The sequence below is a fragment of the Erwinia sp. INIA01 genome (genome assembly GCF_025947915.1).
GTDB lineage: Bacteria > Pseudomonadota > Gammaproteobacteria > Enterobacterales > Enterobacteriaceae > Erwinia > Erwinia coffeiphila.
In genome coordinates this window covers 112,456-276,763 of record NZ_JAPDNC010000009.1, presented here as the reverse complement: position 1 = coordinate 276,763, position 164,308 = coordinate 112,456, and the positions used below count along the sequence as shown (strand labels likewise).

The window sequence follows — 164,308 nt, the reverse complement described above, 5'->3', positions numbered from 1 at the left end:
CAGAAGTGAAACGCCGTAGCGCCGATGGTAGTGTGGGGCCTCCCCATGCGAGAGTAGGGAACTGCCAGGCATCAAATTAAGATCCTTAACGGATCGTGACTTTACCCCTGACAAGGTAAAGGCGAAACACCTGAAATCAGACAGTTTCTGATATCAGTACAGAATCGGTGGAGCGGTAGTTCAGTTGGTTAGAATACCTGCCTGTCACGCAGGGGGTCGCGGGTTCGAGCCCCGTCCGTTCCGCCACTTATTACGATAGCCCTGAGCATTAGCTCAGGGCTTTTTCGTATTCATACCTTCGACCCCCTACGAATGCGTATTTTTTCAACGTATCTTCAGATCCCTGCACACACTTACACCCAACCCACCTCTATTCATCTCAGTATCATCACATCACATCCCATTCCGGTAAATCTATGTATCCTCACATTCTCACATTCTCACATTCTCACATTCTCACATTCTCACATAGGTATGCCTGTGAACTCTCACATCTGATAACCTGAGTATCCGTATGCCCTCATATCATCATATCCCTACAGCTGTGTGCTTTTGTACCCCAACATCTCACATTCGTGAACCTCCGCATCCCTCGATTCTCATTCCTTTATTCCACAAATATTTCATCATCTCAGCTCTTAGCAAAATCTCAGAACCCAGATTAATGTGAAATATCTCACAAAATAACGAATCGCTTATTCAAGCAAGATAAAGGAAATAGCACCACATGGATCAAATAATTTTTTATCTTTAATATCAATTGGTTATTTGTTTTCTGATAAAATGATCGATTAAAACGCGTGATATACATCACAAAAATAGCTTTATTTTCAGGCTGTCAAGACTCTCTAATGGCCAAAATCGTTTCAAAAATGAGACGTGCTTCAAAAAATTAAATTCATGGTTCTCTAACATTCACTGCACGTTTTCGGTGAATGAATAACTGAGGTCAGCCATGAAAATAGGATTAGTAATAAGCGGTGGTGATGTCAGCGGAATGAATAATTTTTTATTTCAGATTGACCGTATGACGGATGCTGAAATCGTTATTTTCGATGGTGGTATTAACGGTTTGATTGAAAATCGCTGCAAAGATATATCTCGCCGCGATCTGGTTGATTTATCAATTTCTTCCGTGCCGATTATTTCTTCGGGAAGAAAAGAAGATAAGTGTAAACGATCTGACTATGAACGAATTGCTAAAAATATCCGTCTAAAGAAACTAGACTGTTTGATCATGGGCGGCGGTGATGGTTCATTTCAATTTTTGAAAATGCTCAGTACCTACGATATTAACTGTTATGGCGTAGGAATGACCATTGATAATGACATTACGGGCAACAGTTATACCATTGGTTTTTCTACCGCCTGTGAACAGGTTATTAGTGAGGTGGAAAAGCTACGTAACACCGGGCGTGGTTTACCGGGCCGAATTTTTATGATCGAGCTGCTTGGTGGTTATTGCGGCGAACTGACATTACAGGCTGCACTGAAAAGTAATGCGGATATTGCGTTGATCCCTGAAGTTCCGTGGGATATCGACACTCTGGCAGGTCGGATAAAGCAAAAAATCGACAGTCAGAATAGCGTCATTATTCTTTGTTCTGAAGGCTATACCAAAGAGTACACTCCGGGGTTCCAGGGTGCTATCGATACTATGATCGGTAAGCTTGAACATAAAATTGGTATAAGAATCAGAAAAACCATATTGGGATATGGATTACGCAGCGGTAAGCCTACCGGTGAAGAGATTATTCAGGGTGCTATTCTTGCAGAGGAAGTTGTTCGATGCATTAAAAGCGGCCTGACCAATAAAGTCATTGTTATGAATAACAATAATAAAGCAATCCCGATCGATCTTGAAAATTCCGACAAACGTTTAGTGGATGAAGATAGTAACCTCTACAAACTGGCTAAAATAAATAACCTTATCTGAGGTGTTAACATGCTTAAAGTACTCTGCGTATGTGGCTGTGGTCTTGGCTCAAGTTTTGCGATTGAAATGAGCGCGAAATCTGTTTTACAAAAACTCTGTATTGATGCCGATATTGAGCACACTACAGTATCAGAAGCATCCTCATTCAAATATGACATTATTCTGACGCAGAAAATGTTTGCTGATGTATTAACATCGGATGCCAGCGACGATCAGAAAAAGAAAGTCATTATATTAAATAAGCTCACTGATAAAAAAGAAATAGAAGAAAAAATCCTCGCCTATATGAACTCAAACTGAAACTTGGGGTGATAAGTGGACGCTATTATTCATTTTATTGTGAAAGACTTTCTCGGCCAGGCTTCAATACTGATTGCACTGATCGCCATGCTGGGATTGATCCTACAGAAAAAATCCGTCGGCAAAACGATTGAGGGCACCTTCAAAACGCTACTGGGCTTTTTGATCATGATGGCGGGCATCAATATCATTGTTGCCGCCTTAACCTTCCTCAACGACATCTTTACCAGCGGTTTCGGTATGCAGGGCTACATAACGGATGTGGCGGCTATCGCAGGCGTAGCGAACCGCGAGCTGGGTTCGGAAGTGGCACTGACGCTGTTGGTGATTTTTGCCGTCAATATCCTCATTGCCCGTATCACGCCGTTTAAATATATCTTCCTGACCGGGCAGGCGCTGCTGTGGATGGCCACTATCGGTACAGTAATCGGCTACAAAGCCGGTTTGACGGGAGCGACGTTGATTCTGACCGGAGGAATTTTCGGCGGCATCATGGCGGTACTGATGCCGGCCATCGCCCAGCCCATCGTACGCAAGATCACGGATTCAGATGACGTTGCACTGGGTCACTTCTGTACCATCGGCTATCTGGTTCAGGCGGCGGTTGCCAGAGCCATTGGTAAGAACTCACGCTCAACGGAAGACCTGACGCTGCCGGATAACTTCAAGTTCCTGCAGGATACCTACCTGTCGATGGCGGTTATCATGGTGCCGATGTATATCATCCCCGCCATTTTCGCCGGTCCTGACTACATCGCCCAGTTCTCCAACGGCACCAACTACATCATGTTCTCATTTATGCAGTCGATGCAGTTTGTCGCCGGGGTCTTTGTTCTGTACAGCGGCGTACGCCTGCTGCTTAACGAGCTGGTACCGGCCTTCCGTGGTATCGCCATGCGCCTGGTTCCAAATGCTAAACCCGCTCTCGACTGCCCTGTACTGTTTCCGTATGCCCCTAATGCGGTGATTGTCGGCTTCCTGGCCACCACCGTAGGGTCAATTATCGGCATGATTGTCTTCCCGATGTTTGGTCTGGCGATGATTCTGCCTGGCCTGCTCACCAACTTTTTCGCCGGTGGTGCTGCCGGGGTGTTTGGCAACGCAATGGGCGGACGCAAAGGCGCGATAATTGGCGGTGTGGTGCACGGCCTGTTTATTACCCTGCTGCCGGCAATCCTGGTACCACTGCTTGAAACCTTCGGCTTCAAAGGGGTGACCTTCAGTGATTCGGATGTGATCGCTACCGGCCTGGTACTCGGCCACGCCTTCCAGAATGAGTGGCCATTTGTCATCGGTTTTATTGCTTTCGTCGTCTTTATTGTCTGGTTTGCCAATAGAAAGTTGAGAAAATAGGAGGAACTATGTTCTCAAAGCTAAAGCAAATGTTCAGCCCGGAAAATTCAGCAACAGAAACGGAAAATAATGAACAGGCAGATATTATTGCTACTGAATTAAAGAAGCTTGAATCCGAACTGGCGGCTAACCCTGCTGATAATAATGCGCAGAAAGTATTAATGGTTAAATACAATCAGGCGATAAAGATTTATTCATCCAGTAAGACATATCGCCATCGTGTAGATGATGTCTTTATAAAAATGGATGAGCTAAGGAATACCATCCGAAAAAATATATGAGGTAACATGAGCATAAAGAACTTTCTTGCAGAAAACCAATATATTCAAGTCCAGATGGAAGTTGATTCCTGGAATGAAATCATTCACCAGGCGGCAAAGCCATTAATTGCAGGCGGGTTTGTCACTGAACATTACCCGCAGGCGGTGATTGATAACACGCTCGAATACGGTGCCTATTATGTTTTTGATGAAGGTATTGCCATTCCACATGCACGACCGGAATGTGGCGTCATTAAAGACTGTTTCAGCATGGTGACATTAAACAAACCGACGTCGATTAACGGCAGTCCTCCGGTCGATATCGTTGTAATGTTCGGCGGTGTGAATGGCGATTCCCATATCACCGAAGGCATTGCATCCATCGTTGGACTACTGGAGCAGGAGGAGACGTTACGACATATCAGGCAAGCGAAAACGATTGATGAAATTATCGGACTACTATGAAAACACTGATTCTAGTCAACGGTATCCCGGCATCAGGTAAGAGTTCAGTCGCGAAAATTATTGCCGATTATTTTTCTTATCCGGTGCTGAGTATCGATAAAATTAAAGAACCTTTTATGGTTCAGTTCGCGGACATTATCGACAGGCCATTAAACAGAAAGCTGGGATACGCGGCCTACGAGTCCATGTTTAACATTGTGATGTCCTCTCCGCCAGAGACAGTATTTATTATGGATGCCTGGTTTGGTTTTCGTGATAAATCGGTACTTGAAGGATATCTGGAAAAACTTGGTGAAGTCAGAGTTTTAGAAATATGGGTTAAGGCGTCGCCTGACCTGGTAGCCGAGCGATATAAACAACGCTGCCACTGCCGGGTGAAAGGTCACCCGGGTGAGGAATATATTCCTGAGCTTATTTTACTGGCTGAACACGCAAAGCCAATGTGTCTGGGGAAACTTTATACCGTTGACCAGGATATCAGTACCAGCAATGACGAACTGATTATTTGGATCAAAGAGAACAATTGGCGTAATTAAAATTTACTTACTCTCACCCTATGAGGAATACATTGATGAACAAAATGACAACGGCAGAACGACGTGGTTATCAAATGATTTGCGATGCAACCGGTTCGATGATGGTGGTTGCCTGCGACCAGCGTGGTGGCATGCGTACTTTGCTGGCGGCAACGCCAGAAGAACAGGCGCTAATCAGTAATGAAACCTTAGGAAAAACGAAATACGATATTACCGCCTATTTGGCTTCACAGGCTGGCTGCGTACTCGTTGACCCGATCTGCGCCGTTCCGGGAATTATTGATGAAGGCGTGGTGCCGCGCGATACCGGGTTGCTGATTGGCCTGGATGCCTCCGGCTGGGGTACGTCGCCGGAAGGGTATCGCATTTCCAACATGGTGGAAGGGATCACCGCCCGCAAAGTGCGTGAGCTGGGGGCGACGGGTGGCAAGATTATGATCTATCTGCGCAGCGATAAGCCGGAAGCCAACGTGGCCAACCTGCAGACGCTACGTGATGTGATTGCCGATTTTGCTCACGAAGATCTGTTCCTGGTGGTCGAATTTCTAACCTATCAGCTGGAAGGTGAGAGCAAAGAGGAATACCAGAGCAAAATCCCTCAGCTGATCCAGGAAGGCTGCCAGGCGTGTATTGACTGCGGATCTAAAGTCCTGAAAATTCCTTATCCGGGCAGCGAACAGTCCTGTGCAGCGGTCACGGATATCTGCGGTGACGTGCCGTGGGCCGTACTGTCTGCCGGGGTCGATCATGCTACCTTCCTCACTCAGGTGGATATCTCGCTGCGTAACGGGGCTTCCGGGGTGATAGCTGGGCGTTCACTGTGGAAGGACTGCATCTCACTTGACCGTAACGTGTCGAAAGAGAAGCTTTCCTCGATTGCGGTTTCCCGGCTTCGCGATATCCAGCAGCTGCTGGTGAAGTACAAAAAACAGCTTAACGTGGCCTGATTAACATTGGACCGTTGAGTGATGACCTTCGGGCGGCGCTTAGCCGCCCTTCGTATAATGATGCGTGGTGAAGAACAGATAATGAAGACTCTGGATTTGATCATCTTTGATTGTGACGGCGTGCTGATTGATTCTGAAATTATCGGTATCAGATTAACCGTCTCGCTGCTGAATCAGCACGGTGTAGACATTGACGTTGCCGGTTTTACGCGTTTATACAGTGGGCTGGACTGGGATGCGTTAATCGGGCGTATCCGACAGGATAGCGCGGTGAGCCTGCCCGCAAATATCGGTGAGGATTTTTATCCCCGGCTGATGGCGAAATTTGCCAGCGAGCTGGAAAGGATTGCGGGCAGCATGGAGGTGGTCAGTACGATTGCAACGCCGAAATGCATCTGCTCCAATTCCGGTAGTGAACAGCTGGACACTGTGCTGACGCAGGTTGGACTAAAAAAACTGTTCGCACCACATGTCTATTCAGCGAGGGATTTAGGACCGGGGCGAGGCAAGCCCGAGCCGGATATTTTTCTGCACGGCGCGCGACAGTTTAATGCGCGGCCGGGCAACACGCTGGTGATTGAAGATTCGGTACACGGCGTGATGGCGGCAAAACGGGCCGGTATGTACGTGGTCGGATTCACCGGCGGTGCGCATACCACGCCAGATCACGCCAGCCGTCTTGTCGGCGCAGGGGCGGATGTGACGATCGATTCGCTGTATCGCCTGCCTGAAGAGGTTGAACGCTTTCGGCGGGGGGCATCATAACTGCCGTGCCATATCGTCTGTATACGCGTTTACCAGGAAGCCTGGGTGAGAGGCAAAGCGGTTCAGTCAGTCCCCAGGCCGCTGGCAAAAGCGGCAGTCTGTTCGCCTGCACATTGTTTGCATTTACTTACGGAGAAGCTCGGGGAATTACAGCGCGGTGATTGAAACTGCACCGCAAAGCCCCTATAACAGGAAGATGGAAAGCATCCTTCGTTGTAACTGTGCAGGCAATAACGTGCGAAAAAAGACTTATGCCATGAGATATGTAGCAGGGCAGCCAGCGGAACGTATTTTTCCGCCGGGCTCGATGCTTCATGTCGGACAGGCATTACCGCCAGGCGCACCGCTCACCACGGAAACCTCGCTGAAAGTTCTGGTCTGGAATATCTTCAAGCAGCAACGGGCTGAATGGCTGTCGGTGCTGCAAAACTTTGGTAAAGATGCGCATCTGGTGCTTCTGCAGGAGGCACAAACCACCCCTGAGCTGGTCCGCTTCGCCACCAGCAATTATCTTGCGGCGGACCAGGTTCCCGCTTTTGTGCTGCCACAGCATCCTTCAGGCGTGATGACGCTGGCATCAGCGCATCCGGTTTATTGCTGCCCACTGCGTGAACGAGAACCCCTGCTGCGGCTGTCCAAGTCCGCTCTGGTGACCGCCTATCCGCTGCCTGACAGTCAGATGCTGATGGTCGTAAATATTCATGCGGTGAATTTCAGCATTGGCATTGATGTCTACAGCAAGCAGTTGGGGCCGATTGGTGAGCAAATTATCAACCATCAGGGGCCGGTTATTATGGCCGGGGACTTTAATGCCTGGAGCCGTCAGCGCATCAATGCCCTGTATCGTTTTTCCCGAGAAATGGGCCTGCGTGAAGTGCGCTTTACTGACGATCATCGCCGTAAGGCCTTCGGCCGTCCGCTTGATTTCGTCTTCTACCGCGGCATGGGCGTAGCCGAAGCTTCGGTGCTGGTTACCACGGCTTCCGATCACAATCCGCTGCTGGTTGAATTCAGCTCACGCCCCGCGAGTACTTTTTGAAAATAAAGGAATTATTATGGCAAGCCGTCATCACGATCACGTCGATAAGCAGTTTGGCGAGCAGGCAGGTGCCTATCTGACCAGCGCAGTACACGCCAGCGGTCGCGATTTGGTTAAGCTGAGTGAGCGCTTGTATGCCGCATCTGACGCGCGGGTGCTGGATTTAGGCTGCGGTGCCGGGCATGCCAGCTTTATTGCCGCGCAGCACGTTAAAGAGGTGGTGGCTTACGATCTCTCCGAAAAAATGCTGACGGTGGTGGCGAAGACGGCAGAGGAACGGGGTTATCACCATCTGACTACGCGGCAGGGCTATGCGGAAAAGCTGCCGTTTGCCAACGATGAATTCGATATTGTCATCAGCCGCTATTCCGCTCACCACTGGCACGATGTCGGCAGCGCGCTGCGTGAAGTTCGCCGCGTGTTGAAACCGGGCGGAAAAGCAATCTTTATGGACGTCAATGCGCCGGGGAATCCGGTGCTGGATATCTGGTTACAAACCGTTGAAGCGCTGCGCGATACCTCGCACGTTCGGGATTATTCCCCCGGTGAGTGGCTGACGCTGTTTACGGAGTCCGGGCTGGCCATTGGGTCGATTTCACATGACCGGCTGGAGCTGGAGTTTACCAGCTGGGTTGAGCGCATGCGTACGCCGCAGGTGATGGTGCAGGCTATTCGTGCCTACCAGCACTCCGCCCCCTACGACGTTCAGAGATATTATGCGCTGCAACCCGATGGCAGCTTTACCACGGACATTATTTTTATTGAGGCCAGCAGGCCCTGAGTTTGATTACGACTCTACCAGGGCAATCGCCCGCACCGGCGAGGCCGACGCGCCTTTAATCCTCAGCGGTAAAGCGATAAAGGTAAACGATGTGGGCAGGCTGTGCAGATTTGCCAGATTTTCAACGATCAGGCAATCCGAGCCCAGCACGGCGTGATGCGCCGGATGCCCCTCGCTGCTGAAGCTGTCCAGCGACATCGCATCGGTGCCAAACACGGTGACACCTTGCTCAATCAGATAGCGCGCTCCTTCCCCCGATAACCCCGGCCAGTCCTGCAGGAAAGCCTGATGATGAGGGCGGGGCTGCCATTTTTTATCATAGCCGGTGCGAAAAATAACGATATCGCCCGCGGCTATCGCGCCGTGTTTCTCTTCCCACTGCTGAATCTGTTCGAGGGTGATTAGGCCGTTTTTCTCAACGTGGGACATATCCAGGCAGCGCCCTCGTCCCGTGAGCTGGCGAACATCAATACTGTCGATGGTTTTCCCTTCGGCAATAAAGTGAATCGGCGCATCTACGTGGGTGCCACAGTGATCGCCAAGGCTGAGCTGGCAGTTATAGTTGCCGTCCCCCGCGACATAGTCTTCTGAACGATGGCAGAAAAACTTGCCGTGAGTTGGCCATACCGGCATGAACTCTTCATAGAGATGATTCAGCTCAATTAAACGGTGGCGGCTCAGCAGATTAACCAGTTCAGTGCTCATATCAGGCCTTTTTAACGTTAACGGTTTCTTTAATCAACCAGAGTGGAATACAGGAAATCACCAGTACTGCCGCAATCACCAGGTAGTGCGTGGTAAAGCCGTAGCTGTGGATGATCCAGCCGCTGACCGGAGCAACCAGAATACCGGCAATACCCACAGCCAGGCCGATCATCAGTCCCATACTTGACGCGGCCGCGCGCGGGGATGAGTCGATTAACAGTGCATAGGCCACCGGGAAAGGCGAGTTACGGAACAGCCCCCAGAAGATCAGTATGGCCCATGCCAGTGCGGCTGAGTGGATGAAAACGCAGAGTGCGGCGGCCAGGATCCAGCCCGCGATGATGATCGTTAGTGAGCGTTTGCGCCCTTTGATATCAGAGAAACTTCCCCAGACGATCTGACCAATCCACCCGGTGAGGCCGGAAGCCCCGGAGATAATCGCTGCTGTAGAAAGATCGAGGCCCACTTCACGGGTTAACTGTAGCGTCAGAAAGTTAGCAATACCCATCTCCGCCCAGGTAAAACCAAAAATCAGCAGTATCGCCAGCTGGCAGTTGCGGTTTTTCAGGCAGGACAGAACGTTGGCCCAGATGGATGACTGCTCAACGGTCTGCTGCAGGGATTCCGTTACCGGTGGCGTAAGGCCATTTTCAACAATCCATTTATTGACCTTATCGTGATTTTTCTTCGTTCCCAGCAGCAGCTGAGCGACTAAAATCACCAGCCCAATCATGGGAATAAACAGGAACGCTTCACGCCAGGTCGCAAACGCCAGGATAGCAGCAATCAGCACCGGCCCGATAAACTGGCCGAGGGGAAAACCGGTATGGTGAACGCCAATCGCGAACCCACGGTTTTCCTTCTGCCACCATTCACCCAGCAGGGCGACGTTAATCGGTTCGGAACCGCCGGTGCCCATTCCCATCGCCACGCGCAGTGCCTGAAACATGCCAAGTGTTTTACAAAACGCGGTCGCCACACCGGAAACCACTTCAACCAGCACCGCCACACACCAGCTGTAGCAGCGTTTATGCCCGGTCCCAACCCAGTCAGAAAACAAACCGAACAGGATGGCACCTGTTAAGGTCCCGACAAAGCTGAGCGAGTTGAGCCAGCCGGCCTGCACCTCGGTGAGGTTAAACGAGGTCATGATCGCTGGTAGCAGCGTGGGAAGAATAATTCGGTCGATGGAGTTCATTAAAATGGCAAGCGTGGTGATCACCAGCATCCACCATGAAATGGGGTGCGCTCGCGGAATAAAACGCATTAAGCCGCGTCTGGCAGGTGGCTGATGAGCAAGCGGCGGTACTGTCCTGCTTTCGGCCCGCTGGGCCATTTCTGAAGAGGGAAGAGTCATATCCTGTGCCTTTGAAATCGACGTTATCGGTACCGCTCTGCAACTGGACAGGCAGAGCGGGAAGCCTGGTGTTGTTATTTTTTTGCGTGCTTAGATCAAAAATTAAACACGTAGATAACATTAGATTTCAGGTGTACTACCATACAAGAAGAGGCGAGCGATAATTCGACCTGCATCACAGTCACTGCAAAGGAAGCGCTAGCGGGATCACACATTGAACTGCGCAGGAGACGATATCAGGAAGAGAGAAAACAAAAAAGCCAATCCGAAGATTGGCTTTTTAACAGGTATTTCAACAGATTAGCTGTCTGGCGTTGCGCTGTTATTTACAAACAACGTCAGCTTGTCGCCCGGTTGAAGATTTTTGGCATTGTTGGCAACGCTGTTCCAGCGCACCACATCCTTGATATTCACACCGTGACGCTTCGCAATACTGGCCAGAGAATCACCCTTACGAACCTGATAGGTGATGCTGTCGCCGTTATTTGCCAGTCGCGTACTGCTACTCGTTCCCAGATTCAATATCTGGCCGGGTTTAATGCTGGCAGTACGCAGATTGTTAGCGCGCTGCAGGGTCTTTACCGGAATACTCAGGCGCTTGGCGATAGCGGACAACGTATCACCATTGCGCACCTTGTAGGTGGCCGGAGAAACGCTGTTCTTCGCCAGCGACGTTGGCTGAACTGCAGCAATATCACCTTCTGCCAGTGAATTACGCAGCTGCGCAACGTTGGACTTCGGAACCATAATGTAGTGAGGACCATTTGGTGCCGTTGTGCCACGTTTGTATCCCGTGTTGAAACTCTTCAGCTTGCTCAGCGACATGCCAGCCATATCGGCGGCCTGCGTCAGTTCAATCTGCTGACCCACTTCAACACGTGCCAGCGCGCGGGTTTCATTTGCCGTAGGCAGACGAATACCATAGCGCTTGCTGTCCTTGAGCAATTGCCCCAGAGCCAGCATTTTTGGCACATAAACCGTTGTCTCGCGTGGAAGCGCCAGGGACCAGAAATCCGTCGGTCTCCCTTTGGCTTTATTCGCCTTCATCGCTTTCAGCACGCGGCCTTCACCACTGTTATAGGCGGCTACCGTCAGTAACCAGTCACCGTCAAACATGTCGTTAAGGCGCTGCATCATATCCAGAGCAACTTTTGTCGATGCGACAATATCACGTCGCCCGTCATACCATTGATTCTGTTTCAAGCCGTAGTTTCGCCCCGTTTGCGGCACAATCTGCCAGATGCCAGCGGCATTCGCAGATGATGTTGCGTGGGGGTCAAAAGCGCTCTCCACTATGGGTAGTAGTACCAGTTCCATCGGCATTTTGCGTTGCTTAATCTGCTCGACTATCCAGTACATATACGGCTCTGCCCGTAATGTTACATCGTGGAGATAGCTCTTGTTCTTCAGGTACTTCTGTTTCTGTTCGCGTATCCGGTAATTATCCGGAACCTTCATCTTCAGCTCGTCGCTAATGAAATTCCACAGATCCTGACCCTGCGCGAGGCCGGTTCCATCGTCCTGCCATCGAGGGGACAACATTGAATCTGAGTACTGTCCATTTTCACCTTGACCTGCCGAAGACAAACTCTGTGCATGCTGTTCAGGAATGTTGGCATCATGCTTTGATGCCTGGCACCCCACCAGCAAGACCGAGGCGAGAATTATCGCTTTAGCCTTCATGTGTGTGTCAATAGTTCGATTAAAAGACGAGCAATCATACGTGCTCGTCCCAGTCATGACAACCTAAAATATTAAAAGTGGTCTTTCTTTGCACGTAAGGCAGCAAATACCTGCCACTCATGTTGCATAGTTGTTTCTAAACCTATTTGTTTTTTTAATTCAATATCTTGTGCCATCAAAAAAACATTAATTTTTCGCTCAAGTTCCAGTTTTGTCGGTAAAGTTATGTGGTTTTTTGAGCGTAACTCCTTAATTTTATGCAGATAGCGTTCTATTTCTTTATGTTGCGGATAAATCGCGTGTGCAAAAGTTAAATTCGATAATGTGTATTCATGCGCGCAACAAACTAAAGTATCGGCCGGAAGTGAATTAAGCTTCTGAAATGATTCGAACATTTGTTTTGGTGTTCCCTCGAATAATCTACCGCAGCCGCCGGAGAACAGCGTGTCGCCACAAAAAAGATAAGGGGAACTGAAATATGAGATATGTCCCAAAGTGTGACCGGGCGTAGCATAAATATCGAATTCCAGCCCAAGAATTATGATTTTTTCGCCTTCGCCGACGATTTTAGTGGCGCCTTTATCCTGTGTTTCCTGCGGACCGTACACCGAAATATCAGGATACCGGGCCAGGATTTCAGCCACACCCCCGACGTGATCGTGATGATGATGAGTGAGTAAAATCGCGACCGGCTGCCACTGATTTTGGGACAGGGTACGCAAAACCGGCGCGGCTTCGCCTGGATCAACGATCAGACAGCGCCCCGCAGTGTCATTTAACATCCAGATGTAGTTATCCTGAAGTGCCGGTATGCTGGTAAGATTCATATTCACCTCTTTATACTTTTCATCAGTGACGCCGCGCCAGGTGTCCTGCGGCAACGCTAATCAGACTGGGTATACACTCATAATGGATAGAAGATGGTAAAGCATGAAGCCTGCTAAAACACGCCAAATCCGCCACGTGCCTGACTCATGGTCGCAAATTCCCTGCGGCGAGTTTTATCGTGACGCGCTTGCCCATCATCTGCGCCCCAGTCTGGCCAAACTGTATGGTTTTCATCTGCTCAAGCTGGGCAATCTCAGCGCGGAAATTGATACGGAAGCCTGCGCCATTTCTCATCAGGTTAATGTGGGACTGAAAGGCGATCTGCTCCAGGTAAAAGCAGACCCGCTCAGCCTGCCTTTTGAATCGAAGTCGGTGGATGCCTGCCTGCTGGCTCATACTCTTGCCTGGAGCAGCGATCCGCATCGCATCCTGCGTGAAGTCGATCGGGTATTAATTGATGACGGCTGGATGCTGATCAGCGGATTCAATCTGTTCAGTATGCTGGGCGTCGGCAAGCTGATCCCGGGCGTTCACCGTATGATCCCCTGGAACAGCCGTATGTTTACGCAGATGCGGCTGCTGGACTGGCTGAGCCTGCTGAATTATGAAGTAGTGCAGCGCAGCGGATTTCAGGTTTTACCCTGGAGCCGGCAGGGCGGGAAGGTGATCAGCACGCATCTGCCTGCGCTTGGCTGCCTGAATCTTATCGTGGCCCGCAAGCGCACCTTCCCGTTGATTATCAATCCGATGAAAAAGAGTACCAGCAAGCCGAAGCTACAAACAGTGGGCGCTACCCGACAGTTTCACCCGCGCACCCCTCAGGAACCCGACTGATAGCCAACGTCATCAAATGTGGGATTACCGGCAGCGCTGCGGGCCAGTTCGTCACAGCGTTCGTTTTCGATATGACCGGCGTGGCCTTTTACCCATTTCCAGTCGATGTCATGCAGGCTAAGTGCGCTGTCGAGGCGCTGCCACAGGTCGACATTTTTTACCGGCTTTTTATCCGCCGTTTTCCAGCCGCGCTTTTTCCAGTTATGAATCCAGCTGGTGATCCCCTGGCGCACATACTGGCTGTCAGTACTCAGAATGACCTTACAGGGCTGTTTCAGCGCCTCAAGCGCCACGATCGCTGCCATCATTTCCATGCGATTATTAGTGGTCAGATGGAATCCGGCGCTGAACTCTTTTTCATGCTCGCCGTAGCGAAGAATCGCACCGTATCCACCGGGTCCCGGGTTGCCGAGGCACGAACCGTCGGTGAAAATTTCTACCTGCTTAAGCATCTCTGGTAGACTCCCTGTAGAAAAACGCCAAGTCTGACATAAACGGGTCCTATGAGCACAGTAAATACCACACGCCAGATCGTACTCGATACCGAAACCACCGGTATGAACATGATTGGTACCCACTATGAAGGTCACTGCATCATCGAAATTGGTGCCGTTGAGGTGATTAACCGCCGCCTGACCGGCAATAACTTTCATGTTTATCTGAAGCCCGATCGGCTGGTGGACCCGGAAGCATTTGGCGTTCACGGTATTGCCGACGAATTTCTTGCTGATAAACCGACGTTTGCCGACATTGCCGATGACTTCCTCGCCTATATCGACGGCGCGGAGCTGGTCATCCATAACGCCTCGTTCGATATTGGCTTTATGGACTATGAATTCGGCAAGCTCAAACGCAATATCCCGAAGACAGAAACCTTCTGTCAGATCACCGATAGCCTGGCGATGGCGCGCCGGATGTTCCCCGGCAAGCGTAACAGTCTTGATGCGCTGTGCTCGCGTTATGAAATAGATAACAGTAAGCGAACGCTGCACGGCGCACTGCTTGACTCCGAAATCCTGGCGGATGTCTTCCTGATTATGACCGGCGGCCAGACCTCGCTGTCGTTTTCAATGGAAGGGGAAAAGGAAGAACAAAGCGGCGGCGATACGATCCATCGTATTGCGCGACCTTCATCGGGGCTGCGCGTTCTGCGTGCCAGTGAGCAGGAACTGGCCGAGCATGAAAAACGCCTGGATCTGGTACAGAAGAAAGGCGGCAGTTGCCTGTGGCGTCCGCAGCAGGAAAATGTGCAGTAAGTCACTAAAAATGCGCAATAAAACCGCTTTAAGTGCAAAAAAAGAACAGTTGAAATAATTCTGAATAAAAAGCGTTGACGAACGTTTTGTCGATCCGTAATATCCGATTCGTTCCCGACGGGGAACAAAGCGCGGAGCGGTAGTTCAGTTGGTTAGAATACCTGCCTGTCACGCAGGGGGTCGCGGGTTCGAGCCCCGTCCGTTCCGCCAAGTATACAGAGAAAGGCCGATTCGAAAGAATCGGCCTTTTTCGTTTCTGCTTTCCTGAAAAACGTTCCGGCGAAAAAAAGCCGCAACGCTATCCGTTACGGCTTTCTTCAAAACTTCACTCACAGGCATGACCGCCTGAGCTAAGTTTATTACGTTGCTATTGCTGCTCTTTCTGCATCACCACATCGGCACGGTAATCACCGCCCGCCCGTGCAGAGGCCATTTCATCGCGGGCAATCCAGCGGTAGGCTCCGGCTCCCAGCGCCACGCCGATAAACCAGCTGAAGTTAGCCACCGCGTGCAGCGAAGGGATAAAGCTGATCACCAGGCCAATGCCCACCGACGGCAGCAGGGCGGCAATCGCTTTCGGGTTGAAGCCGCCTTTGTACCAGTACTTTCCTTTCGGCGTGGCGTCAAACAGGTCGTCAACGGAGATCTTGCTGCGCTTCAGCAGATAGAAGTCGGCAAGCAGGATGCCGAACAGCGGCCCGATAAATGCGCCCAGCACGTCCAGCGTATAGTGAATCAGCTCCGGTGACTGGAACAGGTTCCACGGCGTTAACAGCACGGAACCCACGGCCGCAATCATCCCGCCGGTACGGAAGCTGATTTTCTGTGGAGAACAGTTAGAGAAGTCGAAGGCCGGAGACACAAAGTTGGCCACAATATTAATGCCGATGGTGGCGGTAATCATCGTTAACAGCCCGATCGCCACCGCCAGGTCATTACCGACCATGCTAACGGTTTCAATCGGATCGGTAATCATGCGGCCAAACAGCGATTGCGTACCGGAAACGATCACCACGGTAACAATCGAGAACAGCAGGAAGTTAAACGGCAGGCCCCAGCGGTTACCGCGGCGGATTTCACCCATGCTTTTACCGTAGCGTGCAAAGTCACCGAAGTTGAGCAGCGGGCCGGAGAAGTAAGACACCACCAGCGCAGTGGCGGTAATCATCTGCCATACCTGCTCGCCGCCGCTCAACGACTTGCTGGCCAGCGTAAAGGAGATACCGTCAAAACCGGTCTTGTATACAATCCATCCGGCAAGTGCGCCCATTACTACGTACACGGCCGGGCCGGCGATATCGATGAAGCGTTTAATCGCGTTCATACCGTGCCAGAACACCATCGCCTGTAGCAGCCACATAATGCCGAAGCAGAGCCAACCCAGCTGTGACAGGCCCAGCCAGGACACCTGAGTCATTGGGGTCAGTGCAGGCCAGAACTTCAGCGATACCAGCATCAGGGCGTTAGCGGCCAGATAGGTCTGGATGCCGTACCAGGCAAACGCGATCAAACCGCGGATTACCGCCGGGATGTTGGCACCGAATACGCCGAATGCCTGGCGGCAGACCACCGCATAAGGAACGCCGGTCATCTGGCTGGGCTTCGCCACCAGGTTAGCGCACAGCTGTACGATGCAGATCCCCACCAGCAGGCACATCAGCACCTGCCAGCTGGCCAGTCCCAGCGTAAAGAAGCTGGCTGCCACCACATAGCCCCCCATGCTGTGTACATCCGACATCCAAAAAGAAAAAATGTTGTACCAGCTCCAGTTCTGCTTGCGCACGGGAGCAAGGTCTTCATTACACAGCCGCGGGCTGTAGCTTTTGGCGGCCTCTGATGCCGCCGCCGGGGAAGAAAGTTGACTCTTTGGCATGAAACCTGCTCCTCTGAATACAGTAAGAAAAATGTGCCTGTTAAGGTCATTGCAGGATTCAGGCCAGATCTTAAAACTTTGTATACAAAAATAGGTTATTGCTGTGTACGATTGTCGATGGAAATGATGTTTACCGGAGAAGGTAATGAAGAGTGAAACCGGGCTGAAAACGGCCTCTGACCTGAGTGATAAGGATGAACCTATCTATCAGGCGCTAATGACGGCGATTGTTGAACATCAGCTGCCGCCGGGCAGTAAATTACCGGAAGAGGCGCTTTCCGAGGTCTTTGGCGTGAGCCGCACCGGCATCCGCAAAGTGCTTCAGCGCCTCGCAGCGGTGCAAATGATCACGCTGACGCCCAAACGTGGTGCGCAGGTGGCCACGCCTTCCGTGGAAGAGGCGCAGGATATCTTCCGCACCCGCAGCCTGCTTGAGTGTGCCAATCTTCCCGACGTTCTGGCGCACTGCCGGGGTCCACACCTGGCGGCGCTGGAAAAAATAAACCAGCAGGAACAGCAGGCCCATGCCGTACATGATGGTGCCGCCGCTATCCGGCTTTCCGCCGCATTCCATATTCAGCTACAGGCGATATCCGGCAATCAGGTGCTGACCGAGCTGGTGACGCGCCTCAGCCAGCGCTCTTCGCTGGTGGTGGCGGCCTACGGCGCACCCTGGCAGCACGGCTGCCGCTGCGACGACCACGACCGGCTGCTGGAACTGCTGCGTGAAAAAGAACTGGATCGGCTGACTGACGCATTACGGAAACATTTCGATCATATCGTTGCCAGTCTGCACTTTGAGCGCAGTGGCGAAACGCTACCTGACTTTGCCCGCCTGTTTGCGGCAAAAGGAGCCTGAGCATGAACAAGCAGATCATTCAGGTGATCAATCCCAATACCAGCCTGGCAATGACCGAAACCATCGGTACGGCGGCGCGCGCGGTGGCCGCCGGTAATACTGAGATTCTTGCCGTTTGCCCGCAGCAGGGCGTTCCGTCGATTGAAGGGCATTTCGATGAAGCGATTGCGGCGATTGGGGTACTGGAACAGATCAAAGCGGGGCGCGAGCAGGGCGCTCAGGGACACGTTATCGCCTGTTTTGGCGATCCGGGGCTTCTGGCCGCGCGCGAACTGGCGCAGGGTCCTGTGGTGGGCATTGCCGAAGCGGCGATGCATATGGCGACAATGGTTGCCACGCGTTTTTCGATAGTCACCACGCTGCCGCGCACGGTCATTATTGCCCGTCATCTGCTGCGGCAGTACGGCTTTGAGCACCACTGCACAGCGGTACACGCTATTGATCTGCCGGTGCTGGCACTGGAAGACGGCAGCGGTATCGCGCAGGAAAAAGTGCGCCAGCGTTGTATACAAGCCATACGTGAAGACGACAGCGGAGCCATTGTGCTCGGCTGCGGCGGCATGGCCGATCTGGCGCGTGAACTGACACACGAACTCGGCGTGCCGGTGATTGATGGCGTGGGCGCGGCGGTCAAAATGGTGGAGTCGCTGCTGGCTCTGGGGTTGAATACCAGTAAGCATGGCGATCTGGATTACCCGATTCGAAAAAAACTTTCAGGTCAGTTTGAACGCCTAAACTAAGGCAACGATCTGTTCCGATACTAAGGATGTTTTGATGAGCGATAGTCCGGAAAAGAAAGAGTACAGCTTTAACAAAAACTACCCGCGTGACCTGATTGGCTACGCGGGGAATCCTCCTCACGCCGCCTGGCCGGGTAAAGCACGGATCGCCGTGCAGTTCGTACTCAACTATGAAGAGGGCGCGGAAAACAACGTCCTGCACGGTGATGCGGGTTCCGAGCAGTTTCTGTCCGATATCATCGGTGCGGCAAGTTATCCCGAGCGGCATATGTCGATGGATTCGCTCTATGAATACGGCTCTCGTGCCGGATTCTGGCGCATCCATAACGAGTTCCAAAAGCGCAATCTACCGCTGACGGTATTTGGCGTGGCCATGGCGCTGGCTCGCCACCCGGAGATCGTCGAGGCGATCAAAAACGCAGATTACGACGTTGTCAGCCACGGCTGGCGCTGGATCCACTACCAGGGAATGGATGCGAAAACCGAGCGCCAGCATATGCAGCAGGCACTGGATACGCTCACCGATCTGTTTGGCAAAACGCCAACGGGCTGGTACACCGGGCGCGACAGCCCGAATACCCGTCGGCTGGTGGTGGAGCAGGGCGGGCTCACCTACGACAGCGACTATTACGGTGACGATCTGCCGTTCTGGACCCAGGTGACCTGCCAGGACGGCACCGTTAAACCGCACCTGATTATTCCTTACACCCTTGAAACCAACGATATGCGCTTTGCCACGCCGCAGGGTTTTAACACCGCAGAGCAGTTCTACACCTACCTGCGTGACAGCTTCGATGTGCTGTATGAAGAGGGTGAAACCTCGCCGAAAATGCTTTCCATCGGTATGCACTGTCGCCTGCTTGGCCGCCCGGGCCGCTTCCGCGCACTGCAGCGCTTCCTGGATCATATCCAGCAGCACGATAACGTGTGGATTTGTACCCGCCAGCAGATCGCCGATCACTGGATAAAAACGCATCCGGCTCCACAGGCCTGATCAAAAACGGATGGGGAAACCCATCCGTTTTTTTACGCTACCGGAACAACATCAATCAGGGAATTAAACTGACCTGCGCCGCAACAATTCGCCAGCCACAGGGCAGTTTCACCCAGGTTTGCTGCTGACGTCCGATTTTATCGCTGCCCTCGCGGGTAAATTCGGTGCTGCAAACGGCAAAATCCTCGCCAAAGGTGGATATCACCGTATTTTGCAGTTGGCGGTTCAGCCCGACGGGCGAGCGTGATGCGCGGAATTCGCGGATAGCGTCAATGCCATACAGATTCTCACCGGCGCCCAGACGTACGGTGCGATCGTCGTGCCAGAACAGCTCATCCAGAACGACGGTATCGTTGCTGATTAAGGCTTCCTCGTAGCGATAAAAGGCCGCAGTCACTTCAGCGTGGATCGCCGGGCGATCGATATGTTCACTTTTCATTTTTTATCTTCCATGTTTGCAGGCATTGCCTGCGCAATACCCATCTGCTCCAGCGCCCTGGCGGCTCGCAGACAGGCTTGTTCGTTAAACGGTGCCGCGATTAGCTGCAGGCCAATCGGCAACCCACTCGTCGTCCGCAACGGAACGGTAGCAACCGGCAGTCCGAGGAATGAGATCGGCTGGGCCAGCATGCCCATACTCGCGCGGGTTGGCAAGTCGTTGCCATTAATGCGCATTGTCTGCTGGCCAATCAGCGTGGCGCAGGTCGGCGTGGCGGGAGCGATCAGCACATCAACATCGTTGAACAGCGCCAGCGCCTGCTGCTGGCAGTGGCGGCGGAAACGCTGAGCCTGAACATACCATGCCGAAGGCAGCATGGCTCCGGCCAGCAATCGCTCGCGGGATGCCGGTTCAAAACGCTCCGGCGACTGCTTCAGCGCGGGCAGATAGTGATTTCCGCCTTCGGCCGCCGTAAGAATAAATGCCGATGCGCGTGCCAGCTCGGCCTCCGGCAGTAAAAACTCATCAATGGCTTCCAGCGCCTTTGCCGCGGTGGCGACGGCGGTGCGAGCGTGCTCATCGCACCACTGCTGAAAATAGCCGCCCAGCACGCCGACGCGCAGGCCGCCAATCCCACGATTCAGCTGTGAAACGGTGGCGGCAGGGGCTTCCGTCGCCTGAAATGCATCAGCGGGATCGTGGCCCTGCAGGACATCATACACTTCTGCCAGATCGCTTACCCGGCGAGCCAGTGGACCAATATGGTCGAGGCTGGCAACAAACGGATGGCTGCCGCTGCGCGACAGGCGGCCAAAGGTGGGTTTCAGCCCAAAAATTCCGCACAGCGAAGCCGGAACGCGAATAGAACCGTTGGTATCGGTGCCGAGCGCGAAATGAACCAGCCCGGCGGCAACGGCAGCGGCAGAACCGCCGGACGATCCTCCGGCAATACGCGAAGTGTCATGCGGGTTTCGCGTGGCGCCATAGTGGGTGTTTTCCGTGGTGAAACCGTAGGCATAGGCATCCATATTCAGCATGCCTGACAGCATCGCTCCGCTGGCGGTCAGCTGCCGCACCGCCCAGGCATCCTCCCTGGCAACGGGGCGATCGCTGAACAGGCTGGCCCCGGCCAGCGTGGTGTGACCGGCCACATCAAACAGGTTTTTAACCGCATAGGGCACGGCGGCAAGCGCAGGAAGAGGCTGGCCGTCACGCCTAAGGCGATCGACGCGCTGAGCCTCCTGCTGCATGCGATCGCGTGTCACGCCGGTCCAGGCGTTAATCGCCGGGTTGTGCTGTTCTATCGCCGCAAGCGTCCGGCTGGCGATATCCGCAGCGCTCAGATCGCCCGTTGCCAGCGCCTGTCTGATTTCACTGATGGAGAGAGCGGCCAGATTCATGCTTTATATACCCCCGCCACTTCCAGCCGGTCATCCAGCGGAAAGGCCATCAGCGGTGCCGCCATGGCGGCAATACGGGTGAACTGTACCAGAAGCTCGGCCCGGCGTGCTTCGTCGAGATCCATCCCGAGGATCTGCTCCATCTGTAAGATATACGTTGCCCAGTCAGGCTGAGTTGGCGTCATGTTCTTCTCCTGCTAAAAGCCCGCGGCGCTGCCGTTGCTGCGGGGATCGAAGGCACCTTCCAGCATGCCGTTGGTATGGCGTACGATCGCGCCTGCGTGGCCTACCGCCTCGCTGAAATCGGGCAGTAACTCGACCTCATGTCCCAGCGCCTGAAGCGCGTTGATGGTTTCCGCGCTGAATCGCCCCTCCAGCTTCAGGGAGTCGGACAGCTGTCCCCAGGTGCGGCCCAGCAGCCAGCGCGGCGCGCTGAGCGCCTGTTGCAGCGGCATTCCCTGAACGACATGACGGGTGAAAATGGCGGCCTGGGTCTGCGGCTGGCCGTCACCGCCCATTGAACCGTAAACCAGCGTGCGGCCATCGTTCAGCCGTGCGGCGGCCGGATTGAGTGTATGGAACGGCTGTTTCCCGGGGGCTAGCGCCAGCAGGTGATCGGCATCCAGGCTGAACGATGCCCCGCGATTCTGCCAGGTGATACCGGTGCCCGGCAGCACGACGCCGCTGCCAAACTCGTGATAAATACTCTGGATAAAGGAGACCGACAGCCCGCTGCTGTCCATCACGCCCATCCATACGGTATCGCCCGGGCCTTTGCCGTTGCCCCACGGCGCGGCCTGATTCAGATCGATCCGATCGGCAAGCTGCTTCAGGCGATCGGATGTCAGCAGCGACTGCATCTCTTCGCGCATGAAACGCGGATCGGTGATATGGCTGTCGCGCAGTCCGAAAGCCAGTTTGGTGGCTTCGACAATGCGGTGGATGGTTTGCGCCTCGTCCGCATCTTCCATCGTCAGATGGTCGGTGATGCCCAGAATGGCCAGCGATACCAGTCCCTGGGTAGGCGGCGTCATATTGTAGATATCGCCAGACTGGTGGCGGATGCGCAGCGGCGTACGGCGTTTTGCCTGCTGACGGTTCAGATCCTCCAGCGTAATCGGCATACCGAGCTGCGACATTTCTGCGGCCAGCCGCTGTGCCAGCGGGCCGCGATAGAAGGTATCCAGTCCTTCTTCAACCAGCTGGATAAGCGTAGCGGCAAGGTCCGGTTGCACAAAGCGGCTGCCGGCTTTCGGGATTTCATTTCCCGGTAAAAACGTGGTAGCAAAACCAGGCTGTTCGGCCAGTTCCACGTATTTGCTGGCGGTGGCTTCCGCCTGTGAAGCCGTAATAGGAATGCCGTCCGCCGCATAGCGGATCGCATCATTTAACAGGCGAGCCAGCGGCAGCTGCTCACCGCCGTATTCGCCGGAAACGGCCAGCGCTTCTGACCAGCCGCTGACCGTCCCTGCCACGGTCAGCGCCGATTTCGGGCCGCGATGGGGAATATGGCTTTCGCCCGCGTAAAAGTCGAGATCGGCCAGGGAACCTGCCGCGCCGCTGGCATCGATAGCGACCGGCTCGCCGCCCGGCGGAATAATCAGCCAGAAACCGTCGCCGCCCAGCCCGTTCATATGGGGATAGACCACCGCAATGGTGGCTGCGGCCGCGACCATGGCTTCAATGGCGTTGCCTCCCGCCCGTAAAATTCCCAGCGCGCTCTCGCTGGCCAGATGATGTGGGGTTACGGCCATCCCCTGCGGTGCCATATTGCTCTGATTCATATTATTCTCGTTATTGCTCGAACTGAGTCTGACTAAAGCAAGAGTCATTCCAGTTTTTGTATAACAATCAGACGCAGGCGGGGCGTTCCGGGAAAACAGGGCGTCGGCAGGGCGTAAGCGAAGGCATTTTTCTCTCCGGCTACAGACAGGCACGTTATTTGTATATGATCGGTGGAATGAAACAAAAGTTACAGGATGCATAGACATGAAGCAGCTTGATGAACGCCTGCGCGGTCACTATGCGCAACTCTCGCCGCAGGAGCAGCGCATTGCGGATTTCGTCTTCGATCATTATGACGACCTGATTGGCTACAACAGCGCGGAACTGGCGCGGCTGAGCGGGGTGTCGAAGGCCACGGTAAGCCGCTTATTTAAGCGCCTGGGCTATGACACCTATAAAGATATGCGCAACGAGCTGCGTACTCTGCGCCAGAGCGGCATGCCGTTAACGGACGTGCGCGATGCGGTTCAGGGCAATACCCTGTTAGCACGCCACTACAAGCAGGAAATGGCTAACCTTACGCAGTGGGTTAACACCCTCGACAGCGCGCATTTCGGCCAGGTCGTGCAGGCACTGTGTGAGAGCCAGCGAATTTTTATTATTGGCTTACGTAACTCTTATCCGGTCGCGTTGCATTTCCGCCAGCAGCTGCTGCAGGTTCGGAGCCGGGTGCAGCTGCTGCCGCAGCCGGGGCAAACTTTTTCCGAAGAGCTAATCGACATCACCCCGGAAGATATGGTGATTGTGATGGCGTTTCGCCGCCGCCCGCGCATTATCCGGCCGCTGTTACAGCAGCTGCAGCAGCGGCATATCCCCACGCTGGTGATGTGCGAACCTCAGGCGCAGACGTCCATCGCGCTGGCGCGCTGGCAGCTGTGTGCGCCGTTGGATAGCGTATCGGCCTTTGACAGCTACTCGGCGGCCAACAGCCTGGTCAATCTGCTGTCGAATGCCGTCTTACATGAGTTACTCAGCAACGGGCGTCAGCGTATCCATCAGATTGCCGATCTTTACGGCGAGCTGGACGAGCTGGAACAGCGTTGATGGGGCACTAATTTGGTGCTTTGCATCGTTATGGGGCTCGCGGCGGTGCCCCTTTTTATTGCGCTTTTCTCACGCTTCGATCTGCCTTTTCTGAATTTTTTCATCGAAATAACCCGATTTTATTTATGGAGTTTATTTCTTTGATTCTGATTTTAATCAGGTTTTCATCAAACATTGTCGATCGGCCACCGATTTCAGCAAGAAAAATCAACGCCAAAATCCCCGGTGGCACATTAGTTGCAAATAAATCCTTTAAGAATCTTTCGTTTCATGATGTATTAATCGGGGAAGTGAGAATGAAAAAAGGCTTATTCGCATTACTGGCTGGCGCTTTACTGCTGACGTCTACCGCTTCGGCGCTGGCGGACCAACTACAAGATATTGAAAAACGTGGCGTTATCCGTATTGCCGTACCGCAGGATTTCCCGCCGTTTGGTTCAGTAGGTACTGACTTACAGCCGCAGGGCTATGACATCGATATGGCGAAGTATCTGGCTAAGCAAATGAAACTTAAGTTGCAGCTGGTGCCGGTCACCAGCGCAAACCGTGTGCCTTATCTGCAGACGGATAAAGTGGACCTGGTGATTTCCAGCCTGGGTAAAAATCCGGAGCGTGAAAAAGTGATCGACTTCAGCCGCGCTTATGCACCGTTCTTCCTCGGCGTGTTTGGTCCGAAAGACGGTACGCTGAAAGACGCGGCGGAGCTGAGCGGCAAATCCATCGGCGTCACCCGCGGTGCCGTTGAGGATATGGTTCTTACCAGCGTGGCACCAAAAGAGGCGGAAGTGAAACGCTACGAAGATAACAACACCACGCTGTCGGCCTATCTGTCTGGTCAGGTGCAGTATGTGGCAACCGGTAACCTGGTCGTGGCCGCGATTGCCCGCCAGAACGCTGACAAAGCGCCGGTGGCAAAGTTTATGCTGAAAGATTCGCCGTGCTTTATCGGCATGAAAAAGAATGAACCGGCTCTGAAGGCCAAAGTGGATGAGCTGATCGGCCAGGCGCTGAAGGACGACACGCTGAACAAACTATCGCAAGAATGGCTGAAAGCGCCATTACCCGCTGACCTGGGTTAATCGGGGCTGACTGATGATTGGGCAACTGAATTTTCACGCGCTGTGGCCCTACTGGCCGGAACTGATTTCCGGCCTGTGGGTGACTATCCAGCTAACGGTGATGGCTACCGTTGGGGGCGTGGGGTTGGGTATTCTGGGGGCTGCGCTGCGAAGCGGTAAACCCTCACTACTCAGCCGCTGCTGGGGCGCTTATGTCGAACTGATCCGCAATACGCCGTTTGTGGTTCAGCTATTTTTTATCGTTTTCGGTTTGCCCAATCTGGGCCTGAAACTTACCGCCGGTGAGGCGGCGCTGCTGGCGATGCTGATTAACCTCGGTGCCTACAGCACGGAAATCATTCGCGCCGGTATCCAGGTGACGCCGAAAGGGCAGTGGGAGGCCGGGCGGGTGCTGGGCTTAACCCGCACTCAGACGTTTATCCGCGTGGTGCTGCCGCCGTCAATGAAGCGCATTTATCCGGCACTGGTGAGCCAGTGCATTATCGTGATGCTTGGCTCCTCGGTGGTGTCGCAGGTCTCTTATGAAGAGCTGACCTTTGCCGCCAACCTGATCCAGTCGCGGACGTTTTTGAGTTTTGAAGTGTATCTGGTGACCACGCTGATGTATCTGGCGCTGTCGATTGCCATGCGTCAGCTGCTGCTGGCCGCCGGGCGTAAATGGTTCGGGGAGCAGCCGTAATGACGACCTTTACCGACTGGGACATCCTGCGCAATCTGCTGCTTGCGGCGCGCTGGACCATCCTGCTGTCGCTGACGGCATTCTTTGGTGGCACGCTGGTGGCGATGCCGCTGGTGATGGTTCGCCTGACCCGTCGCCGCTGGCCGTGCCGCTTTATCCGCGCCTGGACCGAACTGTTCCAGGGAACGCCGCTGCTGATGCAGCTGTTTCTGGCCTTCTTCGGCGTGGCGCTGTTCGGCATTGACGTTTCGCCGTGGACCGCCGCCTCGCTGGCGCTGACGTTTTACACCAGCGCCTTCCTGATTGATATCTGGTACGGCAGCATCCAGGCGTTGCCGAAAGGGCAGTGGGAAGCCTGCCGTTGCCTCGGTCTGAGCTTCGGCCAGACGCTGTATCGCGTGGTTCTGCCACAGGCGCTGCGCATCGGCATCGCGCCGACCGTGGGCTTTGCCGTACAGGTGGTGAAAGGTACGGCGCTGGCGTCGATTATCGGCTTTATCGAGCTGACCAAAGCCGGAACCATACTGAACAATGTGACGTATCAACCGTTTAAAGTTTTCGGGCTGGTGGCGCTGGGCTACTTCCTGATGTGTTATCCGCTGTCCCGCTACAGCCAGTATCTGGAGAAGAAATTCAATGCCGCTCATCACCATTAATCAGGTGCAGAAATACTATGGCGACAACCACGTACTGAAAGGCGTGGATCTCGACATCGAAATGGGCCAGGTGATCTCCATCATCGGCCGCAGCGGGTCGGGGAAAAGCACCCTGCTGCGCTGCATGAACGGGCTGGAAGGCTATCAGGAAGGCAGCATTAAACTGGGCGGGATGACCATCACCGATCGTGAATCCCAGGCGCGTGAAATCAGCCATTCTGTCGGCATGGTGTTCCAGAACTTTAATCTGTTCCCGCATATGACCGCGCTGGAAAACGTCATGCTGGCACCGCGCCGCGTGCTGAAAAAAAGCGACGCCGAGTGCCGGGCGCTGGCGGCGGAAATGCTCAATAAAGTCGGGCTGGGGGATCGCATGGATTACTATCCTGCCAACCTGTCCGGCGGCCAGCAGCAGCGCGTGGCGATTGCTCGTGCGCTGGCGATGTCACCGAAAGTATTGCTGTGCGATGAGATCACCTCGGCGCTCGATCCAGAGCTGGTTGGCGAAGTACTGAAAGTGCTGGAGCAGCTGGCGAAAGAGGGCATGACGCTGATCCTCGTGACGCATGAAATGAATTTTGCCCGCGAAGTGGGCGACCGCGTAGTGTTTATGCATCAGGGCCGCGTTTGGGAGCAGGGCGACAGTAAAACCCTGTTTGCCAACCCACAGACCAATGAGCTTAAACAGTTTATCTCCTCGGTGCGTGGGCTTTAGGCTACTTTGTTTGCCATTTTGCACCTGGGCAGTGCTCAGAATCCTCACGTACTACGTGTACGCTCCGGTTCTTGCGCGCTGCCCGTGTGCAAACTGCCTGCACCAGTAACGCCTGAAGCGTTATTTACATATAGGAATCGATGATGGATTTATCTAAATTTACCCAGATCAACCCGCCGCAGCGTTTACTGATGGGGCCGGGGCCGATTAACGCTGACCCGCGCGTGCTTCGCGCCATGTCCAGCCAGCTGATCGGGCAGTACGATCCGGCCATGACCCAGTATATGAACGAAGTGATGGCGCTTTATCGCGGCGTGTTCCGTACCAAAAATCAGTGGACCATGCTGATTGACGGCACTTCGCGCGCGGGGATCGAGGCCATCCTGCTGTCTGCTATTCGTCCGGGTGACAAAGTTCTGGTGCCGGTCTTTGGTCGTTTCGGCCATCTGCTGTGCGAAATTGCTCGCCGCTGCCGCGCGGAAGTTCACACCATTGAAGTACCGTGGGGCGAAGTGTTCACCCCGGATCAGATTGAAGACGCGATCAAAAAAGTGAAGCCGCGCCTGCTGCTGACCGTGCAGGGCGACACCTCGACGACCATGCTGCAACCGCTGGAAGAACTGGGTGCCATCTGCCGTAAATACGGCGTGCTGTTCTACACCGACGCTACCGCTTCCTTCGCCGGTAACGCGCTGGAAACCGATGCCTGGGGACTGGATGCGGTCTCTGCCGGCATGCAGAAATGCCTGGGCGGCCCGTCAGGAACTTCGCCGATCACCCTCAGCCCGCTGATGGAAGAGGCGATCCGCAAGCGCAAATGCGTGGAAGCGGGTATCCGTACCGATGCGCACCAGGACGGCGACGATGAGATGATCTATTCCAACTATTTTGATCTCGGCATGATCATGGATTACTGGGGGCCTGAGCGCCTGAACCACCATACCGAGGCTACCTCCGCGCTGTTCGGTGCCCGCGAATGCGCGCGCCTGATTCTGGAAGAGGGGCTGGATAACGGCATCGCCCGCCACAAGCTGCACGGCGACGCGCTCCTGAAAGGCATTCAGGGAATGGGGCTGGAAACCTTCGGTGACCTTAACCACAAAATGAACAACGTGCTCGGCGTGGTGATCCCGCAGGGCGTCAACGGCGATCTGGTGCGTAAGCTGGTGCTGGAAGATTTCGGCATTGAGATCGGCACCTCGTTTGGCCCGCTGATTGGCAAAGTGTGGCGTATTGGCACCATGGGCTATAACGCGCGTAAAGACTGCGTGATGCAGACCCTGAGCGCGCTGGAAGCCGTGCTGAACCATCTTGGATTCCGTACAACCCAGGGTGCTGCGATGCAGGCAGCCTGGGATCACTATAACGGGAGCCGTTAATGAGTGAGTGCCTGATGACGGCCGCCGCCGCCGCTGAGGCAGCGGCGCGCGTGATGGCCCGCTGCGATGCGCTGGCAGAAATCAGCGAAACGCCGGGTGAACTGACCCGCGTTTATCTGTCGCCGGAGCTGCTGCGGGCTAACGCGATGGTTGGCAAGTGGATGACGGCGGCAGGGATGAAAGTGTGGCAGGACAGCGTCGGCAATATCTGCGGGCGCTATGAGGGCCAGCAGGTCGGCGCGAAAGCGCTGCTGCTGGGTTCTCACCTGGACACTGTGCGCAATGCCGGGCGCTATGACGGCATGCTCGGTGTGCTGACCGCGATTGAAACCGTGCAGTACCTGCACGATCGCGGCGAGCGCCTGCCGCTGGCCATTGAGATTATCGGTTTCTGCGATGAAGAAGGCACCCGTTTCGGTATCACCCTGCTGGGCAGTCGCGGCCTGACCGGCAGCTGGCCGGAAAGCTGGGTCGATCACCCGGACGCCAACGGCATTACTGTGGCGCAGGCGATGAAAAACTGCGGGCTGAGTGCCGACCGCATCTGGCAGTCGGCGCGCGATGTCGAAGACTTCGTGGCCTATCTGGAGCTGCATATCGAGCAGGGGCCGTGCCTGGAGCAGGAACAGCTGGCGCTGGGCGTGGTGACGGCGATTAACGGTGCGCACCGCCTGAACTGTCGCTTTGTTGGCGAGGCCGGTCATGCCGGAACCGTACCGATGAGCCACCGTAAAGATGCGCTGGCTGCCGCCGCCGAGTGGATGGTGTATATCGAACGCCGCACGCCGCAGGTTGGTCCGCAGCTGGTGGCCACGGTCGGCACGTTGCAGTGCCAGCCGGGCGCGGTAAATGTGATTCCTGGTGATGTGGCGCTGTCACTCGACGTGCGCGGCCCGGAAGACGGTCCGCTCTCCGCACTGTTGGCCGATTTGCTGGCCGAAGGCGAGGCGATTGCCCAGCGTCGCGGCATCAGCTTCAGCGCCGAGGAGTTTTACTGCATTGCCGCCACCGCCTGTGATACAGAACTGCAGGCCGCGCTGACCCGTGCCGTTGTTCAGGTGCAGGGGCGCAGCGTATCGCTGCCGAGCGGTGCCGGGCATGATGCTATCGCCGTGGCCGAGCGCTGGCCGTCGGCGATGCTGTTCGTGCGCTGCGATCGCGGCATCAGCCATAATCCGGCAGAGTCGGTGACAACGGAAGATGTGGCGCAGGCAGTTCAGGCGTATGTGCAGGTGGTGAATGAGGTGGCGGGCAGGGCGTAACACCGTGCATCAGCCCGCGTTTATCATGGCGTAGTGTTCCAGGTGGCGGCGCAGGGTGGGAGAAAGTTATATTGATTTTCTACCTTAAAACCTCTGATAGTGGGGGTTCCCTGCCGCCATTTTGTAAGAATCTTGCGCCTGATGTGGAACGACGATCGCTTTTTCGAAAAAATTGAAACCACCCTCGGCGTGGACTACCTGCTACGCGCGCGCGAAGGGGTGCCCGAAAAAGGGGTGTATATTCGCCCTCATGTGCATCTGGAACACGAGATTATGTGGTTCCGCCGCGCCGAGGGATCGTACTCAATCGGCAGTGAAAAACTCGCGCTGCGCGACAATACGCTGGTTTTTGTAGGATCGATGATCCTGCATGATATGGAGCTGGCGTTTACCCCCGATCACGAACGGTTTTTACTGCAGTACAGCAATGTGGTGATGAACCGGCTCAAATGCCCGCTGCCCTTTACCGGTCAGCACGCCGGGTTTGTCCTTCAGCTCAATGAACGTGATGCGGAACGCATGCAGTTTCTGTTTACCTGGTTTACACAGCTGCATGACGAGCCGCACAGCTCACGCGAATCCAACCCGTTATTAACGCTGCTGCTGAATACGGTTTACGGCCACGCCGAGCAGGCTGTTAAGGTGAACGTCAGCGAAGACAAGAACAGCACCTTCGACAGCCTTATCGATTTTGTCGTGCAGATTGAACGAGATCGGACGTTCAGCATCACGCTGAATGACGCCGCTGAACGCTGCGGGCTTTCATCCAGCCACTTTTCCCGCACCTTCAAAAAAATCATGCAGATTAGTTTTAAAGACTATCTGGTCAGAAAGAAAATTGCCGCCTCAGCCGAGCTGCTGAGAAATACCGAATTGAGCATTACGGATATCGCCTACCAGTGTGAATTCACCGACAGCGCCTATTACTGTTTTAAATTCCGATCGCTGATGGGCGTAACGCCAAAAAAATTCAGAACTTACAGCCGCTCGACAAAGCAGCTATCCACGAAACACGACCCGCTGCCCTGACCGATCCGCCGTTGGATCTCGAAAACATGCTCTCTGTGCTGACTGGCCGCCGGTGCTCTTCCTGAAGCTGTCGCTTAGACGAATTGCTTTTTTCAAAAGGGTGATCGTCGTTACACTCAAAGCGCAAAAAAATTATATAAAGCCGCAATCTCTCTACATTAACCCGCCCCGATAAAGCCTATTTTTGATACCAGCTGGCCCGCTACCCCCTGAACCTGCAGACACAACACCAGAAGGTAATCTATGTCCAAGCTGACGATTAAAGAGAAAATTGGCTACGGGCTGGGTGATGGCGCATCGAACATCATCTGGCAAACCATCATGCTGTTTATGGCCTACTTCTACACCGATATCTACGGCCTCAGCCCCTTTCATATGGGTGTGATGTTTCTTTTTGTCCGCATCGTTGACGCCTTTTTTGATATTTATATTGGCTTCCTGGCGGATCACACCTCAACCCGGCACGGCCAGTTCAGGCCTTACTTACTCTGGTTTGCCCTGCCGTTCGGCATTCTCGGCTCGCTGACCTTCTTCACGCCGGATCTGGGTGAAAGCGGTAAAATTATCTATGCCTACGTGTCGTATACGGCGCTCTCCCTGCTGTACACGCTGGTGAATGTGCCGTACTGCGCGATGATCAATAATCTCTCTCAGGACCCCGATGAACGACTGTCGATGCAGTCCTACCGCTTTGCCTTCGCGGCGCTGGGCGGGATTGTCGTTTCCGCCGTGGCGCTGCCGCTGACCAAAGTGCTGGGCGGCGGCAACCTTCAGCAGGGCTATTTCTATGCCATGGTGCTGATGGGCGTGGCCAGCACCGTGATGTTTTATCTCTGCTTCGCCCTGACCCAGGAACGCTATATCCGCCCGGTGGATAAATCACAAAAATTCAGCATGGTATTCAGCGAGCTTCGTTATCTGACGTCGGATGCCAACTGGCGGCGTTTATTCCTGCTAAATGTGATTAACCTGACGGCGGGAATATTAAAGACCGGCGGGGCGATGTATTTTGTCACCTATTATCTGCATCGGCCCGAGCTGGTCGGCGTGGTTCTGACCATCATTCTCGGGGCTAAATTTTTTGGTTCAATGTTTACCACTACCCTCTATTCCCGATTAGAGCGGGTGTTTGCCTATAAATTGGCGATGACGGTTCAGGCATTGATTATGATTGCGCTGTTCTTTATTCCGTCGCAGCATGCGGTACTGATTTGCTGCATTATCGGCTGTATTCACGTCATCAACTCAACGGCAACACCGCTGCAGTGGAACCTGCTCAGCGATATTATCGACAATATTGAGAATAAAGCCGGCAAGTCCTTCAGCGGTCTGGTTTTCTCCACCAATATTTTTGCGATCAAGGTTGGTATTGCCGTGGGGGGCGCACTGATGGGGTGGATACTCACCGTCGGTGGCTACGTGGGCAATGTGCCAACCCAACTGGACTCGGCCACGCTTTGTATCAGATTAATTTTTACTATCATCCCCGCGCTGTTAATTCTCAGCCTGATCCTGGTATTGAGAAATTACGATCTCAGCCCGAAACATCCTGACGGCGGCAATGAGAACAAGACCGCTAACGGCGTGCTAACAGATGTGAAAGGAGAAGCAAGATGACCACCATTACTAATCCCATCTTACCCGGTTTTAATCCCGATCCGTCGATTATCTTTGCGAACAATGCTTATTATATTGCCGCTTCGACATTTGAATGGTTCCCCGGCGTGAGCCTGTATAAATCATACGATTTAAAAAACTGGAAATTGATATCTTATCCTTTAAATCGCGTCAGCCAGCTGGATATGAAAGGTAACCCGGATTCCGGTGGCGTTTTCGCACCCTGCCTGACGTTTGATAAAGGTATTTTTTATCTGGTATTCAGCGACGTTAAAAATCTGACTGGCCGCTTTTGGGATGTGAATAATTATATTGTCAGCACGACGGAAATCGAAGGTGAATGGTCAGAACCCACCTATCTCAACAGCCGGGGCATCGATCCCTCTCTGTTCCATAAAAGCGACGGCACCAAGTGGCTGGTCAGCATGGAAATGAGCTATCGCGATGGCGGAAAGCCCGGCTTCCCAAAATGGAACGGCATCATCATCCAGCAGTACGATGAACAGCGTAAGCAGCTTATCGGAGAGTGCCGGAAAATTTATAACGGCAGCGAACTGGGGATCACCGAAGGCCCGCATCTTTATGAACGCGATGGCTGGTTCTACCTGCTGACCGCCGAAGGGGGCACTTTCTATAATCACGGCGTGACCATGGCGCGATCCCGGGAGCTAATTGGACCGTATGAAACCGATCCCTACGGCCAGATGATGACATCTCGCTATGACTGCCGGCTGCCCCTTCAGCGCGCCGGCCATGCGGATCTGATTGAAACCGGGCAGGGAGAGTGGTTTATCGTTCACCTTTGCGGCAGGCCGCTGCCGTCGCGGGGCAGAAGTCCGATGGGCAGGGAAACGGCCATCCAGAAAGTGTACTGGAACCAGGACGGCTGGCTGCGGCTGGTGAATGAGAAAAACACCCCGGAGCTGGTGGTCCATACGCTGCTGCCGGAAAAACCCTGGCCTGCCATGGCGGCGCGGGATGACTTCGATGCGCCTGTACTGCCGCTGCATTACCAGAGCCTGCGCATTCCCCTGACCGACGCGTTTTGCAGCCTGACGGCGCGGAAGGGCTGGCTTCGTCTGCATGGCCAGGAATCCCTTAGTTCTCATCATCATCAGAGCCTGGTGGCCAGAAGGCAGACCGATTTTGCCTTCCGGGCGCAGACCCGTATCGATTTCCAGCCCGCTTCCTTTCAGCAGATGGCCGGACTGGTTTGCTACTACGACACGACCAATTACCTTTACCTCTACCTCACGCGTGATGAGCGCGGCAGACGCACCGTCAATCTGCTGATTAACGATCTTAACCGGTTCAGTGAGCCGAGCGGGGACGGTATCGTCCTGGACGATGACGGCCCGGTGTATCTGAAAGTGGAAGTGGACCACGATGCCGCCTGGTTCTTTTACTCCCTTGATGAGCGGGAGTGGCATCGCGTGGGGAACTATGTGGAATACAGCAAACTGTCCGATGAATACTTTAAAGAGCGTGGACACGAGCGCTTTACCGGGGCTTTTGTCGGGATCTGCTGCCAGGATTTCACCGGGGAGAACGCCTTTGCCGATTTCGACTACTTCTCTTATCAATCGCTGAACGAGGGCTGAACGCTATCCTCAGATGGCCCGGCGTAACGGAGACGATATGGCATGGCATTCCCATCGCCGGGATACCCGGCGCCATCGTATTACCCTGTTGTTCAATGCCAACAAAGCCTATGACCGGCAGGTTATTGAGGGCGTGGGCGAGTACCTTCAGGCATCGCAAAGCCGGTGGGATATCTTTATCGAAGATGATTTTCGTATGCGCTCAGCTCCGGCTGCTGACTGGCTGGGTGACGGGGTTATTGCAGACTATGACGATGCGGATATCGAGGCACAGCTTGATGGCGTTGCGGTGCCGGTGGTGGGGGTGGGCGGTTCCTTCCTGCATTCGCCGTATCCGCCGGTTCACTATATCGCTACGGATAACTTTGCCCAGGTCGAACTGGCCTGGCGCCACCTGCAACAAAAAGGAATTTCGCAGTTTGCCTTCTACGGCCTGCCGGACAGCCTTCATCATCGATGGGCGAAGGAGCGTGAAATGGCCTTTCGACAGCTGGCCAGCCGCAACGGCTACCCGCTGCGCATTTATCAGGGAAGCGAAACCTCGGCGGTAAGCTGGCAGCATGCGCAAAATCGGCTGGCTGACTGGCTGCAACAACTTCCTGCCCACTGCGGCATCATTGCCGTCACCGATTCTCGTGCCCGCCATATCCTTCAGGCCTGCGAGCATCTGAACATTCCGGTACCGGACACGCTGTCCGTTATCGGTATTGATAACGAAGAGCTGACGCGCTTTTTGTCGCGCGTGTCTCTCTCATCTGTGGTTCAGGGAACCCGGCAGATGGGCTTTCAGGCCGCCAGGCTTCTCCAGCGGCTGCTTGACGGCGAGCTGCTGCCGCTGCAACGCATTCTTATCCCCCCGCAACGGGTGATCGGCCGACGTTCGACCGACTATCGTTCTCTGAACGATCCGGTGGTGATTCAGGCAATGCACTTTATCCGTGGTCATGCCTGTCAGGGGATCCGCGTGGAGCAGGTGCTGGATGCGGTTGGCCTCTCCCGGACCAGCCTCGACGGCCGATTTAAGGCAGAAACGGGGCAATCGTTGCATGCGATGATCCACGCGGAAAAACTGACCCGTGCCAGAGAGATGCTCAGCGCCTCGCCGCTGCCCGTGACCGAGATTGCACAGGTCTGCGGCTATCCCTCACTGCCGTACTTCTACGCGGTATTTCGAAAAGCGTATGGCATCACCCCCGGAGAATACCGAGAGCACAATCGCCACAGTGACCCCTGATTCGTCTTGTTTTTATCTTTTAATTTCAATGAATTGATGTTGTGTTGCCGGGGGGCTGCTGAAGAGTGTGATCGCCAGCACGGTTGCAAATTCTCGCAATCGGGTCGTGAAATATCGCAATTGAGGCGTCGGGCCATTACGAAGAGGATGAGGCAACACGGAGATTCATCATCCCTCAACCCGGAGTCTGCAATGAGCATCTATTTCGACAGGTTAGATAAAGTTCGCTACGAAGGCACACAGAGCCGCAACCCACTGGCATTTCGCCACTACAACCCGGATGAGATAATCCTGGGTAAGAGCATGAAAGATCATCTGCGCTTTGCCGCCTGTTACTGGCATACGTTCTGCTGGAACGGCGCAGATATGTTCGGCGTTGGGGCGTTTGACCGCCCGTGGCAGAAAGTGGGGAACGAACTTGAGCTGGCCAAACTGAAAGCGGACGTCGCTTTTGAGTTTTTCCACAAGCTGGATGTGCCGTTCTATGCGTTCCACGATGTGGATGTGTCGCCGGAAGGTCAGTCGGTGCGGGAGTATCAGAGCAACCTGGCGGAAATGACCGATGTCCTGGCCCGCAAACAGGAAGAGAGCGGTGTCAGGCTGCTGTGGGGCACCGCGAACTGTTTCACTAACCCCCGTTATGCTGCTGGTGCGGCGACCAACCCAAACCCTGAGATTTTCTGCTGGGCGGCGACGCAGGTCTTTCATGCAATGAACGCCACGCACAAACTGGGTGGAGAAAACTATGTGCTGTGGGGCGGCCGCGAAGGCTACGAAACGCTGCTGAATACCGACCTGCGCCAGGAACGCGAGCAGATCGGGCGCTTTATGAATCTGGTTGTTGAGCACAAATATAAAATCGGCTTCACCGGCCCTCTGCTGATTGAGCCGAAGCCGCAGGAGCCGACTAAACATCAGTACGACTATGATGCGGCGAACGTGTATGGCTTCCTCAAGCAGTTCGGCCTGGAGAATGAAATTAAGCTGAATCTGGAAGCGAACCACGCCACGCTGGCGGGTCACTCGTTCCATCATGAAATTGCGACCGCCATCGCGCTGGGTATCTTTGGCTCCGTTGACGCCAACCGCGGCGATCCGCAGTGCGGCTGGGATACCGATCAGTTCCCGGTCAGCGTGGAGGAAAATGCGCTGGTGATGTATGAAATTCTGAAGGCTGGTGGCCTGACCAGCGGCGGGCTGAACTTTGATGCCAAAGTCCGTCGTCAAAGCACGGACAAATACGATCTGTTCCACGGCCATATCGGCGGTATGGATACCATGGCACTGGCGCTGAAAGTGGCGGCGCGGATGATTGAGGACGGCGAGCTGGAGCAGACGGTAGCCGATCGCTATGCCGGCTGGAGCAGTCCGCAGGGGCGTCAAATCCTGCAGGGCAATCTGTCACTGGAAGCGCTTGCTGACTACACCAGCGAAAACAACCTGGCGCCTCAGCACCATAGCGGCCGCCAGGAGCAGTTGGAAAATCTCGTTAATCGGTATCTCTTCGGTTAATTCTTTTGCGCCACCTGCCGGTGGCGCCTGTCCAGGATACTCAACATGTATATTGGTATCGATCTCGGCACCTCGGGCGTCAAAGTGATCCTCGCGGATGAACAGGGACGAGTGATTGCCTCTCATACGGCAGCACTGACGTTGCAGCGGCCTCATCCGCTCTGGTCCGAACAGAACCCGGAAGCCTGGTGGCAGGCCACCGATAGCGCCGTTCGCTCACTGGGCCAGCAACATTCGCTGGCCACCGTGAAGGCGATCGGGCTGGCGGGACAGATGCACGGTGCCACGCTGCTGGATAAACAGCAGCGGGTACTGCGCCCGGCCATTCTCTGGAACGATGGCCGCTGCGGTGCAGAGTGCCGCGATCTTGAGTCGGCCATTCCTGAGCAAAGGCGCATAACCGGCAATCTGATGATGCCGGGCTTTACCGCGCCAAAGCTGCTCTGGCTGGCGCGGCATGAGCCGGATGTGTTTCGCCAAATCGATAAGGTGCTGCTGCCGAAAGATTATCTGCGCTTTCGCATGACGGGCCGCTTTGCCAGCGATATGTCGGATGCGTCCGGCACGCTATGGCTGGATGTGGCTCGCCGCGACTGGAGCGACCGCATGCTGGAAAGCTGCGGCCTGACCCGAGGCCATATGCCTGAACTCTTTGAGGGCAGCGATATCAGCGGCGTCCTCCACGCTAGCGTTGCCCGCGAGTGGGGCGTTCCGGCGGTGCCGATCGTCGCGGGCGGTGGCGATAACGCGGCCGGTGCGGTGGGAGCCGGTATTGTCGATCCCGGTGCGGCAATGCTGTCGCTGGGGACGTCCGGCGTGTATTTCGCGGTCAGCGAGGGTTACCACAGTAATCCTGACAGTGCGGTTCATGCTTTTTGCCACGCGCTGCCCGACCGCTGGCATTTGATGTCGGTGATGCTCAGTGCCGCTTCCTGTCTGGACTGGGCCGCACGCTTAACTGGCGTGGGTAGCGTTCCCGCCTTGATCGAGAAGGCGCAGTCTGCCGCGCCCGGCGCGAGCGGACCGCTCTTCTTACCTTATCTTTCCGGGGAGCGTACGCCGCACAATAACCCGCATGCCCGGGGCGTGTTTTTTGGTTTAGGTCATGAACACGGTCAGGCGGAACTGGCGAAATCGGTGTTGGAAGGCGTGGGATTTGCGCTGACCGACGGAATGAACGTGGTGAACGCAGCCGGGGTGAATCCCGACAGCATCACGTTGATTGGCGGCGGTGCGCGTAGCCCATTGTGGCGGCAGATGCTGGCCGATATTTCCGGCAAAGTGCTGGATTACCGCACGGGGGGCTATGTGGGACCGGCGCTGGGAGCCGCTCGGCTGGCGCAGCTTGCCCTGTCGCCCCACAGCACCTTTAGCGATCTCCTGCCGCCGCTGCCGCTTGAACAGCAGCATATTCCCGATGTTGAACTGCACGCGCAGTATCTCGAGCAACAAGCACGATTCCGTTCTCTGTATCGCCATCTTTCGCCAATGATGTCGGGGGAATAATTTTCGCCAATTATGTCGGGGGAATAATCTGCCCGCGTGGTAAAGAAACGGCCCGTGTCGGGCCGTTTATGTGATTAGAGGCTGAATGCATCCGCATCCCGCCATGCCGGAAACTTCTCGCGATATTCGCGCAGGCTCTCCAGCGACAGCTCCGCTTCAAGAATCGCAGGCTGATGCGGCTCTCCGGCGGCAAGCACTTCACCCAGCGGGCTGAAAATCCGGCTGTCGCCGCTGTAACCGTGACCGTTGCCGTCGGTGCCAACGCGGTTGCATCCGGCAATATAGGCCTGATTCTCAATCGCTCGCGCCTGCAAAAGCGTCTGCCAGTGCAACGCGCGCGGGGCCGGCCAGTTCGCCACGTACAGCGCCAGATCGTAATCATTCTGGTTGCGGGCGAATACCGGGAAGCGCAGGTCGTAACACACCTGCGGCAGAATGCGCCAGCCGCGCCACTCGAACACTTCGCGGCGATCGCCCGCCAGATAGTGCTCGTGCTCACCGGCCATGCGGAACAGATGGCGCTTATCGTAGAAATGTACCGCGCCGCCCGGCTCAACCAGGAAGAAGCGGTTAACCGCGCCTTTTGCCGTCTGGATCGCCGCGCTGCCTGCCACCATCGCGTGGGTTGCAGCGGCTTTCGCCTGTAGCCAGTTAATCACTTCACTTTCAGCCAGCGAGCTTTTCGCCGCTTCCATCGCAAAACCGGTGGTGAACATTTCCGGCAGCACAATCAGGTCGCGATCCTTCAGGCCGTCCAGCAGCGAATCAAAGAAACGCAGGTTGGCTTCACCATCCATCCAGACCAGCGGTTGCTGGAGTACGCTAATTTTTAAAGTTGACACAGTCGCTCCGCAGCAGCATCCAGCGTGGCTTCCTGTTTGGCGAAGCACAGGCGGATCAGTTTATGAGGGAAGGCATCGGCGCAGAACACCGACAGCGGAATCGCCGCCACGCCCACTTCTTTTGTTAACCACTGGCAGAATGCCACATCGTCGAGATCTGAGATAGCACTGTAATCCGCCAGCAGGAAGTAGGTGCCTTCGCAGGGCAGCAGCTTAAAGCGGCTGGCGGAGAGCGCCTCAACAAAGCGATCGCGGCGGGCACGATAAAACTCCGGCAGCTCGCGGTAGTGCTCCGGATGCTGTTGTAGCATGTCGGCCAGCGCCAGCTGCGCCGGGGTGTTGACCGAGAAGGTCAGATACTGGTGAACCTTACGCACTTCCGCGCTCAGCGCGGCGGGGGCCACGCAGTAGCCGACTTTCCAGCCGGTCATATGGAAGGTTTTGCCAAAGGAAGAAACGGCAATCGCCCGCTCGCGCAGCTGCGGATGTGCCAGCACGCTGGCGTGTCCGGCTTCATCAAAGCAGATGTGCTCGTACACTTCATCACTCAGGACATAAATTTCCTGCGCGGCAATGGCCTCCCACAGCTGGGCGAAATCACTTTTTTGCCACACGGTCGCGGAAGGGTTGTGCGGCGTATTGAGAATCACCAGGCGGGTGCGCGGCGACAGCAGAGCGGTGAATTCCGCCCAGTCAACGCGGAAGCCGGGCGGCTGTAGCGCGATACGCTTCATAACACCGCCTGCCAGCGTCACCGCCGGGGCGTAGCTGTCGTAGCTCGGGTCGAAGCAGATTACCTCATCGCCCGGACGCACCAGCGCGGTGATCGCCGCGTAAAGCGCTTCGGTCGCACCGGCGGTGACGGTAATTTCGCTGTTTACATCCGGCTGATAGCCGTACAGCTCAGCGGTTTTCTGCGCAATCGCTTCACGCAGCGGCGCCACGCCGATCATCGGTGCGTACTGGTTAGCACCCTGGCTGACGTGATAAGCCAGGCGCTCCTGCAAATAGGCCGGGCCGTCAAAATCGGGGAATCCCTGGGAAAGATTGATCGCGTTGTGCTGCTGGGCGAGCGCGCTCATCTGTGTGAAGATGGTAGTACCCAGTGCGGGCAGCTTGCTCTCTGGCGTGAATGACGTCTGGCTCATGGTTACAACCCTTGCTGAATGCGGTTTTATGATGTTGTGTCCTGTGTTGCTGCCAATATATCACGGTGATACTATTTGGCAATCGAGACGCTTAGACGGCTAAATGTAAGCCCTGAATAAAATAGTCCCAGAGGAATAAAAAAAGAGATGACCCAGACCTCACAATTGGATCAGCTGGTTAGCGCCTGTCACTGGATTGGCGAACGCGGCTGGGCTCCGGCCACCGGCGGCAATATGTCCGTTCGTCAGGACGCGGAGTTTTGCCTGCTGAGTGAATCCGGTAAAGACAAGGGCAGCCTTACCCGCGATGACTTTATTCAGGTAGAAATTGCCAGCAATCGCGTGCCTTCGGGGCGTAAACCTTCCGCAGAAACCGGTCTGCATACGCTGATTTATCGTCTGTTCCCCGAAGCCGGAGCCGTTCTGCATACCCACACCGTTAACTCAACGGTGCTGTCACGCGTGGAGAAAGGCGCTGCGCTGGAGTTGCAGGGTTACGAAATGCAGAAAACGCTGGCGGGCCAGCACAGCCATCTGGACTGTGTGCCGATTGCACTGTTCGATAACGATCAGGATATTGATGGCCTGGCGAAGCGCATCGAGCAGTTTGCCGCGCAGAATCCGCTGCGCTACGGTTTTCTGCTGCGCGGCCACGGTCTGACCTGCTGGGGCAAAGACGTTAACGAGGCGCGCCGCCATCTTGAAGGGCTGGAATTCCTTTTCCAGTGCGAACTGCAACGCCGTGTTCTGGAGAGCAAATGATCCGCGCTATTGTTACCGATATTGAAGGCACCACCAGCGATATTCGCTTTGTTCATAACGTTCTTTTCCCCTATGCCCGTGAAAACCTGCCTGCCTTTATTAAAGGTAACGAGCAGCAGCCTGCGGTGGCTCAGGCGCTGGCCGATCTGCGCGCTGAAGTGAACCGCCCGGATGCCACGGCACAGAAGCTGATTGAAGTGCTGTACGGCTTTATGGATGAAGATCGCAAGTCTACCGCGCTGAAAGCGCTGCAGGGCATGATCTGGCGCGACGGCTATCTGAACGGCAGCTTTACCGGCCATCTGTATGCCGATGTGCTGCCTGCGCTGAAACAGTGGCAGCAGCAGGGCATCGCGCTGTATGTATATTCATCTGGTTCAGTAGCAGCGCAGAAATTGTTATTTGGCTACAGCGATGCGGGTGATATCACTGATCTGTTCAGCGGTTACTTCGATACTCACGTCGGTGCCAAGCGCGAAGTGAATTCCTATCGCAACATCGCGGAGCAGATTGCGCTACCCGCGGCGGAACTGCTGTTTTTATCCGATATCCACCAGGAGCTGGACGCCGCACGGGAAGCGGGCTGGAATACCCTTCAGTTAATACGTGGCGAGGCGGATGCCGAAAGCAGCCATCGCCAGGTTTCAGGTTTTGATCAGATTAACCAGGAGCTGTTGAATTCATGAGTGCACTGACTATTTTTACCGATACCGATGCGGCCACCCAGGTCTGGCACAGTACCGATGCGGCGGAAATCGCCGAGAAGCTGAAATCCAAAGACGTGCGCTTTGAGCGCTGGGAAGCCGACCGCGATCTGGGGGAAAACCCGGATTCTGAAACGGTTATCAAAGCTTACCAGCATGCCATCGATCGCCTGGTCGCCGAGAAAGGCTATCAGAGCTGGGATGTGATCAGCATGCGTGCGGATAACCCGCAGAAAGACGTATTGCGCACCAAGTTCCTCTCGGAGCACACCCACGCGGAAGATGAAGTTCGCTTCTTTGTTGAGGGCGCAGGTTTGTTCTGCCTGCATCTGGATGGTCATATTTACCAGATCCTGTGCGAGAAGAACGATCTGATCTCAGTGCCGGAAGGCACCGCGCACTGGTTTGATATGGGTTCCGCGCCGCACTTCACCGCGATCCGTATTTTCGACAATCAGGAAGGCTGGATCGCCAATTTCACCGGCGACACCATCGCTGACGCCTATCCGCGCCTGCCGTAATTTGCATAACGGGGGCGCTGCTTCAGCCCCCGTACTCTTTACCCCGTACTTCACACTTCGTTCACTTCGGAATAGCCGTGTTGACGAGAAGCGAGCGTCAGCCATAGCCTTGCAGCGATCCGTGCGCAAGGGGTAATGGCATTCTCGGTACAGCGGACCCTTTCCGATCCGCTGATTCTATTCGTTAAACGCGCGGCTGGAAGACACCCGCAGTCACCTGCTCCGGTGTGACCACGCCGGTATCCAGAACCCATCCGCTGATTAATGACGCTGGCGTAACGTCAAACGCCGGGTTGTAAACCTGCGCGCCTTCCGGTGCCCAGGTGACGTCACCGAAGCTGCCCGCCACGCCGGTCACTTCGCTAGCTGCGCGCTGCTCGATCGGAATAGCGCTGCCGTCCGGGCAGTGGCGATCCAGCGTGGTGTGCGGTGCGGCAACGTAGAACGGCACATTATGATACTGCGCCAGTACCGCCAGGCTGTAGGTGCCGATCTTATTGGCAACGTCGCCGTTGGCGGCAATGCGGTCCGCCCCGACCCAGATCGCATCAACTTTGCCCTGGGCCATCAGGCTGGCGGCCATTGAATCGCAAATAAGATGGTAGGGGACGCCGAGTTCACCCAGTTCCCATGCCGTTAAGCGTCCCCCCTGCAATAAAGGACGGGTTTCATCGACCCACACACTGGCGACTTTTCCCTGCTGCCAGCCGCGGGCTATGACCCCCAGTGCGGTGCCGACGCCGGCGGTCGCCAGTCCACCGGTATTACAGTGGGTCAGCAGGCGGCTGCCTGGAACGATCAGAGTGCTGCCCGCTTCGGCGATGTTGTTACACAGCGTTTTATCCTCCGCAACCAGACGCAGCGCCTCCTCGGTCAGCGCGGTGGCATAATTGTCCTGCGCCAGCACTAACTTCATACGATCGAGATTGTTCATCAGGTTAACCGCCGTCGGGCGTGAAGCGCGCAGGGTTTCCAGTGCCTCCGCAAGTTCAGCTCGCGGCATTCCCTGTTCCGCCAGCAGCGCCAGCAGCAGGCTGGCAGACAGTCCAATCAGCGGCGCACCGCGTACCCGCAACGTTTTGATGTGTTCAACCAGGCTGGCCACATCGGGCGTCGGACACCAGATTTTTTTCTGCGGGAGGGCTTGCTGATCGAGTATCCACAGTTGATTGTCGCGGATCTGTAGGCTGGTGGTGCTGAGTGTCTGCATAAGTGAAATCCTGGTTGCTTTAATGCGACACATTGTGCCAACATGTCTGATGGATGTATAGACGTCTGAACGGCTTATTAAAACGAATTTGTCTTATGGGGGTTAGGTTAATGTCGCAATACCGTACGTTCACCGCAGCGGATGCCGTGGAATATGCTCGCCAGTTTGGCGGCGTGGATAATCCGGACAGCCTTGTTGATTCGCTGGAAGTGGGCGATGGTAATCTTAACCTGGTGTTTAAGATTTTTGATACCCAGGGCGTGAGCCGGATTATCGTCAAGCAGGCGCTGCCTTATGTCCGCTGCGTGGGTGAATCCTGGCCACTGACGCTGGACCGGGCAAGGCTGGAAGCGGAAACCCTGATTGAGCACGGCAAATTTTGCCCGGAACACACGGTTAAGATCCTGCATTACGATGCCGATCTGGCGGTGATGGTGATGGAGGATCTCTCCGATCACGCCATCTGGCGCGGCGAGCTGGTAAAAGGGAAAAACTATCCTCTGGCCGCGACGCAGCTGGGCGGTTACCTGGCGCAGACGTTGTTCCATACCTCTGATTTCTTCCAGCATCCGTATCAGAAGAAAAAGGACGTGATCCGTTTTACTAACCCGGAACTGTGCGATATCACCGAAGAACTGTTCTTCAACGAGCCTTATGAACAGCACGATCGCAACGCCTACCCACGTGAGCTGGAGCGCCTGGCCGAAGCCCTGCGCGACGATGAAGAGCTGAAAGTGGCGGTTGCCGGGCTGAAGCATCGTTTCTTCTGTAATGCCGAAGCGCTGCTGCACGGGGATATTCACAGCGGCTCGATTTTCGTTGCCGAAGGCCGCCTGAAGGTGATCGACGCCGAGTTTGGTTTCTATGGCCCGATGGGTTTTGATATCGGCACGGCGATCGGTAACCTGCTGATTAGCTACTGCGCCGCGCCGGGGCTGCTGGTGCCAAGAGAAGCGGCCGATGCGCGCGAACAGCGCCTGAACGACGTGCGCGATACCTGGAACAGTTTTGCCGAAGGCTTCCTGGCGCTGGCCGCCGAGAAGAGTACCGATCGCGCGCTGGCGACGCCGGGATACGCGCGTGAGTTCCTCGGTAAGGTGTGGAGTGACACTATCGGCTACTGCGGCACCGAGCTGATCCGCCGTACCGTCGGCATGTCGCAGGTCGCCGATATTAAAAACATCGACGATCGTGCGATGCAGGTGGAGTGCGTGCGCCAGGCGATTACCCTCGGCCGCAGCCTGATCCTGCTGGCTAACCACGTGCCGGATATTGATGCGCTGATTATGCGTATCCGCCAGAATGGCTGAATGCTGAATGCTGAATGCTGAATGCTGAATGCTGAATGCTGATGGCATGGGCAGGTTGCCCGTCGCTGGAGTATGTGGAGCAGCTTAGTCAGCGAAATAAAAACGCCAACCCTTGCAGGTTGGCGTTTTTTTATTGCGCGTTTCTGATGCGGTTGAGCTGCCTGAGCTGCCTGAGCTGCCTGAGCTGCCTGAGCTGCCTGAGCTGCCTGAGCTGCCTGGGCGGTCTGAAAAAGGTAACCGCCAGGCAGCATCGTCAGGCCGTCAAACGCAGGTAACCTGAAGCTACGCCGCTTCGGTTTTACCCGCCCCCTGCGGCTTTACCGTAGCGGGTTTCTCCAACGTTACCGTGGCTGCATCATCCTGCTTGCCCGATTTACCCTGTACTGTTGCCGCAGATTCCCCAGACTTAGCGGATTTATCCAGTGCGACCTTATCCGAACCCTCGGCTTTCACCGGACGGGTCGCCAGCGCATCGGCTTCGAATTCGTCAACGTTAATGGAACGCAGGCGGCTGGCCTCGGCGCGGATCAGCACGTCGGCTTCGGCTTTGGTCAGCCACCCGGCCTGCTGACCTTCGGCGGCCAGCACGTCCAGGCGGGTGAACGGCAGGTGCTTTTTCTGCTCTTTCGACACGCGTTCATGAATCACTTCTGCCGCCATCACATCGGTTAATGCCTGCTCCAGCTGGCCCGCCGGATTATGTTCGCTCGGTGCCAGATACTGACCCCGTCCCAGGCGGCTGCGGGTGGCAGAAGGCAGCTGCAGAATACGCGCCAGCTGGTGGTCCAGGCGATCGGACGGTGCGCGGCAGTGGCGGCCGGTTGGGAAAATCACCACGCGCAGCAGGCCCGCGACCATTCTGTTCGGGAAGTTACGCAGCAGATCGTCAATCGCCGTTTCAGCCTGATTCAGTGCATCCTGCACGCCCCAGTGCACCAGCGGCAGATCGGCTTCGTTACGGCCCTCATCGTCGTAACGCTTCAGCGCCGCCGAGGCGAGGTAAAGCTGGCTGAGAATATCGCCCAGGCGTGCCGAGATACGTTCGCGGCGCTTCAGGCTGCCGCCGAGTACCGACATTGAAACATCCGACAGCAGGGCGAGGTTAGCGCTGATGCGGTTCAGATGTTGATAGTAGCGGCGAGTGGCATCGCGGGTTGGCGAGGCGCTGGTCAGGCCGGCGGTCAGGCCCAGCCACAGGCTGCGCATTTTGTTGCTGCCTACGTGGCCGATATGTTTAAACAGCGCCCGGTCAAAGGCCGCCACGTCGTTATTCTGCGCGGCTTCCATCTCTTCCAGCACGTAAGGGTGGCAGCGAATCGCCCCCTGGCCGAAGATAATCATGCTGCGAGTCAGAATGTTCGCGCCTTCAACAGTGATTGCAATCGGTGCACCCTGATAGGCGCGGGCGAGGAAGTTACTGTTGCCGAGCATAATGCCTTTGCCCCCGGCGATATCCATCGCATCCATAATCGCCCGCTGGCCGCGGTGGGTGCAGTGGTATTTTACAATCGCCGACAGCACCGCCGGTTTTTCTCCCTGCATAATGCCGTAGGTAATCAGCGACGCGGCGGCATCCATGACATAGGCGTTACCGGCAATGCGCGCCAGCGGCTCTTCAATGCCCTCCATCTTGCCGATCGGCAGGCGGAACTGGCGGCGGATATGGGCGTAGGCACCAATCGCCAGCGCAATGCTCTTCAGGCTGCCGGTGGAGTTTGACGGCAGGGTAATACCGCGACCGACGGAGAGGCATTCAACCAACATCCGCCAGCCCTGACCGGCCATTACCGGACCACCGATAATAAAATCAATCGGCACAAAGATGTCTTTACCGCGCGTCGGGCCGTTCTGGAACGGCACGTTAAGCGGGAAGTGGCGAGTGCCGATTTCCACGCCCGGGGTTTGGGTCGGGATCAGCGCACAGGTGATGCCCAGTTCTTCGGTGTTGCCCAGCAGACGATCCGGATCAGACAGTTTGAACGCCAGTCCCAGCACGGTGGCAACCGGGGCCAGGGTAATGTAGCGTTTGTTCCAGGTCAGGCGCATGCCCAGCACCTGCTCGCCCTGCCAGTCGCCCATGCAGACAACACCGGTATCGGGGATTGCCCCGGCATCGGAGCCCGCTTCCGGGCTGGTCAGCGCAAAGCAGGGGATCTCATCGCCGCGCGCCAGGCGGGGCAGATAGTGATTTTTCTGTTCTTCAGTACCGTAGTGCTGCAGCAGTTCACCGGGGCCGAGGGAGTTAGGCACGCCGACGGTGATCGCCAGAATACCGGACACACCGGCCAGCTTTTGCAGAACCTGCGCCTGCGCGTAGGCGGAAAACTCCAGCCCGCCGTACTCTTTCTTAATGATCATCGCAAAGAAGCGATGCTGTTTCAGGAAGGCCCACAGTTCGGGCGACAGGTCGGCCATTTCATGGGTAATTTCAAAGTCATTCGCCATGCGGCAGGCTTCTTCAACCGGGCCGCTAAGAAATGCCTGCTCTTCTTCGGTCAGGCGCGGCTGCGGATAGTTGTGCAGTTTTTTCCAGTCCGGCGCGCCGCGGAACAGATCGCCTTCCCACCAGGTTGTCCCGGCGTCGATGGCTTCTTTTTCAGTACGCGACATCGGCGGCATCACCTTGCGGAAAGTATTCAGCACCGGCTTACCAAACATCGCCTGGCGCATCGGCAGCAGGTTAAGCGGCAGCAGGATGATAGCCAGCGGGACCAGCAGCCAGAAGGTCCACAGGCCGACAAGGCTGAGAACGGCGGTCCACGCCAGCAAGGCGATACTGCCAGCCAGAAGGTTAACGCGGTGATAAAACAGGGCACCAATCAGCACGATTGTCGCCACAATACTGAGAACCATCATAACGTGCGCTCCGTAAGTAGTAAGAGGTCCGACCTGTTGGTTATATGTTTAGATTAGCGCTGGCTCAGATGCAATCTGTTTACATAATAATTACAACCTGGCTCACAAAGCGCCGCACATCCGGGTAAACCTCGCAAGCGAAAGGGAGATTGCTTCACGGCCTTCTGGCAAGTTGATAAACTTAAGCCGTCACTTATTCCTAAAAAGGATCTCTCCCTATGTACCAGGACATCATTCGCGCCGAGCTAAACGAAGCCGCCGACACGCTGAATAAGTTTTTAAGCGATGACGCTAACATCCATGCCATTCAGCGGGCGGCCGTGCTGCTGGCCGATTCCTTTAAGGCGGGTGGCAAGGTGCTTTCCTGCGGTAACGGCGGTTCGCACTGCGATGCCATGCACTTTGCTGAAGAGCTGACCGGCCGCTATCGTGAAAACCGTCCGGGCTATCCGGCGATTGCGATCTCTGACGTCAGCCATATCTCCTGCGTGGGCAATGACTTTGGCTTTGACGCCATCTTCTCCCGCTATGTTGAAGCGGTAGGTCAGGCGGGTGATGTTCTGCTGGGGATCTCCACTTCCGGCAATTCCGCCAACGTGATTAAAGCGATTGAAGCTGCCCGTGCCAAAGGGATGAAGGTGATCACCCTGACCGGTAAAGACGGTGGGAAAATGGACGGATCGGCAGATGTTGAAATCCGCGTGCCACACTTTGGTTTTGCCGATCGCATTCAGGAGATCCACATTAAAGTGATTCATATCCTGATCCTGCTGATCGAAAAAGAGATGGCGAAGTAATCCCTGCCGTTGCCCGCTGGCGCTACTGCGCGGCGGGCACTCCACGGTTATCCGTTTCAAGGTTGTTGACGAGGAATCACTATGTGCGAACTGCTCGGGATGAGCGCGAACGTCCCGACGGACATCTGTTTTAGCTTTACCGGGCTGGTGCAGCGCGGTGGCGGAACAGGTCCGCATAAAGATGGCTGGGGTATTACCTTCTACGAGGGTAAAGGCTGCCGCACATTTAAAGATCCGCAACCGAGCTTCCAGTCGCCGATTGCGCGTCTGGTGCAGGATTACCCGATAAAGTCGTGTTCGGTGGTGGCGCATATACGCCAGGCCAACCGCGGCGAAGTGTCGCTGGAAAACACGCATCCTTTCACCCGCGAACTGTGGGGCCGCAACTGGACCTATGCCCATAACGGTCAGCTGAAAGGCTATAAGAATCTGGATACCGGGCCTTATCGACCGATCGGCGAAACCGACAGCGAGCTGGCCTTCTGCTGGCTGCTGCATAAGCTGACCACGCGCTATCCGCGTACGCCGGGCAACTGGCCTGCGGTGTTCCGCTATATCGCCGAGCTGGCGGGGGAGCTAAGGGAGAAGGGCGTATTCAATATGCTGCTGTCGGACGGTCGCTATCTGATGGCATTCTGTTCCACCAATCTGTTCTGGATCACCCGTCGTGCGCCGTTTGGCAAAGCGAAGCTGCTGGATCAGGATGTGGAAATTGATTTTCAGAAGCAGACCACGCCGAATGACGTGGTCACGGTGATAGCAACGCAGCCGCTAACGGCTAACGAAACCTGGAACAAGATTGCCCCAGGAGAGTGGGCGCTATTTTGTCTGGGTGAGCGCCAGAGCTGAATCCGGTGCACCTGTGCCGTTCATCATCGGGCGGCTCAGCACATACTTACCGCCGCTGACGCTCACTGACGGCGGCTGTTTGGTCTGCACAAACTGCGCATAGCCAGGCTGCAGCTCTTTCCAGAAGCTGAAATAGGTCGAGTAGCGGTGGCGCTGCATATTGCTTTCGGTCATGCGGAAGGGATAAATGCTGACATCAACGCGCTGCTGGCCGTTACGCAGGGCGGCTTCCACATAGTGATAAATTTCGTCCATATAGGCATCGGTCATGGCATAGCAGCCAACAGACACGCAGTTACCGTGGATCATCAGATATTTCCCTTCATAACCCTGCTGGCGGTCATATTCATTCGGGAAGCCGACGTTAATCGCGCGATAAAAGCGGCTGTCCGGCTTAAGCTGGGAAAGCCCGACGCTGTAAAAACCTTCCGGGCTTTTAAAATCGCCCTGGCGGCGTTTTGGCCCCAGTCCGCCGGAAAAATTACAGATGCGATAGCTGTCGAGCAGGCGATATTCGTTACCGATCTTGCCGTAAAGCTCGAGAGTGCGTTCTTCTTTAAAGATCTGCAGATACACCGGTGTACCCAGCAGTTGTTTCTTTAACTCTTTGCTGACCGGAGCCAATGGCTGTACCGCATCGGGTACGCTGGCAAAGGCAACGGCGGGCAGAAAAATCATCGCAAACAGCAGTGCGATTTTGGCCATTCTTGTTCCCTTGAAAAAGAGGGTGGAGTGCAACGCCAAAAGGCGTCTGTTTCTTGCAATATAGGACAATTCCGCTATCGCGGCGATACCATAGCATTGTCTATTTTTTTCTCAAGATTAGAAAGATTAAATACCTTAATACCCGCCATGATTGCGGGTGAACCGACATTTATTGATATCGCCTGATTTAACTGTATACTTATACAGTACATTGTCGGGGGGCATTATGCGTAAGATTATTCACGTTGATATGGACTGCTTTTTTGCCGCAGTAGAGATGCGTGACGATCCCAGCCTGCGCGATATCCCGATTGCGATTGGCGGCAGCCGGGTGGCACGTGGAGTGATCAGCACCGCCAACTATCCTGCACGCAAATACGGTGTGCGCAGCGCGATGCCAACGGCCATGGCCTTAAAACTTTGCCCCCATCTTAAAGTGATCCCCGGGCGCTATGACGCTTATAAAGAGGCCAGCGCCCATATCCGTGAAATTTTCTCCCGCTATACCTCGCTGATCGAGCCGCTGTCATTGGATGAAGCCTATCTTGACGTATCCGACAGCCCCCACTGCCAGGGATCGGCGACGCTGATGGCGCGGGAAATCCGCCAGACTATCCAGCAGGAACTAAACCTGACCGCTTCTGCCGGCGTGGCACCGATTAAATTCCTCGCCAAAATCGCCTCTGATATCAATAAACCTAACGGTCAGTGCGTGATCACCCCCGAGGAGATGCCCGACTTTCTGCTGGCCCTGCCGCTGGCAAAAATTCCCGGCGTCGGCAAAGTGACCGCCCGCAAGCTGGAAGAGCTGGGGCTGAATACCTGTGCCGATGTGCAAAAAAGCGATCTGGCGATGCTGCTCAGGCGGTTTGGTAAATTTGGCCGCGTGCTGTGGGAGCGAAGCCACGGTTTTGACGATAGAGAAGTGATCACCGAGCGCCAGCGTAAATCCCTCGGCGTGGAGCGTACGCTGTCTGAAGATATTCACGACTGGGAAGCGTGCCTGGAAATTATCGATACGCTATACGAAGAGCTGGAACGGCGGCTGATCAAAATCAAACCGGACCGCCAGATTGCCCGTCAGGGCGTGAAGCTGAAGTTTAATGACTTCCAGCTGACCACTCAGGAACACGTCTGGCCGGAGCTGAATAAAGCCGATCTGATTGCTGTGGCGCGTAAAAGCTGGGACGAACGGCGGGGAGGGCGCGGGGTCAGGCTGGTCGGGCTGCACGTTACGCTGCTGAATCCGCAGATCGAGCGGCAGCTGCTGCTGGGGTTGTAGCGCGTGGAGAACGATTGGGCGTTGCATGATAAGAACGCTGCCACAGTGTTATGCGGCAGCGTTCATTAGATAGCACATTCCATGGTGAACACAGGCAGAGTTCGCATACATCCTGCTTTGTGAACACTCGCATGGCTTAGCGCGGGTATTCTGCACTGCTGTGTCGGCTTGCTGGCAAAGATTATCCAACCCGGGGATTCCCGGGCCGGGAATACTTTTATTTCGCCGGGATAGCCTTCAGTAGCGCGGTCAGCAGCTGCCAGTACAGGCCAACGCTGGCGATATGTACCTGTTCATCCGGTGAGTGTGGGCCGGTGATGGTTGGGCCGATAGAGACCATATCCATTTCCGGGTACGGTTTTTTGAACAGACCGCACTCCAGACCTGCGTGAATCACCTGAATATTCGGCGTGCGGTTAAACAGCTTCTCGTAGGTTTCACGTACCAGCGCCATCACCGGGGAGGTGGCATCCGGCTGCCAGCCTGGGTAGCTGCCTTTTGCCAGGGTTTTTGCCCCTGCCAGCTGGCCGAGTGCGGTGAGCATTTCCACCACGTACTCTTTCCCGCTGTCGATCAGGGAGCGCACCAGGCTATTGATGACCGCTTCGTCGCCTTCAAACTTCACCACGCCGACGTTCAGAGAGGTTTCCACCACGCCTTTCATCACATCAGAGTTACGGATTACGCCGTTCGGGGTGCTGTTCAGCAGAGCAATGAAAGCATCGCGGCTTGCGGCATTCAGCGGCTGATCGCTGCTTTCCACGGCTTCGGTCACGATAGCGATATTTTTCTCAACCAGGCTCAGTTCATTTTGCAGCGTGGTCAGGTAGCCTGCCGCCAGCGACTTCAGACGATCGGCTTTATCGGCAGCAACCGCGAGGGTAGCAAACGCCTCACGCGGAATGGCATTACGCAGCGTACCGCCGGTAAAGTCGATCAGGCGCAGGTCGAGTTCCGCCGCGTGGGCAAACAGGAAGCGGGAAAGCAGCTTGTTGGCGTTGCCCAGACCGACGTGAATATCGCAGCCGGAGTGGCCGCCTTTCAGGCCTTTTAAGGTCAGCTTCAGCGTTTGATAGCCCGCTGGCAGCGCTTCGCGAGTCAGCGGCAGGGTGCTGGTAAAGTCGATACCGCCCGCGCAGCCCATATAGATCTCACCTTCCTCTTCCGAGTCGGTGTTGATCAGAATATCAGCCTGCAGCCAGCCGGCCTGAAGGCCAAATGCACCGGCCATGCCGGTTTCTTCGGTCATGGTCAGCAGCACTTCCAGCGGACCGTGCTCAACGCTGTTATCGGCTAAAACGGCCAGCGCAGAGGCCATACCGATGCCGTTATCGGCACCCAGCGTGGTTCCGCGCGCCTTCACCCACTCCCCGTCAACCCACGGTTGGATCGGATCTTTGGTGAAATCATGCACGGTATCATTATTTTTTTGCGGCACCATATCCAGGTGCGCCTGAAGCGCCACCGGCTTACGGTTTTCAAGGCCCGGCGTGGCCGGTTTACGAATCAGGATATTGCCGACCTGGTCACGTTCATGCCAGAACCCCTGCTCTTTGGCCCACGACATAATGTGGCTGGCCAGCGCTTCTTCATGATAAGAAGGGTGAGGAATGGAGCAAATCTTGGCAAAAATATCCCACAGCGGCTGCGGAGATAATTGAGACAATTCAGACACGTTGACTCTCCTGTGTCAGCACCACCGGCCGCCATCAAGGCAGGGGCGTGCGTTAAATTCGGTTGGACAATTCCCGTCAGCGGATCTGACGCGATGGGGAAATAGTATCACCGTTTATCAGACACTGCTTACTTCGCCCCGGCAAAAAAGCGGTTATCGACGCCTCTGGTGCTGGTTTTTAGCGCCTCAGATCTCTATAATTTCGCGCAACCTTTCCCATTGCACATTTTTAAGCCAGTTTCTGGTCGGGATCTTTTTATGAGTGAAAAATACGTCGTCACCTGGGACATGCTGCAGATTCATGCCCGTAAACTGGCACAGCGCCTGCTTCCTGTAGAACAGTGGCAGGGCATTATTGCCGTCAGCCGCGGCGGCCTGGTGCCTGCTGCACTGCTGGCTCGCGAGCTGGGCATTCGCCACGTTGATACCGTCTGCATCTCCAGCTACGACCACGATAATCAGCGTGAAATGAAAGTGCTGAAGCGTGCAGAAGGGGACGGCAAAGGGTTTATCGTGATTGATGACCTGGTGGACACCGGCGGTACAGCGCAGGCGATTCGCGATATGTATCCGCAGGCGCGTTTTGTCACTATCTTTGCCAAACCGGCCGGCCGCCCTCTGGTTGACGATTACATCATCGACATCCCGCAAAACACCTGGATTGAGCAGCCATGGGATATGGGCGTTGCCTACATTCCACCAATTGTTAAAAACTGATTGATGCTGCTCAATGCGCGCCCGGTTTTACCGGGCGCGTCTGTTTTTATCCTTCGCGTGCGAGCTGTGGCTACGATAGACTGGATATCTGTCCAGAATGCCGGAGGAACTCCCAGTCATGTCGCCGAAAAACCTCAGCGAAGAACTGTTCAAACCGCGTTTTAAGCATCCTGAAACCTCGTCGCTGGTGCGGCGTGTGCATCATCACCGCCCGATCAACATCAACTCCGCGCTGGATGGCGAAAGCCATGCTGGCTGGTATCGCATGATTAACCGCCTGCTGTGGACCTGGCGAGGGCTGACGCCGCAGGAAATCAGCGAAGTACTGGCACGCATTGCGGTCAGCCGGGTGGAGCATACCGACGATCGGCTGCTGGATACGGTAATTGGCTATCGCAGTGGCAACTGGATTTATGAATGGTCAAAGCAGGCGGCACAGTGGCAGCAAAAGGCCAGCGAATGTGAAGACGATCTGCTGTCCGGCCAGCACTGGCTGCACGCGGCGAATCTGTACAGCCTGGCGGGCTATCCCTATCTGAAAGAAGACGAACTGGCCGAGCAGGCACAGCTGCTGGCGAACCGAGCCTATCAGGAAGCGACAAGCCGCCTGTCTGGCGAACTGCGCGAGCTGACGTTCAACATTCCCGATGGCAGCCCGGTCACCGGCTTCCTGCATATGCCGCCGGGCGTATCGGCACCCTATCCGACGGTGATGCTGTGCGCTAACCTCGATTCGCTGCAAAGCGATCACTACCGCCTTTTCCATGACTATCTCGCGCCGCGCGGTATCGCCATGCTGACTCTCGACGTTCCTTCGGTGGGCTTTTCCGCCAAATGGAAACTAACGCATGATTCCAGCTTCCTGCATCAGCACGTACTGCGCCAGCTCGAGCAGGTGGCGTGGGTCGATCATACCCGTGTAGCCGCCTTCGGCTTCCGCTTCGGTGCGAACGTTGCCGTCCGCTTAGCTTATCTTGAACCTCAGCGTCTGCGCGCAGTGGCCTGCCTTGGCCCCATCGTTCATAGCCTGCTGAGTGATATCGCCCTTCAGGATCGGGTCCCGGAAATGTATATGGATATGTTGGCCAGCCGTCTGGGGATGTCCAGCACCTCCGACAGCGCCCTGCGTATTGAGCTGAGCCGCTTCTCGCTCAAGCTTCAGGGACTGCTGGGTCGCCGCTGCACCGTGCCGATGCTTTCCGGCTATTGGGCTAACGATCCGTTCAGCCCGGAGGAGGAGTCACGCGCTATTGTGAATTCCTCCGTCAGCGGCAAGTTATTACCAATTAAACCCTCGCCCTCAATGAATAATTTCGACCGTGGCCTGCGCGATATTTGCGACTGGCTGGCCCGGCAGTTAAGCGCATGAGTTGCTAAAATCCATGATTTTGCTACAACTATAGGCCCAACCAAGGAGGTTTAACGATGACGTTACCGAGTGGACATCCTAAGAGCCGTTTAATGAAACGCTTTGGCTCTTTAGGCCCTTACATCCGTGAGAACAAGTGTGAAGGCGATCGCTTTTTCTTCGACTGTCTGGCAGTTTGCGTCAATGTGAAACCCGCACCGGAAGAACGAGAATTCTGGGGCTGGTGGATGGAACTGGAAGCGCAGGCGGACCATTTCACCTATGAGTACTACTTTGGTCTGTTTGACAAGGAAGGCAACTGGAAGCCGACAGCCGTAAAGGGTAAGGATAACAATGCCCGCCTCGAAGAGACGTTACGTAATTTCCATGAACGCCTGAAGGCCGTGCTGGTTGAACTGGAACTGGATTTGCGTCCTGCGGCTGATTTTGCCGAGGAGCCGGTAAAGCTGAGTGCCTGATTCAATCTGAGAATAAGAAAAGGCTGGATAATTCCAGCCTTTGTTTTAAGTAGACACAGCGAGGGGTGGTACAGTTTTACAACTTAGAACTGGTAAACCAGACCAACAGCGACAACGTCGTCGGTGTTCAGAGACAGTTTGTTGTCGTCTTTCAGCTGGTTAATTTTGTAGTCAACATAGGCGTTCATATTCTTGTTGAAGTAATAGGTTGCGCCCACATCGATGTATTTCACTAAATCTTCATTACCGATACCGTTCTCGATATCTTTACCTTTGGTCTGGATATAGCCCAGTGATGGACGCAGACCGAAGTCGAACTGGTACTGCGCCAGCAGTTCCACGTTCTGAGTTTTGTTCGCCATGCCGCTGACGGAAGAACCAGTTACGGTGCTGGTGCCGCTGATTGGCGTCATGTTGCGGGTTTCAGAGTAGATCGCTGCCAGATACAGGTTGTTAGCATCGTACTTCAGGCCCGTACCCCAGGAATCCGCTTTGTCGCCGTGACCGTAAGCCTGAGCCTGCTGCTGGTTAGTACGGTCAGAAGAGGTGTAGGCACCGCTGATGCTCACGCCGCTGTCGCCCAGTGCGTAAACCAGTGAACCGCCGTAACCGTCGCCGTTCTGGCGCGCTACGCTGGTACGGTCGTTAGCGCCGCCCGCATCGTTTTTACCCTGATACTGCAGGGCGAACTTCAGGCCATCAACCAGGCCGAAGAAGTTAGTGTTACGGTAGGTCAGCACGCCGGTAGTACGCGCGGTCATGAAGTTGTCGGTACGTGCAGTACCGTCACCGCCGAACTCTGGGAACATATCGGTCCAGGCTTCCACATCGTACAGTACGCCGTAGTTACGGCCGTAGTCGACGGAGCCGTAGCTGCCGAATTTCAGACCAGCGAAGCCCAGACGGGTTTTGTTACCGGTCTGTGCGTCGGTGCTCTCAGTGTTGTTGGTGTTGAACTGGTATTCCCACTGACCGTAACCGGTCATCAGGTCGTTAATCTGGGTCTGGCCCTTGAAGCCAAGACGAACGTAAGATTTGTCGCCGTTGTTTCCAGCGCTGTCGCTGAAGTAGTGCAGGCCTTTCACTTTGCCGTACAGGTCCAGCTTGTTGCCGTCTTTATTGTAAACTTCAGCAGCCTGAGCGGCGGTGGACAGGGCCAGTGCGGCGGTTAAAATTGCCAGTGCGCTTTTCTTCATTGCTATCAATCCCGAAAGAGTAAAGTTTATGTCCCTTCATATTCCAGACGGCTGCGGGGCAGACTTCGACTGAACTACTTTGGGCTAAGTGGCCCGGAGGCTCTTCTAAGGCAGGAACGTTTTACCTTTTCTCTATTAAAGTTTTATTACAGTTTTAAACATTTCTTGTTAATCACGAACTTTTCGACTAGCGAATGGTCAGGGCTTTTTCACGCTTTTCCCCGCCTGGCTGTTGGCTTCCTGCACGACTCCTGTTAAAACGTTTCTTTGCACTCTTTTATGACAAAAACGGCAGGAAATAATGAGCAGCAGCCAGACCCTGGTGGTGAAACTGGGGACCAGCGTACTGACCGGCGGATCGCGTCGGTTAAATCGGGCACATATCGTTGAGCTGGTGCGTCAGTGCGCACAGCAACATGCGGCTGGCCACCGGATTGTGATTGTCACCTCGGGCGCGATGGCGGCCGGGCGAGAGCATCTGGGCTACCCCGAACTGCCGCCCACCATCGCCTCAAAGCAGCTGCTGGCTGCGGTGGGGCAGAGTCGTTTGATCCAGCTGTGGGAACAGCTGTTTTCCATCTACGGCATTCATATCGGTCAGATGCTGCTGACTCGTGCCGACCTGGAAGATCGCGAGCGTTTTCTTAACGCCCGCGACACCATGCGCGCGCTGCTCGATAACCATATCGTCCCGGTCATTAATGAGAATGACGCGGTGGCGACCGCCGAGATCAAAGTGGGCGATAACGATAACCTGTCGGCGCTGGCGGCAATTCTGGCCGGTGCCGATAAGCTGCTGCTGCTGACCGATCAGCAGGGCCTGTTTACCGCCGATCCGCGCAATAACCCGGAAGCGGAGCTGATTAGCGACGTTCATGCCATTGATGACGCGCTGCGTGCGCTGGCCGGAGACAGTGTTTCCGGGCTGGGCACTGGCGGCATGACCACCAAACTGCAGGCCGCCGACGTTGCTTGCCGCGCGGGCATCGACACCATCATTGCCGCAGGCAGCCGCCCGGGCGTGATCGGTGATGTGATCGCCGCAACGCCGGTCGGTACGCGTTTCCACGCTTTTGCCACCCCGCTGGAAAACCGTAAGCGCTGGATCTTCGGTGCGCCGCCTGCCGGTGAGCTGGTGGTGGATGACGGTGCGCTGTCCGCCATTCTGGAACGCGGCAGCTCGCTGCTGCCGAAGGGGATTCGTGAGATCAGCGGCAACTTCTCCCGCGGTGAAGTGATCCGCATCCGCAGCCTGCAGGGGCGTGATGTCGCCCACGGCGTGTCGCGCTATAACAGCGACGCTATGCGGATGATTGCCGGACATCACTCCCAGCAGATTAGCGATATTTTAGGTTATGAATATGGTCCGGTTGCCGTGCACCGCGACGATATGATTGTCAGCTAAGGAATACCAATGCTTGAGCAAATGGGTAAAGCGGCCAAGGCCGCGTCATATCAGCTTTCGGTGCTGTCTACCGAACAAAAAAATCAGGTACTGCTGACGATTGCCGACAGCCTGGAAGCGCAAAGCGCAGAGATTCTGGCTGCTAACGAGCTGGATCTGGCCGATGCGCGCCAGAACGGCATGAGTGCCGCGCTGCTGGACCGGTTGATGCTGAATCAGGCACGCCTGAAAGGCATTGCCGACGACGTGCGTCAGGTATGCCATCTGGCAGACCCGGTTGGCGTGGTGATTGACGGCGGCAAGCTGGATAGTGGTCTGCGCATTGAGCGTCGCCGCGTGCCGCTCGGCGTGGTGGGCGTGATTTATGAAGCGCGCCCGAACGTTACCGTAGACGTAGCCAGCCTGTGCCTGAAAACCGGTAACGCGGTGATCCTGCGCGGCGGTAAAGAGACGTATCGGACTAATGCCGCTACCGTACGGGTGATCCAGAATGCCCTGCAGCAGCACGGCCTGCCTGCCGGTGCGGTTCAGGCGATTGAGAGCCCGGATCGCGAGCTGGTCAATCAGCTGCTGAAGCTGGATCGCTACGTCGATATGCTGATCCCACGCGGCGGTGCCGGTTTACACAAGCTGTGCCGTGAAAATTCAACCATCCCAGTGATCACCGGCGGTATCGGCGTTTGCCATATCTATGTCGATCGCAGTATTGAGCAGGAAGCGGCGCTGAAAGTGATCGTTAACGCCAAGAAGCAGCGCCCAAGCGCCTGTAACTCGGTGGAAACCCTGCTGATTGACGCTGCCATTGCCGACAGTTTCCTGCCGGTGCTGAGCGCGCGGATGGCGGAAGAGGGCATTACTCTGCATGCCGATCCGCGTTCGCTGCCGCTGCTGGAAAACGGCCCGGCAAGCGTCAGCGCGGTGACCGATGCTCAGTACCGCGACGAGTGGCTGGCGCTGGATCTGAACGTGAAGCTGGTGGACGATCTGGATGAGGGCATCGCCCATATTCGCGAGTACGGCACGCAGCATTCCGATGCGATCCTGACGCGCACCATTCAGCATGCCGATCGTTTCGTTAACGAGGTGGATTCTTCGGCGGTGTATGTGAATGCCAGCACCCGCTTTACTGACGGTGGTCAGTTTGGTCTGGGGGCCGAGGTGGCGGTGAGCACGCAGAAGCTGCACGCTCGCGGCCCGATGGGGCTGGAAGCGTTAACCACGTACAAGTGGGTGGCGTTTGGGGATGATACGATCCGCGGGTGATTAGCTGGAGCCTTAGTCAGCCGGGACTTTAGCTTTTGTGTCGTCTGACTGTTTGATTCCGTGTTGGCAGGGTTTGGAGACTGCGCAGGCTGGCAGCTCCTCCGTCGGGCGGGTCCTCGCGCCGCTATGCGGTGCCTTCACTCCGTTCGTCAGCCGGGCGGACCGCCACAGACGCGCGTCCTGCGCGGCTGTGGCTTTCGCCCACGTCCGTGTGGGCGAATCCTGGCTTCCTCGCTGCGTTCAGCGCTGCGGATTGCCCGATCGCAGGTGCCGCCAGCCCGCGCTTTGGCTTTCGCGTTGCCTGACTGTTAATTCCTGCGATGGTAGTGGTTGAATCTGTCAGCCCGTGTTTAAGCTTTTTTGTAACCGGCATTTTTCCCGCGTTGGCAACGATCGGAGTCTGCGCAGGCTGGTGGCTCCTCCGTCGGGCGGGTCCTCGCGCCGCTTTGCGGTGCCTTCACTCCGTTGGTCAGCCGGGCGGACCGCCACAGACGCGCGTCCTGCGCGGCTGTGCCTTTCGCCCACGTCCGTGTGGGCGAATCCTGGCTTCCTCGCTGCGTTCAGCGCTGCGGATTGCCCGATCGTAGGAGCCGCCAGCCCGCGCTTTAGCTTTTGTGTTGCCTGGCTGATTAATCCTGGACTGGTGATGGTTGGGCTTTCAGCCAGTGTTGTAGTTTTGTGTCGACTGGTATTTGTTCCATTTTGGCAATGATCGGAGCCTGCGTGTGCTGTCTGCCTGTTCAGACCTGCGCTGATGATGGTCGAAAATTGTCAGCAAGTGCTGTAGATTTTGTGTTGCCCGGCCATATTTTATTTGCCCGGTATTTTAAGTTTTCCTAAAGCCGTAATGCCATAGCTTGAAGGGGATCGACCTCTGCGGCTGACGGGTAATCCGCAGCGCTGAGGTGCAGGCTGCGGGACCGGAGATGGCCGCATGGACGCGGACATCAGGCCTGGCGCGGGCAGGACGCCCGCTCCAGGCCGATCCGTAAGGCCCGCAGCCGGAACCGAGGGCACCGCGCCCGGCGCGGTGCGAGGACCGGCCGGCAGCCGCAGAGGTCGATTCCCGATCACCGGCCAATGCCGAACTCTGACCGAAATTCAATCACCGCCCCATGATCCCGAAGCACCCGATACAAGGACCCGAACTCATGATGACACTTAGCCAGATCCTGCCGTTTGCCGCCGTCTCACTCGGCATGGTCCTCACGCCCGGACCTAACATGATCTACCTAATCTCCCGATCGCTGTGCCAGGGAAAACGCGCGGGCTTCACCTCACTCACCGGCGTGGCTCTGGGCTTTATGTTTTACATGCTCTGCGCCGCGCTGGGCATCACCGCACTGGTGATGGCGGTACCGCTGGCGTATGACGCACTGCGCTTTGCCGGGGCCGCTTATCTGCTGTGGATGGCGTGGCAGGCGATTTTTGGCGGAAAATCTCCCTTTGAAGTGCGTGAACTCCAGCCGGATAGCCCGCGCAGGCTGTTTACCATGGGGCTGTTGACCAATCTGCTGAATCCCAAAGCTGCGGTGCTGTATCTCACATTGCTGCCCCAGTTTATTCGCCCGGAGTTGGGCAACGTCCTCGGGCAGTCGCTGACGCTGGGATTCACCCAGATTGCGATTAGCATGCTGGTCAACGGCCTGATTATCTTTGCCGCTGGCTCCATTGCCGCATTCCTCGCTCAGCGCCCCCTCTGGCAAAAAGCACAGCGCTGGCTGATGGGTACGGTGCTGGCGGGTTTGGCTGTGAGAATGGTGGTGGACAGCAAACGCTGAATAAAATCCTGAAATACCGGTTACGCGAATCCTGCCACCTGCGCTGAGCAACTCACCGCTTACCGCTGACTATCCGCTGTTGTCCGCCTGAAGCGGCGGTGGCCTGTTTATCGGTCGTTTTCTATGCATCCATCCGGCATTTTTTGTTAATTTAGCAAATGGAGCTATCCACTATACTCGGCGGGTTTTTCTTTTGGATTTTTTTCGGAAATAACAGCCTGAGTTTTACTTCTCCCAGCCCGGGAGAAATCTTTCTCTCTTACGGAATAAGAGGGGGCGTAAATATATAGAGGGATCTATGCTGTCAGTTTGTCTGCTTACCTGTAACTCCGATCGTCTGCTCAAGGATGTCGTTAAGTCATTAATTCCCGTGGCTGATGAATTTATTGTGATTGATTCCGGCAGTACCGACCGCACCCTCGAAATTCTCGCTGAATTCGGCATCACCTGTCACTATCACGCCTATACCACTCACGCACAACAAATGAACTACGCGGTCTCGCTGGCAAAAAATGACTGGGTGCTCTGCATGGACAGCGACGAAATCCTCAATGACGACACTATCGCCGACATCAGGCGGATAAAAGAAGAAGGTCTGAATAATGAAGGTGTTGCATGGTGCCTTCCGCGTTACTGGTACGTTTTGGGTAAGCCCGTACGTACCATTTACCCGGTTTCCTCCCCTGATTATCCCATCCGCCTGTATAACCGGAATCGGGTAAAGTTTAACGATAGCCCGGTTGACGATGCAGCGGAAGGAGAGGTGCAGCGGCAGGTATTAGCGGGCCGCGTCAGGCACGATACGTTTTATTCTCTGCATGAGGTGTTTAACAAGCTTAATGTTTATACCTCTCGGGTGGTGAAATATAAAAAAATCAGACCGTCATTAAGCCGGGGGGCAATAAGCGCGTTTGGTGCGATGTTTAAATGGTATCTGCTGAACGGATCGTGGAAAGACGGCAAGGTGGGCTTTGTGACGGGTGTGTATGCTGTTTCTTACAGCTTCCTTAAATATTTTAAGGCGTGGTTCTATGCTGAGAAAAAATAAGCAGTGAGCGCGCTGGCTTCTATTAGTTAAATAACGATGAAACGACGGCAGCCGGTATACCATCATTGATAAAGCTGTTTCGGCACGGGTATCAATATTTGCACTGCACTTGTACAGGCATTTCAACCACCAATTTGACGGGAGACTACACTGCCTGTACGTCGGTGAACGGAACTTAAGTTATTGATACTGTGCATATTCTAATGCTTTCGGTGCGGAAGATTAGCGTTTTTGATAGGGATGATTACAATCATTTTGAAACCTTATCCCAATAATCATCAGCCTTTATATTACCAGGTAAATAATTCCACTCGATACCTCTATATCTAAGTTTAATTACTTCGTTCATATTAGGGTTTGTTGAGCCGGGAATGTATGAATGGTTAAATACTATGGAACTTACTACCACGCTTTCAAGCTTGATGTTATATATCTCTGCCTCCATGCCCGCATTGTTTATAGCATAAAATCTTATTATTGCGTTTTTAAGTCTTTTACAGGAACAAACGGAATCAAAGAGATAAGGTGATGATTTGTCCACCTCTTTACTCATTATTACAGGTTCATGCATTCTCGTTCCAGTCATTGACCCTGTATGTGGATCTGTCGGCAATGTGATACCATGTTGCGTATTCATTACCTCAATCGCGCCTTCACGACCTACTGCAGAACAAGATCCTTTAATTTGAACACCATTTTCATCATATAAAAAAAGGTAAGCTGGTAAAGACATGTAATTCTCCTTGTGTTAAAAAACTATTCCTCTGGTCTTTCAGGTAGAACCTTAACAATGAAGCAGACGACAGCGATACTGATGGAAATATAAATAAATCTTTCATGCCACGTTTCAAAATGAAAGAAAAAATAAATACATATAAAAACCAACATGCCACCAAGTAAGGAAACAGTATATTCCATGAAACTATGAAATACACGCTTGCAAAGTGATGGTTTTTCCGGTTTATCATCGGGCATACTTTACCTCTTTTTCCACAAGGTCCAGAATCTGAATGAACGCTGTTTCTCCTTGGTTTCTTCTAATCCGCAGTGCTTCAACAAAAGGATTTAGAGCAGGCTCCACGAGAAAATAAAGAAAATCATAATCTCTTTCACGTAATGCATAGTATATTTCAGGGTCAGTGCTCTGGAGTTTTTGTGAGTTATAAATGCTACGCTCCGCCATACCGCCAGCTAACAGCGTATTGCCAACAACACCGCCACGTAGAGCGACCATAAGTGAACTACGTTGAGCTATTATGGTGGCTATTTTTTTAGAGATAATTGAATTGGTAATTGCACGCCCAAGTACAGATGCTCCCATTTTTGCGTAAATTCCGTCTCTCTTTTCAATCGGCATGTATTGATTGAATTTATTCAATACGATTTCTATCGTTCTTACAAAATTTTCATTTTGAAGGATGCCAAACCTAATAGCTTTGATTAGCCTGATACGTTCTGTTTCTCTATTGTACCTGGAGTCAGTATCAATATAGCCATATGCCAGATAGCCTAAATCTTGCGGAACTGATAACACACCATGAATAAAACCAATTACTGCATCAGGTGAAACAATTATCTTTGCTATACGCTTTGCGATGTCTGTGTAAGTGCTCATAAGGATTCCATTCCTATTGTGTAGATAAGGTGATTGATAAATCAATCTTCTAATCTGTCTGTACAACAGTGAACAGTTTGCCATTTTCAACCACTGTGCCGATAACTTTCCAGGCTTCCTGTGCGGCAGTGAATGCCCAAGCCGCAGAGGCAGAGCTAAAGAGAAGTTCTAACCTTCCTGCTCGACAGTGAATCATGCCGCTTTTACTGCGGCGGCCCTCGCCATTTCTAAGCGACCTGTTCGGCACTCCAATCAATTTGTTTAGTCGGCAAAAGCTAAACCAGAATCACCTTCTTGCCCTGCTTTTTCAGGCTGTTCACCATCTCTTCCGGCGCTTCGCGATCGCTGATGATGGTATCTATTTTTTCCACCGGCAACACAATGTTGTAACCCTTACGGCCAAACTTCGTCGAGTCGGTCAGCACGATCACCTGCTGCGCCACGGCGGCCATCACGCCGCTGATGGCATAGCCTTCGTTAAAGGTGGTGATGCCGTTCTCATCATCCAACCCGTCTGCACCCACAAACATCAGATTGGCAGAAACGTCCCGCAGTGCATATTCCGCAATGTTGCCGTGCAGTGAGACGGTTTTATGCCGCAGGGTGCCACCGCAGATCACCAGGGTGATGTCTTTATTTTCAAACAAGATATTCGCCGCAGGCAGGCTGTTGGTAATCACCGTAATGCTGCTCATTGCCACCAGCTCTTCGGCCAGCAGCTTGGTGGTGCTGCCGCTGTCCAGAATGACCGTATCCCCTTCACGTACCAGCTTTGCCGCTTCAATGGCGATGCGCCGTTTCGGATCGGCAGCCAGCTGGTAGCGATCGCTCAGGCTAACCTCACTGGTTTCTATTGTGGTTTCAGCCGGAACGGAACCTTCTTTGCGTGCGGCACCGCCGTGGAAACGGCTCAGCAGCCCGCGCTCTTCCAGCAGTCGCAAGTCGGCCCGGACGGTCACTTCCGTCACCCCGAGCCTGGCGGAGATATCGTTTACCAGCACGCTGCCGGTGCGGTTCACCATTTCGATAATTTTGTTTCTGCGTTCGAAGGTATTCATCAACACTCCTTTGAGCTGGTCGGGGAATCCTAAAACGAAAGAAATAGAAAGTAAAACAAAAATCTCAGGATTGTGAGCGTTTACTGGTACTGGAGAAACGTCTTAAAACAGTGATGTGTATAACTCATTGTATTGGATATATAAAAATCAATTTGCGAGTAAATTATTCGATGAATTGATAAAAAGAAAGAAAACGAAAGATAAAGAATGATTTCGAAAATAAATAGATCACGATCACACAACGAAAGGAAAGAGATTGTGCAATTTGCGAAAACTAACGATTGTTTACGCATACTTTCGGAGGACGTGATGAAAACGATAATTCAGCAACATAAAGACGGTCTGGACTGCGGTATTTGCTCAGTGTGTTCTGCTCATCCACTGGTGATTGAAGCGGCACTGCGCTTCGACCTTAACAGCCAGCGTCAGGTCTTGATTGAAGCGACTTCAAATCAGGTTAATCAGTTCGGCGGCTATACCGGCATGCGCCCGGCGGCCTTCCGCGACTACGTACTGGCGATTGCCCGGCGCGTTGGCTTCCCGGAGCAACGGCTGATCCTCGGCGGCGATCACCTCGGACCCAACTGCTGGCAGAATGAACCCGCCGACCAGGCGATGGAGAAATCCCGGGTGCTGATTGCGGAATATGTGCAGGCCGGATTCAGCAAGATTCATCTGGATGCGTCGATGTCCTGCGCTGACGATCCGATCCCGTTGCCGCCGGAAACCGTTGCGCAGCGCGCTGCCGAACTGTGCCGTATTGCCGAAGAAACGGCTACCCCGCAGCAGAAGGCACTGCTGACCTACGTGATCGGCACCGAAGTACCGGTGCCGGGCGGTGAAGCATCGGCTATCCATGAAGTTCACGTTACCCGCCCGGAAGATGCGGCACACACGCTGGCGCTGCACCATCAGGCCTTTAGCGAAGCGGGTCTTGAACAGGCGATTCCCCGAATTATCGGGCTGGTGGTTCAGCCGGGCGTCGAGTTTGACCACAGCAGCGTGATCCACTATCAGCCGTCGCAGGCACGGGCGCTGAGCGAGTTTATTGCCTCCACGCCGGTGGTGTATGAAGCGCACTCCACCGACTATCAAACCCGCAGCGCCTATCGCGCGCTGGTAAAAGATCACTTTGCCATTCTGAAAGTCGGACCAGCGCTGACCTTTGCGCTGCGTGAGGCGATTTTCGCCCTCGCCAATATTGAAAAAGCGCTGGTTGCGCCTGAGAAACAGAGCCAGATCCTTGCTGTAATCGACCAGGTGATGCTGGATGAACCGGGCTACTGGAAAAAATATTATCGCCCGGCGTTCAGCCAGTCGCTGGTGGATATCCACTACAGCCTGTCCGATCGTATTCGCTACTACTGGCCGAATAGCCGCATCAGCGATGCGCTGAGCGCACTGACCGAAAATCTTAACCAGCAGGCGATCCCGCTGGGGCTGCTGAGTCAGTATCTGCCAAAACAGTTCGATCGCGTGCTGACCGGCTCACTGGCCGCTAACCCGCATTCGCTGATTATCGACAAAATTCAGGATGTGCTGCGCGACTACGCGTGGGGCTGCGATCCTGAATCCATCCAACACAAAGAGGTAAGCCATGCATGACTACCGCCTGATCGTCTCTTCGGCGATGAATTTTTCCAGCGCTACCGACGCCCTGCGGCATATCGGTGAGCGAATGGTGCTGGAGGGGCTGTGCCGCGACAGCTATCCTGCCGCGCTGCTGGAGCGCGAAGCCACGTACCCCACCGGGATTGCGCTTGATGGCCACGCGGTAGCGATTCCCCACTGCGATGCTTCTCACGCTATCGCACCCGCCATCTATTTGATCCGCCCGGAAAAACCGGTGGCGTTTCAGCAGGCGGATGATGACGGCAGCATCAACGCCGAACTGATTATCGCGCTGGTGGTGACCCACCCGCAGGAGCAACTCAAGCTGCTGCGGGCGCTGTTTGGCCAACTGCAGCAGCCGGAATTTATTAGCAGCCTGCTAAACGCGGCGGAAGATGACGTCGCGCACTGCTTCAGCGAACGCATCCTGGCCGCTGCGGCATAACGTTATCCCTGACCCTGCAAAACGGAGAATAAAAAAAATGAAACGCAAAATCATTGTTGCCTGCGGTGGCGCGGTGGCTACCTCGACGATGGCCGCTGAAGAAATTAAAGAGCTGTGCGACGAGAACCACATTGAAGCCGAGCTGGTTCAGTGCCGGGTGAATGAGATTGAAACCTATATGGATGGTGTCCACCTGATCTGCACCACGGCGCGCGTCGATCGGCAGTTTGGCGATATCCCGGTGGTACACGGCATGCCGTTTATCTCCGGCGTGGGTATCGACGCGCTGCGGGATAAAATCCTGACCATTCTGCAGGGGTGAACTCATGTTTACGGAAATAATGCGTTATATCCTCGATCTTGGCCCAACGGTGATGCTGCCGTTTGTGATCATTATCTTCTCCGTCAGTCTGGGGATGAAGGTGGGCGATGCCTTTAAGTCGGGCCTGCATATCGGTATTGGCTTCGTCGGTATCGGACTGGTGATTGGGCTGATGCTGGATTCCATTGGCCCTGCCGCCAAAGCGATGGCCGCCAACTTCGAAATTGGTCTTGAGGTGGTGGATGTCGGCTGGCCGGGATCGTCACCGATGACCTGGGCGTCGCAGATTGCCCTGATTGCTATTCCTGTGGCGATTGGCGTCAATATTCTGATGCTGGTCACCCGCATGACGCGGGTGGTGAACGTCGATATCTGGAATATCTGGCATATGACCTTCACCGGGGCGATGGTACATATTGCCACCGGCTCTTACTGGCTGGGGATGCTCGGCGTGGTGGTACATGCGGCGTTTGCCTATAAGCTCGGTGACTGGTTTGCCCGCGATACAAAAAACTTCTTCGATCTTGACGGCATCGCCGTGCCGCACGGCACCTCCGCCTATATGGGGCCGATTGCGGTACTGGTGGATACCCTGATTGAGAAAGTGCCGGGTCTGCGCCGTATTCACTTCAGCGCCGACGATGTGCAAAAGCGCTTCGGTGCCTTTGGTGAACCGGTGACGGTCGGGTTCATCATGGGGATCATCATCGGCCTGCTGGCGCATTACGATGTGAAAGACGTGCTGCAGCTGGCGGTAAAAACCGCCGCAGTGATGCTGCTAATGCCGCGAGTGATCAAGCCGATTATGGATGGCCTCAACCCGATTGCCAAACATGCCCGCAAACGCCTGCAGGCCCGCTTTGGTGGCCAGGAGTTCCTGATCGGACTTGACCCGGCGCTGCTGCTGGGGCAGACCTCGGTGGTTTCCGCCAGCCTGATTTTTATCCCGCTGACGATTTTGATTGCCGTGGTGCTGCCGGGAAATAAAGTCCTGCCGTTCGGCGACCTGGCGACCATCGGGTTCTTTGTGGCGATGGCGGTGGCGGTTCATCAGGGTAACCTGTTCCGTACGCTGATTTCCGGCACGGTGATTATGAGCATCACTCTGTGGATCGCCACCCAGACCATCGGGCTGCATACCCAGCTGGCGGCCAACGCCGGTGCGCTGAAGGCGGGCGGGCAGGTGGCTTCAATGGACCAGGGCGGATCGCCGATCACTTACCTTCTGATTCAGCTCCTGACCTGGCAAAACATCACTGCGCTGGTGGTGATTGGCCTGATTTACTTTGCCGGTGTCCTGCTGACGTGGCGTCGCGCACGCAGCTTCAGTACGCCGCCGGAACCCACGCTTTCCAGCTCTAAAACCCTGTCTGAATAAACTGCGGGGGGAGATCCCCCGCCATTCTGGAGTTCTCTGATGAAATCTGTCGTGATCCACGCCGGAGGCAGCGTTACGGTTGAAGAAAGACCGTTGCCTCAGATTGAAGCCGCTGATGATGTGCTGGTTGAGGTGATCAGTTCGGGACTGTGCGGCTCCGATATCCCGCGTATTTTTCACAACGGCGCACATTTTTATCCGATTACCCTCGGCCACGAATTTTGCGGCCGGGTAAAGCTGACCGGCAGTGCGGTCAACGATTTACAGCCCGGTAATCTGGTTTCCTGCGTGCCGCTTCAGCCCTGCTTTCAGTGTGAAGAGTGCCAGCGTCAGCTCTGGTCCCAGTGCCGCCACTACCGGTTTATCGGCTCCCGCAGCGACGGCGGCAATCGCGAATATATCGTGGTGCCGCGCAGCAATCTGTTCCTGCTTCCGGAACACACCACGCCGACCGAAGGGGCGTTCTTTGAGCCGATGACCGTCAGCCTTCACACCATGCAGCTGGCCGGTGGCTGTGAAGGTAAAGAGGTGATTATCGTGGGCGCGGGCACTATCGGCCTGCTGGCTATGCAGTGTGCGAAAGCGCTGGGAGCACGTTCGGTCACGGCGATTGATATCAATCCTGAGCGGCTGGCGCTGTCGCAGAAACTGGGCGCGGACTACACCTTCAACAGTGCCGAGATGACCGCCGTAGAAATCCGCACCGCGATGGGCTCCAGGCGCTTCGATCAGCTGGTTCTGGAAACCGCCGGCAGTCCGCAAACCGTGGAGCTGAGTATCCAAATCGCCGGACCGCAGGCGCAGATCGGCCTGATTGGCACGCTGCATCGTGATTTACCGCTGAGCAGCAGCACCTTCGGTCTGATCCTGCGTAAAGAGCTGCGAATTCTCGGCAGCTGGATGAATTACTCGGGTCAGTGGCCCGGCGTGGAGTGGCAGCAGGCCGTGCGGCTGTTCGAGCAGGGATCGATCGACCTCTCATCGTTGATTGCGGTCCAGGCCGCGCCGCAGGATTACGCCGAGGCGGTCAGCGCGCTGGCGGGCAAGCCAATGAGCGGGAAAATCATGCTCGATTTCTCAGTCACGGATAAGGAGCAGGCATAATGTATCTGGTTTCTAATCGTACGATGCTGCTTGACGCGCAGCGCGAAGGCTATGCCGTACCGGCATTCAACGTTCATAACCTGGAAACCGTGCAGGCGATTGCCGAAACGGCGGCGGAACTGCGCTCGCCGGTGATTATGGCGGGCACCACCGGCACCTGGAACTACGCCGGACTGGAGTATCTTGTCGCAATCTGCCAGCAGGCGGCGAAAAAGTACGATCTGCCGATCGCGCTGCACCTCGATCATCACGAAGATCTCAACGATATCAGCCGCAAAGTGCATGCCGGGGTGCGATCGGTGATGATCGATGCCTCGCATTATCCCTTTGCGCAGAATATTGAAAAAGTCCGTGAGGTGGTGCGTCTGTGCCATCGTTATGATGTCAGCGTGGAGGCGGAGCTGGGGCGGCTGGGCGGTCAGGAAGACGATCTGATCGTTGATGAAAGCGACAGCTTTTTTACCGATCCGGCCAAAGCACAAGAGTACGTCAGCCGTACCGGGATCGATTCGCTGGCGGTGGCGATCGGATCGGCGCACGGGCTGTATCAGGGGGAGCCAAAGCTGGATTTCGATCGGCTGGCGCAGATCCGTGAACAGGTGGATATTCCGCTGGTGCTGCACGGTGCCTCAGGCATTCCGGAAGCGATGCTCAGGCGCTCCATTTCTCTCGGCATCTGCAAAGTGAATGTCGCTACCGAGCTGAAAATCGCCTTCTCCGGCGCGGTTAAGGCCTTCTTCAACGCGCATCCCGGTGCCAGCGATCCGCGCGAATATATGGAGCCGGGTAAGCAGGCGATGAAGCAGGTGGTGGCGGAAAAAGTCAGGATCTGCGGCAGCGAAGGGCGTATTTAGCCTGGCCCACCGGCGGTCTGCATAACTGATGGTATGCAGAGCACTTTTGCTGACCGGCGGCCTGCATAAAGTACCCAGGCCGACCAGCGATTAGCGTAACGAATGTCAGGCAGAGTATCCTGGCTGCCTCTGATGAGTGTTATTGCCGGGACCAGGCCGCCGCTTCCCTGAACAGCGCGTCGTCGGGGCGGATGCCGGTATACAGGGCAAACTGCTCCACCGCCTGAATGGCAAACACGGCCGCGCCGGTAATCACGGTTTTATCTTTCTCCTGCGCGTAGCGCACCAGCGGGGTGATTTCCGGCAGCGCAACCACTTCAAAAATGACTTCGGCCGCGTCGACCTGGCGCGGCGTGAATGACATCAGCTCCGACTCAGCGCCACCGCTCATGCCGGTTGGCGTAGCGTTAATCAGCAGGCCCGGCTGGAGGTCGCCCAGATCTTCTCGCCATTCAAATCCGTACAGCGCCGCCAGTTCCCTGCCGCTTTGCTCGTTGCGGGCAACAATATAGCCGTGGTTAAACCCGGCATCCTTCAGCGCGGCCGCCACGGCCTTAGCCATGCCGCCGCTGCCGCGCAGGGCAAAGGTCAGCCCGCAATCGACCTGGTGCTGCTTCAGCAGGCTGGCGATAGCGATGTAGTCGGTGTTATAGGCTTTCAGATAACCGTCGGTGTTCACAATGGTATTCACCGAGTCGATAGCCTTCGCCGACGGGTCCAGCTCGTCTACCAGCGCAATCACCGCTTCTTTAAACGGCATGGAAATCGCACAGCCGCGAATGCCCAGCGCCCGTACACCGCCAATAGCGGCAGGCAAATCGGTCGTGGTAAAGGCCTTATACAGGTAGTTGAGATCCAGTGCGTCGTAGAGAAAGTTATGGAAGCGGGTGCCAAAATTTCCCGGGCGAGATGCCAGCGACATACATACGGTCGTGTCTTTGTTCAGCTGTCGGGTCATGGATGCGGTCCTGTGATCGATGAAGGAGGATTGCCGTTCAGCGCAGAATGGACTAAAAAGGTGAGATTAAAAACAGCTGACTTTTCTCTTTCAAGGCTCCTCTTTTATGTACGGTCAACGACTTGAATATCACTACCTGCGGCTGCTGACGCTGTTTCCCGCTCGTGAAGCCGAGACAACTCTGCAGGCACTGGCTGACTCGCTGTGCTGCAGCAAGCGCCATATGCGGGCACTGCTGGTAAAAATGCACAACGAGGGCTGGCTGAACTGGCAGGCTGCGCCGGGGCGAGGTCGGCAGGCTCAGCTGCGGCTGCTGCGCGATGAGCAGCAGCTTAAAGTGGAAAAAGCGGATCGGTTACTGGAAACGGGGAACCTTGCCGCCGTTGTTGAGCTACTGGGCGAGGAAAAAAGCCGTCTTGCCAGTCTGCTGCGCACCCGGCTGGGTTATCGCATCAGCGATGACTATCAGTCGCTGCGTATTCCCTACTATCGCGAGATGCTGAACCTCTATCCCGGCACGCCGCTCAGGCGCTCGGAAAACCATCTGGTGCGGCAAATCTTTAGTGGTCTGACGCGCATCAATCCGCAGAGCGGCGAAGTGGAGTGCGATCTGGCCCACCGCTGGCGGCAGCTGGATGCGCTGCGCTGGCGTTTTTTTCTCCGCCGGGGGGTACGTTTTCACGACGGGCGCGAGATGACCAGTGAGGACGTGATTTCTTCGCTGACTCGCAGTGCGGCACTGCCCTTGTTTTCACATATCAAACGGGTTGAGGCTGCGGGTGCATTGAGTGTGATCGTTGAACTGCACTACGCCGACGATCGTTTGCCGCTGCTGCTGACCGATCCTGCCGCGCTGATCTTGCCTGCCGATCATTCCAGGCGTGATGATTTTGCCGCACATCCGATCGGCACCGGCCCTTATCGGGTGATCGAAAACGATCGCTGGCATCTGAAAATGCAGGCGTTCGAGCACTATTTTGGCCTGCGTGGACTGCTGGATGAGGTCGAACTGATCGTCTGGCCGGATGTGGCCCATGCGGCATCAAGCGAACAGTTTATACCCGCCGGTCAACCTGCGGCGTGGCTCAGCTCCAGCATCAGCGATATCGCCTATGTTTCCGGCGAGGCCGAACAGTTCACCGGTAAGCCTTCTGAGCCGCTGGCGGAGATGTTCCTGGAGCAGGGGGGATATTTCCTGCTGTGCGACAGCCGCTCTGGCCGCTGGCAAACTCCCGAACGGCGGCGCTGGCTGCGGGAGATACTCAGTCCGTGGCAGCTGGCCTCGCAGCTGGTGGAGTCGATCAGGCCGCTGTGGGTGCCAACGGGCAGCCTGCTGCCCGCCTGGTTTCACTGTATGGATGAGGGGAGTTGCCTTTCACCGTTTTCCGCCGATGAAAATCCGCTGCACGGCGCGGTGCTGCGGCTGGCCTGCCATCGGCAGCATCCTGAATACGCCATGCTGACGGGGATGATGCGCAAAAATCTGGCGGCGGAAGGGATCGCGCTGGAAGTGATCGAGCTGGACTATCAGCAGTGGGCAAGCGGCGAGGCCGAGGTCGATCTGTGGCTGGGTACGGTGAATTTTCCCGCGCCGGAACAGTGGAACGTGGGGGCCTGGCTGCTGGGAATGCCGCTGCTGCAGCCGCATATCTCCGGCGGCGATCCCAGCCAGTATCAACGCTGGCAGCAGCAGTGGCGCAACGGCACCCTTGAATCACGCCAGCTGGTTCAACAGGTGGTCGGCGCAGGCTGGTTACAGCCGCTGTTCCATCACTGGATGCGACTAAAGGCACCGGAGAACGCACAGGGAATACGCCTGAACAACCTGGGCTGGTTCGATTTTCAAAGCACCTGGATGGAGCCTGAGTAGCGGGGGAGGCCCGGCTGCGGCAGCTCGCCTGTTGCAAAAGCGGCGATGACTGATTATCTTGTGGTTCATAAGGTGATGGTGTTCCACCTTTCCCAACCGCCCTGCTCGTAAGGGGCTGATGACGCCTGATAACCCTGACCGTTAACACGAGGTCGGTGTGTCAGGCTATGCGTTTTCTGCCCGCTGGCACCCCGCCTCGATAGTACTGAGGATTTTATGCTTAAACCTTTACTGGCCGTAATGATTGGCGGCTGCGCCGGCTGTGTGATCCGCTGGCTTCTTGCCGTGCGGCTCAATTCACTGTTTCCTAATCTGCCACCTGGCACGCTGCTGGTTAACCTGGTGGGCGGGCTGATTATCGGGGCGGCAATGGCGTGGTTTATCCGCAATCCACAGCTGGACCCGGCATGGAAACTGCTGATTACCACCGGATTATGCGGCGGCATGACTACGTTTTCTACTTTTTCGCTGGAAGTCGTTACGTTACTACAGGCCGGCAATTATCTTTGGGCGCTGACTTCGGTACTGGTCCACGTTATCGGATCGTTGCTGATGACGATTGCCGGTTTCTGGCTGGTCTCTCTGCTGTTCTGAGGCGAAAAAGCACATTCAGGGCGGTTTTTCAGGAAAATGACGGAGTGATGAGGATGCCATCAGGCATCCTTCTGATGCTGGGGGCGACGATGAATGTCGCCAGCCGCTTTGCTAGCGCTAGCGATAAACTTCTCCGCAAAGCAGTACCGCATTTGGGCGGCGTTCGTGGATCCTTTCTGCCATCTGTTCACATGCTGTGCGTGTGGGATAGATATGCTCTGATACCGGTAGTGCGTCACAGGCATCATGACCGCAGGCGCTGACGAGTAATACGAAGCCGATTAGCATTGCTCACTCCTTTGGCAGATTGGGGTCGCTTTGAGTATAGGCGATAAGCCACACAATAGCCTTCGCGGCCTGTCTCACGCCAGTGGTTTCAACAGGCTACCGCACATTCCAGTCAATTATGCGATTCGTATTTTCATCCCTGATGTGCCCTTTATCACGATTGTTCTGACTCTGGTGGGCAACGCGCGCAGATACGCTATGCTTTATATTTAACCAACGAGGAGGAGAGAATGATCGGCGAAGCAGATTTACCCGTTTCTAACGAAGACGAAGTATGCAACATCATCGGCAGAGCAGTAGTTGACCTCAGCGTTACCGGACAGCCCGTCAATAAAGCAACGCTTGGACTAAAGCTGTTATCTATGGCCGACCAGGATAAAGATGACGAACGTATTTTACTGTACTGGATTGCCCGCCGGGCGATCAATCAGCCGCAAAAATTTGCGGAGGCAGGTTACTGAAACTGCCTGCAACCGGTGCGACTGCCACCGGATTCAGCGGCCCGCCCGGTGTCCACCGGGCGGCCATTGCAGGCGCAGTTAAATCCCATCGTATTTAGTGCTTATCGCGTTCTACCACAATCTCCGTTGGGCAGCTTTCATCCGCTTTCACTCGACGATATTCAGCCTTACCCTGATAAACATAAATACAGGCGCGTCCTGCATTGCCCCCGTCCTGTTCCTGGCTCAGTGAAACGGTCACCTGCTCCGCCCGACTGTTAAGCGGCAAAAGGCTGCATGCCAAAGTGAACACGATTGGGAGCACGGATAGGTATGCGCGGAAAATCGGGTAGCGGTTGCGCGAGGGCATCTGACGTCCTTATGAAACGGAATGTAACCTGAGGTAAATCTCTATTGATGCCGCTATTTTAACGCATTGTGCCGGCTAGCACAGATGAAACGCGGGGTTAAATAAATTTTCTGTGAGAAAGGCTGCATTGCGGGTAGCGCTGAGCTGGCATCCAGGAGGGGGGCGCTCTCTACCCGGCGGGCTAAGTTGACCTCGCCGGATAAAAAATCAGTGCTGCGGATAATGTTGCTTTATCTGCTCGTAAAAAAAGAGTCCCTTAGAAGGGGCTGCCATAAAGAAGTGCCAGGTGGTCAGGGGAACGTTATTGTAGGTCAGCGTTCCATGCTTCAGCGTTTCTACCTCGAGAATCCGTTTTTCCATGTCATAGGCCACGGTTCGAATAACGGATGAGGCTACGGACTGTCTTTTCATTCTGTACCTCTCAGCTGTCAGTGGTGGTTAAAATTTAGACTGATGAGGACGATTTGACATTGTTTTCGATCAATTATTATTTTTTTTTAGCTTGAAAAATAATCAGGCGGGAAAAAATTACCTCGGAAAGTGGAAATCCAACTGCACTTTCCGAGGCTATGCAAATGCACAATACGTTACGGGGATCACTTTAACGTCTTTTTTCAATCTGTACAGATTTATTTTTGTTGTACAATTTTATCAGTCGCGGGAAACTGAATCAGTCAGGTGGGGATACGGGCTTTCAGGCTGCAAAAAGGGTAACGAAAGGCGGCTAAACTTGCTAAAGTTCGCTTTTCACTGTGTTAGCGGGATTATTATGTCGAACGAAATTGCACATCCATCCAGCAGCCCGAAGCAGGCTGCCCTTCAGTTGGTTATTGAACTGGTCAGAGCCGGTAAACTCAGTCCGTTACAGGGTGATGCCAGCAATATGATCTCGATTTATGAGCAGTTTAAGGCTCACTTTGAAGCGGATAAGCACAAGCACTCCTCGGATTCTGCTATCTCCTGAGTGGCGTAGCCGATTATCCTGGCGGGTAGGGCAGTCGCCATACCCGCTATTTCTCACGGCGTGTTCTAGCTTTTCTTACTCACGCGGTCGAAGTAGAGCAAGCTAACGCCAATCCCCTGATACGCCCCCTGAATCTGCTTGCCCAGTCCAACCTGTTTCTGCCCCTGTAGTGTCACTACGTACGGTGAGTTCTGCTGGATATCCGTTTGTAGCTGCTGATACAGCGCGGTACGCTTTTTCACATCGCTTTCGGCGGCCGCTTCTCGCGTACGTGCGCTCAGATCAGGTATCGTCCAGCCAACGCGCCAGGCCAGGGTTTTTGGCCCGCCGGGAACGTTATAGGCGAAGGTGCTGGCGTTGCTGTTGGCGTCCACGTAGTCCGCGCCCCAGTAAATAAAGATCGACTGGAAGTTGCGGCCGCGCATCTTGCTCCACAGCTCGGCTTCCGCGACCGGTTGAATATCCAGATGAATATCCGCTTTCGCAAAGCTGGCCTGCAGCGCCTGTGCCACATCGCTGTAAGGCGGCTGATTGACGATAGTCAGAGCAAAGCGCGTGCCCGGTTTGATGCCTGCCTTCGCCAAAATGGATTTCGCTTTTTCCACATCATAGTGGAACGGTTCGTTGGTCAGTGCGCCGTCAAAGCCTGCGGGCAAAAACGTCTGATGAACCTGATACTGGCCTTTCAGTAGCTGTTCAGAAATCGACTTGTAGTCCACCAGCCAGCGTGCGGCCTGCCACAGCGCCGGGTTTCCCAGCGCGGGCTGCTGTTTGTCCTGGGTATTGAAGCCAAGATAATAAATCAGGCTGGAAGGGAAACTGGCGACGTTAACCTTACCCTGCTGTTTGAGGGTAGCGAACTGATCGGCACCGAGGTCGTAGGCCACATCCACATCGCCGTTTTCCAGCAGCAGCCGCCGCGAACCGGCGTCGGTGACGCTCTTCAGGATCACCCGCTTCAGGTGCGGCGGGGTTTGCGCATACGAATTCTGTTCCAGCACCAGCGCCTGCTGCGGTACATAATTGCTTATCGTATAGGCGGCACTGCCGGCGGAATGGGTGTGCAGCCAGCCGTTACCCAGGTCATTGCCCTGTGCATGCTGCTGTACCAGCTTGCTGTCCACCACCGAGGCGATCGGCGAGGTCAGCAGGCGCAGAGCCAGATCCTGACCGATTGGTGTGGTCCAGCGGATTTCAATCTGGTTGTCGCCGTGCGGCGTAAACTGGGTGTCGATATTTTCCGGCGTCCAGCCAAACTCCGCGAGGATAAACGCCGGGGTTTTATTCAGTTTCACCGCGCGGGTGAGCGAGTAGATCACGTCCTGGCTGGTCACCGGATTGCCGCTGGCGAACTTCGCGCCAGGCTTTAGCGTAAACAGCAGGCTGTGCTCACTGCTGCCTGCCTGCCATTCGGTGGCCAGTGAAGGGGCCAGTTTGCGCGGATCGTCGATGTCCGGCGTCACCAGCGTTTGATAAACATTTATCAGGCTGCTGTTGCTGACCGTTTCAAAGCTTTCTGCCGGATCGAAGCTGATAATGCCATCAAGCGAGATGGCGACAATCAGCGTATCGGCAGGCGTTGCCGCCTGCACCGTGTGTCCGAAAACCAGGGCGCAGGCCAGCGCCAGAGGAGCAATTTTTCGCATGATGATGTCCTGAAATCGTGGGATATATCAGGACTATAGGCGCGTCATGCGCGATCGGAAATGCCGGATCTGACTAAGGTTAGCTGATAAAGATAATTGACGGATCAACGGCTTAGCCGACGATCCTGCCTTTATCCATATGCACCGCGCGATCGCACATATGATCGATAACATCGGGATCGTGACTCACCAGCACCATGGTCAGATGATCCTGCTGCTTAAGTTGATTAAGCAGGTTGAGGATCTCCGCCTGTACCGACATATCCAGCGCGGAGGTCGGCTCGTCCAGCAGCAGTATCTTCGGCTCTAACAGCAGCGCGCGGACGATAGCCACGCGCTGGCGCTGACCGCCTGAGAGCTGGTGCGGATAGCGATCGGCCATCGCCGGGTCCAGTCCAACGTGGCGAAAACCGTCGTCGATGCGATCGTTGATATTATCCGCCTTAAGCAGCTTCAGCGGCTCGGCCAGCGTACGTCGCAGGCGATGTCGAGGATGCAGCGAGGCGTAGGGGTCCTGAAACACCATCTGCACGTCGCGTCGCAGCTGGCCGGTAAAAGCTTTACCCGGCTCGGCCTGATGGTCCGCCAGCCGCATTGTGCCCTGCCAGTGCGGATTCAGCCCGGCCATTACCCACAGCAGGGAAGATTTACCGCAGCCGGACGGGCCGACCAGGCCGAAGCACTCACCGGCGTTAACCGACAGGGTGACATCTTCCACCACGGTGCGCAGCTCATAACCCTGGCGGTGAGCCACGCTGAGCTGGTTTAACTCAATCATGTTTAACTCCCCCGATCAGCGCGGCGCGATCCAGCACAGGTAGCGGTTTACCATGGGTGGATTTATTTGGCCGACAGGACCACAGCGTTCGGGTATAGGGATGCGTGGCGTGCGGTAAATCAGCGGCGGGCAGGGTGTCGAGAATATCGCCCTGATACATCACCATGACTCGCTCGCAGTGTTCGGATACCTGCTGTAAATCGTGGCTGATCAGCAGCAGGCCCATATTGCGATCTTCCACCAGCTGGCGGATCAGCCCCAGCACCTGATCGCGCATCGCGTGATCGAGCGCGGAAGTTGGCTCGTCGGCAATCAGGAAGCGCGGTTCAGCGATTAGCGCCATCGCCAGCATCACGCGCTGGCCCATCCCACCAGAAAGCTGGTGGGGATAGCGTTGCATCAGCTGTACGGGCTGCGGTAGCCCTACCGCTGAGAGGATATCGCAGACCTTCTCTTTAATGTCGCTGCGGCTAAAATGGCCGTGCAGCTTGAGCGGTTCCGCGACCTGCCAGCCGATAGTGCGCATCGGGTTAAGCGCGTACTTCGGGTCCTGCATCACCATGCCCAGCTGGCTGCCGCGCAGCTGACTCCAGCGACGCTCGCTCAGGGTCAGTGCATTTTCACCGGCGATACTCAGCGTGCGCGCCTGCAGGCGCAGGGAAGGGGAGAGCAGGCCCATCAGGCTGCGGGCGGTCAGCGATTTACCGGAGCCGGATTCACCGACCAGCGCCACGCGCTCGCGGCCAAGGGTAAAACTGATATTTTTTACCAGCGCCGCGCCGCCTGGTGCGGAAATCGTCAGGCCATCCGCCACAATCGGCGCATCAGCATTAGTCAGCATTACGGGTATCCAGTCGGTCACGCAGGCCGTCGCCTGTCAGGTTAAAGGCCAGGCTGGCAAACAGAATGGCACCGCCGGGAACGGCAGCGACCCACCACTGGTCGAAAATCACTTTACTGCCTTCGGCCACCATCGATCCCCACTCCGCGGTAGGTGGCTGAATGCCCATACCGAGGAAGCCCAGACCGGCGGCGGAAAGAATAATGCCACCGAGGCTGAGGGCCGCGCGCACAACGGCGGTCGGCAGGCACAGCGGCAGAATATGACCAAACATCAGGCGCAGGCCGTTAATACCCTGCATCCGCGCGGCGGCCAGATAGTCGCTGCGGCGCAGTGCCAGGGTTTCCGCGCGCGCCTGGCGGGCAAACGGCGGCCAGCTGGTCAGCGCCAGCGCCAGCGCACCGTTCATCAGTCCTGGCCCCATCATCGCGACCAGCGCCAGTGCAATCACCAAGTTAGGCAGCGAAAGGAAAATATCGGTAATGCGCATCAGCACGCGCTCGCTCCAGCCGCCGAGGTAACCGGCGCTGATACCGATTAACATCCCCACCGGGATGGTCAGCACCAGAATCAGTGACACCAGCAGCAGCGTCGGGCGCGCACCGTAAATCACGCGGGAGAGCAGATCGCGGCCAAAGCCGTCGGTGCCCAGCCAGTGGCTGGCCGAAGGCGGCATCAGGCGCACCGCCATTTCCTGCACGTTCGGATCGAAAGGTGCCAGCAGCGGTGCGAACAGGGCGGCAAAAATCAGTATCCCGACCAGCGTCAGGCCAATGGTCAGGGTGATATTTCGCCGTTTTTTAAACGGTTTTACCGTTTCGGAATCAAGAGCCTGCGTCATCGTGTCCTCGGGTCGGTCAGGTAGGTGAGCGCATCAGCCAGCGCGTTGATGACGATAAAGCAGCCGCCAATCAGCAGGGTCGAGCCGAGGATCGCGGGCGTATCGGAGGCGAACAGCGCGGTGGTCATGTAGCGTCCCACGCCGGGCCAGGCAAAGACGGTTTCAGTCAGTACCGAGCCTTCCAGCAGCGTGGCGTAGGAGAGCGCCAGCACGGTAATCAGCGTTCCCCGCACGTTAGGGAAAATGTGCAGCAGCAGGATGCGTCCCCGGCTGGCACCTTTTGCCCGCGCCAGCGTCACGTACTCTTTGCTGTTCTCTTCCAGCAGCGCAGCGCGCAGCAGACGGGTAATGGTCGCCATCGACAGCAGCCCCAGCACCACCACCGGTAGCCACAGGTGGGCGATGGCGTTGCGGAACATTTCCGGGTCGCCGGAGAGCAGGCTGTCGATCAGCACCAGCCCGGTTTTCGGTTCCAGGGTATAAATCCAGATATCATCCAGCCGCCCCGGCCCTGCCGACCAGTGCAGTACCGCATAGAACAGCAGCAGACCCAGTAATCCAAGCCAGAACACCGGTACTGAATAGCCCAGCAGGGAGATCAGCCGCGCGACGTTATCCAGCAGGCTACCCGGCTTCCACGCCGCCAGCAGCGCAAGAGAAATGCCGAAAATAGCGCCGAAGATCATCGCACAGGTCGCGAGTTCAATGGTGGCCGGGAAGGTACGCAGTAAATCGCTGGCTACCGGCTGATTGGTAATACTGGAAATGCCGAGATCGCCACGTACCAGGTGTTCCAGATAGTGCCAGAACTGCATCGGCAATGGCTGGTCGAGTCCAAGATCGCGCCTGACCTGTGCATAGGTGGATTCGCTGGCGTGATCGCCGGCGATCTGCAGCACCGGATCGACAGGGGAAAGATGAGATAAACCGAAGGTGAACACCAGCAGACCAAGCAGCGTTACCACCAGCGAAATCACGACGCTGAGGGCACCGCTGCTGCGGCGCCAGAACAGCCGTGTACCGCTTTGACGCGGTACACGATCCTGAGCAGCAGGTGCCGCCATTACTTACTGACCTGGCTGTAGTAAACCATGTCCGGGTTGATCCCCTGAACGTAGCCTTTCAGATTATCGCGCAGGGCAACAAGGTTACGCGCCTGCAGGCCGACGACGTACGGTGAGTTCTGCTGAATTTCACGCTGCATTTTGTGGTACAGCTCAACGCGCTTCGCCGGATCGCTTTCAGCGGTGGCGGCCAGCGTCTGCTTGCTCAGTTCAGGGATATGCCAGTTAGAGCGCCACGCCAGCGTTTTACTGCCGTCTTCCGGGTTGTAGGCAAAGGCGGCGGCGTTGGTATTCGGATCGAAGTAGTCAGCGCCCCAGGCGTTCAGCGTGGCTTCATACTGATGCGCTTTCACTCGGGTCGCGACTTCTGAGCTGATCCCCGGCAGCACTTCGACCTTCACACCGCCTTTCGCAAAGCTGGCCTGTAGGGCTTGCGCAATATCCAGGTACGGCGGCTGGTTGCTGACCGACAGTTTAAAGCTGACGTTTTTCAGCCCGGCTTTCGCCAGAATCGCTTTGGCTTTTTCCGGATCGTAGGTGAACTGATTATCGTTCAGCGCGCCGAGGAAGCCTTCCGGCAGGAACGACTGGTGAACCTGGAACTGGCCTTTCAGCAGGTCGTTGGCGATGCCTTTATAGTCGAACAGATAGCGTGAAGCTTCCCACAGGGCCGGGTTTTTCAGCACCGGATTGGCATCGATATTGAACTGCACGTAGTACAGCGAGGCCATCGGCACCGCGAGGGTTTTTACGCCCGCTTTATCTTTCAGCGAGGCGATCTGATCGGCACCCAGGTTACGCGCGATATCGGCGTCGCCCTGTTCCAGCAGCAGACGGCGAGCGGCCGGTTCCGGTACGTTTTTAATCAGCACGTTTTTCAGCTTAGGCGCACCGGCCGGAGAGCTTGGGTTAGCGCTGAGCAGCACCACTTCATGCGGCACGTATTTGCGGATTTGATAAGGGCCGCTGCCCGCAGAGTGCTGGGCCAGCCACTTATTACCGAAGTCGCCGTTTTGCACATTGGCCGATACGGTTTTCTCATCAACGATCGATGAAACCGGAGCCGCCAGCAGACTCAGCACGTAGGTCGGGCTGACATCCGCCGTCCAGCTCATCTGAACGTGTTTATCGTCGATTTTTTTAAGATGCGAGTCGACGTTATCTTTGGTCCAGCCCAGCTGCGCCAGAATAAAGGATGGATCGAGGTTCAGCTTAATCACGCGGGAGAGCGAGAAAATCACGTCTTCCGGGCGTAAAGGGTTGCCGGAAGAGAAGGTCGCGCCATCACGCAGGGTGAAGGTCATACTGCGATTATCGCTGCCGGGCTTCCACTCGGTAGCCAGCGTCGGCTTCAGATCGGTCGGATTCTGCGGATCGGACTGAACCAGACGCTGATAAAGGTTGGTAAATGCCTGCACGGAGGTCAGTTCAAAACCGTCTGCCGGATCGAAACTGTTGGCATCATCGATAGACTGCGCAATGACCAGCGTGTCAGCGGGGGTCGCCGCCGTTGCGGCAAAGGATGCCGCCAGCGCCAGTGCAATAACTGAGGGGACTGTAAATTTCATGACGTTTCCTTGCCTTACATTTTTTTCGCGAGTGTAAGTGAACAACCGATAAGAGCAATAGTAGATTATTCGCTATCGATATGCGCGAAAGTTATAAGAGGAGTCGAAAGGTTATAACCTTGTCCTGTATGCAACCGATTACGCTAGCGGCTGAAGGTCAGCCACAGCCAGGGGGCAACGCCAAGCAGGTTATTAAGCATATGCAGGAAAATAGGTAACTTCAAACCGCCGGAGACCAGTCGCGCGGCACAGAGCAGCAGCGACAGGGCAACCAGCGCGATCAGCGTTTGCAGATGGGCATACTGTGTATGGATTGCGGCGAAGGCGAGGGAGGTCAGCACCGAACAGGCAACCCGCTGGCGCGGAGCCCACAGTAAAAATCCCTGCATTAAATAACCACGAAACAGAATCTCTTCGTAGACCGGTGCCAGCAGAACCACGGCCAGCGCGAACAGTATTGAGCTGGTTGCATTACCGCTAAACTGCCCGCCCGTCCAGCTCTCACGCTGCATATAAAAGGCCTGGCTGACCAGCAGCAGAATCAGCAGCACGCTGAACACCATCACCTGACGTGGGAAGAGTTTTCCGACGTGAATATCGCCGTAATGACGCCTGTACCAGCGGAAGAGCGGGATCAGAACGGCAAATTCCAGCGTGCAGAGCACCGGCATCAGCAGGCCGCTGCTGACCAGCATGGCGTGGTTGGGCAGGTATCTTACCAGCAGGGTAATGGCGTACCAGATAATCAACATCCCGGCGCAGAGCAGGGTTTGGGACACTCTGTCGGGAGCGGTATTCATGGCAACAACCTGTCACGGAAGGTTTTTTTCGATGTTAACAACTGTTACGAGCACTGTCGAGTTTGGGGAGCGTCATAGCAAAGCGGGTTAAGTTTTCGTGGGGAAAAACCTGTGACCGGGGAAGCGACGATTGTGCTATCGGTTGCCCCGGTAAACTGCGCCGGGGCCGGGAGGATGTTAGCGGACTCTCACCGCGACCAGCGTCATGATGACGGCAAAGGTGACAAAAATTGCCAGTTCCATAAGAATCTCCTCTTTGGGAAAACTCCTAAAATTATAGCTAAAGTCTGGATATTTTATGAACGATGCGTGCTCAGGGAGGCTAAAGATGACGGATAATCATCCGTTCTTTTACCTGCGCATTATGGCGTTAATCTGTTAATCTTTAACTCAATTTGCCGATTATCTACGCGAAAAGAGGAGCAGGAACAGTGAAATACTATGGAAAAATAGCGTTCGTTGCGGCGTTGATGGCGCTGGCAGGCTGCCAGTCGTCTGGCCAGAAAACGGCGGCGAATGCGCCGGTTGACCCGGAAATGGATCGCTGTGGCGCATCGGAACTGCAGCAGTATGTTGGTAAGCCACTTACCGCGCTGGAAACGCTGCGCTTCGAGAAGCCGGTGCGCGCGATCCCTTACAATTCTGCCGTGACCATGGACTTTAATCTGAATCGCATTAACTTCTTAGGCGATCAGCAGGGCAACATTACTAAAGTCTACTGCGGTTGATCGATGCTGGCTGGTCGTACAGGCCAGTCAGTACTGCCATTTCCTCACCCACCACAGGCGCAACAGTACGCCGGTGTTGCTGGTCCAGCCGCTGCTGGTGCTGACCACTTCCCCCTTCGCGACAACAAGCAGTGTAGGTTTGCTGGTGACCTGCCAGTGAGCGGCAAGACTGCCGTTACTGTCATTGACCACCGGCAGATTGAAATGATGCCCATTCAGATAGCGTACAACGCTGATGTCATCTCCCGACATGCTGGCGACGGTGAGCACGTTGGTGCGTTTATCGTTGAGTTTGATCATCAAAGGGATGGTGTCGTGACAGGCCGCGCACCAGCGGTCCCAAAACAACACCAGCAGCGGCTTTTTTTCGCTGAGTTCCGCGAGCGTCAGGTCTCTGCCATCAATGGTATGCAACGGCTGGCTGGCGAAATCGGCGGGCAGGTCCGGAGCCCGAATACCATCGACCAGTCGGATGATCAAAATAAGGGATAGAAGAGGTAATAGCAGGTAAAGACCGACCTTTTTAAAGCGGTTAATAAGAACGTTATACCAGTTATTCATCTGCCATCTCCAGCCTGCCTTCGGCGCATATCTTAATGACGCTATGCCGAATAACAATCGTTTGCCGTGTAAACATTCGTATAGGGAATATTCCCCATACGGGCAGGCGGGTTTGCGCTGTCATCATCCTGCAACGCGCTGATGGCAGTATCTTGCTGCACACAACGTGACTTCCTCGTCACTCCAGATATGCAATGCTCGTCTTTAACCCGCCGTGTGCGGGTTTTTTTTCGTGACAGACAGAGCGGCGGCTCAGCGTTTTGAGGCTGGCGTATTCTGTTTATTTGTTGCCGTTGAAAATCTGCGTCAACAGGTTGCGATATCCCTGGAGTATGGCTTCATCGGCTTCTCCTTCCAGTCGGGCGATGACGCTGGCAATAATCGCGTCGTTGCTGAGTGGTTTCCCGTTTTGCATAAGTTCCATCATGATCGCTTCCAGCAGTTCGCTTTCTCTGGGAGCCTGGAAAGCCGGGCTGTTAAAATAGTCGGTAATTGCGCGGCCTGCGCCCTGAACGTGATAAGCCATGATAAACCTCCACAGACGCATCCACTGAAGCGCGGAGCAGCTTCCGTGGAATCATAATGTTGTTGTGAATACGAGAGAGTAGGGCAAAAAACGTCCGCTCCCGTTACCTGAAAAAGATGACCGGAGATTCTGTAAACTGTAGATGTGCGGTGCCGGAATGCCAGTAACAGACAGAAATATTTCCAGGCACCCTGAAAAATATTCCGGGCAGCGAACCTGCCCGGAAGGGAACGTGAGTTTATCCTGCGTGATAGGTCGTAATCACTTCAATCGTACCGTTGATCATAAACTGCACACCCATGCAGACCAGCAGGAAGCCCATCAGGCGCGAGATGGCTTCAATACCGCCTTTGCCGACCAGACGCATGATCGCGCCGGAGCTGCGCAGGCAGACCCACAGAATCAGGCTGACGGCAAAAAAGGTCAGTACGGGGGCAACGGTAATCACCCAGGGAGCAAAGGTGGTGCCGCTGTGAATCGTTGCTGCGGTTGAGATGATCATCGCAATGGTCCCCGGCCCTGCGGTGCTGGGCATCGCCAGCGGGACAAAAGCGATGTTGACGCTTTTATGTTCGTTCATTTCATCCATTTTGTGTTCGGCTTCCATTGAATGCCCTGCCTGCTGCTGAGGGAAAAGCATACGGAAACCGATAAAAGCAACGATCAGTCCACCAGCGATACGTAAACCGGGAATTGAAATACCAAAGGTATCCATGACAACGTTACCGGCGTAGTAGGCAACGGCCATAATAATAAACACATAGACAGACGCCTGAAGCGACTGCCTGTTACGCTCCTGATAGTTCATGTCACCGGCCAGCCCCAAAAACAGGGCGACTGTCGTCAGTGGGTTTGCCAGGGGCAGCAGTACTACCAGGCCAAGGCCCACGGCCTTAATCAGTTCAAGCATCCTGTAATATCCTCATTGAATACAGACTGGGTCATTTGTCATGCACAATCGTCGACCTGAAAAGGAAGCCTACATTAACCCTGATCTATCCCGTTGACAAAAAATGACCTGAGACATGAAAAGCAGAATGAAGATAAGAAGACAAAATGACTGGCGTGATACAGGCAGTTAAATTGATATCTAAATCATGGCTTTGATTGTTTTTTTGTTTTTTTGTTTTTATTTCTCTTGAACCCGGAGCAGTGTTATGCGTAAATGCGTCCGTTGGTTTTGATACAGACCCACGTATGCGAGCAATTTTAGTAAAGCAGTCTGCAGTTAAAGCGTTACACAGCTTATTCCTGACTTCCTTCTTGAGTGCCTCATAGTAATCCCCTGTTGAAAAACCTTGTGCCCCCGTGGCTTACTACATAATTGAAGGAAAGACTCATGTCTAACAAAATGACTGGTTTGGTAAAATGGTTCAACGCTGAGAAAGGTTTCGGCTTCATCTCCCCAACCGACGGCAGCAAAGACGTTTTCGTACACTTCTCTGCAATCCAGAACAACGGTTTCAAGACTCTGGAAGAAGGTCAGAAAGTAGAGTTCACTATCGAAAACGGCCAGAAAGGCCCAGCAGCTGCTAACGTAACTGCACTGTAAGATAGTCACTCTTTTCATCAGCTCTGCGTTTAACGCCTGAGATGATGAAAGTTAAAAAACCCGCTTCGGCGGGTTTTTTGCGTTTTCAGGCCTGAAGCGCCACTCGTGTTAGTAGAAAATTCTGAAGTGATGTCCATCACCTTATTTGCCCTCACTCCGTTGCTGACAGTTGTTACACTTGTCGCTCGTGATGTTGCTATAAGGCCGCAAGTGCAGTCCGATGGAATCCTGGAAGGTTAATCTAATCTCAGTCTGGTTTGGCTGTCTGTTTACCGGGCTGGCGATCAGTCAGATAATCCCGTTTCTTCCCCTCTATGTTGAGCAGCTTGGTGTGACCGATCCCGCATCGCTGACGCTGTGGTCCGGGCTGATTTTCAGTATCACCTTCCTGGTTTCAGCGATTGTGTCGCCGATGTGGGGAAGCCTTGCCGATCGAAAGGGGCGCAAGCTGATGCTGCTGCGTGCTTCGCTCGGTATGGGCGTGGTGATCCTGCTCCAGGCTTTTGTTACTAACGTCTGGCAACTGCTGGCACTGCGTGCATTGATGGGGCTGACTTCAGGCTATATACCGAACGCGATGGCGCTGGTGGCGGCACAGGTACCGCGTGAACGCAGCGGCTGGGCAATGAGCATGGTATCCACCGCGCAAATATGCGGGGTGATTATGGGGCCGTTGATGGGGGGACTGCTGGCGGACTGGATCGGGCTGCGGGCGGTATTCATCATTACCTCAGGATTGCTGTTGATAAGCTTTCTGATCACGCTGTTCCTGATTAAAGAGAGCGGCGTCATTCGGGTCAAGAAAGAAGACAATCTCAGCGGCAGCATGGTGTTCCGCACCCTGCCGTGGCCAACGCTGACTATTAGCCTGTTTTTTACCACTCTGGTTATTCAGCTGTGCAACGGGTCGATCAGTCCGATTCTGACGCTGTTTGTGCGCGAACTTGAACCGAACGTGCAGAATATTGCTTTTCTTAGCGGTGTCGTTGCGGCGATCCCCGGAGTTTCCGCGCTACTGTCCGCACCTTCGCTGGGCAAACTCGGCGACCGCATCGGCGCGCAGCGCATCCTTTTTGCGTCTCTGATCTTATCCATCCTGCTGTTTATCGGCATGTCGTGGGCCAACAGTGCCCTTGAGCTGGGTATCCTGCGTTTCCTGCTGGGCTTTGCCGACGGCGCGATGATGCCTGCCGTACAGACCCTGCTGCTGCGTTATTGCAGCGACCGGGTGACCGGCAGAATTTTTGGCTACAACCAGTCGTTTATGTATCTGGGCAACGTAGTTGGGCCGCTGATGGGCTCGGGTATTTCAGCCGTCGGCGGGTTCCGCTGGGTATTTGCCGCAACGGCCGCTGTGGTGCTGGTGAACACCGTGCAGCTGATCTGGGTTTACCGCCGCCCGCGTAGCAATCGCGCAGGCGGCGTAACGTCAGGCCAGTGACAGCGTTAGCTGATAACGGTACTGTCTGGCAGACAGCAGGAAGTCCGGGTTAACGCTCGGGCTCCAGGAGTCGTCGCCGCCTATGCCCATATGATAACCGTCAAGGATCAGCCAGCATCCCGGTTCATCACGCAGCAGGTGGCGATGTGATGTATCGCGGAGCTGTTCGACGCTGTGGCGGCTCAGCGAGAAGTGGAAATCTCCCTCAGCCTTGAGTCCGGCGTATTCCAGTTCACGGGTGCCGCCCCGCAGCCCGTTCTCCCCCGGGAAGACATAGGCGGTGCAGAGTTCTGCCAGCGGTAGCTGCCAGCGGCTGAACTCTGCGGCCAGCCGCCGATCGGGATAGTTTTCGTGCGGCCCCAGTCCCAGCCAGCTGGCGTGCTCTGCCACTTCCGCCAGCTGACAGCGCAGGCCGATACGTGCCGGTTCCGGCTGCCCGGCGGCAATATCCACCTCAACCTCGATGCTCAGCTTGCCTTCACCGTCGAACAGATAGCGTTTGCGGCTGATAAAGCGCGTTTCCCCCGCGGCCTGCCAGGCGTGGATGCTGGCGATCTGCACACCGTGGCTCAGTTCATCCGCCTGCAGGCTAATCAGTAATGGCTCAAGCTGGTTGTAACCGGCCCGCCGCCAGCGTTCAACCCATGCACGGGGATCGACGCGGGTGACCTCACTAATGCCAATATCATTATCCAGAGGCGCACGCACGAACAGATCGGAGAGCGGGGAGAGCAGCTGCGGTTTATCGCCACGAAGCCACTGCGTCAGCTCGCCACTGCTGCGGCTGAACTGCCAGCGCTGTTCACCGTGCTGTACGTCGAACCGCTGAGCGGTTTCGGTAAGCCGGGGGCGCTCAAGATTTTTCCGGGATCGCGGCAGCGAGAGGGCAGCCGGCAGGCGCCAGCCGTCCCATGCCATGCGGTGCCCGGCGGGTGACCACGCCGTGGCAGCTGGCTGGATCACTTCGACCCGCAGCCACAGTTCTCCGGCCAGTGCAGGCAGATCGCCCAGTACCAGACTGATGCTTTGTTCCGCGGCCAGTTCCAGAGCCTGCTCTCCTCCACCTATCCGCTGACCCTCGTGCTCAATAGACCAGCGCAGCGTTTCGTTATCGCTGCTGCGGAACAGATATTCACTGGTAATCCGCAGTGTCAGCGGGGCATAGCTCTCCACGGCAAACTGGAAGAACTGTTGGGCGCGCTGGGCCTCAAACAGGGAAGGGTGCGGTGTGCGATCGGCAAAGACCAGGCCATTCATACAGAACTGGCGATCGTTAGGCGTATCGCCGAAGTCGCCGCCGTAGGCCTGCCAGCTGCTGCCATCCGCCTCATGGCGGGTCAGGCTCTGATCGACCCAGTCCCAGACGAATCCACCCTGCAGGCGTGGGAACTGGCGGAACGCCGCCCAGTAGCGGTCAAATCCGCCGAGGCTGTTGCCCATTGCGTGGGCATATTCACACAGGATCAGCGGGCGCTGCTCTTCCGGCAGGCCAATCCACTTTTTCAGCGACCACTTTGGTACGGCTTCAAACGGCTGATCCTGATCCACTCGGGCATACATCGGGCAGATGATATCGGTGGCGGCGGTATTGGCACCGCCGCCTTCATACTGCACCGGACGGCTCGGATCGTGGCTTTTAATCCAGCGATAAAGCGCATCGTGCGTGCTGCCGTGGCCGGATTCGTTACCGAGTGACCAGATAATAATGCAGGCGTGGTTGCGATCGCGTTGCACCATACGCGTGACGCGCTCGCTGAAGGCATTGAACCACTGCGGATCGTCAGACAGGCGATTCATCGGCTGCATACCGTGGGTTTCAATATTGGCTTCATCAACCACATACAGGCCGAAGCGATCGCACAGGCGATACCAGAGGGCGTGATTAGGATAGTGCGAGCAGCGTACGGCATTGAAATTGTGCTGCTTCATCAGTGCGATGTCGCGGATCATTGTTTCCTCATCCATCACCTGTCCGCGATCTGGATGATGCTCATGTCGGTTAGTTCCGCGGATCAGCAGCGGCTTGCCGTTAAGCTTCAGCAGCCCGCCTTCTACCGCGATCTGACGGAAACCGACGTCATACGCTTCACTTTCAAGAGGGTTACCGCTGGCGTTAAGCAGCGTAACCACGGCACGGTAAAGATGCGGCGTTTCCGCGCTCCACAGTAGCGGCCGTGGCACATTGATGCTGAGGAGCGTACGGTCGGTGTAGCTGCCGCGCTCATCAATAACGGCACTACCTAATGCCTGGCGGTGTTCTGCAATCAGCGTATCCTGCTGCCACAGCGTCACTTCAACCTGGTGGTCGCGTGCATCCTGCTCCGAGCAGACCGCCAGCACCCGCAAGTCGGCGCTGTGAAACTCTGCGCTCAGGCGGGTTTCGATCTGAACATCCTGCAGGCGAACCGAGGGCTTATGCAGCAGGCTGACGTCGCGGAAAATGCCGCTCATCCGCCACATATCCTGATCTTCCAGATAGCTGCCGTCGCACCAGCGCAGCACCATCACCGCAATCCGATTTGCGCCACTTTGCAGCACGGCGCTGAGGTCGAATTCGGCGGGTAATCGGCTGTCCTGCGAATAACCGACAAACGTACCGTTGCACCACAGATAGAAGGCGGAGTTCACGCCGTCGAAGATAATCCGCGTTTGTCCGCTTTGCAGCCAGTCGGCAGAGCAGTTGAATGTGAGCGAGTAACAACCGGTAGGGTTTTCCGCAGGAACGTGCGGTGGATCGACCGGGATTGGATACTGCACATTCGTATAAATTGGTGCATCGTAACCGGAAAGCTGCCAGTTTGACGGCACGGTGGCGCGATCGGCTGAACCAAGGTCGTCTGCGATCCAGCTATCCGGAACCGCTTCCGGCCGGTTAAAGTAGCTAAATTTCCACTCACCGCTCAGAGACTGGATCGACGGACTGGGGAGATCCTGGCGAGCGGACTCGCTGTTGCGCCAACTGGCGAAAGGAGGATGACTGGGTAAGCGGTTGATCTGGGTGACGGCCGGGTTCTCCCAGTAACGGAGAGATACCAGCTGCTGTAGAGAAAGCGGATTGCGATCGGTCATGGTCAAAACCTCATCAATGTTATGCGCTCACATTGTCGCGAATCGATGTTGTTGTAAAGTGAAAATCCCAGGGAATGCGAGGTGGATCGCGGCAATTAAATCTGGTGAAAGCGAATAGCATGTGTGTCCAGGGCAGGGTTGTGCGCAGAAATTAACAGGAAATCGTTAAGCGCGGTTACGGCGAGTAAAAAGCGCCGCTAACCGGATTATTCTGCATTGTGAGCGGTCCAGGCGGCGCTTACTATCGCGGGAGAAATGAGGAGGGCATCCTCATATTGTGACCCGTGAGGTTTTAACATGATTCGTATTCTTAAGGCGGCGAGTATCGTCGCGCTGGTGGCAGCGCTCAGTGGATGCCTGTTCCCTCCTCCGGGCGGTGGTGGCGGCGGTTGGGGAGGCGGTGGTGGTGGCTGGGGCGGCGGCGGCGGTCCTCACGGTGGATTTATGGGTCCGGGCCGTTAATCACCGATGACCCCGGAGGCCGTTTGGGCTTTCGGGGTCTGTCCTGCATCTTCCTTTCTCTTGTTTTCATTCCAATAAATTTCAGCGAAACGTTTCGAATAATTAAAAATGATTATTTGCTCTTTTTCAGTGCATAAGTAACGAAAATATAAAGCGAATACTGTTTTCTTTTATTTAAACCAGTGTTACCGTCTTGCTTTACCTTGCTGAGACAGTCGCATGAAAAATCTCATTGCAGAATTACTGATCAGGCTTGCAGAAAAAGAAACGGAATCCAAAGAACTGGTTGCCCAGGTGGAAGCATTAGAGATTGTCGTAACGGCTCTGTTACGTAAAACGGATGCAGAACAGCTGCGACAGATCAATGAGAGTATCAACTCGGCAATCCAGACGGCTTCAACCGGGGAACAACAGCATCCGGAAGATCTCACGCTGCTGCAAAGCTATATTCAACGTTTGCTGAATCACCCCCGCCAGTAATTATTTAACCAGCGACGACGGCGCTACTGCCTGTCGCTGTGATATTGAATGCAAATCTCAGCACTTTTCCTCGCCGAATAGCAAAGCCGTGCCACACTTTACCCGTACTGAAAACAATAAGGGATGGGAAGAGTATGAAGATGAAAATGACGATCGCGATTTTAATGCTATCAGCCGTCGCGGCGGGCTATGCGGGAGCCGCTGAGAAAACCGCACAGCAGCAAAAAATGACGGTATGCAATCAACAAGCTGGTGAGAAAGCGCTTAAGGGCGATGAGCGTAAAGCCTTTATGAGTAACTGCCTGAAAAAAGACGCGAAAGCTGAGGGTATGACGCCACAGCAGATGAAAATGAAAACCTGCAATGCTGACGCAAGCCAAAAAGAACTGAAGGGCGACGCGCGTAAAGCCTTTATGAGTACCTGTCTGAAGAAAAGTTAACCTTCTTCCAGACAAGTATACAGGGCCATTCTATATTAAGCGGCCACTCAGGCCGCTTATCTAAACCGCTATTAAACCGATAATCATTCCCTTTTTCCCTTCTTCAATTTTGGCACTGACGGATTAACTATTCCTGCTGCCTATTATTAGAATTCCAGGCTTCACATTCTTTCCTGCGTGATCCGGGAGCACCGTACTCCTGTGTTTAACGTGGGCGTAAGCTAAGGAAGACTGACATGGTGGCTTTAATTATTATTGGTATCTTTGTGATTAGCGTTATCTATGCGCATTCACGCGGTGTGGAAAAGCAGAAGTTCTCTCGGCAATTGTTCGATCACTCAACCTTTATGGCACCGGTAAATATGTTTATGACCGGTTTTTCTAAGCTACCCGCGAAGCAGCCATATTTCGATCCCGCTGAATTCCCTGAACTACAGCAGATAACCGACAACTGGCAGGCAATTCGTCAGGAGGCCCTGCAACTTCAGGATCATATCAAAGCTTCGCAGACTCAACAGGATGCAGGTTTTAACACCTTCTTTAAGCGTGGCTGGAAGCGTTTTTACCTTAAATGGTACGGTGATGCGCACCCCTCAGCGACGTCGCTTTGCCCGGTAACCAGTGAGCTGTTGAGTAAGATCCCTTCAATTAAAGCGGCCATGTTCGCCGAACTGCCCGCAGGGAGCCATTTGGGAAAACACCGCGATCCCTATGCGGGGTCCGTGCGTTATCACCTTGGGCTGGTAACGCCGAACGACGATCGCTGTTTTATTGAGGTCGACAGAGAGCGCCATAGCTGGCGTGACGGCGAGGCGGTACTGTTTGATGAAACCTACGTTCACTGGGCGCAGAATAAGACGGAGCAGACGCGCATTATCCTTTTTTGCGATATTGAACGCCCGATGAAATGGCGCTGGGCGCAGGCGGTGAATCATTGGGTAGGAGCGACGCTGATGTCTGCCGCCAGTTCGCCTAATGATGAAAACGATCGGGTTGGGGGGATTAACCGCATCTTTAAGTACGTCAACCGCCTGCGCGATGCCGGTCAGCGACTAAAAAAACGCAATCGCAAGCTTTACTACTGGGTTAAGCACGGACTTATTGCATTGATTTTTGCCATTATTATCGTGCCTGGCCTGATTCTTTAGTCCTTCGTTGGGCGGCAATATATGATGCGGCGAGTAACATACGGGTTACTCGCCTTAGTTCGCGCAAAAATGAGAAAGTAAATTACGCCCGGCTCATCCGATCCGATTTAGCCATGCACTGCTGCATCGCTTCGATAACAGCAGCACGGAAGCCTTTCTCTTCCAGCACTTTTACCGCTTCGATAGTGGTACCGCCAGGAGAGCAAACCATATCTTTCAGTTCGCCCGGATGTTTACCGGTTTCCAGCACCATCTGTGCGGAGCCTTTTACCGCCTGGGCCGCGAAACGATAGGCCTGCGCGCGCGGCATGCCGCCCAGCACTGCCGCATCCGCCATCGCTTCAATAAACATAAACACGTAGGCCGGTGCCGAGCCGCTTACGCCAACAACGGAATGGATCAGATATTCCGGCACCAGTTCGGCTTTGCCAAAGCCGTTAAAAATCTCAACGACTTCTTTCGCTTCCTCATGGGATACCAGTACGTTTGGCGTCACCGACGTCATGCCTTCGTTAACCAGCGACGGCGTGTTCGGCATGACGCGAATAATTTTGCGGTCGTGGCCCAGCACGCTGGCCAGCGAGTCGAGCGTCACGCCTGCGGCGATAGATACCACAACGCTCTCTTTGTTCAGGCTGTTGGCAACGTCTTTCAGTACGTTGAGGATGACGTTAGGTTTCACCGCGCCAAACAGAATATCGGCCTCACGGGCGACGTCTTCCGCGCTTGCGGCCGGGGTAATGCCATACTGCTCCTGCATCATTTTATTGGTTGCCGGTTTGCGGTCGTAAACCCAGATATTCTCCGGCGTAACCTGCCCGGCGGCGACCAGTCCTGCAATGATGGCTTTCGACATATTGCCGCAGCCAATAAAACCGATTTTCTTGTCCACCGTATTCTCCCTGCGAGTTCTGTAAAAAATGTGTGTGCTTACCTCATCCCTCCACCTTAACGCAGCTTTGAGCTGGCTTAAACCGAAAGGTTTTGGCCGAGTACAGTTCAGGCTAATTGGCGGGTCGCCGCAGATTAAGTTTGCCATTCGGCAAAAGAATGGGAAGATCGGTCTTATTATCAATTTTCAACGAAAGGAAGTGGTGATGCCAATCTGGGTAGATGCCGATGCGTGTCCAAAAGTGATCAAAGAAGTGCTGTACCGCGCGGCGGATCGTGAGCAGGTGATGGTGACGCTGGTAGCGAATCAGTCGCTCAGCGTGCCGCCGTCGCGTTTCCTTCGTACGCTGCGAGTCGCACCTGGTTTTGACGTCGCCGATAATGAAATTGTCCAGCGCGCAGAAGCGGGCGATTTGGTGATTACCGCCGATATCCCACTGGCAGCGGAAGTGATGGAAAAAGGCGCCGTGGCACTCAACCCTCGCGGCGAACGTTACAGCGAGGCGACTATCCGCGAGCGCCTGACGATGCGTGATTTTATGGATACGATGCGGGCCAGCGGAGTGCAGACCGGTGGGCCGTCAACATTGAATCAGCGAGATCGTCAGGCCTTCGCCAACGAGCTGGACAAATGGCTACAGCAGCAAAAAAGGGCGAAATAGGCCCAGTGTAATTTATTTTTTACACATAATTTTTCATTTAAAACAGTGGTTTGTTTGGATTTTACTTCAACCTGACTGTAAATAAAACGTTACTGGTGGTTCCGGCAGAAAATGTCCGGTATTATGCCCGGCATCGTTCATTACTCCGCTTTGTTAGGAAAGTCTTGCTATGTCATTACCCATCTATCTCATCGGCGCTCGCGGCTGCGGGAAAACTACCGTTGGCCAGGCTTTGGCTGCGGCACAGGGTTATGACTTCTGCGATACCGACTATTATCTGCAACAGGTTAGTGGTAAGACCGTGGCGGAAATCGTTGCGGAAGAAGGGTGGCCAGGCTTTCGCAGCCGTGAGTCTGCCTCGTTGATTGCCGTTACCGCGCCCGGCAAAGTTATCGCCACCGGTGGAGGCATGATTCTGGCTGCCGAGAATCGTCAGTTTATGCACGATAACGGGCACGTGATTTATCTCAACGCGCCGGCTGAAATTCTGGCCTTGCGGCTGGAAGCCTATCCTGAAAATGCGCAGCGCCCGACGCTGACCGGTCGTCCCATCGCTGAAGAAATGGCCGAGGTGCTTGCAGCCCGTGACCAGCTCTACCGGCAGGCTGCGCATCATATTGTTGATGCGATGCAGTCCCCGGAAGCCGTTGTGCAGCAGATTGTAAACGCACTTTCCCTGGCTCGCGCAAGCTGAGTTCCTCCAGGAGTCAGGGTTACGGATAATTCTGTATCTCCGCATGCAAAGCGATAAGTGGCTGATAATGTCTATAATTAAGTCAGATCCTTACACGGATCGGATTTGGTAGAACTCTCTGCCACCTGAGTCGCTAACCGCAGGAGGGAATGTGATATGCCAGGTAAACCACCCTATCCACGCCACGCCTCGGTTGTGCCGGTGAACAAGGGCGCACCCGACAACACCGTCATCTGGTACGAACTGCGTGCCGATCATCCTAAGCCCGATTCCCTGATCAGCGAGCATGAAACCGAGCAGGAAGCACTGGATGCCAAAGCGCGATACGAAGATCGTTCTAAAGAGTAAGCGCCGGGCAGGGATGCCGTATTACGATTTCTTCATCTTGCATTTTCAACCGGAGAGTATTTTCTACTTACCCGCTTCGGCGGTAGCATAACCCTCTACCGTTAAAGCCTGTTTCACTGCAATATTTTCTCTCACTTACGCTTTCCAACAGGAATGTTTCCTCTCCCCGTGGTTAAGCCACTTCCCGTGTTTTTGCCATTCCCTGGCTGGAATTTATAATTCTTGACCGGCGATCCTGCCGACCGTAGGGTGAATTAACAAAACAGGAACATGAGTTCCTGAAAATGGAACTCACCGAATGACAACGTTAGAAAACGCGACGGCGGTACTCAAATTATTTAACCAGCAGGGCCTGGTACAGGGGCAGCAGGGGCTGTCGTTTACTGACGTAGTGGCGGCGTTGAAGCTGCCGAAAAGTACCGTCTCACGGCTGCTGGCGACCATGGAAAGCCAGGGGCTGCTGGAACGAAACCCCGATACACGTTGTTTCCACCTCGGACAGATGCTGCTGTCTCTGGCCAGCCACTATCTCTCCACGCCGCTGGTCGATGGGGCATCATCGATGATGGCGAGGCTGGCCGCTGAATCCAGCTGCACCGGTTATATATCGGTACTGGAAGGGCGCGATGTGCTGGTGATGCGCATGTTCCAGGGGCGAATGTACGTTCAGGCCGTCACGCCGCCGGGGAGTCGCTTTCCTGCGGCGGAAACCTCCGTTGGACGCGCTATTTTATCCCGCTACAGCGATGACTATGTGCGTAATCTTTATGCTGGAGCCTGGCGAGTCAGTTCGCCTAATTCCCCGCAAACGATTCAGCAGTTGCTGGCAGAGTTAGATCGTATTCGCGAGTGCGGTTGGGCGCTGGCTCGTAACGAAGCCCTGCCGGGCATCAGTGCTATCGCCACTACGCTGAGCAATAAACACCGGGGAGAAACCGTGGCGTTGAGCCTCTCTTTTCCAACGCAAAGCCAGGATCAACTGTTTTCACCTATCGCGCTGGATGCGCTGCAAATGGTTACCCGCCAGCTGGCTGGCAAGTACGGGGACCGTGCCGTTTTTACATCGCGGAGCAGTAATCTATGAATAATACCCTGGTCACGCTGACTCCCGGGCAGTCAACGAATAGTGACATTGTTCCACTACTGCTGGAACATTTGCCAGCCGATCGTATTGTCCACAGTGGCCTGTTGGACGGCCTGACGCCTGCGCAGATTGAACAGCAGTACGGTGCCGTGGCGGCCGAAAACGTGATGTCGATTCATTTGAATGACGGCAGCAAACTGCTGCTTTCTGCGGCCTGCATTGAGCGCGGTCTTCAGCAGCGTATAGACCAGTTAGAGCGCTCGGGCTACGAAATCATTCTGCTGCTTAGCAGTGAAAAATTCAGCGGACTGACGACCCGACATGCCACGTTGCTGGAACCAGACCGCATTGTTCCACCGCTGGTTGAGGCTATCGTTGAAGGCCATCAGGTGGGGATTATGCTGCCGCAGGATGGCCTGAAGGATCGGCTGGCGGGAAAATGGAAAAATCTCTCTTATCCACCCTGTTTTGCCGTTGCCAGCCCGGAGCACCCGGACGAGGAACGGTTAATCGATGCGGCGCTGTCGTTGCAGGAGCAGGGGGCGGATGTGGTGGTGCTCGACAGTATTGGCTACCAGCAGCGGCACCGTGATTTTTTACAGAAGCTGTTAGGGATTCCCGTGCTGTTGCCAAACGTACTGGTGGCCAGGCTGGCGGCGGAACTACTGCTGTAAAGGTCACTCAGACCGGTGAAAAAGCGTGACAGCCCGGTAAAAATGCCTCTATATTGCCTGCTTACCTTTGTATCTGATTTTAAGGAATTTATATGCTCAACGTTAGTGAGTATTTTGACGGTAAAGTGAAGTCTATTGGTTTTGACAGCGCCAGCACCGGCCGCGCCAGCGTTGGCGTGATGGCGGAAGGTGAATACACCTTTGGTACCGCACAGGCGGAAGAAATGACCGTAGTGAGCGGTTCGCTGAAAGTGCTGCTGCCGGGTGAAGCCGAGTGGAAATACTATCAGCCGGGCGATGTGTTCAATGTGCCGGGCCACAGCGAGTTCCATCTTCAGGTTGCCGAGCCTTCTGCTTATCTGTGCCGCTATCTGAAAGATTAATCTGCGAAATCCAGCAAAAGGCGCGCCCCCGGCGCGCCTTTTGCTATCCGTTAGCGCTGGGCTTCGCCGCCTAATGCTTCAACGGTATTGCTAATCAGCGCGGCCAGTTCACCGGTCATCAGAATAAAATCGGCATCGAAGCGGCCGGAAACATCTTCCCGATCGATATCATCATTCTGCTCACGCAGCGTATCGGCAAATTTCAGGCGCTTGAGTGAGCCGTCATCCGACAGCACAAACTGAATGCGCTCCTGCCAGTCCAGCGCCAGTTTAGTCACCAGTTTGCCGGCTTCAATATGGTTAGCGATCTCATCGCAAACCAGATCCTGTTTTTTACAGCGGATTACGCCGCCGTCTTCCAGAATCGCTTTCAGCTCGGCTTCATCCATCAGCGCAAATCCGGCAGGCAGATCGCCTGAGCGCACCCATTCGGTCATCGTCAGCTCAATCGGGCTTTCCAGCGTCAGTGGCACCACCGGCAGTGAACCGAGGCTTTTACGCAGCAGGGCGAGCGTGTCTTCGGCTTTTTTCGCACTGGCGCAGTCAACCATAATCAGGTTGTTCACCGTGTCGATCCACAGCCAGGTCTGGCTGAAGCGGCTGAAGGCGCGCGGCAACAAGCTGTGCAGGACTTCATCCTTCAGCGAGTCTTTTTCGGTTTTTTTCAGCTTGCGCGACTGTTCGTGTTCCAGCTTGCTGATTTTGGCTTCCAGCGCCTGCTTAATCACCGGAGAAGGCAGAATTTTCTCTTCTTTGCGGGCGCAGATCAGGATCTGACCGTTGGTGACGTGGGTTAGCGCGTCGCTGCGCGGGCCGATAGGGGAAACCCAGCCGGTTTTCGCCATATCCTGGCTGCCGCAGGGGGTGAAAGAGAAGGCATCGAGCTGTTTTTCCATCTCGTCTGCCGCCAGTGGGATCTCGCGATTAAGACGATAAACCATCAAATTTTTAAACCACAGCATGGTGCATTCCCTCTCAGGGCGCGTAAATGGCGCGCAAGTTCAAAGTCAGCGCGCATGATAACGAATCAGCGGCGGTGTTTCATTGCCTTTCAGCCTTTCGCCTTCTAAGGTAATGATCTGAACGTTAAATTATAAGGAATAACGGGTGCGTATCGGTATCGATTTGGGTGGCACGAAAACAGAAGTGATTGCGCTGTCAGACCAGGGTGAAGAGCTGTATCGCTATCGCGTACCCACGCCGCGTAACGACTATGAGCAGACGCTCGCGGCTATTACCGATTTGGTGAAGCGAGCCGAAGCGGCCACGGGGCAGCGGGGAACGGTAGGGATGGGCATTCCCGGCACGCTGTCACCGGTGACAGGACTGGTCAAAAACGCTAACTCCACCTGGCTGAACGGCAGACCGCTGGATAAAGACTTACAGCGTCTGCTCGGGCGTGAAGTTCGTATTGCCAATGATGCAAACTGCCTGGCCGTGTCTGAAGCGGTGGACGGCGCTGCCGCCGGGATGCAAACGGTCTTTGCGGTGATTATTGGCACCGGCTGCGGTGCAGGCGTGGCGCTGAACGGCCAGGCGCACAGCGGTGGTAACGGTAACGCCGGAGAGTGGGGGCATAATCCGCTGCCGTGGATGGATGAAGACGAGCTGAACTACCGCCGCGAAGTGCCCTGCTACTGCGGCAAAGCGGGCTGCATCGAAACCTTTATTTCCGGCACCGGTTTTGCCACCGACTACCAGCGGCTCAGCGGCATCGACCGCAAAGGTGCGGAAATTATTCAACAGATCGAGCAGCAGGACCCGGTAGCGGAGCTGGTGATGAGCCGCTATGAACTGAGACTGGCGAAATCGCTGGCGCACGTGGTGAATATTCTTGATCCGGATATGATCGTGCTGGGCGGGGGCATGAGTAACGTCAGCAGGCTGTATCAGACCGTGCCGCAGCTGGTCAAAAACTGGGTGTTCGGCGGCGAGTTCGCCACCCCGATTCGCCAGGCGGTACATGGTGACTCCAGCGGCGTGCGCGGAGCGGCTTGGCTGTGGCCGCTATAAGCCTCGGAGTCGCCACACCTTTCTCTGAGCTGTAAACGAAAAGGGCACGGCCGTCGTGATGATGGCCGTGCCCGGATGGTTAAGGTCTGCCCGAGCAGAACAACGGATTTAAGGTTTATTCGCCCTGAAGCATGACATCACGCGGTGCGTTATCACGCAGGCTTTTGGTCATCAGGAACCAGATGTAGGCCACCGCCATCAGTCCAACGAAGACGGCACCGATCAACGGGTTAAACCACAGCATGGCAATCAGGCAAACCACCGCCAGCACCAGCGCGATGCCCGGAACAATCGGATAACCTGGTGCAAGGAAGCTGCGATCCAGTTCCGGTGCGCTGCGGCGCAGGCGGAACAGGCTCAGCATACTCATCAGATACATCACAATGGCGCCAAACACGGCCATGGTAATCATCGCGGCGGTCAGCGTCATGCCCTGCAGGTTAATCCAGCTGTCGCTGAAAATGGCCGCAATACCAATCACGCCACCGGCGATAATTGCCCGGTGCGGTGTCTGAAAGCGTGACAGCTTAGCCAGACCGGCAGGCAGATATCCGGCGCGGGAAAGAGCAAAGAACTGACGCGAATAGCCGAGAATAATGCCGTGGAAGCTGGCAATCAGTCCAAACAACCCAATCCACACCAGCATATGCATCCAGTTCGAGTTGCTGCCGACGATCATCTTCATTGCCTGCGGCAGCGGATCGTTGATATTCGACAGGGTACGCCAGTCACCGGCTCCGCCCGCCATCAGCATCACGCCAATTGCCAGCACCACCAGGGTCAGAATACCGGCGATATAGGCGCGGGGAATGGTCCGTTTCGGATCTTTCGCTTCTTCTGCCGCCATCGCTGCACCCTCGATAGCGAGGAAGAACCAGATAGCAAACGGAATGGCGGCAAAGATGCCGGATACCGCAGGGAGGCCAAAGTGTTCTCCGCCCGCCCAGCCGTTGGCGGCAAAGTTCGCGATGCTGAACCCCGGGGCGACCACGCCCATGAACACCAGCAGCTCCAGTACCGCCAGCACCGTCACCACCAGTTCGAACATGGCCGCCAGCTTCACGCCAAGAATATTCAGCGTCATAAACACCACATAGGCCCCGACGGCGGCATATTTGGGGTTCAGTTCCGGGTATTGCACGTTCAGGTAAGCGCCGATAGCCATGGCGATTGCCGGTGGTGCAAAGACAAACTCGATCAGCGTGGCCATACCGGCAATCAGGCCACCGGTTTCACCAAACGCGCGGCGGCTGTAGGCAAACGGACCGCCGGCATGTGGAATGGCCGTAGTCAGTTCGGTAAAGCTGAAGATAAAGCAGCTGTACATGGTGGCAACCATGAGCGTTGTCAGCAGGAAACCGAGTGTTCCCGCCACACCCCAGCCGTAACTCCAGCCAAAATATTCCCCTGAAATCACCAGCCCTACCGCAATGCCCCACAGGTGTATTGTCCCTAATGCGGGCTTCAAAGTGTTGTTCATAGCGTATTCCCCGTCATTGATGTTGTCGTGACCCGATAATGACGCTGGCCCCTGAGGGAAACTTGACGGCAGCAATGAGATTTGTCACCTGTGGTCAACTTAATCATGCGAAAAGCACGCTCTGTACGCTGCGGTCAAAACTGGGTCGTTTAAGGTCAAGCTGGAAACTGTCGGGTACAGGATGCTGAAGGCACGGAAGTAGAGCCCAACGCTGACTATGGAGCCTGATAATGACCGCCAAACAATATGACACCCTGAGTAATGAAGCGCTGCTGCGCCTGGCCGAACGTGCATTAAGTCGCTATGCGCCTTCGTTACAGGGAAAACTGAGCCTGCTGTGTCGTTCAGAAAATGCGACCTTTTTGCTACAGGCCGCTGGAAAACGCTATGCCCTGCGGCTGCACCGTGCCGACTATCATCAGCGGGCGGATATTGAAAGTGAACTGCACTGGCTCGATGCCCTGCGCCAGACCGGTATTGAAGTGCCGCAGGCGGTGAGCGATGTTGAAGGGCAGAGAGTGCAGACTCTGACGATGGCGGACGGCTCGGTGCGCCACGCTGTGCTGTTCAACTGGATAGAAGGTGAGATGCCGGGCACCGACGTTGATCCGCGCGCCTTCCAGCAGTTGGGGAATATCACCGCACGCCTGCATCAGCACAGCCGCAGCTGGCAGCGCCCGGCGGGCTTTCAGCGGATCGTCTGGGATCACCACACGATGGTCAGCCCGCAGAGCCACTGGGGAGACTGGCGCGATGCGCCGAATCTCCGTCCTGCCGATCACCGGATCGTCGATGAAGCCATTGCGCGGGTTGGCGAAGAGATGGCCGATTTTGGTAAAGATCCGCAGCGCTACGGTCTGATTCACGCCGATCTGCGTTTGACGAACCTGCTGCTGGACAATGGTCAGACGCGGGTGATCGATTTTGACGACTGCGGTTTCGGCTGGTATCTGCACGATCTGGCGGCAGCGATTAGCTTTGTTGAGCATCATCCCCGCGCCGGTGAATGGGTGGACAACTGGCTGCGCGGCTATGAGCAGGTGGCACACATCAGCGATGCCGATATGGAGAAAGTGCCGACGCTGCTGATCCAGCGCCGTATTCAGCTACTTGCCTGGGCGGGATCGCACGCGGAAACGGAAATGGCCCAGAGCCTGGGATCGCGCTGGGCGGATCATTCGGTTCGTCTTTGCCGCTTCTATCTGGAGAGCGACGGGCTGCCGATCGGCGCGTGATCCTGCACCGCCAGCGAGCAACACTGCGCGCTGGCGGTGCCTGGTACGCTGTCGAACGACGCTAACATGTTGATTTTCACTCAGGATGCAGTTGGTACGATATTTGCTGTTAATCAAGGTATCTACGGCGGCATAAGGTGATGATGATCATGCAAACTTTACTGAACAGACATCCCGATATCAGCCATGTTCTGCACAGCGGAAGTGTCAGCAATCGCGGTGTGCTGGCCGCGGCAGCCAGCGGATTAAGTGGTTTTATCAGTGAGCGTGGCGGTGACGTTGACCGCATCTTCGGCATCAGCGGTATTGATGCCGAACTGCTGGCCCAGCCGACATTGAGTCTGGGGTTGATTAACTACTGCCGGGTGATGGAAGAATCGGCACGCTATTCGGACTGTGATAACTTCGGTTTACACTACGGCAGGCAGTTTAAACCGCAGTCATTAGGGTTGATTGGCTATATCGGGCTGTGCAGCGCAACGCTGGAACAGGCCCTGCACAATGTCGTTCATGCTTTCCCGTGGCACCAGCGCGACACGCTGACCCGGCTGGTGGACAAAGGCGACAGCTGGCGGCTGGATTATCAGGTGCGCCACGGTGCGATTCTTTGCCGCCGTCAGGATGCTGAATTAACGCTGGGTATGTTCCTCAATCTTATTCGCCACGTAGCGGGCAAAAACTGGGCCCCGCGCGAGGTGCATTTTGAGCATCCGCGCCCTGAGCAGTGGCACGAGCACTGTAAGGTGTTTGATGCCCCGGTTTATTTCGATCAGCCGTTTAACTCGCTGGTGATTATGAAGCGGGATCTGGCACGCGCGATGCCGGACAGCGATCCGCTGTTGTTAGGGGTGATGCAGGATGCTATCAGGCGGCTTAATGCCAGCGCCAGCCAGCAGAATCTTATCGACCGGGCGCGTTCTCAGGTGAATATGGCTTTGCTACAGGGAGAGCCGACGCTGGAGGACGTGGCGGAAAATATGGGGATGTCGAGCTGGTCATTGCAGCGCCGTCTGCGTGAAGAGGGAGTGAGTTTTACCGCGCTGGTCGACAAGGTGCGCTGTGAGATGGCGACCCACTACTTGCAGCAGCGGCAGTTGCCGATTTCTGAGATGGCTTTGCTGCTGGGGTATTCTGAGGTGAGTGCATTTTCCCGCGCCTTCCGCCGCTGGTTTGGCGTGAGTCCGCGCCAGTGGCGGCAGGAGGAGCAGGCGAGTTAACGTTTGCATCGTGTGATCTGCTGAATTGTAGATTCTTTGAGAATGGATCTGGTGTTGTCTGGCATTTTAGCGCTCTGCGCTGACCGGCTGCAGCCCCGGGTTGGCGGTCCTCACGTCGCGCGCTGCGCGATACCTTCGCTCCGTTCGTCGGTCTGCCGGAGCGGCACGGACGGGACGTCCTTGTCCCGGCCGCACCTTGCGCCCGCGTCCTGCGGGCTTATCCTGACCTTCTCACTGCGCTCAGCGCTGCGGATTGCCATTCCGGGGCAGCAGCCGGTCTTCGCTTTGACAGGGCGTGGCCTTCAACGTGCTTTGTGAAAAATGAATCCGCACCTCGCGCCCGCGTCCTGCGGGCTTAACCTGACCTTCTCACTGCGCTCAGCGCTGCGGATTGCCATTCCAGGGCACCAGCCTGTCTTCGCGTTGATAAGGTAGTGGTCTTTAATTTTTTTTGTATCGGTTTTTGATGTTGATGAATAGAGTGATAAAAATTAGTAATTATTTAGTCTGTTGAAAAAATGGAGTTTCAGTGTCTTGGTTCTGATAGTTAGGGCAATAGTATTTTCTCTTATTGATGTCTTCAAGAAATAACTGTTACTTTTACTGAAAGGGTTTATTGTATTTCGAGTGCTGTTTAGTTAATGGTTTTTTTACATGTATAAGTTTAAGGAAAAACTTTATGCCAATTCCCGCTTATCTTTGGCTCAAAGATGATGGTGGTGCCGATATACACGGTACTGTCGATGTACAAGATCGAGAAGGTAGTATCGAAATTCTTGGTTTCTCGCACGGTGTAAATCTGCCGGTTGACGCTGCTACAGGTAAAATTACCGGGAAACGCCTTCATGCCCCGATCTCCTTCGAAAAATAATTCGATTCATCGAGTCCATACCTTTATAAAGCTGTGTCTAAGGGGCTGACACTAAAATCGGCTGAATTCAGATGGTATCGGATCAACCATGCCGGGCAGGAAGAAGAATATTTCAACATGCTGCTTGAAGGTGTCAAGGTGGTGTCTGTCAATCCTGGTATGCCCAATGCGAAAATGGCAGGGATGTCCGCAATAAATCACATGGAGTCAGTTTCATTCATGTACGAAAAAATCACCTGGAAATATTGCAACGGAAATATTTTGTTTTCTGATAGTTGGGAAGACCGTTCGTAGGAGCAACCGGGCTAAGCCCGGTCATTATCATTTATTGTTCAGTTTTTTTTCTATCTGACGAATCACAATCTTGTAGCACAATATAGTAAAAATTGTGCATCCGGTCAGTAATGCAATCCCAACAAAACCTTCTATGTCACTTTCTCCGAACAGGCTGGCTGTTTTTTTCCAAAAATCTATTTGGCTCTTAGTTGCAGGATCGGATGGTCGTGCCAAAAGAAATACCAGTAAAAAAATCGCTACACCAATAAATATTCTAAACCCCATCGGGACACGTCGAGCTTCCATTTAGAATAACCTCAATCGTTCCGTATGACATAAGACCGTTAATCAGTTTCACGCTTTGTGTCGAGAGTAATGCCTGACGAATTGCGAGAAAATCTGTTCTGTGTTGAAGCGTAATACATCCGAGGGAAATTCCAAGTGGCCCGGGCGGGTGCAGGCGAAAACTCCCCCTCTCAACACCATTGATCCATGTATGATCATCAATTTTTCCGTCATCGCGATATAGAGCAAACCACTCGTATTTAATTACCGGCCTTGAAGTCGGCCAGGAGTAAAAATCATGAAGATCGGTGCGAATTACGCCTTTCCAGCCACCCGTAGGCCTGTTGACTATATGGTAACGGCCACCGGGTATTGGTCCGTTATTTTGAACGCCGACACATCCGGACTGATTGCGATAGTGATCATTACCTGAATAAGCGAGAAATGTACCAACACCATAAAATATCAGAGGACTAAAGTCGGCACTATTAACAATAAACTTTCCTTGCAAAGCCATAAGGTGATGATCCCCTTTTCGTAAATTCCATAAACGATGGCACGACTTTATCACACGTTAATATTATTTTTTATGCGATGTTTTTTTATTCAGTAATATAGTTGTTATCAATTCACAATTTGATTGATGAATGGCCTCGGTGAAAACGAGCGAAATGAAAAAAGGGGAACGGCCTCTGCCGGGCCATCCGCAACGCGGCGCGAGGACCCGCCCGGCAGCACCGGCAGAGGCAGGGCACCGATCACCTGTGCTCCAGCGACTTAACCTGACGGCTAAATCACTCGGCAGAGGCCAGGCACCCAGTGATCAGCGACGCCAGCGCCAATCCATCAGAAACCCCAACGTTAACTCGCTACCACCACGACTACCAGCCATTACAGCACCTATCCACCGACGGCACTTATCCCGTTGGCGTCTCCAGCCGACTGTAGCCAAGGCCGTTAATCTTACGCACCCGAATCTGCACCGGAATGCGCTCCTTCATCGCTTCAACGTGGCTGATCACCCCGATGGTTTTACCGCTAGCGTTTAATGCATCCAGCGCATCCAGCGCGCTGTCCAGCGTCTCTGCATCCAGCGTACCGAAGCCCTCATCGAGGAACAGCGACTCGATTCGCGTCTTGTGGCTGACCAGATCGGAAAGCGCCAGCGCCAGCGCCAGGCTGACCAGGAAACTCTCGCCGCCGGACAGCGTGCGCGTGTCGCGGCGGGCATCCGCCTGCCAGGTGTCCACCACCTCCAGCTCCAGCACTTCCTGCGTTTTGCGCTGTAGCAGATAGCGGCCGTGCAGGCGGTTGAGCTGATTGTTTGCCAACCATACCAGATGATCGAGCGTCAGCCCCTGGGCAAACCGACGGAACTTATCACCATCACGTGAGCCGATCAGCTGATTCAGATACGCCCAGTCCTCCACCCGCTGCTCGTTCTCAGCGATCTGCGCCAGAAGCGACTGAAGCTGCTGGCGGCGCGAGGCATCATAGCTCAGCTGCTGGCGAAGCTGCCCCTGCAATCCGGCATTCTCACGCAGCTGGCGGTTCAGCTCCGCCACGCTGGCGGCCAGCGCTTCGCGCACGGCACTGCTATCCTGGCTGCCTTCCTTCTGCTGGTTGAGCTTCTCTTCGCACTCCTTCAGACGTGCCACAAGCACCAGCTGCTGTGCATCCAGCGACTGAAGCTGGCCGAGCTGGGTGTTCACCAGGTCCTGCTGTTGCTGCCAGAGCTGTTGATAGCGGCGGATGGCCGTCGCATGCTCGGTGGCCTGTTCGCGCAGCTGCTGCTGAACATGCGCGATAACGCGATCGCCAAACAGCTGCTGACGCTGCTGCTGGCAGTGAGCCTGGGCCTGCTGCTGCTCGGCGATGCGCTGGTTTTGTGCCTCCAGCTGTGCCTGCTGCTGTGCCAGCTCCTCGTCCAGCGCCTGCTGACGGCTGCTCAGGGTTGCCAGCTCCGGTATCAGCTGCGTCAGCGCGGTGGCGTTCTGCTGCCACTGCTGCCAGTGCTGTTCGCGCAGCTGCAGCCAGCCGTGATAGTCGCCGTTTTCCGGCAGCGTCAACTCCAGCGGCAGCAGGCTTTCGGCCAGTGCGCTGCGCTGTTGGGCAGCCTGCTGCTCTTCCTGTACCAGTTGTTGACGCTGTTCCTCCAGCTGGCGGCTGGCGGAATCATGCTGCTGCTGATGGAGCTGCGTTTGCTGCTGCAGCGTTTGCATCGCCTGCTGCTGCTGGTAGAGATGTTCTTTCTGCTGCTGGCAGTGGCGCTCAGCCTGCTCAAGCGCATTCAGCTGCTGCTGCTGTTTCTGCTCCTGCCGCTCCTGTTCTTGCAGCCAGGCCGTGACCTGCTCGCCGTCGTCAGGGGTGAAGGTCAGCCCCAGCGCCTGCACCGCATTTTGCCACCGCTTTTCCAGCTGGGCAGCCTGCTCGTTGGCCTCCTGACGATCCTGCTTCAGCCGTTCCTCCTGCCGCTGCCACTGCTTCAGCTGTTCGGCACAGGCGCTGCCGCGCTCTTTTAATTCCTGCTCCTGCCGTTCTAGTTCCGCCAGCCGCTGCTGCGTTTCCGACAGCTGCAGCGCCTGATATTCCGCGACGGCAGGATGATCGGCTGAACCGCACAGCGGGCAGGGGTGACCCGGCTCCAGTCGGGCGCGATGTTCTTCAAGGCTGGCAATACGCTGCTCAAGGTCGCGGCGCGCCTTAACATCCTGCAAATGCTGATTTTTCTCTTTCCAGCTGGTGCGTAGCGTAAGTAACTGCTCACTAGTCTGCGTTATTTCACGTGCCAGCTGCTGGTCATCCTGCTGCAAACGGCTGCGCCGGGTGGTTAACAACTGCCACTGTGGTTGTAGCGTAGCCAGCTGCTGACGCTGTGGGCGCTGGTGGGAAAACTGTTCCAGTTCGCCGCGCAGGGATTCGGCAGAATGCTGCTGTTGTAGTGGGGTCAGTACCTGCTCGGCCTTTTCCAGCGCCTGCTGCGCCCCGGTCAGCTGCTGCTGGAGCGGTACAGCCTGCTGAGCGAGCTGCTGACGGGTACGGTCAAGCTGGTGCAGTTCCTGCTGCTGGGCCTCAATACGCAGGCGCAGTGCGGAGAGTGACTGCTCACTTTTTTGCTGCTGGCTGAAACGTTCGCGCCACAGCGGCAGGGATTCGCCATACTGCGCGAAGCGGGGATGAGCATCCTGCCACTGCTGAAGTTTCTGCTGTGCCTCCAGTTTATCCTGCTGAATCTGCTGGTTTTTTATTCGCTCCTGCTGGCGTGCCTGATGCGACTGTTGGTGCTTACTTCGTTCCTGCTCCAGCTGTTTCAACAGATCGCCCAGGGAAGACAGCTGGTGATCGAGGGGAATGACCTGCTCGGCAATCAGCGTTTCCTGCACCAGCCTTTGCGCCTGATGCTGCTCTTCCGCCTGCTGCGCCTGCTGCCGCTGCTGTGCGGCACTGTCCAGCGCGTCCCGTGTTTGCCTGAGTTGCTCCGTCAGCCGCTGCTGTTGCTGGACAAGATGATTCTGATCCTGCCGGAGCTGCTCCAGCTGCTGCCATTCCTGTAGCTGCTGTTGCTGCTGATGCTGTTGCGAAGTGAGTACCTGCTCATCGGCCACCAGTTGCACCAGGCGGTCGCTGAATTCCTGCTGCTGCTCATCGCTGAGCAGATCCATTCCAGAGGCCTGGGTGCGCATGCCGTCGAGTTCGGTTTTTGCCAGCTTGTGGCGCTCAAAGACCTGCGCCGACAGACGACCGTAGATTTCAGTTCCGGTCAGCTCTTCCAGCAGTTCGGCACGTTTGTTGGCATCGGCGTTCAGGAAGGCGGCGAACTGCCCCTGCGACAGCATCATCGACTTAGTAAAGCGCTCAAAGTCCAGACCGGTAAGGCTGGCAATCATTTCCAGCTTATCTTTGACCTTGTCGGCGACGATCTGATTATCTTCACAGCGCGCCAGCTCCACGCGAGGAGCCTGAAGATTGCCGTCGGCGGCACCGCGTGCGCGGTTCTGGCTCCAGAAGGCGCGCCAGGCCACGCCTTTCACTTCAAATTCCACTTCCGCCAGGCATTCTGCCGTATCGCGGGTCATCAGGTCGTTCTGCGACTGGGTGATACTCTTCAGGCGCGGGGTTTCGTGATACAGCGCGAGGCAGATGGCGTCCAGCAGGGTGGTTTTCCCGGCTCCGGTTGGGCCGGTGATCGCAAACAGCCCGTTGCTGGCAAAAGGCTCGGCGCTGAAGTCGATTTTCCATTCGCCCTTCAGCGAGTTCAGATTCTTAAAGCGTAAGGTTAAAATTTTCACGGCTGTTCCTCATGGCGGACCGCTTCCAGCGTCTGCGCGAACAGGGCTTCTGCGCGAGCCAGCCGTTCCGGCTCACCCTCCTCCAGCGCCAGACGGCGGGCAAACACCTCTTCCACGCTAAGCTCGCTGAGGGTTTCATTATTCTGCCGGGCGATAACCCGCTCACGCTGCTCGCGGCTGCGGCGAAGCAGTACCACCTCTACCGGCAGCGTTTCGGTCAGCTGCTGGATGCGGCGCTGAAGTTCGCTGAGCCAGTCGTCGGTGACGATTTCGATATCCAGCCAGATTAATTTTCCCTGCGGGTCCGGCTCCAGTGCGGCCAGCTGCGCTTCAATCTCTTCCAGAGAGCCTTTGATCATCCGCATCGGCTGGAACAGCGGAATCGATAGCGGGGTGACCTGGCTTAGCGCGCCGTCGGCAAAATCCACCACAAAAACGCTTTTCTCTTTGCCCAGCTCATCAAAACTGAGTGGAATGGGTGAACCGCTGTAGCGAATGTGTTCGCTGTTGGCCACGCGCTGGGCGCGATGGATATGACCTAGCGCAATATAGTCGGCAGGCGGGAAGGCATCGGCCGGGAAAGCATCCAGCGTGCCGATGTAGATATCGCGCACCGCGTCGCTTTTGGTCACCCCCATGGTAGTCAGATGCCCGGTAGCGATGACCGGCAGCGTCAGATCGAGGGCGGCCCGCTGCACCTGTGCTTCCTGCCAGCAGCGTTGATAGTGGTCGGTAATCGCCTCCAGCAATGTTTGCTGTTTGTCGCGCCCCGACTGGCCGCTCTGGCTGCGCATAATGTCACGTGGGCGCAGGAAGGGAATGGCGCACAGCATCGCCCCCGGCTGGCCGTCACGGGTGTTGAGCACCAGCACCTGGTCGCGGATATCGTCACTGGCGGCGGCAATCACCCGGGTGTTCAGGCAGGCCAGCAGCTCGCGCGATTCATTCAGCGTCGCCACCGAATCGTGGTTGCCGCCCAGCACCACCAGCTGGCAGCCGGTCTGCTGTAAATTCACCACGAAGCGGTTATACAGCTCGCGGGCATAGCTTGGAGGCGATCCGGTATCAAAAATATCACCGGCGACTATAATCGCATCAGCCTGCTGCGCTTCCGCCTGCTCCAGCAGCCAGTCGAGAAAGGCCTGATGTTCAGCCGCCCGGCTTTTGGTATAGAAAAACTGCCCGAGATGCCAGTCGGCGGTATGAATGATGCGCATGTCACTCCCTGCATAGCCTGATGATGTTGCGAGGGATTATAAACGCTGTTGCTGTTCACGGGGCAAGTGATTGCCGGCGGTCAGGTTGAAATCATCCATGCTGCTTTTTCGCTATGCTCCCGATTTTGGGGGTGTTTTTTTCATAAAAGTGTCATAAAACTGACGCATAATGGCGCCGCATATCCCCCGTGACAGCCTGTCACATTAGCAGGAGCAATAATGGCTAAGCGTATTTTGGTAGTTGAAGATGAAGCCCCAATCCGCGAGATGTTGTGTTTCGTTCTTGAACAAAACGACTATCAACCCATTGAAGCTGAGGATTACGACAGCGCGGTTAGCCTGCTGATTGAACCCTGGCCGGATTTGATTCTGCTGGACTGGATGCTGCCCGGCGGCTCCGGCATTCAGTTTATTAAGCATCTGAAGCGTGAAGCAATGACTCGCGATATTCCGGTGATGATGCTAACGGCGCGCGGTGAAGAAGAAGACCGCGTGCGCGGCCTGGAAGTGGGGGCCGACGACTATATTACCAAGCCGTTTTCGCCGAAGGAGCTGATGGCGCGGATCAAGGCCGTAATGCGCCGTATTTCGCCGATGGCGGTGGAAGAGGTGATCGAGATGCAGGGGCTGAGCCTTGACCCGTCTTCTCACCGCGTAATGTCAGACACCCAGCCGCTGGAAATGGGGCCGACTGAATATAAGCTGCTGCACTTCTTTATGACTCACCCGGAGCGTGTTTACAGCCGTGAACAGTTGCTAAACCACGTCTGGGGGACTAACGTTTACGTCGAAGACCGTACCGTTGACGTGCATATTCGTCGCCTGCGTAAAGCGCTGGAGCTGACCGGGCATGACCGTATGGTACAAACCGTTCGTGGAACAGGTTACCGTTTCTCTGCACGCTACTGATCGTTCGCACTGGAGTCTGAACCGTGTTGGAACGCCTCTCCTGGAAGAGATTATTTCTGGAGCTGCTGCTCGCCAGCCTGCCCGCGCTTCTGCTCGGGCTGCTGATCGGGTATCTGCCCTGGCTGCTGTTAGTCTCAGTGCTCTGCGTGCTGGGTTTCCACTTCAATAACTTACTTCGCCTTTCCCACTGGCTGTGGGTTGACCGCAGTATGACCCCGCCAAGCGGACGGGGTAGCTGGGAGCCGCTTTTCTACGGGCTTTATCAGATGCAGGCGCGTAACCGCCGTCGCCGTCGTGAGCTGGGGCATCTGATTAAACGCTTTCGCAGCGGTGCGGAATCGCTGCCTGATGCGGTGATTCTCACCACCGAAGAAGGGACGATTTTCTGGTGTAACGGCCTGGCCCAGCAGATGCTGGCGCTGCGCTGGCCTGAGGATAACGGCCAGAATATCCTTAACCTGTTGCGCTATCCTGAATTTACCCGCTATCTACGCCAGCGTGATTTCAGCCGCCCGCTGACGCTGGTGCTGAACAATCACCGCCATATTGAGTTCCGCGTGATGCCCTACAGTGAAGGCCAGTGGCTGATGGTAGCCAGGGACGTCACGCAGATGCATCAACTGGAGGGGGCGCGTCGTAACTTCTTTGCCAACGTCAGCCATGAACTGCGCACGCCGCTCACCGTGCTGCAGGGTTATCTGGAAATGATGAATGATTCAGTGCTGGAGGGTGGGGTGCGTGACAAGGCGCTGCATACCATGCAGGAGCAGACCCGGCGGATGGACAGTCTGGTGAAACAGTTGCTGACACTGTCACGCATTGAGGCCGCACCGGCTCTGGATATGCAGGAAAAAGTGGATGTGCCCAGAATGCTGCGCATTTTGCAGCGTGAGGCAGAAACTCTCAGTAATGGCCGCCATGAGATTCACTTCCACACCGACCCGCATCTGCGCGTATACGGCAACGATGAGCAGCTGCACAGCGCTATCTCTAATCTGGTGTATAACGCGGTAAACCACACCCCGGAAGGAACGCGTATCGATATCAGCTGGCTGCGCAATAGCCACGGCGCGCAGTTTAAGGTGCGGGATAACGGTCCTGGCATTGCCGCCGAACATATTCCGCGCCTGACGGAGCGGTTCTATCGGGTGGACAAGGCACGTTCCCGTCAGACCGGCGGCAGCGGGCTGGGGCTGGCGATTGTTAAGCACGCGCTGAGCCACCATAATGCCCGGCTGGATATCACCAGCGAGCCGAATAAAGAAACCTGTTTCAGCTTCCAGTTGCCGCCAAGGTTGATTGTCAGCGCCGAACTGGTTGAGAATGCGGTTCGTTAATCTGACGGGTTTCTTGCTATGAAAAAGCTGATGGCGCTGGCGCTGCTGCTGTTTACTTCCGTTGCTCCGGCCCGCGAGGGCATGCTGGCGGGGAATTTGTCCAGCGTGGGTTCGGATACGTTGGGCAATTTGATGGCGCTGTGGGGCGAGAGTTTTAACCGTCAGTATCCGGGGATCAATGTGCAGATCCAGGCGGCAGGATCGTCTACCGCTCCTACCGCGCTGGCGGCCGGTGCCGCGCAGCTCGGAGCGATGAGCCGCCCGATGCAGGCCCCGGAACGCCAGCTGTTTGAGGATAGCTATGGTTATCCGCCGCTGGCAGTACCGGTGGCGATGGATGCGCTGGTGGTGGTGGTTAATCAGGACAACCCGCTGCCCGGGCTGAACGTGCAGCAGCTGGACGCTATCTTTTCGATTACCCGCCGCTGCGGGGCGCGGAAAGTGCCGGTGACCTGGGGCGATCTACAGCTGACGCAGCCGGGCTGGTCCGATCGTGGTCTTCAACGCTTTGGCCGCAACTCTGCCTCCGGCACCTGGGGGTTCTTCAAGCAGCAGGCGTTGTGTAACGGCGATTTCCGCAAAGATGTCGGCGAGTATCCCGGTTCGGCGGCGGTGGTGCAGGCGGTGGCCGGAACGCTGAACAGCATTGGCTACGCCAGCGCGGGCTTTCATATCAGCGGGGTGAAAACCGTGCCGGTGGCCCGCAGCGGCAGCGACTGGATCGCGCCAACCCCGGAAAATATCCGCAGCGGGCTCTATCCCTATGCCCGCCCGCTCTATATTTACGTTAATAAAGCCCCCGGAAAGCCGCTGGAGCCGCTAACGGCCGCGTTCCTGCGTCTGGCACTGTCACCGGACGGTCAGAAGCTGGTCAGCCAGGCCGGTTATCTGCCGCTTTCACAGCAGCAGCGCGAGCGCGCGCTGAGCCTGCTGGCACCGTAATCCTCTTTTTATCTGTCTTAATCGCGGTTGCTCCTCATTGGTAAGATGAATTTTTTTCAACTGCGATGAATTTTCCTCGTTTGCCGCTGCCTGTTTCTCATGACACTCTTAACACCAGACATATAGACATCCAGATGTCCAAAAATAACCAGTAGTAATTATTACTACCCTAAATTATGCGCCGGATGGCAGGCCAGGAGTAACCGACTATGACAACATCTACCCATTATCGCGCCGAAGTGGTTGGCAGCTTTCTGCGTCCTGCCGCGATCAAGCAGGCACGTAAACAGTTTGAAGCCGGTGAAATTGACGCCGCCGCGCTGCGCCGCATTGAAGATGCTGAAATTCGTAAGGTTGTTGATCTGCAGCGTGAAGCGGGCCTGCAGGTTGTGACCGACGGCGAATTCCGCCGCGCCTGGTGGCACTTTGATTTCTTTGACGGCCTGGACGGCGTGGAGCGCTATGAAGCCGAGCAGGGCATTCAGTTTAACGGCGTACAGACCAAAGCGCGCGGCGTGAAAGTGACCGGCAAGCTGGGCTTCAGCAACCACCCGATGCTGGAGGATTTTCGCTTCCTGCAAAGCATCAGCGGTGATGCCGTGGCGAAGATGACTATCCCAAGCCCGAGCGTGCTGCACTTCCGTGGCGGTCGTAAGGTGATTGATGCCACCGTCTATCCCGATCTGAAAGACTACTTCGACGATCTGGCCCAGACCTATAAAGATGCGATCAAAGCGTTCTACGATGCCGGATGCCGCTATCTGCAGCTGGATGATACCGTCTGGGCCTACCTGTGCTCTGACGACCAGAAGCGTGAAATTCGCGAGCGCGGCGACAACCCTGAAGAGCTGGCGCAGACCTATGCCCGCGTGCTGAACAAGGCGCTGGAAGGGAAGCCGGATGACCTGATTGTCGGGCTGCATGTGTGCCGTGGAAACTTCCGCTCAACCTGGATCTCGGAAGGTGGCTATGAGCCGGTGGCGGAGATCCTGTTCGGCGGCGTGAATATTGATAATTTCTTCCTGGAATACGATAACGAGCGCTCGGGCGGCTTTGAGCCGCTGCGCTTTATCAAGCCGGGCAACCAGCAGGTGGTACTGGGCCTGATCACCACCAAAACCGGCGAGCTGGAAGAGGCGGCCACGGTGGAGCAGCGGATCAAAGAGGCGGCGCAGTACGTCAGCCTCGACCAGATCTGTCTCAGCCCGCAGTGCGGCTTTGCCTCGACCGAAGAGGGCAACAGCCTGACGGAAGCGCAGCAGTGGGCCAAACTGCGTCTGGTTGTGGATATCGCCAACCGCGTCTGGTAAGGCGTTACCCCCTGTTATTTTGTGTATAAGGCGCGTTTTTACGCGCCTTTTGTGCATCAATTGCAGGTAAAATGCAGAAATTAACGCCGTGTCGAATAAAAAAGATACAAATCATGTAACGCGATATTCACGTTAACTAATGATATACGCTGCCTGTTGTTATTTTTACGCTATATACTACTGCTTTTTAGATCCCGTATTGCCTTTCTCCGCTATAAACGTTTTACTTACCTCCGTTTTTTCATCATCCCCCTGCATATAGAAAATAAACAGCTCTGATTCGCTGCCCGTTTGGCTCATACACGGTGGTTTCCACTGCATTAGCTTGATTTTGCAACGTTTACCGGGCGACACAGGGGATAAACCTGACATCACGATTCAATACCAGTACAGGCAGCACCGTTCCTTATGACGCATCGTTTAACTCCAAAAGATATTCTGGCGCTGGGCTTTATGACTTTTGCCCTGTTCGTAGGTGCCGGAAACATTATTTTCCCGCCGATGGTGGGTATCCAGTCCGGCGAATTCGTCTGGACCGCAGCAATCGGCTTCCTGATTACCGCCGTGGGCCTACCGGTGATCACCGTGATCGCACTGGCGCGCGTCGGTGGCGGCATTGATGCCCTCAGCTCGCCAATCGGTAAAGCGGCCGGCGTAGTGCTGGCAACGGTCTGTTACCTCGCCGTGGGCCCGCTGTTCGCCACCCCGCGTACCGCCACCGTTTCCTTCGAAGTGGGTATTGCCCCGCTGACCGGCGATGGTGCTCTGCCGCTGCTGGTGTACAGCCTGATCTACTTTGCGCTGGTGATCGGTATCTCTCTGTATCCGGGCAAACTGCTGGATACCGTCGGCCACGTGCTGGCACCGCTGAAAATCGTTGCGCTGACCATCCTGGGCGTCGCGGCTCTGCTGTGGCCCGCCGGCGGTCTTGCTCCGGCAACCCACGACTATCAGCGTGCGGCATTCTCCAGCGGCTTTGTTAACGGCTATCTGACCATGGATACGCTGGGCGCGCTGGTGTTCGGTATCGTAATCGTCAACGCTGCGCGCTCACGCGGTATCGACAGCGCGAAGCTGCTGACCCGCTATACGGTGATTGCCGGTTTGATCGCTGGTGTTGGCCTGACGCTGGTTTACCTCAGCCTGTTCAAACTGGGTTCAGACAGCGCCTCGATTGTCGATCAGCAGGCGAACGGTGCCGCTATTCTGCATGCCTATGTGCAGCACACCTTCGGCGGTATGGGCAGTTTCTTCCTGGCCGCGCTGATTTTTGTGGCCTGTATGGTCACCGCGGTTGGCCTGACCTGTGCGTGCGCGGAGTTCTTTGAAGGCCTGTTGCCTTTAACTTACCGCCAGCTGGTGTTTATCCTTGGCCTGTTCTCCATGGTGGTGTCTAACCTGGGCCTGAGCCATCTGATCCAGTTCTCTATTCCGGTGCTGACGGCGATTTATCCGCCGTGTATTGTGCTGGTTCTGTTGAGTTTCACCCTGAAGTGGTGGCACAAAAGTAGCCGAATCATCGCTTTACCGATGTTAGTGAGCCTGATTTTCGGTATTATTGACGCCATCAAAACCACGGAATTTAAGGCCTTGCTGCCTGGGTTTGCCCAAAATCTGCCGCTGGCGGATCAGGGACTGGCATGGTTGCCACCTTCACTGGTGATGCTGGTATTGGTAGCCGTATACGATCGCGTGTCAGGCCACCAGTCGGTTACTGCGCATCAGCAATAAGCGTTGTAAAACTTCCCCTTACCTCTGTTGGTAAGGGGTCGACAGGTGTATAGATGACAAGTTCGACACTTAAAAAGGGACTGAGCACCCGCCATATTCGTTTTATGGCCCTGGGTTCGGCAATCGGAACCGGGCTGTTCTACGGTTCGGCAGATGCTATCAAGATGGCCGGTCCCAGCGTTATTCTGGCCTATCTGATCGGCGGTGCGGTGGCGTATATCATTATGCGTGCACTGGGCGAAATGTCGGTCAACAATCCTCAGGCCAGCTCCTTCTCGCGCTATGCGCAGGACTACCTCGGCCCGCTGGCAGGTTTTATCACCGGCTGGACCTACTGCTTTGAAATCCTCATCGTAGCAATAGCCGACGTTACCGCGTTCGGTATCTATATGGGCTTCTGGTTCCCGGATGTGCCGCACTGGATCTGGGTGCTGAGCGTGGTGATGATTATCGGGGCTATTAACCTCGCCACGGTGAAAGTGTTTGGTGAGGTAGAGTTCTGGCTGTCGCTGTTCAAAGTGGCTACCATCATCATCATGATTGTCGCCGGTATTGGTATTATTGTCTGGGGCCTCGGCAACGGCGGCCAGCCAACCGGCATCAGTAATCTGTGGGCCAATGGCGGATTCTTCCCCAACGGCTGGATCGGCATGATGCTGTCGCTGCAGGTGGTGATGTTTGCCTATGGCGGGATTGAGATTATTGGTATCACCGCCGGTGAGGCGAAAGATCCACAGACCTCAATTCCACGGGCAATTAATGCGGTACCGCTGCGTATTCTGGTGTTCTACGTTGGTACGCTATTCGTCATTATGTCCATCTACCCGTGGAACCAGGTGGGAACCAACGGCAGTCCGTTCGTGCTGACTTTCCAGCATATGGGCATTGCGGCAGCGGCAGCCATCCTCAACTTTGTGGTGGTCACTGCGTCACTGTCGGCGATTAACAGCGACGTCTTCGGCGTCGGGCGTATGCTGCACGGTATGGCTGAGCAGGGACATGCACCTAAGGTCTTTGCAAACGTTTCCCGCCGGGGCGTGCCGTGGGTCACGGTGATGGCCATGATGGCCGCCATGCTGGTGGCGGTGTATCTGAACTATCTGATGCCGGAGAAAGTATTCCTGGTGATTGCTTCGCTGGCGACGTTCGCGACCGTTTGGGTGTGGATTATGATCCTGTTCTCCCAGATTGGCTTCCGCCGCACGCTGAGCGCCGAGCAGAAGAAGGAACTGGCATTTGCCTTGCCGGGCGGGCCATTTACCGCAACGGTGGGTATTCTCTTCCTGGTCTTTATTATTGGCCTGATCGGCTATTTCCCGGATACCCGCGTATCGCTGTACGTCGGTATTGCGTGGATTCTGCTGCTGTTGGTGAGCTGGCAGTGGGTGAAGCGACGCAAATAACCGTTAATGGGTTACATAGAGTCGTGTAGCTGTAAGTGAAGTTTAAAAAAAACCGCGATCCGTGAGGATGGCGGTTTTTTTGTATCAGGCAGAACAGCGGCGAACCAGATCAACCGGTACGGACTGCTCGAGTGAAGGGCGGGAAAAGTTCTCAATGCGCTTGAGCAGGGAGTCGACGGAAAACAGCGCTAAGCGATCGGTATCCTGGCGTACGGTCGTCAAGCTGTAGGCGGCATAACTCGCCTGCGGGATATCATCAAACCCGACCACTTTGACATCGGTGTTTTGTGCTGACTGGCGAAGGTAGTCCATCGCTCCCATCGCCAGCATATCGCTGGCACAGAAAATTCCCTCGAGATCGGGCTGTGCTCTTAAGACAGTTTCCGCTGTATCCCAACCGCACTGATAGCTGTCCCGATCGCAGAAATGGGCCACGGGCGGCGTTGCCGGTAGAGCGGCACGAAAGGCTCGCCAGCGCTCAGCGGTATTAAAGCTGTGCCGGTTCTCTCCAATAAAAGCCAGCTGTCGCAGATTTTGTTCAACAAACAGCTCTGCAACCTGGGTTGCGCCCTGAGTATTATCACTGCAAATGCGATCGATGCCAGGCAGACAGGCATAGCGGTTAACCAGCACGACCGGGATTTTCTTTGCCAGATACTCGCGGGCCAGAGCAAATGGGGGCGCACCCGAGGTCATGATCACTCCGGTGATATGGTAGCTAAGTAGCTTGTACAGTGCGGGTTCGAGCTGATGCGGCCCGTTTATATTCAACAGCAGTGGCATAAAACCGTGCAGCGTCAGATGATGAATCAACGAGACCAGCAGCCTGTTGTTAAAGGGACTGTCGAAACTGGTGGAAATCAGGCCAACGAAGTTGCTGCTGCCGGTTATCATCGTTCTGGCAATAATGTTGACCTGATAACCCAGTTCATTTGCCGAGGCCAGAACCCGCTGGCGGGTTTGTTCCGAGACGGAGGCCCCGGGTGTAAACGTACGTGATACCGCTGAACGTGAAACCCCTGCATGACGGGCAACATCGGCTGCCGTAATCCAGTTTTTATTATCTGACGCCATTGCAACTCCCTGTCTATTGTCGCAAGCATGAAATCTTAGCCCTGCCGCCGTAATCCGGTTACTGGCGGTTGGTGGTTGCGGGCGGGTCCAGATATAATGGATAAAAACCGTATTCTTCAGCCTGGCAAAAGGTGCCTTCAACAAGTTAGTAACAATAATTGCAGGGGCGGGAGGAAATTCAGGCAAAAAAAACTCGCCGAAGCGAGTTTTTTGCAGAGCTGAAATTACAGCTTAGCGGCGTTTTCAGACAGGTATTTCGCCACGCCTTCTGGCGAAGCGCCCATACCTTCTTTGCCTTTTTCCCACTGAGCCGGGCACACTTCACCGTGCTCTTCGTGGAACTGCAGCGCGTCAACCATACGCAGCATTTCATCAACGTTACGACCCAGTGGCAGATCGTTAACAACCTGGTGGCGAACCACACCGGCTTTGTCGATCAGGAAAGAGCCGCGCAGGGCAACGCCCGCGTCCGGATGCTCAATACCGTAGGCTTTCTGGATTTCACGTTTGATGTCGGCAACCATTGCGTACTGCACTTCGCCGATGCCGCCTTTATCAACCGGAGTTTTACGCCATGCGTTGTGGACGAACTCTGAGTCGAAGGAAACACCCACAACTTCAACGCCGCGCTTCTGGAATTCAGCATAACGCTTGTCGAAAGCGATCAGCTCAGAAGGGCAGACGAAAGTGAAGTCCATTGGCCAAAAGAACACAACGGTGGCTTTACCAGCGGTGTGTTTTTTAAAGTTGAAGTTCTCTACGATCTCACCGTTGCCCAGTACGGCTGCGGCGGTAAAATCAGGGGCTGGACGAGTTACCAGGACCATGTTCACTCCTGTAAAAGTAAGTTGGATGAAGGTGACAAGATGCGGGAAGTATAAGGTGTGCATCCTGCCGCGAGCCAGCGTAATACGCCGATTATTCAGATAGGTTACGCCTATCAAAAGAAAGGTTAATACTAAAACAGTATCATACAATAACCTTTTTATTGAAAAGGGCAACCGCTAAGTCAGTCTGGGGCTACTTCACAGAATTTGCCGGGCCGCCCGATCCATCATCTGCGGATACAACTGCCAAAAAAAGTCTTCAAGTTGTTGATAATTTTCTTCAAAATCGTAATAACTCTCGCTCAGTGCCGCCAGGCGAGGGCGGCGACTGGCCATTCCTCGTAGCACATTTTGTAAATAGGGCGCGGCGGCATAACGCTCCATCCAGCGGTCTCGCCATAAATAATGATTAAGAGTCTGAAAACCTTCCGGCGTACCCGGCAATTGTGGCTCGATCACACTTTTAACATGAGACAAAAAAGCTGGCAGGGAAATTTCCGGCACCAGTTTAGCCCAGTGATGTGACAGGAAATGATCCCAGATAACGTCCAGCGTAATGGGCGCAACGCGCTTCGTTTCCGGACGAAACAACTGCCGCGCAGCACGGACTTCCGGCAGTGAATCGGTCAGTGCATCGATACGTCGGTGCAGGGCAATTCCTTCGGCAATATCGGCAGAAAACTGCTGCTGCGGATTGCCGCGAATGTAGTCGGCCATCAAATTGCCCAGCAGCGAACTGTTGGCAAGCGTGGCAAGATGGAGGTGAGCGAGATAGTTCATGCGCCTACTATATCTTATTTTCACCCACGGCTTTGCAACGACGGCATGAAAGATCAAGGGCAGGTTTAGAAGTTGCCGTTTTTCAGCTAGAATATGCGCCCTGATTTCCCTGAATGTGAATGACCATGCGCGTTGCCGATTTTTCTTTTGAGTTACCAGAATCTTTGATTGCCCACTATCCGCAGGCCCAGCGCAGCGGGTGCCGTCTGCTGTCGTTAAACGGTGAGGATGGCGCGCTGACGCACGGGGTGTTCACCGACTTACTGGACAAACTTAATCCCGGTGACCTGCTGGTGTTTAACAATACGCGGGTGATCCCGGCACGTATTTTTGGCCGCAAGGCCAGCGGCGGGAAAATTGAAGTGCTGATTGAGCGCATGCTGGATGACAAGCGTGTGCTGGCCCATGTGCGCTCGTCAAAATCTCCGAAACCGGGCAGCGCACTGCTGTTGGGCGAAGATGAAAGCGTGCAGGCAACGATGACCGCACGCCATGACACGCTGTTTGAAATTGAATTTAACGACCCGCGTGCGGTGCTGGATATTCTGAATGATATCGGCCATATGCCGCTGCCGCCCTATATCGATCGTCCGGACGAGGAAGTAGACCGCGAGCTTTATCAGACGGTGTACAGCCAGAAACCGGGTGCCGTAGCGGCTCCAACCGCCGGTCTGCATTTCGACGAGCCTCTGCTGGCCGCGCTGCGTGAAAAGGGCATTGAAACCGCATTTGTTACCCTGCACGTTGGTGCGGGGACATTCCAGCCGGTGCGGGTGGACAGCATTGAAGACCACATTATGCACGCCGAATATGCGGAAGTGCCGCAGGATGTGGTGGATGCGGTGCTGGCCTGTAAGGCGCGCGGCAATCGGGTGATCGCCGTGGGCACCACCTCGGTTCGTTCGCTGGAGAGCGCCGCGCAGGCCGCTGGCGATGCGCTGATTGCGCCGTTCTTTGGCGATACCAAAATCTTTATCTATCCGGGCTATCACTATCAGGTCATTGACGCGCTGGTGACTAACTTCCACCTGCCGGAGTCCACGCTGATTATGCTGGTCTCTGCCTTTGCTGGTTATAAAAATACCATGCATGCCTATCAGCAGGCGGTAGCACAGGAATATCGCTTCTTCAGCTATGGTGACGCGATGTTTATTACCCGTAATTCTCAGGCCTGCCACGAGATCCCGGGGCAGGCCTGATTTTTCCAAAGGACGGCATCGGCTTTCCCTTTGATCACCATTAACATCGAACTGTTTCTTCGGTGGAGGCAATGTGAAGTTTGAATTAGATACTACCGACGGCCGCGCCCGTCGTGGTCGCCTGGTTTTTGATCGTGGCGTGGTAGAAACCCCGGCCTTTATGCCCGTGGGCACGTACGGCACGGTGAAAGGCATGACCCCGGAAGAAGTCGAAGCGACGGGTGCGCAGATTATTCTGGGTAACACCTTCCATTTATGGCTGCGTCCTGGCCAGGAAATCATGAAGCTGCACGGCGATCTCCATGATTTTATGCAGTGGAAAGGGCCGATCCTGACAGACTCCGGCGGTTTCCAGGTCTTCAGCCTGGGAGATATTCGTAAGATCACCGAGAAGGGCGTACATTTCCGTAACCCGATCAACGGTGATGCGATCTTCCTCGATCCTGAAAAATCGATGGAAATTCAGTACGATCTCGGTTCTGATATCGTGATGATTTTCGATGAATGTACGCCATACCCGGCCGACTGGGATTATGCCAAGCGTTCTATGGAAATGTCCCTGCGCTGGGCGCAGCGTAGCCGCGATCGCTTTGATTCGCTTGGGAATAAAAACGCGCTGTTCGGCATCATTCAGGGTAGTGTTTACGAAGATTTACGCGATGTCTCGGTTAAAGGACTGGTGGAGATCGGCTTTGATGGGTACGCTGTGGGCGGCCTGGCGGTCGGCGAGCCAAAAGAGGACATGCACCGTATTCTGGAGCACGTTTGTCCGCAGCTTCCTGAAGATAAACCGCGCTACTTAATGGGCGTGGGTAAGCCACAGGATCTGGTTGAAGGCGTCCGTCGTGGTATTGATATGTTCGACTGCGTGATGCCAACCCGTAATGCGCGTAACGGACATCTGTTCGTCACCGATGGTGTGGTGAAAATCCGTAACGCGAAGTATAAAGATGACACGTCTCCGCTGGATGCCGAGTGTGATTGCTACACCTGTCGCAATTACAGCCGTGCCTATTTGTACCATCTCGATCGCTGTAATGAGATTTTAGGAGCGCGACTGAATACCATTCATAATCTGCGTTATTACCAGCGCCTGATGGCGGGTTTACGCAAGGCTATTGAAGAAGGTAAATTAGAGCACTTCGTGACTGAATTTTACCAACGGACGGGGACGGCGGTTCCGCCATTAACGTCTGATAATTAAACAATGAGGGAATTTTAATGAGCTTGTTCATTTCTGATGCCGTGGCAGCTGCAGCACCATCACAGGGAAGTCCTTACTCTCTGGTGATTATGCTGGTTGTATTTGGTCTGATTTTCTACTTCATGATCCTGCGCCCTCAGCAGAAACGTGCGAAAGAGCACAAAAAACTGATGGACTCAATCTCTAAGGGTGATGAAGTGCTGACCACCGGTGGCCTGGTAGGCCGCGTTACGAAAGTAGCGGAAACTGGTTATGTCGCTATCGCGCTGAACGAAACCACTGAAGTTGTGGTCAAACGTGACTTCGTAGCTGCCGTTCTGCCGAAAGGTTCGATGAAGGCGCTGTAATTTTTGATGTCCCTAAGGGAACTGCCGTGTTAAACCGTTATCCTTTATGGAAGTACATCATGCTGATCGTCGTATTACTCGTCGGTCTGCTGTATGCACTGCCTAACCTTTATGGTGAGGATCCGGCTGTTCAGATCACTGGTGCGCGCGGAAGCGCCGCCAGTGAGCAAACGCTGGTTCAGATCCAAAACGCATTAAAAGAAGATAATATCCAGAGCAAATCTATTGCCCTGGAAAACGGCGCTATTATGGCGCGTTTCGCTAATACCGACGTGCAGCTGCGCGCTCGTGAAGCGATTATGAAGGTTCTTGGCGAGAATTACGTTGTGGCGCTTAACCTTGCGCCGGCTACACCCACCTGGCTGTCAATGCTGAACGCAGAGCCGATGAAACTCGGTCTTGACCTGCGCGGCGGCGTACATTTCCTGATGGAAGTCGATATGGATACTGCTCTGGGTAAACTCCAGGAGCAAAATATCGATAGCCTGCGTAGCGATCTGCGTGAAAAAAATATTCCTTACGTTAACGTTCGTAAAACTGATAACTACGGCATGGAGATTCGTTTCCGCGATGCGGATGCGCGTAATCAGGCCGTTAGCTATCTGACGAGCCGTCACCGCGATATGGTCATCAGTAGCAGCGGCAGCAATGCGCTGACTGCGGTAATGAGCGACGAACGTCTGCGTGAAGCGCGTGAATATGCGGTACAGCAGAACATCAACATTCTGCGAAATCGTGTTAACCAGCTGGGCGTAGCTGAGCCGCTGGTGCAGCGTCAGGGTGCTGACCGCATTGTGGTTGAACTGCCGGGTATTCAGGACACCGCGCGTGCGAAAGAGATCCTCGGTGCAACGGCAACGCTGGAATTCCGCCTGGTTAACACCAGCGTGGATGCCACTGCCGCCGCAAACGGCCGCGTACCGGGTGACTCTGAAGTCAAACAGACTCGCGATGGCCAGCCGGTTGTGCTGTACAAACGCGTGATCCTCACCGGTGACCACATTACCGACTCCACCTCAAGCATGGATGAGTACAACCAGCCACAGGTTAATATTTCCCTGGACAGCGCTGGCGGTAACATCATGTCCAACTTCACCAAAGACAGCGTCGGTAAGGCGATGGCTACCCTGTTTGTTGAATATAAAGACAGCGGGAAGAAAGACGCCAACGGCCGTGCGATTCTGGTGAAGCAGGAAGAGGTGATCAACGTTGCGAACATCCAGTCTCGTCTGGGTAACAGCTTCCGTATTACCGGCATTAACAATCCGAACGAAGCACGTCAACTGTCGCTGCTGCTGCGTGCCGGTGCGTTGATTGCGCCAATCCAGATTGTTGAAGAGCGTACTATCGGCCCGACTATGGGTCAGCAGAACATCACTCAGGGTCTGGAAGCCTGCCTGTGGGGCCTGATCGCTTCGATCATCTTTATGGTGGTGTGGTACAAAAAATTCGGCCTGGTGGCGACCAGCGCGCTGTTAGCTAACCTGGTGTTGATTGTCGGCATTATGTCGCTGCTGCCGGGCGCAACGCTGACGATGCCGGGTATTGCCGGTATCGTTCTGACGCTGGCGGTTGCGGTCGATGCTAACGTACTGATAAACGAGCGTATCAAAGAAGAGCTGCGTAACGGGCGTTCCGTTCAGCAGGCGATTCATGAAGGCTATAAAGGTGCGTTCTCCAGTATCGTTGATGCCAACGTGACTACGCTGATTAAAGTTATCATTCTGTACGCAGTGGGTACCGGCTCGATTAAAGGGTTTGCTATCACCACGGCGATTGGTGTGGCAACGTCCATGTTTACCGCGATTATCGGCACCCGTGCCATCGTTAATCTGATGTACGGCGGCAAACGCATCAACAAGTTGTCTATCTGAGGAGTGCGTTGTGTCACAGGAACATAGTGTTGAACAAATGAATCACGGGCGTAAAGTCGTCGACTTTATGCGCTGGGATACGCTGGCGTTCATCATCTCTGGTCTGCTGCTGATTATCTCGGTAGCGATTATCGGTGTACGTGGGTTTAACTGGGGGCTTGATTTCACCGGTGGTACGGTGATTGAAATCAACCTGGAAAACCCGACCGATCTGGACGTGATGCGCGAAAGCCTGGTGAAGGCCGGGTTCGCAGAACCGCAGGTGCAGAACTTTGGCAGCAGCCGTGATGTGATGGTGCGTATGTCACCGAACGAAGGCAATGCGGGCCAGGAGCTGGGCAGCAAGGTGCTGGCGGTGATTAATGACACCACTAAGCAGCATGCTACCGTTAAGCGTATTGAGTTCGTCGGGCCGACGGTGGGTAGCGATCTGGCGACGGCAGGCGGCATGGCGCTGCTCTCCGCGCTGATTGCCATTCTGATCTATATCGGTTTCCGCTTCGAGTGGCGACTGGCGCTGGGTACCGTGCTGGCGCTGGCGCACGACGTGGTGATCACCATGGGGCTGCTCTCTCTGTTCCATGTTGAGATCGATCTGACTATCGTTGCCTCGCTAATGTCGGTTATCGGCTACTCGCTGAACGATAAGATCGTGGTCTCGGATCGTATTCGTGAGAACTTCCGCAAAATCCGTCGCGGATCGTCTTACGATATCACCAACGTCTCTCTGACGCAGACGCTGAGCCGTACCATTATCACCTCGGCAACGACGCTGGCGATGGTTCTGATCCTGTTCATTTTTGGTGGCGAGCTGCTGAAAGGCTTCTCTCTGACCATGCTGATCGGTATCACCATCGGTACTATCTCGTCGATTTATGTCTCTTCAGCGCTGGCGCTGAAACTGGGCATGAAGCGTGAACATATGATCCAGCAGAAAGTGGAAAAAGAGGGCGCAGACCAGCCTTCGATTCTGCCTTAATGACTGAAGTGTCATAAAGCGAAGGGCCACAGATTGTGGCCCTTTTTTTATTTTATGGCATGCTGACCGCTGCCGCTGGCGGAGTCACCACCACATCATGCACGCGCACGTACCCCAGTTGTTCCGGTGACAGATTGCTCAACCGCAGCGGCACGCTGACCTGGCTGCGTGGCAATAGTGTGCTGGCGACCTCAATTTTTTGCGACATACTGCTGATACTCAACGGCTGACCGGTGGCGCTATCCAGCTCGCCCCATTCCACTTCCGCACTGAACGACGGCAGCGTTGCGTCGCCGGTTGCACGAATATCCAGCGTGTCACGCGTGCCGTTAGCTTCGCTCTGAACGTGGCTTAAGGACAGCTTCAGATCGCCCGCCTGGCTTTTCAGGATCACCCCGGTATTCGCCAGCGGCAGCAGCCAGGCCCCCTGAGCAGTACCGCTATTAAGATGCCCCTGCTGTTCCAGCGCGCTCGCCTGGCGGGTGAGCTGGCGCATTTCCTTACTCAGCTTGCCGACTTCATTATGCAGCTGGTTGATTTTCGGCTGCGACGGTGCGCTGGAACAGCCGGCTAGCGCCAGCAGCGACGCAATTAATGACAGTTTCAGATAAGCCGTTGTCATTATTCATTTCCTTCTGATGAACATTTGCTTTTATCTTAGAGCAAAGCAGTCTGAATAGCCTGCCCCGAAAAGCTGTCTTTTGCGGCCCGCGCCGCATAAAGTCATGCAGTTTTGCGCCGCGTGGCTTTGGCAGGCGGCTTCGTTCGCGTTACACTAGCCGTCAATTTCAAGGATTATCAGGACGCATCATGCATTGCCCATTCTGTTCCGCCGTGGATACCAAAGTGATCGACTCCCGCCTGGTGGGGGAGGGAACTTCGGTGCGTCGTCGTCGCCAATGCCTGGTGTGTCATGAGCGCTTTACGACTTTCGAAGTTGCCGAACTGGTGATGCCGCGTGTGGTGAAAAGCAACGACGTGCGCGAACCGTTTAATGAAGACAAGCTGCGTAGCGGTCTGATGAAAGCGCTGGAGAAACGCCCGGTTAACTCCGATGCGGTCGAGACCGCGCTCAGCCATATCAAAAGCCAGCTGCGTGCGACCGGCGAGCGTGAAGTGGCCAGTAAGATGATTGGTAATCTGGTGATGGACGAGCTGAAAAAGCTGGATAAAGTGGCTTATATCCGTTTCGCCTCGGTCTATCGCAGCTTTGAAGATATTCGGGAATTTGGCGAAGAGATCGCCCGCTTACAGGACTGATGCGATGCGTGATGAATTCTATATGGCGCGTGCGCTTGAGCTGGCGCGCCTCGGTTGCTTTACCACTACGCCTAATCCAAACGTTGGCTGCGTTATTGTTCGTGACGGTGAAATTGTGGGTGAGGGCTATCACCGTCGAGCCGGTGAGCCGCATGCCGAAGTGAATGCGCTGCGAATGGCGGGCGATAAAGCCCGCGGTGCCACCGCTTATGTCACCCTTGAACCCTGTAGTCATCATGGACGCACACCTCCCTGCTGTGATGCGCTGACGGCGGCAGGCGTGAGTCGGGTGGTTGCGGCGATGCAAGATCCCAATCCGCAAGTGGCCGGGCGCGGGCTGTATCGTTTGCGGCAGGCCGGCATTGACGTCAGCCACGGCCTGATGATGCAGGAAGCAGAAGCGCTGAACCGGGGATTCCTCAAGCGGATGCGCACCGGATTCCCGTGGGTGCAGCTCAAGCTGGGTGCCTCGCTGGATGGCCGTACGGCAATGGCAAGCGGTGAAAGTCAGTGGATTACCTCGTCTGAGGCAAGGCGTGACGTGCAGAGGCTGCGGGCGCAAAGCTCTGCCATTCTCAGCACCAGCGCAACCGTACTGGCAGATAATCCGTCGCTGACGGTGCGCTATGATGAGCTGGATGCCAGCACCCGTTCACGCTATGCCGCAGAAGATTTGCGCCAGCCGGTGAGAATTATCGTAGACAGCCAGAATCGCGTCACGCCACAGCATCGACTTATTGCACAATCCGGGGAAACCTGGCTGGCGCGTAACGAAATCGATGCGCAATCGTGGCCGGACAATGTGACCCAGTTTAGCGTGCCGCGCCACCATAACCGGATCGATCTGGTTTCGATGTTTATGCTGCTGGGTAAAAAACAAATCAACAGCGTGTGGGTGGAAGCCGGGGCACAGTTTGCCGGCGCGTTGTTGCAGGCGTGCGTAGTCGACGAGCTGATTGTTTATCTGGCACCGAAACTGCTGGGCGATGCAGGGCGTGGTCTGTGCCATCTGCCCGGGCTGGAGCGTCTGGCCGATGCGCCGGAATTTGCCTTCAGCGATGTTCGCCAGGTGGGGCCTGATGTGCGCCTGACGCTCACGCCGAAATACCGCTGAGTTAACGGCTCGCCCCCAGCGAAGATTTTTGCCTGCATTCCGTTTGCGCAAAAGCAAGCAGACGGATTAAGAGTGTGATAGAATCCGCCCCCCTGCGGGGCCAAACAGAACCCTGAAAGGAAGATTATGAACGTTATTGAAGCTGCTGTTGCTACCCCTGATGCGCGTGTTGCTCTGGTTATTGCGCGTTTCAACAACTTTATCAACGACAGCCTGCTGAGCGGCGCGATTGATGCCCTGAAACGTATTGGCCAGGTGAAAGATGAAAATATCACCGTGGTCTGGGTTCCGGGCGCGTATGAGCTGCCAATGACCGCTCGCGCGCTGGCAAAAGCCGGCAAGCACGATGCCGTTGTGGCGCTGGGTACCGTTATCCGTGGCGGCACCGCTCACTTCGAATATGTGGCAGGCGAGGCCAGCTCCGGTCTTGCCAGTGTTGCCATGAACAGCGATATCCCGGTTGCCTTTGGCGTGCTGACGACTGAAAACATCGAGCAGGCCATCGAACGCGCCGGAACCAAGGCGGGTAATAAAGGTGCTGAAGCAGCCCTGACCGCACTGGAAATGATTAACGTATTAAAAGCCATCAAAGCCTGATTTAAGGGGAATTTCGTGAAACCTGCTGCTCGTCGCCGCGCCCGTGAATGTGCTGTTCAGGCACTTTACTCGTGGCAGATCTCCAAAAACGACATCGCTGATGTCGAATACCAGTTTCTGGCGGAACAGGACGTTAAAGACGTCGATATCAATTATTTCCGTGAGCTGGTCGGCGGCGTTGCAACTAACAGTGCATACCTCGACGGCCTGATGAAACCCTATCTGTCACGTCAGTTGGAAGAGCTGGGACAGGTAGAAAAGGCGATCCTGCGTATTTCTCTGTTTGAACTGAGCAAGCGTTCAGATGTTCCCTACAAAGTGGCCATCAATGAAGGGATCGAGCTGGCGAAAGTGTTCGGTGCTGAAGACAGCCATAAGTTTGTCAACGGCGTGCTGGATAAAGCCGCTCCGCAGATCCGTCCAAACCGCAAATAATCTCTCAAGAGGCCGCTAACCCGGCCTCTTCTTTTTACTCCCGGAATGCACTATGGCTTGTGGCGAATTTGAACTGATAGCACGCTACTTTGATCGTGTAACAAGCTCCCGTCGCGATGTCGAAAAAGGTATTGGCGACGACTGCGCCTTGCTGAGCGTACCTGAAAAACAGTCTCTGGCGATCAGTACCGATACGCTGGTGGCGGGTGTCCATTTTCTTGCCGATATTCATCCAGCCGACCTCGGCTACAAAGCGCTGGCGGTAAATCTTAGCGACCTTGCTGCGATGGGCGCCGACCCGGCGTGGCTGACTCTGGCGCTGACACTGCCAAACGTGGATGAAAGCTGGCTGGAAAGCTTCAGCGATAGCCTGTTTGAGCTTCTCGATTATTACGATATGCAGCTGATCGGCGGCGATACGACGCGCGGTCCGCTAAGCATGACGCTGGGAATTCATGGCCTGGTGCCGCAGGGCCGGGCACTGCGCCGTTCCGGTGCGCGCATCGGCGACTGGATTTACGTCACCGGCACGCTGGGTGACAGCGCCGCCGGTCTGGCCCTGTTGCTGGGCCAGGAGCAGTTGAGCAACCCCGCTGCCCATGAAGCACTCATTAAGCGCCATCTGCGACCTATCCCGAGAATCCTGCAGGGCCAGGCGTTGCGCGATCTGGCGAGTTCAGCGATCGATATTTCCGACGGGCTTATTTCCGATCTCGGCCATGTGCTGAAAGCCAGTGACTGCGGCGCGCGGATCAATCTGGATGCCTTGCCGCTCTCAGAGCCGCTGAAACAGAACTTCAGTTCTGAGCAGTGTCTGCACTGGGCGCTGAGCGGTGGTGAAGATTACGAACTGTGTTTCACTGTGCCGGAAATCAATCGCGGTGCGCTGGATGTGGCGCTCGGCTATCTTGGTGTACCGTTTACCTGTATTGGCCAGATGGGCTCGCAGGCAGAGGGGCTGGTTCTGTTGCAGGATGACAGAGTCGTGGAGTTTAACCATAAAGGATTTGACCATTTTGGCTCGTGAAAAAGATGTGGCGAAAAGCCGCCTGAAGATGAGTAACCCGTGGCACCTGCTGGCCACCGGTTTCGGCAGCGGGCTCAGCCCGTGGATGCCTGGTACGATGGGGTCGATTGCAGCGATCCCTTTCTGGTATCTGCTGAATCTGCTGCCGCAGGATCTCTACGTGCTGGTGCTGCTGTTAGGGATCAGTATCGGCGTCTATCTCTGTCATCGCACCGCGAAGGATATGGGCATTCACGACCACGGCAGCATCGTCTGGGATGAGTTTATCGGGATGTGGATTACCCTGATGGCGATTCCGGTCAACAGCTGGCAGTGGGTGCTGGCGGGATTCCTGGTGTTCCGTCTGTTTGATATCTGGAAGCCGTGGCCGATCCGCTGGTTTGATCGCAACGTTCACGGCGGAATGGGGATTATGGTGGACGATATCGTGGCCGGGATTGTTTCTGCCGCTATTCTCTACCTTGCCGGTCACTACTGGCTGATGTAACTCCCGCAGTCGGGGTCAATGCCATTCTGACAGGATAGCCCGCCTGATACAGGACGAAAAGTTATCGTCCTGTATCAAGAATCCAGCTATTTGTTAGCTCAACACGCCAACACGCCAACACGCCAACACGCCAACACGCCAACACGCCAACACGTATAGCTGGCTTTACTCGCTTACTCGAACCCAACAACCGGATGCGGCTGATAGACGCTTTCCAACTCGATAATCTCTTCCTGCGTGAGTTCGACCTCCGTTGCCTTGACCAGGTCGGCCAGCTGTTCGCTGCGTGATGCACCAATAATCGGTGCGGTCACCGCCGGTTTACTGAGCAGCCAGGCCAGCGCTATCTGCGCCCGGCTGACCCCTTTGTCCCTGGCAATTGCCTCAACGCGGGCGGCAATCGCGGCGTCGTTATCCTCATTGGCCGTATACAGCGTCTGACCGTATTGATCCGATACCGTCCGCGCGGTGGCTTCCCCCCACGGGCGGGTCAGGCGACCTCGTGCCAGTGGGCTCCACGGCAGCACGGCGATGTTCTCCGCCAGACACAGCGGATGCATTTCACGCTCCTCTTCACGTTGGATCAGATTGTACTGGTCCTGCATGCTGACAAAACGCGTCCAGCCGTAGCGATCGGCGGTATACAGCGCTTTGGCAAATTGCCAGGCATACATCGAAGAGGCACCGATATAGCGGGCTTTACCGGCTTTCACCACGTCGTGCAGTGCCTCCAGCGTCTCTTCCAGCGGCGTGTCGTAGTCCCAGCGATGGATTTGCAGCAGATCGACGTATTCCATACCCAGCCGGTTCAGGCTGTCATCGATTGACTGCAAAATATTCTTCCGCGACAGGCCGCCGGAAAGGTTGCTCATCGGGAAGAACACTTTGGTCGCTACTACGACCTCATCGCGGCGGGCATAGTCGCGCAGGGCCCGGCCGACGATCTCTTCGCTGCTGCCGTCGGAGTAACTGTTGGCGGTATCAAAGAAGTTAATGCCGGCTTCCAGCGCCTGTTTGATTAACGGGCGGCTGCTATCTTCCGGCAGCGTCCAGGCATGCTTGCCGCGATCGGGTTCACCATAGGTCATGCAGCCCAGACTCAGGCGTGATACGGTCAGATCGGTATTCGCTAACTGAATGGTTTTCATGAAGACTCCTGCTATTTATCGTCGCGTAAGCATAGCAGGTGAGGAGCTCCCCCGAAGGGCGGGGGAGCACAGGATGTTTACTGCTGCAGCCATCCGGCAATTTGCTGCTGAATCCCTGAGGCATCCAGCTGGAAGTCGGTGCGGATCTCTTCCTGAGTGCCCTGCGGAATAAACACGTCCGGCAGGCCAAGGTTAAGCACCGGAACCGGTTTGCGCTTCGCCATCAGCAGTTCATTCACACCGCTGCCAGCGCCGCCTTTAATCGCGCCTTCTTCCAGCGTAATCAGCGCATCGTGACTCGCAGCCAGCTCCAGAATCAGCGCCTCATCCAGCGGTTTAACAAAGCGCATATCCACCAGCGTGGCATTCAGAGCTTCTGCAGCAGCGGCCGCTTCCGGTAACAGAGTACCGAAGTTGAGGATCGCCAGCTTCTCGCCCTGGCGCTTAACGACACCTTTGCCCAGCGGCAGCGAAGCCAGTGGCTCGATAGTGGCACCGGTTCCGGTGCCGCGCGGGTAGCGTACCGCGCTCGGGCCGTCCTGATAGTGATAGCCGGTATAGAGCATCTGGCGGCACTCGTTCTCATCGCTCGGCGTCATGATCACCAGGTTCGGGATGCAGCGCATGAAAGCGATATCGAAAGCGCCCTGATGCGTCTGGCCGTCTGCACCCACAATGCCACCGCGGTCGATAGCAAACAGCACCGGGAGTTTCTGAATAGCCACATCATGAATCAGCTGATCGTAAGCGCGCTGAAGGAACGTCGAGTAGATCGCCACGATCGGCTTGAAGCCGCCAATAGCGAGACCGGCGGCGAAGGTCACCGCGTGCTGTTCGGCAATGGCAACGTCGAAATACTGTTTCGGGTATTCGCGTGAGAACGTCACCATGCCCGAGCCTTCACGCATCGCCGGCGTCACCGCCATCAGTTTTTCATCCTGAGCTGCGGTTTCACACAGCCACTGGCCGAAGATTTTTGAATAGGAGGGCAATCCTTCGGCGCTTTTTGGCAACAGACCGCTTGCCGGGTCGAACTTCGGCACCGCGTGCCAGGTAATCGGGTCCTGCTCGGCCGGGGCGTAGCCTTTGCCCTTTTTGGTCATAATGTGCAGGAACTGCGGTCCTTTCAGCGCGCGCATATTGCGCAAGGTCTGCACCAGCGCCAGCACGTCGTGGCCGTCTACCGGGCCGATGTAGTTAAAGCCCAGCTCTTCGAACAGCGTGCCGGGAACCACCATGCCTTTCAGGTGTTCTTCGGTGCGCTTGACCAGTTCTTTAATCGGCGGCAGGCCGGTTAGTACTTTTTTACCGCCTTCACGCAGACGTGCGTAGGTTTTGCCGGAGAGCAGCTGTGCCAGGCGGTTATTCAGCGCGCCCACGTTTTCAGAAATCGACATTTCGTTGTCGTTGAGGATCACCAGCAGGTCGGCTTTGATATCACCGGCATGGTTCATCGCTTCAAACGCCATACCGGCCGTGATCGCACCGTCGCCAATAATGCAGGCGGTACGGCGATCCTTGCCTTCTTTACCGGCGGCAACGGCCATGCCCAGCCCGGCGCTGATAGAGGTTGAGGAGTGACCGACGTTCAGCACGTCGTATTCACTTTCATCACGCCACGGGAACGGATGCAGTCCGTTTTTTTGGCGGATTGTCCCGATGCGATCGCGGCGCCCGGTAAGGATTTTATGCGGATAGGCCTGATGGCCAACGTCCCATACGAGATGATCGAATGGCGTGTTGTAGACGTAGTGCAACGCAACGGTCAGCTCTACAACGCCCAGCCCCGAAGCAAAGTGGCCGCTGGAGCGGCTCACGCTGTCGAGCAGATACTGGCGCAGCTCATCACAGAGTTTTGGCAGGCTCTCTTTCGGTAGCAAACGTAATTCTTGCACCGTTTCTGCCAGCGCCAGCGTCGGGTATTTTCCAGGTTCAAAACTCATCAGTGACTCATTATGGCTATTTATCGCGTTCAATTATGAAGCCGGCCAGCGCCCGCAACGGGGTGGTATTATAGGATTGTGCGGCCAGCGTTTCTAATGCGCTGAGAGACTCCTGATAGAGATCCCATGCTTTTGTCCGTGCTCCCTCCAGCCCCAGCAGCGCCGGGTAAGTGCTTTTGCCCAGTTGCTGATCGGCTCCTTGCTGTTTGCCGAGCACGGCGGTATCACCTATCACATCCAGAATATCGTCCTGAACCTGGAATGCCAGCCCAATAGCACTGGCGTAACGATCGAGTGCAGGCAAGGCGTTACGGCCTCTTTCCCCTGCGGCCAGCGCGCCAAGGCGCACGGCAGAACGGATCAGCGCGCCGGTTTTATGGCGGTGAATCTGTTCGAGTGCGGTTAAATCAACCTGCTTGCCTTCTGCCGCTAAATCCAGTGCCTGGCCGCCGCACATTCCCGCAACACCGCTGGCCTGCGCCAGTTCGGAAAGCATGGCAATACGGAATTCAGCCTCAACGCCGGGCATCGGGGCATCGGCCAGAATCGAGAAGGCCAGCGTTTGCAGGGCATCGCCTGCCAGAATGGCTGTGTCTTCACCGAATTTAATATGGCAGGTTGGCTGCCCACGGCGCAGGCTGTCGTCATCCATGGCAGGTAAATCGTCGTGAATCAGGGAATAGGCATGAATGCATTCAACGGCCGCCGCAGGCGCATCCAGAGCGCTGTCATCGGCGTGCAGCATCTGACCGGTGGCATAAACCAGAAAAGGACGCAGCCTTTTCCCTCCTAATAATGCGCCATATTCTATGGCATTTACTAGCGGAGTGCTCTGAAAAGGTAGCTCGGCAACATAACGCTGCAATGCGGCATTCACGCGCTGATAATGCGCATGCTGTAATGCGATGAAATCCATCAGTCGTTTTCCGGAGTAAAAGGCGTCAGATCGGCGTTTTTATCGTCATTCAAAAGGATCTGCACCCGCTGTTCGGCCTGCTGTAGCGTTTGCTGCCCGGTACGCGCCAGCTGCACGCCGCGCTCGAACTCGCTCAGCGCCTCTTCCAGCGGAAGGTTGCCGCTTTCAAGGCGGGTGACGATCTGTTCCAGCTGCTGCAGTGAGCTTTCAAAACTGGCAGGCTGTTCGGATTTTTTCGGCATGTTTGATCCTGGCTTGTTATCTCTGTCAGCGGATAATGACTTATGGTATCCGACTCGAAATGATTCGCAAAATATACCCGTCATCTTTCCACTGACAATGACGTGATATGTGCACTGGTACAGAACAATCTTACGGGTGAGCGGCAGACCGGCAGCAGATGAATAAGCACCCATCGGGCAAATGATGATATACTGCTGCGCCTGAATGCAAAGGCCATGAGCCATTTTGCAAGACCCTGATTTTACCAGCTAAGTGCCTTTCGTTTCAGCACTTAATTGCCTAGCGAACCCATGCCACCATGAAGTTTATCATTAAGTTATTCCCAGAAATCACCATTAAAAGCCAGTCCGTGCGCCTGCGTTTTATCAAAATCCTTACCGGAAACATTCGCAACGTACTTAAACACTACGATGAAAACCTTGCCGTGGTGCGCCACTGGGACCATATCGAAGTACGCGCGCGCGATGAGAGCCAGCGGCCAACGATTATCGGTGAGCTGACGCGTATTCCAGGTATCCACCATATTCTGGAAGTTGAAGACCGTCCTTACACCGATGTACACAACATCTTCGAACAGACGCTTGAACTGACCCGCGAGCGTATCGAAGGGAAATCCTTCTGTGTACGCGTCAAGCGTCGCGGCAAGCATGAGTTCAGCTCACAGGACGTTGAGCGCTACGTTGGCGGCGGCCTGAACCAGCATGTGGCTTCCGCCCGCGTGCAGTTGAATCACCCGGACGTGACGGTCAACCTGGAAATTGAGGGTGACCGCCTGCTGCTGGTAACCGGCCGTTTTGAAGGTATCGGTGGCTTCCCGATCGGAACGCAGGAGGATGTGCTGTCGCTGATCTCCGGTGGGTTTGACTCCGGCGTTTCCAGCTACATGCTGATGCGCCGCGGCTGCCGCGTTCACTACTGCTTCTTCAATCTGGGCGGTGCCGCTCATGAGATTGGCGTACGGCAGGTGGCCCACTATCTGTGGAAGCGCTACGGCAGCTCGCATCGCGTTCGCTTTGTTGCTATTAACTTTGAGCCGGTGGTCGGTGAGATCCTGGAAAAAGTGGATGATGGCCAGATGGGCGTGGTGCTGAAGCGCATGATGGTGCGTGCGGCGTCGAAAGTGGCCGAACGCTACGGCGTGCAGGCGCTGGTCACCGGTGAAGCGCTGGGGCAGGTTTCCAGCCAGACTCTCACCAACCTGCGCTTAATTGATAACGCCAGCGATACCCTGATCCTGCGTCCGCTGATTTCACACGATAAAGAGCACATCATTAATCTGGCGCGTGAAATCGGGACGGAAGACTTTGCCCGCACCATGCCGGAGTACTGTGGTGTGATCTCGAAAAGCCCGACGGTGAAAGCCGTGAAGGCGAAAATTGAAGCGGAAGAGCAGAACTTCGATTTCAGCATCCTCGACCGTATGGTGGAAGAGGCGACCAACGTCGATATCCGCCAGATCGCTGAGAAAACTCAGGAAGAAGTGGTGGAAGTGGAAACCGTGGCGTCATTTAGTGCGAATGACGCGGTGCTGGATATTCGCTCCAACGACGAACAGGATGCCCGTCCGCTTGAGGTTGACGGCGTTGAAGTGAAATCCCTGCCGTTTTACAAGCTGGGTACTCAGTTTGGCGATCTCGACCAGTCGAAAACCTGGCTGCTGTACTGCGAGCGCGGCGTGATGAGCCGTTTGCAGGCGCTGTATCTGCACGAGCAGGGCTTTACCAACGTTAAGATTTATCGCCCTTAACATACGGAATGGCAGCACACTCGCTGTTGCCATTCCCCATCACTCCAGTTGCGGATAGCCAGATTTCTAAGAAGAAGCCCGGATATCCGCGCTGAAATAAATCACGCTCGTTAGCGTTGTTAACGCTTGATGAGTGTACTTTTCCAGTCGTATCGTCAGTCACTCAGCGAGTCGTCATCAACTGGCGCTGATTATTCTTTATAGTCGTAAATTCCCGCCGCCAGTACCATCTGCTCGCCAACCTCACGCGCTTTGTCTTTACCCACCAGTAAATCAATCAGCTTGAGGGCGAAATCAATGGTGGTACCCGGCGCCTGGCTGGTCAGCAGATTCACGCGACGATCCCAGACTACGCGGCGATCCATCCACTTACCTTCGGGAATGGTATCTTTCAGCCCCGGGAAGCCGGTCATATTCCCCACCGGGAACAGGTCGTGTGGGATCAGTACGGTGCCCGGGGTGGCGCACATAGCGGCCACGATGCGGCCGGAAAGGTGAAACTGCCGCACGGTCTCGACCAGCAGCGGGCTGTCGCGAAAACACTCGGCACCCTTCAAGCCGCCCGGCAGGACGATGGCATCGAACTCGTCGTCGGCCACCTGCACCAGCGGGGCATCCGCCAGCAGTCGCACTCCGCGTGAACAGACAATTTCACGATCGCCATTTTCGGCCACGCTCGCGGTGACGACGCGAATGCCCGCGCGCACCAGTAGATCGATGGTGGTAACGGCTTCGGTTTCTTCACTCCCAGGTGCCAGGCAAACCAGCACCGATGCGTTCGCGGTCATAATCTTGTTCCTTACGCTTAATAAATTCAAAAAGACGGCTGTTCTCCGGCGTTACCAGGCCCTGAGCGCGGGCACGACGGATCACGTAGCCGTTGATATAGTCAATTTCCGTACGGCGCTGTGCACGGATATCCTGCAGCATGGAAGAGGTATTGCCCGCCGTGCTGCGGATCACATCCATCACGTAGTCGATCAGCCATTCGCGCGAGATATGCTGGCCTTCTCGTTCCATGACGGCGGCCACTTCATTGCTGAGCGCGTCAATTTCCTCACGGTGCTCCACCAGCTCGCCGTTGGTGCAGTCGTAAAATACGGTGAGTGGGTTAATCACGCAGTTCACCGCCAGCTTCTGCCAGGCCGCAGAGGCGACATTGTTGTGCCAGGCGACATCAGGTAGTGCGGCGTGTAGCGTTTCCGCGAGCTCGCTCATTGCCTCCGCAGCAGGAGAAATGGGTCCGACATGCGTGATCCCGGAGGCAACGTGGACGATCACTGTGCCATCATGCCTGGCCGCATGCGTCGTAACGCCGCGCAGCAATGGCTGACGCAGCGTTTTCAGCTCATCAAGAGTGCCCATGCCGTTGTGCAGCAGCAGCACCGGACAGTTTTCCGGCAGGATAAACTGCAGGTTCTTCACGGCCTCAGATACCTGCCAGGCTTTGAGCGTGACCAGCAGCAGATCGCTTTTCGCGAGAAAGGTCGGATCGTTAGCGATCAGCGTTTTATTGATCGGGGAGCCGTGTAAATCAATCACGTTTACCGAGCAGTAGGGTTGTGGAACCCTTAACCAGCCCTGAACTTCATGCCCCTGTTGTTCAAGAGCAGCAAGCCAGATCTGCCCTAAAGCTCCGCATCCAAGTACGGTAATTTTCATTGTTCCTCCCCGCGGCGGGGTGAGTTAAACAGTTTACCCGCGCATCTGTTGATTATTATAGCTTTCAGCGTCCGCAGTTTTATTTACCCGTGGCAAGCAGGTATTATGCCTGTCACTTTAGTCTCAGGAGAATAGATCATGCCATCTTTCGATATCGTTTCCGAAATTGACATGCAGGAAGTACGCAATGCCGTTGAAAACGCCAACCGCGAAATCGCCACCCGCTTTGATTTCCGTAACGTCCAGGCCAGCTTCGAGCTGAACGAAAAAAACGAATCCATCAAGGTTGCCAGCGAGTCAGATTTCCAGGTGAAACAGCTGCTGGATATCCTGCGTGAAAAACTGCTGAAGCGCGGCATTGAAAATGCGGCGCTGGACGTGCCCGAAGAGATTGAGCACAGCGGTAAAAACTGGAGCGTCGATGCCAAAATGAAAAAAGGCATTGAGAGCGACGTAGCGAAGAAGCTGGTTAAGCTGATCAAAGACAGCAAGCTGAAAGTACAGACCCAGATTCAGGGCGATGAAGTGCGCGTTACCGGTAAGTCACGCGATGACCTGCAGGGTGCAATGGCGCTGGTGCGTAAGGGCGAACTGGGCCAGCCATTCCAGTTCAAAAACTTCCGCGACTAATCCTCACATCGCCTCTCCGTTTGGCGTTTCGGACCGTGATGTAAGGCCCGAGTGCTGAGGTGCAGGTGATATGAGGTTGACTGGCTGGCCCCTGTTCAGGGGCCAGCTGGCACATATTCATTTCGGCGCGAATGGGCCTTGTAGTGGCGTATGAGTCTGAAGCGTTACACCGACCACGGCAGGGCGTTGCATTTGCTGTATTTAGAAACGGTTTACGCCGCTGAAGCAATCAGCTTTTCCAGCGTAGCGCGGCTGGTGACCTTACTGTCGATTTTGACGTAGGCACTCTGCTCTTCCGGCACGATAAACACGGCCGTTACGCCAGGCTCGGTTTTCAGCTTCTGCTCCAGAGCATTTTTATCTAGAGTACAGGCTTCCAGCGTTATCCGCAGGCTGCTGACGTAAGGCGGTTCCTGCATGGTGGTGCTGACCAGCAGCCAGACTGCGGCGATGACGGCACCCACCACAAACACGCTCTGCGCATCGAAGTGACCGAACACCCATCCCCCCATGCTGCCACCGATCGCCACACCGATAAACTGGCTGGTTGAATAAAGCCCCATAGCGGTTCCTTTGAAGCCGGGAGGAGACTCTTTGCTGACCAGCGAGGGCAGAATGGCTTCCATCAGATTAAAGCCGACAAAGAACAGCTGCACGCCGATAACCAGCGTCCAGAAATGTCCACCAGCCAGCCAGAGGACGACTTCTGCCACCAGCATCAGCGCCACGCAGAAGATAAACACGCGCTTCATACGGCGCTTCACTTCGGCGTAAATAATAAAGGGCACCACGCTGACGAAGGCGATAAGCATCGTCACCAGGTACACTTTCCAGTGTTCGGCGGCCGGTAAGCCCGCGCGTTCAAACTGGCCCGGCAGCGCGACAAAGCTCGACATCAGCAAAATGTGCAGGCAGAGAATGCCGAAATTCAGTTTCACCAGGCGGCTGTTTGCCAGCACATCGCGGAAGCTGCCTTTCACCATGCCCGACTCGCGGTTGAGTACGTGACTGGAGGCGGAAGGCACCACCAGCAGGGTAATAACAATGCCTGCCGTTGCCAGCACGGCGATCATCCAGAACAACGCGTGCAGGCCAAACGCATTGGTCACGATCGGCCCCAGCACCATGGCGATAGCGAAGGTAATACCAAAGCTTATGCCGATAAACGCCATCGCTTTGGTGCGGTTCTGCTCGCGCGTTAAATCGGAGAGCAGCGCCATTACCGCTGCGGCTATCGCACCGGAGCCCTGTAGTGCTCGGCCAAGGATTACCCCCCAAATTGAGGTGGTTAATGCGGCAATCACGCTACCAAGAACAAAAATAATCAGTCCGCCGACAATAAGCGGTTTGCGGCCAATACGATCGGAAAGCAGACCAAAGGGGATCTGGAATACGGCCTGGGCTAAACCGTAAATGCCGATGGCCAGCCCGATCAATGCTTCGCTGGCTCCCTGTAAAGCCATGCCATAAGTGGTGAGGACCGGTAACACCATAAACATGCCCAGCATACGCAGGGAAAAAACCGTCCCCAGGCCCCAGGTAGCACGAAGCTCGACCGGGGTCATTTTATTATCGTTCATTACTACCTCATACATTTAGTGCGCATAGTTTATGTGCGAGGGGAGGGCGGGTACAACATTACTTGCGAAGAAGTCGTAACAAAAAGAAAGGGCGCGAAATCGCGCCCTTTATCGTGATGCAGCTTTGCTTACCGGACGTAAGTCAGCAGATCTTTAGAAGCGGGGGTCATAAAATCGACAGACATCATCACGCTCAGCGCGGTGATAGCAACGATTGAAAACACGAACAGTTTACGTGCCCAAACTCGGTCGTTTGAGGTTTTGTAACCTGACAGTGCCATCCCCAGCCACCAGACGCTAACCGCTGCGGCCACCACCAGATATTTATATCCGGCATAACCACCCAGCGTCAGCATCAGCGTGGCAATCATAAACGCCAGGATATACAGCGTAATATGATTTTTCGCGACCGAAATGCCTTTCACCACCGGCAGAACCGGAATGTTGGCTGCCTGGTAATCTTTAAAGCGGAAGATAGCAATCGCATAGGAATGCGGCATCTGCCACAGGCTAAAGATAGCCAGCAGGATCAACGCACCGGCGTCAAACTGATTGGAAACCGCACAGTAGCCGATCACCGGAGGTGCTGCGCCAGAGAGGCTGCCAATCAGGGTGCCGTAGACGGAGTTGCGCTTCATGTACAGGCTGTAAACGCCGACATAAACCACGAAACCCATCACCGCCAGCCACATGGCCAGCGGATTTGCTCCGAAATACAGCATCGCAAAGCCAGCAATACCTAAAACGGTCGCATAAACCAGGCTCAGTTTCGGAGAGATGAGGCCTTTGACCATCACCCGATTCTTGGTTCTCTCCATCTTTTTGTCGATGTCGCGGTCAATGTAGTTGTTATAAACACAACCCGATGCCACCACCAGCGAAACGCCGACAAGGGTGAAGAGAAACAGGGAGTAATCGATGCTGCCTTTAGAAGCCAGCAGGAATCCCCCGATAACAGAAATTAAATTCCCGAAAATAATCCCTGGTTTTGTTACTTGCAGGTATCGCTTAATCATCACAGTAGCTCTGTTAGTGGGTCATCATGTTGTAGTTGAGGTTCCACATGATCCAGAGAGAGCCGACAACAACAATCAGGATGATGATCGCCGCGAAGACGATAGCAACCATATTCCAGCCGCCCTCGGACTTGCTGTCCAGGTGCAGGAAGTACACCAGGTGAACCAGCAGCTGAACAACCGCACACACCAGAACCACCGTCAGCGTAACCGCTTTAGAAGCACCGCCGTCCATAACCATCCAGAACGGGATACCGGTCAGAATGATCGACAGGATAAAGCCGATCATATATGACTTCACGCTACCGTGTGACGCGCCGCCATGTTCGTTTACAGAATGACTCATTACATGGCCCCCATCAGATAAACAATGGTGAATACGCAGATCCAAACCACATCCAGGAAGTGCCAGAACAGGCTCAGGCACATAATACGCGCGCGGTTAGTATCGTTCAGGCCACGCTTGGAAACCTGGAACATCAGCACCAGCATCCAGATCAGGCCAGAGGTCACGTGCAGACCGTGGGTACCAACCAGCGTGAAGAACGCGGAGAGGAAGCCACTACGATCCGGACCGAAGCCCTCTTTGATCAGGTGATGGAATTCATAGATTTCCATCCCGATGAAGCCCAGACCGAACAGGAAGGTCATGAACAACCAACCGAGTACGGCACCTTTCTGGCCTTTGTTCATGTTGATAACTGCAAAACCGTAGGTAATGGAGCTCAACAGAAGCAGGGCGGTTTCAACCAGTACGAACGGCAGCTCAAAGATATCTTTGCCTGCCGGGCCACCGGCGGTGTTGTTAACCATCACACCATACGTCGCAAACAGGGTTGCGAAGATGATGCAGTCACTCATCAGGTAGATCCAGAAGCCAAAGATCTTATTGGCTCCTGCATCGTGATGCCCATGGTCCCCATGGGCGTCGTCGTGGTGATGTTTAGTCAGAGTTTCAGTTGACATTTTTCAGACCTGCTTTGCTAATTTCGTCAAAGTGCTGATTCTCGATTTTTTCGATCTCGGCAACAGGAACGTAGTAATCCACGTCTTCGTCAAAGCTCTTCACAATCCAGGAAACAATCATGCCCAGGAAAGACAGGCCCAACAGCCACCAGATGTGCCAGATTGCTGCAAAACCGAAGATGGTAGCGAACAGAGCAATGATGATACCGGCGCCGCTGTTTTTCGGCATATGAATTTCTTCATAGTGCGTCGGCTGTTTATACGCTTCACCTTTTTCCTTCATTTCCCAGAACGCATCGCGCTCGTGAACGTGAGGAACAACAGCAAAGTTATAGAACGGCGGTGGTGAAGAGGTTGCCCACTCCAGAGTACGTGCACCCCATGGGTCACCGGTCAGGTCACGGTTCTGTTCACGGTCGCGAACGGAAACGTAGAACTGAGTCAGCTGGCAGATAACACCACAGGCAATCAGTGCAGCACCGAATGCAGCCACAACCAGCAGCGGGTGGAACTGAGGATCGATGTCCTGGCTGATACGGCGGGTCATACCCATGAAGCCCAGTGCGTACAGTGGCATAAAGGCAACAAAGAAGCCGATAATCCAGAACCAGAACGCACGGATACCCCATTTTTCATTCAGCGTGAAGCCGAATGCTTTAGGGAACCAGTAGGTCACACCTGCGAAGCAACCGAATACTACACCACCGATAATAACGTTATGGAAGTGAGCAATCAGGAACAGACTGTTGTGCAGAACGAAGTCAGCGCCCGGCACGGCCAGCAGAACCCCGGTCATACCACCTACAGAGAAGGTGACCAGGAAGCCAACGGTCCACAGCATCGCAGAGTGCATCTGAATGCGACCCTGATACATAGTGAACAGCCAGTTGAAGATTTTAACACCGGTCGGGATGGCGATGATCATCGTCATAATACCGAAGAAGGCGTTAACGTTCGCACCCGCACCCATGGTGAAGAAGTGGTGCAGCCAAACGATGAAGGACAGGATGGTAATAACTACCGTTGCCCACACCAGAGAGGTATAACCAAACAGACGCTTTTTAGAGAAGGTTGCAACGATTTCGGAGAACACACCAAATACTGGCAGAACCAGGATGTATACTTCCGGATGACCCCAAACCCAAATCAGGTTGACGTACATCATCATGTTGCCGCCCATATCATTGGTAAAGAAGTGGAAACCAAGATAGCGGTCAAGCGTCAGCAGCGCTAAGGTCACGGTCAGAACCGGGAACGCAGCGATGATCAATACGTTAGTACACAGTGAAGCCCAGGTGAACACCGGCATTTTGAACATAGTCATGCCAGGCGCACGCATTTTCAGGATAGTAACGAAGAAGTTAATACCTGTTAATGTCGTACCAATACCGGATAACTGCAGACTCCATATCCAGTAGTCAACCCCGACCCCCGGACTGTACTCCGCACCGGAAAGTGGTGGATAAGCCAGCCAGCCGGTCTGAGCAAATTCGCCCACGCCCAGTGACAGGTTAACCAGAACCACACCGACAACGGTGAACCAGAAGCTCAGGTTGTTCAGGAACGGGAAGGCCACGTCGCGTGCGCCGATCTGTAGAGGAACAGCAATGTTCATCAGACCAACAACAAACGGCATCGCTACGAAGAAGATCATGATCACGCCGTGGGCGGTGAAGATCTGGTCGTAGTGGTGCGGTGGCAGGAATCCTGCTTCACCTGCAGAGGCAAGCACCTGCTGGCTACGCATCATGACCGCATCGGCAAAGCCACGCAGCAGCATGACGAAGGCCAGGATGATGTACATGATACCGAGTTTTTTGTGGTCGACAGAGGTCAGCCACTCGCTCCAAAGATACTTCCACTTACCGAAGTAAGTGATTGCAGCCACAAGCGCCAGGCCACCAAGAATGATGGCTGCTACCGTAACAACGATAATCGGCTCGTGGAGGGGCACTGCATCCAGTGTTAATTTACCTAACATTGTATTATTCCTCGGCTCCCGCGTGAGCGGAATGGCTCATATCCATACCTTCATGCGATGACATGTCCATACTTCCGCCGTGGTTCATCTGGAACTGATTGATAACATCTAAGAACAGACCAGGTTTCACACTTGAGAAGAATTCAACAGGGTGATTTTCGCTAGGCGCTGCCAGCTTATTAAAATCATCCATAGTCGCGAGTGTAGAGGTTGACTCTTTCGCTTTTGCTACCCACTGCTCGAAGGTTGCTTCGTCAGGAGTGGCAATCGCTTTAAACTTCATACCAGAGAAACCACGACCACTGAAGTTCGAGGAGATACCGTTAAAGGTGCCAGGTTCGTTCGCAATCAGGTGAAGCTTCGTCTGCATTCCGGCCATTGAGTAGATCTGGCTACCAAGAGTAGGAATAAAGAAGGAGTTCATCACTGAGTTAGACGTGATCTTGAAGTTAACTGGGCGATTAGCGGGGAACGCAATCTGGTTGACGGTTGCAATACCCTGTTCCGGGTAAATGAACAGCCATTTCCAGTCAAGCGAAACAACCTCAATCTCAACAGGCTTCTGATCGGAAACCAGCGGCTTGCTTGGCTCCAGCGCGTGGGTAGATTTCCACGTCAGAATACCAAGGAAAACAATGATTAAGATTGGCACAGTCCAGACAACGGCTTCAACTTTGTTAGAGTGTGACCAGTTTGGGCTGTATTTCGCATTGGTGTTTGATGCCCGATATTTCCAGGCGAACACCACGGCCATTAAGACTGCCGGGATAACGACGATCAACATCAGGCCGAAAGCCGTCAGTATCAGCGAACGTTGCTCCATTGCAATCTGTCCTTTGGGATTTAACAGTGCACTATCACAACCACTTAACAAAATGGTGCCTGCGATTAATGACAAAATCCCCAAACTTTTATTGTATTTACTGAGTCTCATTTAACGACCTCAATGACAAGGGCTCTATTGTCGTTTAAGTGTGGCGGCATTTTACGGGAAGGTTTCAGTACTGTAAACCTGCAACAGGTTGTGTCAGCGAGGTGTTGACACCTTTTGCCAAGGCTGTCACATATGTTGCTGGCGGTGACAAAATATTAATGGCAGCAATGGGTTGGAGGCAATATAACAAAATTCTATGAAAAAAAGTCGGGTCAAAATCCAGACGCTATAACCAGACGGTTATTGATCCAATTATTTAACAAGTCCTTATCAATTGTGTGATAATAAACGGCATAAAACTAATTACGCACCGGGTTTTAATACTCTTCATTTAAAAATATTTTGCGTGTAAAACTTTTCTAATCCCCCTCAAAAAGCCAAAAAATTTTATTTTTATTCAACTGGCAGTTGTAGCCAAAATCTGCCAGGTAAAAATAATCCAGGCAGGTGTTACAATTGCCTGGATTATTGTTATTAAATTGTTATGGAAATAATTTCCTTAACAAATCAAATTTATCAGCTTAAACGACGATTTAATCGGCACTGAAAGACAATTTTCGGCCTGCCAAAAAATCGAGTAACGTTCCTGCCCCAATGCCTGCCAACATCAGTGAAACAGCTGTTTTTAACAGTCCGGAAACAATAACATCAGGCACGGTTAAATCCGATGCATTTAGTGCCAGGGCGATCAGCCAGAGAATCAACAGTAGCGATCCGAGCACCAAACTGCGCAGGGCCCAGCGGTATGCATTGGGAAATGCAGTGCGCGGTGGAAAGTCTGGATGTTTCTGCGCGTATTCAAGCGTTGATCGGCAGCCCGCTAACAGGAGCAGCCCGGGAAGCGCTGCAACGACCGAGAAAGCGTAAAAGGTCGGCCAGCCCCAGCCATCAACAAACCAGCCAGCAACCGGCCCAACATACACTCGCCCAACGGCAGACAGGGCAGAGAGCAGAGCGAACTGGGTTGCTGAAAACGAGCGGTTGCATAGCGTCATCAGTAGTGCGACAAATGCCGCCGTGCCCATTCCGCCACAGAGGTTTTCCACGGTTACCGCCGCCGCCATGCTGTAAAGGTGTTTATCCGTCACCGACAGAATCCAGTAACCCAGATTGGAAACGGCCTGCAGGATGCCGAACAGCATCAACGCGCGGAACAGGCTCAGACGCTGCATCAGTACTCCGCCGACCAGCGCACCAACAATGGTCGCTATCAATCCCAGCGTTTTATTGATCAGGCCGACATCGCCCGCGTCAAAGCCCACGCCGCGGATCAGAAAAATGGTGGTCAGGCTGGCCGCAAAGGCATCGCCCAGCTTGTAGAGCACAATCAGTGACAGAATCAGCCACGCATTGTTGCGATTAAAGAAATCGCGCAGCGGAGCAACGACCGCCTGTTCCAGATTTCGCGGCACATCAATCGAGCTGTCCGGTTCCTTTGCCAGGAGGGTGGCAATCACACCGGGCACCATCATCAGCGCCATCAGCCACCAGATGGCCTGCCAGCCGAGGTAACGGTCGGCCAGCCAGAGCGCCAGGCCGCCGGAAACCAGCATCGCCAGTCGGTAACCCAGCACGCTGATGGCGGCACCGTTACCGCGTTCGGCCGCGCTCAGTACATCGGTTTTCCACGCATCAAAAACAATATCCTGCGAGGCGGAACAGAAAGCGATCAGCACCGCCAGCGCTGCCAGCAATGTCAGATCGCGTGAAGGCTGTAAAAAGCCCATCATGGCAATGCCGACGATAAGCAGCAATTGGGTAATCAGTAGCCAGCCGCGTCGACGGCCAAGAAATGGCGGCGTATAGCGATCCATCAGCGGTGACCAGAGAAACTTAAACACGTAAGCCTGGCCGACCAGTGAGAAGAAACCGATAGTTTTGATATCGACATTTTCAACCGCCATCCACGCCTGCAGAGTGCCGGAGGTTAATGCCAGGGGAAGGCCGGATGCGAAACCAAGTAATAAAAGGAGGGCGGAGTTGCGCCGGGTGAAAATCTGTAAATAGTGATTGGGCATACGGACCTTAAAGTCAGGCCCGCTATCCCGGCGGGCCTGCAATGATTAACGAGAGTTTTGCTTGATGAACTCGCTGACCGACGTGTCCTGAGCCATATCGGCAATCACGTCACCCAGTGTTGCGTTAACCGCATTGGTAATTTTTTCGTTGCTGGCGTTGAAAGCACCTTCCACGCTGTAGACCTGGCGATAGTTTTTCACCTGTTTATTGCCGTTTTTAGCGGTAGCAATAATCGAAATATCGGCCTTGGTGGTAATGCTGTAGCGGACGTTGCCCTGAGTCACGTCGGCATAAAGATTGTTCACCACGATTTGCAGGTCGACTGCACCGCTTGGACCAACCATATAGCCACGGGCGGTCATCTGTTTCTCCAGGCTTTCCTGCAGCAGGAAGCGCAGATCGCGTGAAGGAGTCAGTGTGATCAGCTGACCGTCACGGTTCACTTTTGCCAGTGCCTGGTCGGTGCGCTGATCGGCTCCGTTGATACTGATGGTTACGCCCATCAGGCCTGGGTCCTGCTGGGGCAGCTTAATTTTAGGTGAAATATCAAGCGTGTTGCTGCTTGTCGCACAGCCAGCCAGCATAAACATGGCCAGCAGGGGGAACAGTAATTTTTTTAACATGCTTATTTTCTCGGTAACGTGAGTTGTATTGCTGAAAAAACTCCGGCCATCATAACATCGCCTGAAGTCAGGGGAAGCCCCGATAGCGCGTAAATTCATCGCGTTGTCGTATTTTCGGACGACTGAACGCTTGAGGCTTGGACTGCAATCAGGCCTGAGCGTTTCACGCCCGATAAGTAAAAATGTTGGCTGATTTGAAAATTTCGTTAAAGTGCATCGGGTTTGCATAAAAAACGACTAACATTTAAAGAGATGGGGCGCAGTTCTCTGCTGGAGAGGAGTTCGGTTATGATCCGTGAACAAATAGAAGAAAAGTTACGTACGGCATTTTCACCGGTGCACCTTGAGGTCCATGACGAAAGCTATCGTCACAACGTCCCTGCGGGGGCGGAAAGTCACTTCAAGGTGGTGATCGTCAGTGACAGTTTTATCGACCAGCGTTTCCTGGTACGGCACCGTGCGATTTACGGGGTGCTGGCTGATGAACTGGCAGGAAGCGTCCATGCACTGGCGTTGCACAGCTACACGGTCAAAGAGTGGGAAAGCCTGCAGGATACCGTGCCCGCCTCGCCTAACTGTCGGGGTGCCGGAACGCTGGCATAACGGTTTATCACCCTTCAATACCAAACGGCCTCTGGGCCGTTTTTTCGTTCATAGCGGCTAAAAAACCGCAGCACTCATCAAATTCTTGCGGTTTCATCGCAAAAATGTAAAAAGTAGCGTGCGTCGGGGGAGTGTGCAGCCTCGACTCGCTTAGACGTTGCCGCTATAATGCGGCGTCTATTTTTTCACAGAATGTCTTCGGGACGCTTCTGTTAACAGGGAATGCGGTTCTGGCATCAGAAGCCGTCCCGGTTCTTAGATTCATTCAGTTATCGGTGTTTCCACCGTAGCAGGGTGCATCTGAAGTTGACCGAGCACGTGATTTTTTGAGGTAATAAGATGCAAGCTTCAGTAGAAACAACTCAGGGCCTGGGCCGTCGCGTAACGATTACCGTTCCTAAAGACGTGATCGAAACTGCAGTTAAAAACGAACTGGTTAGCGTAGCTAAGAAAGTACGTATCGACGGTTTCCGTAAAGGTAAAGTGCCGATGACCGTCGTTGCACAGCGTTACGGTGCCTCCGTTCGTCAGGACGTGCTGGGCGATTTGATGCAGCGCAACTTTGTTGATGCGATCATCAAAGAAAAAATCAATCCGGCTGGTGCACCAAACTACGTACCGGGCGAATACAAAATCGGTGAAGACTTCACTTTCTCTGCTGAGTTTGAAGTGTATCCGGAAGTTGAGCTGCAGGGGCTGGAAGCAATCGAAGTTGAAAAACCGGTTGTAGAAGTCACTGACGAAGACGTTGATGCCATGCTGGATACCCTGCGTAAGCAGCAGGCGACCTGGAAAGAAACCGACGCAGCTGCTGGCGCGGAAGATCGCGCAACCATCGATTTCACCGGTTCTGTGGACGGCGAAGAGTTCGAAGGCGGCAAAGCATCTGATTTCGTACTGGCAATGGGCCAGGGTCGTATGATCCCAGGCTTCGAAGAAGGCGTTGTTGGCCATAAAGCCGGTGAAACCTTCACTATCGACGTTAACTTCCCGGAAGATTACCACGCTGAAAACCTGAAAGGTAAAGCAGCGAAGTTTGAAATCGTGCTGAAGAAAGTTGAAGAGCGTGAGCTGCCAGAATTTACCGAAGAGTTCATCAAGCGTTTCGGCGTGGCTGATGGTTCTCTGGCTGGTCTGCGTACCGAAGTACGTAAGAACATGCAGCGTGAACTGAAAGGCGCCGTGCGTAACCGCGTGAAGTCTCAGGCTATCGACGGCCTGGTTGCGGCTAACGACATCGACGTTCCTGCTGCTCTGATCGACGGCGAAATCGACGTGCTGAAGCGTCAGGCTGCACAGCGCTTTGGCGGTAACGAGAAGCAGGCTCTGGAACTGCCTCGTGAACTGTTCGAAGAGCAGGCAAAACGCCGCGTAGTGGTTGGTCTGCTGCTGGGTGAAGTGATTCGTACCCACGAGCTGAAAGCTGACGAAGACCGCGTTAAAGCGCTGATCGAAGAAATGGCTTCTGCTTACGAAGATCCATCAGAAGTTATTGAGTTCTACAGCAAAAACACCGAGCTGATGAACAATATGCGTAACGTTGCGCTGGAAGAGCAGGCTGTTGAAGCCGTGCTGGAAAAAGCGAAAGTGACTGAGAAAGCCACTAACTTCCAGGAACTGATGAACCAGACCGCTCAGGCCTGATTTAACTTTACTGGTTGTTCAACGAAAGCCCGCAGCCATTGGCTGCGGGCTTTTGCTATTTAATGAACTGGAATCGACTGCTTTTGCTGACAATTTGTCTATTTATTCCGCAAATTGTCGCCTGAGCCAATATTCCTGGTTAGCAGTTGATAAAAACGTTGTTATGCTTGAAATAGCGGGGCAATATCCCCAGATTGTTATCACTGGCATACGAGTTCATCAGAGTATGCAACGATGCTATCAGGCCTGTTGAGCGCCCGGGTAGCTTCGGCGGAAAGGACCGGAATCATAGTGTTCCCGATCGCTCTCAAGTAGAATCGCTGCGGAGTGTGGCCAAATGAAATGTATCAGGAGACGATAATGTCATACAGTGGCGAACGTGAATTAACTGCACCTCAGATGGCTTTAGTGCCAATGGTTGTTGAACAGACCTCTCGTGGAGAGCGCTCTTACGACATCTACTCGCGCCTGCTCAAAGAACGCATCATTTTCCTGACCGGTCAGGTTGAAGACCATATGGCTAATCTGATCGTGGCCCAGATGCTGTTCCTGGAAGCAGAGAATCCGGAAAAAGACATTCACCTGTACATTAACTCTCCTGGTGGCGTTATCACTGCCGGGATGTCGATTTATGACACCATGCAGTTTATCAAACCTGACGTCAGCACAATCTGTATGGGACAGGCCTGCTCAATGGGCGCATTCTTGCTGACCGCTGGCGCAAAAGGCAAACGTTACTGCCTGCCAAACTCACGCGTGATGATTCACCAGCCGCTGGGCGGTTTCCAGGGGCAGGCTTCTGACATCGATATTCATGCGCGTGAAATTATCAAAACGAAACAGATGATGAATGAACTGATGGCGAAGCACACCGGCCAGAGCGTGGAAACGATTGAACGTGACACTAACCGCGATCGTTTCCTGTCGGCGGCTGAAGCCGTAGAGTATGGATTAGTTGATTCCGTACTGGCTCAGCGCAACTGATCTGTTTTGCCATGTATCCGTCGCCTCGCAGGCCAGACTTCGTGCTGGCCTGCGGTCGCTGACCCGGTGGGGCAGTGAGTGCGACAATGAGGGGGAGTGAATGACCGATAAACGCAAAGACGGTTCGGGAAAACTGCTGTACTGCTCTTTTTGCGGCAAAAGCCAGCATGAAGTACGCAAGCTGATTGCCGGCCCGTCAGTGTATATCTGCGATGAGTGCGTTGATCTGTGCAACGACATCATTCGCGAAGAGATTAAAGAGGTTGCGCCGCACCGCGAGCGTAACTCGCTGCCCACGCCGCACGAGATCCGCCATCACCTGGACGACTACGTTATCGGTCAGGAGCGGGCGAAGAAGGTGCTGTCGGTGGCGGTTTATAACCACTACAAGCGCCTGCGCAACGGCGATACCAGCAACGGCATTGAGCTGGGCAAAAGTAACATTCTGCTGATCGGCCCGACCGGCAGCGGTAAAACCCTGCTGGCTGAAACGCTGGCGCGCCTGCTGGATGTGCCGTTCACCATGGCGGATGCCACCACGCTGACCGAAGCCGGTTACGTAGGTGAGGATGTGGAAAACATCATCCAGAAGCTGCTGCAGAAATGTGATTACGACGTGCAGAAAGCGCAGCGCGGGATCGTCTACATCGATGAAATCGACAAGATTTCCCGCAAATCGGACAACCCGTCGATTACCCGTGACGTGTCCGGTGAAGGCGTGCAGCAGGCACTGCTGAAGCTGATTGAAGGCACGGTTGCCGCCGTACCGCCGCAGGGTGGCCGTAAGCATCCGCAGCAGGAATTCCTGCAGGTTGATACTTCGAAGATCCTGTTTATCTGCGGCGGCGCGTTTGCCGGCCTGGATAAGGTGATTTCCCAGCGCGTGGATACCGGCTCGGGGATTGGTTTTGGTGCCACGGTAAAAGGTAAAGCGGAAAAAGCGACCGAAGGACAGCTGCTGGCGCAGGTGGAGCCGGAAGATCTGATTAAGTTCGGTCTGATCCCGGAATTCATCGGTCGTCTGCCGGTGGTGGCAACGCTGACCGAGCTGAGCGAAGATGCGCTGATCCAGATCCTGTGCGAGCCGAAAAATGCGCTGACCAAGCAGTATCAGGCGCTGTTTAACCTCGAAGGTGTGGATCTGGAGTTCCGTGATGAGGCGCTGACGGCGATTGCCAAAAAGGCCCTGTCGCGTAAAACCGGCGCGCGCGGCCTGCGCTCTATCGTTGAAGGCGTGCTGCTGGATACCATGTACGATCTGCCTTCAATGGAAGACGTGGAGAAGGTGGTGGTTGACGCTTCGGTGATCGAAAACAACGGCGAACCTAAACTGATTTACGGTAAACCTGAAGCACAGCAGGCGTCTGGCGAGTAGTATTAACGCTCGCCCGATGGCATAAAAAAATGGCCCGCAGAGAAAACTGTGGGCCATTTTCAATTCAACTCTTCAACCGCGAAATCAGACCTTTAGCTCATCCCACTGGCTGATTACGTGCGTGGCAATACCGTAGTCGATAGCCTGTTCCGGGCTCATCCAGTAGTTGCTGTCGGTGTCTTTTTCAACTTTCTCCAGCGGCTGCCCGGTCGCTTTGCTGATCAGCTTGTTAATGCGCTCACGCGCACGCAGCAGTTCTTTCGCTTCAATTTCAATATCTGAAACTTTACCGCGCACGCCGCCTAGCGGCTGATGGATCATAAAGCGGGTATTTGGCAGCGAGTAGCGGTTATCTTTGTCGGCTGCCAGGAAGATGGTGATCCCGGCGCTGGCTACCCAGCCGGTACCGATCACCACAACTTTAGGCTTCACGAATTTAATCATGTCATGGATGGTGTCGCCTGCTTCCACGTGGCCACCCTGGCTGTTGATAAACAGCTTGATTGGCTCGTCGCCCATCTCCTGCAGGATCAGCAACTGAGCCGTCACTTTCTCGGCCAGTTCCTGATTAATCTCGCCGGAAATGATAATAGAGCGTGACTGCAGCAGCTTGTTCACTGCCAGCGCTGAATTCTTCTCTTCCTGGCCTTTTTCTTCTTTCTTTGGCTCTTGAGGCATGCTTTACACTCCATCGGGATCTGATAAGTCACGAGAGTTTAGCATAATCAAACAGGTAGCTAAATCAACAGTCATTGGGATGAATATTCAGATTTCAAAACAGAGGGATAGTGAATATCAATAACCAAAAATAGCATGCCGGATGTTTTTATGAACAATCCTGGACCAATTCACAATTCCACTGTGGGGCTTGCGCCGTTGCGGAGTTTTACTCCCATTTTAAAGGGGAAATGGGCTATATTAATTGCTGGTACGCGTAAATTTAGACAGCCCACTTCAGGTCTGTTTAGCAAGACATGAGGTTACTGATGACAGACAAACGCAAAGACGGTTCAGGAAAACTGCTGTACTGCTCTTTTTGCGGCAAAAGCCAGCATGAAGTACGCAAGCTGATTGCCGGCCCGTCAGTGTATATCTGCGATGAGTGCGTTGATCTGTGCAACGACATCATTCGCGAAGAGATTAAAGAGGTTGCGCCGCACCGCGAGCGTAACTCGCTGCCCACGCCGCACGAGATCCGCCATCACCTGGACGACTACGTTATCGGTCAGGAGCGGGCGAAGAAGGTGCTGTCGGTGGCGGTTTATAACCACTACAAGCGCCTGCGCAACGGCGATACCAGCAACGGCATTGAGCTGGGCAAAAGTAACATTCTGCTGATCGGCCCGACCGGCAGCGGTAAAACCCTGCTGGCTGAAACGCTGGCGCGCCTGCTGGATGTGCCGTTCACCATGGCGGATGCCACCACGCTGACCGAAGCCGGTTACGTAGGTGAGGATGTGGAAAACATCATCCAGAAGCTGCTGCAGAAATGTGATTACGACGTGCAGAAAGCGCAGCGCGGGATCGTCTACATCGATGAAATCGACAAGATTTCCCGCAAATCGGACAACCCGTCGATTACCCGTGACGTGTCCGGTGAAGGCGTGCAGCAGGCACTGCTGAAGCTGATTGAAGGCACGGTTGCCGCCGTACCGCCGCAGGGTGGCCGTAAGCATCCGCAGCAGGAATTCCTGCAGGTTGATACTTCGAAGATCCTGTTTATCTGCGGCGGCGCGTTTGCCGGCCTGGATAAGGTGATTTCCCAGCGCGTGGATACCGGCTCGGGGATTGGTTTTGGTGCCACGGTAAAAGGTAAAGCGGAAAAAGCGACCGAAGGACAGCTGCTGGCGCAGGTGGAGCCGGAAGATCTGATTAAGTTCGGTCTGATCCCGGAATTCATCGGTCGTCTGCCGGTGGTGGCAACGCTGACCGAGCTGAGCGAAGATGCGCTGATCCAGATCCTGTGCGAGCCGAAAAATGCGCTGACCAAGCAGTATCAGGCGCTGTTTAACCTCGAAGGTGTGGATCTGGAGTTCCGTGATGAGGCGCTGACGGCGATTGCCAAAAAAGCCCTGTCGCGTAAAACCGGCGCGCGCGGGCTGCGCTCTATCGTTGAAGGTGTGCTGCTGGATACCATGTACGATCTGCCTTCAATGGAAGATGTGGAGAAGGTGGTGGTTGACGCTTCGGTGATCGAAAACAACGGCGAACCTAAACTGATTTACGGTAAACCGGAAGCACAGCAGGCGTCTGGCGAATAAATAACCAAATCTTTCCAGTCAGTTAACCGAAAAGGGGGAAAATCTTCCCCCTTTAACATTTCTGGTAACCCCAACGTTGAATCTATTCCATTCATCCCCATATACTCAAATACCTGTGGGTAAACCGCTTCTGTTAAGGATGATGCGGTTCCCCTTACCTGGCGGAAATTAAACTAAGAGAGAGCTCTATGAATCCTGAGCGTTCTGAACGCATTGAAATCCCTGTGTTGCCGTTGCGTGACGTAGTGGTTTATCCGCACATGGTCATTCCGTTGTTTGTTGGTCGTGAAAAATCGATTCGCTGCCTTGAAGCCGCCATGGATCATGACAAAAAGATCATGCTGGTCGCTCAGAAAGAAGCTTCAACGGATGAACCAGGCATTAACGATCTCTTCTCTGTCGGGACCGTCGCCTCCATTTTACAGATGCTGAAACTCCCGGACGGCACGGTGAAAGTGCTGGTAGAGGGTTTACAGCGTGCTCATATCACGACTTTATCCGACAACGGCGACCATTTTGCCGCGCAGGCAGAATACCTTGAGTCTCCGGAGATTGAAGAGCGCGAACAGGAAGTGCTGGTACGCACGGCGATCAATCAGTTTGAAGGTTACATCAAGCTGAATAAAAAGATCCCGCCGGAAGTACTGACCTCGCTGAACAGTATTGATGATGCTGCGCGCCTGGCCGATACCGTCGCGGCGCACATGCCGCTGAAGCTGGCTGACAAACAGTCCGTGCTGGAAATGTCCGACGTGAACGAGCGTCTGGAATATCTGATGGCGATGATGGAGTCGGAAATCGACCTGCTGCAGGTTGAGAAACGTATCCGTAATCGCGTGAAAAAACAGATGGAAAAAAGCCAGCGTGAGTACTATCTGAATGAGCAGATGAAGGCCATTCAGAAAGAGCTGGGCGAGATGGACGATGCGCCTGACGAAAATGAAGCGCTGAAGCGTAAAATTGACGCGGCCAAAATGCCGAAAGAGGCAAAAGACAAAACCGAAGCTGAATTGCAGAAGCTGAAGATGATGTCGCCGATGTCGGCTGAAGCCACCGTCGTTCGTGGCTACATCGACTGGATGGTTCAGGTTCCGTGGAATGCGCGCAGCAAAGTGAAGAAAGACCTGCGCAAAGCGCAGGAAACGCTGGATACCGATCATTTCGGCCTTGAGCGAGTGAAAGACCGCATCCTTGAGTATTTAGCCGTACAGAGCCGCGTCAGCAAAATCAAAGGCCCGATTCTGTGCCTGGTTGGGCCTCCGGGCGTGGGTAAAACCTCGCTGGGGCAGTCAATCGCCAAAGCTACCGGGCGTAAATACGTACGTATGGCGCTGGGCGGCGTGCGTGACGAAGCGGAAATACGCGGTCACCGTCGCACCTATATCGGTTCGATGCCGGGTAAACTGATCCAGAAAATGGCCAAAGTGGGGGTCAAAAACCCGCTGTTCCTGCTGGATGAGATCGACAAGATGTCCTCGGACATGCGTGGCGATCCGGCCTCTGCGCTGCTGGAAGTGCTCGATCCCGAGCAGAACATTGCCTTTAACGATCACTATCTGGAAGTCGACTACGATCTCTCCGATGTGATGTTTGTGGCAACGTCTAACTCGATGAACATTCCGGCTCCGCTGCTGGACCGTATGGAAGTGATCCGTCTTTCTGGCTACACCGAAGACGAAAAACTGAACATCGCCAAACAGCACCTGCTGCCGAAGCAGATCGAGCGTAACGCGCTGAAGAAAAATGAAATTTCAGTCGATGATAGTGCGATTGTTGGCATCATCCGCTACTACACGCGTGAAGCGGGTGTGCGTAGCCTTGAGCGCGAACTGTCCAAACTGTGCCGGAAAGCGGTGAAATCGCTGCTGATGGATAAGTCGCTGAAGCGTATTGAAATCAATGGCGACAACCTGAAAGACTTCCTCGGCGTACAGCGCTTTGACTACGGCCGTGCCGACAGTGAAAACCGCGTCGGTCAGGTGACTGGTCTGGCATGGACGGAAGTGGGTGGCGATCTGCTGACCATTGAAACCGCCTGCGTACCGGGTAAAGGCAAGCTGACCTACACCGGTTCTCTCGGTGAAGTGATGCAGGAGTCCATCCAGGCTGCGCTGACCGTGGTGCGTGCGCGTGCGGACAAACTGGGCATCAACGGTGACTTCTACGAGAAGCGTGACATCCACGTTCACGTTCCTGAAGGGGCAACGCCGAAAGATGGCCCAAGTGCAGGTATTGCCATGTGCACTGCGCTGGTCTCCTGCCTGACGGGTAATCCGGTGCGTGCTGATGTGGCCATGACCGGTGAGATCACGCTGCGTGGCCAGGTGCTGCCGATCGGTGGTCTGAAAGAGAAACTGCTGGCAGCGCATCGCGGCGGGATCAAAACGGTACTTATTCCGGACGAAAACAAGCGCGACCTGGAAGAGATTCCAGACAACGTGATTGCCGATCTTAAGATCTATCCGGTGAAGCGGATCGAAGAAGTTCTGGAGCTGGCCCTGCAAAATGCCCCTTCCGGCATGCAGGTTGTCACCGAAAAATAGTAATTTAAGATAAATCGCCGTAAAACGAGGGCTGGCAGGTGAATTGTTACTTGCCAGCCTTTTTTTGTCCGGCTAATTTAGGATGCTGTTAAGCCAGTCATAGCAACGATTGCCGATGGTAATGGCTCAACAAGTTAGGTTCGCGGTCATAATAAACGACTGCACATACGTTGCTGGCAGGGTGCCAGTCACGGTGTGAAAAATAAAAGAGGGGATGATTAGGTGAACAAGTCACAGTTGATCGACAAAATTGCTGCAAATGCAGATATTTCCAAAGCTGCAGCCGGACGTGTACTGGATGCGTTTATTGCCTCTGTTACTGATTCTCTGCAGTCTGGTGACGAAGTGGCGCTGGTAGGATTCGGCACCTTCTCCGTGCGTGAGCGTTCAGAGCGTACTGGTCGTAACCCACAGACGGGTAAAGAAATTACTATCCCTGCGGGCAAAGTACCGGGCTTCCGTGCCGGTAAAGCGCTGAAAGACGCCGTTAACTAAGCAATATGCTGCCGTTGAAACAGATTTCTTCGGCGGAGTGAGGATCGCCAGGGCGTTCTCATGTAACATACAGGCACATCATCAGACTGATGTGCCTTTTTTTTATGATTCAGTGACATTCGCATAATGCGGTTGTCTACAGGATGTAACTCCCTGGAGTCACTGGAGTTGCAGCAATGCATGGCGTTGCACGTCCTCGGGAACGCGGGACGATAGCGCAAGGTTTTACATTCACACTACAGCGGAGTGTTGTCACACCATGATGGACAATTTACGCGCGGCCTCGAACCATGTCGTGCTCAAAATTATACTGGGTTTGATCATCCTGTCCTTTGTTCTTACCGGCGTGGGCGGATACCTGACGGGCGGCAGTGGTGATTATGCGGCCAAGGTAAATGGTCAGGAAATCAGCCGTGCTCAACTTGAGCGAGCTTTCAGCAACGAGCGTGCACGTCAGCAGCAGATGCTGGGCGAACAATTCTCCGCACTGGCAGGTAACGAAGGTTACATGCAGCAAATGCGTCAGCAGGCGCTTTCGCAGTTGACCGATGAAATTCTGCTGGACCAGTATGCAAAAAATATTGGCCTGGCAATTAGCGACGATCAGATTAAGCAGGCGATCTTCACCCAGCCCGCGTTCCAGACCGACGGCAAGTTTGATAACGCCAAGTATCTGGGCCTGATTGGCAATATGGGCTTTACGGCCGATCAGTATGCGGAAGCGCTGCGTAAGCAGCTGACCACTCAGCAGCTGATTAAGTCCGTGACCGGTACCGACTTTGTTCTGGGCAGCGAAAGTGATGCGCTGGCCGCGTTAATTTCCCAGCAGCGCCTGGTGCGTGAAGTGACGATTAACGTTGGTGAACTGGCGGCAAAACAGACCGTCACCCCTGACGAAATCAATAACTACTACCAGCAGAATAAAAACAGCTTCATGTCTCCTGAGCAGTTCCGCGTAAGCTACATCAAGCTGGATGCGGCAAGCATGCAGGAGCCGGTCAGCGAGAGTGAAATCCAGGGCTGGTATGATGAACATCAGCAGGATTACACCCAGCCGCAGCGCAATCGCTACAGCATCATTCAGACCAAAACCGAAGCGGAAGCGCAGTCGATTCTGGATGCACTGAAGAACGGCGGTGATTTTGCCGCGTTGGCAAAAGAAAAATCAGCTGACCCGATTTCAGCACGCCAGGGCGGCGATATGGGCTGGCTGGAGCCGGATACGACCCCTGATGAGTTGAAAAACTCAGGCCTGAAAGACAAAGGGCAGCTGTCAGGGATCATCAAATCATCAGTTGGCTTTATTATCGCTCGCCTGGATGATATCCAGCCTCAGCAGATTAAAGCCCTGGCCGACGTTCGTGATGAAATTGCGGCAAAAGTGAAGCAGGAAAAAGCCGTCGATGCTTACTATAAGCTACAGCAGAAAGTCAGCGATGCGGCAAGCAACGAGACTGAGTCACTGGCGGGAGCTGAAGAGGCGGCCGGCGTTAAAGCGGTGGAAACGGGCTGGTTCAGCCATGATAATCTGCCTGCTGAGCTGAACTTTAAACCGGTTCAGGAAGCGATCTTCAACGGCGGCCTTGTCGGGGATAATGGTGCGCCGGGTCGAAACTCAGACGTCATTACTGTTGATGGCGATCGTGCTTTTGTCCTGCGTATCAGCGAGCACAAGCCGGAAGCCGTTAAGCCGTTGCCAGAGGTGACCGCGCAGATCACCAATACCCTGAAGCAGCAGAAAGCGCAGGCGGCAGCGAAGTCGCAGGCGGATAAACTGTTGGCGGATCTGAAAGCCGGCAAAGGTGATGAGGCGCTGAAAGCGGCGGGTCTGAGCTTTGGTCAAACCCAGACGCTGACGCGTACCGGGCAGGACCCTCTGACGCAGTCAGCCTTTGCGCTGCCGCTGCCTGCAGCGGGTAAAGCATCTTACGGTGTGAGTGAAGATATGCAGGGCAACGTAGTGCTGTTGTCGCTGGATAAGGTACAGACGGGTGAAATGCCGGCTGCACAGAAAACCGCGCTGGTTCAGGGCGTAACGCAGAATAACGCACAGATTGCCTTTGAAGCGCTGATGACTAACCTGCGTAAAGAAGCCAAAATCAAGTACGGTGCTGCTGCACAGGCGCAGTAAGCCTCGCAAAATCACTGCAACTGATTGCAACTCGAAAGGCCGCTTATGCGGCCTTTTCCATTTCTGAAATCTGCCGTTTGCCGCCTGAAAAGCGCTGACGTAGGTTAGTCATGCTGTCAAACACATGGAGGAAAACAGCATGTTTAAATCAACGCTTCAGGCTCTTTCACTGGCATTCGGCATGGCGCTTATGACACCCGCGCTGGCAACCGGCAGCGTGGAGGCACCAAAAGACGTGAAGGCCGAAACCAGAACGGGAGTGAAAACGCCGGTGCCGCAGGGGGCTGGCAAGAGCGATGAGGATGCGGGTAGTCAGGTGAGCATTAACAGTGCCACCGCGCAGGAGCTGGCGGCCACGCTGAACGGCGTGGGTCTTAAAAAAGCGGAATCTATCGTCAGCTATCGTGACAAGTATGGCCCCTTTAGCCAGGTCGATCAGCTGACCGAGGTTCCGGGGATCGGCAAGGCGCTGGTCGAACGTAATTTGACACGAATTAAACTGTGATCCGTTTCGCGAGTCGGGCATGTTGTCTGCAACGCCGATGCTCCGGCTGCTAATCTCTAAGAGGTCATACCAGTTGGTGTGGCCTTTTTTACTCGGAGATCGGAAGCAATGCAGACCACCATCAAAGTTCGTGGCTATCATCTTGATGTTTATCAACACGTCAATAACGCACGCTATCTGGAGTTTCTTGAAGAAGCCCGCTGGGCCTGGCTTGAGGAAACCGAATCCTTTCACTGGATGACGACCAATCATCTGGCGTTTATTGTGGTGAATATCAATATTAACTATCGTCGGCCCGCGGTGCTTGGCGATGTCCTGCTGGTCAGCAGCAAGGTGCAGCAGTTGAACGGCAAAAGCGGCGTGATTGCTCAAACGGTAACGCTACAGCCCGGCGGCGAGGTGGTGGCCGATGCACTGTTAACCTTCGTCTGCATTGACCTGCGCACTCAGAAAGCGCAGCCGATGGAAGGGGAACTGCGTCAGAGGCTGGAGGCGATGCTGGAGCCGGGTGAATAAAGCGCGATGCTTTTTTACTCATTCAGCCAAACGGGAAACGGCTTAATGCCATCAGCCACGGATGACCGGGAGGGTGCCCGGTCATCATCGCCCCGTGGCTTAAACCAGGCCGGTTTTCGTTTTCATCGCCTGCATCACAGTATCAGCATTGTGCTGATATTCCTGCAAACCGTTAGCGCGCAGATGGCAGGCCGCACACTCGCCGCAGCCATCACCCTGGATGCCGTTGTAGCACGTCAGTGTCTGTTCACGAACCAGTTTAAGCTGCTGCCAGTAGTCGGCCAGCGCCCAGGTTTCCGCCTTGTTCAGCCACATCAGCGGTGTTTCAAATCGGATATCGCGCGCCATGCCCAGTGATACGGCATGGTTAAGGGCTTTTACAAACTCATCGCGGCAGTCAGGATAGCCCGAGAAATCGGTTTCACACACGCCGGTAATCACCGCTTCGGCTTCCACCTGATAGGCATAAATAGCCGCCAGCGTGAGGAAGAGTATATTGCGCCCCGGCACAAAGGTACTCGGCAGACCGCTACTGGCGGGGTCCCAGTCAGGGACCGGGATGTTATCGCGGGTCAGGCTGCTGACCGCCAGTTCGTTAAGCAGGGTGACATCCAGAACCTTGTGCGCACGAGCACCCAGCGACAGCGACAGCCGCTGAGCAACGTCAATTTCAGCCCGATGCCGCTGGCCATAATCAAAGGTCACGCAGTGGACTTCGTCGTACTGCTTAAGGGCCTGGATCAGGCAGGTTGTTGAATCCTGACCACCGCTGAATACTACGACTGCACGTTTCATACTTACTCTTCCTGATAATGTTCTGCCCGCTATGGTACTGCCTGAATCGATAGAAAGGTAGTTTCACTCAGTCAATGGCTACCGGTGGCGGGAGCCATGCGCGGGAAAAATCAAACCAGCCCCACGCATTAAGCCGTATCCCCTCGACGTCCGGCGGTGCACTAACCTGATAGCGATAGTTAAACAGCGGCGTAATGGCAGCCTGGTGCATCAGTTTTTTAAACACGTCGTGCATTGCATCGTGTCGTCCGGCCCCGTCAGCGTGCTGTTGAAGTTCGTCCAGTGATTTCAACAGCTTCTGCCATTCCGCTTTGCCGATAATCACCGGCCACAGCGGGTCCAGCCTTAGCCAGCTTTCAAGGGTGAATACTGGTGCTTCACCGATCAGGCGATCGCCCATCACCAGGTCGGCCTCCGCCAGCGACGGATAA

Annotated in this window: 158 protein-coding genes, 2 tRNA genes, 2 pseudogenes and 1 riboswitch (1 of these 163 cut by a window edge); of the genes and pseudogenes, 100 read left to right on the top strand and 62 right to left on the bottom strand. The window is 54.9% G+C overall.

The annotated features are described in order from the left end of the window. The first annotated feature begins 169 nt into the window (after positions 1-169). The 11 genes from OMR58_RS17525 (at position 170) to OMR58_RS17475 (ending at position 8,382) form a co-directional block, all read left to right on the top strand. Positions 170-246 (top strand) — tRNA-Asp (locus OMR58_RS17525). Between the two features lie 709 nt (positions 247-955). Continuing rightward, a complete protein-coding gene (locus tag OMR58_RS17520) occupies positions 956-1,936 on the top strand; it encodes a 6-phosphofructokinase (protein WP_264546517.1) in 981 nt (326 codons plus the stop codon). Positions 1,937-1,945: 9 nt separating this feature from the next. Then, entirely contained in the window at positions 1,946-2,236 is a 291-nt protein-coding gene (locus OMR58_RS17515) for a PTS sugar transporter subunit IIB (protein ID WP_200547630.1), read from the top strand. 15 nt (positions 2,237-2,251) lie between these two features. Beyond that, positions 2,252-3,589 carry a PTS sugar transporter subunit IIC gene (locus OMR58_RS17510; RefSeq protein WP_264546516.1) on the top strand — a complete coding sequence of 446 codons (1,338 nt, stop codon included), beginning with the start codon at positions 2,252-2,254 and terminating at the stop codon, positions 3,587-3,589. Positions 3,590-3,597: 8 nt separating this feature from the next. Beyond that, positions 3,598-3,870, top strand: a complete 273-nt coding sequence (locus tag OMR58_RS17505; RefSeq protein WP_200562563.1) for a hypothetical protein — start codon at positions 3,598-3,600, stop codon at positions 3,868-3,870. 6 nt (positions 3,871-3,876) lie between these two features. Further along, positions 3,877-4,314 (top strand): PTS sugar transporter subunit IIA, encoded by a 438-nt coding sequence (locus tag OMR58_RS17500; protein ID WP_200562561.1) that lies wholly within the window; start codon positions 3,877-3,879, stop codon positions 4,312-4,314. Continuing rightward, the gene (locus OMR58_RS17495) at positions 4,311-4,850 is read left to right on the top strand and encodes an AAA family ATPase (protein ID WP_264546515.1); all 540 of its coding nucleotides are present in this window, start codon (positions 4,311-4,313) and stop codon (positions 4,848-4,850) included. Before OMR58_RS17500 ends, OMR58_RS17495 begins: the two co-directional genes overlap by 4 nt. A gap of 35 nt (positions 4,851-4,885) precedes the next feature. Further along, entirely contained in the window at positions 4,886-5,797 is a 912-nt protein-coding gene (locus OMR58_RS17490) for a tagatose-bisphosphate aldolase (protein ID WP_264546514.1), read from the top strand. A gap of 81 nt (positions 5,798-5,878) precedes the next feature. Continuing rightward, positions 5,879-6,562, top strand: coding sequence for an HAD family hydrolase (locus tag OMR58_RS17485; protein WP_264546513.1), 684 nt, complete (start codon positions 5,879-5,881; stop codon positions 6,560-6,562). Between the two features lie 235 nt (positions 6,563-6,797). Next, entirely contained in the window at positions 6,798-7,601 is an 804-nt protein-coding gene (locus OMR58_RS17480) for an endonuclease/exonuclease/phosphatase family protein (RefSeq protein ID WP_105591149.1), read from the top strand. Between the two features lie 16 nt (positions 7,602-7,617). Continuing rightward, positions 7,618-8,382 carry a class I SAM-dependent methyltransferase gene (locus tag OMR58_RS17475; protein WP_264546512.1) on the top strand — a complete coding sequence of 255 codons (765 nt, stop codon included), beginning with the start codon at positions 7,618-7,620 and terminating at the stop codon, positions 8,380-8,382. Positions 8,383-8,388: 6 nt separating this feature from the next. On the opposite strand, the gene OMR58_RS17470 is transcribed toward OMR58_RS17475, so the two are convergent. The 4 genes from OMR58_RS17470 to gloB all read right to left on the bottom strand — a co-directional run bounded on the left by OMR58_RS17470 (position 8,389) and on the right by gloB (position 12,954). Continuing rightward, entirely contained in the window at positions 8,389-9,087 is a 699-nt protein-coding gene (locus OMR58_RS17470) for a cyclase family protein (protein WP_200562550.1), read from the bottom strand. A gap of 1 nt (position 9,088) precedes the next feature. After that, a complete protein-coding gene (locus OMR58_RS17465; RefSeq protein WP_234472009.1) occupies positions 9,089-10,354 on the bottom strand; it encodes an MFS transporter in 1,266 nt (421 codons plus the stop codon). Positions 10,355-10,744: 390 nt separating this feature from the next. After that, the gene (gene mltD, locus OMR58_RS17460) at positions 10,745-12,127 is read right to left on the bottom strand and encodes a murein transglycosylase D (RefSeq protein WP_264546511.1); all 1,383 of its coding nucleotides are present in this window, start codon (positions 12,125-12,127) and stop codon (positions 10,745-10,747) included. Positions 12,128-12,198: 71 nt separating this feature from the next. Further along, positions 12,199-12,954 (bottom strand): hydroxyacylglutathione hydrolase, encoded by a 756-nt coding sequence (gloB, locus tag OMR58_RS17455; RefSeq protein ID WP_264546510.1) that lies wholly within the window; start codon positions 12,952-12,954, stop codon positions 12,199-12,201. 103 nt (positions 12,955-13,057) lie between these two features. Here gloB and OMR58_RS17450 point away from each other — a divergent pair, with 103 nt between their 5' ends. Continuing rightward, a complete protein-coding gene (locus OMR58_RS17450) occupies positions 13,058-13,789 on the top strand; it encodes a class I SAM-dependent methyltransferase (RefSeq protein ID WP_264546509.1) in 732 nt (243 codons plus the stop codon). Here the strand turns inward: OMR58_RS17450 and rnhA are convergent. Continuing rightward, positions 13,774-14,241 (bottom strand): ribonuclease HI, encoded by a 468-nt coding sequence (gene rnhA / locus OMR58_RS17445; RefSeq protein ID WP_105590671.1) that lies wholly within the window; start codon positions 14,239-14,241, stop codon positions 13,774-13,776. The two genes, OMR58_RS17450 and rnhA, sit on opposite strands and share 16 nt — an antisense overlap. A gap of 51 nt (positions 14,242-14,292) precedes the next feature. Between rnhA and dnaQ the strand changes: the two genes are divergently transcribed. After that, entirely contained in the window at positions 14,293-15,045 is a 753-nt protein-coding gene (dnaQ, locus tag OMR58_RS17440) for a DNA polymerase III subunit epsilon (RefSeq protein WP_105590672.1), read from the top strand. 133 nt (positions 15,046-15,178) lie between these two features. Beyond that, a tRNA-Asp gene (locus OMR58_RS17435) sits at positions 15,179-15,255 on the top strand. A 157-nt stretch (positions 15,256-15,412) separates the two neighbouring features. Here OMR58_RS17435 and OMR58_RS17430 read toward each other — a convergent pair. Further along, complete coding sequence (locus OMR58_RS17430; RefSeq protein ID WP_200562533.1) at positions 15,413-16,918, bottom strand: NCS1 family nucleobase:cation symporter-1; 1,506 nt, start codon at positions 16,916-16,918, stop codon at positions 15,413-15,415. Between the two features lie 145 nt (positions 16,919-17,063). On the opposite strand from OMR58_RS17430, the gene OMR58_RS17425 reads away from it, so the two are divergent. The 3 genes from OMR58_RS17425 to puuE are packed head-to-tail and all read left to right on the top strand — an operon-like array spanning position 17,064 to position 19,511. Further along, positions 17,064-17,777: a GntR family transcriptional regulator gene (locus tag OMR58_RS17425; protein ID WP_105590674.1), complete on the top strand. Its 714-nt coding sequence runs from the start codon at positions 17,064-17,066 to the stop codon at positions 17,775-17,777. A gap of 2 nt (positions 17,778-17,779) precedes the next feature. Next, positions 17,780-18,517 (top strand): allantoin racemase, encoded by a 738-nt coding sequence (hpxA, locus tag OMR58_RS17420; RefSeq protein ID WP_146114098.1) that lies wholly within the window; start codon positions 17,780-17,782, stop codon positions 18,515-18,517. Positions 18,518-18,551: 34 nt separating this feature from the next. After that, positions 18,552-19,511, top strand: a complete 960-nt coding sequence (puuE, locus tag OMR58_RS17415; RefSeq protein ID WP_105590676.1) for an allantoinase PuuE — start codon at positions 18,552-18,554, stop codon at positions 19,509-19,511. 55 nt (positions 19,512-19,566) lie between these two features. Here puuE and hpxZ read toward each other — a convergent pair whose 3' ends face one another. Genes hpxZ through OMR58_RS17395 form a run of 4 tightly spaced genes read right to left on the bottom strand, consistent with a single transcriptional unit; the run spans position 19,567 to position 23,134 of the window. After that, entirely contained in the window at positions 19,567-19,950 is a 384-nt protein-coding gene (gene hpxZ, locus OMR58_RS17410; RefSeq protein WP_105590677.1) for an oxalurate catabolism protein HpxZ, read from the bottom strand. Next, positions 19,947-21,350, bottom strand: a complete 1,404-nt coding sequence (locus OMR58_RS17405) for an AtzE family amidohydrolase (protein WP_264546508.1) — start codon at positions 21,348-21,350, stop codon at positions 19,947-19,949. The genes hpxZ and OMR58_RS17405 overlap by 4 nt, the downstream gene beginning before the upstream one ends. Continuing rightward, positions 21,347-21,535 (bottom strand): oxalurate catabolism protein HpxX, encoded by a 189-nt coding sequence (hpxX, locus tag OMR58_RS17400; protein WP_200547613.1) that lies wholly within the window; start codon positions 21,533-21,535, stop codon positions 21,347-21,349. The genes OMR58_RS17405 and hpxX overlap by 4 nt, the downstream gene beginning before the upstream one ends. Positions 21,536-21,547: 12 nt before the next feature. Continuing rightward, positions 21,548-23,134 (bottom strand): gamma-glutamyltransferase family protein, encoded by a 1,587-nt coding sequence (locus OMR58_RS17395; RefSeq protein ID WP_264546507.1) that lies wholly within the window; start codon positions 23,132-23,134, stop codon positions 21,548-21,550. A 205-nt stretch (positions 23,135-23,339) separates the two neighbouring features. Between OMR58_RS17395 and OMR58_RS17390 the strand changes: the two genes are divergently transcribed. The 13 genes from OMR58_RS17390 to xylB all read left to right on the top strand — a co-directional run bounded on the left by OMR58_RS17390 (position 23,340) and on the right by xylB (position 38,448). Then, positions 23,340-24,179: a MurR/RpiR family transcriptional regulator gene (locus tag OMR58_RS17390; RefSeq protein ID WP_200547611.1), complete on the top strand. Its 840-nt coding sequence runs from the start codon at positions 23,340-23,342 to the stop codon at positions 24,177-24,179. Between the two features lie 296 nt (positions 24,180-24,475). Then, entirely contained in the window at positions 24,476-25,258 is a 783-nt protein-coding gene (locus OMR58_RS17385; RefSeq protein WP_105590682.1) for a transporter substrate-binding domain-containing protein, read from the top strand. 13 nt (positions 25,259-25,271) lie between these two features. Next, positions 25,272-25,937, top strand: a complete 666-nt coding sequence (locus tag OMR58_RS17380) for an amino acid ABC transporter permease (RefSeq protein WP_264546506.1) — start codon at positions 25,272-25,274, stop codon at positions 25,935-25,937. Continuing rightward, positions 25,937-26,593: an amino acid ABC transporter permease gene (locus tag OMR58_RS17375; protein WP_123335480.1), complete on the top strand. Its 657-nt coding sequence runs from the start codon at positions 25,937-25,939 to the stop codon at positions 26,591-26,593. The genes OMR58_RS17380 and OMR58_RS17375 overlap by 1 nt, the downstream gene beginning before the upstream one ends. After that, positions 26,574-27,308 carry an amino acid ABC transporter ATP-binding protein gene (locus tag OMR58_RS17370; protein WP_105590685.1) on the top strand — a complete coding sequence of 245 codons (735 nt, stop codon included), beginning with the start codon at positions 26,574-26,576 and terminating at the stop codon, positions 27,306-27,308. Before OMR58_RS17375 ends, OMR58_RS17370 begins: the two co-directional genes overlap by 20 nt. 143 nt (positions 27,309-27,451) lie before the next feature. Continuing rightward, positions 27,452-28,687 carry a pyridoxal-phosphate-dependent aminotransferase family protein gene (locus OMR58_RS17365; RefSeq protein ID WP_200547633.1) on the top strand — a complete coding sequence of 412 codons (1,236 nt, stop codon included), beginning with the start codon at positions 27,452-27,454 and terminating at the stop codon, positions 28,685-28,687. Further along, positions 28,687-29,949, top strand: coding sequence for an allantoate amidohydrolase (hpxK, locus tag OMR58_RS17360; protein WP_264546505.1), 1,263 nt, complete (start codon positions 28,687-28,689; stop codon positions 29,947-29,949). The genes OMR58_RS17365 and hpxK overlap by 1 nt, the downstream gene beginning before the upstream one ends. Before the next feature lie 141 nt (positions 29,950-30,090). Further along, positions 30,091-30,978 carry a helix-turn-helix transcriptional regulator gene (locus OMR58_RS17355; protein WP_200562519.1) on the top strand — a complete coding sequence of 296 codons (888 nt, stop codon included), beginning with the start codon at positions 30,091-30,093 and terminating at the stop codon, positions 30,976-30,978. A 243-nt stretch (positions 30,979-31,221) separates the two neighbouring features. Next, the gene (locus OMR58_RS17350; protein WP_264546504.1) at positions 31,222-32,595 is read left to right on the top strand and encodes a glycoside-pentoside-hexuronide (GPH):cation symporter; all 1,374 of its coding nucleotides are present in this window, start codon (positions 31,222-31,224) and stop codon (positions 32,593-32,595) included. Then, a complete protein-coding gene (locus OMR58_RS17345; RefSeq protein ID WP_264546503.1) occupies positions 32,592-34,196 on the top strand; it encodes a glycoside hydrolase family 43 protein in 1,605 nt (534 codons plus the stop codon). The genes OMR58_RS17350 and OMR58_RS17345 overlap by 4 nt, the downstream gene beginning before the upstream one ends. A 37-nt stretch (positions 34,197-34,233) precedes the next feature. Then, positions 34,234-35,430: a XylR family transcriptional regulator gene (locus OMR58_RS17340; RefSeq protein ID WP_264546502.1), complete on the top strand. Its 1,197-nt coding sequence runs from the start codon at positions 34,234-34,236 to the stop codon at positions 35,428-35,430. A 192-nt stretch (positions 35,431-35,622) separates the two neighbouring features. Further along, on the top strand, positions 35,623-36,942 hold the full coding sequence (gene xylA / locus OMR58_RS17335) for a xylose isomerase (RefSeq protein WP_264546501.1): 1,320 nt from the start codon (positions 35,623-35,625) through the stop codon (positions 36,940-36,942). Positions 36,943-36,987: 45 nt separating this feature from the next. Then, positions 36,988-38,448, top strand: coding sequence for a xylulokinase (xylB, locus tag OMR58_RS17330; protein ID WP_264546500.1), 1,461 nt, complete (start codon positions 36,988-36,990; stop codon positions 38,446-38,448). 74 nt (positions 38,449-38,522) lie between these two features. Here the strand turns inward: xylB and OMR58_RS17325 are convergent, their stop codons facing one another. Continuing rightward, complete coding sequence (locus OMR58_RS17325) at positions 38,523-39,290, bottom strand: amidohydrolase (protein WP_264546499.1); 768 nt, start codon at positions 39,288-39,290, stop codon at positions 38,523-38,525. Continuing rightward, on the bottom strand, positions 39,278-40,438 hold the full coding sequence (locus tag OMR58_RS17320) for a pyridoxal phosphate-dependent aminotransferase (protein ID WP_264546498.1): 1,161 nt from the start codon (positions 40,436-40,438) through the stop codon (positions 39,278-39,280). The genes OMR58_RS17325 and OMR58_RS17320 overlap by 13 nt, the downstream gene beginning before the upstream one ends. Positions 40,439-40,585: 147 nt before the next feature. On the opposite strand from OMR58_RS17320, the gene OMR58_RS17315 reads away from it, so the two are divergent. Genes OMR58_RS17315 through OMR58_RS17305 form a run of 3 tightly spaced genes read left to right on the top strand, consistent with a single transcriptional unit; the run spans position 40,586 to position 42,425 of the window. Further along, complete coding sequence (locus OMR58_RS17315) at positions 40,586-41,200, top strand: methylthioribulose 1-phosphate dehydratase (protein ID WP_200547606.1); 615 nt, start codon at positions 40,586-40,588, stop codon at positions 41,198-41,200. Then, the gene (mtnC, locus tag OMR58_RS17310; protein WP_264546497.1) at positions 41,197-41,886 is read left to right on the top strand and encodes an acireductone synthase; all 690 of its coding nucleotides are present in this window, start codon (positions 41,197-41,199) and stop codon (positions 41,884-41,886) included. The genes OMR58_RS17315 and mtnC overlap by 4 nt, the downstream gene beginning before the upstream one ends. Next, positions 41,883-42,425 carry a 1,2-dihydroxy-3-keto-5-methylthiopentene dioxygenase gene (locus OMR58_RS17305; protein ID WP_105590698.1) on the top strand — a complete coding sequence of 181 codons (543 nt, stop codon included), beginning with the start codon at positions 41,883-41,885 and terminating at the stop codon, positions 42,423-42,425. The genes mtnC and OMR58_RS17305 overlap by 4 nt, the downstream gene beginning before the upstream one ends. Before the next feature lie 184 nt (positions 42,426-42,609). On the opposite strand, the gene mtnA is transcribed toward OMR58_RS17305, so the two are convergent. Next, positions 42,610-43,635, bottom strand: coding sequence for an S-methyl-5-thioribose-1-phosphate isomerase (gene mtnA, locus OMR58_RS17300; protein WP_264546496.1), 1,026 nt, complete (start codon positions 43,633-43,635; stop codon positions 42,610-42,612). 110 nt (positions 43,636-43,745) lie between these two features. On the opposite strand from mtnA, the gene mtnK reads away from it, so the two are divergent. Further along, on the top strand, positions 43,746-44,945 hold the full coding sequence (gene mtnK, locus OMR58_RS17295; protein WP_264546495.1) for an S-methyl-5-thioribose kinase: 1,200 nt from the start codon (positions 43,746-43,748) through the stop codon (positions 44,943-44,945). A gap of 447 nt (positions 44,946-45,392) precedes the next feature. On the opposite strand, the pseudogene fadE reads toward mtnK, so the two are convergent. Further along, positions 45,393-47,801, bottom strand: a pseudogene (gene fadE, locus OMR58_RS17290) (acyl-CoA dehydrogenase FadE); the annotation flags it as partial. Between the two features lie 218 nt (positions 47,802-48,019). Here fadE and lpcA point away from each other — a divergent pair. Beyond that, positions 48,020-48,598: a D-sedoheptulose 7-phosphate isomerase gene (gene lpcA, locus OMR58_RS17285; protein ID WP_105590702.1), complete on the top strand. Its 579-nt coding sequence runs from the start codon at positions 48,020-48,022 to the stop codon at positions 48,596-48,598. Between the two features lie 81 nt (positions 48,599-48,679). Next, entirely contained in the window at positions 48,680-49,447 is a 768-nt protein-coding gene (locus tag OMR58_RS17280; protein WP_105590703.1) for a class II glutamine amidotransferase, read from the top strand. On the opposite strand, the gene dpaA is transcribed toward OMR58_RS17280, so the two are convergent. Continuing rightward, positions 49,418-50,152, bottom strand: a complete 735-nt coding sequence (gene dpaA / locus OMR58_RS17275) for a peptidoglycan meso-diaminopimelic acid protein amidase (protein ID WP_264546494.1) — start codon at positions 50,150-50,152, stop codon at positions 49,418-49,420. The genes OMR58_RS17280 and dpaA overlap by 30 nt on opposite strands. Before the next feature lie 226 nt (positions 50,153-50,378). Here dpaA and dinB point away from each other — a divergent pair, with 226 nt between their 5' ends. Further along, entirely contained in the window at positions 50,379-51,434 is a 1,056-nt protein-coding gene (dinB, locus tag OMR58_RS17270; RefSeq protein ID WP_105590705.1) for a DNA polymerase IV, read from the top strand. A 217-nt stretch (positions 51,435-51,651) separates the two neighbouring features. Here the strand turns inward: dinB and pepD are convergent, their stop codons facing one another. Beyond that, positions 51,652-53,109, bottom strand: a complete 1,458-nt coding sequence (gene pepD, locus OMR58_RS17265; protein ID WP_264546493.1) for a beta-Ala-His dipeptidase — start codon at positions 53,107-53,109, stop codon at positions 51,652-51,654. 258 nt (positions 53,110-53,367) lie between these two features. On the opposite strand from pepD, the gene gpt reads away from it, so the two are divergent. The 3 genes from gpt (at position 53,368) to crl (ending at position 55,653) form a co-directional block, all read left to right on the top strand. Next, positions 53,368-53,826, top strand: a complete 459-nt coding sequence (gene gpt, locus OMR58_RS17260; RefSeq protein ID WP_105590707.1) for a xanthine phosphoribosyltransferase — start codon at positions 53,368-53,370, stop codon at positions 53,824-53,826. Between the two features lie 118 nt (positions 53,827-53,944). Continuing rightward, a complete protein-coding gene (gene frsA / locus OMR58_RS17255) occupies positions 53,945-55,195 on the top strand; it encodes an esterase FrsA (RefSeq protein ID WP_105590708.1) in 1,251 nt (416 codons plus the stop codon). Positions 55,196-55,251: 56 nt separating this feature from the next. After that, a complete protein-coding gene (crl, locus tag OMR58_RS17250) occupies positions 55,252-55,653 on the top strand; it encodes a sigma factor-binding protein Crl (protein ID WP_105590709.1) in 402 nt (133 codons plus the stop codon). 83 nt (positions 55,654-55,736) lie between these two features. Here crl and ompC read toward each other — a convergent pair whose 3' ends face one another. Next, positions 55,737-56,849, bottom strand: a complete 1,113-nt coding sequence (gene ompC / locus OMR58_RS17245; RefSeq protein ID WP_105590710.1) for a porin OmpC — start codon at positions 56,847-56,849, stop codon at positions 55,737-55,739. A 301-nt stretch (positions 56,850-57,150) separates the two neighbouring features. Between ompC and proB the strand changes: the two genes are divergently transcribed. The 4 genes from proB to OMR58_RS17225 all read left to right on the top strand — a co-directional run bounded on the left by proB (position 57,151) and on the right by OMR58_RS17225 (position 62,346). Then, positions 57,151-58,254 (top strand): glutamate 5-kinase, encoded by a 1,104-nt coding sequence (proB, locus tag OMR58_RS17240; protein ID WP_200562475.1) that lies wholly within the window; start codon positions 57,151-57,153, stop codon positions 58,252-58,254. A 9-nt stretch (positions 58,255-58,263) separates the two neighbouring features. Next, positions 58,264-59,517: a glutamate-5-semialdehyde dehydrogenase gene (proA, locus tag OMR58_RS17235; protein WP_105590712.1), complete on the top strand. Its 1,254-nt coding sequence runs from the start codon at positions 58,264-58,266 to the stop codon at positions 59,515-59,517. A gap of 1,151 nt (positions 59,518-60,668) precedes the next feature. Then, positions 60,669-61,298, top strand: a complete 630-nt coding sequence (locus tag OMR58_RS17230) for a LysE family translocator (RefSeq protein ID WP_205065583.1) — start codon at positions 60,669-60,671, stop codon at positions 61,296-61,298. Between the two features lie 298 nt (positions 61,299-61,596). Continuing rightward, positions 61,597-62,346, top strand: a complete 750-nt coding sequence (locus tag OMR58_RS17225) for a glycosyltransferase family 2 protein (protein WP_264546492.1) — start codon at positions 61,597-61,599, stop codon at positions 62,344-62,346. A gap of 250 nt (positions 62,347-62,596) precedes the next feature. Here OMR58_RS17225 and OMR58_RS17220 read toward each other — a convergent pair whose 3' ends face one another. The 3 genes from OMR58_RS17220 to OMR58_RS17210 all read right to left on the bottom strand — a co-directional run bounded on the left by OMR58_RS17220 (position 62,597) and on the right by OMR58_RS17210 (position 65,019). After that, positions 62,597-63,079: an Hcp family type VI secretion system effector gene (locus OMR58_RS17220; RefSeq protein ID WP_264546491.1), complete on the bottom strand. Its 483-nt coding sequence runs from the start codon at positions 63,077-63,079 to the stop codon at positions 62,597-62,599. Between the two features lie 231 nt (positions 63,080-63,310). Continuing rightward, positions 63,311-63,961 carry a hypothetical protein gene (locus tag OMR58_RS17215; RefSeq protein ID WP_264546490.1) on the bottom strand — a complete coding sequence of 217 codons (651 nt, stop codon included), beginning with the start codon at positions 63,959-63,961 and terminating at the stop codon, positions 63,311-63,313. A 275-nt stretch (positions 63,962-64,236) separates the two neighbouring features. After that, entirely contained in the window at positions 64,237-65,019 is a 783-nt protein-coding gene (locus OMR58_RS17210) for a DeoR/GlpR family DNA-binding transcription regulator (RefSeq protein WP_264546489.1), read from the bottom strand. Between the two features lie 309 nt (positions 65,020-65,328). On the opposite strand from OMR58_RS17210, the gene gatZ reads away from it, so the two are divergent. Genes gatZ through OMR58_RS17180 form a run of 6 tightly spaced genes read left to right on the top strand, consistent with a single transcriptional unit; the run spans position 65,329 to position 70,733 of the window. Beyond that, the gene (gene gatZ, locus OMR58_RS17205; RefSeq protein WP_264546488.1) at positions 65,329-66,624 is read left to right on the top strand and encodes a tagatose-bisphosphate aldolase subunit GatZ; all 1,296 of its coding nucleotides are present in this window, start codon (positions 65,329-65,331) and stop codon (positions 66,622-66,624) included. Continuing rightward, entirely contained in the window at positions 66,617-67,075 is a 459-nt protein-coding gene (gatA, locus tag OMR58_RS17200; RefSeq protein ID WP_264546487.1) for a PTS galactitol transporter subunit IIA, read from the top strand. Before gatZ ends, gatA begins: the two co-directional genes overlap by 8 nt. 37 nt (positions 67,076-67,112) lie before the next feature. Continuing rightward, the gene (gene gatB / locus OMR58_RS17195) at positions 67,113-67,397 is read left to right on the top strand and encodes a PTS galactitol transporter subunit IIB (RefSeq protein ID WP_105590718.1); all 285 of its coding nucleotides are present in this window, start codon (positions 67,113-67,115) and stop codon (positions 67,395-67,397) included. Between the two features lie 4 nt (positions 67,398-67,401). Then, complete coding sequence (locus tag OMR58_RS17190; RefSeq protein ID WP_200562458.1) at positions 67,402-68,775, top strand: galactitol-specific PTS transporter subunit IIC; 1,374 nt, start codon at positions 67,402-67,404, stop codon at positions 68,773-68,775. Positions 68,776-68,814: 39 nt separating this feature from the next. Beyond that, positions 68,815-69,879: a galactitol-1-phosphate 5-dehydrogenase gene (gene gatD, locus OMR58_RS17185; RefSeq protein ID WP_264546486.1), complete on the top strand. Its 1,065-nt coding sequence runs from the start codon at positions 68,815-68,817 to the stop codon at positions 69,877-69,879. Next, a complete protein-coding gene (locus OMR58_RS17180) occupies positions 69,879-70,733 on the top strand; it encodes a tagatose bisphosphate family class II aldolase (protein ID WP_264546485.1) in 855 nt (284 codons plus the stop codon). The genes gatD and OMR58_RS17180 overlap by 1 nt, the downstream gene beginning before the upstream one ends. Before the next feature lie 139 nt (positions 70,734-70,872). On the opposite strand, the gene OMR58_RS17175 is transcribed toward OMR58_RS17180, so the two are convergent. Beyond that, a complete protein-coding gene (locus OMR58_RS17175) occupies positions 70,873-71,691 on the bottom strand; it encodes a shikimate 5-dehydrogenase (protein WP_264546484.1) in 819 nt (272 codons plus the stop codon). Between the two features lie 106 nt (positions 71,692-71,797). Between OMR58_RS17175 and OMR58_RS17170 the strand changes: the two genes are divergently transcribed. From OMR58_RS17170 to OMR58_RS17160, 3 genes are all read left to right on the top strand, one after another. Continuing rightward, the gene (locus OMR58_RS17170) at positions 71,798-73,561 is read left to right on the top strand and encodes an SgrR family transcriptional regulator (RefSeq protein WP_264546483.1); all 1,764 of its coding nucleotides are present in this window, start codon (positions 71,798-71,800) and stop codon (positions 73,559-73,561) included. 62 nt (positions 73,562-73,623) lie between these two features. After that, positions 73,624-73,696, top strand: a riboswitch (Fluoride riboswitch). 81 nt (positions 73,697-73,777) lie between these two features. Next, positions 73,778-74,155: a fluoride efflux transporter CrcB gene (gene crcB / locus OMR58_RS17165; protein WP_123335560.1), complete on the top strand. Its 378-nt coding sequence runs from the start codon at positions 73,778-73,780 to the stop codon at positions 74,153-74,155. A gap of 518 nt (positions 74,156-74,673) precedes the next feature. Next, on the top strand, positions 74,674-74,904 hold the full coding sequence (locus tag OMR58_RS17160; protein WP_105590725.1) for a hypothetical protein: 231 nt from the start codon (positions 74,674-74,676) through the stop codon (positions 74,902-74,904). 94 nt (positions 74,905-74,998) lie between these two features. Here the strand turns inward: OMR58_RS17160 and OMR58_RS17155 are convergent, their stop codons facing one another. Together OMR58_RS17155 and OMR58_RS17150 are read right to left on the bottom strand one after the other, a co-directional pair. Next, a complete protein-coding gene (locus tag OMR58_RS17155; protein ID WP_172606521.1) occupies positions 74,999-75,145 on the bottom strand; it encodes a hypothetical protein in 147 nt (48 codons plus the stop codon). Positions 75,146-75,460: 315 nt separating this feature from the next. Further along, positions 75,461-75,664 (bottom strand): KTSC domain-containing protein, encoded by a 204-nt coding sequence (locus tag OMR58_RS17150; protein WP_200547586.1) that lies wholly within the window; start codon positions 75,662-75,664, stop codon positions 75,461-75,463. Positions 75,665-76,022: 358 nt separating this feature from the next. Between OMR58_RS17150 and OMR58_RS17145 the strand changes: the two genes are divergently transcribed. Continuing rightward, positions 76,023-76,217 carry a hypothetical protein gene (locus OMR58_RS17145; protein ID WP_200547585.1) on the top strand — a complete coding sequence of 65 codons (195 nt, stop codon included), beginning with the start codon at positions 76,023-76,025 and terminating at the stop codon, positions 76,215-76,217. A 65-nt stretch (positions 76,218-76,282) separates the two neighbouring features. Here OMR58_RS17145 and OMR58_RS17140 read toward each other — a convergent pair whose 3' ends face one another. The 7 genes from OMR58_RS17140 to OMR58_RS17110 form a co-directional block, all read right to left on the bottom strand. Next, on the bottom strand, positions 76,283-77,863 hold the full coding sequence (locus OMR58_RS17140; RefSeq protein ID WP_264546482.1) for an ABC transporter substrate-binding protein: 1,581 nt from the start codon (positions 77,861-77,863) through the stop codon (positions 76,283-76,285). A 112-nt stretch (positions 77,864-77,975) separates the two neighbouring features. Beyond that, positions 77,976-78,641 carry an ABC transporter ATP-binding protein gene (locus OMR58_RS17135; RefSeq protein ID WP_200547583.1) on the bottom strand — a complete coding sequence of 222 codons (666 nt, stop codon included), beginning with the start codon at positions 78,639-78,641 and terminating at the stop codon, positions 77,976-77,978. Then, a complete protein-coding gene (locus OMR58_RS17130) occupies positions 78,634-79,482 on the bottom strand; it encodes an ABC transporter ATP-binding protein (RefSeq protein WP_264546481.1) in 849 nt (282 codons plus the stop codon). Before OMR58_RS17130 ends, OMR58_RS17135 begins: the two co-directional genes overlap by 8 nt. After that, entirely contained in the window at positions 79,472-80,323 is an 852-nt protein-coding gene (locus OMR58_RS17125) for an ABC transporter permease (RefSeq protein ID WP_264546480.1), read from the bottom strand. Before OMR58_RS17125 ends, OMR58_RS17130 begins: the two co-directional genes overlap by 11 nt. Beyond that, the gene (locus OMR58_RS17120; protein WP_105590734.1) at positions 80,320-81,387 is read right to left on the bottom strand and encodes an ABC transporter permease; all 1,068 of its coding nucleotides are present in this window, start codon (positions 81,385-81,387) and stop codon (positions 80,320-80,322) included. Before OMR58_RS17120 ends, OMR58_RS17125 begins: the two co-directional genes overlap by 4 nt. Next, positions 81,387-82,955, bottom strand: a complete 1,569-nt coding sequence (locus OMR58_RS17115) for an ABC transporter substrate-binding protein (protein WP_264546479.1) — start codon at positions 82,953-82,955, stop codon at positions 81,387-81,389. Before OMR58_RS17115 ends, OMR58_RS17120 begins: the two co-directional genes overlap by 1 nt. A gap of 143 nt (positions 82,956-83,098) precedes the next feature. After that, positions 83,099-83,755 carry a CPBP family intramembrane glutamic endopeptidase gene (locus OMR58_RS17110; RefSeq protein WP_200547580.1) on the bottom strand — a complete coding sequence of 219 codons (657 nt, stop codon included), beginning with the start codon at positions 83,753-83,755 and terminating at the stop codon, positions 83,099-83,101. 431 nt (positions 83,756-84,186) lie between these two features. On the opposite strand from OMR58_RS17110, the gene OMR58_RS17105 reads away from it, so the two are divergent. Beyond that, the gene (locus OMR58_RS17105) at positions 84,187-84,483 is read left to right on the top strand and encodes an I78 family peptidase inhibitor (RefSeq protein ID WP_264546478.1); all 297 of its coding nucleotides are present in this window, start codon (positions 84,187-84,189) and stop codon (positions 84,481-84,483) included. Positions 84,484-84,510: 27 nt separating this feature from the next. Here OMR58_RS17105 and OMR58_RS17100 read toward each other — a convergent pair whose 3' ends face one another. The 3 genes from OMR58_RS17100 to OMR58_RS17090 form a co-directional block, all read right to left on the bottom strand. After that, positions 84,511-85,044, bottom strand: a complete 534-nt coding sequence (locus OMR58_RS17100; protein WP_234472008.1) for a redoxin domain-containing protein — start codon at positions 85,042-85,044, stop codon at positions 84,511-84,513. Positions 85,045-85,324: 280 nt separating this feature from the next. Next, on the bottom strand, positions 85,325-85,570 hold the full coding sequence (locus OMR58_RS17095; RefSeq protein ID WP_105590739.1) for a biofilm development regulator YmgB/AriR family protein: 246 nt from the start codon (positions 85,568-85,570) through the stop codon (positions 85,325-85,327). 238 nt (positions 85,571-85,808) lie between these two features. Next, positions 85,809-86,480, bottom strand: coding sequence for a MarC family NAAT transporter (locus tag OMR58_RS17090; protein WP_264546477.1), 672 nt, complete (start codon positions 86,478-86,480; stop codon positions 85,809-85,811). Positions 86,481-86,909: 429 nt separating this feature from the next. Here OMR58_RS17090 and cspE point away from each other — a divergent pair, with 429 nt between their 5' ends. Both cspE and OMR58_RS17080 read left to right on the top strand, forming a co-directional pair. Next, complete coding sequence (cspE, locus tag OMR58_RS17085; RefSeq protein WP_105590741.1) at positions 86,910-87,122, top strand: transcription antiterminator/RNA stability regulator CspE; 213 nt, start codon at positions 86,910-86,912, stop codon at positions 87,120-87,122. 220 nt (positions 87,123-87,342) lie between these two features. Beyond that, positions 87,343-88,563, top strand: coding sequence for a multidrug efflux MFS transporter (locus tag OMR58_RS17080; protein WP_264546476.1), 1,221 nt, complete (start codon positions 87,343-87,345; stop codon positions 88,561-88,563). Here OMR58_RS17080 and OMR58_RS17075 read toward each other — a convergent pair. Beyond that, positions 88,552-91,632, bottom strand: coding sequence for a beta-galactosidase (locus tag OMR58_RS17075; protein ID WP_279355980.1), 3,081 nt, complete (start codon positions 91,630-91,632; stop codon positions 88,552-88,554). The two genes, OMR58_RS17080 and OMR58_RS17075, sit on opposite strands and share 12 nt — an antisense overlap. A gap of 297 nt (positions 91,633-91,929) precedes the next feature. Between OMR58_RS17075 and OMR58_RS17070 the strand changes: the two genes are divergently transcribed. The 4 genes from OMR58_RS17070 to lpxO all read left to right on the top strand — a co-directional run bounded on the left by OMR58_RS17070 (position 91,930) and on the right by lpxO (position 94,162). Next, the gene (locus tag OMR58_RS17070; RefSeq protein ID WP_172606523.1) at positions 91,930-92,094 is read left to right on the top strand and encodes a hypothetical protein; all 165 of its coding nucleotides are present in this window, start codon (positions 91,930-91,932) and stop codon (positions 92,092-92,094) included. Positions 92,095-92,313: 219 nt separating this feature from the next. After that, positions 92,314-92,574 carry an anti-adapter protein IraP gene (gene iraP / locus OMR58_RS17065; RefSeq protein WP_105590744.1) on the top strand — a complete coding sequence of 87 codons (261 nt, stop codon included), beginning with the start codon at positions 92,314-92,316 and terminating at the stop codon, positions 92,572-92,574. Positions 92,575-92,708: 134 nt separating this feature from the next. Then, positions 92,709-93,014: a PsiF family protein gene (locus tag OMR58_RS17060; protein ID WP_105590745.1), complete on the top strand. Its 306-nt coding sequence runs from the start codon at positions 92,709-92,711 to the stop codon at positions 93,012-93,014. A gap of 236 nt (positions 93,015-93,250) precedes the next feature. Further along, positions 93,251-94,162, top strand: a complete 912-nt coding sequence (gene lpxO, locus OMR58_RS17055) for a lipid A hydroxylase LpxO (RefSeq protein ID WP_200560050.1) — start codon at positions 93,251-93,253, stop codon at positions 94,160-94,162. An 82-nt stretch (positions 94,163-94,244) separates the two neighbouring features. Here lpxO and proC read toward each other — a convergent pair whose 3' ends face one another. Then, positions 94,245-95,054 carry a pyrroline-5-carboxylate reductase gene (gene proC, locus OMR58_RS17050; RefSeq protein ID WP_264546474.1) on the bottom strand — a complete coding sequence of 270 codons (810 nt, stop codon included), beginning with the start codon at positions 95,052-95,054 and terminating at the stop codon, positions 94,245-94,247. A gap of 205 nt (positions 95,055-95,259) precedes the next feature. Between proC and OMR58_RS17045 the strand changes: the two genes are divergently transcribed. From OMR58_RS17045 to ppnP, 6 genes are all read left to right on the top strand, one after another. Further along, a complete protein-coding gene (locus tag OMR58_RS17045; RefSeq protein ID WP_105590748.1) occupies positions 95,260-95,715 on the top strand; it encodes a YaiI/YqxD family protein in 456 nt (151 codons plus the stop codon). 169 nt (positions 95,716-95,884) lie between these two features. Continuing rightward, the gene (aroL, locus tag OMR58_RS17040) at positions 95,885-96,409 is read left to right on the top strand and encodes a shikimate kinase AroL (RefSeq protein WP_200560048.1); all 525 of its coding nucleotides are present in this window, start codon (positions 95,885-95,887) and stop codon (positions 96,407-96,409) included. A gap of 156 nt (positions 96,410-96,565) precedes the next feature. Next, complete coding sequence (locus OMR58_RS17035) at positions 96,566-96,757, top strand: YaiA family protein (protein WP_105590750.1); 192 nt, start codon at positions 96,566-96,568, stop codon at positions 96,755-96,757. 298 nt (positions 96,758-97,055) lie between these two features. Next, the gene (locus OMR58_RS17030; protein WP_105590751.1) at positions 97,056-97,841 is read left to right on the top strand and encodes an IclR family transcriptional regulator; all 786 of its coding nucleotides are present in this window, start codon (positions 97,056-97,058) and stop codon (positions 97,839-97,841) included. After that, positions 97,838-98,515, top strand: a complete 678-nt coding sequence (locus OMR58_RS17025; RefSeq protein WP_105590752.1) for an AroM family protein — start codon at positions 97,838-97,840, stop codon at positions 98,513-98,515. The genes OMR58_RS17030 and OMR58_RS17025 overlap by 4 nt, the downstream gene beginning before the upstream one ends. Before the next feature lie 92 nt (positions 98,516-98,607). Further along, positions 98,608-98,898 (top strand): pyrimidine/purine nucleoside phosphorylase, encoded by a 291-nt coding sequence (ppnP, locus tag OMR58_RS17020; RefSeq protein ID WP_105590753.1) that lies wholly within the window; start codon positions 98,608-98,610, stop codon positions 98,896-98,898. Between the two features lie 50 nt (positions 98,899-98,948). Here ppnP and rdgC read toward each other — a convergent pair whose 3' ends face one another. After that, positions 98,949-99,860 (bottom strand): recombination-associated protein RdgC, encoded by a 912-nt coding sequence (rdgC, locus tag OMR58_RS17015; RefSeq protein WP_105590754.1) that lies wholly within the window; start codon positions 99,858-99,860, stop codon positions 98,949-98,951. A gap of 145 nt (positions 99,861-100,005) precedes the next feature. Between rdgC and mak the strand changes: the two genes are divergently transcribed. Beyond that, positions 100,006-100,911 carry a fructokinase gene (mak, locus tag OMR58_RS17010; RefSeq protein WP_200545339.1) on the top strand — a complete coding sequence of 302 codons (906 nt, stop codon included), beginning with the start codon at positions 100,006-100,008 and terminating at the stop codon, positions 100,909-100,911. A 115-nt stretch (positions 100,912-101,026) separates the two neighbouring features. Here the strand turns inward: mak and eat are convergent, their stop codons facing one another. Next, the gene (eat, locus tag OMR58_RS17005; RefSeq protein WP_105590756.1) at positions 101,027-102,391 is read right to left on the bottom strand and encodes an ethanolamine permease; all 1,365 of its coding nucleotides are present in this window, start codon (positions 102,389-102,391) and stop codon (positions 101,027-101,029) included. Positions 102,392-102,621: 230 nt separating this feature from the next. Here eat and OMR58_RS17000 point away from each other — a divergent pair, with 230 nt between their 5' ends. The 3 genes and pseudogenes from OMR58_RS17000 to OMR58_RS16990 all read left to right on the top strand — a co-directional run bounded on the left by OMR58_RS17000 (position 102,622) and on the right by OMR58_RS16990 (position 106,008). Next, positions 102,622-103,626 carry a phosphotransferase enzyme family protein gene (locus OMR58_RS17000; protein ID WP_200560046.1) on the top strand — a complete coding sequence of 335 codons (1,005 nt, stop codon included), beginning with the start codon at positions 102,622-102,624 and terminating at the stop codon, positions 103,624-103,626. Between the two features lie 149 nt (positions 103,627-103,775). After that, positions 103,776-104,843, top strand: coding sequence for an AraC-like transcriptional regulator QhpR (qhpR, locus tag OMR58_RS16995; protein ID WP_234471767.1), 1,068 nt, complete (start codon positions 103,776-103,778; stop codon positions 104,841-104,843). Between the two features lie 679 nt (positions 104,844-105,522). Continuing rightward, a pseudogene (locus OMR58_RS16990) lies at positions 105,523-106,008 on the top strand (Hcp family type VI secretion system effector). Positions 106,009-106,035: 27 nt separating this feature from the next. Here OMR58_RS16990 and OMR58_RS16985 read toward each other — a convergent pair. The 4 genes from OMR58_RS16985 to sbcD form a co-directional block, all read right to left on the bottom strand. Then, a complete protein-coding gene (locus OMR58_RS16985) occupies positions 106,036-106,296 on the bottom strand; it encodes a hypothetical protein (RefSeq protein ID WP_200560045.1) in 261 nt (86 codons plus the stop codon). Beyond that, positions 106,265-106,792, bottom strand: coding sequence for a DUF2778 domain-containing protein (locus tag OMR58_RS16980; protein ID WP_264546473.1), 528 nt, complete (start codon positions 106,790-106,792; stop codon positions 106,265-106,267). The genes OMR58_RS16985 and OMR58_RS16980 overlap by 32 nt, the downstream gene beginning before the upstream one ends. A 400-nt stretch (positions 106,793-107,192) precedes the next feature. Further along, on the bottom strand, positions 107,193-110,564 hold the full coding sequence (locus OMR58_RS16975) for an AAA family ATPase (protein ID WP_264546472.1): 3,372 nt from the start codon (positions 110,562-110,564) through the stop codon (positions 107,193-107,195). Then, positions 110,561-111,781: an exonuclease subunit SbcD gene (gene sbcD / locus OMR58_RS16970; protein WP_264546471.1), complete on the bottom strand. Its 1,221-nt coding sequence runs from the start codon at positions 111,779-111,781 to the stop codon at positions 110,561-110,563. The genes OMR58_RS16975 and sbcD overlap by 4 nt, the downstream gene beginning before the upstream one ends. A gap of 219 nt (positions 111,782-112,000) precedes the next feature. Between sbcD and phoB the strand changes: the two genes are divergently transcribed. The 6 genes from phoB to proY all read left to right on the top strand — a co-directional run bounded on the left by phoB (position 112,001) and on the right by proY (position 119,413). Next, positions 112,001-112,690: a phosphate response regulator transcription factor PhoB gene (phoB, locus tag OMR58_RS16965; protein WP_105590763.1), complete on the top strand. Its 690-nt coding sequence runs from the start codon at positions 112,001-112,003 to the stop codon at positions 112,688-112,690. A 23-nt stretch (positions 112,691-112,713) separates the two neighbouring features. Further along, positions 112,714-114,027, top strand: coding sequence for a phosphate regulon sensor histidine kinase PhoR (gene phoR / locus OMR58_RS16960; RefSeq protein ID WP_105590764.1), 1,314 nt, complete (start codon positions 112,714-112,716; stop codon positions 114,025-114,027). Between the two features lie 18 nt (positions 114,028-114,045). Further along, a complete protein-coding gene (locus OMR58_RS16955) occupies positions 114,046-114,969 on the top strand; it encodes a PstS family phosphate ABC transporter substrate-binding protein (RefSeq protein ID WP_264546470.1) in 924 nt (307 codons plus the stop codon). Between the two features lie 209 nt (positions 114,970-115,178). Further along, positions 115,179-116,279, top strand: coding sequence for a cobalamin-independent methionine synthase II family protein (locus OMR58_RS16950; protein WP_264546469.1), 1,101 nt, complete (start codon positions 115,179-115,181; stop codon positions 116,277-116,279). A gap of 408 nt (positions 116,280-116,687) precedes the next feature. Then, positions 116,688-118,010: a branched-chain amino acid transport system II carrier protein gene (gene brnQ, locus OMR58_RS16945; protein ID WP_200560039.1), complete on the top strand. Its 1,323-nt coding sequence runs from the start codon at positions 116,688-116,690 to the stop codon at positions 118,008-118,010. 53 nt (positions 118,011-118,063) lie between these two features. Further along, positions 118,064-119,413: a proline-specific permease ProY gene (gene proY / locus OMR58_RS16940; RefSeq protein WP_264546468.1), complete on the top strand. Its 1,350-nt coding sequence runs from the start codon at positions 118,064-118,066 to the stop codon at positions 119,411-119,413. A gap of 84 nt (positions 119,414-119,497) precedes the next feature. Here proY and OMR58_RS16935 read toward each other — a convergent pair whose 3' ends face one another. From OMR58_RS16935 to OMR58_RS16925, 3 genes are all read right to left on the bottom strand, one after another. Further along, positions 119,498-120,487 (bottom strand): LacI family DNA-binding transcriptional regulator, encoded by a 990-nt coding sequence (locus OMR58_RS16935; protein ID WP_264546467.1) that lies wholly within the window; start codon positions 120,485-120,487, stop codon positions 119,498-119,500. Positions 120,488-120,711: 224 nt separating this feature from the next. Next, on the bottom strand, positions 120,712-121,314 hold the full coding sequence (locus OMR58_RS16930) for a peroxiredoxin C (RefSeq protein WP_056233921.1): 603 nt from the start codon (positions 121,312-121,314) through the stop codon (positions 120,712-120,714). A 198-nt stretch (positions 121,315-121,512) separates the two neighbouring features. Continuing rightward, complete coding sequence (locus tag OMR58_RS16925) at positions 121,513-122,094, bottom strand: ACP phosphodiesterase (protein WP_200545518.1); 582 nt, start codon at positions 122,092-122,094, stop codon at positions 121,513-121,515. Between the two features lie 125 nt (positions 122,095-122,219). On the opposite strand from OMR58_RS16925, the gene queA reads away from it, so the two are divergent. The 5 genes from queA to secF all read left to right on the top strand — a co-directional run bounded on the left by queA (position 122,220) and on the right by secF (position 127,697). Further along, positions 122,220-123,293 carry a tRNA preQ1(34) S-adenosylmethionine ribosyltransferase-isomerase QueA gene (queA, locus tag OMR58_RS16920; RefSeq protein ID WP_264546520.1) on the top strand — a complete coding sequence of 358 codons (1,074 nt, stop codon included), beginning with the start codon at positions 122,220-122,222 and terminating at the stop codon, positions 123,291-123,293. Positions 123,294-123,366: 73 nt separating this feature from the next. Further along, positions 123,367-124,497 carry a tRNA guanosine(34) transglycosylase Tgt gene (gene tgt, locus OMR58_RS16915; protein ID WP_105590771.1) on the top strand — a complete coding sequence of 377 codons (1,131 nt, stop codon included), beginning with the start codon at positions 123,367-123,369 and terminating at the stop codon, positions 124,495-124,497. Positions 124,498-124,514: 17 nt separating this feature from the next. Then, positions 124,515-124,844 carry a preprotein translocase subunit YajC gene (yajC, locus tag OMR58_RS16910; protein ID WP_056233931.1) on the top strand — a complete coding sequence of 110 codons (330 nt, stop codon included), beginning with the start codon at positions 124,515-124,517 and terminating at the stop codon, positions 124,842-124,844. 26 nt (positions 124,845-124,870) lie between these two features. After that, a complete protein-coding gene (gene secD / locus OMR58_RS16905; protein ID WP_264546466.1) occupies positions 124,871-126,718 on the top strand; it encodes a protein translocase subunit SecD in 1,848 nt (615 codons plus the stop codon). A 37-nt stretch (positions 126,719-126,755) separates the two neighbouring features. Further along, positions 126,756-127,697 (top strand): protein translocase subunit SecF, encoded by a 942-nt coding sequence (gene secF, locus OMR58_RS16900; RefSeq protein WP_234471790.1) that lies wholly within the window; start codon positions 126,756-126,758, stop codon positions 127,695-127,697. A gap of 52 nt (positions 127,698-127,749) precedes the next feature. Here secF and OMR58_RS16895 read toward each other — a convergent pair whose 3' ends face one another. Next, a complete protein-coding gene (locus tag OMR58_RS16895; protein ID WP_264546465.1) occupies positions 127,750-128,319 on the bottom strand; it encodes a DUF3251 domain-containing protein in 570 nt (189 codons plus the stop codon). A 188-nt stretch (positions 128,320-128,507) separates the two neighbouring features. On the opposite strand from OMR58_RS16895, the gene nrdR reads away from it, so the two are divergent. From nrdR to pgpA, 6 genes are all read left to right on the top strand, one after another. Continuing rightward, complete coding sequence (gene nrdR, locus OMR58_RS16890; protein WP_105590775.1) at positions 128,508-128,957, top strand: transcriptional regulator NrdR; 450 nt, start codon at positions 128,508-128,510, stop codon at positions 128,955-128,957. A 4-nt stretch (positions 128,958-128,961) separates the two neighbouring features. Continuing rightward, positions 128,962-130,071 carry a bifunctional diaminohydroxyphosphoribosylaminopyrimidine deaminase/5-amino-6-(5-phosphoribosylamino)uracil reductase RibD gene (ribD, locus tag OMR58_RS16885; protein ID WP_264546464.1) on the top strand — a complete coding sequence of 370 codons (1,110 nt, stop codon included), beginning with the start codon at positions 128,962-128,964 and terminating at the stop codon, positions 130,069-130,071. Between the two features lie 126 nt (positions 130,072-130,197). Beyond that, the gene (ribH, locus tag OMR58_RS16880) at positions 130,198-130,668 is read left to right on the top strand and encodes a 6,7-dimethyl-8-ribityllumazine synthase (RefSeq protein ID WP_105590777.1); all 471 of its coding nucleotides are present in this window, start codon (positions 130,198-130,200) and stop codon (positions 130,666-130,668) included. 15 nt (positions 130,669-130,683) lie between these two features. Further along, on the top strand, positions 130,684-131,103 hold the full coding sequence (nusB, locus tag OMR58_RS16875) for a transcription antitermination factor NusB (RefSeq protein ID WP_105590778.1): 420 nt from the start codon (positions 130,684-130,686) through the stop codon (positions 131,101-131,103). 52 nt (positions 131,104-131,155) lie between these two features. Next, on the top strand, positions 131,156-132,130 hold the full coding sequence (gene thiL, locus OMR58_RS16870) for a thiamine-phosphate kinase (protein ID WP_264546463.1): 975 nt from the start codon (positions 131,156-131,158) through the stop codon (positions 132,128-132,130). Beyond that, a complete protein-coding gene (gene pgpA / locus OMR58_RS16865; protein WP_200545355.1) occupies positions 132,111-132,617 on the top strand; it encodes a phosphatidylglycerophosphatase A in 507 nt (168 codons plus the stop codon). Before thiL ends, pgpA begins: the two co-directional genes overlap by 20 nt. A 173-nt stretch (positions 132,618-132,790) precedes the next feature. Here the strand turns inward: pgpA and OMR58_RS16860 are convergent, their stop codons facing one another. The 4 genes from OMR58_RS16860 to xseB all read right to left on the bottom strand — a co-directional run bounded on the left by OMR58_RS16860 (position 132,791) and on the right by xseB (position 136,866). Next, positions 132,791-133,765, bottom strand: a complete 975-nt coding sequence (locus tag OMR58_RS16860) for an aldo/keto reductase (protein WP_264546462.1) — start codon at positions 133,763-133,765, stop codon at positions 132,791-132,793. 77 nt (positions 133,766-133,842) lie between these two features. Beyond that, positions 133,843-135,708: a 1-deoxy-D-xylulose-5-phosphate synthase gene (gene dxs, locus OMR58_RS16855; RefSeq protein WP_200560032.1), complete on the bottom strand. Its 1,866-nt coding sequence runs from the start codon at positions 135,706-135,708 to the stop codon at positions 133,843-133,845. 16 nt (positions 135,709-135,724) lie between these two features. Beyond that, positions 135,725-136,624 carry a (2E,6E)-farnesyl diphosphate synthase gene (ispA, locus tag OMR58_RS16850; RefSeq protein WP_200560031.1) on the bottom strand — a complete coding sequence of 300 codons (900 nt, stop codon included), beginning with the start codon at positions 136,622-136,624 and terminating at the stop codon, positions 135,725-135,727. Beyond that, the gene (gene xseB, locus OMR58_RS16845; RefSeq protein ID WP_105590784.1) at positions 136,624-136,866 is read right to left on the bottom strand and encodes an exodeoxyribonuclease VII small subunit; all 243 of its coding nucleotides are present in this window, start codon (positions 136,864-136,866) and stop codon (positions 136,624-136,626) included. The genes ispA and xseB overlap by 1 nt, the downstream gene beginning before the upstream one ends. Before the next feature lie 299 nt (positions 136,867-137,165). Here xseB and thiI point away from each other — a divergent pair, with 299 nt between their 5' ends. Next, a complete protein-coding gene (thiI, locus tag OMR58_RS16840; RefSeq protein WP_264546461.1) occupies positions 137,166-138,614 on the top strand; it encodes a tRNA uracil 4-sulfurtransferase ThiI in 1,449 nt (482 codons plus the stop codon). A gap of 191 nt (positions 138,615-138,805) precedes the next feature. Here the strand turns inward: thiI and yajL are convergent, their stop codons facing one another. Next, entirely contained in the window at positions 138,806-139,402 is a 597-nt protein-coding gene (yajL, locus tag OMR58_RS16835; RefSeq protein WP_200560029.1) for a protein deglycase YajL, read from the bottom strand. Further along, positions 139,356-140,276 carry a 2-dehydropantoate 2-reductase gene (gene panE, locus OMR58_RS16830; protein WP_105590787.1) on the bottom strand — a complete coding sequence of 307 codons (921 nt, stop codon included), beginning with the start codon at positions 140,274-140,276 and terminating at the stop codon, positions 139,356-139,358. The genes yajL and panE overlap by 47 nt, the downstream gene beginning before the upstream one ends. A gap of 138 nt (positions 140,277-140,414) precedes the next feature. Here panE and OMR58_RS16825 point away from each other — a divergent pair, with 138 nt between their 5' ends. Next, entirely contained in the window at positions 140,415-140,906 is a 492-nt protein-coding gene (locus OMR58_RS16825; protein WP_105590788.1) for a YajQ family cyclic di-GMP-binding protein, read from the top strand. Between the two features lie 212 nt (positions 140,907-141,118). Here OMR58_RS16825 and OMR58_RS16820 read toward each other — a convergent pair whose 3' ends face one another. From OMR58_RS16820 to OMR58_RS16785, 8 genes are all read right to left on the bottom strand, one after another. Beyond that, positions 141,119-142,486: an MFS transporter gene (locus OMR58_RS16820; RefSeq protein ID WP_264546460.1), complete on the bottom strand. Its 1,368-nt coding sequence runs from the start codon at positions 142,484-142,486 to the stop codon at positions 141,119-141,121. Positions 142,487-142,614: 128 nt separating this feature from the next. Further along, positions 142,615-143,502: a heme o synthase gene (gene cyoE / locus OMR58_RS16815; protein ID WP_123335681.1), complete on the bottom strand. Its 888-nt coding sequence runs from the start codon at positions 143,500-143,502 to the stop codon at positions 142,615-142,617. A gap of 13 nt (positions 143,503-143,515) precedes the next feature. After that, positions 143,516-143,848 (bottom strand): cytochrome o ubiquinol oxidase subunit IV, encoded by a 333-nt coding sequence (locus tag OMR58_RS16810; RefSeq protein WP_105590791.1) that lies wholly within the window; start codon positions 143,846-143,848, stop codon positions 143,516-143,518. Further along, complete coding sequence (locus OMR58_RS16805; RefSeq protein ID WP_105590792.1) at positions 143,848-144,468, bottom strand: cytochrome o ubiquinol oxidase subunit III; 621 nt, start codon at positions 144,466-144,468, stop codon at positions 143,848-143,850. Before OMR58_RS16805 ends, OMR58_RS16810 begins: the two co-directional genes overlap by 1 nt. Continuing rightward, positions 144,458-146,449, bottom strand: a complete 1,992-nt coding sequence (cyoB, locus tag OMR58_RS16800; RefSeq protein ID WP_200560027.1) for a cytochrome o ubiquinol oxidase subunit I — start codon at positions 146,447-146,449, stop codon at positions 144,458-144,460. The genes OMR58_RS16805 and cyoB overlap by 11 nt, the downstream gene beginning before the upstream one ends. A gap of 4 nt (positions 146,450-146,453) precedes the next feature. Then, entirely contained in the window at positions 146,454-147,383 is a 930-nt protein-coding gene (gene cyoA, locus OMR58_RS16795) for a cytochrome o ubiquinol oxidase subunit II (protein ID WP_105590794.1), read from the bottom strand. Positions 147,384-147,916: 533 nt separating this feature from the next. Next, complete coding sequence (ampG, locus tag OMR58_RS16790) at positions 147,917-149,401, bottom strand: muropeptide MFS transporter AmpG (protein ID WP_264546459.1); 1,485 nt, start codon at positions 149,399-149,401, stop codon at positions 147,917-147,919. Positions 149,402-149,446: 45 nt separating this feature from the next. Next, positions 149,447-150,025 carry a lipoprotein gene (locus OMR58_RS16785; RefSeq protein ID WP_105590796.1) on the bottom strand — a complete coding sequence of 193 codons (579 nt, stop codon included), beginning with the start codon at positions 150,023-150,025 and terminating at the stop codon, positions 149,447-149,449. A 288-nt stretch (positions 150,026-150,313) separates the two neighbouring features. On the opposite strand from OMR58_RS16785, the gene bolA reads away from it, so the two are divergent. From bolA to clpX (OMR58_RS16765), 4 genes are all read left to right on the top strand, one after another. Next, the gene (gene bolA, locus OMR58_RS16780; protein WP_105590797.1) at positions 150,314-150,628 is read left to right on the top strand and encodes a transcriptional regulator BolA; all 315 of its coding nucleotides are present in this window, start codon (positions 150,314-150,316) and stop codon (positions 150,626-150,628) included. A 339-nt stretch (positions 150,629-150,967) separates the two neighbouring features. Then, positions 150,968-152,272, top strand: a complete 1,305-nt coding sequence (gene tig / locus OMR58_RS16775; RefSeq protein ID WP_105590798.1) for a trigger factor — start codon at positions 150,968-150,970, stop codon at positions 152,270-152,272. 360 nt (positions 152,273-152,632) lie between these two features. Further along, a complete protein-coding gene (gene clpP, locus OMR58_RS16770; RefSeq protein WP_105590799.1) occupies positions 152,633-153,256 on the top strand; it encodes an ATP-dependent Clp endopeptidase proteolytic subunit ClpP in 624 nt (207 codons plus the stop codon). Between the two features lie 100 nt (positions 153,257-153,356). Then, a complete protein-coding gene (gene clpX, locus OMR58_RS16765) occupies positions 153,357-154,631 on the top strand; it encodes an ATP-dependent protease ATP-binding subunit ClpX (protein WP_105590800.1) in 1,275 nt (424 codons plus the stop codon). A gap of 84 nt (positions 154,632-154,715) precedes the next feature. On the opposite strand, the gene OMR58_RS16760 is transcribed toward clpX (OMR58_RS16765), so the two are convergent. Then, a complete protein-coding gene (locus OMR58_RS16760) occupies positions 154,716-155,309 on the bottom strand; it encodes an ATP-dependent Clp protease proteolytic subunit (protein ID WP_105590801.1) in 594 nt (197 codons plus the stop codon). Between the two features lie 308 nt (positions 155,310-155,617). Between OMR58_RS16760 and clpX (OMR58_RS16755) the strand changes: the two genes are divergently transcribed. The 6 genes from clpX (OMR58_RS16755) to OMR58_RS16730 all read left to right on the top strand — a co-directional run bounded on the left by clpX (OMR58_RS16755) (position 155,618) and on the right by OMR58_RS16730 (position 163,082). After that, entirely contained in the window at positions 155,618-156,892 is a 1,275-nt protein-coding gene (clpX, locus tag OMR58_RS16755) for an ATP-dependent protease ATP-binding subunit ClpX (protein ID WP_105590800.1), read from the top strand. 188 nt (positions 156,893-157,080) lie between these two features. Continuing rightward, positions 157,081-159,435 carry an endopeptidase La gene (gene lon, locus OMR58_RS16750; RefSeq protein WP_105590802.1) on the top strand — a complete coding sequence of 785 codons (2,355 nt, stop codon included), beginning with the start codon at positions 157,081-157,083 and terminating at the stop codon, positions 159,433-159,435. A gap of 222 nt (positions 159,436-159,657) precedes the next feature. Continuing rightward, on the top strand, positions 159,658-159,930 hold the full coding sequence (gene hupB / locus OMR58_RS16745; protein ID WP_105590803.1) for a nucleoid-associated protein HU-beta: 273 nt from the start codon (positions 159,658-159,660) through the stop codon (positions 159,928-159,930). 259 nt (positions 159,931-160,189) lie between these two features. Next, entirely contained in the window at positions 160,190-162,061 is a 1,872-nt protein-coding gene (gene ppiD, locus OMR58_RS16740) for a peptidylprolyl isomerase (RefSeq protein WP_264546458.1), read from the top strand. 139 nt (positions 162,062-162,200) lie between these two features. Continuing rightward, positions 162,201-162,566, top strand: a complete 366-nt coding sequence (locus OMR58_RS16735; protein WP_200560024.1) for a helix-hairpin-helix domain-containing protein — start codon at positions 162,201-162,203, stop codon at positions 162,564-162,566. Positions 162,567-162,674: 108 nt separating this feature from the next. Then, positions 162,675-163,082, top strand: coding sequence for an acyl-CoA thioesterase (locus OMR58_RS16730; protein WP_264546457.1), 408 nt, complete (start codon positions 162,675-162,677; stop codon positions 163,080-163,082). A 99-nt stretch (positions 163,083-163,181) separates the two neighbouring features. Here the strand turns inward: OMR58_RS16730 and queC are convergent, their stop codons facing one another. Beyond that, positions 163,182-163,877 carry a 7-cyano-7-deazaguanine synthase QueC gene (gene queC / locus OMR58_RS16725; RefSeq protein ID WP_200545370.1) on the bottom strand — a complete coding sequence of 232 codons (696 nt, stop codon included), beginning with the start codon at positions 163,875-163,877 and terminating at the stop codon, positions 163,182-163,184. A 67-nt stretch (positions 163,878-163,944) separates the two neighbouring features. Continuing rightward, positions 163,945-164,308, bottom strand: the 3' end of a protein-coding gene (locus OMR58_RS16720; RefSeq protein WP_264546456.1) for an SgrR family transcriptional regulator. 1,337 nt of this gene lie beyond the right edge of the window; only the last 364 of its 1,701 coding nucleotides appear in the window; its start codon lies beyond the right edge, outside the window; the stop codon is at positions 163,945-163,947.

Bases quoted from the DNA above. Each gene is read 5' to 3' on its own strand.
- qhpR (WP_234471767.1), top strand. From the start codon at position 103,776: ATGCAAACTTTACTGAACAGACATCCCGATATCAGCCATGTTCTGCAC.
- OMR58_RS17405 (WP_264546508.1), bottom strand. From the start codon at position 21,350: ATGAATCTGGCCGCTCTCTCCATCAGTGAAATCAGACAGGCGCTGGCA.
- sbcD (WP_264546471.1), bottom strand. From the start codon at position 111,781: ATGCGCATCATTCATACCGCCGACTGGCATCTCGGGCAGTTTTTCTAT.
- iraP (WP_105590744.1), top strand. From the start codon at position 92,314: ATGAAAAATCTCATTGCAGAATTACTGATCAGGCTTGCAGAAAAAGAA.
- OMR58_RS17220 (WP_264546491.1), bottom strand. From the start codon at position 63,079: ATGTCTTTACCAGCTTACCTTTTTTTATATGATGAAAATGGTGTTCAA.
- OMR58_RS17485 (WP_264546513.1), top strand. From the start codon at position 5,879: ATGAAGACTCTGGATTTGATCATCTTTGATTGTGACGGCGTGCTGATT.
- OMR58_RS17520 (WP_264546517.1), top strand. From the start codon at position 956: ATGAAAATAGGATTAGTAATAAGCGGTGGTGATGTCAGCGGAATGAAT.
- OMR58_RS17450 (WP_264546509.1), top strand. From the start codon at position 13,058: ATGAAGCCTGCTAAAACACGCCAAATCCGCCACGTGCCTGACTCATGG.
- ribH (WP_105590777.1), top strand. From the start codon at position 130,198: ATGAACGTTATTGAAGCTGCTGTTGCTACCCCTGATGCGCGTGTTGCT.
- OMR58_RS17320 (WP_264546498.1), bottom strand. From the start codon at position 40,438: ATGAGCCAGACGTCATTCACGCCAGAGAGCAAGCTGCCCGCACTGGGT.
- OMR58_RS17380 (WP_264546506.1), top strand. From the start codon at position 25,272: ATGATTGGGCAACTGAATTTTCACGCGCTGTGGCCCTACTGGCCGGAA.
- lon (WP_105590802.1), top strand. From the start codon at position 157,081: ATGAATCCTGAGCGTTCTGAACGCATTGAAATCCCTGTGTTGCCGTTG.
- OMR58_RS16820 (WP_264546460.1), bottom strand. From the start codon at position 142,486: ATGAACGATAATAAAATGACCCCGGTCGAGCTTCGTGCTACCTGGGGC.
- OMR58_RS16805 (WP_105590792.1), bottom strand. From the start codon at position 144,468: ATGTCAACTGAAACTCTGACTAAACATCACCACGACGACGCCCATGGG.
- lpcA (WP_105590702.1), top strand. From the start codon at position 48,020: ATGTACCAGGACATCATTCGCGCCGAGCTAAACGAAGCCGCCGACACG.
- OMR58_RS16925 (WP_200545518.1), bottom strand. From the start codon at position 122,094: ATGAACTATCTCGCTCACCTCCATCTTGCCACGCTTGCCAACAGTTCG.
- OMR58_RS17340 (WP_264546502.1), top strand. From the start codon at position 34,234: ATGGCATGGCATTCCCATCGCCGGGATACCCGGCGCCATCGTATTACC.
- OMR58_RS17160 (WP_105590725.1), top strand. From the start codon at position 74,674: ATGATCGGCGAAGCAGATTTACCCGTTTCTAACGAAGACGAAGTATGC.
- mtnA (WP_264546496.1), bottom strand. From the start codon at position 43,635: ATGCAGACACTCAGCACCACCAGCCTACAGATCCGCGACAATCAACTG.
- OMR58_RS17115 (WP_264546479.1), bottom strand. From the start codon at position 82,955: ATGAAATTTACAGTCCCCTCAGTTATTGCACTGGCGCTGGCGGCATCC.
- ppnP (WP_105590753.1), top strand. From the start codon at position 98,608: ATGCTCAACGTTAGTGAGTATTTTGACGGTAAAGTGAAGTCTATTGGT.
- lpxO (WP_200560050.1), top strand. From the start codon at position 93,251: ATGGTGGCTTTAATTATTATTGGTATCTTTGTGATTAGCGTTATCTAT.
- gatZ (WP_264546488.1), top strand. From the start codon at position 65,329: ATGAAAACGATAATTCAGCAACATAAAGACGGTCTGGACTGCGGTATT.
- OMR58_RS17080 (WP_264546476.1), top strand. From the start codon at position 87,343: ATGGAATCCTGGAAGGTTAATCTAATCTCAGTCTGGTTTGGCTGTCTG.
- OMR58_RS17390 (WP_200547611.1), top strand. From the start codon at position 23,340: ATGAAGCAGCTTGATGAACGCCTGCGCGGTCACTATGCGCAACTCTCG.
- OMR58_RS17060 (WP_105590745.1), top strand. From the start codon at position 92,709: ATGAAGATGAAAATGACGATCGCGATTTTAATGCTATCAGCCGTCGCG.
- clpP (WP_105590799.1), top strand. From the start codon at position 152,633: ATGTCATACAGTGGCGAACGTGAATTAACTGCACCTCAGATGGCTTTA.
- OMR58_RS17045 (WP_105590748.1), top strand. From the start codon at position 95,260: ATGCCAATCTGGGTAGATGCCGATGCGTGTCCAAAAGTGATCAAAGAA.
- OMR58_RS17100 (WP_234472008.1), bottom strand. From the start codon at position 85,044: ATGAATAACTGGTATAACGTTCTTATTAACCGCTTTAAAAAGGTCGGT.
- gatD (WP_264546486.1), top strand. From the start codon at position 68,815: ATGAAATCTGTCGTGATCCACGCCGGAGGCAGCGTTACGGTTGAAGAA.
- OMR58_RS17070 (WP_172606523.1), top strand. From the start codon at position 91,930: ATGATTCGTATTCTTAAGGCGGCGAGTATCGTCGCGCTGGTGGCAGCG.
- OMR58_RS17355 (WP_200562519.1), top strand. From the start codon at position 30,091: ATGTGGAACGACGATCGCTTTTTCGAAAAAATTGAAACCACCCTCGGC.
- OMR58_RS17030 (WP_105590751.1), top strand. From the start codon at position 97,056: ATGACAACGTTAGAAAACGCGACGGCGGTACTCAAATTATTTAACCAG.
- OMR58_RS17490 (WP_264546514.1), top strand. From the start codon at position 4,886: ATGAACAAAATGACAACGGCAGAACGACGTGGTTATCAAATGATTTGC.
- OMR58_RS17385 (WP_105590682.1), top strand. From the start codon at position 24,476: ATGAAAAAAGGCTTATTCGCATTACTGGCTGGCGCTTTACTGCTGACG.
- thiI (WP_264546461.1), top strand. From the start codon at position 137,166: ATGAAGTTTATCATTAAGTTATTCCCAGAAATCACCATTAAAAGCCAG.
- thiL (WP_264546463.1), top strand. From the start codon at position 131,156: ATGGCTTGTGGCGAATTTGAACTGATAGCACGCTACTTTGATCGTGTA.
- panE (WP_105590787.1), bottom strand. From the start codon at position 140,276: ATGAAAATTACCGTACTTGGATGCGGAGCTTTAGGGCAGATCTGGCTT.
- bolA (WP_105590797.1), top strand. From the start codon at position 150,314: ATGATCCGTGAACAAATAGAAGAAAAGTTACGTACGGCATTTTCACCG.
- OMR58_RS17130 (WP_264546481.1), bottom strand. From the start codon at position 79,482: ATGCTGACTAATGCTGATGCGCCGATTGTGGCGGATGGCCTGACGATT.
- clpX (WP_105590800.1), top strand. From the start codon at position 155,618: ATGACAGACAAACGCAAAGACGGTTCAGGAAAACTGCTGTACTGCTCT.
- rdgC (WP_105590754.1), bottom strand. From the start codon at position 99,860: ATGCTGTGGTTTAAAAATTTGATGGTTTATCGTCTTAATCGCGAGATC.
- crcB (WP_123335560.1), top strand. From the start codon at position 73,778: ATGCTTAAACCTTTACTGGCCGTAATGATTGGCGGCTGCGCCGGCTGT.
- OMR58_RS16895 (WP_264546465.1), bottom strand. From the start codon at position 128,319: ATGACAACGGCTTATCTGAAACTGTCATTAATTGCGTCGCTGCTGGCG.
- OMR58_RS17075 (WP_279355980.1), bottom strand. From the start codon at position 91,632: ATGACCGATCGCAATCCGCTTTCTCTACAGCAGCTGGTATCTCTCCGT.
- cyoE (WP_123335681.1), bottom strand. From the start codon at position 143,502: ATGATTAAGCGATACCTGCAAGTAACAAAACCAGGGATTATTTTCGGG.
- cyoA (WP_105590794.1), bottom strand. From the start codon at position 147,383: ATGAGACTCAGTAAATACAATAAAAGTTTGGGGATTTTGTCATTAATC.
- OMR58_RS17350 (WP_264546504.1), top strand. From the start codon at position 31,222: ATGTCCAAGCTGACGATTAAAGAGAAAATTGGCTACGGGCTGGGTGAT.
- OMR58_RS17175 (WP_264546484.1), bottom strand. From the start codon at position 71,691: ATGACCCGACAGCTGAACAAAGACACGACCGTATGTATGTCGCTGGCA.
- OMR58_RS17315 (WP_200547606.1), top strand. From the start codon at position 40,586: ATGACCCAGACCTCACAATTGGATCAGCTGGTTAGCGCCTGTCACTGG.
- OMR58_RS17190 (WP_200562458.1), top strand. From the start codon at position 67,402: ATGTTTACGGAAATAATGCGTTATATCCTCGATCTTGGCCCAACGGTG.
- OMR58_RS17425 (WP_105590674.1), top strand. From the start codon at position 17,064: ATGAAGAGTGAAACCGGGCTGAAAACGGCCTCTGACCTGAGTGATAAG.
- OMR58_RS17095 (WP_105590739.1), bottom strand. From the start codon at position 85,570: ATGGCTTATCACGTTCAGGGCGCAGGCCGCGCAATTACCGACTATTTT.
- hpxK (WP_264546505.1), top strand. From the start codon at position 28,687: ATGAGTGAGTGCCTGATGACGGCCGCCGCCGCCGCTGAGGCAGCGGCG.
- OMR58_RS16730 (WP_264546457.1), top strand. From the start codon at position 162,675: ATGCAGACCACCATCAAAGTTCGTGGCTATCATCTTGATGTTTATCAA.
- gloB (WP_264546510.1), bottom strand. From the start codon at position 12,954: ATGAATCTTACCAGCATACCGGCACTTCAGGATAACTACATCTGGATG.
- OMR58_RS17090 (WP_264546477.1), bottom strand. From the start codon at position 86,480: ATGCTTGAACTGATTAAGGCCGTGGGCCTTGGCCTGGTAGTACTGCTG.
- ppiD (WP_264546458.1), top strand. From the start codon at position 160,190: ATGATGGACAATTTACGCGCGGCCTCGAACCATGTCGTGCTCAAAATT.
- OMR58_RS17430 (WP_200562533.1), bottom strand. From the start codon at position 16,918: ATGCCAAAGAGTCAACTTTCTTCCCCGGCGGCGGCATCAGAGGCCGCC.
- queC (WP_200545370.1), bottom strand. From the start codon at position 163,877: ATGAAACGTGCAGTCGTAGTATTCAGCGGTGGTCAGGATTCAACAACC.
- eat (WP_105590756.1), bottom strand. From the start codon at position 102,391: ATGAACAACACTTTGAAGCCCGCATTAGGGACAATACACCTGTGGGGC.
- rnhA (WP_105590671.1), bottom strand. From the start codon at position 14,241: ATGCTTAAGCAGGTAGAAATTTTCACCGACGGTTCGTGCCTCGGCAAC.
- OMR58_RS16760 (WP_105590801.1), bottom strand. From the start codon at position 155,309: ATGCCTCAAGAGCCAAAGAAAGAAGAAAAAGGCCAGGAAGAGAAGAAT.
- cyoB (WP_200560027.1), bottom strand. From the start codon at position 146,449: ATGTTAGGTAAATTAACACTGGATGCAGTGCCCCTCCACGAGCCGATT.
- OMR58_RS17135 (WP_200547583.1), bottom strand. From the start codon at position 78,641: ATGATTGAGTTAAACCAGCTCAGCGTGGCTCACCGCCAGGGTTATGAG.
- tig (WP_105590798.1), top strand. From the start codon at position 150,968: ATGCAAGCTTCAGTAGAAACAACTCAGGGCCTGGGCCGTCGCGTAACG.
- OMR58_RS17365 (WP_200547633.1), top strand. From the start codon at position 27,452: ATGGATTTATCTAAATTTACCCAGATCAACCCGCCGCAGCGTTTACTG.
- OMR58_RS17110 (WP_200547580.1), bottom strand. From the start codon at position 83,755: ATGAATACCGCTCCCGACAGAGTGTCCCAAACCCTGCTCTGCGCCGGG.
- OMR58_RS17170 (WP_264546483.1), top strand. From the start codon at position 71,798: ATGTACGGTCAACGACTTGAATATCACTACCTGCGGCTGCTGACGCTG.
- OMR58_RS17500 (WP_200562561.1), top strand. From the start codon at position 3,877: ATGAGCATAAAGAACTTTCTTGCAGAAAACCAATATATTCAAGTCCAG.
- OMR58_RS16785 (WP_105590796.1), bottom strand. From the start codon at position 150,025: ATGTTAAAAAAATTACTGTTCCCCCTGCTGGCCATGTTTATGCTGGCT.
- OMR58_RS17395 (WP_264546507.1), bottom strand. From the start codon at position 23,134: ATGAATCAGAGCAATATGGCACCGCAGGGGATGGCCGTAACCCCACAT.
- OMR58_RS16825 (WP_105590788.1), top strand. From the start codon at position 140,415: ATGCCATCTTTCGATATCGTTTCCGAAATTGACATGCAGGAAGTACGC.
- OMR58_RS16980 (WP_264546473.1), bottom strand. From the start codon at position 106,792: ATGGCTTTGCAAGGAAAGTTTATTGTTAATAGTGCCGACTTTAGTCCT.
- OMR58_RS17210 (WP_264546489.1), bottom strand. From the start codon at position 65,019: ATGAATACCTTCGAACGCAGAAACAAAATTATCGAAATGGTGAACCGC.
- gatB (WP_105590718.1), top strand. From the start codon at position 67,113: ATGAAACGCAAAATCATTGTTGCCTGCGGTGGCGCGGTGGCTACCTCG.
- ispA (WP_200560031.1), bottom strand. From the start codon at position 136,624: ATGGATTTCATCGCATTACAGCATGCGCATTATCAGCGCGTGAATGCC.
- phoB (WP_105590763.1), top strand. From the start codon at position 112,001: ATGGCTAAGCGTATTTTGGTAGTTGAAGATGAAGCCCCAATCCGCGAG.
- hpxZ (WP_105590677.1), bottom strand. From the start codon at position 19,950: ATGAAAAGTGAACATATCGATCGCCCGGCGATCCACGCTGAAGTGACT.
- ompC (WP_105590710.1), bottom strand. From the start codon at position 56,849: ATGAAGAAAAGCGCACTGGCAATTTTAACCGCCGCACTGGCCCTGTCC.
- queA (WP_264546520.1), top strand. From the start codon at position 122,220: ATGCGCGTTGCCGATTTTTCTTTTGAGTTACCAGAATCTTTGATTGCC.
- nrdR (WP_105590775.1), top strand. From the start codon at position 128,508: ATGCATTGCCCATTCTGTTCCGCCGTGGATACCAAAGTGATCGACTCC.
- OMR58_RS16950 (WP_264546469.1), top strand. From the start codon at position 115,179: ATGACAACATCTACCCATTATCGCGCCGAAGTGGTTGGCAGCTTTCTG.
- frsA (WP_105590708.1), top strand. From the start codon at position 53,945: ATGTCGCCGAAAAACCTCAGCGAAGAACTGTTCAAACCGCGTTTTAAG.
- OMR58_RS17035 (WP_105590750.1), top strand. From the start codon at position 96,566: ATGCCAGGTAAACCACCCTATCCACGCCACGCCTCGGTTGTGCCGGTG.
- OMR58_RS17515 (WP_200547630.1), top strand. From the start codon at position 1,946: ATGCTTAAAGTACTCTGCGTATGTGGCTGTGGTCTTGGCTCAAGTTTT.
- OMR58_RS17495 (WP_264546515.1), top strand. From the start codon at position 4,311: ATGAAAACACTGATTCTAGTCAACGGTATCCCGGCATCAGGTAAGAGT.
- mtnC (WP_264546497.1), top strand. From the start codon at position 41,197: ATGATCCGCGCTATTGTTACCGATATTGAAGGCACCACCAGCGATATT.
- OMR58_RS16810 (WP_105590791.1), bottom strand. From the start codon at position 143,848: ATGAGTCATTCTGTAAACGAACATGGCGGCGCGTCACACGGTAGCGTG.
- xylB (WP_264546500.1), top strand. From the start codon at position 36,988: ATGTATATTGGTATCGATCTCGGCACCTCGGGCGTCAAAGTGATCCTC.
- OMR58_RS17150 (WP_200547586.1), bottom strand. From the start codon at position 75,664: ATGAAAAGACAGTCCGTAGCCTCATCCGTTATTCGAACCGTGGCCTAT.
- OMR58_RS17475 (WP_264546512.1), top strand. From the start codon at position 7,618: ATGGCAAGCCGTCATCACGATCACGTCGATAAGCAGTTTGGCGAGCAG.
- proY (WP_264546468.1), top strand. From the start codon at position 118,064: ATGACAAGTTCGACACTTAAAAAGGGACTGAGCACCCGCCATATTCGT.
- hpxA (WP_146114098.1), top strand. From the start codon at position 17,780: ATGAACAAGCAGATCATTCAGGTGATCAATCCCAATACCAGCCTGGCA.
- crl (WP_105590709.1), top strand. From the start codon at position 55,252: ATGACGTTACCGAGTGGACATCCTAAGAGCCGTTTAATGAAACGCTTT.
- gatA (WP_264546487.1), top strand. From the start codon at position 66,617: ATGCATGACTACCGCCTGATCGTCTCTTCGGCGATGAATTTTTCCAGC.
- OMR58_RS17305 (WP_105590698.1), top strand. From the start codon at position 41,883: ATGAGTGCACTGACTATTTTTACCGATACCGATGCGGCCACCCAGGTC.
- dpaA (WP_264546494.1), bottom strand. From the start codon at position 50,152: ATGGCCAAAATCGCACTGCTGTTTGCGATGATTTTTCTGCCCGCCGTT.
- OMR58_RS17505 (WP_200562563.1), top strand. From the start codon at position 3,598: ATGTTCTCAAAGCTAAAGCAAATGTTCAGCCCGGAAAATTCAGCAACA.
- mltD (WP_264546511.1), bottom strand. From the start codon at position 12,127: ATGAAGGCTAAAGCGATAATTCTCGCCTCGGTCTTGCTGGTGGGGTGC.
- gpt (WP_105590707.1), top strand. From the start codon at position 53,368: ATGAGTGAAAAATACGTCGTCACCTGGGACATGCTGCAGATTCATGCC.
- OMR58_RS17225 (WP_264546492.1), top strand. From the start codon at position 61,597: ATGCTGTCAGTTTGTCTGCTTACCTGTAACTCCGATCGTCTGCTCAAG.
- dnaQ (WP_105590672.1), top strand. From the start codon at position 14,293: ATGAGCACAGTAAATACCACACGCCAGATCGTACTCGATACCGAAACC.
- OMR58_RS17470 (WP_200562550.1), bottom strand. From the start codon at position 9,087: ATGAGCACTGAACTGGTTAATCTGCTGAGCCGCCACCGTTTAATTGAG.
- ribD (WP_264546464.1), top strand. From the start codon at position 128,962: ATGCGTGATGAATTCTATATGGCGCGTGCGCTTGAGCTGGCGCGCCTC.
- OMR58_RS16930 (WP_056233921.1), bottom strand. From the start codon at position 121,314: ATGGTCCTGGTAACTCGTCCAGCCCCTGATTTTACCGCCGCAGCCGTA.
- xseB (WP_105590784.1), bottom strand. From the start codon at position 136,866: ATGCCGAAAAAATCCGAACAGCCTGCCAGTTTTGAAAGCTCACTGCAG.
- OMR58_RS17215 (WP_264546490.1), bottom strand. From the start codon at position 63,961: ATGAGCACTTACACAGACATCGCAAAGCGTATAGCAAAGATAATTGTT.
- cspE (WP_105590741.1), top strand. From the start codon at position 86,910: ATGTCTAACAAAATGACTGGTTTGGTAAAATGGTTCAACGCTGAGAAA.
- puuE (WP_105590676.1), top strand. From the start codon at position 18,552: ATGAGCGATAGTCCGGAAAAGAAAGAGTACAGCTTTAACAAAAACTAC.
- brnQ (WP_200560039.1), top strand. From the start codon at position 116,688: ATGACGCATCGTTTAACTCCAAAAGATATTCTGGCGCTGGGCTTTATG.
- dxs (WP_200560032.1), bottom strand. From the start codon at position 135,708: ATGAGTTTTGAACCTGGAAAATACCCGACGCTGGCGCTGGCAGAAACG.
- OMR58_RS16735 (WP_200560024.1), top strand. From the start codon at position 162,201: ATGTTTAAATCAACGCTTCAGGCTCTTTCACTGGCATTCGGCATGGCG.
- OMR58_RS17345 (WP_264546503.1), top strand. From the start codon at position 32,592: ATGACCACCATTACTAATCCCATCTTACCCGGTTTTAATCCCGATCCG.
- aroL (WP_200560048.1), top strand. From the start codon at position 95,885: ATGTCATTACCCATCTATCTCATCGGCGCTCGCGGCTGCGGGAAAACT.
- OMR58_RS17000 (WP_200560046.1), top strand. From the start codon at position 102,622: ATGACCGCCAAACAATATGACACCCTGAGTAATGAAGCGCTGCTGCGC.
- OMR58_RS17145 (WP_200547585.1), top strand. From the start codon at position 76,023: ATGTCGAACGAAATTGCACATCCATCCAGCAGCCCGAAGCAGGCTGCC.
- hpxX (WP_200547613.1), bottom strand. From the start codon at position 21,535: ATGACGCCAACTCAGCCTGACTGGGCAACGTATATCTTACAGATGGAG.
- OMR58_RS16985 (WP_200560045.1), bottom strand. From the start codon at position 106,296: ATGGAAGCTCGACGTGTCCCGATGGGGTTTAGAATATTTATTGGTGTA.
- secF (WP_234471790.1), top strand. From the start codon at position 126,756: ATGAATCACGGGCGTAAAGTCGTCGACTTTATGCGCTGGGATACGCTG.
- proB (WP_200562475.1), top strand. From the start codon at position 57,151: ATGAGCAGCAGCCAGACCCTGGTGGTGAAACTGGGGACCAGCGTACTG.
- mtnK (WP_264546495.1), top strand. From the start codon at position 43,746: ATGTCGCAATACCGTACGTTCACCGCAGCGGATGCCGTGGAATATGCT.
- OMR58_RS17230 (WP_205065583.1), top strand. From the start codon at position 60,669: ATGATGACACTTAGCCAGATCCTGCCGTTTGCCGCCGTCTCACTCGGC.
- OMR58_RS16955 (WP_264546470.1), top strand. From the start codon at position 114,046: ATGAAAAAGCTGATGGCGCTGGCGCTGCTGCTGTTTACTTCCGTTGCT.
- yajC (WP_056233931.1), top strand. From the start codon at position 124,515: ATGAGCTTGTTCATTTCTGATGCCGTGGCAGCTGCAGCACCATCACAG.
- OMR58_RS17465 (WP_234472009.1), bottom strand. From the start codon at position 10,354: ATGCGTTTTATTCCGCGAGCGCACCCCATTTCATGGTGGATGCTGGTG.
- OMR58_RS17180 (WP_264546485.1), top strand. From the start codon at position 69,879: ATGTATCTGGTTTCTAATCGTACGATGCTGCTTGACGCGCAGCGCGAA.
- OMR58_RS17375 (WP_123335480.1), top strand. From the start codon at position 25,937: ATGACGACCTTTACCGACTGGGACATCCTGCGCAATCTGCTGCTTGCG.
- clpX (WP_105590800.1), top strand. From the start codon at position 153,357: ATGACCGATAAACGCAAAGACGGTTCGGGAAAACTGCTGTACTGCTCT.
- OMR58_RS16935 (WP_264546467.1), bottom strand. From the start codon at position 120,487: ATGGCGTCAGATAATAAAAACTGGATTACGGCAGCCGATGTTGCCCGT.
- OMR58_RS16860 (WP_264546462.1), bottom strand. From the start codon at position 133,765: ATGAAAACCATTCAGTTAGCGAATACCGATCTGACCGTATCACGCCTG.
- OMR58_RS17025 (WP_105590752.1), top strand. From the start codon at position 97,838: ATGAATAATACCCTGGTCACGCTGACTCCCGGGCAGTCAACGAATAGT.
- ampG (WP_264546459.1), bottom strand. From the start codon at position 149,401: ATGCCCAATCACTATTTACAGATTTTCACCCGGCGCAACTCCGCCCTC.
- OMR58_RS17120 (WP_105590734.1), bottom strand. From the start codon at position 81,387: ATGGCGGCACCTGCTGCTCAGGATCGTGTACCGCGTCAAAGCGGTACA.
- proA (WP_105590712.1), top strand. From the start codon at position 58,264: ATGCTTGAGCAAATGGGTAAAGCGGCCAAGGCCGCGTCATATCAGCTT.
- dinB (WP_105590705.1), top strand. From the start codon at position 50,379: ATGCGTAAGATTATTCACGTTGATATGGACTGCTTTTTTGCCGCAGTA.
- OMR58_RS17125 (WP_264546480.1), bottom strand. From the start codon at position 80,323: ATGACGCAGGCTCTTGATTCCGAAACGGTAAAACCGTTTAAAAAACGG.
- OMR58_RS17280 (WP_105590703.1), top strand. From the start codon at position 48,680: ATGTGCGAACTGCTCGGGATGAGCGCGAACGTCCCGACGGACATCTGT.
- yajL (WP_200560029.1), bottom strand. From the start codon at position 139,402: ATGACCGCGAACGCATCGGTGCTGGTTTGCCTGGCACCTGGGAGTGAA.
- xylA (WP_264546501.1), top strand. From the start codon at position 35,623: ATGAGCATCTATTTCGACAGGTTAGATAAAGTTCGCTACGAAGGCACA.
- OMR58_RS17370 (WP_105590685.1), top strand. From the start codon at position 26,574: ATGCCGCTCATCACCATTAATCAGGTGCAGAAATACTATGGCGACAAC.
- OMR58_RS17140 (WP_264546482.1), bottom strand. From the start codon at position 77,863: ATGCGAAAAATTGCTCCTCTGGCGCTGGCCTGCGCCCTGGTTTTCGGA.